Consider the following 230,686-nt stretch of genomic DNA (forward strand, 5'->3'; position numbering starts at 1 on the left):
GATCGCCGCGACCTGCCAGGTGGTCGTCACCGACGACCGCGCGGCGACCATCGCGGCGATGAAACCGGTGACGGCGCTGTACGTCGGGGGAATGGGCGCACCGGAGTTGAACTTCCACGCGCAGGTCTACCGGCGGATGGGGTACGACGTCGTGGTCGAGGAGGTGACCGCGCTGTTCCGTGCCGGTCGCAAGGACGAGGCGGCCGCCGCGATCCCGGACGAGATGATCACCGAGACGATGATCGTCGGTAACGCCGACGAGGTACGCGAGGGCGTGAAGCGGTGGGAGGAGGCCGGCGTGACGATGCTGCTGGTCGGTTGCCGCGACGTCGACCAGGTCCGCACGATCGCCGACGTGGTGCTGCGCTAGACCGTGATCTTGCGCTGAACCGTGGTGCTGCGCTGGACACACGGCAGCGGGCGGAAACCGTTCCGTGAGGACGGTTTCCACCCGCCGCGTGCGGGCATCAGGAAGCGTAGGCCGCCTTCAGCTTGCCCTTCACCAGCTTGCCCGTGGGGGTACGGGGCAGTTCGTCGACGAAGTCCACCGACCGCGGCACCTTGAAGTGGGCGACCCGCTCGCGGACGTACGCGATGAGCTCGTCGGCGAGATCGGGTGATGCGGTGGCACCGGACGACACCTGCACGACGGCCTTGACCTCCTCGCCCATCTCCGGATGCGGCACGCCGATCACGGCGACGTCCTCGACGGCCGGATGCAGGGCGAGGACGTTCTCGATCTCCTGCGGATAGATGTTCACCCCGCCGGAGATGATCGTGAACGACTTGCGGTCGGTCAGATACAGGTAACCGTCCTCGTCGAGATAACCGAGGTCGCCGACCGTGGTCCAGGTGGGGTGCTCGGGATGTTGCGACGCCGCGGTCTTCTCGGGATCGTTGTGGTACGAGAACGGAACCTTCTCGTACTCGAGATAGATCGTCCCCACCTCGCCGGCCGGAAGTTCGCGCCCTGCCTCGTCGCAGATGTGCGCGGGCCCGAGCACACTCTTACCGACCGAACCCGGGTGTTCGAGCCATTCCTGACTGTTGATGAACGTGATCCCGTTGGCCTCGGTGGAGCTGTAGTACTCGTAGATCACCGGTCCGAGCCAGTCGATCATCGCCCGCTTGACCTCCGGCGGGCACGGCGCGGCGGCGTGGACGAGCACGCGCAGACTCGACAGGTCGTGGCGGGCGCGGATCTCGTCGTCGAGCTTGAGCATGCGCACGAACATCGTCGGCACCATCTGCCCCGCGGTGATCTTGTGCTCCTCGATGTGCCGGAGCGCGGTCTCGGCGTCGAACTTGTCGGCGAGGACCACCGTGCCACCGAGCGCGTGGATCGCCCCACCCCAGCGCAGCGGTGCTGCGTGATAGATCGGGGCGGGGGAGTAGTAGACGTCGGAGTCGGTGAGGCCGAAGAGGAACTGCGCCACCGTCACCAGCGGCTCACCGGGTTCGTCGACGCGACGTTCCGGGAGATCCGGCTGAATTCCCTTGGGGAAGCCCGTGGTTCCGGACGAGTACAGCATGATGGCACCGCACGGCTCCTCCTCGAGCCGTGGACCGGCCGCGGCGAGGGCGTCCTCGTACGACTCGAAACCGCGCACGGCGCCGCCGAACGCGAGTCGCGCGGAACCGATCGTGACCTTCTCGCCGACCTGCTCGGAGAGATCGCCCAGTGTGGCCGACACGATCAGGGCCTTGGCGCCGCTGTCCTCGACGATGTATGCCACCTCGCCGGCGGTGAGATGGCTGTTGACCGCCGTGATGTACAAGCCGGACCGCATTGCGGCCCAGAACACCTCGAAGGCCTCCGGCTGATTCTCCGTGAGGAGGGCGACGACGTCGCCGGGGCGGAGCCCGGAATCGTGCAGCACGCGGGCGAGCGCCGCCGACCGGTCGTCGAGTTCGCGGTAGGTCAGGCTCCGGCCGCTGTCGGCCAGGACGACGGCGAGCTTGTCCGGGGCGGTTCGGGCGTGGACTCCTGGATACATGGGGCTCCTCATTACCTCGACGAACGCTGTGACTCTGTGTTGTGGGTCACAGCGGGCAATGTAGCAGGGCCGAGGGCATGGCTGTGACCGCGCTCTCACCGGTGGGAGCGCGGTCAGCGACGCCGCAGGTCAGGAGCCGGTGAACTTCGGGGCGCGCTTCTCGGCAAACGCCCGTGGGCCCTCCTTGGCGTCGGCGCTCTTGAAGACGGCTGCGCCGAGCTCGGCGTCGATCCGGAACGCCTCCTCCTCGTGCAGACCTTCCGAGTCGCGGATGGTCCGGAGGATGGCCTGCACGGCAACCGGGCCGTTGTTCGCGATCGTCTCGGCGATCTCGAGGGCCTTGTCGAGTGCGGTGCCGTCGGGGACGACGTGACCGATGAGCCCGATCTCCTTGGCCTCGGCGGCCTTGATGTGGCGGCCGGTGAGCAGGATGTCGGCGGCGATCGTGTACGGGATCTGACGGACGAGGCGCACGGCGGATCCGCCGAGCGGGAACAGTCCCCACTTCGCCTCGGAGACGCCGAATTTCGCGCTCTCGCCGGCGACACGGATGTCGGTGCCCTGCAGGATCTCGGTGCCACCGGCGATGGCGGCGCCCTCGACGGCCGCGATCAGCGGCTTCGTCAGACGGCGGCCCTTCAGCAGTGCGGGAAGCCGGCTGAGGTCCCACCCACCGCCGTTGCCATTCCCGTCGCTCCGTTCGCCCTGCTCGAACTTGTCTCCGGGAGGCGCTGCATTCATGGCCTTGAGATCTGCACCCGCGCAGAACGCGCCACCGGCGCCGGTGAGGATCGCGACGCGGATCTCGGGATCGTTGTCGACGCGGTCCCACGCCTCGTTCATGATCGCCATCATCTCGCCGGACAGCGCATTTCGTGCTTCGGGGCGATTGAGCGTGACGATCAGGACGTGGCCGCGTTGCTCGACGAGGCAGTGCGGTTCGCGGGACGAGATGTCCGAATCGGCTGCGCCGGGGGCTTCGGTAGCGGACACTGGCAGGACTCCTCGCGGTGTTGTGAACTGGATCATATTCGGGTCTTGTCAGAAACGGTAACACGTTCTACTTTTGTCAGCGTGGCCCTAAACATCGCAGACCTCGTCGAACACGCAATCGACCTCGTTCCCGAGCGCGTCGCGCTGGCCTCGGACGGACGTGAGGTCACCTACGCACAGCTGGAGGAACGAGCCAACCGACTTGCTCATTACCTGCGCGAACAAGGAGTGGAGCCGGGCGACAAGGTCGGCATCTACTCCCGGAACACCATCGAGGCCGTAGAGGCGATGATCGCGGTCTTCAAGATCCGCGCCATCATGATCAACGTCAACTACCGCTATGTCGAGAACGAGTTGCAGTACATCTTCGACAACTCCGACATGGTGGCCCTCATCCACGAGCGCCGGTACTCCGACAAGGTGGCGAACGTCCTCCCGAGCACACCGCTGGTGAAGACCGTCGTGGTGGTCGAGGACGGCACCGACGTCGACTTCTCGGCCTACGGCGGCATCGAATACGAAGCGGCACTGGCGCAGAGCTCGCCGGAACGCGACTTCGAAGACCGCAGCGCCGACGACATCTACATCCTCTACACCGGCGGCACCACCGGCCACCCCAAGGGCGTGATGTGGCGTCACGAAGATGTCTGGCGCGTCCTCGGTGGCGGCATCAACTTCATGACCGGCGAGTGGGTCAAGGACGAATGGCAGCTGGCGAAGGAGGGCGCCGAGAATCCCGGTCTCGTGCGCTATCCCATCCCGCCGATGATCCACGGTGGCGCCCAGTGGGCGCTGTTCCAGTCGCTGTTCAGCGGCGGCAAGGTCATCATGCACCCCGAGTTCTCGGGCCACGAGGTGTGGCGCATCATCGACGACCACAAGGTCAACGTCATCTTCATCACCGGCGACGCGATGGCTCGCCCCATGCTCGACGCACTCGAGGAGGGCAACCCGAAGACCGGTCAGCCCTACGACCTCTCGACGCTGTTCGCCATGGCGTCGAGCGCCGCTCTGTTCTCCCCGTCCATCAAGGATCGTTTCCTCGACCTGCTGCCCGGCAAGGTCATCACCGACTCCATCGGTTCGTCCGAGACCGGCTTCGGCGGCATCGGTATCGCCGAGAAGGGCAAGACCCTCGGTGGCGGCCCCACGGTGAAGATCGACGAGTCGACCACCGTCCTCGACGACGACGGCAACCCGATCGAACCGGGTTCCGGCAAGGTCGGCATGGTCGCGCGCACCGGCAACATCCCGCTCGGCTACTACAAGGACGAGGCCAAGACCAAGGCGACCTTCCGCGAGTACAACGGGATCCGCTACTCGATCCCCGGCGACTACGCACGCGTCGAGGCCGACGGCACCGTCACGATGCTCGGCCGCGGTTCGGTCTCGATCAACAGCGGCGGCGAGAAGGTCTACCCCGAGGAGGTCGAGGGCGCACTCAAGCAGCACCCGGCGGTCTTCGACGCCCTGGTGGTCGGTGTGCCGGACGAGCGCTTCGGCGAGCGGGTCTCCGCCGTCGTCGCCCTGCGCGAGGGCGAGCAGACGACGCTCGACGAACTCATGTCGACGGCACGGTCGAGGATCGCAGGGTACAAGGTGCCGCGCGCGGTGTGGTTCGTCGACGAGATCAAGCGGTCGCCGGCGGGTAAGCCCGACTACCGGTGGGCCAAGGACCAGACCGGACTGCGTCCGGCCGACGAGGTCTACAACAACGGCGACGGCAACGGCGCCGCGGCGACGGGATAGAAGGACACATGCAGACCGGCCTCAGCAAGAAGTTCGGTATCGAGTATCCGATCTTCGGATTCACGCCCTCCGAACACGTCGCGGCGGCGATCAGCCGCACAGGCGGACTCGGTGTCCTCGGGTGCGTGCGGTTCAACGACCCGGAGGAACTCGACGCCGTTCTGACCTGGATGGACGAGAACACCGACGGCAAGCCGTACGGCGTCGACATCGTGATGCCCGCCAAGGTGCCCACCGAGGGCACCGCGGTGGACCTCGACAAACTGATCCCCGCCGAGCACCGTGCCTTCGTCAACCGCACGCTCGACGAACTCGGTGTGCCGCCGCTGTCCGACGACGTCGGCGAGGCGAGCGGTGTTCTGGGCTGGCTGCATTCGGTCGCGCGTTCGCACGTCGACGTCGCCCTCGCGCACCGGCCCGCTCTGATCGCCAACGCCCTGGGGTCGCCGCCGAAGGACGTCATCGACCTCGCGCACGAGAAGGGAGTGCCGGTCGCGGCACTCGCGGGCGCGGTCGAGCACGCGAAGCGGCACGTCGAGAACGGTGTCGACATCGTGATCGCGCAGGGTTACGAGGCGGGCGGGCACACCGGTGAGATCGCGTCGATGGTGCTGTGGCCCGAAATCGTCGATGCACTCGGTGATTCCGCGGCAGTGCTCGCCGCCGGCGGCGTGGGATCGGGACGGCAGGTCGCGGCGGCGCTGGCCCTCGGTGCGTCCGGTGTGTGGATGGGTTCGTACTGGCTCACCACCTCGGAGTACAAGCTCGGGGCGGCCGCGCACGGCCCGTCGTCGATCCAGCGCGCGTTGCTCGGAGCGAGCTCGTCCGACACCGTGCGGTCGCGGATCTACTCGGGCAAGCCCGCGCGTCTGCTCAAGACCAAGTGGACGGAGGCGTGGTCGAAACCCGATGCGCCCGAACCGCTGCCGATGCCGTTGCAGAACATACTCGTGAGCGAGGCGCACCAGCGCATGTCGGCGGCCGACGACCCCGAGGCCGTCGCGATGCCGGTCGGGCAGGTGGTGGGGCGGATGAACGAGATCCGTCCCGTCGCGGAGATCATGGCCGAACTCGTCCGGGGCTACGACGAGGCGGTCGAGCGGCTGAACGAGGCGCGCTAGACAGGACCACAGTGGTGGGGTGGCAGGTGCCCGGGGCGGAGTGATCCACCCCGGGCATCGTCCGTTCGAGAGCGGCGCCGGAGAAGGGCCAGGACCGAGAGGGATCAGCGGCGGACCAGGATCTTCAACAGCTCCTGGATCTGCGTGGCCGTGGGGGAGGGCAGGCTGTCGCGGCCGTACAGGAAGCCGATCCCCGCGTAGACGAGGGTGCCGGCGCGCAGCTCCGCTTCTTCCTCGCCGAAACCCAGTTCGAGGAAACAGTTTCGGACGACGGCCATGATGCGCTGGTCGAGTGCACGGACCGATTCGGCGACCTGCGGATCGCTGCGCGCCCACTCGCGCACCGCGACCTCGGCCTCCCAGGCGCGTTCGTCGACGAGCATCGCACCCATGTGGGCGAGCCGTTCGTCGACGGGCAGTTCTTCGAGGCTCGTCAGGCCGCGCGCGGCGTCGTTGTCCTGCGAGGTGTAGCGGGTGGCGATGGCCTTCATCAGGTCGTCGATGTCGGAGAAGTGCCAGTAGAAGCTACCTTTGGTGACTCCGAGTTCGTCGCACAGTCGCGAGATCTTCACGGCGCTGCGTCCTTCGGAGACGAGCAGGCGCAGACCCGCCTCGGTCCAGTCGTCGAGGGACAGCCGTGGTCGTCTGCCCGACCGGCGACCACTCCTCGCCGGTTGCTCTGCCACGGATGGTCACCTCGTCTCGATCGGGTCCGAAATCGAGACTACATGCCCGAACCGGGCAGTGCCGTGAGGACGGCGTCGCGTGCCGAGCCGTCGCGGGGGAGTTCCCAATGGTGAACGCATGGTGACGAATCCGGCCCGGGAAGCGTGACCACGGTCGAGGTGGGCAGCGCTCCGTTCTCGGGTGGGACGACGAGTCCGTCGCAGCGGGAGACGATGTCGGTGTAGTCGATCCCGGCCGTGGGCACGCCGCGTGAGTGCAGGTCGCGTAGGAGATCCGATCCGGCGATGATCTCGCGGCATCCGGCACACAGGGGGTCGACGAGCGGCTTCTCGAGGGCGAGGACCGCGTCGTAGGTGCCGAGATCGCGGCTGGTCTGCTCGGCGGCGGCCAGTCCGGCGATCTCCGTGCCGTGCCACATCGGGCCGAGTGTGGTCAGCGATCGGACCCGATCGTTGCCGTGATCCTGCAGGTATCGCTGGGTGACGAGGGAACCGGCGCCGTGCGCCACGACGTCGACCGTGCACTGCGATCGCTGCCCGCACAGCTCGTCCAGGGCGTCGGCCAGGTCGCGTGCGCCCGCGTCGACGCTCCGCAGGCCGGCGAGGGGGATCGGGACATCGGTGCCCGCCGGTTGGCCCCAGGTGACGGGGACGGTGCAGAAACCGGCTCCGGTGAGGTCGGCGCGCAGATCGGACCACACGTCCGGAGTGCTCGCGAGGTCGTGGACGAGTGCCACAGCAGCGTCTGCGCCGGAGCACGGCGCAGGGCTCGGATCGGCCGCTGCGGGCGCCGGAGCCACCGCGGCGAGGGTGAGAACAGCGACCGCCGAAACCATCGCCGAGCAGGGGGATCGAGTCATCTGCACTCCTCTGTGCGCACTATTGACCAAACCATACCGTATGGTACTGTGGCGGCGGTCACGATGACTGTCCGCATCGACTCCCGATCCGGAACACAGAAAGCCGCGTCATGCAGAGACTCACCCGTAGAACCCTTCTCGCCGGGCTCGCCGCAGGAACCGGTGCGGTGCTTCTCGGTGGCCGAGCGTTCGCGGACGGGCCGGACATCTCCCGCCCCCTGTTGTTCCACTCCCCACGACTCGAACCCTTCGTCGACGGCCTGCCCGTCCTGCCGCGTCTGGACTCGTCGTCCTACCGGATCGACGCCGTCAGCACGATGCACAGCTTCCACCGCGACCTTCCGCCCGGTCCCGCTCTCGCCTACGGCGACAACACCTACGGCGGACCGACTCTCGTGGCGCACCGCGGGCAGGAGACGTCGATCGAGTACCGCAACCGCATCGACGCGCATCCCTTCGCCGTCGACTTCGACACCTCGCTGCACGGTCTGAGCGAACGCGACCGCACCGACGTCCCCACCTCGATGCACCTGCACGGTGGGGTCACGCCTCCGGAATTTGACGGCAACCCCGAGCAGATCTCCCGGCCCGGACAGGGATTCACGTACCGCTTCCCGAACCGTCAGGACGCGACGACGCTGTGGTACCACGACCACGCCATGGCCGTCACCCGCCTGAACGCCTACGCGGGACTGGCCGGCATGTACCTGCTCCGCGACGACTACGACACCGGACTGCCCGGCAACCCGCTGGGCCTGCCCACCGGCGAGTTCGAACTCGATCTGGTGCTGCAGGAGAAGATCGTCAACGGCGACGGTTCGCAAAGCATCCGTTCCACCCCGATCGTCCCGCAGGGTCGCTGGGAGGGCGGCGCCGTCGGCGACGTCGGCGTCGTCAACGGCAGGATCTGGCCCGAGGCCCGGGTCGCGCGCGGGCTCTACCGGGTCCGGCTGCTCAACGCGGCGTCGTTCAGCATCTGGGACCTGCACTTCTCCAACGGCATGCCGTTCTGGGTGATCGGCATGGAAGGTGGCCTGCTCGATGCGCCGGTTCCCACGACCCGCGTGCGACTGTCGCCCGGCGAACGCGTGGACCTGCTCGTCGACTTCGCGCAGCTCGACGCGGACGCCACCGTCGAATTGCGCAACTCCGAACCCGCCGCACCGCAGGCCGCGCAGATCGGTGCCGTGCTCATGCCGCTGTTCATGCGCTTCCGAGCCGAATCCGGCCGCGGGTTCACCGGTCCGGTCCCGGACCGCCTGCGCGGCGGCCCCGGTCTTCCACCCGCGGTCGGGCCGATCCCGGTGCCGCAGAACGTACGGAACGTATCGCTGAGCCAGCCCTCGGAGGTGCGGATCCCGCCGTCGATCATGTCGCTGAACAACCTGATGTACCACAGCACCGACATCGAGATGCCGCGTCAGGGCACCGTCGAGCAGTGGAACATCGTCAACGCGACGCCCGACCCGCACCCGATCCACCTGCATCTGGTGCACTTCCGCGTTCTGGGACGGCAGGCGATCAACACCCTCGCGATGTGTGCGCGGCAGCCGCAACCGCCCATCGGGCTCAAGTGGACGCCCGATCCCGACCCGTACGTCGTCGAACCGATGCGGGGACCGGAGCCGTGGGAGACCGGCTACAAGGACACGGTCGTCTGCGATCCGAACTCGGTGACCCGCATCATCGCGTACTTCCCGACCGCCGACGAACTCGGCTTCGACCCCGACGCGACGTTCTCGCGCGCGGTGCACACCTTCGATCCGCACCGCGCCGGCCACGGCAAACACGGTGACCACGCCGACCACGGCGACACTGCCGGCGGCGACCTGCAGGGATATGTGTGGCACTGCCACATCCTCGACCACGAAGACCACGACATGATGCTCAAATACCGGACGGTGACATGACTTCCACCAGTTCCACCACGACCCGAGACCACTTCCAGCGCATCCCGTACGAACCGGCGAACGACGGTCGCGTCGAGATGCACTCCGGGCTCAGCCGCCACTACCCGACGCTGCACGGCAACCTCGTCGCGCAACCCGGGTACTCGAAGGACGTCGGTGTGGTCATGTGCCACCCGGCCTCGAACTTCCTGAGCCACTTCCTGCTCCGCGCCTTCGCCGAAGCAGGCGTCCCCGCAATGGGACTCAACACCCGCTACTCGTCCAACGAACCGGCACTCATCATGGAGCGGGCCGCCTTCGACCTCGGCACCGGAGTGCGGTGGATGACCGACGAACTCGGCTTCGAGAAGGTCGTACTCCTCGGGTTCAGCGGCGGCGGGTCGCTCGCGTCGTTCTACCAGTCGCAGGCGCAGAACTCGACCGTGACGACCACACCCGCGGGCGACCCGGCACCGTTCGCCGAGGCGAACCTGCGACCGGCCGACGCCCTGATGCTCGTCGGCGCGCACCCCGGCCGAGCACGCGTTCTCCGGCACTGGATCGACGGCGCGGTCACCGACGAATCCGACCCCTACGCCACCGATCCCGATCTCGACCTCTACGCCCCCGGGCGCACGGCACCACTCGATTCCGAATGGGTGCAGAGGTACCGCGACGCGCAGCTCGCCCGCATGCGCCGCATCGACGCGTGGGCGCTCGAGCAACTCGCCGACCTCGAACGCACCGGCGCCTCCGATCGCGGCTTCGTCGTGCACCGCACCGTCGCGGATCCGCGCTTCGTCGACCTGAGCCTCGACCCGAGCGACCGCGCACTCGGCTCCATGTACGGAGATCCGAAGGCGGCCAACACCGCCGCCGGTGGACTGGCCCGCTTCGTCACGGTGCGCAGCTGGCTCAGCACGTGGAGCGTCGACCACACCCACGCCGACGCACTCACCGACCTCCGCAACGTCACCACCCCGACGATGGTGATGAGCCTGCTCGGAGACCAGGCGGCCTTCGCCGAGGATTCCCGGCTGATGTACGACGCGCTGGCGGGCACCCACAACGAACTGATCGAGATGCGGAACCTCAACCACTATCTCGTGGATCAACCGGACGGTCTCTCCGACGTCGTCGGACGACTGGTCGAGTGGATCCGCCGAACGGTACTCGAGGAGGTATCGGCATGACCCGAACACTCGCCGGTCCCGGACGCACCGCACAGGACCGATGCCCGAGCGCCTTCCCCTACTGGCAGGCGCTGGAGAAGCCCGGGGTGAAGCGCACCCGCAACCTCGTCCGACGGCTCACCGGCTTCGACTTCCTGCCCACCGACGAACAGGCCCGGGCCCTGTGCAACGACCTGTTCAGCGGCGATCCCACGGCGGAGCGCTTCGTCGACGAGGTCTACCACGGTGAACTCGGGCCGAAGAAGACCCGCGAGATGCTCGACAAGGCACTCGTCGACGGCATCGACTCGCTCGACGACGTGCCCGACGCGATGAAGGCCCTGTTCGAGGAGTTCGAGACCGTGCCCGACTGGGTGCAGCCCGAACTCGTCGAGCAGGGTGCCGCGATCTGGCGTCGCTGGGGCACGATGCTGTTCAGCTTCGCGGGCGCCGAGACCCTCGAGATCTACACCGAGGCAGCCGTCGCGACACCGCTGTCGCTCGCCGGAGGTTATGCCGGCGACAACGCTCTGCGACGTTTCCTCGAGACCTGCCGGTTCTGGATCGACGTATCCGAACCCGGCGCGCTGCTCGCCCCGGGTTCGAAAGGGCGGGCCACCGCGCTGAAGGTCCGCGTGATGCACGTGTCCGTGCGCTCACGCGTCGCGAAACACCCCGAATGGGACATCGCCAAGTGGGGACTGCCGATCAGCCAGACCTACATGCTGCTCACCCTCATCGCCGGCAGCCTCACCCCGGGTCTGGCCCTGTGGACCCTCGGCTACCACACCACCCCGCGAGAGATCCGCGCGCTCATCCACTTCCAGAAGTACATGGGCTACCTGCTCGGGGTGCGTATGCAGTGGTACCCCGAGACCATCGCCGACAGCATCCGCGCGCTCATGAGCACCGTGATCTCCCGCTCGTACGACTCGGGTGAGCACGGCAAGGAACTCATCGAGTCCTACCCGCAGGCGTTCGCCCCGCGCGACGGGCACCGCGGCCTGAAGAGACTGCGGGAGCACTACAACTTCCGCATCAACTCGGTGTACTCGGCGATGTTCATGGGGCCGGGCACCCGACGCAAGTACTCGATGCCGAAAGTGCTTCCCTGGATGATCATCCCGATCGTCCGCTTCCCGCTCATCACCGCGATGGAACTCACCCGGCGGTTCGTCCCCGGCGCGGCCGGCGTGCACGAGAAGATCATGTGCGCCCATCGCGAGAACTGGTACCGCGCCCAGATGGAAGGGCGCGAAGCACAATTCGACGCCAGCGGAGCACTCCGTCGCTGATCGGCCCGGACAGTCCCGCCCCACTAGACCTCGTACGGAGAGAACTCGATGACCCTACACATCGTCGAAGCATGGAACGGCCCCGGACGCCGCGACGGTGAGATCACCGCCGTGGAGGCCGCCGACAACGGTGCCCACCCGTCCACCGACAAGCACGCCTTCGAACACTGGTACTTCGACGCCCATCTCGACGACGGACGGATCGTCGTGGCGATGATCCAGACCCGGGAACTGGTGCACCGCAAGCCCGGTGTGGAGATCCACGTCTACAGCGCGGACGGCAAGCGACGCGAAGCGAGCCGGTCGTACACCGACGCCGACCTCTCGGTGTCCACCGAACGGTGCGACGTGCGCGTCGGTGAGAGCTTCGCGAAGCTGATCGGCGAGGAGGACGGGCTGCCCGTCTACCGCGTGTCGGTGTCCGAAGGCGACCTCGCCTTCGACCTGACCTTCACCGCGGAGGTCCCGCCGTGGATGCCCGGTCGCGGCCGGACCAGCTACAACGAACGCGAATTCTTTGCGTGGGTCGTCGGCGCGCCGCGAGCGCGAGTCGCGGGGACGGTGACGGTGGACGGGAAGTCCACCGAGGTCACCGGTCGCGGCTACCACGACCACAACTGGGGCGTCGGCGACATGAAGCGCCTCATCGACAAGTGGTACTGGGGCCGGCTGTACACCGAGGACTTCACCCTCGTCTACGCCATGGTGAACACCCAGAAGAAGTACGGATCGCACTGGTCGCAGCCGGTGATGGTCGCGCAGGGGCGCGAGGTGGTCCTCAGCAACGGCGAGGTGGAACTGACGGAGGGGCCGATCGTGCACAACGCGGTCGCCGACCGCACCTACCCGGCGTGGATCCGCCTCCGCATCCCGGGCTCGCTCGACGTCAAGCTCACCGTCCGCGAGATCGTGCACGCCCACAACCTGCTCGAGGACGTTCCACTCGCGTCGAGCAGGTTGCTCAAGCCTCTCGTCAACCGGCTCGTCGGTCATCCCGGTTACTTCCGCTTCCGGTCGGATTTCACGATGACGGTGACCGTCGACGGAACCGATCACGAGCGTTCGGGTTCGACGCTGCACGAGATGGTCGCGTTGACATGAGCGAGCGCGCGGACGTCGGTGTGGAGCCCGGCTTCGCGGGCATCGAGTATCTGCACGGCTTCGGCAACGAGCACCACAGCGAGGCCGTTCCGGGTGTGCTTCCGTGGGGACAGAATTCGCCCCAGCGGGTCGCGTACGGGCTCTACGCCGAACAACACTCGGCCACCGCGTTCACCGAGCCCCGCGAGATCAACCGCCGCACATGGACGTACCGGATCATGCCGTCCGCCGCGCACGGTCCCTTCGAGCGGATCGACGACGCCGGCTGGGTGTCGGCACCCGACGCCGGGGGAGTGCTCACCCCGAACCGGTTGCGATGGGATCCGCAGCCGGAACCGGCACCGGGCACGGACTTCCTCGACGGCGTGACGACCTACGCAGTCAACGGGGACGTCCGCGCCCGCACCGGCGTCGCCGTCCATCTGTACGCGGCGTCGCAGTCGATGACCGACCGTTACTTCGTCGACGCCGACGGAGAACTGCTGTTCGTCCCGCAGGACGGCGCGCTGCTGCTGTGCACCGAACTGGGACGGCTGCTCGTCGAACCCGGTGAGATCGCGGTGATCGGACGAGGTCTGCGGTTCCGCGTGGATCTGGTGAGTGAGAAGGCGACCGGTTACCTGCTCGAGAACTACGGGGCCGCCCTGGCCCTGCCGGAACTCGGCCCCATCGGCGCGAACGGTCTCGCCCACGCCCGCGACTTCCTGTACCCGACGGCCTGGTACGAGGACCGTTCGGGCACGGTGCAACTCGTGCAGAAGTTCGGTGGGCACCTGTGGGCCACCGAACTCGACCACTCGCCCCTCGACGTCGTCGCCTGGCACGGCACGCACGGTGCCTACAAGTACGATCTGGGCCGCTTCAACGCGATGACCACGGCCGGCTGGGACCATCCCGATCCGTCGATCTTCACCGTGCTCACCTCGCCCACCCCGATTCCGGGGCAGGCCAATGTCGACTTCTGTGTCTTCCCCGACCGCTGGGTGGTCGGGGAGCACACCTTCCGGCCGCCGCACTTCCACCGCAACGTCATGACCGAGTTCATGGGACTCGTTCGTGGACAGCACGACTCGAAGGCGGAAGGATTCGTCCCGGGCGGCGCGTCGCTCCACAACCAGTGGGGCGCTCACGGACCCGACGTCGAGACCTTCGATCTCGCGACGTCGGCCGAACTGAAGCCGGTCAAGCTCGTGAACACCCTGTCGTTCATGTTCGAGACGAGACTCGCCCTCTCCGTCACCGACGCGGCCCATCGCGCAGCGCATCGCCAGCCGAACTACGACTCCTCGTGGTCCGGCCTCACCCGACGCTTCACCCCACCTTCTCCCCAGGAGTCGTGATGACCGAACTGTCCACCCCCGCACCCGTCGTCGTACCCGACCCGCAGCTGCGGATCGGCGGCCGGGCCGTGCCCGCCCGTTCGGGTGCCCACTTCTCGTCGATCAACCCGGCGACGGAAGAGGCCGTCGCCGAGGTCGCGGCGGGTGGGGCCGCCGACATCGACGCGGCCGTCCTCGCCGCGCGCGACACCTTCGAATCCGGTGTCTGGTCGCGGATGGCCGGTGCCGAACGCGGCCGGATCCTCTCCCGCGCCGCCGACCTCATCGAGCAGCACGCCCCCGAACTGTCGGCGCTCGAGACCGCGGAGATGGGCAAGCTCTACGCCGACACCGTCGCCGGGGACATCCCCGTCGCCGCGGCGTCGTTCCGGCACTACGCAGGCTGGGCCGACAAGATCGCCGGTGAGGCGATGATCCTGCCCGATGTGGGTCCGCAGCACCGCTTCGGATTCACCCTGCGCCAGCCCCTCGGTGTGGTCGGTGCGATCACTCCGTGGAACAACCCGACGGTCGTCGCGGCCTGGAAGATCGCCCCGGCCCTGGCCGCCGGATGCTCGGTGGTCGTCAAGCCCGCCGAGGACGCTTCGCTGTCGACCCTGAAGCTCGCCGACCTGCTCGCCGAGGCCGGAGTACCGGACGGCGCGTTCAACGTCGTGCCCGGTCTCGGTCCCGAAGCCGGTGCTGCGCTGGCCGCCCACGAGGGCATCGACAAGATCACCTTCACCGGCAGCCCGGCCGTCGGGAAGACCATCACCTCGCTCGCCGGCGAGAAGTTCCGGAAGGTGACCCTCGAACTCGGCGGCAAGGCGCCGCAGCTGATCTTCCCCGACGCCGACCTCGAGGCGTCGCTGCCGTGGATCGCGATGGGCAACTTCTACCACCAGGGTCAGGTGTGTGCCGCCGGCACGCGCGTGATCGTGCACGAGTCGATCGCCGATCAGGTCGTCGAGGGACTCGTCGAGTTCGCCCGCGGAGCGGTGATCGGTGATCCCTTCGACGCGTCGACGACGCAGGGCACCATCGTCAACCGCAAGCAGCTCGACCGCATCCTCGGCTACATCGAGAAGGGCAAGAACGAAGGCGCTCAACTGCTGACCGGCGGGTCGCGGGTGGGGGAGCGCGGTTTCTTCGTGGAGCCGACCGTCTTCCGCGGCACCAACGACCTCACCATCGCCCGCGAGGAGATCTTCGGCCCCGTCGCCACGGTCATCACCTTCAAGACCACCGAGGAGGCCGTGCAGCTGGCGAACGCCACGAAGTACGGTCTCAACGCGTTCGTCTTCAGCCAGAACCTGTCGACCGTGCACAGCGTGATCCCGCAGTTGCGTGTGGGCACGGTGTGGGTCAACGGCTGGGGTGTCCCCGATCCGGCACTACCCTGGGGTGGACGTGACGCGAGCGGCATCGGGCGTGAACTGGGCCGCAGCGGGCTCGAAGCGTTCACCGAGGAGAAGACGGTTCACCTCGGTTACTGACCAGAGGACGGAAGAGGCAGTGACACAAGTCGAGTCGACACAAGGCGAGTCGACACAAGGCGAGTCGCAGGCAGCGGGAGCGCTGGCGGGCATCAGGGTGCTCGAACTGGGAACCCTGATCGCCGGTCCGTATGCAGGACGTCTGCTCGGCGACATGGGTGCCGACGTCATCAAGATCGAGGATCCGAAGCGTCCCGACCCGCTCCGCACCTGGGGACAGGGTGAGCGGGACGGGCATCGCTACTTCTGGACGGTGCACGCGCGCAACAAGCGTTGCGTCACCCTCGATCTTCGGGCGCCCGACGGGCAGGAACTGTTCCGGCGTCTCGTCGCCGAGTCCGACGTGGTGGTCGAGAACTTCCGTCCCGGCACGCTCGAGAAGTGGGGGCTCGGCTACGACGTGCTCTCCGAGATCAATCCGGGCATCGTGTTGGCCCGCGTCTCCGGTTACGGGCAGACCGGCCCCAAGGCCGGGCAGGCCGGTTACGCGTCGGTGGCCGAGGCGGAGAGCGGGTTGCGGCACCTCAACGGATATCCCGGCCAGGCACCCCCGCGACTCGCGCTGTCCCTCGGCGACTCCCTCGCCGGGATGTTCGCCGTGCAGGGCATCCTCGCCGCGTTGCTCGGCCGCGAACGGACCGGACGCGGGCAGGTCGTCGACGTGGCGCTCACCGAGGCGTGCCTCGCGATCCAGGAATCGGTGATCCCCGACTACGACGTCGCAGGGGTCGTCCGCGGCCCCTCCGGTACCCGCCTCGAGGGCATTGCCCCGTCGAACCTGTACCGGACGTCCGACGACATGTGGATCGTCATCGCCGCCAACCAGGACACGGTCTTCCGTCGCCTGTGCGCGGCGATGGAGCGCCTCGAGCTCGCCGACGACCCGCGCTTCGCCGACCATCTCGCGCGTGGCGTGAACCAGGACGAGCTCGACGCCCTCATCGGTGAGTGGGCGGCGACGTGGACGCTCGACGACCTGCTGGCGCATCTGTCGTCGTCGGGTGTGGTGTCCGGGCCGGTGAACACGGTCGCGGAGGTCGTCGCCGATCCGCAGTTCCAGGCACGGGACATGATCGTCCCGCATCACGACGAGCGCACCGGCGCAGACGTACTCGGCCCGGGTGTGGTGCCGACGCTCACCGGGACGCCGGGTTCGGTGCGTCGCGCCGGCCCGCCCGTCGCGGGATACGACAATGCGGCGGTCTACGGCGAGATCCTCGGACTGAGCGACATCGAGCAGAAGGAACTCCGCGAGCGGGGAATCATCTAGCACGGCATCATCCGAGGTACGCAACGCGAGGTGAAGGCTCGCAACATCGGCAGTCACTGCCGATGTTGCGAGCCTTCATCCGTTGTTGCGTGCCTTCCGCACAGGGCCATCTCGCACTAAGGTAGAACACGTTACAGTCTTCTACGTTTCTCTCGAGGAGTGCCGAATGCACACGCCCATCTGCGACGAACTCGGCATCGAGTTCCCGATCTTCGCATTCACCCACTGCCGCGACGTTGTCGTCGCCGTCGCCAAGGCCGGCGGCTTCGGCGTCCTCGGCGCCGTCGGGTTCACGCCGGAAGAGCTCGAAATCGAGCTGAACTGGATCGACGAGCACATCGGCGACCGCCCGTACGGTGTCGACATCGTCATCCCCAACAAGTACGAAGGTATGGACGCGAACCTCTCCGCCGAGGAACTCACGAAGATGCTGCAGTCGATGGTGCCGCAGGAGACCCTCGAATTCGGCCGTAAGATCCTCACCGACCACGGCGTCCCGCTGCCCGAAGGCGACGATAACGCGTTGCAGCTTCTCGGTTGGACCGAGGCCACCGCGACCCCGCAGGTGGAGGTGGCACTGCAGCATCCGAAGGTCACGCTCATCGCCAACGCGCTCGGCACCCCGCCGGCCGACATGATCGAGCACATCCACAAGGCCGGTCGCAAGGTCGCGGCGCTGTGCGGTTCGCCGAAACAGGCCCGCAAGCACGCCGACGCCGGTGTCGACATCATCATCGCCCAGGGCGGCGAAGGTGGTGGGCACTGCGGTGAGGTCGGCTCGATCGTGCTGTGGCCGCAGGTCGTCAAGGAGGTCGCACCGGTCCCGGTGCTGGCCGCCGGCGGTATCGGCAGCGGCCAGCAGATCGCTGCGGCACTCGCGCTCGGCGCCCAGGGCGCGTGGACCGGTTCGCAGTGGCTCATGGTCGAGGAGGCCGAGAACACTCCGGTGCAGCAGGAGGCCTACATCAAGGCGAGCAGCCGCGACACCGTCCGCAGCCGCTCGTTCACCGGTAAGCCCTGCCGCATGCTCCGCAACGACTGGACCGAGGCGTGGGAGCAGGAGGGCAACCCGAAGCCCCTCGGAATGCCGTTGCAGTACATGGTGTCCGGCATGGCCGTCGCCGCCACCCACAAGTACCCCGACGAGTCCGTCGACGTCGCGTTCAACCCGGTCGGTCAGGTCGTCGGGCAGTTCACGAAGGTCGACAAGACCTCCACCGTCATCGAACGCTGGGTGCAGGAGTACCTCGAGGCGACCGGCACGCTGGAGAAGCTGAACGAGGCCGCGAGCGTCTGATCCGCTCGGATTCGTCTCACGGGGAGGGACGAGGGTGCTCGAGGTTCGGTCCGGGTGCGATCCGGATCGGACCTCGAGCCGTCTCCACGTCCACCGGCTCGCCCTTCTGCGTGATCACCACGTGCTCGCTGCGTTCGAGTTCGGCGGCTACCGAGCGGGCGATGTCCATCAGGTCGCGCCACGCCCCTCCGCCGGCGACCCGCGCGGCGTCACTGGGGCAGATGGTGGACGGATTCCGTTCCCGGAGCAGCGCGCAGATCGTGGCCGCGAGTCGCTCGCGGGCCGCGTCGTCGTCGCGCGGCTCCCACCACGGATGTCCGCGTTCGCCGAGTGCGACCTTGGCGTCCTGGACACGATGCCGCGCGGCGTCTCCCTCGCTCTTCACGAGACGGCGGGCCCGCATCAGCTCCGCCACCAGCTGTTTCCGCAGAGGTTCGGGAATCGCGGGATCGGTGGCACGCCAACGTCGCCCCTTGACCACCACATATCTGCCGTCGGGCGTGCGCTCGGTCTCGCCGGATGACCCGTCGGTGTCCATCGGCCCCGCCCGTCGCTCAGTTCGGCGGCGACAGAAGCCCTTCCAGGCTCGTCGCCGAATAACCACCGTCGCGGCACAACTGTACCGTGGGGGCACGGCGCCCCGGGTACTCGATGCACGGCATGTTCCGTGCCCCGCGCACCGCGATGGGGGAGTCCGCCGGCAGCTTGCAGTACAGATCGGGCGGGGTGTCGGGCACGTCGAACTCGGTGGGTGAGCGCCGCTGTTCCGGCGGCAGGAAGCCGGTGATGCACGGCGGCGGGTCGTTGAAGGTCGCGGTGAAGTAGGTGTTCTGCGAGGGGTTGTCGACATTGGGCAGACCCGCCGACTGGGTCGACGCCATGATCGACGGGAACAGCACCAGCATCTGTTCGAGCGACGGCCGGTACACCGCGGCGACCTGCTCGACGGTGACCAGATTGGCGAGCAGCAGGGGGAGGGTCGGTTCGGCCTCCTCGAACAGCGCCTGCACCTGCGCGGCGGCAGGGGCCGTCACGCCGAGGAGGGTGCGCACGTCGCTGTCGGAGTCGCGCAACTGTGCGGTGGTGCCCGCCAGGGAGGACGCCCATCGGGCGATCGCATCCGACGACGCGACCTGCGTGTCGAGCAACGGACCGACCTGATCGATCAGTGCCGCGGTGCTGTCCGCGCTCGCAGCGGCCTCGGCGCTCACCGCCGCGCCGGCCTCGACGAGGATCCGCAGGGCGTCGCCGGAATCGGCCACCGCCGTGTGGGTCTCGTCGAGCAGCAGGGCGAGGCGGTCGGGTCCCACGGACTGCAGCGTGGCGTCGAGCTGGTCGAGCGCACCGCCGATCGGTTCGGGCACGGAGATGCGATCGCGGGGAACGATCGACCCCGCGGTCAGATACGGGCCGTCCTCGCCGTCGGGCAGGAACTCGACGTACTGCTCGCCGATCGCCGACATGCTGCGGATCTGCGCCGCCGAATCGGCCGGCACCGGAACATCCGAGTCGAGCGAGAGAACCGCCTCGGCGCCGCTCGTGGTCATGGTCAGTGACGTCACCCGGCCGATCTCGATGCCGCGGTAGGTGACGTTCGCCGAGGGATACAGACCCCCGGCGTCGGCGAGGTCGAGACGCACCTCGTAGCGTCCCACCCCGAACAGGGCGGGCACCTCGACGATGAACAGCGCGACGATCAGCACCGCCGCGATCCCGACCGAGAAGAACACCGCCAGTTTGCGGCGCAGCACCGCAGCCGGGCTCATCGGGTCGGCTCCGACACTGGCGGGACGAGCAGCGACACCGGATCCGGCACGGGTCGCCCGCCGCCGGTGAGTGCGTTCTCGAAGGGCGTGCCGAGCAGCAGTGCGTTCTCGAGGGTCGGCAGGGTGAGGTCGAGGATGACCGTGCCGTTCGCGTAGTCGCCGCGCACCGCGTTGCGGTAGGTGTCGATGGGGAACGGGAAGGTCAGCAGGTAGCGCAGCGACTCGGTGAGCGAGTCGCCCGCCGACGCGAGCGAGGCCAGCACCGGTTCGAGATCACGCAGGTTCGCGACGACGTCGTCGCCGCTCGCCTCGACGACCTCGTTCGCGACGCGCCCGAACTGCCCGAGCGCATCGGCGGCGCGGGTCAGGTCGTCGCGCTGGGTGGACAACACCTCCATGGCGGGCGCGAGATCGTCCGTCGCCGCCGCGATCTCGGTGTTGTGCTCGGCGACCTCGACGGCGAGTGCGTCGAGCGATTCCATCGCGCTCACGATCTGCTCCTTCTGGCCGTCCAGCCCGGCGAGCACCGCGTCGAGGCGGGTGAGCAGGGCCCGCACCGACTCCTGCCGTCCGTCCATCGCCCGGTTGAGTTCGCGGGTGATCTCCTGGGCTTGGGCGAGGCCACCGCCGCTGAGCACCAGCGACAGCGACGACAGGGTCTGCTCGGTGGTGGGGAACGCACCCGCCCGCTCGAGGGGGATGACGTCGCCGTCCCCGAGCCGGCCACGGGCGGGTTCGGCGAGCGGGGGAGAGAGTTCGACGTGGGCGGACCCGAGCAGGCTCGTCTGCCCGATCTTCGCGACCGTGTTCTCCGGAAGCACCGTGCTGCCGTCGACCATCACCGTCACGAGCGCATGTCCGTCGCCGAGCCGCAGGTCGGCGACCCGCCCGACGGTGACGTCGCCGACGCGGACCCGTGAATTGCGTTCGAGGGTCGTGACGTCGGGCATCTCGATGGTCACGGCGAACGCGTCGTCGCCGCGACCGTGCGTGCCGGGAAGGGGCAGGCTGTTCAGGCCGCGCCACTCGCACCCGGCGGTCAGGGCCAGGCAGGCGAGGACACCGACCGCGCGCAGGACTCGTGTTCTCACGGCGCCCCCGGGGAGAGCAGATCGGCCAGTGAGGCCGGCGACGGCGCACCGGGCGCCGGCATCAACTCGGGCTCGGTGTAGACGAGCTGGTCGGGCAATGCCCCCACGCCGCGCGTCGGGTTGAGGCGCACGGGTGGGTAGTCCATCGCGAGCAGCGGCAGGATCGGGCCGAGATACTGCACGCACAACTCCGACGCGGTGTGCGCGTCGACCTGCTCGGCCGCGGCGAGCGCAGAGCAGACGAACTGGGCAGGATTGGCGAAGTTGGTCAGCGACAACGCCGAGACCACCGTGTTGTGCGCGGGCTGATAGATGCCCTGCAGGTTCGACAACGCCGTCGGTGCGACGTGCAGTACCTGCGCGATCCCGTCGCGCTGCGCCGCCAGGGTCTCGGTCAGTGCGGCCGTGCGATCGACGGTCGTGTCGACGCGTTCGCGGTTGTCGCGGACGAACCGCTCGACGTCGACGAGGACGGCATCGAGTCCCGCCAGTGCGGCGCCCATGTCGTCGCGGTTCGCGTCGAGGATCTCGGTGACGGACGCGAGCCGGTCGTGGAAGGAGACGATCTGGTCGCCGCTCATCGACAGCGCCTCGACGAAGACCTGCAGGTTGCCGAGGGTGCCGAACAGGTCGTGCCGGCCGTCGGAGATCGTGCGCATCGCCGTTGCGAGCTGCTGCAGGCTGTCGCGCAGGGCGGGGCCGTGTCCCTCGGCGTTGGCGGCCGCAACGTCGAGGACCTCACCGAGTGCCCCCTGCGGGTCGGTGTCGTCGGGCCCCAGTTCGGTCGTCAGTCGCGTCAGTTGTTCGGTGATCTCGTCCCATTCGACCGGGACCGCGGTGCGTTCGACGGGAATCGTTGCTCCCACCGGCAGTTCCGGTCCTCCCGTGTGCGGTGGGGTGAGCTGGACGAAGCGGGCGGAAACCAGAGTGGGGGCGACGATCGCGGCCTGTGCGTCGGCGGGGATGCGGCGCTCGGAGTCGATGTCGAAGCGCACGAGGACGCGATCGCCGCGCGGTTCGATCTTCGTCACACGCCCGACCTCGACCCCCATGATGCGCACGTCGTCACCCACGTACAGGCCACGGCTCGAGGTGAATTCGGCCGCGTATTCGTCGGCCGACCGCCACGGCGCGACGGTGAACGACACCACCGCGACGACGGCGAGAAGCAGGATCGGGACACCCCACGAGATCAGGGGACGCAGTCGCGTCACGGTGTACCTCCCGGCGGCGTGATGCCGGCCTTCTCGAGCGCGGCGGTCAGGGCCGGCTCGATGATCTGCATGGGCAACAGGTTCTGGATGTACGAGTTGAAGAACGGACCGGACGCGACGGCCTCGCCGAGTTCGGTCGCGTACGGGCCCAGCCGCTCGATGGCCAGGGCGATGTTGTCGCGGTTGCGTTCGAGGATCCCGAGGACGGCGTTCAGCTTGCCCAGGGTGGGTTCGAGCTGGGCCTCGTTGTCGGCGACGAGATTCGAGATCTGGACCGACAACGCATCGACGTTCGCGAACAGGGTGTCGAGAGCGGCTCGGCGGCGGTGCAGTTCGCCGAGGATGCGGTCGGCGTCGACGATCAGCGCGTCGATCGCGTCGCTGCGCTCGGCGAGGACCGCGGTGACCTGTTCGGCGTGCGCGAGGAGCGCCCGCAGGGATTCGTCCCGCGACGCGACGGTCTCGGACAGTCGCCGCACACCGTCGAGCGCCGCGCCGACGTCGTCGGGCGTCTCGCGCAGGGTGTCGGACAGTACTTCCATCGACTCGCGCAGTTGCTCGGTGTCGATCGCAGCGGCGGTATCGGTGAGATCGCCGAGGGCGTCGGTCAACTGGTAGGGCGCGAGGGTGCGGTCGAGGTCGATGGTGGCGCCGTCCTCGAGTCGTCCCGGACCGGCGGGGCGCACGCGCAGGTTGCGTGCCCCGAGCGCGGTGGCGGTGGCGATCTCGACGGTGGTGTCGGTTCCGAGGACGACCGCCCGGTCGACGGTGAACGTGACGGCCACGGCGTCGTGGTCGATGTCGATGTCGGTCACCCGCCCGGCGTCCTTGCCCGCGACCTGCACGGTGTCGCCGGTGTTCAGGCCACCGGCGTCGACGAATCTCGCCCGGTAGGTCGTGCCGCCGTCGAGGAACGGCAGGGAGCGGATGTTCAGGGCGCCGAGCACGAGCACGACGAGCACGATCGTGCCGACGACGCCGACACGCACGGGATTCATCTCGCGGAACTGGGTCATGCCGGAGCGCACCTGCCCGTCGTCTGCCCGAACAGCGGTGAGGTGACCTTGTTGCCGGACAGGTCGTTGATCTCGATGAGCATGCCGCACAGGTAGTAGTTGAAGAATCCGCCGTAGGCGCCGAGTCGCGTGAGGGCCTTGTAGGCGTCGGGCAGTTCGGTCGTCAGTTGTTCGACGGTGTCGCTGCGCGAGTCGACCTGCGCGGCGACGTTGCCTGTTTCGCGGATCGTGCCGGCGAGTGAGGTGCGGGACTGCGCGAGCAGATCGGTGAGCGACCCGCCGATCGCATCGATGTGGGTGACGGCGTCGCCGACCAGCGTGGCGTCCTGTGCGAGTCGCGCGGCCACCTCGTGGGCGCGCACCAGTGCGGTGTCGAAGGTGTCGCGGTGCGCGGCGAGATTCGCGAGGACCGAGTCGAGGTTCGTGATCACCTGCCCGACGAGGACGTCGCGGTCGGCGATGTGCGAGGTGAGCGAAGCCGCTTGGGCGAGGACGGATTCGACGGTGCCGCCCTGGCCCTGCAGCACGGTGATGAGATCGGCCGACAACCGGTTGACCTGTTCGGGTTCGAGCGCGCGGAACAACGGTGTGAAGCTGCCGATGAGCACGTCCAGATCGAGTGCCGGCCGGGTCCGGTCGGTGCCGATCGTCTCGTCGGCCGCCATGGGTGTGGGATCGCCGGCACCGTCGGACAATTCGAGGTACCGGTCGCCGACGAGGTTGAGATAACGCACGGTGGCGATGCTCGCGCGGGTCGGGGTGTACGACGAGTCGACCTCGAAGGCCACGTCGATGCGGTTGTTCTCGGCGAACTCCACGGCGGTGACCCTGCCGACCTCGACCCCGGAGACGCGGACGAACTGGCCCTCCTCGAGACCGGAGACGTCGTCGAAGAGCGCGTGGTAGCGCGTGTGTTCACCGAACCGGACCTGGCCGAAGACGACGAACAGTCCGGCCAGGATCAGAACCATGACGAGGGCGTAGATGCCCGCGGCGATCGCGGTGCGTGTCATCCGGCGCCTCCGGTGAGCAGTTCGAACAGCGAGTCGGGGACGAAGACCGGTGAGGTGTTGCCGGCCTCGAACGGATTGGCGCCGGTGTTCGCTACGACGTACGGGGCGGGGGTCTCGTCGACCGTCACGATGGGCAGGGGACCGCAGCGTGGCCCGCCGGTGGCCTCGACGACCGGAAGATTGCGCGGATATTCGTACGGGTCGGTGCCGAGCAGGAAGGTCGACTTCAGCATCATCGACGAGCCGTTGCCACCCGAGGCCGGTTCGGCGAGCTGCCGGGCACGGTCGGCGCCCTGCAGGAAGCAGGGGAGGACCGGCGAGTACTCCTCGAGGAGAGAAGCCGTGGGGCGCAGGAGATCGAGCACGTCGACGATCTGCTCGCTGTTCGGCTCGACCACACGGCGACCGGCGTCACCCATGCCGATCGCGGCGAGCAGGACGCGGTCGAGGTCGTCGGCGCGGTCGACGAGGGTCGTGCCGGTGACGGCGAGATTGTCGAACGACGCCACGATCCCGTCGGTGGCTCCGGCGTAGATGTCGGCGGTCGCCTCGGCGGCGGCGAGATCGCGTCGCAGTGTCTCGGTGCGCGGTTCGATCCGGGTGAGGACGGCGTCGGTGTCGACGAGCGCGCGGCCGAGCGACTCGCCCTGTCCGCGCAACGCCGACGACAGCGCACCGAGCGTGCGGTTCAGCTTCGCCGGATCGACCGCGTGCAGGACGTCGGACAACGATTCGAAGACGGTGTTCGTCTCCACGGTCACGCTCGATGCGCGCAGCACCGTGCCCTCGGCCAGTCCGACCGGGCCGGGCGACGGTGGGTCGGTGAGGGTGACGTACTTGGCGCCGAAGACCGTCGTCGCGCGGATGTCGGCGCCGGGGTCGGCGGGCAGCCGGGCGGCGGCGTCCGGATCCAGGCGCAGTTCGATCACCGCGCCGGACGGCGTCTGCTGCACCGCCGTGACGCTGCCGACGTGCACCCCGTGCGCCTTGACCATGGCGCCGTCCTCGAGCATCAGACCGGAGCGGCCGCTCTCGACGGTCACCTTCACGCCGGGCGTGAACGAGCCGCGGAAGCCGTGGTAGACGAACACGAGAACGAGCGCGGAGACGACGACGAAGCACGTCGCAGCGACCTTCGGCAACCAGGTGGGCACGCTCCTCACCCCGCCAGATGCAGCTGGCGGCTGCTGCCGTAGAGGACCAGGGAGATCAGCAGGGTCACCGTCACCACCGCAATGAGCGACATCCGCACCGCGCGACCCGTCGCGACACCGACGCCGGATGGTCCGCCCGAGGCGGTGTAGCCGTAGTAGCTGTGCACGGTCATGACGACCACGGCCATGGTGATCGCCTGCCCGAACGACCACAGCACGTCGGTCGGGCGCAGGAAGGTCGCGAAATAGTGGTCGTAGACGCCGGGCGACTGGCCGAGCACCACGACGGTCGCGATGCGGCTCGACAGGAACGACGCCAGCACCGACAGCGAGTACAGGGGCACGACGGCGATCAGGCCCGCCAGGATGCGTGTGCCGACGAGATACGGCACCGACTTGATGGCCATGACCTCGAGCGCGTCGATCTCCTCGCTGATCCGCATCGCGCCGAGTTGAGCGGTGGTCCCGGCACCGATGGTCGCGGCGAGACCGACACCGGCCGTCACAGGTGCGACGACCCGGACGTTGACGTAGGCGGACAGGAAGCCGGTGAGCGCTTCGACACCGATGTTGCCGAGTGAGGTGAAACCCTGCACGGCGACGGTCGCGCCGGCGAACAGGGTGAGGAAACCCATGATGGCGACGCTGCCGCCCACCATCGCGAGCACGCCGGTGCCGAGGCCGATCTCCGAGACCACACGCAGGGTCTCGCGCGGATAGTGCCGGGCCGCCCGCACCGTCGAGAACAACGCGCCGACGAGGAAGACGACCTGGCGTCCCAGGATGTCGATGCTGCGTGAGATCCCGTGGCCGAGGCGGCGCACCACCTGCGCAGTCCGACCGGTGGCCGCCCCCGTGATACTCATCGCCCCATCACCGCGATACCGATCGAGGTGAGCAGCATGTTGGCAAGGAACAACGCGACGAACGCGAAGACCACCGTCTCGTTGACGGCCTCGCCGACGCTCTTCGGGCCGCCGCTGACCGAGAGCCCGCGATGGCACGCGATCAGACCGGCGAGCAGACCGAAGACCGCCGCCTTGATCTCCGAGAGCAGCAGCTCACCGGGACCGACGAGCAGCGTGACCCCCGCGGCGTAGGCGCCGGGATCGACGTTCTGGAGTGTCACCGAGAAGAAGAACCCGCCGATCAGACCGATCGCGCACACCGCCCCGTTGAGCGTGACCGCGACGGCGGTCGACGCCAGTGCGCGCGGCAACACGAGCCGGGCGGCGGGGTCGATGCCGAGCACCTCGAGCGCGGCGATCTCGTCGCGGATGGTGCGGGAGCCGAGGTCGGCGGCGATCGCGGTGGCGCCGGCCCCGGCGACCACCAGCACCGTCACGAGCGGGCCGATCTGCGTGATGGCGCCGAGCCCGGCACCCGCTCCGCTCAGGTCGCCGGCACCGATCTCGAGCAGCAGCGAATTGAGCGTGAACACGACGAGGACGGTGAACGGGACGGACATCAGGATCGTGGGCACGAGCGACACCCGGGCGATGAACCAGAACTGGGTGAGGAATTCGCGCCATTGGAAGCGGGAGCGGAACAGGGCGGTGAACGCGTCGAGGGACAGCGCATAGAAACCGCCCAGTGCGTGTGCGGTCGCGCGTGGCACCGATCCCATGAATCCTCGCTTCTTCCACGGTCGCATCGACGAAACCGCGTCCCGACCTCTCGGGTGCGCCGAACATACCCCAGGGTATGTAGAGCGGCAAGGGATCGATCCCGGGTCTCGGGACGACGCTATCGCGCAGAAGTGCCGACGGAGGCGGGTTCGAGAAGGTGCACCAGTTCGTCTGACAACAGCCGGAATTCGGAATCGCCACGTTCCCGAAGCCACACCGGATCGCTACAGGACCAGCGTTCGGCGGCCAGGGAACGGGTCAGGACCTTGAAGGTCGCGGTACGGGGGAACTCGCTGCAGACACGGATCAGACCGGGCATCTGCTTGGGGCCGAGATCGGTCTGCGCATCGAGGAAACGCGCGAACGCGACCGGATCGAAGTCGGAGCCCGCCGCAGGGATCACCGCGGCCATCACCCGGTCGCCGACGTTGCGGTCGGGCACCCCGTACACCGCAACCTGAGCGAAACCCTCGTACCGCATCAGGATGCGCTCGATGGGTGCCGCACCGAGATTCTCCCCGTCCACCCGGAGCCAGCCCGAGCTGCGTCCGGCGAAGTAGACGAAGCCGTTCGCGTCCCGGTAGGCGAGGTCGCCGCTGTGATAGCGCCCGTCGCGGAGGCGTTCGGCGTCGGCCTCGGGGTTGTTGTAGTAGCCGTCGAACAGACCGGCACCGCGCACGTTGACGAGCTCGCCCGTCGCGGCGTCGGCGTTGGTGATCCTGCCGTTCGCGTCGAACACCGCCGGAGGGCAGCGTCGCCCCGTCTCGGGATCGAGGATCTCGATGCCCTCGGGAAGCCGGCCGAGGGCGCCGGCCGGGGCGTCGGGTGCCGACGCGATCGCGATGCCGCCCTCGGTCGAGCCGAATCCGTCGACCACCCGTGCGCCGAAGCGCCGCGTGAACTCGGCGACGTCGGCGGCCGACGCCTCGTTGCCGTACACGATGCGCAGCGGGTTGTCGTGGTCGTCGGGCTGCTCGGGAGTCGCCACGACATACGACAGCGGCTTGCCGACGTAGTTCGCGAAGGTCACCCCGTAGCGGCGGACGTCGGGAAGGAAACCCGACGCCGAGAACCGTCGACGCAGAGCGATGCTGCCGCGCGCCGCGAGCCCGATCGCCCAGCCGGCGATCATCGCGTTGGAATGGAACAGGGGCATCGACACGTACACGGTGTCGTCGGGGCCGAGACCGAACCGCGTGGCGAGCATCGTCGCGGGATCGGTGAACTTGCGGTGCGTGCACCGCACGGCCTTCGGGTCGCCGCTCGTGCCCGACGTGAAGATCAGCATGAACAGGTCGTCGGGGGAGGGCGAGGCAGTCTCCCCGACCGTGTCGGCGAACGGGGCGAGCATCGCCGTCCACTCGGGCGAGTCGACGTCGATCACCCGCACGTCGCCGAGATCCACACCGTCGAGCAGGGACGCATGTGCGGCCTCGGTGAACACGACCCGGCAATCGGCGAGCGCGATGTCGCGGGCGAGCGCCGCACCGCGCCGGGTCGTGTTCAGGCCCACCACCACCGAACCGGAGAAGGCCGCGGCGCCCAGCAGCAACGAGAACTCCGGGACGTTGTCCATGAGGATCCCGATGTGCTTCGGCGCCGGGCCGTCGAGCAGGTCGCGTAACAGTGCGGCGCGTCGCCGGGACTGCGCGACGTGTTCGCGCCACGACAGTTCGGTCTCCTCGAAACGCAGGCCTCGATCGTCGACGTCGGCGAGTCGTTCGAGCAGTTCGGTGACGGTGAGAGCGGTCATGCGATCAGGCCGGGACGTCGGCGAGTTCGTGTCCGAGCGCGCGCAACTGGTCGGTGGCGGAGCCGAGCAGGAACTCGTGGTGCTTGGCCGCGAGGAAGTAGCGGTGCACCGGATGGTCCTCGTCGAGCCCGACACCGCCGTGCACGTGCACGGTCGTGTGCGCGACACGGTGTCCCGCATCGGCCGCCCAGAAGGCCGCGGTGCGCAGGGCGTCGTCGTGACGCTCACCCGAGGCCATCCGGAAGGCGGCCTGCCACAACGTCAGTCGCACCGCCTTGACGTCGATGTAGGCGTCGGCGAGTCGCTGGGAGACGGCCTGGAAACTACCGATCGGGCGATCGAACTGGACGCGTTCGCGCGCGTACTGCGCGGTGAGCTCGAGGGCCTGTTCGAGGACGCCGCACTGGTAGGCGGCGGAGCCGAGCAGGCTGCGGTCGCGCAACCACGTCGCCACGGCGACGCCGTCGGTGCCGAGAACACGGTCGGCCGGGAGCGGGACCTGCTCGAGGGTGACGATGCCGCGACTGTCGAAGTCGGTGGTCTGCTGCCGGGTGATCGAGACACCCGGATCGTCGGGTCGCACGAGGAAGACCGCCACCGAGTCGCTTACGGTGGCCGGGACGAGGAAACCGTCGGCGACCGGCGCCGCGTCGACGACGATCTTCACGCCGTCGAGCACGTGCCCGTCGCCCGTGGCCTGCGCCCGGGTCGCCGGGGTCGTGGGATCGGGATTCAGTTCCTCGGCAAGGGCTGCGGAGAGGATCTGCTCACCGGTCGCCGCGGGACGCCCCCACTCGGCCTGCTGCTCGGCGGTGCCGAACTCCGCGATCGCCGACGCGCACGCGGCGATCGAGCCGATGTAGGGGACGGCGGCGACGCCGCGGCCGAGTTCGCGCAGGATGCTCGCCTGCTCGAGTGGGCCGTACCCGTCTCCGCCCAGCGACTCGGGAAGAGCGGCGCCGAGCACGCCCGACGATGCGAGCGTGTCCCACAGGGTGCGGTCGATGCGGTCCTCGGAGGCGTCGAGTGTGCGCAGGTGTTCGTTGGTGACGATGTCCGCGACGATGCTGCGGGTCAGTTCTGCGAGATCCTGCTGGGCCTCGGTAAGGGTGAAGTCCACGGTGCGCGTCCTTTTCTAACGCTTGGCGGGCGGCTGGCCGAGAGCGGTCATCGCGATGATGTCGCGCTGTACCTCGTTGGTGCCGCCCCCGAAGGTGAGGATGAGGGAGCTGCGGTGCATGCGTTCGATCCGGCCGCGGAGCAACGCGCCGGCCGAGTTCTGCCGTACCGTCGCAGCGGGGCCGAGGACCTCCATGAGCAACCGGTAGGCCTCGGTCGCGAATTCGGTTCCGAACACCTTGTTGGCCGAGGCGGCCTCCGGGCCGAGCGGGGTCGTGCCGGCGCTCGAGGCGATGTCCCAGTTCATCAGCTGCAGGTATTCGGCCTTGGCATGGACGCGTGCCAGGTTGATCTGCACCCATTCCTGGTCGATCACCCGCCGCCCGTCGGGCAGATGCGTCTCCTGCGCCCAGCGCCGGACCTCGGTCAGCGCGGTGCGCACGGGGCCGGCGGAGGTGAGCGCGACCCGCTCGTGGTTGAGCTGGTTGGTGATGAGCGCCCAGCCGCCGTCGACCTCGCCGACGAGCGCGGACGCCGGGACGCGCACGTCCTGGTAATAGGTGGCGCTCGTGTCGGGGCCGGCCATGGTGTGCACAGGGGTGTACGAGAAGCCGGGAGTATCGGTCGGCACGATGAAGACGCTGATCCCCTTGTGCTTCTTGACATCCGGGTTGGTGCGCGCGGCGAGCCAGACGTAGTCGGCGTAGGCGATCAGGCTCGTCCACATCTTCTGCCCGTTGATGACCCACTCGTCGCCGTCACGCACCGCGGTGGTGCGCAGGGAGGCGAGATCGGTGCCGGCGCCGGGTTCGGAATAGCCGATCGAGAAGTGCAGTTCTCCCGCGGAGATGCGGGGGAGGAAGAACTCCTTCTGCTCGTCCGTGCCGTAGTGCATGATCGTCGGCGCGACCGAATCGATGGTGAGGAACGGGACGGGCGCGCCGGCGATGGCCGCCTCGTCGGTGAAGATCAATTGGTCCATCGCGGAACGGTTCTGACCGCCGTACTCCTCGGGCCACCCGAGCGTGAGCCAACCGTCCTTGCCCATCTGCTGCACGACCTCGCGGTACACGTTGCCGGAGCCGTACTCCCCGGTCGTGGCCGCGAGCGCCTCGCGGCGCTCGGGTGTCATGATCTGTGCGAAATAGGCCCGCAATTCCTCGCGGAGGGCTTGTTGCCCGGGGGTGTAGGAGATGTCCACGAACGCTCCGTTTCGTCGCTGCGTGTCCCCGCGAATCGTCTCTGTGGGATCATCGCGAATCATTGCACAGAATTGGAACGCGTTCTAGTCTGGACCCGATCGGTCGGCGCGAATGTGAAGCGAGGTCCCGGAATGGATGTCAAGGTCGACTTCGACCGCTGTGAAGCGAACGGCGTGTGTGTCGGGCTGGCGCCCGACGTCTTCGATCTCAACGACGACGACGAGCTGATCGTCACGCATCCCGTACCCGAGGGTAGTGAGGACGCCGTCCGCGAGGCCGTCGCCCAGTGCCCGCGTGCGGCCCTCGCCGAGGCGTGAGCGTCGGACGGTGACCGGCACCGACCCTTGCCAGGAAAAATAACAAGTTCTACATTTTCGGTGCCCCCGGGTCCTGGTGGGGAGAGTACCGGCGTGCGGCCGGCAATCGGCCCGAATCTCGAGGAGTACGTGGATGAGTGCGGACGCCAACGGTGGCGTGGGGAACGACGATCGGGTGTCTCTCGAAGGGCGGGTCGCCGTCGTCACGGGAGCCGGAGCGGGTCTCGGACGTGCCGAGGCGCTCGCGCTCGCGCGGGCCGGAGCATCGGTGGTGGTCAACGATCTCGTGGAGAACGACGCGGTGGAGGACACTCTCGCGCGGATCCGCGATCTCGGTGCCGCAGCGGAGTTCGTGCCCGGCAGCGTCGCCGAGCGTGAGACGGCCGATGCGATGCTCGCCGCGGCGCAGGGCAAGTTCGGTGGTCTCGACATCGTCGTCAACAATGCGGGCATCACGCGGGATCGGATGCTGCCCAACATGTCCGACGACGAATGGGATTCGGTGGTCGCCGTGCACCTGCGCGGTCACTTCCTGCTCTCCCGCAATGCGGCGGCCTACTGGCGCGACAGGTCGAAGCAGGAGGGCGGCCCGGTCTACGGGCGGCTGGTCAACACGTCCTCGGAGGCCGGTCTGCTCGGGCCGCCCGGGCAGCCCAACTACGGCGCCGCCAAGGCCGGCATCACCGCACTCACCCTTTCGGCCGCCCGAGGTCTCGAGCGGTACGGGGTCCGGGCGAACGTGATCTGCCCCCGCGCGCGCACGTCGATGACCGAGGCGGTCTTCGGCGACGCACCGGACGACGGTATCGATCCGCTCTCGCCCGACCATGTGGCGAATCTGGTCGCCTATCTCGCCTCCCCGGCCGCCGATCGCGTCAACGGGCAGGTCTTCATCGTCTACGGACCCATGGTGGCCCTGATGGCCGCGCCGGTCGTCGAGCAGCGTTTCGACGCCGACGGGCAGTGGACCCCCGCAGCGCTCGCCGACGAGCTCGGCGGTTACTTCGCCGATCGTGATCCGGGCCGGACGTTCTCGGCCTCGACGGCTCTCGATCTGTAGTTCCGGCCACCCCTGCTGTTCCCGTTCGGGGACAGCAGGGGATGCCGTGTCTTCGTCCTGGGGCCGGGATCCTGCAACTACGGGTGACGGACACCGGGGATTCCGGTAGCGTCACGCCCACTCGGGCCGTTCCTCCGGCTCTCGCCGGGTCCCGGATTTTCGCCTGGTACGTGTTCTAGTTTTTTCTTCCGCTGCGACGACCCGATCGGCCGTGACGGCCTCTCGCGCCGAGGCGATCGAGCTCGGGCCCGGCGTCGAAAATCTCACGGAAACCCCAGCGTAAAACCACTTATGAGCGTGTCGATGCGCGTCGGTCGACGCCCGTGTGTCCGTTCGGACGGAAATGGATCGAGATGCCCCTCGACGGATCTTTGACAGGTGAACACGTTCTAGTTACTATGACCCGGGTCACAGCACACGCCATCGATCGGCCGCGCGCCGACGACGTGAGGATCGAAGGGGGCACACGATGGTAGACCTCCTCGAGGTTCCCTTACGGGCCGTCGGCGGACTGTTCGCCATGACCGGCGAGACCGCCCGGGCGGCCTTCCGTCGCCCCTTCCAACGGCGCGAGTTCATCGACCAGGCCTGGTTCGTCGCACGCGTTTCGCTCGTGCCCACCGTGCTCGTCGCGGTGCCGTTCACGGTTCTGGTGAGCTTCACCCTCAACATCCTGCTCCGGGAGATCGGCGCCGCCGACCTCAGCGGAGCGGGCGCGGCCCTCGGCGCGGTGACGCAGGTGGGTCCCATGGTCACGGTGCTCATCGTCGCCGGTGCCGGCGCCACCGCGATCTGCGCCGATCTCGCGGCGCGCACCATCCGCGAGGAGATCGACGCGATGCGTGTGCTCGGCATCGATCCGATCCAGCGTCTCGTCGTGCCCCGGGTGCTCGCGTCCACCGTCGTCGCGCTGCTGCTCAACGGTCTCGTGTGCACGATCGGCATCCTCGGCGGGTTCGCCTTCTCGGTCTTCCTCCAGGACGTCAACCCCGGCGCGTTCATCAACGGCATCACCCTGCTCACCGGCTTCGGAGAACTGATGATCTCCCAGGTCAAGGCGGGGCTGTTCGGCATGATCGCGGGACTGGTCGCGTCCTATCTCGGTCTCAATGTCAAAGGTGGAGCGAAGAGTGTCGGCGACGCCGTCAACCAGACGGTCGTGTTCGCGTTCATGGCGCTGTTCGTGGTCAACCTCCTCGTCACGGCCGTCGGCATCAAGCTGACCGCGGGATGAGGGGAGCGGAGATTACATGGCAGTGATGTCCTGGCGCTTCCCCCGTGCGGTTCGGCGCGTGACACGTGCGTCGTCCACGGTGGACCGGGTGGGGGAGCAGGCGCTGTTCTTCGGGCGCGCCCTCGCGACGGTCCCCCGGGCGCTGATGCACTATCCCAAGGAGACGGTGCGTCTGGTCGCCGAGATCAGCATGGGCACCGGTGCACTCGCCGTCATCGGCGGCACCGTCGTGATCGTCGGCTTCCTGACGCTCTTCACCGGCGGCATCATCGCCGTGCAGGGCTTCAGCTCCCTCGGCAACATCGGCGTCGAAGCGCTCACCGGGTTCTTCGCGGCCTTCATCAATGTGCGTATCGCGGCCCCGACGATCGCCGGTATCGGGCTGGCGGCCACCATCGGCGCCGGCTCCACCGCCCAGCTCGGAGCCATGCGTGTCTCCGAGGAGATCGACGCGCTCGAGACCATGGCGATCCCGTCCATCCCGTATCTGGTGTCCACGCGCGTGCTCGCAGGGATGATCGCGATCGTCCCGCTGTACTCGCTCGCCGTGATCGCCTCGTTCGTCGCGAGCCGTTTCGCGACGGTGGTGCTCTACGGTCAGTCGGCCGGCGTGTACGACCACTACTTCACGACCTTCCTGATACCCACCGACATCCTGTGGTCGTTCGTCCAGGCCATCGTGATGGCGATCGCCGTGATGCTCATCCACACCTACTACGGCTTCAACGCAGGTGGCGGCCCCGTCGGTGTGGGTGTCGCGGTCGGCAACGCGGTGCGGGCCTCGCTCGTCGCGGTCGTCACCGTCACCCTGCTCATCTCGCTCGCCGTCTACGGCGCGACCGGCAACTTCAACCTGTCGGGATAGGGCGCGCGACATGGACACTCCTTCGTGGAAGAAGAAGCTCGCCGCCTTCGGTCTCGTGGGCGGCCTCGCCGCGATCGTCGCGGTGGCATTGACGATGTTCGCCGGTGGGTTCACCTCGACGGTCCCGCTCACCGTCACCTCACCCCGGTCGGGTCTGGTGATGGAGCCCGACGCCAAGGTGAAGATGCGCGGCGTCGAGGTGGGGCGCGTGGCGTCGATCGAGCACACACCGGCCGGTGCGGTCCTGCATCTGGACATGCAGCCCGGGCAGATGCAGCTCATCCCCTCGAACGCGCGGGTGGCGATCGAATCCACCACCGTCTTCGGTGCCAAGTTCGTCGACATCGTCGTCCCCGACGATCCGTCCTCGGTGCCGATGCAGGAAGGCGCCGTGATCGCGGCCGACAACGTCACCGTCGAGTTCAACACGGTCTTCGAGCACCTGTCCGACGTGCTCGCGCAGATCCAGCCCGAGAAGCTCAACGCCACCCTCGGCGCGCTGTCGGAAGCGCTCAACGGACGCGGCAACGCTCTCGGTGCCGCCCTGGCCGAGGCCGATGCGTATCTCGCCGAGATGAATCCGTCGCTGCCGCAACTGCAGGCCGACCTCGTCTCGGCCGCGCAGGTCACCGACGTCTACGCCGACACGGCCCCCGACCTCATGACCACGATCGGCAACGCCACCGACGTCGGCAACACCGTCGTCGACGAACAACAGCAACTCGACCTGCTGCTGATGAACCTCACCGGTCTCGCGAACACCGGACGGGACGTCCTGGGGGAGAACGAAGCACAGTTGACCACCGCACTCGACAGCCTGAGCCACACCACCGGCCTGCTCGGTGAGTACTCGCCCGAACTGACCTGCTTCATCGTCGGTCTCAACGACGCCCGGGTGGCGTTCGAACCGATGGCCGGCACCGGCGAGTACGCGGCCCTGACCCTGAGCACGAGCTTCATGGGCGGTGCCACGCCGTACAACGACGCCCAGGATCTGCCCGTGGTCGGCGCGACCGGCGGACCGAACTGCTGGGGCCTGCCGAACTTCGACCCGCGCCGCGACGGTCACGCGCCGTTCGTCGTGTCGAACACCGGCGAAACACCGTACAAGCCCGCAACGGAGGCCTGGATCCGCTACCCGACGATCTTCCAGTACCTGTTCGGCGACCATCTCGCGGGCGGGCGGTGACCATGAGAGCGACCACCGTCAAGTTCCTGATCTTCGCCGTCACGATGGCGTTGATCTTCGCCGGGCTGGCCGTCGTGTTCAGTCAAGCGCGGTTCACCGGCACCGAGAACTACCGGGCCACCTTCACCGATGTCTCCGGTCTCGGTGCCGGCGACAAGGTCCGCATCGCGGGGGTGCAGGTCGGCTCGGTGAAGAAGGTCGACATCGGCCGCGACAACACCGCCGAGATCGAGTTCGATGTGGACGCGAAACACACGCTGTTCACCGGCACCCGCGCCACCGTGCGGTACGAGAACCTCGTCGGCGACCGGTATCTCGAACTGCTCGAAGGTGCCGGCAGCGTCGACGTCCTGCCCGCCGGTGGCAGCATCCCGATCGAACAGACCGAACCGGCCCTCGACCTCGACCTGCTCCTCGGCGGATTCAAGCCGCTGCTGCAGGGCCTCGACGCGCAGCAGGTCAACGACCTCTCCGGAGCGCTGTTGCAGGTCTTCCAGGGGCAGGGCGACACGCTCGTGTCGCTGCTGGGGAACACCAACTCGTTCACCAACTCCCTCGCCGACCGCGACCAGCTGATCGGCGACGTCATCGACAACCTCAACGCCGTCCTCGGCACGATCGACGATCACGACCGCGAGTTCGAGAACACGATCGAACAGCTGCACACCCTGGTGGGCGGGCTGTCCGCGGATCGTGATCCCATCGGCGCGTCGATCCCGCAGATCGCCTCCGGCACCGCGGATCTCGCCGCACTGTTGCAGAACAACCGGCCCGACCTGCAGACGGTCATCGCCGAGACGAACCGCACCATGACCCAGCTCGATCTCGGCAAGGACGACATCAACCGCACGCTCGAACGTCTGCCCTCCGATTACAAGAAACTCATCCGCGTGGGTGCATACGGAAACTTCTTCCAATTCTTCCTCTGTGCCAACACTTTCAAGTTCTCCGGACCGGACGGCACCACCATCCGGTACACCACGGCGAACCACGACACGGGAAGGTGTGCGAAGGTCGAATGAGTGCACCTCGTGACCCCAACTACATCCGGACGGGCATCGTCGGCCTGGCCGTGTCCGCCGCGATCGTGCTCGCCGGTCTGCAGTACGACCAGCTGCACTTCCTCTCCGGTGGCCTGAGCTACTCCGCCCGTTTCCAGGACGCCGGTGGCCTCGTCCCCGGCGACGACGTCATGCTCGCGGGCGTGAACGTCGGCGACGTCACCGACGTGCGGCTCGACGATCAGGCCGTGCTGGTCACCTTCCGCATCCGCGACGGCATCGGGCTCGGCGACACCACCGGTGCCGACATCAAGACCAACACCGTCCTCGGCCGGAAGTCCTTGGCGTTGCGCCCCGGTGGCGAGGGCGTGATGCGCCCGGGTTCGGTGATCGCGCTCGAACGCACCAACTCGCCGTACTCGTTGACCGACGCTCTCGGCGACCTCACGACGTCGGTCTCCGAACTCGACACCGACCGGATCAACGAGTCGCTCGACGCGTTGTCGCAGTCGCTCGAGAACACCCCGCCCGAGATCCAGGGCGCCCTGGAGGGCATGACCCGCCTGTCGCAGTCGATCAACGCCCGCGACGAATCGCTCGACCAGCTGCTCGAACGCGCCGAGGGGGTGACGAGCATCCTCGCCGAGCGCAGCGACCAGGTCAACGCGCTCATCGTCGACGCGAATGCACTGTTCGGCGAACTGAGTCTGCGCCGCGACGCCATCACCGAACTGATCGCGAACATCTCGTCCGTCTCACGTCAGCTCACCGGCCTCGTGCAGGACAACCAGGCGCAGATGGCGCCGACGCTCGAGAAGCTCAACCTCGTGACGGCCAACCTGCAGGCGAACAAGGAGAACATCGCCGGCGCACTCGACGGTCTGGGCCCGTACATCGGCGCGCTCGGCGAATCCGTCGCCAGCGGACCGTTCTTCAACGCCTACGTGTCCAACATCCTGCCGGCACCGTGGTGGAAGGCCGTGGTGGACAGCCAGGTCGCGCCCGATCTCCTCCCCGAGGATCTGCAGGACGTGATCCCGGACGAACCCCCGACGATCAAGAGGGACGGCGAATGAGTACCGATACCGTCGCAACGACCCGGCGGCGCCCGGCCTGGCTGATGGCGGCGATCATCGGTGCCGTCGTCGTGCTCGTGCTCGGCGCCCTCGCCGTGTTCGTCCTCCCGGACCTCGGCAAGCGCACCATCCACGCCGAATTCGCTTCCACCAGCGGCCTGTACGAGGGCGACGACGTGCGGGTGCTCGGGGTGTCGGTGGGACGCATCAGCGACATCGAACCCCGCGACGACCTCGTGCGGGTGACGATGCAGGTCGACAGCGGCGTCGAGATCCCGTCCGAGGCGAACGCCGTCGTCATCGCACAGAGCCTCGTCTCGGCACGCTTCGTCCAGCTCACCCCGGTCTACTCGGGTGGTCCGACGATCGAGGACGGCGCGACGATCCCGATGCAGCGCACGGCCTCTCCGGTCGAATGGGACCAGATCAAGACCGAACTGATGCGGCTGTCCGAAGCGCTCGGCCCCGAGGAACTCGACCCGCAAGGATCCCTCGGCCGGTTCATCGACACCGCAGCCGAGAATCTCGAGGGCAACGGGCAGACCGTGCGTGGGGCCCTGCGCGAGTTGTCGGACACGATGCGCACGCTCTCCGAGGGACGCACCGACCTGTTCTCGACGATCCGCAACCTGCAGACCTTCGTGTCGGTCCTCTCGTCGAGCAACGAGCAGATCGTCCAGTTCGGCGGTCGTCTCGCGTCGGTCTCCGACGTGCTCGCGCAGAGCTCCGACCAGCTCGGGGTCTCGTTGTCCGAGTTGAACATCGCCGTCGGCGACGTGCAGCGGTTCGTGCAGGACAACCGGGCCGGTCTCACCGAATCGGTGCAGCGACTCGCCGACGCGACCGAGGTGCTCGCCCGCAAGCGACCCGAGATCGAGCGGGTGCTGCACTCGGGCCCGACCTCCCTCGCGAACTTCTACAACATCTACAAACCGGCGCAGGGTTCGCTCACGGGCGCACTCGCGATCAACAACCTCGCCAACCCCGTCGAGTGGATGTGCGGGTCGGTCGCGGCCGCCGCCAACGCGACCTCCGAACGCAGCGAGGAACTGTGCCGCCAGCAGCTCGGACCGGTGCTGTCGTCCATCAACGCCAACTACCTTCCGCTGCTGGTCAATCCGCTCGCCGGTGTGCAGGCCTTCGACGGCGACATCGTCTACACCGAACCCTGGCTCGAAGGGGCGTCGGAAGGACGCGGCACCGCACCCGGACCGTCGCTGTCGGAAGCGGCGTCGCCGCTCGACGGGATCCTCGGCGGCCTGCCGTCGCTGCAGGTCCCGCAGGATCTCGGTTCCCTGCTGCAGCCGGGAGGAGGACGATGACCGGCCGATCGATGTTCCGCCGCCTGGGCGTCGCGGTCACTGCCGTCGCGGTGGGCACGACGCTCACCGCGTGCGAGTGGGGCGGGCTCAACTCGATTCCCATGCCCGGCACCGCCGGCCGCGGGGAGGGCGCCTACCGGGTGCAGATCGAGATGCCCAACGTGACGACCCTGACCCAGAACTCGCCCGTGCGGGTCGACGACGTCACCGTGGGGTCGATCTCGGGGATCGAACTCGACGGCTGGCACGCGCTCGTGACGGTCTCGCTCGACGAAGGCGTGATCGTTCCGGCCAACTCGCTCGCCCGGATCGGGCAGACGAGTCTGCTCGGATCGCAGCACCTCGAACTGATCCCACCCGTCGGCGAACCCCCGCAGGGCCGGCTCGAGGACGGCGACGTCATCCCGCTCGAACGCGCCGGTGCGTATCCGACCACCGAACAGACGCTCTCGTCGCTCTCGGTGGTGCTCAACGGTGGTGGGCTCGCGCAGATCAACGACATCACCACCGAGCTGAACGCGGCACTCGTCGGCCGGGAGGACTCGATCCGGAACCTGCTCCCGCGCCTGGACGAACTGGTGTCGACCCTCGACACGCAGCGCGGCGACATCATCGCCGCGCTGGAGGGCATGGACCGCCTGGCCGCGACCGTCGACGACCAGAACGCGACCCTCGTCCGGGCTCTCGAGGAACTGCCGCCCGCGCTCGAGGTGCTGGCCGATCAGCGCTCGAACCTCACGGCCGCGATGAGTTCGCTCGGCGAGATGAGCACCGTGGCGAGCCGGGTCGTGGAGACCTCGAACGACGACCTGAAGGCGAATCTCGAAGGGCTCGCGCCGACATTGAAGGCCCTGGCCGATTCGGGCAGTGCCCTCACCGAGGTGCTCGGTGTGCTGCTCACCTATCCCTTCCCGCAGGCGGGCATCAACAACATCATCCGCGGCGACTACGCGAACCTCGCGATGACGATCGACCTCAGTCTCGAACGCCTCGACCTGAACTTCCTGTCCGGGACGCCACTCGCGGGACGCCTCGCGGGTCCGGAAGGGATCCTCGGCCGCGACGCGGGACTCGCTGCGCAGGCGACCGATCCGTTCCGTGCGCCGCTCGAGCCGCCACCGCCGCCACCGCCCGGTCCCGAAGGAAAACTGACGATCCCCGGCATCGGTGAGATCACCATTCCCGGCCTGCCCCTGGGGGTGCCCGCGCCATGATGCTCACGCGGTTCGTCCGCATCCAGCTCACGATCTTCGCGATCCTCACGGTCGTCGGACTCGTCGTGATGTCGCTGATGTACGTGCGGCTGCCCGCTCTGTTCGGGGTCGGGCGGTACGAGGTGGTCGTCGAACTCCAGTCGACCGGTGGCCTGTACCCGCATTCGAACGTCACCTACCGCGGCAACACCGTCGGCACCGTCCGGAGCGTCTCGTTGTCGCCGACGGGCGTCGAGGCGACGTTGTCCATCGACAGCGACGCGAAGATCCCCGCCGACGTCGACGCGGCCGTGCGCAGCGTCTCGGCGGTCGGTGAGCAGTACGTCGATCTCGTGCCCCGCGCCGACGGTTCGGGCGGCGAACGCCTGGCCGACGGCGACGTGATCCCGATCGACCGCACGACGGTGCCGCAGGAGGTCGGTGCCCTGCTCGACCAGGCCGACGTGCTGCTCGCCTCGATCGGCGACACGCGACTGCAGACCGTGGTCGACGAGGCGTTCGACGCCTTCAACGGTTCCGGACCCGAACTGCAGGAACTGATCGACTCGACGCGCCTGTTCGTGCAGGAGGCCTCGGCGAACAGTGCCGAGACACGGCAGTTGATCGACCAGATCGGTCCGCTGCTCGACACGCAGGTGGTCACGAGCGACGCCATCCGGTCGTGGACACGCGACATGGTGACGTTCACCGATCGTCTGCGCGAGAGCGACCCCGACCTGCGGGCCCTGCTCGACATCGGACCGGGCGCTGCCGCCGAAGCCGAATCGCTACTGCAGGACCTGAAACCGACGCTGCCGCTGCTGCTCGCGAATCTGGTGAGCGTCGGCGAGGTGGGCGTCATCTACAACGCCGGCATCGAGCAGATCCTGGTGCTGTACCCGCCGATGACGACGGCCCTGATCACCGCGGCCGGCGACGGCCCGCCCGAGGACGGTGCCGTGGTGGACTTCCACCTGCAGTTGCACGATCCGCCGCCGTGTCTGGCCGGTTTCGTGCCGCCGGAACAGTGGCGCAGCCCGGCCGACACGTCCATGGTCGACACCCCGGGCGACGTCTTCTGCCAACTGCCGCAGGACTATCCGAACGCGATCCGCGGTGCCCGGAACCTGCCGTGCATGGAGTACCCGGGCCGTCGCGCACCGACGCCCGACACGTGCCGCACCGGGTACAGCCCCACCTACTCGGACAATCCGTGGACCGGGCCGCCCACGCCGGTGGCCTCGGAGAACGTCGCACCCACGCCCGCCTCCTACGGCGGGGGAGACGACACGGCTCCCGCGGGGGTCGCGGCGCGACGGATCGATCCGCAGACCGGGACGTACATTGGTCCCGACGGCACCGTGTACACGCACGCCGATCTCGGTGGAGATCGGAGCTTGGAGAGTTACATGAAGGCGCAGCAGGGCTGATGGCAGACGAGATCGACAAGAAGACGACGCCGAGATGGGCCAAGCCGGTCGCGATCATCGCGTCCGTGCTGGTGATCGCGCTCGTGGCGGTCGGGGCCTGGCTCATCGTCGACCGGCAGTCCGCGAACGAACGCGACGAGCGGCGGGAGGCGTACCTGCAGGCCGCACGGCAGACGGTGCTCAACCTGACCACCATCAACGCCGACACCGCCGACGCCGACGTCGCCCGTCTGCTCGACGGCGCGACGGGTGATTTCAAGGCCGAGTTCGAGGGCCGCGAAGGACCTTTCGTGGAGGTCGTGCAACAGGCGGGTGTCGACACCACCGGTGAGGTCCTCGAAGCGGGGATTCAGAACGAGGACGGCACGTGCGCGTCGTCGCTCGTTGCCTCCCGCGCGATGGTGAGCAACGCCGACCAGACCGAACCCGAAGCACGCGACTTCCGACTGCGGGTGACGATCTGCGACGAGAACGGCAGATTGTTGGCGTCGAAGGTGGAGTTCGTGCCGTGACCGACGAGAAGGACGATCGCGTGACGCTCGACAAGACGACCGATGACACTGTGTCCGACGAAGCCGTGTCCGGCAAGGTGTCCGACGAAGCCGTGTCGGGCAAGGTGTCCGACGACGCCGTGTCCGGCAAGGTGTCCGACGACGCCGTGTCCGGCGAGACCGAGGAGACGGGCGGATCCACCGCCGTCGAGGCTTCACCAGCGGACCCCTCCGACGCGGAGGCGACAAAGGCATCGTACCTGCCGCACATCGCGATCGGATTGTCGGTCGTGGCACTGGTTTTCGCGGTCCTGGTGGGATGGCTCGCCTACGGCACCGCCCAGCAGTCCGCCGCCGAGACGGCACGGACGGAGGCGCGGGTCGCTGCGGAGGAACAGGCGGTCGCGATGCTCGCCTACACCCACGATCAGGTGGACGCGCAGACCGACGCCGCCGCAGAGGGTCTCACCGGCGACTTCCGCGACGAGTACACGAATCTGATGAAGAACATCATCGCGCCGGGCGCCAAGGAGAAGGCGATCAGCGTGCAGGTGAGCGTGCAGGCGTCGTCGGTGGTCTCCGCCGACGCCGACAGCGCCGTGACCCTGCTGTTCCTCAACCAGATCACGACGAGTTCGGAGAACCCCGAAGCGGTGAGCAGCGGCAGCCGGGTGCGTGTCGAACTCGAAAAGCAGGACGGGCGTTGGCTCGTCGGCCGGTTGACCCCGATCTAGGAGAGAGCCGTCAGGTGGGGTCGGGTTCGCCGTCCTCACCCGGCGCGATCAGCGCGCGCCCGGCGGCGCCGGTGTTGGCGAGGGTGTCGAGGAACGAACGGGCCCAGCGATCCACGTCGTGCGTGAGCACCTGACGGCGCAGCGCACGCATCCTCTTGCGGCCGTCCTCGCGCGGCACCTCGATCGCGGCCTGGATCTTGTCCTTGACGTCCTCGAGGTCGTGCGGGTTGCACTGGAACGACTGCCGCAGTTCGGCTGCGGCACCGGTGAACTCGCTGAGCACCAACGCGCCGCCGAGATCGCTGCGGCACGCGATGTACTCCTTGGCGACGAGGTTCATGCCGTCGCGCAAGGGGGTCACCAGCATGACGTCGGCCGCGACGAAGAACGCGATGAGCTCGTCGCGGGGGACCGGGCGGTGGATGTAGTGCACCACCGGACGCCCCACCTCGGCGTACTCGCCGTTGATGCGGCTGACCGTCCGCTCGATCTCGCCGCGCATGTGGACGTAGGAATCGACGCGCTCCCGGCTCGGGGTCGCGAGCTGCACCATCACGGTGTCCTTCGGGTCCATGCGACCCTCGGCGAGAAGTTCGTGCACCGCCTCGAGCCGCACGTCGATGCCCTTGGTGTAGTCGAGGCGGTCGACGCCGAGCAGGATCTTCTTCGGGTTGCCGAGTTCCTTGCGCAACGCCTTGGCGCGATCGCGGATGGCCTTGCTCCGCGACTGCTGGTCGAGCCGGCCCGATTCGATGGAGATGGGGAAAGCGCCGACGCGCACCGAGCGGAAGCCGACCTGGACCACGCCGAGCTTCGACCGGATCCCGATGTTGCCGCGTGAGGTCTGGGCACCTGCCAGACGTCGGGCGAGATACAGGAAGTTCTGGGCACCACCGGGAAGGTGGAAACCGATGAGATCGGCGCCGAGCAGACCCTCGACGATCTCGGTGCGCCACGGCAGTTGCATGAACAGCTCGATGGGCGGGAACGGGATGTGCAGGAAGAAGCCGATCGTCAGATCGGGACGGAGCATCCGCAGCATCTTCGGCACCAGCTGCAGCTGGTAGTCCTGGATCCAGACGGTCGCGCCCTCCGCGGCGGCCTTCGCGGTCTCCTCGGCGAAGCGGCGGTTGATCTCGACGTAGGAGTTCCACCATTCGCGCCGGTACTCCGGGCGCACGATCACGTCGTGGTAGAGCGGCCACAGCGTGGCGTTGGAGAACCCCTCGTAGTATTCGGCGATGTCCTCGGTGCTCAACCGCACCGAGTGCAGGGTCAGCCCGTCCTCGACGATGACACCGGACTCGGCGTCGGCCACGCCGGCCCAGCCGACCCACGCGCCGTTGTTCGAACGCAGGATCGGCTCGAGCGCGGTGACGAGTCCGCCCGGACTGCGCTTCCAGCGGGTGGTGCCGTCGGGAAGCCGTTCGAGGTCGACCGGCAGGCGATTGGCGACGACCACGAAGTCCGACCCGGCGTGCGAGTCGTGGTTCCCCGCTGCGTTCGCTTCGCCTGCTGTCACGTTGTGGTCCTCTTTCGGGGCCGGTGCCGTCGCCGGCCCGGCAGGGGTGGGTGCCGCCACCGGCACCGGGGTGGGTGTCGTGCTCGTCAGTGCTTGTCGCTGGGACCGATGCCGAGCATCGACAGCAGCATGCGGCACTCGTCCGCATTCTCTGCGTAGGCGGCGACGACTCGCTGCGCCTGCCGTGCGGTTTCGTCGGCGACGGGTTCGAGATCCTCGTCGGCGATGTCGTTCGCGGTGGTCGGATCCGCGGCCATGATGTCCTCCCGGGGTCGCTGCTCTGTGCGAGCACGCATCGTCCTTCGACTCTAGGAGAATCGGACAGCTCACCGCCACCCGCCTTCCGAGGGCGGTCCTGGCACGGTCCTGCACGTCTACGTCGCGGTACCGTAGGACGGTCGTGCTGTAGGTACACGGTGTGTGTTTCCGGCGCACGACGTCACGGCGCCGACCCGCGGCGCACAACCGCGCTCTCGTCGAGGAAGGTATTCATGCCCATTGCCACCGTGAACGGCATCCCGCTGAACTACCAGGTCAAGGGAACGGGCGATCTCGTCGTCCTCATCATGGGAACGGGTAGTCCGGGGCGCGTGTGGGATCTGCACCAGGTGCCCGCGCTCGTCAAGGCCGGCTACCGGGTCGCCACCTTCGACAACCGCGGCATCGCACCGTCGGGCGAGAGCCTCGGCGGCATGACCATCGACGACCTGGTGAAGGACACCGCCGGTCTGATCGAACTGCTCGGCGGCCCCGCCTACGTGATCGGTACGTCGATGGGGGCGCGTGTCGCGCAGGAGCTGGCGCTCGCCCGTCCCGAACTCGTCCGCAAGGCCGTCTTCCTGGCCGGCCACGCCCGCATGGACCAGTTCCAGCTGACGCTCACCGAGGGCGAGCGGCAGCTCTACGACAGCGGCGTCGAACTGCCGCCGAAGTACCAGGCCGCCGTCACGGCCGTGATGAATCTGTCGCCGGCCTCGCTGGCCGACGAGCACACCGCCCGCGACTGGCTGGATGTCTTCGAGTTCAGCGGAGGAAAGGTGTCGGCAGGGGTGCGCGCGCAGCTCGGCATGGACCGGGAGTTCGATCGGCGCGCGGCCTACCGCGGCATCACCGTGCCGTGCCTGGCCGTCGGATTCGCCGACGACCGGATGATCCCGGCCTATCTGTCGCGCGAGGTGGCGGACGCCATTCCGGGTGCGCGCTACGAGGAGATCCCGGACGCCGGGCACTACGGCTATCTCGAGCGGCCCGAGGCGGTCAACAAGATCCTGGTGGACTTCCTGGCTTCTTAGAGGAATCCCTTCACAAGGGAAATCGGCAGGCGGGCGCGGTGGGATCGGCGACGAACCACCGCGCCCGTCGTCGTCGACATGCGACGAAGGTCCCCTGTGATCCGGGAGATCGGGACGTCCCGCGGACCGTCGGGCACTGGTACGCTCACCGAACAAAGGTTAGCCTGAGCTACCTTCGAGTCTCGTACGAACCGATCATGGGCCCCTCCGGCCCCCCTAGTACGGAAGTTGAGTGATGACCGACCGTTCCAGCCTTGTCGCCGATGACGCGGGGAGGTCGGAGGGCAACTCGCAAGGAGACGTCTTCGACCTCGTCGGTATCGGTTTCGGCCCCTCGAACCTGGCGCTCGCGATCGCCGTCGAGGAGCACAACACCGACAATCCCTCCTCGGCGATCCGGGCACGTTTCTTCGAACGCCGGTCGGCCTTCGCCTGGCACCCGGGCATGCTGCTCGAGGGCGCCACGATGCAGATCGCGTTCCCCAAGGATCTGGTCACCTTCCGTAACCCCACGAGCTCGTACAGTTTCTTCTCCTACCTGCACGACCGTGGCCGTCTCGTGGACTTCGTCAACCACCAGACGTTCTTCCCCACACGTCACGAGTTCCAGGACTACCTGCAGTGGGCGGCCACGCGCGTCGATGCCGACGTCCGCTACGGAACCGAGGTCGTCTCGGTCGAGACCGTCCGCAACCACAACGGGGTTGCCGACCTGTTCGCCGTGCGGACCGCCGACGGCGCCGTCGTGTACGCGCACAGCGTCGTGGTCGGAGTCGGACTGCGTGCCCGGCTCCCGAAGTGGGCGACCGAGTCCGCCCGCTGCTTCCACAACCACCACTTCCTCTTCCACATCGAGGACATGCCGGAGCCGCAGCACCAGCGCTTCGTGGTGGTCGGTGCGGGGCAGAGCGCTGCCGAGGTCGTGCAGTACCTCCACACGCACTACCCGCAGGCCGAGGTCCACAACGTCTTCAACCGCTTCGGGTACAGCCCCGCCGACGACAGCCCGTACGCGAACCGCATCTTCGACCCGCAGGTCGTCGACGAGCTGCACGCGGCCCCGCTGTCCGAGCGTGAGCGTCTGCTCGCCCTGCACCGCAGCACCAACTACTCGGTCGTCTCGCCCGAACTCATCGAGGCGCTCTACGCGACCGAATACCGCGAACGGGTGAGCGGTCGTCGCCGCCTGTTCATGCGTCGTGCCTCGGAGGTCGTGTCGGCGATCGAGATCGACGCGGGAGTCACCGTCGAGATCCGCGACAATCTCGAAGGCGACACCGAGACCCTCGAGTGCGATGCCGTGGTCCTCGCGACCGGCTTCGAGCCCACGCCTCTCACGCCGCTGCTGGGGGATCTCGCGCCCGAGACACCCGTTCTGTCCGTCGCCCGCGACTACCGTCTGCCGCTGCCCGAGAACGTCACGGCCGACGTCTACCTGCAGGGCGGAACCGAGAAGACACACGGTCTGACCGCGTCGTTGCTGTCCAACGCAGCGATCCGCGCGGGTGAGATCCTGACCTCGATCGTCGAACGCCGCGAGCTCCGTCTGCCCGGAGCCGGGGGAGGAATCGACGAGCTTGGTAGGATATCGGACCATCACACCTACGCAACAAGTGAGGCGAGATGAGCACGAATCCATTTGACGACGAAGACGGCCGCTTCTACGTCCTCATCAATGATGAGGAGCAGTACTCGCTGTGGCCGACCTTCGCCGAGGTTCCGCAGGGGTGGCGGGTGGTATTCGGCGAAGAGTCGCGCGCCGCTTGCGTCGAGTACGTCGAGCAGAATTGGACCGATATGCGTCCGAAGAGCCTTCGCGACGCAATGGAAGCCGACGAGAAGGCCCGCCAGGGCAGCTGAACGCTTCCGTCAGATCCGCCGAGAGTCACGCCCGCGCCGAAAGCGCAGCGTGGCTCTCGTCGTCTGTACGGACGATCCTGCCTCCCGGCCCGACGACGACCCGTGCGAAGCGACGGGGATCGGGCCCGTGGCCAGCGGACCCGACGCGATCGGGCCCGTGGGTATCGGGCCGGTCGCGATCGGTCCCGTCGCGAGGGGGCCCGTCCCGGGAGCTGTGGGTATCGGGCCGGTGTGCAGCGATCCCACCGGGATGGGACCCGTGGCGGGGCCGGGCGCCGGACGCCACACCGGGCGGTTCTTGTCGAGCCGGATCCGGGGGATACGCCGCAGCTGCGGGCGACGCAGCGCACCGACGCGGAGGACACCGCGCGGGTTGCGGGTGCGGCGGGCGAGCCATTCCCCGAGCGTGACACCCGCGGCGAGCGCGCACCCGATACCGAACGCCGAGAACAGCGCCGTCATGCCGGTGGCCATCTGATTGCGGAGCATCGCGTACAGGCCGCGATAGAGGGCGAGACCGGGTAGCAGCGGCGTGATGCCGGCGACCGCGACGACCAGCGGTGGTGTGAGCGCGCGGCGGGCCATCAGACCACCGGCGAAACCGATGACGGTCGCGGCCAGCGCCGACGAGATGATCGGGCCGAGCGACAGCCCGAGCGCGAGCTGGTAGCCGAGGCTGCCGGTGGCGCCGGCGAGCGCGGCGACCGTGAGAGCGCGACGTTCGGCGTAGCAGGCGAGGGCGTAGAACAACGCCGCTGCGGCACCGGCGAGGATCTTCGTCGGCAGCTGTGTGAGGTCGGGGAGTGCCTCGTAACTGATGAGAGGGAGTTCGGCGCCGAACACCGACGCGACCCGCAGGGTCGTTGCGACGCCCGCGATGATGCCGCCCGTCATCATCAGCACTTCGAAGAAACGCGCCGACGCCGTGATGGGGGCACCGGTGATGGCGTCCTGCACCGAACCCACGAGCGACAGACCGGACAGCAGCACCGTCACGCCGGCCGCGATGATCAGTCCCGGTGACACTTCGATCCCGATCGTCTCCCGTATCCCGTACAGCGTGATCGCCGGGGCCGTCGCGACGATGCCGCCCACCAGATGCTGGAAGAAGAACGGCAACCCGGCCGCGTTCAGTTTGCGGTTGACGCGGTCGATCACGAACGTCGAACCGAAGGCGACGAGGGCGACCAGCGCGTCGCCGCCGAGGAGCACGGAGATCGAGGCCGCCATTGCCGACCACGCGATCGTCGCCACCCAGCGGTTGTACGGATGCGCCTTGGTGGTGATGGCGAGCAGTTCTTCGTGCGCCTGCGCCGGGGAGATCGCGTCGCGGCGGATGCGGCGGGTCAGACGGTCGACGGCCGCGAGTCGCGTGAAGTCCATCGAGCGGTAGTGCACCACCCGCATCGTGCTCGACGGCGGCATGGTCGGTCCGCGATAGGCGGACAGCACGATCGAGTTGTAGGTGACGTCGACGTCGCACTGCGCCAGACCGTAGGTGGCGGCGACGAACCGCACCTGTTCGGCGGTGTCGATCGCGCCGGTGCCCGAGGCGAGCAGAACCTCGCCGACACGCACGGCGACGTCGAGCGCCTCGGCGACCACTGCATCGTCGGTCAGATCGATCGGCTGCAGTGGCGCGGGCGCCTCGGTGACCGCGTCGATGGTCGCGCGGCGGGTACCGAGAACCCGATCGAGGAAGTCGTCGAAGCGGCTCACCGTCCGCGGCCTCCGGTACGGCTGGGGGAAACGGGGAGGGTGGGCATGCAATCCACCGTAACGAAGGCGGGTGGGTGCGCGCCGGGAGTGTGACGCGCTATATGATGGCGTCGCTCACGCGTCGTCCGCGACCGTCGAGTTCTGTGCCTCCTTAGCTCAGTGGTAGAGCACTCGCCTTGTAAGCGAGCGGTCGTCAGTTCAATCCTGACAGGGGGCTCCAGTAGGGCCCGTCGCGTACCGCGCGGGCCTGTTTCATCCGGTGCTGCTGTGAACCGCTGCGAAGACCACGAATACGGCGAACAGTGCCGCAGCGCCCAGACAGGCACCGATCAGAGCTTCGCGACGGTGCGTCGCCGTACCCTTGTCGACCCGTTCGAGACCGATCCATCCGCACACCACTGCGACCAGACCTGCCGGGATCGCGACGAAGTCGCCGATGACGGGTACGAAGGCGAAGACGAGCGCGACGATCCCCGAGATCAGTGCCGTGTTCCCGGCGCCGTTGCGGGGCGGGACCGGGGTGAGGCGGTCTGCGGTCATCGTCCCTCGATCCGGGAGGCACACATGCACGGGCGGGTGTTCGCCCGGACCGGATCCCTGTCCCGTCGAAGGCGAGAAGGACAACTTACATCGGAAGATAGGGCTCCGGGAGGGTTGCCGGGCCGTTGCCGTCCTGCTCCGGCCGGTGGTGTTCACCGAGGCGGAGTGCTCGGCGGTCGGACAGGTCGATCACCGGCGCGATCGTGCGCGGCGCCTCGTGAAGGTCGCGGGCCGCGGCGACGCGGCCGAATACGAGGGCGACCACCGAGGATGCCGTGAACCATCCGAGCAGCGGCCAACCGATCCATGTCATATCCGGAGAACGGTTCGGGCACACCGAGCGTTAACGGATCCGGTGCAGTTCACCCGGCATTTCACCCCTCACATGTCACTGCAGGGGCGTGTGAATACGGAAGTGACGAATTGGATCGGATATCAGGACTTCGAGGATTCGAATGCGTCCATATCGACGAATATCAGCCGTCCGTCGTCGAGTGCCACAGCCCAGCGGCGCACGGGCGCCCAGTCGCGACCCAGCTTGTCGCCCACGGCTTCCTGTGCAGGACCGAAGTCTTCGACGATCGTGCCGGGACAGGCCTTGTCGCCCGCGACACCCGCGCGTACGACGACCTTCGAGCCCACAGCAGGCTTCGGGGGAGTATTCGACGATCCGGCCATAACTCGAATCATGCCATCAGTGGAAAGAAATGACCGGGCAAACACGGATTATCCGCATCGGACGAATGTGGAGATTCGGGCGAAACATCCCTTTTGCGTTGTTCTTTCCTGTGGAAACGACTTCGCCCACGCCTTGCGGCGTGGGCGAAGAGGTTCTCGAATCGGAGAAACAATGGTCGGTCAGCGCAGTGCGAGCTTCTCGCGCGCCTGATCGACGAACTCGGAATCGACCATGAGGTCGTAGCGCGAGGCCTCGATGCTCTTTCTCGAGACGAAGTCGCGGCGTCCCCCGGTGCTCCAGTGGGTGAAGAAGCCGAGTGATCCGCCCCATACCGCGCCGAAGACGACAGCGGCGAGGATCACGGTGGCCATGCCGGTGGCGGGCAGGAGCAGTGCCAGGAGCAGACCGAAGAGCAAGCCCGTCCAGACGCCTGCGGCGGCGCCGCGAAGGGCGGCCTTGCCGTTGGTCATGCGGCCTTCGATGTGTTCGACGGTGGTGACTCCCTGGCCCACGACCCGCAGGTATTCGACGGGAAAGCCTTCGTCGGACAGGTGGTCGATGGCCCGCTCGACGGCGTCGTAGGTGCGATAGCTCTCGAGGACGGTTTCGGAGTCGGTGTAGTGCCCGGGTGTCGGTGTGTAGATATCTGTCATGCGTTCCCCTTCGTCGACGATTGGAACGATACGCTCATCGTAGCGTATCGTTTCGTAGTGTTTGATTCGGGGTCGCCTTTTCGGGGAGACTCGGGAATCCTGCGGGTGTATGCCCGCGCGAGGAGGATGTAGACATGGTGGGCGAGGTCGAGACGGAGTCCGTGGCCCTGACGTCGCGGCGCCCCGTCAAGGAGCGTGCCGGGACCGACGCACGCATCGTGAAGGCCGCGCTCGAGATCCTGCGCCTTCACGGACCCAACCGCGTCACCGTCGAGGCGGTCGCGGCGCTGTCGGGCGTCGCGAAGACGACGATCTACCGGCGCTACGCGAACCGCGAGGAGATCCTCGACGCGGCATTGCACTCGCAGGTCGCCTCACCGTGCGTTCCAGACGGGTTGTGCGTCTACGACCGCGTCAAGTGGACCCTCGAGCTGATCCGTCGCGGACTGTCGAACGAGGTGGGCATGGGCAGTGTCGGCGCACTGCTCACCGACCAGGAACCCGAGTTCACCGAGCCGATCCGCGAGATCATCAATGCCCGGAGCGAGGTCGTCGCCGACGTGCTCCGCACCGCCATCGAGTCCGGCGCGGTCCGCAAGGACATCGACGTCGACACCGCCGTCTCGATGCTCGTCGGCGCGTATCTCGGCGCCTATCTGCGTCACGGCGAGGTGGGGGAGTCCTGGGCTGATGAGGTGGTCCACATCGTCTGCCCCGAACTGGAACCGGACACGAAGGGACAGTGATCGTAGGTCCGCACCCGCGGGTCGATCGGTCGTAGGCTCGACCCGTGACCGAGTCGAGTCGATGCGTGGTGGCGGTCGTGGGATCGCTGAACCTCGACCTGACGGTCGTCGTGGCACGTGCTCCCGAAGAGGGCGAGACGGTACTCGGCCGGCATCTGCGCACCTATCCGGGAGGCAAGGGCGCGAACCAGGCCATCGGTGCTGCCCGGCTGGCTCCCACCGCCATCGTCGGCGCGGTGGGCAGCGATCATGCCGCCGACGTGCTGCGCGGCGTGCAACAGAGGGCCGGGGTCGACACCTCCCATCTGCGCACCACACCGGGGCCGACCGGTCGGGCCGTCATCATCGTCTCCGACGACGGGCAGAACCGGATCGTCGTCGTTCCCGAGGCCAATTCGCTGCTGAAGGCCGAGGACGTGACCACCGCACTCGATGCCCTCGATCCCGCGGTGGTGCTCACCCAACTCGAACTGCTCCCCGCGGTGACCTGGGCCGCCGCCCAGTGGGCGCGCGATCACGACCGCCGGTTCGTGCTCAACCCGAGCCCGGTGATCGACCTGGACGAACACGTCCTCGCCGGTGCCGATCCGCTCGTGCTCAACGAGCAGGAAGCCCTGCACTACGCGGGTCTTCCCGCAGGGACCCCCTTCGACGAGATCGTGACCCGCCTGCTCGAACAGGTGCACACCGTGGTGATCACCCGGGGTGGGGAGGACGTCGTGGTCGGAACCGAGGACGCGATCGAACATCTGCGGGTCCCGCAGGTCGACGTCGTCGACACGACGGGGGCCGGCGATCATTTCGCCGGCACGCTCGCCGCGTTGCTCGGCACGGGGGATGATCTGTTCGCGGCAGCGCGCCGGGCCTCGGCCGACGCTGCCCGACTGGTCGCATCCCGTCGCTCCGATCGCTGAAACGGCGGAACCGCGTCAGGGCGGCGGAAGCAGTTCGCCCTTGCCGCTGCGCAGCCAACGCCCGGGAAGGCGGCCGGCGAGGTCGCCGAGCGGACCGACGGCCCCGCGCAGCAGCTCGACCGTTTCCTGCAGCATGTCGATGCTCGCGTTCATCTGCGAGATGCCGGGCGTGAGATGCGCGAGTGTCTCCGAGAGCGAGACGATCTGATCGAGCGGACCGCCCTCGGCGAGCAGTCGTTCGAGGGCGCCCTGTTCGGAGAGCAGGACGTCGAGGACGCCGCCCTGGGCGAGAGCCCGCTCGACGACCCCGCCGGGCCGGATCGCCACGTCGACGATGCCGCCCGGTGCGGTGAGCCGCTCCACCGCCCCGTCCTGGGCGAGCAGCCGCTCGAGCGGGCCGTCGTGCGCGGTGAGGCGATCGAGCAGACCCCCTTCCGACACGAGGCGGTCGAGGGCACCGTCGTCGGCGAGGATCCGGTCGAGGGGACCACCCGGTGCGGTGAGCCGGTCGACGGGTCCGCCCGGTTCGAGCAACCGATCGAGCAGGCCACCCGGCTCGGTGAGCCGATCCACGGGACCACCCGGCGCGAGCAACCGGTCGAGGGGACCACCGGGACGCAGCGCGTGACCGAGTCCGCGGTCCTCCGACGTGAGCTTCGAGATCTGCTGCAGCAGACCCACCGAACTGCGGGTGTCGGGCAGGCCGACCGCGCCGAGTGCGGAGTAGGTGGTGGGCGACACCGCGACCCGCACTGTGCCGACGACCGTCTCGGCGACGCTCAGGGCGGCCTCGGCGGCGGTCAGACCCACACGCACCGGCATCACGAGTACGGACCCGAGGTTCATGGAACCGACTGTAACGGTCAGTGCTCCAGAACGTCGGTGTCCGAGAAGGTCGGTGTCCGAGAAGGTCGGTGTCCGAGAAGGTCAGTGCACGAGTTTGAGGCCGACGACGCACAGCACGATGCCCGCGATCAGTGCGAGCTTCAGCAGCGAGGCGGCCTCGGTGCCGGTGACCATCGCATATCCGACCGTGAGAGCGGCGCCGATACCCACCCAGATCGCGTAGGACGTCCCGACCGGCAGGGTGCGCAGGGCATACGCGAGCCCGGCCATGCTCAGGACGAGAGCGACGACGAACACCAGTGTCGGGGTGAGCCGGCTGAAACCGGCAGATCTGCCGAGGGCCGTGGCCCACACGGCTTCGAGCACACCGGAGAGGACGAGAACGATCCAGGCCATGACGTACAACGCTCCTGCACCGTCTTGTCGCTGGCCGGGTACGGTGCGCTCGTCCGGGAGGCCGACCGGCGGCCACCTCTGTCGAGGTTAGGAATCCCGGGCGAGTATTGGCAAATTGCTCAGGACACGCGCAGCAGCTGTGATTCCTGCGCAATCACCGTGCACGAGCATCCGCCGTGCAGTTCGGTGCAGTCGAGAACGAGGGTGTGCCGCACGATCTCGAAGTCGACGCAGTCGGGTTCGGTGCAGTCGACCCGAGTATCGGCGTGGATCACGAGGGTGCCGTGGCAGTGGTCGAGATCGTGGTTGCACTGTGAGCACGTCATGCACCACTTGATAGCACTGCCGTCGGACAGGTTCTCCGAGGCGGGTCGTCGTGCCGTCCGGTTCGTCCGGTGCGCGGGCCCCGACGTCCCACGACTATCGTGAGCACGCGCAACAAGCAGGTATGCCGACTCGGGGAGGAGTCACACATGGGGATCACGGACGTGGTCGGGAAGGCCGCGCGGAACGCGTGGTCTTTGTTCGTCGCCGACGGAATCGCGCCGCCCCATCGCACTCCCTCGGTGGTCGTCGGGGACGGTCGCCACCGGACGCTGCGTCGCTTCGGCCCGGAGAACGCCGGTCCGCCGGTGCTGCTCGTGACCCCGCTCGCCGCGTCGCCCACCTGCTTCGACCTGATGCCCGGCCGCAGTCTCGTCGAGCACCTGCTCGAGCTCGGCCGCAGCGTCTTCCTCGTCGAATACGGCGAGATGACCTCCGACGACCGCGACCTCGGCCTCGAGTTCGGGATCGACGACGTCATCCCCGAAGCGATCGCCCGCACGTCCGAACTGTGCGGGAACCGCGAGGTGGACGTCGTAGCGTGGAGCATCGGCGGCACGCTGGCGATGCTCACCGCCGCGGCGCATCCCGACCTGCCGATGCGGTCGCTGACGGCATTCGGCAGTCCACTCGACTATTCCGCGATCCCGCTGATGGCGCTGCCCCGGCTCGTCGGCCGGTTCGTCGCCGAGCCCGCACTCGGCCTGCTCGACGCCGTCTTCGGTGGCGTACCCGCACCCATCGTCCGCACGGCCTACCGTCTCACCGCGATCGAACGCGAGATCCAGCGTCCGTGGTTCGTTGCGACGCACCTCGCCGACGCGGAGACGCTCGCGCGGATGGAACGCGTCGACCGGTTCCAGGACGAGATCCACGGCTACGCGGGACGCGTGTTCCACCAGCTCGCGACGAGCGTGACCATCGACAACGAACTCGCCACCGGACGTCTGCACCTCGGCGACCGGGTCGTCGACCTCGCCGACGTCACGGTGCCGGTGCTCGCGTTCGGCGGCGAGGACGACGTGCTCGCCCCTGTCCCGGCGGTCGAGCCCGTCACGAGGCTGCTCGTCGGCACGCAGGTGCGCTTCGTCCGCGTCCCGGGAACGCACCTCGGCATGCTCACCGGCAGCGCCGCGCGCGATACCTCGTGGGCCGAACTGGACGCCTTCCTCCGCGAACCGTGTGCGGACAGCAACGCGCCGGCCGCCACGCTTCCCGTCGAACAGGAAGTCGTGACGACCGGCGCGTGATTGCCGGGCCGGTGTGTACTGCCGGCTAATGCGTTCCGGCGGTCTCGGGGACCGGCACCTCCACCGCATCCGCCTCGGGCTCCGGGGCCCGTCGGACGAACAGCGAGCCGACGACCGCGATCACCGCGATCACCGCGCCCCACGTGAAAGCGCCGTGGACACCGTCCGCGAGCGCAGCGGCGGGATCGCCCGCGCTCTCGGCGCCCGCGACGCTCGTGCGGGTCAGCACCGTGATGAACAACGCCGTACCGGCAGCGCCGGCGACCTGCTGCATCGTGCTGACGATGGCACTGCCGTGGGAGTACAGCCGCCGCGGCAGTGCTCCGAGCGCCGAGGTCAGCAGCGGCGAGAACATCAACGCGAGGCCGATGTTGAGCAGCACGTGCCACGCGATGACCGTGCCGATCGTGGTGGTGGCATCGAAGGTCGTCATGCCCCACATCGCGACGCAGGCGATGATCGCGCCCGGTGCGACGAGCGGCCGCGGACCGAACCGGTCGAACAGGCGTCCGACGATGTAGCCGAGCAGACCCATGACCAGGCCACCGGGCAGCAGCATCAGGCCGGTGGTCAGCGTCGACTGACCCAGCACGCTCTGCAGGTAGATCGGCAGCAGGATGAGGGTGCCGAACAGCGACATCATGCTCACGGACACGAGTGCGACCGCGAGCGAGAACGCCGGGGTGCGGAACGCGCGCATGTCCAGCAGAGCGCTGTCGCCGAGGCGGATCTGACGCAGGACGAAGGCCGTCAGCGACGCGATGCCGACGACCAGCGGCAGCCACGGCGGCATGAGCGGATCGCCCTCGGCAGCCTCACCGAGACTGCTCAGGCCGAAGACGAGACCGCTGAACCCGAGGGCCGACAACACCACCGACGGCGCGTCGAGCGGAACCGCGACCGGTTCGGTGACGTTGCGGATCCAGCTCAGGCCGAGTGCCGTCGCGACGACGGCGATCGGCAGCACCAGCCAGAACATCCACCGCCAGCTCAGCTGGTCGAGCACGACGCCACCGATGGTCGGGCCGACCGCGGGCGCGACCGCGATGACGATCGAGATCACGCCCATCGTGCGTCCGCGACGATCGGCGGGAACCAGGTTGAGCACCGTCGTGAACAGCAACGGCAACATCACCGCGGTGCCCACGGCCTGGACGACACGACCCAGCACGAGGACCGAGAAGATCGGTGCGCTCGCGGCGATCAGGGTGCCGAGCAGGAAGCTGCCCATCGCGATCGCGAAGACCGTGCGCAGCGACAGCCGGGTGAGCAGGTAACCCGTGATCGGGATGACGACGGCCATGGTCAGCATGAACGCCGTGGTGAGCCATTGGGCGGTGGCTGCGCCGACGTCGAACTCGACCATCAGCTTCGGCAGCGCGACGCTCATGATCGTCTCGTTGAGGATGACGACGAATGCGGCCCCGACGAGAACGGCGATCAGCAGACCGGCGCGCGGTGCGGCAGCGGCCTGCGGCTCGGTCGTACCCGCCGGGGCTGGGGAACTCGGTGGAGTAGCTGGGGAACTCGGTGGAGTAGAAGACACGAGGAACTCAACGGGATACCGGTCGGAATTGTTCCGCCGATATCCCGCCCGCCGGAGATCAGTCCGGGACGTGCTCGCCGTGACCCTGCTCGCGCAGCGCGTCCTTGATCTTCTGCTGCGCGCGGTCGAGCGATTCGGGGGAGGGATCCTTCTCGGCCGTCGCGAAATCGAAGTCGCCGAGGGAGTAGGCCGGGAAGACGTGCAGGTGCAGGTGGGGGACCTCCAGGCCGGCGATCATCAGGCCGGCGCGCGGGGCGTCGAAGGCGGCAGTGACGGCGCGGCCGAGGATGCGGGCGACGTCGTTCACCTTCGCCCACAGGTCGTCGTCCACGCTCTGCCAGTGGTCGACCTCCTGCCGCGGCACGACCAGCACGTGCCCCTCGGTGAAGGGGTTGATGGTCAGGAACGAGACGACGTCGTCGTCCTGCCAGACGAAACGGCCCGGCAGCTCACCGGCGATGATCTTGCTGAACACGGAAGTCATACCGGGAGGATAAGGGACACCGTGTTCACCGGAGCTGTTCCCCGACATCGGCCGCCGCGACGGTGAGGACCAACAGCGGCACGACCTTCTCCGGCGCGATCCGGTAGCGGTTGCGGCTCTCCTGTTCGACCACGCGCGCAGCCGACAGGGCACGGAGATGGTGGTAGAGCCGGCCGGTCGACGTGAGGTCGGTGGCCTCCTGCAGTTCGGTGGCGGTGGCGGGACCGCGCAGCAGGGTCCGCACGATCGCCAGTCGCGCCGGGTTGCCCAGGGCGTCGAGGACGGCGGCGACGGGAACGGGATCGAGTGCGAGGGATGCGCCCGCGTCGTACTCGATGTTCCAGCGGACGTTCCCGTGCAGGGAGACCGCGCCCCCGTAGGTCACGGACCCGGTGCCCGCCGCCACGTCCGCCGCGGGACCGTCCCCGGTGCCCGGGCGGGTCGCGTCGCCCTCGAGGATCCGCACACGGCGTTCGAGATCCGCGAGACGGGCCTCGTACTCGTCGTTCACGTCGCCGTCGCTCACATCGCGCAGCGTATCCGCTCGAGAAAATCGGGATCGTTCGCTGCCGCGGCGAGCATCTCCTGGTGGGCGAACGATTCGAGGGCTCCCGCATAGTCACTGTCCGACATACCGGACGCGAGCATCACCGTGGTCGCGATCGTGCCGTCGTCGCGGCGGAAGGTGACCGCGTCGGTGAGGATGCCGGGCAGGCTGCCGCCCTTGAATCCGACTCCCTCGAATCCCGGAGCCGTGGACGGTTGCCATTCGAGGTGGGTGCGCGCGAGGTCGCTGCCGGCACCGAACGAACCGTCGGCGATCGCGCGGTGCAGGGCGCTGAGTTCGGCGGCCGAGCCGGTGTTGTCGAAGCGCTGGACGCGGTCGACCCGGGCGAACAGATCCTCCGGCAAGGGGCGCTGAACCGCTTCGACGCGGTAGGCGGGCTCGGAGGCATAGCGGCGCGCGGCGTCCCAGACCGCCGACGAGTCGTCGAGCGTCGGGTCGAGCAGCGCGAGCGTGTTGCCGAGCATCGTCGGCGGTGTGAAGTCGTCCCAGCCGCCCTGGGCGGCGGCCTCGCGCAGGGCGTCGTCGCCGAGCCGGTCGCGCAGGTAGTCGGGGACCGCGTTGTCGCTCTCCTGGATCATCGCCGACACCATCTCGTCGAGGGTGACGGTGTCCTCCGGGCCGTTCACACCGAGCCGTTCGAGAGCCCGGGGGTGTGCGCCGCCGTCGGTGTCGGGGAGATGCCAGCGTTCCCAGTCGGCGAGCGGTACGCGCTCGTCGGGGGAGAGTTCACCGGCTGCGACGGCGCGGGCATAGGCGGCGAGATGCACGACCTTCACGGCCGACGCGAGCGGTTGCCGTTCGTCGGGTCGTTGTTCGAAGGTCCCGCCGTTGCCGTCGTCGACCGCGATGGCGACCGTGTCGGAGTTCTCGGCGAGGTAGCCGATCCAGCCTTCGGCGGTGGTCACGTCGGCGGCGGGGGTGGGCGCGCATTCACCGGTCGGTGCGGAGGTCCCGGCGCCGGAAGGTGCGGCGACGTCGGGTTCCGACGGTCCGGTCTGTCCGCATCCGGCGAGCGCGATCACGACGCTCGTCGCGGCGAGGGTGGTTCCGATCCTGTTCGGCATGGCGATATCCGTCCGTGTCGAGGTTGTTAGTTCGTAATTTCGAACTTACGAAATAACGATAGACCGGTCGGGTGGGCGTGTCGAGAGCTCACCGCGACTCCGACGGTCGCGGGCGGTCGTATCGTCGGGCTCATGGGAGGTGACGGGAGTGCGCGGGAAGCGCCGCTGCGCGTGCTCGTGGACGAACTCGTCACACACGTCCTTGTGGGACTCCCTGCGGATCGGCGCACGGTGGTCGGTCTGTGCGGGCCGCCGGGCGCCGGGAAGAGTCGCGCCGCGGCGCTGCTCGTCTACGCCCTCCGGTGCGCAGGGGTCTCCACCGGGCAGGTGCCGATGGACGGCTACCACCTGTCCAACCGGCAACTCGACACCTTCGGCGCGCGGGACCGGAAGGGAGCGCCCGACACCTTCGACGTCGCCGGCTTCCGCGACATGCTGAGCCGGGTGCGGCAGTGCCGCGGCGAAACGATCTACGCCCCGGATTTCTCCCGGCCGCTCGACGAACCGATCGCGGCGGTGCACGCCGTGCCGGCCGACGCGCGGGTGATCGTCACCGAGGGCAACTACCTGATGTTCGAGACCGGAGGATGGGAACACATCCGCCCGCTGCTCGACCTCGTCATCTACATCGACGCACCCCGCCGCACGCTCACCCGACGTCTCGTGCGCCGGCACCGCCACCACGGACGGGACGACGACGGAGCACGCGAATGGGTGCGGACCGTCGATCTGCCCAATGCGGAAGCCGTCCAGCGCACGCGCTCCCGCGCCGATCTCGTGTGGAGACCGGTCCCGTAGTCTGTCCTGCGTGCGCGTACTCGTTATCGGCTCCGGTGCCCGTGAACATGCTCTTGCTCTCGCCCTGTCCCGCGACCCCGGCGTGACCGCCGTGCTGGCCGCGCCGGGCAACCCCGGTATCGCGAACGTCGCCGAGCTGTTCCCCGTCGACGCGGCTTCCGCCGACAGCGTCGTCGCCCTCGCCACCGAGCAGAAGGCCGACCTCGTCGTCATCGGACCCGAGGTTCCGCTCGTCCTCGGTGTCGCCGACGCCGTCCGCGCCGCGGGTATCCCCTGCTTCGGGCCGTCGGCCGCTGCCGCACGCATCGAGGGATCGAAGGCATTCGCGAAGGACGTCATGGCCGCCGCCGGTGTGCGCACCGCCCACAGCGAGGTCGTCGACACTCCCGCGACCCTCGACGAAGCGCTCGACCGGTTCGGACCGACCTGGGTGGTCAAGGACGACGGTCTTGCTGCCGGTAAGGGCGTCGTCGTCACCACCGAGCGCGCCGCCGCCCGCGACCACGCCGCCGAGATCCTCGAGAACGGGCACCCCGTCCTGCTGGAGTCCTTCCTCGACGGCCCCGAGGTCTCGCTGTTCTGCCTCGTCGACGGCGAGACGGTCGTGCCGCTGCTCCCGGCGCAGGACCACAAGCGCGTCGGCGAGGGCGACACCGGCCCCAACACCGGCGGCATGGGCGCCTACACTCCGCTGCCGTGGCTGCCCGAGGGCAGCGTCGAGCGGATCGTCTCCGAGGTCGTCGAGCCCGTCGCGGCCGAGATGGTGCGCCGCGGATGCGGTTTCTCCGGACTGCTCTACGCGGGTCTGGCGATGGGTGCCGAGGGCCCGGCCGTGGTCGAGTTCAACTGCCGTTTCGGCGACCCGGAGACCCAGGCCGTGCTCGCCCTGCTCGAGTCCCCGCTGGGCGAGGCCCTGAACGCGGTCGCCACCGGTACGCTCGCCGAGCTCCCGCCGCTGCGCTGGAAGGACGGCGCCGCGGTGACAGTGGTGCTCGCCGCCGAGTACTACCCGTCCACTCCGCGCACCGGCGACGTGATCACCGGCGCCGAGGGCGACACGGTGCTGCACGCCGGCACCAGGCGCCGCGAGGACGGCGCGCTGGTCTCCGCAGGTGGACGCGTGCTCAACGTGATCGGTGTGGGTGCCGATCTCGCATCCGCGCGCGAGGCTGCCTATGATCGGCTCGCCGACGTGAAGCTGCCGGGCGGTCACTTCCGCCGCGACATCGGTCTGGCGGCCGTCGAGGGCCGGATCTCGGTCTAGCGTCTCACCCTCGTCCTTCACCTTGCACCTACCGAGTGTATGTTGCACACTCGGTGCATCTTTGATGCCGCCAGGGGTGACTGCATGGTTTCTCGAAGACGAACGCCGACGCTGGACCCGACACCGCTACGGCACCACCACGTCGTCGTCCACGGGTTGCCGGACGACGTCCTCGTCGAGCGCGACGTGCCCATCCGGACGGGCGACGGCACCGTACTGAGAGCTGACGTCTACCGCCCTGCCGGCTCCGGTGCGCAGGAGCGCTGCCCCGTGCTGGTCACCGTCACCCCCTACGGCAAGGACGCCGGTGTCGACCGTTATCCCGTCGACTTCGACGAACTCGCCGAATCCGGCAACCACGTCGGCGATCTCGAGATCAGCGACTGCACCTCCTTCGAAGCGCCCGACCCCGCCTACTGGGTTCCTCGCGGTTACGTCCTCGTCGTCGCGGACATGCGCGGTTACCACGCCAGCGGCGGACGTCCCCGACTGCTGCTCGGCCGGGCCGCGCTCGACTGCGCCTCCGTCGTGGAATGGGCCGGCGATCAGGAGTGGAGCAACGGCCGGGTCGGCCTCGCCGGTGCCGACTATCTCGCCACGCTGCAGTGGTACACCGCCGCGCTCGATCCGCCCGGTCTCGCGGCCATCGCGCCCTGGGAGGGGGTGAGCGATCCCTGCCGCGACATCCTTACCCAGGGCGGCATCCCCGAGACCCGTTACAGCGCGTTCTGGTACAGCGCGATGAACACGGGGGCCCGCTGCGGTGCCGCCTCTCTCCGGCGGTTCACCCCGTGGCTGCTGCGCCGGTTCCCCGACTTCTTCCGCCACGTCGCTCCGCCGCCCCGGCTCGAGGACATCACCGTGCCCGCCCTGGTCGGGGTCTCGTGGTCCGATCAGGGCCCGCGGGCCCGCGGTTCGGTCGAGGGCTACCGCCGCATCGGGTCGGAGCACAAGTGGCTCTACACCCACGGCCGGAAGATGTGGCAGACCTTCTACGGCAACGAGGCCCTCGACTACCAGCGACGATTCTTCGACCGCTTCCTCAAGGAGGAGGACAACGGCTTCGAGGACACCCCGCGCATCCGCCTCGAGACCCGCCACGACCTGCGGACCTATTCCGAACGCCTCGAGTCCGAGTGGCCGGTCCCCGACACCCGTTACGTCGCACTCCACCTCGACCACGCGAACGCCGACCTGAGCACCACCCCGTGCGAGAGCCGCCAGTTCCGCCGCACCTTCCCCGTCGCGGGCGACGAACTCGTCTTCACCCACACCTTCGACGAGGACACCGAGATCACCGGCCACGCGGCGCTACGTCTGTGGGTGCAGGCGAAGGACGCCAACGACATGGACCTGTTCGTCGGGCTGGCCAAGCGCGACGAGCACGGCCGCGACGTGTGGTTCGAAGGCCACGGCGGCTACGAGAAGGGATTCGTCGCCCACGGATGGATGCGGGTCTCGCGGCGGGCGCTGGACCCGGAGGCCTCCACCGCCTACCGGCCCGTCCACGACCGGACGAAGTACTGGCCGTTGCTGCCCGAGCAGATCGTGCCGGTCGACATCGAGATCATGCCGCACAGCACCTTCTTCGAGGCCGGATCGAGCCTCGTGCTCGTCATCGCCGGCCACGACCTCGACGAGAACCCGCGCGTCGGGCACGACCGCACCATCAACAAGGGCTTCCACATCGTGCACGCCGGCGGACAGTTCGACTCCCATCTGCTGTTGCCCATCGTGCCGCAGCCGGAGCCGGAAGCCGACGAGGCGGCCACCGACGCGGAGGTCGCGCCCGTGAAGGTCGTCGATCGTCAGGACTATCCGATCGCGTGGGGCGCCCTCACCCGACTTCAGCGCGTCCGGCTCTGACGAACGACGCGGGCGTACTACCGTCGTCGACGTGCGCCCCGAATCCCAACGCTCCGGTATCGAGACGTTCCATGTCATGGATGTGTGGAAGGCGGCCGCCGAGCGGCAGCGCTCCCACGGCGACGTCCTGAGTCTCGCCGCCGGACAACCGTCGACCCCCGCACCCGCTCCCGTGCTCCGCGCCGCCAACCTCGCGATCGACGCCGAACTGCTGGGTTACACGGAGACCTTCGGCATCCTGCCGCTACGCGAGGAGATCGCGGCGTACCACCGCCACAAGTACGGCATCGACGTCGACGCGGACGACGTCGTCGTCACCACCGGCTCGTCCGGCGCCTTCACCCTGGTGTTCCTCGCGGCCTTCGACGTCGGCGACACCGTGGTCGTCGCCCGCCCGGGCTACCCGGCCTACCGCAACACCCTCGCCGCGCTCGGCTGTCGCGTCGTCGAACTCGACTGCGGCCCACAGACCCGCTACCAGCCCACCGTCGCGATGCTCGAGGAACTCGACGCTCCGCCCGCGGGAATCGTCGTCGCCAGCCCCGCCAACCCGACCGGCACGATGATCGAACCGTCCGAACTCGCGGCGCTCGCACGCTGGTGCGACGAGCACGGCAGCCTGCTCGTCTCCGACGAGATCTATCACGGCATCGAATTCGATACGCCCGGCTCACCCGCGACCTCCACGGCCTGGGCGACCTCCCGCGAATCCGTAGTGATCGGCTCGGTGTCGAAGTACTTCTCGATGACCGGCTGGCGGCTCGGCTGGATGCTCGCCCCCGAGAGGATGCGGCCGGCCCTGCAGCGACTCGCGTCGAACATGACGGTGTGCCCGCCGTCGATCTCCCAGTTCGCGGCGATCGAGGCGTTCGGGACCGAGGCCCGCACCGAACTCGACGGGCACGTCTCCCGCTACGCCGTGAACCGGGAACTGCTGCTCGAAGGGCTACCGGACCTCGGCATCACGAAACTCGCACCGGCCGACGGCGCGTTCTACGTGTACGCCGATATCGGGCATCTGCTCGACGGGGAGAACTCGACCGCGTGGTGCGCCCGGCTGCTGCACGACACCGGTCTCGCGCTCGCACCGGGCGTCGACTTCGACACCGTGCGCGGCGACGGCACCGTGCGACTGTCGTTCGCGGGATCGACCGCCGACGTCACCGCGGCGCTCGACCGGCTGGCGGGATGGCTGCCCGTCTCGTGATCACCGCCCGTCGGCGATGATCCGCGCGATGTTCCGTTCGGCCAGCGCCGCGATGGTCAGCGACGGGTTCGCGGTGCCGGTGCTGCCCGGGATCAGCGCACCGTCGACGACGTAGAGACCGGGATGGCCGTGCACGCGGCCGTAATCGTCGGTCGCCTCGCCGAGCACCGCACCGCCGAGCGGATGCGCAGTGAAGGTCGCGTTGACGTCCTCGGCCATCGGCGATGCGCCCGGGATCGTGCCACCGGCCTGTGCCATCGCGTTGTGCACGGCCCGCAGGGCGTCGACGCTCTCGCGTTCGCCACCGGCCGGCCAGTTCACAACCGCTCGATCGGCACCCGGGTCGTACGCGAAGTCGGCGCGGGTGGGGTCGAGGGTCATGCCGAGGGAGGCGAGCATCCCGACGTCCTTCGCGGTGCCCGCGACGAACCAGTTCTCGAGGCTCAGCGGCAGACCGGACTCGTCGACGATCCGCGACGCCGACGGCGCGCCCTGGTCGCCGCCGAAACCTTCGGTGAGCGCGAACGAGCGGACGAGCACCGCGTCGCCGTTGGTGCCCCATCCCCGGCCGACACGCTCGTCGAGGTTCGGCAGCGAACCGGTGTGCCGGGCCTTGACGAGCAGTTCGGTGGTGCCGATCGATCCGGCGCCGAGGACGAGGCGGTCGCACGTGATCGTGGTGGTGCGCAGCACCGCCCCCGTCGGGTCGACGGCCTGCACGTCGAGCCGGTAGCGGCCGTCGCCGTCCTGACCGATCGCAAGCACCCGGTGACCGTGGCACACCAGGGTGCGCCCGGTGGCTTCTGCCGCCGGGATGTAGTTCTGCGTGAGATCGAACTTCGCGCCGTTCGAGTTGCCGAGATTGCTCTCGCCCGCGACGGCCGACCGGCGGACCGAGCCGGCGAGTTCGGCGCGCACGACGTCCCAGTCCCAGATGCCGTCGATGCGGTGCGGGCTGTAACCGGCGGCGCGCGCGTCGTCGTCCCACCGCCGCGAATGCGTGAACTCGGCGGCGTTGTAGATGTCGTCGGGCATCGGGTCGAGGCGCAGCATCGAGCGCACCTTCGGGTACCAGGTGGACGTCATCTCGTCGTAGGACAGACGTCCGCCGAAGACGTGCTCGAAGAAGTGCCGTTCGGGAGCGATCATCACCCCGGTGAACACGATCGATCCGCCGCCCACCGCGGCGCCGCGCCACACCGATATGTTCGGGTAGTCGACCACGTCGAGGACGCCGGCGAAGTCGTCGCACACCACCGGGATGCCCGTCGGCCCGGTGAAATGGGTGCGGTGGTGGTAGCCGCGACCATCGGCGAGCAGGTCGGTCGTGAAGATCTCGCGGTGCGGGTCGCGGGGCCAGCGCATGCCGCGCTCGAGCATCGTGACGCGGTTGCCGGCCTCGGCCAGGCGCAGCGCGGCGACGCTCGCACCGAAACCGGAGCCCACCACGACGACCTCGGAATGCGCCGGCGGGGCGGGCGGCGGAACGAACAGTTCGGGCACGAGACGGCGGTACTCGTCGACCCCGACGGGCAGCGCATCCGCACGCGGGAGGCCGAGACCGGACAGGCCCGGGGCCGCGGCGCCGGCACCCGCCAGGGCGGCCCCGAGAAGCGATGCCTGCAGAAAGCGTCGACGTCTCATCCGGTACGGCTCCGATCGTTCGATGACCTACTCGCGGGGCGGCGCCCGCCGAGGACTCGACACGCGCGGGCGGGCGCAATGGTACCGGTTGGTCTCCAATTCCGTTTTCCCCTGGTGAGACGCTCGGGACTGTCACCATGAGAAGGTGTCGATTGCTGCGACCCCGAAGGGCGAACGGCGCCGTCAGGCGCTGGTCGAGGCAGCGGCCGACCTCATCCTCGAAGGGGGGATCGACGCCGTCCGGCACCGGGCCGTCGCCACCCGCGCGGGCCTGCCGCTCGCGTCGACCACCTACTACTTCGAATCGCTCGACGACCTCGTCGCATGCGCGGTCGACTACAACAGCGAGCGGGAACTCGACGCGATGCGCGAGCGCGTCCGCGACATCGAGCCGCTCCCGCGCAGCCTCGAGGGCACGGCCGATCTCATCGTCGAACTGCTCATCGGACCGCGGGACTGCGACGGCGGCATCGACCGCGAACGCCTGATCTCCCGGTACGAACGGTGCGTCGCCACGGCCCGCTATCCGGAACTGCGCGACGTGCAGGTCCGCATGCGCGAACAGATCGACCACCTGCTCACCGACCTGCTCGAACGCTGCTGCCGATCGGTGCGGCCCCGCGAGGTGCGCCGGCTCGTGGCGGTCGTCGACGGCGCGGTCCTCGGCGGACTGGGCGAGCTCGATCCCGACCCGCGCTCGCTCGCGCGCGGCATCCTGCTCGACGTCGTCGAGACCGTCGCGCCCCCGGTCGAGGATTGAGGTCGGGGAATGTGGGAGCAGACCCGGACCGTAAACTCACTTGTGTGAGCCACATCCCCAACGTCCTCGCCACCCGCTACGCCAGCCCCGAACTCCGGGACCTGTGGTCGCCCGAGTACAAGATCGTGCTCGAGCGGCAGCTGTGGCTCGCGGTGCTGCGGGCGCAGGCCGAACTCGGGATCGACGTTCCCGCCGAGGCGATCGCCGACTACGAACGCGTGGTCGAGCAGGTCGACCTCGAGTCCATCGCACAGCGCGAACGCGTCACCCGTCACGACGTCAAGGCTCGCATCGAGGAGTTCAACGCCCTCGCCGGTCACGAGCACGTCCACAAGGGCATGACCAGCCGCGACCTCACCGAGAACGTCGAGCAGCTGCAGATCCTGCGGTCGCTCGAGCACGTCCACTCCCACGGTGTCGCCGTGGCCGCACGCCTCGCCGAGCGCGCCACCGAGTACGCCTCGCTCGTCATGGCCGGTCGCTCGCACAACGTCGCGGCGCAGGCCACCACCCTCGGCAAGCGTTTCGCGTCGGCCGCCGACGAGCTGCTCATCGCGCTGCAGCGCGTCCGGGAACTGATCGCCCGCTACCCCCTGCGCGGGATCAAGGGCCCCATGGGCACCGCACAGGACATGCTCGACCTACTCGGCGGTGATTCCGCCAAGCTCGCGCAGCTCGAGCAGAAGGTCGCGCAGCATCTCGGCTTCGCGAACGTCTTCACCAGCGTCGGCCAGGTCTACCCGCGTTCGCTCGACCACGACGTGCTCTCCGCGCTCGTGCAGGTCGGCGCCGGCCCCGCGTCGTTCGCCCACACCATCCGGCTCATGGCCGGCCACGAACTCGTCACCGAGGGCTTCCAGCCCGGCCAGGTGGGGTCGTCCGCCATGCCGCACAAGATGAACACCCGCTCGTGCGAGCGCGTCGACGGCCTGCAGGTCGTCCTGCGCGGGTACGCGTCGATGGCCGCCGAACTCGCCGGCGCGCAGTGGAACGAGGGCGACGTCTTCTGCTCGGTCGTCCGGCGTGTGGCCCTGCCCGACGCCTTCTTCGCGATCGACGGCCAGATGGAGACCTTCCTGACGGTCCTCGCGGAGTTCGGTGCCTACCCGGCGGTGATCGAGAAGGAACTCGTGCGGTACCTGCCGTTCCTCGCGACGACCAAGGTCCTCATGGCCGCGGTCCGGGCCGGGGTGGGTCGCGAGACCGCACACGAGGTCATCAAGGAGCACGCGGTCTCCGTCGCACTCGCGATGCGCGAGGAGGGTCGCGAACCCGATCTGCTCGACCGTCTCGCCGCCGACGGCCGACTTCCGCTCGACCGCGCCGCGCTCGACGCGGCACTGGCCGACCGGGAGGTCTTCGCCGGAGCAGCGGTCGCGCAGGTCGAAGCGGTCGTCGCGGCGGTGCAGGACCTCGTAACGCAGTATCCGGAAGCAGCGAAGTACACGCCGGCGCCGATTCTGTAGGAAGCCGATTCGACAGGAATCACGGGAACCGACTGCCGGGGGGAGTGTCCGATGGGGGTGGCGGTATCAGCAGGGGAGAACGAAGTGTCGGTGAAACCGGGAAATACGGGTCGGGTGCGTGACGCAGCGCGAACACGCACCGCGCTGCTCGATGCGGCGCGCGAGGTGTTCCTGCGCGACGGATACGCGGCGGCGGCCACGGAGGAGATCGTCTCGGTCGCGGGGGTGACGCGCGGTGCGCTCTACCACCACTTCGCAGACAAGCGCGATCTGTTCCGCGGCGTCATCGAACGCATCCAGAAGGAGGCGGAGAGCTCCCTGGTCCCGGCCGAACCGGTCGAGGACCCCTGGGAGGGCTTCACCCAGGCCGTGCTCGCCTCGCTCGACGCCGTCTACGATCCCGCGACCCGCCGGCTGCTGCTCATCGAAGCCCCCGCGGTCCTCGGTTGGGCCGAGGTCCGCGAGACCCACCGGCATTCCTCGCTGAAGGCCATCGAGCGCATGCTCGTCACCCTCGATCCCGACACCTACGAGGCGTCGCGCACGCGGACGTCGGTGCTCGCGCATCTGCTCGTCGCGGCCGTCGAGGAAGCGATGCTGTGCCTCGCGCACAGCGACGATCCGGTGCGCGACCGTCCTGCGGTGCAGGGCGAACTGCTGCGCCTGCTCGAAACCGCGCGCGGACCGGCGCGTGCGGAGGAGTCCACGCCACGGTGACGGACTGCATCTTCTGCGCCATCGTGGCCGGGCAGTCGCCGGCCAGCGTCGTACTCGACGAACCCGACGTGCTCGCATTCATGGACATCCGCCCGTTCACCCCGGGTCACCTGCTCGTGATCCCGAAGCGGCACGCCTCCGGACTGGCACAGCTCGATCCCGACGACGGAGCGAAGGTGTTCGCGGCGGGGCAACGGATCGCCACGGCGATGCGCGCGTCCGACCTCCCGATCGAAGGCGTGAACTTGTTCCTCGCCGACGGCGTGGCCGCCGGCCAGGAGGTCTTCCACGTCCATCTGCACCTCGTTCCGCGCAGGGCCGGGGACGGCTTCGGGATCCGCGCCGACTGGCGGACACCGAATCGGACCGTGCTCGACGGCACGGCCGCCACCATCCGCACCGCCGTGGAGACACACCGGTCGTGATGCAGTGACAGGTGCATACGTTCAGCCGATCGCGCCGGTCGGCGGGTCGCTCGCGTGGTCCGCACTGGTGGCGGTACTCCCGCTGTTGACCATGCTCGTCCTGCTCGCCGTCTTCCGGCTGCGGTCGCATTCGGCCGCGGGAATCGCGGTGGTCGTGGCCCTGATCGTGGGCACCGCCGTCTACGGCATGCCGGTCGGCTCTGCGCTCAGCGCCGGTGTCGAAGGTGCGGTCTTCGGTCTCTTCCCGATCATGTGGACGGTGGTCAACGCCGTCTGGGTGTACCGGCTCACCGTCGAATCCGGGCACTTCGACGTCCTCACCCGCGCCTTCGGTCGAATATCCCCGGATCCGCGGATCCTGACCATCGTCATCGCCTTCCTGTTCGGCGCGCTGCTCGAGGCGGTCGCCGGTTTCGGCACCCCCATCGTCGTCGCGACCGTCGTGCTCATCGGTGCCGGTCTGCCGCCGGTGCGTGCTGCTGCGGCGTCGCTGCTCGCCAACTCGGTCGTCACCCCGCTCGGCGTCATGGGCACACCGATCCTGACGATGTCGCGCGTGTCGGAGATCCCGATCGACGAGATCGGACCGGTCGTCGCGCGTCAGGTCTGCCTGCTCGCGGTGTTCGTCCCGCTCGTGCTGGTCGCGGTGGTCGGCGGGTGGCGCGGTGTCCGCGAGACGTGGCCGGTCGCGCTCATCGTCGGACTCGCCTTCGGCGCCGCCCAGTTCGTGTGCGCGAGCTACCTCACCGTGGGGCTGAGCAACATCGCCGGCGCCGTGGCCGGTCTGCTCGTGCTGCTGGTCGCGGTGAAGGTGCACCCCACGCATCGGGAGGCCCGCCGGGCCGCGGCCGACCGGATCCACGACTCGCGACGACGCGTCGTCGAGGCGTTCGCCCCCTACGCGCTGATCGTGGTCGTCTTCCTCGTCAGCCGGTTCGGTCCGGTGGCGTCGCTGCTGTCGAACGCGAGCCTGTCGTTCCCCTGGCCGGGTGTGGACGTGACCACGGCCGACGGGGACGTTCCCACCGCGGAGACCTTCACCATCGATCTGCTCACCGCCCCGGGCAGCCTCGTCTTCGTCGCCGCGCTGCTGTCGATGCCGGTGCTGAAGGTCGCGGTGGCCGACGCGGTGCGATGCTTCGTCGCGGCGGTCGTGCAGTTGCGGTGGTCGTTCGCGACGGTGATGGCGGTCCTCGCGCTCGCGTACGTGATGAACCTGTCCGGGCAGACCGCCACGATCGGCGGTTTCCTCGCCGGTGCGGGCGTGGCGTTCGCGTTGTTGTCGCCGGTGCTCGGCTGGCTCGGCGTCGTGGTCACCGGCTCGAACACCGCCTCCAACGCGATGTTCGGCAGCCTGCAGGTCGCCGCGGCCCAGCAGTCGGGACTCGACCCGACCGTGCTGGTCGCCGGGAACATGGCCGGCGGCACCACCGGCACCCCGATCGCACTGCAGAACCTCGCGCTGGTGTCGTCGGTGAAGGGACTGTCCGGCAAGGACGGACTGCTCATGCGCCGGATCTGGCCGCTGAGCATCGCCGGTCTCGCGGTGCTCGCCGTCCTCGTGTGGCTGCAGTCCACCTCGGTACTGGGCTGGATGGTGCCCTGACGCTGCAGTTGTGCAGTGACGAACGTCGGCGTGCCGCGAATGCCTGTTTCGTCGGGGTGCACTAGCGTTGTCCGAGTGGTTCGTGCACAACCGATACTGACCCCGCTCACCGAAGCGGCGATCTTCCTCGTCGTCACCGTCGACGAGGGCGCAGAGGACACCGTGCGGGATCTGCTCGAAGATCTCTCGGGCCTGCGCCGCTCGGTCGGTTTCCGCATCCCGGAGGGCGGACTGTCGGTCGTCACCGGCATCGGCTCGGACATGTGGGACCGGCTGTTCGACGGCCCCCGGCCCGCCGGACTGCATCCGTTCGTCCCGCTCGACGGCGGTCGGCACCAGGCACCCTCGACCCCCGGCGACCTGCTGTTCCACCTCCGCGCGTCGACGATGGACCTGTGCTTCGAACTCGCCGCGAAGATCAACGATCGGCTGCGCGGAGCGGCGCGGGTCGTCGACGAGACCCACGGCTTCCGTTATTTCGAACGCCGCGACCTACTCGGCTTCGTCGACGGCACGGAGAACCCCGAGGACGACGAGGCCGTCGAGGCGGCCCTGGTCTCCGACGAGGATCCGGACTTCGCCGGCGGTAGCTACGTCGTCGTCCAGAAGTACCTGCACGACCTCGCGTCGTGGAACTCGTTGACCGTCGAGGAGCAGGAGCGGGCGATCGGCCGGACCAAGCTCGACGACATCGAGCTCGACGACGAGACCAAACCCGCGAATTCGCACGTCGCGCTGAACGTGATCGTCGACGAGAACGGGGTCGAGCAGCAGATCGTGCGCGCGAACATGCCGTTCGGCAGCTTCGGCGCCGACGAGTTCGGCACCTACTTCATCGGTTACTCGGCCACTCCGGAGGTGACCGAGCAGATGCTGCGCAACATGTTCCTGGGCAGCCCGCCCGGCAACACCGACCGCATCCTGGACTTCTCCACCGCGGTGACGGGCTCGCTGTTCTTCTGCCCCTCGCTGGAGTTCCTCGAAGATCTTCCGCCGTCACCGGCGGAAATTCCCTCACATGAAGATTCGAGTGCCTCGACCGCCGGCCGGCCGGCCGACGGATCACTCGGAATTGGCGCTCTGCGAAGGAGTTCGACCCTGTGAACAATCTGTATCGCGACCTCGCCCCGATTTCCGAGGCAGCATGGACCGAGATCGAGGAGGAGGCCGCGCGCACCTTCAAGCGACACGTCGCGGGGCGCACCGTGGTCGACTTCTCCGGACCGCACGGCACCGACTTCGCGGCGGTGGGTCTCGGCCGCACCCGTGAGATCGAGCCCCCGGCCGCCGGGGTGCGGGCACGCCAGCACCGCGTCGCGCCGGTCGTCGAACTGCGGGTGCCGTTCACCCTGTCGCGCGAGGAGATCGACAGCGTCGAGCGCGGTTCCCGCGACATCGACCTCGACCCCGTCAAGGAAGCGGCCCGCCAGATCGCCTTCGCCGAGGACCGCGCGATCTTCGAGGGCTACGCGGCCGCGGGTATCGAGGGCATCCGGGCGTCGTCGTCGAACCCGTCCCTGCAGCTACCCGAGGATCCCCGCGACTTCCCGGAGATCATCAGCCAGGCGTTGTCGCAGCTGCGACTGGCGGGTGTGGGTGGCCCGTACTCGATCCTGCTCGGCGCCGACGAGTACACCAAGGTCAGCGAGACGTCCGACCACGGCTACCCGATCCGCGAACAGCTGCGCCGCCTCATCGACGGCGATCTCATCTGGGCCCCGGCGATCGACGGCGCGTTCGTGCTGACCACGCGCGGCGGCGACTACGACCTGCAGGTCGGTCAGGATCTGTCGATCGGCTACCTCTCGCACGACGCCGAGACGGTGAACCTGTACTTCCAGGAGTCGTTCACCTTCCTCGTCTACACCGGCGAGGCCTCGGTTCCGCTGGTGCCGACGACGCTCGAACTCCCGCGCTGAGCCGGTCCCGGGGCGTCCGCGTGTGCGGCGCCCCGGGCCACCGACCGTCCGGCCGGATCACGACGGCACCGGCGCGGGTTTTCCACGATCGTCCTGCTGTGCTGGGTGGCCTTCCGCCGCCGTCGCGGTTGCGGCAGCTACCGATCTGTCAGAGTGCTCCGGCCTTCAACGCCGCCGCGTTGACGCGGACGAGCGCGGCGTGCAGGTCCTGGAGTTCGTCGAGCCCGACACCGAGGGCATCGACGACCTGTCCCGGCACCGACTCGGCCTCGGCACGCAGCGCCCGTCCGGCGTCGGTGAGTTCGAGGACGAGTTGCCGTTCGTCGGCCACGCTGCGTGCGCGGGTGATCAGGCCCAGCGCCTCGAGTCGCTTGAGCAGCGGAGACAGCGTGGGGGAGTCGAGCTGGAGCAACTGCCCCACCTCCTTGCTCGTCAGCGGCGAGCGTTCCCACAGGGCGAGCATCACCAGGTACTGCGGGTGGGTCAGGCCCAGCCTGTCGAGGATCGGTCGATAGACCGCGAGCACGGCGCGGTTCGCCACGGCGAGCGCGAAACACACCTGCCGCTCCAGCGCGAGAGGATCATCGCCGGAAGCGGGGAGGTGGGTGGCCGGGGACTCGACGCTCATGAACCGACGATACCGAACCGGTATGCCCCGGCCCGGGCTCTCCCTGGTGCGACGATCCTCACGGGTCGTAGTCGGGATAGGTCGTGTGCAGCCTCAGGTAGCCGGTGACGTTCTCGCGCAACCACCCTTCGCTCTCCTCCGGCGTCACGCCGTCGCAGACCGCGTCGCCCTCGATGCAGATCCGTTCGACGGCGATCGTGCCGAAGTCGTCGCGACCACCGCCGAGCGTGATGCCCGGGACGACCTCGCCCGGGAACAGCGTTTCGACTCCCCGGGTGTCGCGCGGGTCGGAGTACAGCACACCGCTGATCCGCTCCGGCGGCACCGAACCGTCGGCCGCGATCTCGGCGAGGACGTCGCCGGCGATCGACGCGCCCTGCGAGTAACCGAGGACGACGAGCTCGCTGTCGGGGCACGAACCGTGCCGGACAGTGATCGTCTCGCGCAGGCGCTGGTGCCCGATCCTCTTGGACTCGTCGTAGGCGAGACGCCCCGACCCCTCGCTCGACCCGGACTCGGGCACCGGAACCACGACGGCGGGATAGCGGATGTGCTCGACCACCGTGCCGGGCGCCGCGTATCGCGCCGAGATCTTCGCGAGGGGCGAGTCGGGATCGATCGAATCCGGGGTGTCGAGGTTGCGGGTTCCGTCGACCGCGATGACGAACCGCTCCGGGCACGGGCGGAAGGTCTCCGCGCCGGCGGTGGACGCGGTGCCGGCAGTGGCAGCGGCGGCGACAGGTCCGGTCAGGCCGAGGGCGAGGCCTGCGATGATCGCCAGGGCACGACGGCAAGCGAAGTCGGACATGCAGTCTCCTGTGATCGATCCCGACACCGATGACTACCGCACGAGAATATCGTCCGATTTGACGTATTTCTCGTCGGAGAACCGCTACTTCGAGTGTAGTTGGTTACAAAGTCACAGACCGAACGTTCGGAATTCGAGGGCGATCGGTCAGGAGAGTCCGGTGCTCCGCAGGGTGATGTTGAGGCGCCCCGCGGTGAGTCCGCAGCGGGCGCTGCCGGTGTCCGGATACACGACCGGCACCCCGTGATACGCGAATCGCGACGGCCCACCGAAGACGAACAGGTCGCCGGATTCGAGACGCACGTCGGTGTAGGGCCGGCCGCGCGACTCGGTGTTGCCGAACCGGAACAGGCAGGCATCCCCGAGGCTGAGCGACACGATCGGCGCGCTCACCCGCTCGTCCTTGTCCTGGTGCATGCCCATCCGCGCGTCGCGGTCGTAGAAGTTGATCAGCGCGGTGTCGGGCTCGTACCTGTTCCCGGCCGCCGGATCGTCGTAGGCATCGGCGACGGCACGTCGCCCGAGTTCGACGAGCCGGTCGGGTAGCGGTGGAACGGGAGCCTCGTCGACGTCGATCGCGGTGCGGGTGTAGCGGTACGGCGACCAGTGCCATCCGAGGCACACCGTGCTCACCGACATCCGTCCGCCACCCGGCAGCAGGGTGTGCCGCATCGGCGCCGGTGGGCGCGCCCATTCACGACACAGCTCGACGAGCTCGCGCTGTTCGTCCGGGCCGAGCCAGTCGGGCACGTGCACGGCGCCCGGCGCGATCTCGCGTCGCGGACGGGAGACGGAGAACAATTCGTCCATCCGGGTGCTCGACCTCCGTGCGTGTGGGCGGTACCTACAGCCGGTGATACGTGTAGACAGGTTCCGTACCAACTGTGCCGCACGGGACGGCACTGCGATTCGACGGGGAGGTATCAGCGATGAAGGTCGAAGGCAGAGTGGCCGTCGTGACCGGCGGGGGCGGCGGAATCGGCGGCGCCATCGCTGCCGGCCTCGTCGAGCGAGGTGCACGAGTGGTGGTCGCCGACCTCGACGAACACGCGGCGCAGCGCGTCGTCACGGCGCTCCGGGAGAAGACCCCGGGCAGCGCCGTCGCGGTGGCGGCGGACGTCTCCGACGACGAACACATCCGCGGGCTCGTCGAGCGCGCCGAAGCGGAGTTCGGTCCCGTGGACCTGTACTTCGCCAATGCGGGTGTCACCGGTGTGCCCGGACTGGAGATCGAGGACTCGGTCTGGGAACAGTCCTTCGACGTCAACCTGCGCGCACACATCCGTGCGGCGCGACTGCTGGTACCCCGATGGGTCGAACGCGGCGAGGGCTATTTCGTCAGCACGGCGTCGGCGGCCGGCCTGCTCACACAGATCGGCTCGGCCACCTACTCGGTCACCAAGCACGCGGCCGTCGGTTTCGCCGAGTGGCTGTCGGTGACCTACGGCGACAAAGGTGTGAGGGTGAGCTGCCTGTGCCCGATGGGCGTCAACACACCTCTGCTGTACTCGGGGGACGCATCCGGGCACGCGCTCGGTGAACTCGCCACCCGGGCCGTCACGACCGCCGGTGCGGTGCTCGAACCCGCGGACGTCGCGGAGACGGTGTTCGCCGCGATGGAGGAGGAGCATTTCCTGATCCTTCCGCACCCGGAGGTCCTCGAGATGTACCGGAACAAGGGCGCCGACTACGACCGGTGGTTGCGCGGCATGCGTCGCTATCGTCAGGCCCTCGAGGAGTCGACTCCCACCGATTCGTGAAATCGGTGCCCCTGCCGCCGGTGGTGTCCTAACGTCACCGGTCATGACATCCGTCGACACCGTTCGCGGCCCTCTCGACACGGGTCGTCTGGGCAGAGTCCTCATGCACGAGCACGTCTTCGTACTCGGCGAGGAGATCCGCACCAACTTTCCCGACTACCCGAGCCCATGGGACGAGGACGAACGCGTCGACGACGCGGTCGCGAAGTTGAGCGCGTTGTCGGAGCGCGGCATCGACACGATCGTCGATCCCACGGTGGTCGGTCTCGGCCGGTACATCCCGCGCATCCAGCGCGTCGCCGAACGGGTGGACATCTCCATCGTCGTCGCGACCGGTCTGTACACCTACAACGACCTGCCGTTCCAGTTCCACAACGTCGGACCGGGGCTTCTGGTGGACGGACCGGAGCCGCTCACCGAACTGTTCGTGAAGGACATCCGCGAGGGCATCGCCGGCACGGGGGTGCGTGCCGGAATGCTCAAGTGCGCCATCGAGCTTCCGGGACTCACGCCGGGGGTCGAGCGCGTGATGCGAGCGGTAGGGCAGGCGCACGTCGAGACCGGCGTGCCGATCACGGTGCACACCAACCCGCACACCGGGTCGGGGGAGGTGGCACAACGCGTGCTCGCGGAGGAAGGTGCCGACCTCACCAAGGTGGTGATCGGGCACAGCGGTGATTCGACCGATCTGGACTACCTGCGTCGCATCGCCGACGCCGGTTCGATTCTCGGGATGGACCGCTTCGGCCTCGACCTGCTGTTGCCGTTCGAGCAGCGCGTCGACACGGTGGTCGCGCTCGTGGAGGCCGGTTACAGCGAGCGCATGGTGCTCTCGCACGATGCGTCGTGCTTCATCGACTGGTTCCCGCACGACGTGAAGCAGGCCGCCGTGCCCAACTGGAACTACAACCACATCAGCGACGAGGTACTGCCGGCCCTGCGCGAACGGGGCGTGACCGACGAGCAGATCACCACGATGCTCGTGGACAATCCGCGGCGGATCTTCGAACGCTGAAACGACGCAGGCCGCGTCGGGCAGCGCCCGGGACACTCAGGCGGCATCGTGCAGCACCAGGCCGAGGGTGCGACGCAGGCCCGAACGGACGGTGCTCACGCCGTGCCGGACCGGCGCCCGCGACCATCCACGCGCCGAGCGGATCGGTCGGTCGCGGGTGGTGAAGATCAGGGCGTGGCCTCGCTCGAGCACGGTGACGGTGCCCCGCGACTGCGCGCGGGGTCGTTGTTCGACCAGCAGGAACTCGCCGCCGGTGTAGTCGACGCCCGCCCGGTCGAGCCCGATCACGACCTGCAGTGGGAACACGAGGTCGCCGTAGAGATCGCGGTGCAGGGCGTTCCAGTCGCCGGTGGTGTAGCGCAGCATCAGCGGGGTGGGGTCGGTCTGGCCGGCCGCGTGGCACATGTCGAGCCAGTCGTCGAAGTCGTCGGGCCAGGGTGCCGGATCGCCGAGGCGTTCGGCCCACGAGCGCGCGACGGCGAGCAGCTGCCGGTAGAACGCCGAGCGCAGGTGTGCGACGGCGTCGGGGACGGGTGAGCCGAAGTACTTGTAGGTGCCGTGTCCGTACCGGTAGCGGCTCATGTCGACCGTGGTGCGAAAGCGGGCGTCGTCGTTCCACAGGGCCGCGAGCTCGGCGCATTCGTCGTCGCTCAGCAGCGGCCCGGTGAGGACACAGCCGTTCTCGTCGAGCTCGCTCGTCGACTCGGGCAGGTTCAGTGCGTCGACGCGTGACTGCAGGCTGTCGATGGTCTTCACAGGGCTCTCCTCGATCGGGCGGGCAACATGGGCACAGGCCCTCGTAGGGAAGACGTCGCCGCCGTCGGGAATGTGAGTACCCGGAACCGGAAAGGATCAGCGCGGCCGGTCGTCGACGAGTTTGTGCAGCAGATCGGACAGTCGTGCGCGTTCGTCGGTGTCGAGCCGGTCGAACATCTCGACGGCGTCGGCATCGCGGGCCGAGGCCAGCTCGGCCCGGATCCTGCGGCCCTCGTCGGTCAGCCGTACGCAGACCGCGCGCCGGTCGGCGGGATCGGGGAGTCGCTCGGTCAGGCCCCGCGTCTCGAGGCGATCGACGACCTCGGTGGCCGAGCGGGGGACGATGCGCAGTTCCTTGGCCACGACGCCGAGGCGGATCGGGTCGTCGGCGCGTCCGATGACGTCGAGCGCCCGGTACTCGTGGGGTGACAATCCCCACGGCTGGAGGAGGTCGTGCCAGCGTCGGCGCAGCGTACGCGTGGTGGTGAGGAGCAGATCGCGCAGTGCGACGGGTGAATCCGACATAGTGGTCACACTACCTCACTTGACGGTTGCCACTCAATGAGGCAACCTCAATAAGTACGGAACACGAACCACGAATCGAGGTGGCGCACATGATGCAGCCCCCACCCACACTCGGCGGCAAGCCGGGCAGCCGCGGCAGGATCGACAAGAAGGATCTCGAACAGCTCCGCGAAGCCCCGGTGAGCCTGCGCCGTATCGGCGCCCTCTTCGCGCCCCACCGGTGGAAGATCACCCTCGTCGTCGCACTCATCATCGCCTCGTCGGTGATCTCCCTCGCGACCCCCTTCCTCGTCCGCGCCGTCATCGACGACGCCATCCCGCACCAGAACGTGAGCCTGCTGCTGTGGGCGGTCGGCGGCATGCTGGCCGTCACCGTCGCGAGCTCGCTCCTGTCCGTCGTCCAGACCTGGATCTCCACGACCGTCGGCCAGAACGTCATGCACGGTCTGCGCACCCGGGTCTTCTCCCACCTGCAGCGACAGTCGTTGAACTTCTTCACCCGCACCCGCGGCGGTGAGATCCAGTCGCGGCTGACCAACGACATCGGCGGCATGCAGTCCGTGGTCACCAACACCGCGACCTCGCTGGCGTCCAACGTCACCACCGTCGTCGGCACGGCGATCGCCATGGCGGTCCTCAGCTGGCGACTGGCCCTGCTCTCCCTGATCGTGCTCCCGCCGGCCATCTGGCTCACACGCCGGGTCGCACTCATGCGCCGCGCCGTCACCGCCCGTCAGCAGCGGCGCCTCGCCGACATGCAGTCGCAGATCGACGAAGGACTGTCGGTCAGCGGTGTGCTGCTCGTCAAGACGCTGGGCACCGGCCCGGCACTGTCCGACAAGTTCGCCCGCACGTCGGAGGAACTCGCCGATCTCGAGGTGCACGCGCAGTTGTCCGGCCGCTGGCGCATGGCCACGATGAACATCGTCTTCGCGGCGATCCCCGCGGTCCTCTATCTCGTCGCAGGTCTGCCGGCCACCTCGGGCGGCATGACGATCGGCACCCTGGTGGCCTTCACCGGCCTGCAGGGCGCGCTGTTCCGGCCGCTGATGAGCCTGCTCGACGTCGGTGTCTCCGTCACCAGTTCGCTGGCCCTGTTCAGCCGCATCTTCGAATACCTCGACCTTCCCGTCGACATCGACGACCCGCGCGATCCGGTGCCCGTCGACCCGACGACCGTCGCCGGCCGGGTGCGGTTCGAGAACGTGAGCTTCCGCTACGAAGGAGCGCACCGCAACGCGCTCGACGGGATCGACCTCGACGTCCCGGCAGGAGCGCAGGTCGCGCTCGTCGGCGAGACCGGCTCGGGCAAGACCACGCTCGGCTCGCTCGTCGCACGACTGTACGACCCGGTCGAGGGACGCGTGAGCATCGACGGCGTCGACCTGCGCGACATGCGGCTCGCCGATCTCGCCGGACTGGTCGGCGTGGTTTCGCAGGAGACCTACCTCCTCCACGCGACCGTCCGGGAGAACCTGCGCTACGCGAAGCCGGACGCGACCGACGACGAGATCGAGGCCGCGGCTCGCGCCGCGCACATCCACGACCTGATCGTCTCGCTGCCGGACGGCTACGACACCGTCGTCGGCGCCCGCGGACACCGCTTCTCGGGTGGCGAGAAACAGCGACTGGCGATCGCACGCACGCTCCTGCGCGACCCGCGTGTCCTCGTGCTCGACGAGGCGACCAGCGCCCTCGACAACGACACCGAGCACGCCGTGCAGCAGGCCCTCGACGCCGCGCGCAGCGGACGCACGACCATCACCATCGCGCACCGGCTCTCGACCGTGCGGAACGCCGACGAGATCGTGGTCCTCGATCGGGGCCGTATCGTCGAACGCGGAACGCACGACGACCTCGTCGCCCGCGGTGGCCGCTACGCAACCCTCGCCGCTCGTGCCGAGCGAGGCGAGGCCATCCCGTCGTCGCGGAGCGAGATCAGTCCTTCAGAGTGGCCGCGAGAGCGCGCCGCAGTTCGTTCCGGCTGATCTTGCCCACTCCCGTGACCGGGAAGGCGTCGACGAACCGCACCTTGTCGGGGATCTTGTACTCGGCCAGCCCTCGCTCCCTCAGGAACTTCTTGAGCGCGAGGGTTTTCGGCGCTTCACCCTCCGTGACGACGAAGGCGCAGGTGCGTTCGCCGAGATACTTGTCGGGCATCGACACCACCGCCGCGTCGAGCACGGCCGGGTGCGCGATCAGATGGTTCTCGACCTCCTCGGCCGCGATCTTCTCGCCACCGCGGTTGATCTGGTCCTTCGCACGTCCCTCGACGACGATGTAGCCGTGCTCGGTGAGCCGGACGATGTCGCCGGTGCGGTAGAAGCCGTCCGGCGTGAACGCCGTCGAATTGTGTTCCGGCGCGTTGTAGTAGCCCCGGATGGTGTACGGGCCGCGGGTGAGCAGGTGACCGGTGGTGCCCACGGCGACGGGCTCGCCCGCGTCGTCGACGACACGGATCTCGTCGTCGGGACTGATCGGTCGGCCCTGGGTGGTGACGATGGTGTCCTCGTCGTCGTCGAGCCGGGTGTAGTTGACGAGACCCTCCGCCATACCGAAGACCTGCTGCAGCGTGCAGCCGAGTTCGGGGCGAACGCGTTTGGCGGCCTCGGCCGGGAACTTCGCACCGCCGACCTGCAGTACTTCGAGCGACGACAGGTCGCGTTCGGTGCGGGCCCGCGCCGACAGCCACGCCTGCGCGAGGGGCGGGACGAGCGACGCCATCGTCACGCCCTCGCTCTCGATGAGGGCGAACGCGGTGTCGGGGCTCGGATCCGGAGCGAGGACGACGGTGCCGCCGGCGTGCAGCACACCGAGGATGCCCGGCGAGCTCATCGGGAAGTTGTGCGCCGCCGGCAGCGCGACCAGCATGCGGGTGTTCTCGTCCACCCCGCAGATCACCGCGGACTCGCGCACGGAGTACAGGTAGTCGGCGTGGGTGCGGGGGATGAGCTTCGACGTTCCGGTCGTGCCGCCCGACAGCTGCAGGAAGGCAACGCTTTCGGCGTCGTTCTCCGTGATCGGCGCGGGTTCGCGGTCGCGCAACGAGCCGAGCGCAGTGAATTCCTCGGCCTCACCGGCGACCACGACCGTCGGCGGATTCTCCATCTCCGAGGTGACCTGCCGGGCGAGCGCGCGGTAGTCGAACCCGCCGTGTTCGTCGGCGATCACATACGCTGCGGCGTCGCTGAACCGGCAGAAGTAGCCGATCTCCGACGCGCGGTGCGCGGGGAGGGAGAAGACGGGGAGCGCGCCGAGGCGGAAGACCGCGAAGAGCACTTCGGTGTACTCGACGATGTTCGGCAACTGCAGGACGACACGGGCGCCCTTCCGGACCCCGAGGTCGGCGAGACCGGCGGCGATGCGGGCCGAGGCATCGTCGAGTTCGCGGAAGGTGATGCGCCGCCAGGTGCCCGTCGCGTCGTGTCCGACGACGGCGGTGCGATCGGCGAACCGGGCAGCGCGGGCCGGGAGGAACTCGCCGAAGGTCTCGTTCGTCCAGTAACCGGCTGCGCGATACCGCTCGGCGAACTCCTCGGGGTAGCGGGCGGTGTCGGCGAGCGGCGTGCGCTCGAAACCGGTTGTCACGGAGCGGTTCCTTTCGGGATGCGGATCGATGTCGGGTCGGTCAGGCGCGGAGGGTGGCGCCGCCGTCGATGTAGAGCGCCTGCATGGTGATGTGACGAGCACGGTCGGACAGCAGGAACTCGATGGCCTCGGCGATGTCGGCGGGCTCGGCGATGCGGCCGAGGGGGATGCCGACCTTGAACTGCGAGAGATCACCCTCGATGGCGCTGCGGGAGCCGGCGTCGTCGTTCGGGTCCTCCCACAGCGAGCGCTGCATGGCGGTGTCGGTGGAGCCCGGCGCGACGATGTTGGCGCGGATCCCGTACTGCGCCAGTTCGAGTCCGAGGATCCGCACGATCATCGTGGACGCGGCCTTGGACGATCCGTAGGCGCCCATGCCCATGCGCGGCACGCCCGCGGAGTTCGATCCGACGACGACGATCGAACCCGACCGCCGCTCCCGCATGGCCCGTCCGACCGACCGCAGGACCGACAGCAGGCCGGTGACGTTGACGTCGTACATGTGCTGCCAGTCCTCGGGATCGGAGTCGAGCACCGAGCCCGTGGTGAAGACACCGGCGACGTGCGCGAGATGCTCGACCGGTCCGTGCTCGGATTCGATGCTCCCGACGATGTAGGCGACGGCGTCGTGGTCGCGGATGTCGACGGGGTAGGTGGGGACGGAACCGCCGAGCAGCGCCGCGGTCTTGCGCAGTCCTTCGGCGTTGCGGTCGGCGAGCACGAGACGGTGACCGGCACGCGCCAGGACCTCGGCGGTCGCGCGGCCGATACCCTGCGCCGCCCCGACGACGAGCGTGACGGGGGATGGTGCGGTCTCGGTCATCGGAGTACTCCCAGTGCATCGAGGACGGTGCCGAACTTGACGGTGGTCTCGGCCAGTTCGTCGGCGGGGTCGGAGTCGGCGACGATACCGCCCCCGGCGTAGGCCGTGAGCCCGACACCGTCGGCGTCGAGGACGGCACAGCGGATGGTGACCATCCATTCGCCGTCACCCGCGGCGTCGCACCATCCGAGGGCACCGGCGTAGAAGCCCCGGTCACCCTCGGTGGCGAGGATCAGATCGCGGGCGGCGGCGGTCGGCGTGCCGCAGATCGCGGGAGTGGGGTGCACTGCGAGTGCGAGATCGAGGGCCGTGACACCCGGATCGCGCAGGCGGCCCTCGATGGGAGTGCCGAGATGCCACAGCTGGCGCGTGCTCGTCACGGTCGGCTGCTCGGGGATGTCGAGGTCGACGCACAACGGTTCGAGCGCGGTGCGGATCGCATCGATCACGTGCGCGTGCTCGGCGAGATTCTTCGCGGAGCCGGCGAGCCTGTCGGCCGTCGCCCGATCGATCTCGGGATCGCGGTGACGCGGTGCGGATCCGGCGAGGGGGTGGGCGGTGACCCGATCACCACGACGGCGCACGAGCACCTCCGGGCTCGACCCCACCAGGTGACGTCCCGTCCACGCGCCACCGGCGGCCGTGAGGTCGACGAGGAAGCCGTTGTGCAGCGGATCGTTTCGCGTGAGAGCGACGAGGAGGTCGTGCGGGGTGACGGGCCGGTCGGCGCGCAGGGCGAGCGCCCGGGCCAGGACCACCTTGAGCAGGTCGCTGTCGTCCGAGCGGAGCAGGCGCAGTACGGCCTCGACCCGATCGATGTGTTCGCCTTCCGACGGCAGTGCGCCCGTGATCGTGATCGGGGGCAGGTCGACGGCCGGTGCGTCGTAGTGCGCGGGGGAGTGATGGAGTGTGTTCGGAGCGGTCAGTGCGGCCGGTCCGTCGGGTGCGAAGGGCAGTGCTCCGACGATCGCGGCGACCTGTCCGGTGCGCAGGGCGTCGGCGGCGGCGGACGCGCGGTCGAAGTGTTCGTTCACACCTTCGGCGACCACCGTGCCGTGCGGTCGGGACAGGACGAACGGGTGCGCGACGGGCCGCTCGGCCCGGTCGGTAGCGGTTGCGCCGAGGACCGGCACTTGCATTCTCGTACCTTCCGGTTGAGGAGGTCTGCTGGCAGGACCGCGCCACAGGACACACGATCACTGAGCAAGATATACGGTAAGCCTAACCTTTGGTACTGTGCCCTCCGGCGCCGCAGCGCGCACATCAGCGGATTCCGTTCCCAGCCAATCGTTTCGATCGAAGGAAAGAGGATCTCCAGTGCCCCTTGCCGGCCCGGACGCCTCACGGCTCGCTCTGTCGCGCGCACAGTCGGGCGTATGGTTCGCCCAGCAACTGAACCCCGACAACCCGCTGTTCAACACCTCGGAATGTATCGAACTGCGAGGCGCGGTCGACGAGGAAGCGCTGGTCACTGCGGTTTCCGCAGCGGCATCCGAGGCCGAGGTGCTGGTCGCGGGATTCGAGACTCTCGCCGACGGTACGGTCGTTCAGATTCCCGGTGCGCGCACGCTCGATCTCGCCCCCACCGTCGACCTCACTCTCGCGTCGGACCCCTGGCAGGCGGCCCACGAGTGGATGGTGCGCGACCTCGAACGGCCCGTCGACCTGTCGGTGGATCCGTGCGTCCGGGCCGCGGTCCTGCGACTCGCCGACGATCACGTCCTGCTCTACTTGCGTGCTCACCACATCGTCCTCGACGCCTTCGGGTTCTCGCTGTTCAACCGGCGCATCGCCGAGCGTTACACCGCCGCGGTCGCCGGTGCGGAAGTTGCTGCCGCACGGTTCGATCCGGTCGAATCGGTGATACGGGAGGAATCGGACTATCGCGACTCGGCCGACTTCGACGCCGACCGTGACTTCTGGAGCGCGTACCTCGACGGCGTGGACGAAGCGGTCGCTCTCCGGCCCGGACCGGGTGGCATCGCACGACGCTCCCGTGGTGCACGCTTCACCCTCGACGCCGACCGGCAACGCGGGCTGGTGGCCCTCGGCAAGGAGGTCGGCGCGAGCTGGGGCGACGCGGTCACCGCGCTCGTCGCCGCCTACCTGCGCGGAGCGACCGGCCGTGAGGACCTCACACTCGGTTTCCCCGTCATGAACCGGCTCGGCAGCGCCGCACTGCGGGTGCCGATCACCGCGGTCAATGTCGTTCCGCTGCGCCTGAATCCGACCGCCTCGGCCACGCTCGTCGATCTCGTAGCTCAGGTTCGCGACGGAGTGGCGCTGTGCCGCAGCCACTATCGTTACCGCACCGAGGACATCCAGCGCGACCTGCGACTACCCACCGGATCCCGCGGCGTCATCGGCCCGTCGGTCAACGTCAAGCCGTTCGGCGACTCGCTCCGGTTCGGCGACATGCGTGCGGCCGTGCACTCGGTGGCCCGAGGACCCCTGCAGGACTTCATGGTCACCGTGCGGCCGCTCGACGGCAGTGCCGGACTCGAGGTGTTCGTCGACGTCGACGCCGACGTCTACAGCGAGGCGGATCTGACGATCCACACCGAGCGACTGGAGATGCTGTTCGGCTCGGTGGCAGAGCGGGGTCTGCACACCCCGCTCGCGCAGGTGTCCGTCCTGACCGCCGACGAGCGACGGACGATCCTCGACGACTGGAGCCACAGCCCGGACATCCCGTTCGACCCCGACCTGACCCTCGTCGACCTGCTGCGAGAGAGGATCGAGGCGGCCCCCGACGCACCGGCCGCGGCGGACACCCATGTGACGCTCACCTACGCACAGTTCGGCGCCCGGGTGCACCGCCTGGCCCGCCACCTCGCCTCGAGCTTCGATCTCGACCGGCCGCACGCGCGGGTCGCGCTCGCGCTGCCCCGCACCGTCGACGCGCTGATCGCCATCCACGCCGTCCTCGAGACCGGCGCCGCCTACGTCCCGCTCGACGTCGACCAGCCCCTCGAACGCCTCGCCCACATCCTCGGCTCCACCGACCCCGTCTGCGTCCTCACCACCCGCACGACCGACGGCCGGGTCGCCGAGGTGACGGGGGCGCCGCAGCGTGTCGTGCTCGAGGATCTCGACCTCGACACCGTGTCCGATGCTCCGCTCGACGACGCGGAACGCGGTCCGCTGACACCCGACTCGATCGCCTACGTGATCCACACGTCCGGCTCCACCGGCAGACCGAAGGGCGTCGTCGTACCCCACCGCGGGCTGGTCAACCTGTTCCACAGCCACCGCGCCCAGGTGTTCACCCGCGCCGCCCGCGAGGCCGGCCGCGAATCCGTCCGCCTCGGACTGGCCTGGTCGCTCGCGTTCGACGCGTCGTGGCAGCCGCTGCTGTGGATGCTCGCCGGGCACACCGTCGACATCGTCGACGAGGCGACCCAGCGCGACCCGGCGGCACTCGCACGCCGCGCCCTCGACGAGGGATGGGATTTCGTCGAGTTCTCACCGAGCCAGCTCGAGCAGTTCGTCGACGACGGCCTGTTCCCCGACGGCACCGTGCCCACCCTCGGTTTCGGCGGCGACGCCGTCTCCGAGCGGTTGTGGAGCCGCCTGCGCGAACGCCGGGGTGCGGCCTTCAACTTCTACGGCCCCACCGAGTGCAGCGTCGACGTCCTCGTCGCGGAGGTCGCCGACGCCGAGACACCGGTCGTCGGCCGCCCCGTCGCGAACCTGCGCGTCCACGTCCTCGACGCGGGACTCGCCCCCGTGCCGGCCGGAACCGAGGGCGAGCTGTACGTGGCCGGACCGGGCGTGGTCCGGGGATATCTCGACGCACCCGCCCTCACCGCCACGAGGTTCGTCGCGAATCCGTACTCGGCGGACGCCTCCGGTCCGTACGCCCGCCTGTACCGCACCGGCGATCTCGTGCAGTGGACCGAGGACGGCCGCCTCGTCTACCGCGGCCGGGTCGACAACCAGGTCAAGGTCCGAGGATTCCGTATCGAGCTCGGTGAGGTCGACACCGCTCTGCTGCGCATCCCCGGCGTCTCCCGCGCCGCGACCGTGGTGCGCACCGATCCCTCCGGAACCGCGCAGCTCGTCGGTTATCTCGTCGGACAGGACGTGCCCGAACCGGTCGAGGCCCGCCGTCTCGTCGCCGAGTTCCTGCCCGGGTACATGGTTCCCGCGGCGCTCGTCGTTCTCGACGAGATGCCGTTGACCTCCAACGGCAAGCTCGACCGCAAGGCGCTGCCCGAACCGGACTTCTCGTCGATGGTCTCGTCCCGCGTCGCGGAGACCGAGACCGAACGGGCGCTGTGCCGCATCTACGCCGACATCCTGGGCCTCGACACGGTGGGCGCCGACGACGACTTCTTCGCCCTCGGCGGGCACTCGCTCAGCGCCGCGAAGCTGCTCGCCCGCATCCGTGACGAGCTCGGTGTGGAGCTGCCGATCCGGACGGTCTTCGACCATCCGCAGGTCGTCGCGCTCGCCGCGCACTGCGGAGATCGAGCGACCACCGCTCCTGCCCGGCCGGCGCTCGCTCCCCGCGGTGCGATCGATCCAGCGAACCCGTCCCTCGCACCACTGTCCTATGCGCAGCAGCGCTTGTGGTTCATGTACCGCTTGGAAGGACCCAGCCCGACCTACAACGTCCCCATCACGGTGGACCTGCACGGACCCGTCGACCCGGATGCCCTGCGGCACGCGGTCTCCGACGTACTCGCTCGCCACGAGAGCCTGCGCACCGTCCTCGTCGAACGCGACGGCGTGGGGATGCAGCACGTGCGCGGAGCAGAAGAGGTTGCCGAGATCGGAGTTCCCTTCGCGGTCGAGTCCGTCGACCGCGACGCGCTCACCGGCCGCCTGCATTCCGAGGCCCGGCACGCGTTCGATCTCGAACGCGAGATCCCGCTGCGGATCCGGTTGTTCACGATCGCGCCCGACGAGCACGTGATGCTCGTGCTCGCCCACCACATCGCGAGCGACGAACTCTCCACGCCGCTGCTGCTGCGCGATCTCGGCAACTTCTACTCCGCGCACGTGCGCGGCGACTTCCACGAGCCGGCACCGCTACCCGTGCAGTACGCCGACTACGCGATCTGGCAACGCGCCCTCCTCGGCGACCAGGACGAGGAGAACTCGCTCGCTGCACGGCAACTCGCATTCTGGCGTGAGGAACTCGACGGTCTCCCGGCCGAACTCGATCTCCCCGTCGACCGTCCACGCCCGGCCGCGGCCTCCTATTCAGGTGGCGGTGTCGAGCACCGGATCCCGGCCGACCGTGCGGCGACGATCCGGGAGGCTGCGCGCACGACCGGCACCACGATGTTCATGATGGTGCACGCGGCGGTCGCGGTCGCACTGTCGCACAGCGGCGCGGGCGAGGACATCCCGCTCGGATCACCCACCGCGGGACGGCCCGCACCCGAACTCGACGACCTCGTCGGCTTCTTCGTGAACATGGTGGTGCTGCGCACCGACCTCTCGGGCGACCCCACCGTGCGGGAGCTGCTCGCCCGGATCAAGGACGCCGACGTCGCGGCGTACTCGCACCAGGACGTCCCGTTCGACCGCGTCGTGGAGACCCTCAACCCCGAGCGCAGCGCGGCCCGGCACCCCCTGTTCCAGGTGATGGTGCAGTATCAGAGCCCGCCCGCCATCACGGGATTCGACGACCTGAAGCCCACACCCTCGTTCGTCGCGAACGACACCGCGATGTTCGACCTCACCTTCGACGTCATCGAGGAATCCGACGGCGGTCTGTGCGTGCGCGTCGAGTACGCCCGCGACCTGTTCGACGAGTCGTCCGCCGAGGCCTTCGCCGCCCGGGTCGAGCGGGCGTTCGCCGCGGTGTGCGCCGATCCGGACGCGAGGCTCTCGCAGCTCGACCTGCTCACCGGCTCCGAGCGTGAGGTGCTGCGTGCCGGCGATGCCACCCCGCTGCCGGATCCGTCCGGCCCGCACCGTGGCAGCGCCGACTGCTCGGCGACCCGCAGCCTGCCCGAGCTGTTCGCCCGCACCGTGGAGCGCTACGGCGACGAGACCGCGCTGGTCACGCCGTCGAGCCACCTGACCTTCCGCGACCTCGACGCCTGGTCCGACCGGATCGCCCGTCACCTCGTCGCCGACGGGATCGGTCCCGAAGACATCGTGGGACTGAGTCTTCCGCGGGAATCCGTGCTGGTCGCGGCGATCCTCGGCGTGTGGAAGTCGGGAGCGGCGTATCTGGTGCTCGACCAGGAACAGCCGGTGGAGCGGAACGAGTACATGCTCCGCGACGCCGGTGTGGGTGTCGTACTCGATGCCGACGCGGTCGGATCGATCACCGATCACCGCCCGGACGTGCACCTGCCGGTCGTGCATCCGGACACCACCGCCTATCTCGTCTACACCTCCGGATCCACCGGCACCCCGAAGGGCGTGGTGGTGCCGCACCGCGGTGTCGTGAACCTGTGGGAGACGGTGCGCACCCGTACCGTCGGCGATCCCGCGACGCGCCGCCGCACCGTGCTGCTGAGCTACACCTTCGCGTTCGACTCGTCCGTCGAGCCTCTCCTCGCGATGCTGGGCGGCCACACCGTGCACGTGCTCGCCGAGGACCTCATGGCCGATGCCGAGGGCATCGTCCGGTACGTCCGGGAACACCGCATCGACGCGCTCGACTGCGGTCCGGTGCTCGCCGGTCGACTGCTCGCCGAGGGACTCCTCGACCCCGCCGCACCGCATCGTCCCGAGTCGATGGTGCTCGGCGGCGAAGCGGTACCCGGTGACCTGTGGACGCAGTTCGCCGCGGAAACCGATGTGCGTGTGAGCAACATGTACGGTCCGACGGAATGCACCGTCGACGCGACCGGCGTCGTACTCACCCCGGGAAGCATCCCGAACATCGGAACCCCGATCCACGGCGGCCGGGTGTACGTCCTCGACGCGTACCTGCGGCAGGTGCCCCCGGGCGTGCCCGGTGAACTGTATGTCGGTGGTCCGCACGTCACTCGCGGTTATCTCGGCCGGAGCGCGCAGACCGCGGGACGGTTCGTGGCCGACCCCTTCGGCGCCGACGGCGAGCGTCTGTACCGCACCGGCGATCTGGTGCGCTGGAGGGTCTCCCGGACCGACGGCCCGGTGCTCGACTACCTCGGCCGGACCGACGACCAGGTGAAGATCCGCGGCTTCCGCATCGAACTCGGCGAGATCGAGACCGTGCTCGGCGGCCATCCCGCGGTGAGTGCCGTGGCGGTCGTGGTCCGCGAGGACGAACCGGGCCGCAAACGGCTCGTCGCCTATGCGGCCGGAACGGCGGACCCCGACACCCTCCGGATGTACGTCGCCGACCGGCTGCCCGACCACATGGTTCCCGCCGTCACGGTCGTGCTCGACGAACTGCCGGTCACCCGCAACGGAAAGATCGACCGCAGAGCACTTCCCGAGCCGGTCTTCACCCCGGTCACCGAGAGTCGCCTGCCGGCGGACGAACTCGAACAGCGCCTGTGCGAGCTGACGGCGGGTGTGCTCGGACTCGACGCCGTGGGCCCCGACGACGACTTCTTCGCTCTCGGTGGCGATTCGATCGTCTCCATCCAGTTGGTGTCCGCGGCGCGCGCCACCGGGATCCGGTTCACTGCACGACACGTCTTCGAACACCGCAGTCCGGCGGGACTCGCCCGCGTCGCAGAGATCGAGGACGGACCCGGGACGGTCGACGTGGAGGCGGCACTCGGGGAGGTCCCGGCAACCCCGATCGTCCACGACATGCTCGACCGCGGTGGACCGTACGCCCGCTACGCGCAGTCGCGGCTGCTCCTCGCGCCCGCAGGACTGACGCTCGAGCGGCTGACCGACGGCGTCCAGGCCCTGCTCGACACGCACGACGCCCTGCGGGCCGTCTTCGATCCGCAGGCACGCACGTTCGACGTCCGCCCGGTCGGTTCCGTCGATGCCGGGGATGTCGTGACCCGCGTGGATATCTCGAACTCGACCGACCTGCAGGAGATGATCGTCGCCGCGACCGGGACCGCCTACGCCGAACTCGATCCCGCCGCCGGCGCGCTCGTGCGCGTGATCTTCTTCGACGCCGGTCCCGACGCACCGGGGCGGGTGTTCGTCGCGGTGCACCACCTCGTCGTCGACGGTGTGTCGTGGCGCATCCTGGTGCCCGATCTCGCCGGTGCGGTCGACGGTGTCGCTCCGGTGCGCGCGGGTACGTCGCTGCGCCGCTGGGCGCGGGGACTGCTCGACGGGGTGCCGGCGCGCAGATCCGAACTGTCGTTGTGGCGGCGGATCCTCGCCCCGGCGGGACGCGTGCGTCTGGCGTCCGGTGATCCGGATCCCGTGCGACACACCATGGCAGAAACCGCGAAGGTGCAGGTCGAGGTTCCGTCCGATCTCACCGACGCGCTGCTCACCACCGTTCCGGAGAGGTTCCACGCCGGCGTCGAGGACGTGCTGCTCACGGCATTGGCGTTGGCGTCCGCGCGGGTCTGCGGCGCCGGGGCCGTCGCGGTCGACCTCGAAGGACACGGCCGTGAGGAACAGGCCGTTCCGGGGGCGGATCTCTCGCGCACGGTGGGATGGTTCACCACGCTCTATCCGGTGCGCCTCGACGTCGGAGGACTCGACGTCGCCGACGCGTACGCCGGGGGCGCGAGCGCGGGCGACGCGCTGAAACGCGTGAAGGAGCAATTGCGGGAGATCCCGGACAGCGGAATCGGATTCGGGATGTTGCGACATCTCGACCCGGTGGGTGCCCCGGAACTCGCGAGCGTCGGTGCCGTGGACATCGGATTCAACTACCTCGGCCGGTTCACGCTGGGTGAGACCGAGGGGCAGGCATGGGCCGGTGCCCCGGAGAGTTCGGCGCTCGGCGGTGCCACCGAAGCGGACATGCCCGTGGCACACGCCGTCGAGATCGGTGTGCTCACCGACGATTCCGGAGCCGATCCGGTGCTGCGCGGAATGTTCGGGTACAGCCCCGATCTCGTTCCTGCGGAGACGGTGTCGGCGTTGGCCGACGAGTGGATCGCGGCGCTGCGTGCGCTCGCCGGGCACGCGTCGGACGAGGATGCGGGCGGGTTCACACCGTCCGACCTCACGCTCGACGACCTCGACCAGTCGGAGATCGACGATTTCGCGCTCGAATTCGGCTGAGGGCGGAGCGCTTGGCGGGGCGGTCTCTTTCGGTTAGCCTAACCAATCGTGACCGGGGCAACGCGCCCCGGCGGGAGAATCTGGGAGAACAACGATGCGCGTTCTGGAACGCAAGCGCGCGCGGGGCGCCGCGGCGCTCGGCGCGGCAGCTCTGCTGGCCGTCGGACTTGTGGGATGTTCGAGCGACGGCGACAGTGGCAGTAGCGCGGAGAGCGGCAACGCCTCCGCGACGCGCACCTTCGAAGCCCAGAACGGCAGCATCGAGATCCCGGCCGACCCGCAGCGGATCGTGTCCTGCGGGTACGCGACCCTCCCCCTCATCCAGGCCGGCGCGAACCTCGCCGCCGTGTGCGAGTGGAGCCGCGAGCTCGACAACATGGACGAGGAGACCCTGGCCGCCTACGAGGCGCTGCCGAAGGTCGCTCCCGACGGGGCCGTCTCGGAACTCAACTACGAGGCCGTCACTGCCGCCGATCCCGATCTCATCATCATGGGCGTCCCGGCCCGCGTGCAGGAGCAGGTCGACGTGGCCAAGCTCGAGTCGCTTGCCCCGGTGGTCTTCGTCGGCCTCACGGTTCCGGGTGAGTGGCGCGAACTCGGCGAACAGTACGCCGATGCCGCGAACGTCAGCGACTCCTACGGGGAATTCAAGGACGAGTACGAGGCTCGCGCCGCCGAGATCGCCGACAAGTACGCCGACTCGCTCGGGGGCCTGAAGTTCGCGGGCGTCTGCGGTGTCTGTGGCACCGAGCCCGGTGAGTTCTCCCGCGAGTACGCCTCGTCGTACACCACCAACCTGTTCGACGATCTCGGCTTCGACTTCTACGGGGAGCCGACCGATCCTGCGGACGTCCACGCCGAGTACCTGTCGGTCGAGCAGTTGCCCGAGAACCTCGGCGAGGCCGAGGTGATCGTCTACGGTGTCGAGGCCGACGGTTCGCTGCCGCCCGAGCTGGAGGAACTGTTCGCCTCCCCGCTGTGGCAGGATCTGCCCGCCGTGAAGGCCGGCAACCTCGTCGCCGTCAAGCACTCCAGTGCGGCGACCTACGAAACTGCACTGCTGGCACTCGATTCCATCGATGCCGAGCTGGAGAAGCTTCCGGCCAACCAGAGCCAGGAGTAGTCGCTGCTGCGGGCCCGCCCCGCACCACCGACCGAACGGCCCCCGACGTCCCCGACGCGGGGGCCGTTCGGCGTCCGTGCCCGAAATGACCGTCTATACCGAAAGCGACAGATGACCCGTTCCACTGCGCTCGAAGACATCGTCCCGCTCTCGCCGCTGCAGCAGGGCCTGCTCTACCTGAGTACCGTTGCGGCGCCGACCGGCTCGACATCCGACGACACGGGTGCGACCGACCCCGACGCCTACACGGTGCAATCGGTGGTGCGGCTCTCGGGCGCGGTCGACGAGGACCGGATGGCGGCCTCCGCCCAGGCGCTGCTCGACCGTCATCCGGCGCTGCGCACGTGCTTCCGTCCCCGTAAGGACGGCCGTACGGCGGGTCTCGTCGTGTCGGGAGTGGAGAATCTCTGGCGCAGCGAGGATCTGTCCGATCTCGAACGCGCCGAGGCGGAACAGCGGCTCGCGAGGATCGTCGAGGACGACCTGCACCGATGGTTCGACCTCACGCAGCCGCCTCTCGTGCGCTGGACCTTCGTGCGGTTCGGCGCCGACGAGGTGCGCCTGCTGCTCACCGCCCACCACATCGTCGTCGACGGCTGGTCGTCCCCGATCCTGGTGCGCGAGCTGCTCGAGATCTACGCCGCCGGCGGATCGGCGTCGGGTCTGCCGTCCGTGCGCCCCTACCGCGACTACCTCGCGTGGCTCGGGCGCCAGGACCACGAGGCCGCCCGGTCGCTGTGGCGCGAGGCGCTCGACGGTGTGACCGAGCCGTCGCTCGTGGCGCCGCCGGGTGCGACCCGTTCGTCGGAACGCTGCGCCGAACTCGAGGTACCGGTTCCCGATGGACTCGGAGCACAGCTCTCGGAGCTCACCCGCGCGAGCGGGGTCACCCTCAACACGGTGTTGCAGACCGCGTGGGCGATGCTCCTGTCCGGTCTGCTCGGCCGCGACGACATCGTCTTCGGCGCGACGGTCTCCGGTCGCCCGCCGGAACTCGTCGGCGTGGAATCGATGGTCGGCCTGTTCATCAACACCGTCCCGGTGCGGGTGCGGCTCGATCCCGCCGCGACCGTCGCCGAGCTGCTGCGACGCGTGCAGCTCGAACAGTCGCGCACCGTCGACCACCAGTATCTGGGCCTGTCCGAGGTGCAGCGCGCCGTCGGGATCGGCGAACTGTTCGACACCCTCACCGTATTCGAGAGCTATCCCGTCGACCGCGACGCCCTCGAGCGAGCGCAGCGCGCCGGGGGAGTGACGATCACCGGTGTCGACGGACGCGACGCCACCAACTATCCGCTGGTCCTCACGGCCGGCATGTCCGACCGGCTCGTCGTCAAGCTCGACCACCGCCCGTCGCTGATCGACTCGGACGAGGCCGCCGCTCTGGGCGCCCGCCTCGTCGCGATCCTCGGGGCCCTGTGTGCCCGGCCCGACGCGCCTGTCGCCGACCTCGACGTCCTGCCGGCCTCGGAACGGGAACGTGTACTCGGAACCTGGTCCACCGCACCCGCGGCACCGTCGAGCGGCACCGTCGCCGACCTTCTCGCGCGCCGGTTCACCACCGGCGCCGACCGCCCCGCAGTAGTGTGCGGTGAGCAGGAATCGTCGTTCGGTGAGCTCGGAGCGGCCTCGGCGCGACTCGCGAGGCTGCTCGTCGACCGCGGGGTGCGACCCGACGACCGGGTCGGTCTCGCGCTTCCCCGGACCGGCGCCATGGTCGACGCGATCATCGCCGTCCTCACCGCCGGAGGCGCCTACCTGCCGCTCGACCCGTCCTATCCCGCCGACCGGTTGAAGCACATGATCACCGACGCGGTACCGCGCCTGGTGATCACCACCGAGACCGTGCGCGCGGGTCTCGGCGACGTGCTCGACGGGGCCGACGTGCTGGTCCTCGACGACCCGGACGTCGAGTCCGCACTGTCTGCGCTGTCGTCCGCTCCGCTCACGGATGCGGACCGGCGCGCTCCGCTCCGTCCCGGCCATCTGGCCTACGTCGTCTACACCTCCGGTTCCACGGGGCTGCCGAAGGGCGTGGCCGTCACGCACGCCAACCTCGCCGACCTGCACGCCGCACAGGCCGCCGGGCCCATGCAGGCCGCCGATCGTGCGCCGCGCGACGGGCAATGGCACGTCCTGTTGACCTACCCGTTCGCCTTCGACTCGGCCGTCGCCGCGCTCACCTGGCTCTTCGAAGGGCATGTGCTGCACGTCCTTCCCGACGAGTACCGCGCCGACGTCGACCACATCGTCGGCTACGTGCGCACCCACGGCATCGACTACGTCGACACCGTGCCCGTGCTCATGAACCGCCTCCTCGACGCCGGGCTCCTCGAACCCGGTGGACACGTTCCCGCGACCGTCACCGTGGGCGGCGAAGCCGTGAGCACCGCGCTGTGGCAGCGACTCGCCGCGAGCGACGTGGTGGCGACGAACTGCTACGGACCCACCGAATGCACCGTCGACGCGACCTCCGCGCGCATCACCGGGGACACCGTGACGATCGGTGGTCCCACCCCCGGGACGAGCGTGCGGGTCCTGGATCACTGGCTGCGTCCCGTGCCCATCGGAGTGGCCGGTGAACTGTATGTCTCCGGAAACGGTGTCACCCGTGGCTATCTCGGCCGTCACGACCTGACCGCGGCGCGGTTCGTCGCCGACCCCCACGGGCCGGCGGGTACCCGCATGTACCGCACCGGCGACGTCGTGCGCTGGACGCACGACGGCGCACTCGAATACGTCGGCCGCGACGACGACCAGGTCAAGATCCGAGGATTCCGCGTGGAACCCGGCGAGATCGAGACCGCGCTCACCGCGCATCCGGCCGTGCGGAACGCCGTGGTGGTCGCGCACACCGACGACCGGGGGACCACGCGGCTCGTCGGGTACATCGTCGGTGACGGACCCGACACCGCCGCGGTGCGGACCGCGCTCGCCGACCGGCTGCCGGACTACATGGTGCCCGCCGTGCTCATTGCTCTTCCCGGCCTTCCGCTCACGGCCAACGGCAAGGTCGACCGGAAGGCGTTGCCCGAGCCGGACTTCTCGTCCCTGGCGGGTGCGGGCGAGCCGCGCACGGAGACCGAGCGGACGTTGTGCGCCACCATCGCCGACGTCCTCGGCCTCGACCGTGTCGGGGTCCACGACGATTTCTTCACCCTCGGCGGCGATTCGATCGTCTCCATCCAGCTGGTGTCGCGTCTGCGCTCGGCCGGGCTGCGCGTGACGGCCCGTCAGGTCTTCGAACTGCGCACCGCCGCCGCACTCGCCGCAGCGTGCGAGGCACCCGCCGAGGAACCCCGGCGAGCCCGGACGGCGGCGACCGGCCCGGTGCCCGTCACGCCGATCGTGCACGAATCCCTCGCGTCCGGATCGTTCGACTCGCTGCGCCGATTCACCCAGTCCCGGACGCTCGTCGCCCCCGTCGGTCTGCGGGAGGCGGATCTCGTCACGGGCGTGCGGGCGCTGCTCGCGGCCCACCCCATGCTGCGCTCGCGGTTCACCGTCGGCGACTCCGGACCGTCGTGGATCGTGCCCGACGACATCCCGGAGGTCGCGACGCTCGTCCGGCGAGTCGACCTCTCGACGACGGAACAGGTCTCGTGGAACGACCTCATCGCCGAAGCGTCGTCGGAGGCCGTCGACGCACTCGACCCCGAGGCCGGGGTCATGCTCCGCGTGGTCTTCCTCGACCCGGGACCGCAGCTGGCCGGGCGGATCGTCGTCGTCGCGCACCACCTCGTCGTCGACGGCGTGTCGTGGCGGATCCTGGTGCCCGACCTCGCCGGTGCCGTCTCCGCGGCCACCCGCGGGGAGACGCCCGCGCCGGAGGACACGGGGACGTCCTTCCGGGAGTGGACGGAATCGCTCGTCGAAGCGGCTTCGTCCGAGCGGATCACCGGATCGTGGCCGATCTGGGAATCCGCCCTCGCCGCCGAGGGTGCGCCCGCGGTGGGAAGCCGCGCCCTGGACCCGCAGCGCGACATCGTGTCGACCTCGGCGTCCGTGGAGATCGACGTGCCGGTCGACCTCACCGAACGCATCCTCACCACCGTGCCGTCCGCCCTCGGTATCGGCACCGGCGATGTGCTGCTCGCGGCCCTCGCCCTCGCCGTCACCGACGTCTGTGGCGGATCCGCCCTGCGAGTGCATCTCGAGGGTCATGGCCGCGAGGAACAGATCGTGCCCGGCGCCGACCTGTCGCGCACCGTCGGATGGTTCACCTCCCTGTACCCCGTGACCGTCGAACTCGGCGGAGGCCGCGCGCTCGACGGCGGTGATCCGCTCCGGGCCGTCGCCCACGCGTCCGAATCGCTGAAGCGCATTCCCGACAACGGAATCGCCTTCGGTATCCTGCGTTTCCTCGGCGACGACCGCGACCGCTTCGCCGGCTACCGCGCTCCGGAGGTGATGTTCAACTACCTCGGCCGGATGACCCTCGGCGACACCGCCGACTCTGCATGGTCGGCCGCACCCGAGGTTGCCGCGCTCGGCGGTTCCGTCGATCCGGCCATGCCCCTCGACCACGTCCTCGACGTCAATGCGATCACGGAGGACGGCCCGGACGGGCCCGCGCTGTCGGCGGTGTTCACCTACGCCACCGGTGCGCTCGACACCGACCGCGCCCGTCGGATCGGACAGCGCTGGCTCGCGGCGCTGCACCTTCTCGCCGACACGGTCACCGGCGGCGTCGTGGGAGCTCCCGTGCCGTCGATGCTCACGGCGTCCGGATTGTCCGTCGACGAGGTGCTCGCCCTACACGCTGAGAACCTGGACGGCATCGAGGACGTCGTGCCGCTGACACCCCTGCAGCGCGGCATGTACTTCCTGGCCGGACTGGACGAGCCGTCCGGATCGGGCAGTGTCGCCGAAGGTGTCGACGTCTACACGATGCAGACCGAGCTCGCCCTCGACGGCCGCGTCGACGCCGATACGATGCAGCGCTCGGTGCGTGCACTCGTCGGCCGGCACGCCGTGCTCCGCACCGGATATCGACTCGGTGCGTCCGGAGAACCGATCGGTGTCGTTCGTCGCACCGCCGAACCGCACTGGGAGGTCGTCGATCTCGGGACCGTCGAGCCGGACGTGCTCGACGCACGGGTCGCGGAACTGCTCGCCGCCGACCGCACCCGCAGATTCGATCTCGCGGCCGCACCCCTGGTGCGCTTCACGCTGGTGGTCGCGGGGCCGTCTCGGGCGCGACTGCTGTTCACGATGCACCACCTCGTCTCCGACGGCTGGTCCACGCCGTTGCTCGTGCAGGAACTCCTGCAGATCTACGCCGCCGGGGGTTCCGCCGCCGGACTCGCGCCGGTTGCGCCGTTCTCCGACTACCTCGACTGGCTCGGCGAACAGGACGTCGCGGCCGGTGTCGAAGTGTGGCGTGAACTCCTCGACTGCGTGGACGAACCCACCCTCGTCGCACCGTCCGGTACGGCGCTGCGCCCGGAGTTCCCCGCCGAACTGACGGTCGCCGTGCCCGAGGGGTTGTCGCGGCGACTCGTCGAGGCGAGCCGCGCACAGGGCGTCACGGTCAACGGACTCGTCCAGACCGCCTGGGGGCTTCTCGTCGGATCGCTCACCGGCAGAAGCGACGTCGTCTTCGGCGCGATCGTCTCCGGGCGCGTCCCCGACGTGCCGGGCGTGGAATCGATGATCGGCCTGTTCATCAACACCGTCCCGGTGCGCGTCCGCGCGCAGGCAGGGGAGTCGATCACCGATCTCGTCGCGCGCACGCACGGCGCCCAGAACCGCGTGATGGACCACCAGTACGTGGGTCTCGCCGATATCCAACGTGCCGTCGGCATCGGCGAACTGTTCGACACCCTCCTCGTCTTCGAGAACTATCCCGTCGACCGCGACGCCCTCGACGCGGCACAGCGGGACGGCGGCGTGCGGGTCGGCTCGGTCGGGGGCTCGGACGCCACGAACTTCCCGTTGGTGCTGGTCGCCGGGCTGGAGGGCGAACTGCACCTCGGCCTCGAGTACCGGACCGATCTCTTCACCGACGCCGACGCCACCGCGCTGGGGGAGCGGCTCGTGCGCATCCTCGACCAGCTCGTCGCCGAGAACCCCGGGACCGTGGCGCAACTCGACGTGCTCACGGCCGACGAGCGGGCCGGTCTGCGTAGCGAGTGGTCGGCGACCCCCGCGGCCCCGTCGAGCGGAGCGGCGACCGTCGCCGACCTCCTCGCACAGCAGATCGCGCGCACCCCGGAGGCGCCGGCGGTGGTTGCCGACGGCACGACGCTGTCGTTCGCGGAACTGGGACGCCGATCCGCGCGACTCGCCCGGCTCCTCGTCGACGCCGGGATCGGACCGGAGACGGTCGTGGGACTCGCGCTGCCGCGGTCCGAGCACATGGTCGTCGCGATCGCAGCGGCGATCTCGGCAGGGGGCGTCTATGTGCCGATGGATCCGTCCTATCCGCAGGATCGACTGGCGCACATCGTGTCCGATTCGCGTCCGCAGGTGATCGTCACGGTCGCCGCGGTTCTCGACGGCATCGCACCCGCCGCGGGTGACACGAGGATCGTGGTGCTCGACGACCCCGACCTGCAACGGCAACTCGACGGATTCTCCTGCGCCCCGATGACGGACGCCGACCGGCGCGCTGCGCTGCACCCCCACAACGGTGTGTACGTCATCTACACCTCCGGTTCGACGGGACTGCCGAAGGGGGTCGCGGTCACGCACGCGAACCTGCTCAACCTGTTCGAGAGTCACCGCGCCGATCTCTACGTCCCGACCGTCACGGCGACCGGACGCGACTCCGTCGGCGTCGGGCACGCATGGTCGTTCGGCTTCGACGCGTCGTGGCAGCCCACCCTGTGGCTGCTCGACGGGCACACCGTGCACGTCTTCGACGAGGACACCATGCGTGATCCCGAACGGATGGTCGCGTACACGCTCGAGCACGAACTCGACTTCCTCGAGGTCACCCCGTCCTTCCTCGACCGCATGCTCGCGGCGGGACTGTACGAGAGCGGACACCGCCCCGCCTCCGTCGGATTCGGCGGCGAGGCCGTCAATCCGGCGTCGTGGCAACGACTGCGGGAGTTGACGGACGGGCGTGCCTTCAACCTCTACGGACCCACCGAATGCACCGTGGACTCGCTCATCGGGTCGGTCATCGACGCCGATACACCCTGCCTCGGCCGAGCCGTGCACGGCGCCGGTGCCTACATCCTCGACGCGATGCTCCGGCCCGTGCCGATGGGTGTGGTCGGCGAACTGTACGTCTCCGGTGCCGGCGTCGCCCGCGGATATCTCGGACGGCCCGACCTCACGACGGTCCGGTTCCTGCCGAATCCCTTCGCCGACGACGGCACCCGCATGTACCGCACCGGCGACCTCGTCCGGAGGGTGCGCGGGGCCGACGGCCGACCCGTGCTCGAATTCCTCGGCCGCGGCGACGACCAGGTCAAGATCCGCGGCTTCCGGGTCGAACTCGGCGAGGTGGAGGCCGCGCTGACCGCGGTGCGCGGGGTGCGGGACGCGGTCGTGAACGCGCACACCGACAGTCGGGGAGTGACGCGTCTGGTCGGCTACGTGACCCCGGACGGTGACGTCGATCCGGCGGTCGTCCGTGCCGCCGTCGCCGAGCGCCTGCCCGACTACATGGTGCCCGCCGTGGTGCTCGTGCTCGACACCTTCCCCGTCACCGCCAACGGCAAGGTCGACCGGAAGGCGTTGCCCGAGCCGGACTTCTCGTCGCTGGTCGGCGCGCGTGCACCGCGCACCGACACCGAGCGGGTCCTGGCGGGACTCGTCGCGGACGTGCTCGGACTCGAACGGGTGGGGATCGACGACGACTTCTTCTCCCTCGGTGGCGACTCGATCGTCTCGATCCAGCTCGTGTCGAAGGTCCGGGCGGCAGGACTGTGGATCACCACCCGTCAGGTGATCGAACTGCGCACCGTCGAGGCACTCGCGGCCGCGATCGACAGTGGCGGCGGACAGACCCGTCCGGCAGCCGTCGGCGACGCGACCGGCGAGGTGACCGTCACGCCGATCGTGTGGGACACCCTCGAACAGTGGACCGGCCTGTCCCGGTTCTCGCAGGCGAGACTGCTCGTCGCGCCGGTCGGGCTCACGCTCGACACCCTGCGGACCGCGGTCGAGGCACTCGTGGCCGCCCACCCGATGCTGCGCTCGACCTTCCGTGTCGACGACGAAGGCCGGCCGTCGTGGATGGTCCCCGAGACCGTCCCCGACCTCACCGGCTCCGTGCGCCGCGTCGCCGCGACCGGCCGGGAGTGGGGCGAGCTGTTCGACGAGGAACGTGAGAACGCGTACGCCGCACTCGATCCCGGGAACGGTGTCATGGTGCAGGTCGTGTGGTTCGACTTCGGGTCGCAGCAGGCCGGACGCGTCCTGATCGTCGTGAACCACCTCGTGGTGGACGGCGTGTCGTGGCGGATCCTCGTCCCCGACCTCGCCGACGCCGTCGAACAGGCCGAGCGTGGGGAGACGGTGACCCTGGCGTCGAGCGGCACACCCTTCCGGGTGTGGGCGGACGAACTCGCGAAGGCCGCGCGCTCGGAGCGGATCACCGCGTCGTGGTCGACCTGGCAGCGCGCCGTCGAAGCCGATGAACCGATGCTCGGTTCGCGCCCGCTCGATCCGGCACGCGACACCGTCCTCTCGACCCGGTCGACCCGCGTGCACCTGTCCGTCGACGTCACCGAGCGGGTCCTGGCCGCGGACGTGGTCGACGACATCCTGCTCTCGGCCCTCGCCGTCGCGGTGGCGTCGGTCCGGGGCGGCGACCAGGTCCGCATCGACCTCGAGGGACACGGTCGGGAGGAGCAGGTGGTCCCCGGTGCCGACCTCTCGCGCACGGTCGGCTGGTTCACGTCGATGTACCCGGTGACGGTGGACCTGTCGGAGGTCGATGTGGCGTCCGCGTCCCGGGACACCGATGCCGCGGGCGCGGCGCTGCGCGCGGTGGCCCGCGCGTCGCGGGAACGGCCCGACAACGGCATCGGTTTCGGCCTGCTGCGTCGACTGAACCCGGACTTCGGCGACCGCTTCGCCCGGTACGTGCCGCCGGCCGTCGTCTTCAACTACCTCGGCCGGCTCACGCTCGGCGAGGCGTCCGGCAGCCCGTGGTCGGGTGCACCGGGTGCGGCTGCGATCGGCGGTTCGGTGGATCCGGACATGCCGCTCGACCACGTCCTGCAGGTGGACGCGATCACCGAGGACACCCCGGACGGCGCGGTTCTGGAATGCGAGTTCGCCGCCGCAGCGGACGTGGTCGACGCGGACACGCTCGCCGAGATCGCGCGGATCTGGCAGGACACGGTGCAGGTCGTCGTCGCGAGAGAACTCACCGGCACCGCTTACTAGGGCACAGCGCGCCTGCACACATCGAAAGAAGGAGAACACCATGCTCGATCGCACTACCGTCCTTGCCGACACCGCCCGGATCCTGGACATCGACGTCGACGAACTCGACCCCTCGGCGAGCCTCGTCGACCAGGGACTCGACTCCGTCCGGCTGATGGCCCTCGTGGAACAGTGGCGCAGCGCCGGCGTCGAGGTCGACTTCGTGGACCTCGCCTCGGCCCCCGACCTCGAGCAGTGGATCGCGCTGCTCACCCGCGGATGAGCGGGTGATCGTGGCCGTCTTCGAGAAGCTCTTCATCGACCTCGACCCGCTGCGGACCAGCCGCGAGTTCCGGTACCTGTTCACCGCACGCGTCGTGTCGCTGTTCGGTCTCGGTTTCCTCATCGTGGCCGTGCCCGTGCAGGTGTATCAGCTCACCGGCTCGACGGCGCAGGTCGCCGCGGTCTCCGCGGTGATCGGTGTGACCACCTTCGGGGCCACCTTCGCGGGTGGGGTGCTCGCCGACCGGTACGACCGGCGGAACGTCATCGCCCTCGCGCGCGGCACCGCGGGCGTCGCCTTCGCGCTGCTGGCGATCAACGCGTTCCTGCCCGAACCGCAGATGTGGGCGATCTACGTGCTCGCCGTCGTCGACGGCATTGCGGGCGGGATCTCGTCGACCGCACTGATGGCCGTCACCCCGAGCTTGATCCCGCGCGACAAACTCGCCGCGGCCGGTGCACTGATGGCGCTGACCGCCGATCTGGGCTCCATGATCGGCCCGGCGCTCGGTGGTGTCGTCATCGCCGGCGGTGGTGTGGGCGTGGCCTACGCGCTCGCGGCGTTCACCACGGCGATCACCACCTTCTGCATCACTCGCCTGCCGTCGCTGCCTCCGACACACGTCGCGGAGGAATCACCGTTGAAATCGGTGGTGTCGGGCTTCCGGTACGCAGCGCACAACCGCGTGGTGGGGCAGGTGCTGATCGTCGGATTCCTGGCGATGCTGCTGTCCGGCTGGGCCGTGCTCATCCCGGAGTTCGCCGACGAGGTGCTCGGCGTCGGACCGTCGGTGGTGGGCCTGCTCTACACCGCGCCCGCCGTCGGTGCGGTGGTCGGCTCGCTGACCAGCGGCTGGACCGGCTCGATCCGACGCTACGGGCTGGTGGTCTACCTGCTCATGGCGGTCTCCGCCGCGGGTCTGGTAGGCGCCGGCGCGACCGGTGTCCTCGCTGTCGTGCTGCTCGGCCTCGCCGCGCACGGTTTCGGCGACTCGCTCGCGGACGTCGTGCGGTACGCGACCGTCCAGCGCAACACCTCCGACGAGTACCGCGGACGGATCGCGGCCGTGTGGGGTGCGCAGGTGACGGCCGGTGCCTCCGTCGGTGCGGTTGCGGCGGGCGTCGTGGCCTCGCTGGTGCCGATCTCGATGGCCCTGACCGTCTACGGCGTGGCCGGTGTGGTGATCATCGCGATCATGTTCGTCGCGACCCCGACGCTGCGGCGGTTCGAGGACGCGGGCGACCTCGAATCTGTGGGCTGACCTGCGGGTCGACGAGGTGGGGCCGGGTGAACCCGGCCCCACCTTCGTGTCATGCCCGTCCGTCGCGCGCCCACGCCTCCACGGCCGAATACCCTTCGCTGACGCCCTGGGTGTAGGCGACGAGCGCGCCGTACAACCGGGATCCCTCGGTGGCGAGCTCGATGGTGCCCACCCAGTCGGCAGCGCGTGCCATGACGTGCGCGGAGATGTCCTGCCGGTCGCGGGTCGCGGACGACACGATCCGGAACGCCTCGTCGGCGATCCGGAAGGTCTCGGCGACACCGCGCCAGAAGTACTCCGCATCCATGGCAGAGCGCAGCGACTCGTAATCCGTCGTGTCCTGCATCGCCGTGGCGTGTGCCAGTCGCTGCAGAGCATGCTCCGCAGCCCCGACGGGGAAGTACGTCACGTCGTCGATGGTGTCCTTGCCGCCGCTTGTCGTTCTCACCGCAGAGATGGTGCCCGATCTCGAGCGAATACGAAACAGCGCGTAGGTAACGGTATAGGCACGCGGCGTGTCGCCTACCCGGTCGCCACCGGACGGTTCGGGATCAGGCACACGCACGACACCAGCAGGACGGCGCAGACCAGAACGGCGACGAACACCGGCGCCACGGACGCGGCCAACTGCGCCGCGTCGGGAGCCCCCGTGGTGGTCTCGTCCGCCACTGCACCACCGAGGGCCGCGTTGGCGAGCGCACCGAACACCGCCACTCCGACCGCGCTGCCGATCGCGCGGGCGAAGGCGTTCGCCCCCGTGACGACACCCCGCTCGGACCACTCGACGCTCGACTGCGCAGCGATCAGCGACGGGCTGGCGATCAACCCCATCCCGAGACCGACGAGCACGCAGCAGACCGCGACCTGCCAGGGAGCCGAATCCTTCCCGACCTGCGTCAGCAGTGCCGCGCCGCAGAGCAGCGGCACCGCACCCACCAGGCCGGTGTTGCGGAAACCGATCCGCAGGTAGAACCGGCCCGACTGCGCCGCGGCGATCGGCCAGCCGATCGTCATCGTCGCCAGCGTGAAACCCGCGACGAGCGCCGAGGTCCCCAGCGCGCCCTGCACGAACGACGGAACGTACGAGGTCAGCCCCAGCACGACCGCACCCACCAGGCACGACACCGCGCTGGTGGTGACGAGCACCCGCCGGGTGAACAGGCGGATGGGCAGGATCGGCTCGGCCGCGCGGGACTCGATCCACACGAACACCGCGATCAGCGTCGCGCCCGCGCCGAAGATGCCGATGCTCGCCGCCGACGTCCACGCCCACGACTGGCCACCCTCGAGCAGGCCGAGGATCAACAGGGCGGCGCCCGCCGCGAGGGTCGCCGCGCCGGCCCAGTCCACCCGCGGTCGTGGTCCGGCCGGTTTCTCCTCGCGGAAGTTTCGGACGAGCACCCACGCCGCGAGGGCGCACAACGGCAGGTTGACCCAGAAGATCCACCGCCACGACAGGAAGTCGGCGAAGATGCCTCCCACGGCCGGGCCGACCACCGCCGACATGCCCCACACGCTGGCCAGATAACCCTGCGCCTTGGCTCGCTCGGCGACCGTGTAGATGTCCCCGGCGATCGTCTGCGCCATCGGCAGCACCGCACCGGCGCCGAGTCCCTGCACTGCGCGGAACGCGATCAGCGCCGGCATGCTCCACGCCAGCGCGCACAGCACCGAGCCCGCCGCGAACACCCCGATCCCGAACAACAGCAGCGGAGTGCGGCCGAAGACGTCGGAGAGCTTGCCGTAGACCGGGACGAGCACCGCCTGCGTGAGCAGGTAGGCGGAGAACAACCACGGGAACTGCGTGAAGCCACCCAGGTCGGCGACGATCGTCGGGACCGCGGTGGCCAGGATCGTGCTCTCGAGCGCCACGAGGGCGGTGGCGAGCATCAGAGCGATGAGGATCGGGCCCCGCTCGGACCTGAACCCGACGTCCACCCGCGACGATGCGGCCATGCCACTCCTGTTCTCGCTCGCGTCGCTGCTCCGTCGTGCTGTGACCGAGTGGGATATCCGCCACGGGTTGCGGTACGCCCACTCGATGAGCACTAGGGTGTCAGCGTGCGTCCTTCACTCGAGTCCTACCAACACCTCGCCGGCGGCAAGGTGCGTGATCTGTACGTGATCGACGACGAGCACCTGCTCCTCGTCGCCAGTGACCGGATCTCGGCCTACGATCACGTGCTCGAGACCCCGATCCCCGACAAGGGACGGGTCCTCACTGCGATGAGCGTGTTCTTCTTCAAGCTGCTCGACGCCACCAACAACCATCTCGCGGGAGAACCCGACGACGAGCGTATCCCCGAGGAAGTCCTCGGCCGCGCACTCGTGGTCAAGCGCCTCGAGATGGTGCCCGTCGAGTGCGTCGCCCGCGGCTTCCTCACCGGCTCCGGCCTGCTCGACTACCAGGCCACGGGCTCCGTCTGCGGTGTCGCCCTGCCCGAGGGCCTCGTCGAGGCCAGCAGGCTGCCCGAGCCGATCTTCACCCCGGCCAGCAAGGCCGCGCTCGGCGACCACGACGAGAACATCTCGTTCGACGACGTCGTCGAGAAGGTCGGGCTCGACCTGGCGATGAAACTGCGCCAGGACACGCTCGACATCTACGACCGCGCCGCGATGTACGCCTCCGAACGCGGCATCCTGCTCGCCGACACCAAGTTCGAGTTCGGTCTCGACAAGGCCGGCAATCTGGTGCTCGCCGACGAGGTCCTCACTCCGGATTCGTCCCGCTACTGGGACGCGAACGAGTACGAGGAGGGCAAGGTGCAGCCCAGCTTCGACAAGCAGATCGTCCGGAACTGGCTCACCGGACCCGAATCGGGCTGGGACCGCGCCTCCGACACCCCGCCCCCGCCGCTGCCGCAGCACGTCGTCGACAAGACGCGTGCCCGCTACATCGAGGCGTACGAACGTATTTCGGGAATGTCCTTCGACGATTGGATCGGCTGACCGCATATGACCTCCTCGAAGATCACTCCGCCGGTCGCGAAGAAGGTGCCGTTCGAGCGCACCCACCACGGGCACACCTTCGTCGACGACTACGAATGGCTGCGCGACAAGAACGACCCCGAGGTCGTCGCGTACCTGGAAGCGGAGAACTCGTACACCGAGGCGCAGACGGAGCATCTCGCTCCGCTGCGTGAGGCGATCTTCGAGGAGATCAGGTCGCGCACCCAGGAGACCGACATGTCGGTCCCCACCCGGATGGGCGACTGGTGGTACTACGCCCGCACCGTCGAGGGCAAGCAGTACGCGATCCAGTGCCGGTGCCCGATCGCCGACGCCGACGACTGGACACCGCCCAACGTCACGCCGGGCGTCGAACTCCCCGGCGAACAGGTGCTCCTCGACGGCAACGTCGAGGCCGAAGGGCACGAGTTCTTCTCGCTCGGGGCGTTCTCGATCAGCCACGACGGCACGCTGCTCGCGTACTCGACCGACGTCGTGGGCGACGAGCGCTACACCCTGCGCATCAAGGACCTCACCACCGGTGAGATGCGGGCGGACGAGATCCCCGGCACCGCACCGGGAGCGACGTGGGCGCTCGACCACAGCCACGTCTTCTACCAGACGGTCGACGAGTCGTGGCGGCCCGACACCGTCTGGCGGCACAAGCTCGGCACCTCCGTCGACGAGGACGTGAAGGTCTTCCACGAACCCGACGAGCGGTACTGGGTGTCGATCGGTTCGACCCGCAGCGAGAAGTACCTCATGATCTGGGTCGGCTCGAAGATCACCACCGAGGGGTGGGTGCTCGAATCCGAGAACCCTACAGGCGAATTCCGCGTGATCCTGCCGCGCCGCGAAGGTGTCGAGTACGGTGCCGAGCACGCCGTGATCGCCGGTGAGGACCGCTTCCTGATCCTGCACAACGACGTCGACCCCGAGACGGGGGAGAAGGCCGAGAACTTCGTTCTCGCCGAGGCTCCCGTCGACGACCCGTCCGCGCTGCGCACCCTGATCGAGCACCGCCACGACGTGCGCCTCGAGGACGTCGACGCGTTCGAGGGACACCTCGTGCTCGGCTACCGCCGCGAGGCCCTCACCCGACTCGCGGTGTGGCCGTTGACCGACGAGGGCTACGGCACGCTCACCGAACTCGAGTTCGACGAGGAACTCTTCGCCGTCGGACCGGGCGCGAACCCCGAATGGACCCAGCCCACACTGCGTCTGGGCTACACGTCGTTCATCACGCCGAGCCGGGTATACGACTACACCGTGAGCACCGGCGAGCTGAAGCTGCTCAAGTCGCAGCCGGTGCTCGGCGACTTCGACCCGATGCTCTACGAGCAGCGCCGCGAGTGGGCGACCGCCGAGGACGGCACGAAGATCCCGCTGTCGATCGTCGCGCGCAAGGGCACCCCCGACAACGCCCCCACGCTGCTGTACGGCTACGGCTCGTACGAGGCCAGCATCGACCCGGCCTTCTCCGTCGCACGCCTGTCGCTGCTCGACCGGGGCATGGTCTTCGCGGTCGCTCACGTACGCGGTGGTGGCGAGATGGGCCGGCACTGGTACGAGAACGGCAAGTCGCTGACGAAGAAGAACACCTTCACCGACTTCGTGGCGTGCGCGCGGCACCTGATCGACACCGGCGTCACGAGTCCGGAGAAGCTGGTCGCCGACGGAGGCAGTGCCGGTGGTCTGCTCATGGGTGCGGTCGCGAACATCGCACCCGAGCTGTTCGCGGGCATCCTCGCGAACGTCCCGTTCGTCGACCCGCTCACCTCGATCCTCGATCCGTCCCTGCCGCTCACGGTGATCGAATGGGACGAGTGGGGCAACCCGCTCGAGAACCCCGAGGTGTACGAGTACATGCGCTCGTACAGCCCCTACGAGAACGTCGAGGCCAAGGACTACCCGGCGATCCTCGCGATCACCAGCATCAACGACACCCGCGTGCTGTACGTCGAACCCGCCAAATGGGTCGCCGAGCTGCGCGCGACGAAGACCGGCGATGCCCCCCTGCTGCTCAAGACGGAGATGAGCGCGGGGCACGGCGGTGTGTCGGGTCGCTACGAGAAGTGGCGCGAGGTCGCGTTCGAATTCGCGTGGGTGCTCGAAACGTCCGGCGCCTACCGCGCGGAGGCTTCCGCGCAGTAGCCTGCACCCCGAGGCCACGTCGGTGGAACAGGGGAGGTGACCGGTGCGGTCGATCCGGCGACTCGCACCGTCCGCACCCGTGAACACGGTCCGCAAGCACTACCTGCCGTGAGCTACTCGTATCTGCTCGCGTTTTCGCTGTTCGCCGCAGCAATTGCCGCAGCGGATGGTCGAACTCGTAGCGGATGCACGACCGCTCACCTGCGCAGTTCGTACCGGACCTGCGGCCGGCCGGCGCGGCCGTACTCGGTGAGGCGGGTCGCGGCTCCGTCGTCGGCGAGTCGTTCGAGATAACGCCACGCGGTGACGCGTGAGACCCCCACGGCCGAGCCGACTTCCGCGGCGGTGCGGGGGCCGTCGGCGTCGTGGAGGAAATCGGTGATCTTCGACAGCGTGTCGGGGGAGATGCCCTTGGGGGTCGACGGACGGGAACTGCTCGTGCGCAGCGCCGCCATGGCGCGGTCGATGTCGTGCTGACCTGCCGCCGTCTCGGCGTCGCGCAACGCCGAGCGGTAGGCCACGTACTGTTCGAGCTTGTCCTGCAGCGCCGCGAAGGTGAACGGCTTGAGCAGGTACAACACGACGCCCCGCGCGACCGCCGTCCGCACGACCTCCAGATCGCGGTTCGACGTGACGGCGATGATGTCGGGGCTCGGGCGACCGGCGCTCAGGCGCGCAGCGACCTCGAGGCCGTTCGTGTCGGGGAGCCCGATGTCGAGCAGCACCAGATCCACCGGCGTTCCTGCCCGCGCCGCCGACGCGACCGCCCGCACGGCGTCGCTGCCCGTGTGCGCGACGCCCACCACCTCGAATCCGTCCACCCTGCCGACGTATTCGCGGTGGGCCTCGGCGATGAGCGGCTCGTCCTCGACGATCAGTACCCGGATCACGATGTGCCCCCGACGGGGATCTCGGCGACGATCATCGATCCCAGCGATGGTTCGGTGCGCAGGGTGCCACCGTGACGCGCGACGACCTGGGCGACGAGCGCGAGTCCGAGACCGCGCTGCTCGGACTTGGTGGAGTACCCGCGCTGCATGGCCCGGGCCAGCACTTCCGGCGACATTCCCGGTCCGCTGTCGGCGACCTCGACGATCATCGACGAATCCTCCTGGCGCACAGTAACCTCCACCCATGGGTCGTCCGACGCATGGGAGGCGTCGATGGCGTTGTCGATGAGATTCCCGACGAGAGTGACGATATCGCGCGCCGGGATCGGCACCGGACCGAGTTCCGTGTCGTCGGTGACGGTCAGTTCCACACCGCGTTCGGCGGCCTCGTCGATCTTGCCGAGCAGCAGGGCCGACAGCGCCGGTTCGTGGACGGCACCGGTCAGCCTGTCGATCAGGTGCTGGGACACCGCCAGTTCCTGCGTCGCGAAGGCGACCGCCTCCTCCGGCCGGCCGAGCTCGACCATCGTGATGATGGTGTGCAGGCGGTTCGCCGACTCGTGTGCCTGCGCACGCAGTGACTCGGCGAACCCGCGGACCGAGTCGAGTTCACCCAGGACACCGCGTAGTTCGGTGTGGTCGCGAAGAGTGACGACCGTGCCGATGCGTCGCCGTTTCCACAGCACCGCATCGCTGTTCACCACCAGGACCCGGTCCCGGGTCAGATGCACCTCGTCGCGTGCCTCGTCGGCGACGGCGAGTTCGCGCACCGTCGCGGGCAGACCGTCGAACTCCACCGCGCCGACGGGCTCCAGCCCGAGCAGCCGGCGGGCCTCGTCGTTGACGATGTCGACGCGGGGGGAACCGTCTGCGGTACCGAACACCAGTAGTCCCTCACCGATCGAGTGCAGGACGGCGTCGTGGTGTTCGTACATGCGCCGCAGCTGGTCGGGATTGAGGCCGAGGGTCTGCCGGCGGAGCCGCCGGGAGATGAGGTAGCCGCCCGCCGCGGTGACCACGAGCCCGGCTGCTACCAGGCCGAGGATGCCCGGCAGGCTCCGCACGAAGTTCTCGGCGATCCTCTCCCGCGTCACCCCGACCGACACGAACCCGACGAGCGTGCCGTCGTCGTAGACGGGGGCGATGGTGCGTATCGACGGGCCCAGGCTGCCGGTGTACGTCTCGGTGAACGGCGTGCCCGAGCGGGCCTCGTCGGTGTGACCCGTGTAGGGGAGTCCGATCTGCTCCGGGACCGGGTGTGTCACACGGATACCCTCGGGGTCCACGACGACGACGAAGTCCACCCCGGTCGCCTCACGGATCTGTTCGGCGCGGGGTTGGAGCGCTGCCGTCGGATCAGGAGAGACCAATCCGTCCGAGACCTCCGGGAACAGCGCGGCGGTCACTGCGATATCCGTCACGGTGCGGCGTGTGGCCTCGTCGGCGTCGCGGCGTTCGTCGACGACGATGAGCGCGCCCGCCACGATCGCTACCACCGTGAACACCACCAGTTGGAGGATGAGCAGCTGGCCCGCCACGCTCATCGGCGGTCTCGCCTCCCGACGGTTCAACGGTCACCTCCCGTGAACACTATGTACACAAACTTCTCCCGCAGTGAGCGGACCACCACCATTTCCCTGTGTGGACGTGATGCCGGTCACCGCCCGGGCGCGGAAAGGCCCTACCAGGGTCCCGTAGTACCCGACCGAACCACGGTCGATTCCCGAGTCCTCGCCGGTGCGTCACCGCATCCCGTTATCCGTGAACATCGCGCGACGAGCCCGCGCATGATCGAAGGGCACCCCATGAGCACCACAACAGTGCGTGGCGAGAAACGCCGCGACCGTACCCACTGGCTGTACATCGGCGTCATCATCGCTGTCGTCGCCGGTATCGCCGTCGGATGGCTGGCCCCGGAGACGGGCAAGTCGCTCGGTGTCCTCGGCACCATGTTCGTCGACCTGATCAAGATGATGATCAGCCCGGTGATCTTCTGCACCATCGTGCTCGGCATCGGGTCGGTCCGGGCCGCGGCGAGTGTCGGCCGGATCGGCGGACTCGCGCTGATCTACTTCGTGGGCATGTCGACCGTGGCACTCGCGATCGGCCTCGGTGTGGGCAACCTGCTCGACCCGGGCTCGGGCCTGACCCTCGACCCGGCCAACGCCGGTTCGGGTGCCGAACTCGCCGAGAAGGCGCACGCGGCCGGCGGCACCGTCGACTTCATCGCGTCGATCATCCCGACCTCCCTGCTCTCCGCGCTGACCGCAGGCAGTGTCCTGCAGACCCTGTTCGTGGCGCTGCTCGTCGGCTTCGCGATCCAGGGCATCGGCAAGTCGGGTGAACCGATCCTCCGCGGTATCGCCCATCTGCAGAAGCTCGTCTTCCGCATCCTGACGATGATCCTGTGGCTCGCCCCGATCGGTGCGTTCGGCGCCATCGCCAACGTCGTCGGTCAGACCGGACTGAGCGCGGTCCTGCAGCTCGGTGTGCTGATGATCGCCTTCTACCTCACGTGCGCCGTGTTCGTCTTCGGCGTCCTCGGATCGCTGCTGCGGGCCGTCGCCGGTGTCTCGGTGTTCAAGCTCGTGAAGTACCTCGCCCGCGAGTATCTGCTCATCTTCGCGACGTCGTCGTCGGAGTCCGCGCTGCCGCGCCTGATCGCCAAGATGGAGCACCTCGGTGTCCAGCGCACCACCGTCGGCGTGGTCGTGCCCACCGGCTACTCGTTCAACCTGGACGGCACCGCGATCTACCTGACGATGGCCGCTCTGTTCGTCTCCGACGCGATGGGCAGCCCGCTGAACATGGGCGAGCAGCTCTCGCTCCTGCTGTTCATGATCGTTGCCTCGAAGGGTGCGGCCGGGGTCACCGGTGCAGGTCTGGCGACGCTGGCCGGTGGTCTGCAGAGCCACCGTCCCGACCTGCTCGACGGCGTCGGCCTGATCGTCGGTGTCGACCGGTTCATGTCCGAGGCGCGAGCCGTCACCAACTTCTCCGGCAATGCCATCGCGACCCTGCTCATCGGCACCTGGACCCGGTCGGTGGACCGTGAACGCGTCGACGAGGTGCTCAGCGGACGGTTGCCGTTCGACGAGAGCATGATGATCGACGATCACGAGCCCGCTCCCGAGCGCGAACCGGCGACGCTGGAGAAGGTCTCCGTCTGATCCGGCATCCGCTACGACAATGGCTGTCCGCTACGGAAAATTTCCGTAGCGGACAGCCATTTCTGTAGCAACCAGGAGCCGGCGGCGACAGCAGATCTACGCGCCGGCGGCGACGAAACGCTGGTGCAGTTCGCCGATGCCTTCGATCCAGCTGTCGAGTCGCTCACCGGCGCGCAGGTAGCGCTGCGGGTCGCGGCCCATGCCCACACCGGCGGGTGTGCCGGTGAAGATCACGTCGCCCGGGTACAGGGTGACGTTGCGCGACAGCTCGGCGACCAGCGCGGGGACGGAGAAGATCATCTCCCGCGTGCGGCCCTTCTGGACCTCCTCGCCGTCGATCGCGCATCCCAGTTCCAGATCGTCCGGGTCGGCGAACTCGTCGGGGGTGACGAGCCACGGACCCTGCGGAGCGAAGCCGGGATACGACTTGGCGAGACCGAACTGGGGCGCCGGTCCGCGCATCTGGGCGACGCGTTCGGAGATGTCCTGCCCCGCCGTCAGGCCCGCGACGTACGACCAGGCGTCTGCTGCGTCGACGTCGCGTGCCTCCCGACCGATGACGGCGACGAGTTCGATCTCCCAGTCGACGTTGCCGCCGTCCGGAATCGTGACCTCGGAGTCGGGGCCGGTGAACGCCGAGACGTACTTGGTGAACACCGGGGGCAGATGTGTGGGGGCCTCGAAGCCCGATTCGGCGGCGTGGTCGTCGTAGTTCAACCCGACCGCGAAGACTTGGCGGGGCGCAGGGGAGGGGGCGCCGAGCCGGGCACGATCGATCGAAGCGTTGTCGGTGACGTCTGCGTCCGCCGCCCACGCCCGCACCTCGTCCCACGACTCGTAGATCGAGGCGAGCTCGGGTCCGAACCGGCCGCCGGAGGCGGTAGCGATGTCGACGGCCTGCTCGTTGCCGGAGTCACCGACGACGAGGACGGCACGGTTGTCGAGGTTGGCGATGCGCATGGGTTTCTCCTCGAGGGACTGGAAGGCGTTACGGGGCGCCGGGCCCGAACAGTGCGGACAGGTCGATTCGATCATTCGAGGCCAGGATCGCGCGCACTCGGGACAGCGAGGCGTCGGCGGAGTCCCCGAGACCTGCATGTCGCAAGTTCGCCACGAACTTGGCGTCGACGTCGGCGCGGCCGGCGGGCACGCCACGAGGGTCACCCCACGGATGGTCGATACGGTCCGCGTGGGTCCGTCCGTCGTCCGCCCGTATCTCGAGATGCGCCGCGGTCAAGGGGAACGATGACTCGGCTGCAGGTCGGAGACGGACGAGGTGCGCGAGCCGGAGAACCTCCGGGTCGTTGCGGAACGGGTCGTCGAAGTGGGCGGGCACCGGTCGTCCTCGCACCAATGCGTTCGCAGTCTGGAACTGGAAGCCGAACAGGGCCGCCGGCCGGGACACCTCCGCGTCCTCCACCGGGAGGTCCAGGGGCGAGCCGATGTGGTGCGGATGGACGGTGAGGGTGATCTCCCGAACGGTGCCCGGATCGGCGACCTCGCGGAGATTCCTGGCGACGTCGATCGGACCGTGTGTGAATCGACAACCCGGATAAGGCTTGACGATCCGGTCCCCGAAGTACACCTCACCGAGACCGGCCGTCACCGAGGACTCGTCGGGGAGTCCTGTGCCGTATGTGCGGAACAGGCCGAAGCGGCCGTCCAGCGCACCGTCGCCACCTGCATAACCGTGCCGGACCAGATCGGCGGCCTCGATACCGTCGCGCGCGGCGAGTCCTTGCACGAAGGTGAACGCATCACTGTGCTCGTCGATGGCCTGGAAGGTTCCCGACACCTGCTGGAGCACCAGTCCCCATGCTCGCACCAGTTCGTCCGCACTCAGGTTCCACAGCCGCGCGGCGACGACGGCCGAGGCGAACCGGTTGATGAGCCCGGGGTTGTCCCATCCGGTCCCGGGGACGAATTCGAGTGCTCTGCTGATCCGTGCTGCCACGTCGTCGGCCACGATGAGGGCTTCGAGCATCGTCCGTGCCGAAGCGCCGCAGTCCTCGGCCAGGGCGACGGCCACGGGTACGGTCGTCTCCGAGATATGGGACCAGATCGGTGACGCCCCGTCGAAGGGGGTCAGGGGGCCGAAGTCGTAGGCCCGGGCAAGAAGTGCATTGGCGTAGGCCGCCGAGGCAGGCCCGACCTTTCCTTCCTCGAGCGCGACGGAGGACCGGCCGGGTGCGGAGTTCCGGGTGACGAGTGCTGCGGCCCGGCGGGTCGAATCGACTCGTGTGCCGGCGATCATGCAGCCCAGCGTGTCCACGACCCGATCGAGAAGGTACCGATCGTGCGGAGACTCGAAGGCGGCATCCGGGGTCGCTTCGACGGCATGGGACGCCAGGGTGCGTGCGAGATTCATGGTGGAGGATCTCCTGATGTCTCTGCGAGCGAGCGGTGCCGCGGCGCATGCCGACGGCCCCGCTCACTCGTGGGGGATCCTTACTTGGAGACCAGATCGTTCGGCGCAGCGACGGGCCCGTCGCTCGCGGACTCCTCACGTTGCTGGATCCGGCCCAGGGTGACGATGCAGATCGTGCCGACCGCCAGCGGGACCGCCATCAGGTAGAAGAGGTTGCCCGCGGTCCAGCCGCTCTCGAGCAGGAAACCGGTGCCGATCGGGGAGACGATGGAGACCAGGCGGCCGACGCCGACCATCCAGCCGACACCGGTGCCGCGCAGCGAGGCGGGGTAGACCGTCGGGCCCACGGCGTAGAAGCCGGCGACCGAGCCGACCGCGACGATGCCGAGGAAGATGCCGAGGGTGATCGCGAGCCATCCGACTCCGAAGGCCGCGCCGTAGACGGCGTAACCGATGGCGCCGAGACCGAGGGTGGTCATGAGGATGTTGCGGGGGATCCACCGGAACGCGGCGGCCGCGAACAGGAGGCTGCCGATGATGCCGCCGAGGTTGAGGACGGTGCCGACCGTGGTGCCGCTCTGCACGTCGCCGGTGGATTCGGCGACCAGCTTGGGGATCCACGAGTTCGCGAAGTAGTAGGCGGCCATCAGGCAGGCGTAGGCGAGCCACAGGGCGAGCGTCTTGATGCCGGTGGTGCCGGTGAAGATGGCGCCGAGCCGGGCGTTGTGACGGTCTGCGGGGGTCTGCTCGGGCAGTTCCTTCAGCGCCGGATGCCCCATCTTGCCGAGCATCGAGTTGATGCGTTCGAGGGCGTTCTTCGGACGGCGTGCGACGAGGAAGTCGATCGATTCGGGCAGTGCGGCCCACGCGAGGACGAGCAACACCACGCTCAGCACGGTGCCGACGACGAACAGGTTCTTCCAGTCGGCGGGATCGAACAGGCCGGCCACGACACCGGCGAGAGCGGCACCGATGGGGAAGCCGGTGGCATAGATGCCGACGACGGTGCCGCGGCGCTTCTCCGAGGCGAACTCGGAGACGTACGCGTTGAGCTGCGACATGGCACCGATACCGAGCCCGGTGATCACACGGGCGACGATCATCGTGGCGACGTTGGGGCTGATCACCGCGAGCACCATGCCCACCACGACCATGCTCATCGACACGATGGTCAGCGTGCGACGCCCGTAGCGGTCACCGAACGGGCTGAACAGGATCGCGCCGGCGGCCATGCCGAAGAGGCTGCCGCTGAGAACGATCCCGAGGGTGCCGGAGCTGACGCCCCATTCGTCCGACATCGGCTTCGCGGCGAACGACATCACCGCGATCTCGAATCCGTCGAGAATGATCAATGCGAGTGCTATGGCGATCGCACGGATCTGCAGGGGAGTCATCTTCGACGCCCTGATGTCAGCCAACACATCCATCGTTAGGTTCCTTCACTTTGGTCGCGCTCGAGGAGCGAAGCTCCGAGCTGAGACGACACCACGCCAGGTGGCGGCAGTCACATAGTGCAGTGGGGGTCCGTTGTGATCACAGTCACCGGTGCCACTGGGTGGCATCGTCGGCCGGTGTGCCGCAACGGGATCCCCGTCGGCTGCCGCAGGGCGATCTCGACGACCGCCGCCGACTGCTCGATTCGATGGATGTAATCGAGTATGTCTGCGCCCGAAGTGCTCTCGGGAAGCCTCGACAAGCGCAGGACCATGACGACATTACCCTCCGGGTCGTGGACGGGCACGGAGAGCTGGAGCGGCGTGTACGTCGCCACGGGATCGATCTCCGCCGGCTCGTGGTGCGCGGACATCCGCTGCAGGGCGTCGATGAGTCTCTGTTCGTGCTCCGGCGTACGGTCCGGCGTGCTGAAGGCATCGACGAGTTCGTCGAGCGTGTGGGTGTCGACCTCGCCCGAGAGGGTCACCGACCATCCGCGTTCCTGGACGCGTTGCAGCTGGAGCTCCGCCGCCTCGCGGATCTCCGGCGACCGGCGCGGCACGCGGTCGAGCCAGTCCTCGCTCGACGGGGCGCCGCGGTGGCCGACCATGAGGGAACCGAGCGGCGGGACGAACGGCAGACGGGTGCCGGGCATCGTCGAGTGACTTGCGCCGTCGGCGCTCGCCGTTGCCACGAAAGCGAATTCGTCACCGAGCGGGGCGAGTAGGCTGACCTCCACGCCGAGTTCGGTGGCGAGGAGCTCCATTTCCTGACGTCCGCACTCCGCCGTGCGGATGGCGGCGGCGAGGGAGCGGTAGTCCGAGGCCATCAACGATCCCGGCGTGAACCGGCCGTAGCCCCGCTGGAAGAACAACAGCGGCAGGCAGTTCCGCTCGGTCGCCAGTTCCCGCACCGCGCCGAGGACGAAGTAGTGGTCACCGGCGTCGAGCACGTCCGACCACTCACATTCGATCCACGCCGTCGTACCCTCGAGAATCGGTGCACCGGTGGGGGACTCGCGCCAGTCGACCCCCTCGAACTTGTTCTCCCCCCGCATGAACGCCCCGCACACGTGTTCCTGGTCGGCGGCCATGATGTTGACGCAGAAGGTACGCGACTCGCGCAGTGCGGCGAAGGTGTACGACGACTTCATCGGCATGAACGACACCAACGGTGGGTCCATCGACACCGAGTTGAACGTCCCGACCACCATGCCGAGCGGCGTGCCGTCGGCTGCGCGTCCGGTGACGATGGCGACGCCGGTGGGGTAGCTGCCCAGGACGTGCCGCATGTGCTGGGGGTCGATCGGCGCGGCGACCGGAAGGTCGGCGAGCGTGGTTGCTTCAGACATCTGACGTAGTCCTTTCGGCGACCGGCGTCCTTTCGGGGACCGGCGTGGACGGAACGGGGACGATCTCGGCGGGATCGTCGAGACGGGACAGTCGCAGGCCGCGCGGTCCGAAACGCAGGACCACCGCCGCGACGACCAGCAGCAGCGCGGCGAGCCCGACGGTGGACCGCAGGCCGATCAGGTCGGCGGCCGCGCCCTGCAGAGCAGCGCCGAGGGCCACCGAACCGGTGTAGACCATCACGCTGACCGACAGCACCCGTCCCCGGATGTGGTCGGCGACGAGCACCTGCACGGTGCTCTGCCCGATGGTGAGGGAGAGGAGGAAGAAGACGCCCACGCCGACGGTGGCGGCGGTGGCCGTGACCGTCGTCGGGGCGATGGCGAAGAGTGCCAGCGTGATTCCGAAGCCGATGAAGGCGACGAGGGCGACGGTCGACCGGCCGACGCGGCGCAGGGCGCCTCCCAGCAGCGGGATGCCGGCCATGGTGCCGATGCCGAGTCCCAGGTTGAGGGCGGCCAGACCCAGCTCACCGCTGTCGAAGACATCCTCGGAGAACGTGATCACGTGCTGGAAGATCGGCATCCCCAGAGTGCCCGTTACGAGGACGACGGTCACCGCGGTGAGCACCCCCGGGGTGGATCGGGTGTAGCGCAGTCCTTCGACGAAGCGCCCGCTCTTCCTGCTGCCCCGAGCGGCGGGGGCGGGGGCGTTGACGGGTTTCGCGACGATCAGCGCCACGACGACGGAGAGCACCATGACGAAGGTGACCGCGAATGCGACCGCCGGTCCCCACCAGTACAGGACGACACCGGCCACTGCGGGTCCGAACGATCGCGCGAGGTTGAACTGGATCGTGTTCAGCGACGCGGCGGAGGCGAGCGAAGCGCGCGGCGCGTAGTCGTTGGTCAGTGCCTGCCAGCTCGGCATCGACACGCCCTGCCCGATGCCGGTGAGCGCAGCGAGGCCGAGCAACAGCCACGGCGAGTGCCATTCGGCGAGCCAGCACACGCAGATGGCCAGGGCCACCAGGGAACGCATCAGCTGCATCCACAACACGAGCAACCGCCGGTCGACCCGGTCGGCGAGCGCACCCGCGTAGGGGCCGAGCACCATGATCGGAACGAACTGCGCCGCGGTGGCGAGACCGACCCACGCGGCCGAACCCGTGATCTGGAAGAGCACGAACGGAACGGCCAGCGATTGGAACCACCCACCGGTGTTGGTGAGGAAGGCGCCGGTCAGGAAGACCACGAAGCCGCGGTGCCGCAGCGCTTCGAACATGGTGTGCGCGTCCTTTCCTCCGGTACGGGACCGGAATGACGAGGAGGCGCGACCGGGTTCCGGCCGCGCCTCCCGACCGTTGATCAGCTGTAGAGGCGGGCGGAGCGCTCGCGGGCGCCGGCGCGGTCCTCGTCGCTGAGCAGGAAGGCTGCGGCCGCCGGATTGCCCATCTCGAGGTTCGCCGCGGTCGCGGCGGCGAAGTCGGTGTTCTGGGTGAAGTGCTGGCGGGCCACGATCAGGTCGCGGTAGATGCGCGAGAGCGGGTTGGCCTCGTGCACGACACTGGCCGACATCGACGGCATGAGCTGCTGCGGGACGTTCAGTGCGGCCTCGGCGGTGCGCGCCATGTCGTAGATGCCGCGGGCGGCCTCGAGATCGCCGGGGATCTCGAAGTTCTCGGCCTGCTCGAAGCCCTTGCGCAGCCACCGCAGAGCGGTCTCCTGCTGATCGGACAGGCGCACACGCACGTCGTTCATGCGCAGCAGCTCCACGCGGTCCTCGCTGAGCTTCTGGTTGTCGAAGCGGCGGGTGAACTTCTTCAGCTGGGCGACGTACTCGTCGTAGAAGGCCCAGGCGGCACCGAGGGCGGGCGCACCGGCGACGAGGTTGTAGAGGTAGCCCTGCGGGATCCGGTAGAGCGGGTTGACGTTCTGCTTCAGGCCGGGACCTGCCTGAGCGAGCAGGATCTGGCGGTCGAGCACGCGGTGCGCCGGCACGAAGACGTTCTTCAGCGCGACCGAGCGCGAACCGGTGCCGCGCATGCCGAGCACGAACCAGTCGTCGATGATCTCGGCCTCGGACAGCGGCACGACGAAGTTGTGCATGATCGGCTTGCCGTCGACCTCGACCGACGCGCCGAGGATCACCCACTGGGCGTGCGTGATGCCCGAGGAGGACTTCCACGAACCGTCGAGGATGTAGCCGCCCTCGACCGGCGTCGCCTTGCCGTGCGGCGCGTAGGACGAGGAGAGCAGCGTGGTCGGATCGTCGAGGAACAGCTCGTCCTGGAGCTGTTCGGTCATGTGCGAGACCTCCCAGCTGTGGACACCGAGCAGCATGAGGACCCAGCCGGTCGAGGTGCAGGACTTCGACACCTCGATGACCGCCTCGACGAAGTCGGCCGGGTGGGCCTCCTCGCCGCCGTACCGCGCGGGCTGCAGTGCCCGGGTCAGGCCGCAGTCGATCATCGCCTCCACGGCCTCGGGGGCCACCGTGCGCTGCTGATCGTTCTGGACGGCGTACTCGGCGACGATCGGGGCGATCTGCCTGGCGCGCTCGACGAGGGAGAGACCGGTGGTGGTGACGGGGGGTTCGGCGTAGGTGGTCATCGGGGTGCTCCTTGGTACGAGAGTGGGCAAAGAGGTATCGGGGTCAGCGTGCGGACAGGGCGTCGGCGGGCACGTCGACCAGATCGGGACGGGGGGCGCGGCGGGTCGAGATGCCGGCGGCCTGCGCGGTCTCCCAGGAGACCTTGCCGTCGCGGAAGAACTCGAGGAAGACCTGGTTGTGCAGCTCGGGACGGTCGGTCTGGCCCTGATGGCCGGTGTTCTCCGGGTAGAAGAACTGCACCTTCGGCAGTGCGTCCTCCTGCAGGTGGGCGGCCTCCACGGCGTAGAGCACGTCCTTGTCGCCGAACATCGCGATGCCCGGGATGGAGATCCGGTCGAGCCGGCCCGTGGTGGTGAGGCGGAGCAGCTCGTCGGGGTCGGTCGGGCGCAGGACCCGGCCCATGTTGGCGTCGTAGTACTCCTGGTTGCGGTTCGCGGCGGCGGTGCGCATGGTGACCAGTTCGTCGGTGACGCCGGACGGGTCGACGACCATCGACTCGATCATCGCGCGCATCATCGTCTCGGAACCGTCGTAGGTGCCGCCGCTGCCGGGCAGCGGTCCGTTCTTGGCCCGGTTGTCCACCGCGCGCATCTCGTCACGGGTGACCAGGTCGCCGATCATGCCGGCGATCACCGCGAAGCGCTCGACCCGTTCCGGGTGTGCGACAACGTAATTGACGGTGTTCTGGCAACCCATCGAGTTGCCGCCGAGGCAGAAGGTGTCGAGGGCGACGGCGTTGACGAAGTCCTGCAGGAAGTCGACCTGGCCGCCCTGCCCGTACGCGTAGAAGCGTCCGGGATCCTCCGTCAGGCCGAAGCCGGGGAAGTCGGGGCAGTAGACACGGAAGCCGTGGGCGCCGAGAAAGGGTGCCATGTAACGGAATCCGGCCGAACCGGAGCTACCGGGGATACCACCGTGCAGCAGAACGACGGCAGGACCGCTCTCGCCCGAGGTCGAGTAGTGGGCCTTGACGCCCGTCTGCAGCCGGACGTAGCGGCTGAGCAGTCCCGGAACGTGAATCTCCTGGTCGTCGGTCAACGACACGGTGTCCTCCTCGATGTTGCGTGCATCACGTCGTGAGCAGCAGTGTGTGACGGGTTCTCGGATAGGGGTCATCGCGAGGTGCCACTGTTCGGCACCGGCGTCCGGTCCTCACCGGACGGGCTCGACGGGGTCCGTCAGCCGACGCGCTGATGTCCCCAGAAGTGGGCGGCGTTCCACCGGCCGGGAACCCAGGTGTCCTCGTCGATCTCGAGTCCGCCGTAGCCGTACTCCATCTCCCAGCCGGACGGCGTCTTGACGTAGTACGAGATCATCTCGTCGTTGGTGTGCTTGCCGAGCGTGGCGCCCAGCGGCGCGGCTCCCTCGAGGATCCGGTCGTAGGCGCGTCCGACCGTATCGAGGTTGTCGACCTGCACCATGAGGTGGCCGAGGCGCGGGCCGAAGCCGGGACGGTGGGCGAAGGCCACCGAGTGATGGCGGGGATTGCAGTGCAGGAACGTACCCGGGTCCGGGCCGATGTCGATGTAGTCGCTCAGGCCGAGGCCGAGGATGTCCATGTAGAGCTCGCGGAACGGAGCCGACTCGCTGACCGCGAACATCACGTGGCCGATGCCCATGCCCTCGGTGACGAAGCGCGCGCCGGTCGGGGAGACGAACGGCGCCGACTCCCGGTGCTGGCCGTAGTAGACCTCGATGCCGTGGCCGTCCGGGTCGGTGAAGGCCAGGTAGTCGGTCACCTGGCGGTAGGCGGCCTCCTCGGCGCTCGCGCGGTGGGTGGAGTAGCCGTGGTCGATCAGCGCCTTCTCGAGGGCTTCGATGTCCTCGGGTCCGCGGACCTCCCAGCCGACGGCGTCGATGTGCTCGACCTCGCCGCGGTGCAGGTCGATGCGCCAGGACCGCTCGTCGAGGCGGAGCTTGAGCCTGTCCTCGGTGTGCTCCACGATCTGCATTCCGTGGACGTCCGCAGCGAAGACCTTCCAGGCTTCGATGTCCCTCACGGTCGCGACCAGGTAACCGAATGCGCGGACCCGTCCCATCTTTCCTCCTGATTGCCTGCGTCCTGTGGACCGACCACCTGCCGCTCGGGGCGGGTCGTGTCCGGCGATGAATGACAGAGTGGCCCCGGTCACGCCCTGCTGGCACGTATCGCGTGCCACGGCGTGAAACCGCCACGGGGTTCCGTCAGGTGGCACGGCCGGATTGCCTCAGCGGCCCGTGTGGTCTGCACCATGGTCGCCATGACCGCACTCTCGCCGGCCCCGGCACCGTGGGACGAAGCGCCCAAGCAGGTGGCACTGCGCACGGTCGCGAACATGCTGTTCAATGCCGGACTGACCGGGCGCCCGGCCCGAGCCGCCGACGAACTGCTTGCCCCCTACGCCGAGCAGGGCGCCGAGGACGTGGCCGTCACCAATTTCCGGCGCGGAACCGACGAAGGGTGCCGGGTCGCGGGCCGCGCGGTGACCGTGGTCGACACCCCGGCCGGTGAGGTGGCGGTCGGCGGCTACTACTTCGGCGGTGCGGTGCATGCCACCGGCACCGGGATCCCCGACACGCTCCTGGTCCGTCCGCGGGTCTCCGCGACGCTCGCGCTGCGCGTCGGACGACGCATCGACCGGCCGGACGCGACGGTCGCAGAGATCCTCGGTGCAGTGGACGGCGTGCACGCAGCGCTGGTCGTCGCCTGCCCACGGGTCGGTGAGCCCGCAGGTTCGACGGTCCTCGAGTGCATCGCGGACAACGCTCACGCCGGGCACGTCGTCGTCTCCGACACCTGGATCGTGCCGTCCGGTGCCGACCCGGCCGGAACCCTCCTCGACATCGAGGTGGGCGGTGCCACGGCTCTGCACCGGCCGCACCCGTCCGCCTCGCTGCACCTGGTCTCGGCGCTGCGCCGAGCGATCGCGCTGTTCGGCTCGGTGTCCGTCGGGGAGATGCTCGTCCTCCCGTCGGCCGGTCCGGCACTCGAACTCGGTCCGGGAGCGACTGCGGTGCTTCGTTCGCAGGTGTTCGGGACGGTGACGGTCGAGCGGGCGAAGGGGGAGTACGAGGACGGCTTCGAACCCCTGACCCACGCGTACGGTCGATAGGGACTTCCCTACCGTGCCGGTGGGTGTGGTTGACTTCGACACCTGGGGGTGACCGTCGTCATAGGTGAAAGGCAGTGAACCGTGAGTTCCGGAAACCCTCAGGAATCGGCCGTCAACGTCAAGCCGAGCATCGCCGTCGGCCGTGCGCTCTCGCTGCTCGATGCCTTCCTCGACGCCGGGCACACCATGAGCCTGACCGAACTGGCCCAGCTCACCTCGCTGCCGAAATCGACGGCCTTCCGGATCCTCGGGCAGCTGACCGCCAGTGGCCACGTCATCCGCAACGGCAACCAGTACCGTCTCGGCATCAAGATGTTCGAGCTGGGCAACCACTTCGTCCACAGCCGTCCGACCGGGCTCAAGGAGGTCGCCGCACCCCTGCTCGGTGACCTGTTCCTGCACGTCGGTGCCACGGTGGGACTGTCCGTCCTCGAATCGTGGGACGTCATCCTCATCGACCAGATCACGAGTTCACGCAGCCGGATCGTCACGCCCGTCGTCGGAGGCCGGGCCCCGGCCCTGAGCACCGCGTCGGGCAAGGCCCTCGTCGCCTTCCTCGACACCGAGAACCGTGAGAGGGCGGTCGCCCACCACGTCCGGCAGGAGCCGTGCTCGAGCCGTACCGTCCGGCACGCGGGCCGGTTGCGTTCGCAGCTCGCCGAGGTGCGCGAGAACGGTCATTCGTGGGCGTGCGACGAATTCAGCATGGGGATGAGCGCGGTCGCCTCACCGGTGCTCGTCAACGGCCGGCCGATCGCCGCGGTGAGCGTCTCGGCGGCGACGGGCCGGCTCGACAGGGTGAAGGCTGCCGCGGCGGTCCTGCGCACCTCCCGACTGATCGCCACGCAGTTCATCCGGGCGCGCGAGCTCGCACAGGACTACAGCACCTCGGAGCTGCAGTGGGACATCGAGGACGAGTTCGACCGGGTCTCCTGATCGCACCCTGCTGTCGGAGGGATGCGGCATAGTTCGGGGAAGAAGCCACGCAACGCTCTCCAACCGCACAACTTCGGGAGTCGCTGTGAAGAACCGGGCTCGATTCGTCGATGTCGAAGGCCGTCCCGCGATCCGCTTCGAGCGGGAGTACCCGTATCCGCAGGAACGCCTGTGGAGCGCGGCGACCGGGAGACCGCCGCGATGGTCGCCGCGGGCTGGACGGTCTGCCTCGACGAGTTCGACGCCCTGCCGGCAGGCGAACCGCCGTCGCAGGAGACCGACTCGGAGGCCTGGCGGCCGGTCTACGAGCTCCTACATCGCAGAAGGATTCCCGGCGGGTGCTCCCGTGCCGGGACAAGGAGGGGAGACCTCATGAGCGAGTCCGAGAAGGGCACCGGACCCAAGCTGTTGTCGGGTGGCAACCCGCAGATACCGAAGGGGATGGGCAGGGAACCGGTCGAGGCCTACATCGCGGCGATGCCCGAATGGAAGCATGACATCGGTCGGCGCCTCGACGAGCTGATCCGCGAGGAAGTTCCCGACGTCCACAACGCCGTGAAGTGGAACCAGCCGCTCTACGGCACCGCCGACGACAGCTGGTTCCTCACGTTCCGCTGCTTCACCAACTACGTGCAGCTGAGTTTCTTCAGGGGGAGTTCGCTCGACCCGCTGCCCGAGAAGGGGTCCAAGCATCCCGAGATGCGCTATCACGACATCCGCCGGCTCGAGGACCTCGACGAGGACAAGATCCGGAAGTGGGTGAGGCAGGCCGCCGAGCTGCCGGGCGAGAAGATGTAGCACGCCGATGTTCGGGGGAGTGATCGGGCACACGATAGTTTGGAAGCATGACCACGCCTCTCCAGGACATCCCGATCAACACCCTCTCGGGTGAACCCACGAATCTCGGCGCGTACGAGGGCCACGCGGTTCTCGTCGTGAACGTCGCGTCCAAGTGCGGCCTGACCCCGCAGTACACGGCGCTCGAGAAGCTCGCGCAGGAATACCGCGACCGCGGACTGTTCGTCGTGGGCGTGCCGTGCAATCAGTTCATGGGTCAGGAACCCGGCACACCGGAGGAGATCCAGGAGTTCTGCTCCGCCACCTACGGCGTGACCTTCCCGCTGCTCGAGAAGATCGAGGTCAACGGCGAGAACCGGCATCCGCTCTACGCCGAGCTCACCAAGCACCCGGACGCCTCCGGCGAGGCCGGCGACATCCAGTGGAACTTCGAGAAGTTCCTCATCGCTCCCGACGGCACGGTCGCCGCGCGCTTCCGTCCCCGCACGGAACCGGATGCGCCCGAGATCCTCGACGCCCTCGAAGAGATCCTGCCGGCCTGACATGTTCGGCACAGAAGCGCGGGACGCGCTGTACGACATCATCCGCATGCGTCGCGACGTCCGTGCAGAATTCAGCGGGGAACGGCTCGACGAGGAGACGCTGATGCGCATCCTGCGGGCCGCCCACCACGCACCCAGTGTCGGCAACACCCAGCCCTGGGACTTCGTCGTCGTGCAGGACGAACAGCGGCTGAAGGAGTTCGCCGAGCACGTCGCCGGTTGCCGACAGGCGTTCGCCGACTCGCTCCCCGAGGACCGGAAGAGCACCTTCGACCCCATCAAGATCGAAGGCATCGTCGAATCGGGGACCGGTGTCGTCGTCACCTACGACCCCGAACGCGGCGGCAAGCACATCCTCGGCCGCCACACCATCGACGAATCCGGCCTGTTCTCGGCCGTGCTGGCGATCCAGAACCTGTGGCTCGCCGCGACCGCCGAGGGGCTCGGCGTGGGATGGGTGTCGTTCTACGAGGAGGACTTCCTCGCCGACTTCGTCGGAGTGAGCGCACCTGTGCGTCCCATCGCGTGGCTGTGCGTCGGCCCGGTCACGCGGCTGCAGGAAATCCCCGACCTCGAACGGTTCGGCTGGCGGAAGGGTCGCCCGCTCGAGGAGGCCGTGCACCGCGACAGGTTCGTGGCGCCGGGCGACCGGGAGGCCTGATCCGACGGGTGGCGGCCGGTTCGTGAGTGCACGAGCCGGCCGCCACCCGCTGCTTTCACAGCTCGGTCGCAACCTGCCGCTTCACAGGTCGGTTGCCACCTGCAGCTTCACAGGTCGGTTGCCACCTTCCAGGCACTGTGGACGGCGCCCTCGATGTAGTCGACCCGACCCGCGTCCCCGACGACGCGGACGTCGATGCCCGAGCCGGCCAGCTCGTCGGCGAGCGGTGCCGCCGCCGACACCCCGGACGCGACGACGACCATCCGGGCGCGCACCGACTTCGTCTCCCCACCGACCGTGAACTCCACCGTCTTCCGCGTGATGCGCCGAACGGTCGTGTTGCGATGGACCTCGAGACCCACCTCGCGCGCGTGCTTGACGGCAGTCCACCGGCGCGGCATCGCCATCGGCACCCCGAGCTGTTGCCCCTCGGCGAGCAGGGTCACCCGGCTGCCGCGCTCGGCCATGAACTCGGCCAGTTCGAGGCCGACGAGCGACCCGCCGATCACGACGACGTCCCTCGCCATCGGCAGGAAACGCAGGAACCGTCGGCTCAGATCGCGGATCCTCCGAGGGCTCGTGGTGATACCCGCGAGCTTGCCCAACCGGCCCATCACCCGCAGCACAGGCGACTGGCCGGAGACGTCGCCCGCGCCCGTCATGAGCGCACGCATACTGTCGCCGGTGTGCACGTGCGGCAGGTCCCCGCCCGGCACGGTGGGACGCTCCCGCACCGCGCCCGTCGCGACGACCACGACGTCCGGATCCAGGGCACGGATCGATGCGGCGGTGGCCTCGGTGCCGAGTCGCACATCGATGCCGAGGCGGGTGACCTCGGCTGTGAGCCACTTCAGCAACCGTTCGTTGTCGGGGGTGGTGAGGGTCGAGAACCACAGAGTCCCGCCGATCCGGTCGCTCTTGTCCACGACGGTGACGCGGTGCCCGCGCTCGGTGGCGACCCGCGCAGTCTCGAGCCCGCCCGGACCGGCACCGACCACGACGACGTGCTTCGGCGCCGCAGTGCGGACGAACGGCACGAGCGTCTCGTTGCCCAGAGCCGGGTTGACCGCGCAGATGGGCGTGGCGTCCCAGAAGTTCTCCTGCACGCATACGTAGCAGTTGATGCACGGGCGGATCTGTTCGCTGCGCCCCTCTTTCAGCTTGGCGACGAGCGCGGGATCGGCCAGCAACTGACGGCCCATCGCGACGAAGTCCGTGACGCCCTCGGCGATCATCCGCTCGCCGACTTCCGGCAGCATGCGGCCGACGGTGATGACGGGGATGGACACCGCGCGCTTGATGACCGCGGCGTCGGAGGTGTAGAAGCCGACCTTGTCCGGCAACGGGCCGTCGGTGAAATTCGCGAACGCGTTGAGCGCGGTGCCCGTGACGTGGAGGGCGTCGGCGCCGGCCTGCTCGAACAGCACTGCGGCAGCGGCGGATTCCTCGACGGTCAGGCCGTCCGTTTCGCCGTATTCTTGCCCTGCCAGGCGCACGATGACGGCGAGGCGGTCGCCGACCCGGTCCTTGACCGCGCGGATCACCTCGCAGGTCAGCCGGGCCCGGTTCTCCAGCGACCCGCCGTACTCGTCGGTGCGCCGGTTCGTGTAGCGGCTGAGGAAGGCGCCGAGCACGTAGTTGTGGGCGGCGTGGATCTCGACGGCGTCCGCTCCGGCGGCAGCGACCCGGCCCGCTGCCTCGGCGAACATGCGGATCAGCCACTGGATGTCGGTTTCGGTGGCTTCGTTGTAGGTGGCCTGTTTGCCGCCCTGGATCGCAGCCATGCGCTGCAGCTCCTCGGGGGTGCAGTCCGCCATCGCGCTCATGTCGCTCGGCGGCTTCGGGATGCTCGGTACCAGTTGCGGACGGCCCTGCAGGGTGTCGATACGAGCGACCTTGCCGTGATGCACCATCTGCACGCACAGCTTGCTGCCGGCCTCGTGGACGGCGTCGGCCAGCGCACGGAGACCGGGGACGAACCGGTCCTCGGACAGGCCGGGTTCCTTCGTGCTGGCGCATCCCGCCGGATAGGCGACCGCGCAGCATCCGGTGATGATCAGCCCGGTGCCTCCGGCCGCGCGGGCGACGAAATGATCGATGTCGCCCTGCTCGATCTCCCCGTCCTCGCAGAGGTTCATGTCCATGGCGGGCATCACTACGCGGTTGTCCAGGGTGATCGGCCCGATGGTGCCGGGGGAGAGAAGGCGCGTATAGGTCTGGTTCGGGACTGTCACGCCCGGACGGTATGCCCGCCTCGATGTGGTCGCCGACACAATCTCGATGAGCGGGATGCGAGCTGGTCCGGCCGGGTTTCACCGAGACTTCCTCTGGTGGGCAGGGTGCTGTTAACCCGCGCGGGGCAGGCTCGGGGTCATGAGCGGACGGATGATCGTGTCGGTGTCGGGGATCCGGGACGTCACGCGTGATGTCGTGAACGACTTCGCGCGCGAGATGGATGCGCGTGGTGTGCCGTTGTCGCTGCTCGTCGCTCCCCGCCTGAAGGACCACTACCGTCTCGTGCGCGATCCGGCGACGCAGGAATGGCTGCTCGAACGACGCGAGGGCGGCGACGCGATCGTGCTGCACGGCTACGACCAGGCTGCGACGAAGCGTCGTCGCGCCGAGTTCGCCATGTTGCCCGAACACGAGGCTCGGCTGCGCCTGCTCGCGGCTGACCGCGTGCTCGAGGAGACAGGACTCCGCACGCGACTGTTCGCGCCTCCGCGGTGGGTCGCCTCGCCCGGAGCTGTGGCTGCACTTCCGCAGGTCGGTTTCCGGATGATGGCGGACGTCGCCGGAATCCGCGATCTCGCGGCGGGCACCGTGACGAGAACGCGGGTGTACGGCATCGGTGACGGTGCGAAGTCGGAGCCGTGGTGGTGCCGGGCGATGGTGATCGGAGCGTCGCGGGTCGCGCGGCGGGGTGAAGTGCTCCGGCTGGCGATCGCGGCTCCCCGGCTCGCCGAGTCCGGACCTCGGCAGGCGATCCTCGACGCCGTGGACATCGCTCTGCACCACGGTGCAGAGCCGGCCGTCTACAGTTGGCAGCGGCGCCCCGCAGGTACCACCGCGGCATGATCCCGCCGGCCTCCCGGGTGCTCCCGGTCGCGGCTTCCGCTCGGTAATGTTGGCGGCCATGGACGCTGACGTGATCGTGGTGGGGGCGGGACTCGCGGGGCTCGTGGCGGTCGGTGAACTGATCGACGCCGGTCGTAAGGTTCTGCTGGTCGATCAGGAGAACTCGAACAACATTGGTGGGCAGGCCTTCTGGTCGTTCGGTGGGTTGTTCTTCGTCGACAGCCCCGAACAGAGACGACTCGGTATCAAGGACTCCTACGAGCTCGCCCTGCAGGACTGGATGGGCACCGCCGGCTTCGACCGCGAGATCGAGGACCGCTGGCCGCGACGCTGGGCGCAGGCCTATGTCGAGTTCGCCGCGGGGGAGAAACACGCCTGGCTGAAGCAGCGCGGCCTGAAGATCTTCCCGATGGTCAACTGGGCCGAACGTGGCGGGTACGACGCTGCAGGGCACGGCAACTCGGTCCCGCGATTCCACATCACCTGGGGCACCGGTCCGGGCCTCGTCGAGATCTTCGAGCGCAAGCTCCGCGAAGGCGTCGAACGCGGACTCGTCACGCTGAAGCACCGCCACCGGGTCGACGAACTCGTCGTCACCGACGGCGCCGCCACCGGTGTGCGCGGGGCGATCCTCGAACCCACCGACGCGCCGCGTGGCGTGGCGTCCTCCCGCGCCGTCGTCGGGGACTTCGAGTTCTCCGCCGGAGCCGTCATCGTCACCTCCGGCGGTATCGGCGGCAACTACGACCTCGTGAAGAAGAACTGGCCGAAGCGGATGGGGGAGCCGCCGAAGCACATGCTCAGCGGTGTGCCCGCCCACGTCGACGGCCGGATGCTCGAGATCACCGAGAAGGCCGGCGGGAACATCGTCAACCGCGACCGCATGTGGCACTACACCGAGGGCATCACCAACTACGACCCGGTGTGGCCCGATCACGGCATCCGCATTCTGCCCGGCCCGTCCTCGCTGTGGCTCGACGCCACCGGCAATCGGTTGCCGGTGCCGTTGTTCCCCGGCTTCGACACGCTCGGCACCCTCGAGTACATCGTGAGCACGGGTTACGACCACACCTGGTTCGTGCTCGACCAGAAGATCATCGAGAAGGAATTCGGGCTCTCCGGCTCCGAGCAGAATCCCGACCTCACCGGGCGCAGCCTCCGCCTGCTGCTGCAGCGGGTCAGGTCGGGTGCACCCGGACCGGTCGAGGCCTTCAAGGAGCGCGGTGTCGACTTCGTCGTCCGCGACACGCTCGCCGATCTCGTCGCGGGCATGAACGAACTCACCCCCGAGGCGCCGCTCGACTACGAGCAGGTGCGTTCGGTGGTCGAGGCCCGCGACCGCGAGATGGACAACAAGTACACCAAGGACCTGCAGGTCGCGGCGGTTCGCTCGGCGCGCGCCTACGCACCCGATCGCGTCGTCCGCATCGCCGCGCCGCACCGGATCCTCGACCCCAAGGCCGGCCCGCTCATCGCGGTCAAGCTGCACCTGCTCACCCGTAAGACGCTCGGCGGACTCGAGACCGACCTGTCCTCGCGCGTCCTGCGGTCGGACGGGTCGGTCTTCGACGGCCTCTTCGCGGCCGGTGAGGTCGCCGGCTTCGGTGGTGGCGGCGTCCACGGCTACCGGTCGCTCGAGGGCACCTTCCTCGGCGGGTGCATCTTCTCGGGCCGGGCGGCAGGTCGAGCCGCCGCCCGCTGAACCTCCCGTCGGCGTCGACCGAGACAGCAGAGCGCGAAACGGTCGTAGGAGCGCGAAACATCCCGCGCAGACGACCGTTTCGCGCTCCGAAGCGTCAGACCTCGACTCCGTCCTCGTGCGGCAGCACGCGGAACTCGGTGCCCTCCGGCGCCATCTCGCTGTACCGGCCGTAGAAGATGCCGCGACCGTTGTCGTTGACGATGCCCTGGTGGATCGGCACGGCGACCCGCGGATTCACCGCGCGCAGGTAGTCGATCGCCTCCCAGATCTTGAGCCACGGCGCGGTCGACGGCAGGGCCAGCACGTCGACGCGCTCGTGCGGGATGTACAGCGAGTCGCCGGGGTGCAGCAGCCGCGACGGATTCTCGTCGTCGCCGACGAGGAAGGCCGTGTTGTCGATGACGGGCATGTCGGGGTGGATCACCGCGTGCCGTCCGCCGGTGCCGCGCACGGTCAGCGAACCCACCGAGAAGGAGTCGCCGGGACGCACCGCGGTCCAGTCACCGTCGAGCAGGTTCGCCGACTGCGGGTCGGAGAACAGCTGCGCTCCGGGATTGGCCTCGAGGAGCGCGGGCAGCCGGGTGGTGTCGGCGTGGTCGGGATGCTGGTGGGTCACGAGGATCGCGTCGAGTCCGGTGATGCCCTCGAACCCGTGGGAGAAATTTCCGGGGTCGAAAAGGAGCTTCGCGCCGAGGTGTTCGACGAGGATGCAGGAATGGCCGAAATGGGTCAGTTGCATGCCGTCGAGTATGCCGTCGGAAGGAGCCCGATGACCGACTACGGACAGGAACTCTGCTTCGGCAGTTTCCTCACGCCCTCCGCCGCCGACCCGGCGGGCGTCGTCGACCTCGCCGTGGTGTCGGAGCGCGCCGGACTCGACCTGGTGACGATCCAGGACCATCCCTACCAGCCGCGATTCCTCGACACCTGGACGTTGCTCGGGTGGATCGCTGCGCGCACCACGACCGTGACGGTCGCGCCGAATGTCGCGAACCTGCCCCTGCGCGGGCCGGTGATCCTTGCGCGGAGTGCGGCCTCGCTGGACCGGCTCAGTGGGGGTCGCGTCGAATTGGGTCTCGGATCGGGGGCCTTCTGGGACGCCGTCGCCGCGAACGGCGGACCGCACCGCAGCCCCGGCGAAGCGGTCGATGCGCTGATCGAGGCGATCGAAGTGATTCGCGCCCTGTGGTCGGACGAGAAGGGCGCGGCCCGGGTCGACGGCACGTACTACCGGTTGACCGGCGCGAAGCGGGGCCCGTTCCCCGCGCACGCTCTCGGCATCTGGCTCGGCGCCTACGGCAGGCGGATGCTCGACGTCACCGGCCGCTCCGCCGACGGATGGCTGCCGAGCTCGTTCGCCGCCGGGGCCGAGAAGCTGGGGGAGATGAGCGCCCTCGTCGACGAGGGCGCTCACCGTGCCGGACGTGATCCCGCCGCGATCCGTCGGCTCTACAACATCTCCGGCACCTTCGCGGACACCGCGGACGGGTCGTTCCTGCACGGGCCGCCCGAGGTGTGGGCCGAACAGTTCGCCGAGCTGACCTTGCGGCACGGGACCAGCACCTTCGTCCTCGGCAGCGACGAGCGGTCCGACCTCGAACGTTTCGCCGGTGAGGTCGCGCCCCGCGTGCGCGAACTCGTTGCTGCCGAGCGGCGTTGAACGGGGGTGACGGGTCTCGCACGAGCGGGACCTCGGCCGATGCCCGTCCCGGTGGCCACGGCCGGTAAACTGCTGGATGTCCGGTGTCCGTCCCCGGGCGCCAGCACTACTACCGAGGAGCAGCACGTGGCGCGTGTCGTCGTCGAAGTCATGCCCAAAGCCGAGATTCTCGACCCCCAGGGTCAGGCCATCACCGGGGCGCTGTCGCGGCTGGGCTTCGCGGGCGTGACCGACGTCCGTCAGGGCAAGCGTTTCGAACTCGAGGTCGACGGCAGCGTCGGCGACGAAGAGCTCGAGAAGATCGCCGAGTCGTTGCTCGCCAACACGGTGATCGAGGACTGGGCCATCCGGCGGATCGACGGTGACGCATGAGCGCACGCATCGGAGTCATCACCTTCCCGGGCACGCTCGACGACATCGACGCCTCCCGGGCGGTGAAGCTCGCCGGTGGTGAGGCCGTGAGCCTGTGGCACGGGGACGCCGATCTCAAGGGAGTCGACGCGGTGATCGTGCCCGGCGGCTTCTCCTACGGCGACTACCTGCGTTGCGGTGCCATCGCCCGGTTCGCGCCGGTGATGGGCAAGGTTGTCGAGGCCGCGCAGAAGGGCATGCCCGTCCTCGGCATCTGCAACGGCTTCCAGGTGCTGTGCGAGGCGGGTCTGCTGCCCGGCGCGCTCACCCGCAACGCCGGTCTGCACTTCGTCTGCCGCGACGAGTGGCTGAAGGTCGAGTCGAACACCACCGCGTGGACCTCACGCTACGAGGCCGGCGCCGAGATCCTCATCCCGCTCAAGTCGGGTGAGGGCCGTTACCAGGCATCGGAGAAGGTGCTCGACGAGCTCGAGGGTGAAGGTCGCGTGGTGTTCCGTTTCGCGGGCGACAACCCGAACGGTTCGCAGCGCGGCATCGCCGGCATCTCGTCGGCGAACGGCCGGGTCGTCGGTCTCATGCCGCATCCCGAGCACGCCACCGAGGCGCTCACCGGCCCCAGCGACGACGGACTCGGCATGTTCTACAGCGTGCTGGACGCGGTCGTCAACGCGTGACCGCCTGACCGGAATTTTCCGGCGAAGCCCCCATCGACCCTCCCCGGGTCGGTGGGGGCTTCGCTCGTTCCAGGGGTTCGACAATCCTCCGAACCTGATGCCTCACAGGTGTATTACAGGTATTTCATATGCAAAATACCGACCTCGAACTGGAATTACGAAATCCGGAACAACTTTCGCTAGACATGCGTCTACCGAAATGCCATGCTTTCGACCCGTCGGGCAGTCGCACATGGGCCCGCGAGCGTCGAGGAGTATCGAATGCAGTTCCAGGACAAGGTCGTCTTCGTCACCGGTGCCGCGTCGGGCATGGGTCTGGCCACCGCTGCGGCGTTCGCCGAACAGGGCGCCGTCGTCTACGGGGCGGACATCTCCGCCGAGAATCTCGAGCGCGACTTCGCAGCGCTGCCCGGAGCCCGCCCGGTTCCCCTCGACATCGCCGATCCCGATGCCGTGCGTGCCGCCTTCGCGAAGGTCGCCGACGAGCAGGGCCGTCTCGACGTGCTCGTGAACGCCGCGGGGGTCAACACGCCCAACCGCGCCGCCGCCGAAGCGCTCAACGAGGAGAACTACAAGGGCTTCACCGCGGCCAAGGAGGGCCGGCCGCACCACCCCGAGTTCATCGAGTCGGTCACCGACGAGGACTTCGACCGCGTCCTCAAGATCAACCTGTACGGGCCGTTCTACACCACCCGCGCCGCCGTGCCGCTGATGAAGAAGGCCGGAGGGGGAGCGATCGTCAACTTCTCGTCCGCCGCCGCGCTGATGTCCGTCGCGATGCCGGCCTACTACCCGGCCTCGAAGGCCGGTGTCCTCGGCCTCACCCGTGAGACCGCGACCGAACTCGCGCCCTTCGGCATCCGCGTCAACGCACTCGCCCCCGGGGCCGTCGACACCCCGCTGTTCCGGCAGACCGACCCCGAGTTCAACGAGTTCCTCGTATCCCTGCAGCCGATCAAACGGCCCGCCACCCCCGAGGAGGTCGCGCGGACCGTGCTGTTCCTCGCCGGTGAGGAAGGCGCCTACTACACCGGGCAGACGTTCTCGCCGTCCGGCGGCCTCGTCATGTGACAGCCGTACCCGCCCACCAGAACTTTTGAGAACAGGACCGTCGAAGATGACCGCCCTCGCCACCCGCGCCCTGGACCGCAAGGCCCTCACCCGCCTGACCGACGAGATCCGCCGCGACATCGATCGCGGGGATTACGACGGCGTCAACATCATCGTCGCCCGCCACGGCGAGATCGCCGTGAACGAGACCATCGGCTACGCCGAACGCGCGACCGAGACCCCGATGCGGCACGACAACGTCTTCCGCATCCTGTCGATGACGAAGTCGTTCACCAACGCGCTCGCCTACCGGGCCCTCGGTGAGGGCAAGTTGGCCCTGTCGACCCGCGTCGTCGACATCATCCCCGAGTTCTTCGGCACCGACGTCTTCCGGTCCGTGCGCAAGGACCGGATCAACCTGCACCACCTGCTGACCCACCGCTCCGGCATGCCGGCCACCCCGAACCCCGGCCTCGGTCCTGACCGCTTCGGTGTGCTCGCCGACGTCATCGAGGCGCTGTGCTCGGTGGACGTGGTCAACGAACCCGGCACCAACCTCAACTACGCGCCTTCGATCAACCACGCCCTCATGGGCGAGATGGTCCGGCGCGTCTACGGATACGAGCGCTTCCGCGACCTGGCGAAGGATCTGATCTTCGACCCGATCGGGATGACCCGCACCGCCTTCGGTCTGCCCGAGGCCTGGCGCGCCGACGCCGTGCCGCTCAAGGCGTACGTCCCCGACAACGGATGGCTCTCGCCCGCCGACATCGAGGACCTCAACGACGCCATCGGCGAGGAATCGGAGATCCCCTGGGTCGGTGCCGTGAGCACCGTCGACGACATCTTCGCCTACGCCGAGATGTTCCGCCGCAAGGGCGAGGTCGACGGTGAGTACCTCATCGCTCCGGTCGTCGTGGACCGGGCCACCACCCTGCAGACCGGCACGATGTCCAACGACCTGTACGCGGGCATCGCCGCGTCCCGTGGATGGGAGACCCCGCCCGGCAACTTCGGACTCGGATTCTCCCTGTCCGGCACCGGATCCCACGCATCCTTCTTCGGGCCGTTCACCTCGCCCCGCACCTTCGGCAACTACGGCGCCGGCTCCTCGCTGTTCTGGGTCGACCCCGAACTCGACATGACCTTCGTCTTCCTCTCGGCCGGCTGCATGGACGAGGGCGACAACGTCGCCCGGTTCCAGAAGCTGTCCACCATGGCTGCTGCCGCGGCCGTCTGAACCACACGACCCTGCAACGTTCCGGCTGCGGCCGGGATGGGAGCCCGTCATGACCCTCACCCCCGAAGCCCCGGCGCCACGCTGCCCGGTGGCACACGGCTTCGACGCTCTCGGTGACGACTACTTCGTCGATCCCGCAGCACATTTCGCGAAGTTCCGCGACGAGACGCCGGTCTTCTTCTACCCGCACCTGAATGCGTGGATCGTCACCCGCCGCGACGATGTCGAGACCGTGCTCGCCGACTGGCAGAAGTTCACCTCCGGTGGAAACTCCGGCACCATCGACGTGCCCGAACAGTTCCGCGCGATCGTCCCGCCGAACCTGATCACCCAGATGCTCGTCGGTTCCGACCCGCCGGGCCACACCGACCACCGCTTCGTCGCGCAGCGCGGCTTCACCAAGGCGCGCATGCAGGCCCTGCAGCCCGAGATCGAGGCCCGCGCGCACCGCATCATCGACCGGTTCGAGGCGAACGGCACGGCCAACCTGGTCACCGAATACGCCCTCGAGCTCACCACCGGAACGATCATGGCGCACATGGGACTCGGCTACGAGCACGACGCCATGATGCGGCAGCTCCGCGACGACTTCGCCATGATCCTCGCCTCGGCCGCCGAACCGATGGCCGAGCCGATGCGCACCCAGGTGTGGCAGCGCTACGTCGACGCCACGCTCGTGCTGCGCGGAATCATCGACGAGCGACGTGAGAACCCGGGCACGGATCTCATCTCGGACATGGCGATCGTCACCGGCAAGGACGGCGAACCGATGCTGTCGTCGGCCCAGATCGCCGTGCACCTCACGGAATTCGCGATGGCCGGCGTCGACTCGACGACGCAGGCGGTGTCGAACGCGGTGCTGTTCCTGGCGCAGAACCCCGAGGTGCTCGCCGAGGCGATCGCCGATCCGGAGCTGTGGTCGCGGGTGTTCGAGGAGACCGTGCGACGCCGCCCGTCCTCGACCTTCGCGGCGCGGCAGGCCGAGCAGGACATCGAACTCGGCGGCGCGCAGATCGAGAAGGGCGACATGGTGTGGATGGCGCTCGCCAGTGCCAACACCGACCCGGCCCGCACCGCTCGCCCGTTCGAGTTCGACATCCACCGGCCCGATCCGGAGGACCACCTCGCCTTCACCCAGGGCCGGCACACCTGCCTCGGGCAGGCACTCGCCCGCGTGCAGGGTGCGACCGCGCTGAAGGTGCTGTTCGAGCGGCTGCCCTCGTTGCGGCCCGCCACCGAGGTGCCTCTGGACTTCCTGCCGATCGCGCTGCTCCCGGTGCGCCGGACCCTGCCGGTCACCTGGGACGTCGCCGACGTCGAATGCGCGAAGACGACCGTCGCACGCCACTTCTCGCTCACCGTCCTCGAACGGCGCGAGGAAGCGGACGGGGTCGTCTCGCTGACCCTCGGTCACGCCGACGGACAGGCCCTGCCGCAGTGGAAGCCCGGCGCGCACGCCGAGGTCCGGCTGGGCGAGGGCGACGACGCCCTGGTGCGTCAGTATTCGCTGTGCTCGTCGCCGCAGGACGCGTCGCGGTGGCGGATCGGTGTGCTGCGCGAGCCCGCCTCGCGCGGCGGATCGACCTTCGTCCACGACCGGCTGCACGAGGGTTCGACCGTCACGGTCGGACTGCCGCGCAACAACTTCCCGCTGCGGCCCGCGAAGCGGTACGTCTTCGTCGCCGGCGGCATCGGCATCACCCCGATCCTGCCGATGATCGAGCAGGTCGAGGCGCAGGGCGCGCAGTGGTCGTTGATGTACGGCGGCCGCACCCGCGCGTCCATGGCGTTCCTCGGTGAACTCGAACGGTACGGCGACAAGGTCACCGTGCGTCCGCAGGACGAGTACGGCCTGCTCGACCTCGCGGGTCTGCTCGCCGAACCCGCCGACGACACCCTGATCTACTGCTGTGGTCCGGAGCCGCTGCTGCAGGCGATCGAGGCGGCGAGCACGCACTGGCCCGTGGGATCGCTGGTCACCGAACGATTCGCCGCCAAGCAGATCGTCCGGACCGAACCCGACGTCGCGTTCGAGGTCGAGTTCGCTGTCTCGGGTATCACGGCGACGGTGCCGCCCGACCGGACCGTCCTCGAGGTCGCGGAGGAACACGGTGTCCGCGCGCTCTCGTCGTGCCTCGAGGGCACCTGCGGAACGTGTGAGACGCGCATCGTCGCCGGTCGTGCCGACCATCGCGACTCGATCCTCACCGCCACCGAGCAGGAGGCGAACGAGACGATGATGATCTGCGTGTCGCGAGCGGAGAAGGGCTGCCCGAAGCTCGTGCTCGACGCCTGACCTGCAGGGGAACCCTGCCCTGTGCTCGGCCCACGGTAGGGTTCCCCGTCGGACCAGACGCAGGAGGTACGGGTGCGGGCCAAGCTGACCAGGGCCGAGCAGAAGCAGGCCACCCGCGACGCGCTCGTCGAAGCAGCGCGGGTGCTCTTCGTCGACGCCGGGTACACGGCCACGACGGCCGAAGCCATCGCCAAGGCCGCCGGGGTCTCCCGCGCAACCTTCTACCTGCACTTCCGGTCCAAGGCGGAGATCGTGCAGTCGCACATGGCGGCGCTCGAGGATCCCATCGCCGAGGCGTACGCACGACTCGACGCGATCGTCGATCCCGCACTCGACGATGTCGTCGCGTGGCTCGAGGACCACGCCGAGTTCTGGCGTGAGCACCGCCCCGAGTTCGCAAGTATGGAACAGGCGCTGTCGCACGAGGCGCTGGTGTCGGACGAGTGGTTCGCGATGCTCCGTCGGGTCGCGGAGGGGATGCGGAATCTGCTCGGGCGCCAATCGGATCCGGATGCGCGGCGGCGCGCTCGCCTCCACGTGACGTCGATGCTGATGTCGACGGACCGGAACTTCCACTTCGCGCTCGTGCAGGGACACGACGAGAACTTCCGTGAACTCGTCTCGGTGCTCGCCGAGCAGTGGTTGTTCTGTCTGCAGCGAGTGGGCTGAGACCACGCGGAGAACGGAGGCACGGAGCCGGAGAGACGGAACGAGGGACCCCGCCACCGTCCCGATCGGCTGCGGAATCCCTCGTCCCTACAACCCGGAGCTCGACCCCCCGATCAAGTCCCGGGCGCGATGTCGTCGTCATCCCCCATGCGCGACATCGCGGATCAGTCTGCCGGAGCCGAGCCGGCCTGTCCTGAGTAGGACTACCCAAATCGGGCACGTCCGTCGACGGGCGTTGCGTGTCGGTCCCCGGCAGTACTGTCGCGCCATGACAGCGACCATCGCGATGATCACCTTCGACACCACCGATCCGGCTCCGCTCGCGACGTGGTGGGCCGAGCGTACGGGCGGCCGCATCGAGCAGGAGAACGACGGCTGGTTCGTCATCGTCGCCCTGCCCCAGGGCATCCGGCTCGGTTTCCAGAAGGTGTCCGATCCGACACCCGGCAAGAACCGCGTGCACCTCGATCTCACCGCTCCCGATCTCGACGCCGAGGTCGAGCGCTTCGTGCAGGCCGGCGCGAAGGAGGTCCACCGCGAGAACATGGGCGACGACTTCCGCTGGGTGACGCTCGCCGACCCCCAGGGCAACCTGTTCTGCGTCGCCGAGGGCCACTGAGCTCGGCGCGGAGAGAGCAGGGCGACTCTTTCGGTCAGCACTCCCACTGTCCGTGATGCGAAGATGCAGTCATGTCTTCCACGCGTGCCGATGCTCGGGGTCTCTGTAATTTCGTCGACCTGTCGCCGTCGCCGTTCCACGTCTGCGCCACCGTCGCCGCGGCGCTGACCGAAGCGGGCTTCGCCGAACTGCACGAGCAGCAGGCCTGGCCCTCCGAACCGGGACGCTTCTTCCTGGTGCGCGGCGGGTCGCTGATCGCGTGGAGCACCGAGGGTGTCGCCGACGATCCGGCCGCGCCCTTCCGCATCGTCGGTGGGCACACCGACAGCCCCAACCTGCGGGTCAAGCAGCATCCCGACCTCACGTCGGCGGGCTGGCGGATGGTGGGGCTCGAACCGTACGGCGGTGCGTGGCTCAACTCGTGGCTCGACCGCGACCTCGGGATCTCCGGGCGCTTCACCGTGCGCGCGGGGGAGACGACCGAGGACGTCCTCGTCCGCGTCGACGTGCCGGTCCTGCGGGTCCCGCAGCTCGCCATCCACCTGTCCGAGGACCGCAAGGGCGTCCAGCTCGACCCGCAGCGCCACGTGAACGGCGTCTGGGGGGTCGGCACCGAACCGCGCTCGTTCATCGCGTGGGTCGCCGAGCAGCACGGTATCGACCCGGGCGCGGTGCTCGGCTGGGAGCTGATGACCCACGACCTTGCGCCGAGCGCGGTCGTCGGGCCGGGCCGCGACCTGGTCAGCGCTCCGCGTCTCGACAACCAGGGCACCTGCTACGCCGGACTGCACGCCCTGCTCGACGCCGCGGAGCACGTCGCAGCTCACGGTGGCCCGATGCCGCTCCTCGCCCTGTTCGACCACGAGGAGGTCGGCAGCATGTCCGACCGCGGCGCCTTCTCGGAACTGCTCAACACCGTCCTCGAACGGATCGTCCTGCTCCGGGGCGGCGGACGCGAGGAGTTCCTCCGCGCCCGCGCCGGCTCGATCGTCGCGTCGGGCGACATGGCGCACGCCACGCACCCCAACTATCCCGAGCGGCACGAACCCGCTCACCGCATCGCGGTGAACGGCGGACCGGTCCTGAAGGTGAACCAGAACCTGCGGTACGCGAGCGACGCGACCGGCGCCGGAGCCTTCGCGCTGGCCTGCGAGCAGGCGGGAGTCCCGCTGCAGCGGTACGTGCACCGCGCCGACCTGCCGTGCGGCTCGACGATCGGCCCGATCACCGCGTCGAGGACCGGCATCACGACCGTCGACGTCGGCGCCCCACAACTCGCCATGCACTCGGCGCGCGAGTTCATGGGCGCGGACGACGTGACGAGCTATGCGCAGGCCCTGACCGCTTTCCTGACCCCGGCATCGTGACCGCGTTCGCCCGCCCCGAAGCACCCGCCGGTGACACACTGAAGACGGTCGTGTCCGGTCGGAGAGAACGGGGGAATGCAGTGGACGTCCCGTCCTACCCCGATCATCTGCTGTCCCTCGCCGAGTGGGCGGCCCTGCCCGAATCCGACGGGCACCACGTGGAGGTGTGCGAGGGCGTGCTCGTCGCTGCGCCCGCGCCGGGGGCGGCGCACGATCACGCCGCGGTGACCTTGGCGTTGCTCCTCGACGAAAAGCTGCCCGACGAATGGTGCGCGCTCGGAGGCGTCGAGGTGCTGGTCGCGGAGAAGCCGCTGACGGTGCGGTGCCCCGACGTGATCGTCGTGGGACGCTCCCTCGTCGACGCCGACCCCGATCGGGCACCGATCTCCGAGGTGAAGCTGGTCGTGGAGGTCACCGTCGACGGCACCGCCCGCACCGACCGGGTCACGAAGTTCTCCGAATATGCGGAGGCCGGCGTCCCGCAGTACTGGATCGTCGATCTCGGCGGGCCGCCGGTGATCGCGACCTTCACGCTCGTCGACGGGTGGTACCGATTCGACGGGGAGCACTCGGGCACCGTCACCCTCGATGCGCTGGGCACCGAGGTGGCCGTCACACCGTCGGAGCTCGTGCCCGCACCGGTGAACCCCGTCGCGCCTGCGCAGCGATAGACTGATCCGCGGCAGTTCCCGCCCGGCCTGCCGTTTTCGATCCCAGAGTGAAGGGACCCGACGCCCAGTGTCACCGCACGTGGATACCGTCTCCCACGCCGCCGAAACCCCCGACGCCGCTCAGCCCTATCGGGAGCTGGGTCTGAAGGAAGACGAGTACACCCGGATCAAGGAGATCCTGGGCCGTCGCCCCACCGACGCCGAACTCGCCATGTACTCGGTGATGTGGTCCGAGCACTGCTCCTACAAGTCGTCGAAGGTGCACCTGCGCTACTTCGGCGAGACCACCACCGACGAGATGCGCGAGTCGATGCTCGCCGGCATCGGTGAGAACGCCGGTGTCGTCGACATCGGCGACGGCTGGGCCGTCACCTTCAAGGTCGAGTCGCACAACCATCCGTCGTACATCGAGCCGTACCAGGGCGCCGCGACCGGCGTGGGCGGCATCGTCCGCGACATCATGGCCATGGGCGCCCGCCCGATCGCCGTGATGGACCAGCTCCGCTTCGGCGCGGCCGATCACCCCGACACCCGTCGCGTCGTCGACGGTGTCGTGCGCGGTGTCGGCGGCTACGGCAACTCCCTGGGTCTGCCCAACGTCGGTGGCGAGACCGTCTTCGACGCCTCCTACCAGGGCAACCCGCTCGTGAACGCGCTGTGCGCGGGTGCGATGCGCGTGGAGGACCTGCACCTCGCCCACGCTTCCGGCACGGGTAACAAGGTCATCCTGTTCGGCGCCCGCACCGGTCTCGACGGCATCGGCGGCGTGTCCGTTCTCGCCTCCGAGACCTTCGACGACAGCGCCGGTGGTCGCCCCAAGAAGCTTCCGAGCGTGCAGGTGGGCGACCCCTTCACCGAGAAGGTGCTCATCGAGTGCTGCCTCGACCTCTACCGCGAGAAGCTCGTCGTCGGCATCCAGGACCTCGGCGGCGCCGGTCTGTCCTGCGCGACGTCCGAGCTCGCCGCCGCCGGCGACGGTGGCATGCACATCAACCTCGAGCGTGTCCCGACGCGCGCGAAGGGCATGACCCCGGCCGAGGTGCTGTCCTCGGAGTCGCAGGAACGCATGTGCGCGGTCGTCACGCCCGACAACGTCGACGCCTTCATGGACGTCTGCAAGAAGTGGGACGTCCTGGCCACCGTCATCGGTGAGGTCACCGACGGCGACCACCTCGTCATCGACTGGCACGGCGAGACCGTCGTCGACGTGCCGCCGCGCACGGTCGCGCACGAGGGCCCGGTCTACGAGCGTCCCGTCGAGCGTCCGGCCTCGCAGGACGCGCTGATCGCGAACACCACCGCCGGTCTGAAGCGTCCGCAGACCGCCGACGAGCTGCGCGAGACGCTGCTGAAGATGCTCGCGTCGCCGGCGCTGTGCAGCCGCAAGTGGATCACCGAGCAGTACGACCGCTACGTGCGCGGCAACACTGTGCTCGCCGAGAACGCCGACGCCGGTGTGGTCCGCATCGACGAGGAGACCGGCCGCGGCATCGCGCTCGCGACCGACGCCTCGGGCCGCTACACGCAGCTCGATCCGTACGCGGGCGCCCAGCTCGCCCTCGCCGAGGCCTACCGCAACGTCGCCGTCACCGGCTCGACGCCGAAGGCCGTCTCGAACTGCCTGAACTTCGGTTCGCCCGAGGATCCGGGCGTGATGTGGCAGTTCCAGCAGGCCGTGCGCGGCCTCGCGGACGGCTGCGCGAAGCTCGGCATCCCCGTCACCGGCGGCAACGTCAGCTTCTACAACCAGACCGGCGCCACCGCGATCCTGCCGACCCCGGTCGTCGCCGTGCTCGGTGTGATCGACGACGTGCACCGCCGCATCCCCACCGGCATCGGCCTCGAGCCGGGCGAGACGCTGATCCTGCTCGGTGAGACCCGCGACGAGTTCGACGGCTCCATCTGGGCGCAGGTCGAGCACGACCATCTCGGTGGTGTCCCGCCGAAGGTCGATCTCGACCGTGAGCGGCTGCTGTCGGAGATCCTCACCGCCGGTTCGCGCGACGGCCTGATCTCCGCCGCGCACGACCTGTCCGAGGGTGGCCTCGCGCAGGCCGTCGTCGAGGCCGCGCTCGCGGGTGAGACCGGCTGCCGCGTGCTGATCCCCGAGGGCGCCGATCCGTTCGTGACGCTGTTCTCCGAGTCGGCCGGCCGCGTGCTCGTGGCCGTACCGCGCACCGAGGAGTCGCGCTTCACCGGTATGTGCACCGCACGCAACATGCCGTGGGTGCGCATCGGTGTCGTCGACGAGGGATCCGACTCCGTCGAGGTCCAGGGCCTGTTCTCGATCCCCATGACCGAGCTGCGCGAGGTGTGGGAAGGGACCCTGCCTGCCCTGTTCGGGTAACCGTGCCGGCCACCCAGGTCGATCGGCTGGCGGCGTTCGAGGCCCGGCAGGGCCGGATCATCGCTGCGGTCACCGACTTCGGTGAGCGCCACCCCCTCACCGCACGGGTGTGGGGGTGGCTCAGCCTGGACTTCACGGGCGTCGCCTTCGCCGCGCTCTTCTTCTGCTGGTCGCTGACGCCGTCGCTGCTCCCGCGCGACTGGCTCTTCCAGGGCCTGATCGGCGGCATCAACGCCGCGATCGGGTACGGCGTCGGATGCATCGTGGGCTGGGTCGTGGCACGCTTCCTGCTCCCCGGGCGGAGGTGGTGGCCGCCGCCGCTCCCGGTCCTGCGTGCCATCAAGGTCGCGGTTCCGGTCGCGGCCGTTCTCGCGTCGCTCGTCGCGCTCGTGCTCTCCGCCGGCGAGCAACGCCAGCTCGCAGCCCTCATGGGTGTCGAGGGCACCACGACCTCGGGATATCTACGCACCATCGTGCTGAGCGTCGCGGTCGCGGCCGCCCTCATCGCGCTGTGGCGCGGGCTGCGCGACATCGTCCGCTGGGTGTCGATGCTGCTCATGCGCCGCACCCGGATGCCGCTCGGTCTCGCCCGCACGCTGGGCGTTCTCGTCGTGGTCCTCGCCACCTTCATGCTCATCGACGGCGTGCTCATCCGCGGCACCTACGCCATCGTCAACCAGGCGTTCGGCCTGCAGGACGACACCACCCGTCCCGGCGCGATCCAACCCATCGATCCCGCCAAGTCCGGTAGCCCCGAATCCCTCGCGCCGTGGGAGACGCTCGGATTCGAGGGTCGCAACTTCGTCTCGCGAGGACTCGACGCCGAGGAACTGACCGCCGTCAACGGCAGTCCCGCACCGGAACCGATCCGGGTGTACGTCGGTCTCGACACCGCACCCACCCCGGAAGAACGCATCGACCTCGTCCTCGCAGAACTCGAACGGACCGGTGCCTTCGACCGCTCGACGCTCGTCCTGATCCCCACTACCGGCACCGGCTGGGTCAATCCCACCGCGGCCCGCGCGATGGAGCTCGTCCACAACGGCGACCTGGCGATGGTGGCCTGGCAGTACTCCTACCTCCCGAGTTGGATCTCCTTCCTCGCCGACCGCGAGAAGGCCGCTGCCGCAGGCAAGATGCTGATCGAGCGGGTGCACGAACGCTGGTCGCAGCTGCCCGAGGACGACCGCCCCGATCTGTTCCTCTACGGCGAGAGCCTCGGCACGCAGTCGGGGGAGGGCGCCTTCGACAGTCTCGCCGAGATCCGCGCCCAGATGGACGGGGTGCTGTGGGTGGGCCCGCCCAACTCCAACCGTCTGTGGCGGCAGCTCGTCGAGCGCCGCGATCCCGGCACGACCGAAGTGCAGCCGGTGTACGCGGACGGTCTCGTCGTACGCTTCGCCGACAGCCGGGAGGCGATCCACGAGCCCGACACGCCGTGGCTGTCGCCGCGCGTGCTCTACATCCAGCACGCCTCGGATCCCGTCGTCTGGTGGTCGCCGGATCTGTTGTTCTCCCGCCCCGACTGGCTGTCGGAGCCGCCCGGACACGACCGGTTGCCGCAGATGCGGTGGTTCCCCTTCGTCACCTTCTGGCAGGTCTCCGCCGACCTCACCAACGCGGCCGGCGTGCCCGACGGGCACGGCCACAACTACGGGTCGGCGGTGCTCGAGGGATGGATCGAGATCACCCAGCCCGAGGATTGGACCGAGACCGACACCGAGCGGGTGCGCATCGCCCTCGAGGCGTTCGCCGAGGACGACGGGCCCGAGAAGTGACATCGCGAGTTGCCGCTGTGAGTGGCACCGCCGTGAGCTGTACCGCTGCGGGATGCGCCGCCGCGCTGGTCGCGTGGAACAACCTCGTCCTCCCGGCGATGGATCTCGGTCCGCGCGGCACGGCTGCCGCGAACGCCGGATTCGGTGTCGTGCTCGCCGCGGCGACCCGCGCGGTCGGCGTCTCCGCAACCGAGCTCGGCTGGCGCAAGGCAGGGAAGGGCCTGCGGTGGGGGACCACCTCGGCGGTGCTGCCGGTCGCGGCCTACACGGTGATGCTCGCCGTCCCGCCCGTGCGGCGGCGGATGGCCGCCGGAGCGCGACGCGCCGACCACACCGAGTGGGTCTTCGTGCACATCCCCTTCGGCACGGTCCTGGCCGAGGAACTGATGTTCCGATCGGTGCTGTACGCCCTGGCTCGCCGCGCTTCGCGGCGGTGGCATCCGAGCCGCGCCTCGCGGTGGTGGCACCGGGTGCTGACCTCGGTCGCCTTCGGGCTCTGGCACGTCGCCCCCGCCCGGCACGCCGGGGACTCGGTGCCCGGAACGGTCGTGCTCACCGCCCTGAGCGGGGTGGTGTTCGACGAATTGCGGCGACGGAGCGGCAGTGTCGTTGCGCCGATGCTCCTGCACCTGGCGATCAACGCCGGCGGTGCCGTCGCGGTGGGCATCGCGACGAGTCCACCTCATTAGGCTGTGCTGCCATGGCACCTCGGAGACCCGTCGACCCCGCCGAACTACGCGCAGCTCTCGAACGGGTGGGTCCGTGGGTGACGGGGGAGAGCGACGAGAAGCCGCCGCGCCCCGATCTCGCCGCCGCTGTGCGGCTCAGTGCCCGCACCCTCGAACAGATCGCCCCGGGGTCGAGTGTGGAGGTGCGGGTGCCGCCGTTCGTGGCCGTCCAGTGCATCGAAGGCCCACGTCACACACGGGGGACACCGCCGAACGTCGTCGAGACCGATCCGCGGACATGGTTGCGTCTGGTGGTCGGCAGCATCGATTTCGACGGGGCCGTGGACTCGGGTGCGGTGGAGGCGTCGGGTGGGCGCGCAGCGGAGATCGGACGGCTGCTCCCGATCGCCCGACTCTGACGTTCGCCGGGGTTCACACCCGGCGTCCGGGAGGGAGCACCCCGCGCTGCCCGTAGAATGGGGGGAGCCCCGCTTGTCCAGCCTCAGGGAGCACGTCCGTGACCAGTGCCGATCTGTCGGTCCACACACGTAATCTTCTCGCCTCCACCGAACCCGAGAACGAACCCCGCGAAGAGTGCGGAGTGTTCGGAGTGTGGGCTCCGGGCGAGGACGTGTCGAAGCTCACTTATTACGGTCTCTATGCGCTGCAGCACCGCGGACAGGAAGCTGCGGGCATCGCCGTGGCCGACGGTTCACAGGTGCTCGTGTTCAAGGATCTCGGTCTCGTCAGCCAGGTCTTCGACGAGCAGACGCTCGCCGCGATGACCGGCCACATCGCCATCGGCCACTGCCGTTACTCCACCACCGGGTCCACGACCTGGGAGAACGCGCAGCCGATCTTCCGCACCACCGCCGCCGGCTCGGGCGTCGCGCTCGGCCACAACGGCAACCTCGTCAACACCGCCGAACTCGCCGAACGCGGACGCCGTCTCGGCGTGCTCGATCCCACACGGCCCGGTGCGGCGAACTCCGACTCCGACACCGTCGGTGCGCTGCTCGCCCACGGCGCGAAGGACAGCACGATCGAAGAGGCCGCGATGAAGCTGCTCCCGCAGCTGCGCGGCGCGTTCTGCCTGACCTTCATGGACGAGCACACCCTCTACGCGGCCCGCGACCCCTGGGGCATCCGCCCGCTGTGCCTCGGACGCCTCGATCGCGGCTGGGTCGTCGCCAGCGAGACCGCCGCCCTCGACATCGTCGGTGCCTCCTTCGTCCGCGACATCGAGCCCGGTGAACTGCTCGCGATCGACGCGGACGGTGTCCGCTCGTCGCGCTTCGCGAACCCCGAACCCAAGGGCTGCGTCTTCGAGTACGTCTACCTCGCGCGCCCCGACTCGACCATCGCCGGTCGCTCCGTCCACGCGACCCGCGTGGAGATCGGCCGCCGGCTCGCGAAGGAACACCCGATCGACGGCGATCTGGTCATCCCGGTGCCCGAGTCGGGCACCCCGGCCGCCGTCGGCTACGCGCAAGGCTCGGGGATCCCGTACGGCCAGGGCCTGATGAAGAACGCCTATGTCGGCCGTACCTTCATCCAGCCGAGCCAGACGATCCGCCAGCTCGGTATCCGGCTCAAGCTCAACCCCCTGCGCGAGGTGATCCGCGGCAAGCGCCTCGTCGTCGTCGACGACTCGATCGTGCGCGGCAACACCCAGCGCGCCCTGATCCGCATGCTGCGCGAGGCCGGTGCCCTCGAGATCCACGTGCGCATCGCCTCGCCGCCGGTCAAGTGGCCCTGCTTCTACGGCATCGACTTCGCCTCGCCGGCCGAGTTGATCGCCAACGGTGCGGGCACCCGCGACACCGTCGAAGAGGGGCACGACTACGACGAGATGGTCGAGATGGTGCGCCGGTCGATCGGCGCCGACTCGCTCGGCTACATCTCGATCGACGGCATGATCGGCGCCACCGAGCAGCCCGCATCCCGTTTGTGCGCTGCATGTTTCGACGGCCACTACCCGATCGCTCTCCCCAGCGAACATCAGGCGGGCAAGGACGTCCTCGCCGGCGTCGTCGACACCGATTCGGCCACCCCGACCGTGTTGGACAACGACAACGCGGACGTTCTCAGTCGGCCGTAGAAGCTGGTCGGGTACCGTAAGTGCCGCGGTCGGCACGGTTCGGCGTGCGTTTCGCATGCCCGGACGCAGGTGTGCCTGCCCGCATGTAGCCAGATTTTTCACGACAAGACACAACTCGAGGCTGGAGCCGACAACTCATGACCGAGGACGCAACCCCCGGAGCTTCCTACGCCGCGGCGGGCGTGGACATCGAGGCCGGTGACCGAGCCGTCGAACTGTTCGCCCCGCATGCGAAGAGGGCCACCCGCCCGGAGGTCATGGGCGGCCTGGGTGGGTTCGCCGGTCTGTTCGCGCTCAAGGACGGATACAAGGAGCCGCTGCTCGCGGCGTCCACCGACGGTGTCGGCACCAAGCTCGCGGTGGCACAGGCGCTCGACAAGCACGACACGGTCGGTCTCGACCTCGTCGCCATGGTCGTCGACGACCTCGTGGTCTGCGGCGCCGAGCCGCTCTTCCTGCAGGACTACATCGCCGTCGGCCGCGTCGTGCCCGAGCGGGTCGCGGAGATCGTCGCCGGCATCGCCGAGGGCTGCGTCCAGGCCGGTTGCGCGCTGCTCGGTGGCGAGACCGCCGAGCACCCGGGCGTCATGGCCGCCGACGACTACGACCTGTCCGCGACCGGCGTGGGTGTCGTCGAGGCCGAGAAGCTGCTCGGACCCGACCGCGTGCGCCCCGGCGACGTCGTCATCGCGATGGGCGCCTCGGGACTGCACTCGAACGGCTACTCGCTCGCCCGCAAGGTGCTGCTCGACATCGGCAAGATGAGCCTGACGGCGCACGTCGACGAGTTCGGTCGCACCCTCGGCGAGGAGCTGCTCGAGCCCACCCGCATCTACGCCAAGGACTGCCTCGCGCTCGCCGCCGAGACCGAGGTGCGTACCTTCTGCCACGTCACCGGTGGCGGCCTCGCCGCGAACCTCGCGCGCGTGATGCCCAAGGGGCTCGTCGCCGAGCTCGACCGCACCACCTGGAGTCCGGCTCCGGTCTTCGGCCTCATCGCGCAGCGCGGACGGGTCGAGCGGGTCGAGATGGAGAAGACCTTCAACATGGGCGTCGGCATGGTGGCCATCGTGGCCCCCGAGGACGTCGACCGCGCTCTGGCGGTGCTCACCGCCCGGCACATCGACTGCTGGACGCTCGGCACGGTCCGCAAGGCACAGGACGGCGCCGACGAGCGCGCGGTGCTGCTCGGAGACCACCCGCGCTTCTGACGGGCGCGCGTCGCCCGACGCGAACACGACGAAAGGCCGGTTCCCCCAGGAAGACTGGGGGACCGGCCTTTCGGCTCACTGCCGTGTTGTGAACTCGGAAGTCACAGACTCGAAGGCTGCGGACGGTGACGAGCGCCGTCCGGCCTCGCGTCGAACGCCGACCACATCACCGACGGAGGGGGAGCCGAACGATCGGCCTCCCCCTCCGTCGGAGAGTGATTCAGGTCAGCGACGCCAGTCGTCGTCGTAGTCGTCGTCCCAACCGGAACGTTGCTCGGCGAAGACTTCGTCCCGCTGCGAGTTGGTTGCTCCGCCAGACAGCTCTCGCTGGAGGCTCTCGAAGTCGGTGGACGGCGAGCTGTACTTGAGTTGCCGTGCAACCTTGGTCTGCTTTGCCTTAGCCCGGCCGCGGCCCATGGCCAACCCCCTCGCGCTTTGACGGGGCGGCCTGGGGAAAAGTGGCGGCCCCGGTGTGTTGAGTATTTTCCTGACGCCCACTTTAGCGTGGAAACTTCGGTTGCGCCTCCACACACCCGGCTGGGCCGGTGTCCGTTACGCCTCATAACGACCCGACCTGCATGAATGCTGTTGAAATGTGATAAAGATGCCTGTCAGAACACCCCCGGGACGGCCCGGACGGTGCCGACTCGCACGCCACCACCGAAGACCGGTGCCGACGAGAGCACCGCCAGCCGTTCGGAATCGAAGGTCGCGGCGTTCGCGGCGGCACCCGCTCCGAGGCGGTGGAGCAGGGCCGCGGTGAGCGGGAGGCGTGCCCGCTCGTGCCCGTCGTCGATCTTGAAGGCGAAGGACGTGCCGTCCGGCAGCGCGCCGGCGTGGATCCCGTCGGCGCCCGCCTTGCACAGCAGGCCGCCCACCGCGCGCATGAGCTTCAGGTCGTCCTTGCCGGTGCCGGAGATCAGGAACGGATGCTCGCGCACCGCGTCGGCCACCGCGCGCTCGGGCGTGCCGGTCTCCGCCGTCGCGAGCCGCGAGTAGGCGCGGGCGAGGTTGAACAGGGGGACGGGCACGATCGGCAGGCCGCAACCGTCGATGCCGAGATCGGTGTCCTCGATGTCGCCGGTCAGCTCGAGGATGGTCTCGGTCACCAGTTGCTGCAGGGGGTGCCCCGCGTCGGTGTAGCCGTCGGTGTCCCAGCCGTTCGCCGCGCACGCCGCGAGCATCGCCGCGTGCTTGCCCGAGCAGTTCATGTAGATCGACCGCGGCGTGCGTCCGGCGGCGAGCACCTCGGCGCGGGCGAGTTCGTTGCCGGGCAGATCCGTCGGGCAGCGCAGGTCCTTCTCGGTGAAACCGGCACCGGAGAGGACCCGCTCGACGGCCTCCACGTGGTCGGTCTCACCTTCGTGCGAGGCCGTGGCGATCGCGAGTTCGGCGGAGTCGCGGGGGACGAAGCCGGCGCGCAGCAGCGCGACCGCCTGCATCGGCTTGTTCGACGACCGCGGATAGATCGGTGTGTGCACCTCGCCCAGCGAGACGAGGACCTCACCGTCGGGGTCCAGGACGATCAGCGAGCCGCGGTGGACGCACTCCCGGAAGCCCGAACGCACCACCTCGACCAGTTCGACGCTCAACGGCTCTCTCCCTTCCGTGTGCGCCCCTCCTGTGTTCGCCCGACGAGGCGGCGGGCCTTGTCGGCGACGCTGGGAGCGATGTCGGCCTGCTGCTCGAGCATCGCGGCGACCCGCTCGTGGCCCTGCCCGGTGAACAGATCGCGCACCGTGGCCCCGTGGGAGGGGACGTGCTCGACGACGATGCGGTCGCCCGCGGCCACCGGTCCCTCGGAGATCACCTTCAGGTACGCGCCGCAGTCGCCGCGAGCGACGAACCGGGTGGCCCAGTCGTCCTCCTCCGAACGGATCGCGAAGGTGCGGCAGGGGGTGCGGGGGCCGGTCACCTCGAGGAGCAGACCGCCGTCGCCGACCCGCCACCGCTCGCCGATGACGGCGTCGGTGGGGGAGAACCCGGAGACGTGCAGATTCTCGCCGAACCAGCCGATGGGCAACTCCCGGTCGAGTTCGGCGCCCCAGCGGCGCGACTCGTCCTGCGAGAAGGCGTAGACGGCCTTGTGGACGCCACCGTGGTTGGCGGTGTCGCACTGGCGGTCGCCGGTCAGGCCGAGCTCGCCGACGTGCACCGGCCCGTCGACGGGACGCTTGTCGATCGCGGTGACGGGATTACGCCGCAGTCCGGTCTCGTGCAGCGTGTGCACGACGCAGACCGCTGCGACGGTCCCCGAGGTCGCCGGCCGCGTGCCGGCCGTCTCGGCGGTCACCGGCCGCGCAATCGATCGACCGCCGCCCTTCCTGCCTGGATGCCGTCGTCGGGAGGGATGGAGTCGGGGTCGATGGACGCCGCGCACGGTCCTGCGACGAGGGCCGTGTCGGGCGTGATGGTGCGCTTGACGAGTGCGAGCGCGATCGGCCCGAGCTCGTGATGGTCGACGATCGTGCCGATGCGTCCGACCGCGCGACCTCCGGCGGTGATGTCGTCGCCCGTCTCGGGTCGTCCGTCGGCCGAGCCGTCGAGATGGAGCAGGACGAGATGTCGCGGGGGCTTGCCGAGGTTGTGGACCCGCGCGACCGTCTCCTGCCCGCGATAGCACCCCTTGTCGAGGTGGACGGCGCCGTGCTGCTCGGGTCCGCCGATCCAGCGGGCCTCGTGGGGGATGGTGCGCTCGTCGGTGTCGACACCGATCCGGGGGCGGACCGCTTCGACGCGCAGGGCCTCGAACGCCCAGCTGCCGGCCGGACGCGCGCCGGCGTCCCGCAGGGCTGTGAAGATCGCGGTGAGCGACTCGCGCGGCACCAGGAGGTCGAAGGAGTGCTCGGTGGGCCACGGCATGCGGCGGACGAAGCCACCGGCGGGCAGGGCGACGGCGGCATAGGACTCGGCCGGCAGCGCGTCGATCCCGAGCGCGGCGAGCACGGCGGGGCTCCCGGCGTCCGGCCCGAGGAGGCTCAGGACCGCGAGTTCGTTGCCGTCACGGGGTTCGGCCTTCGCCCAGAACACCATCTTCTTCAGGAAGGCGAGCAGGTCGGGGCCGCGGTCGGCCTCGGTGTCGATCCAGGTCACGCCGTCGAGGTCGGTCTGCACGAAGTGGTGTTCGACGCGGCCGTTCGCGTCGAGGCTCAGGTTCTCGGCGGAGGTGCCGTTCGGGAGCGACGCGATGTGCTGGCTGGAGATGGTGTGCAACCAGCTCAGGCGTTCGTCGCCCGGGATGGCGATGACGAAACGGGTGGAACGGTCGACCACGGCGGCCGAAGTGGCGGCGGCGCGTTGCTCGCCGAGCGGGTCGCCGTAATGCCAGGGGAGTCCGGCATCGGGCCCGCCGGAAGGCGAGGCGACTGCGCCGGGAAGTGCGAGAAGGGCGCTTTCGGACACGATCGGAGACTCGGTCACGACACCAGTCTATGGGGAACCGGCCGCCGGGTCTGCCAGTGGCTAGGCTGAGCGCCATGGCTGAGCGGGTGCTGGTGACGCTGGACGGCGAGGTGAGGGATGCGGACGCACCCCTTCTGCACGCCGACGATTTCGGTGTTCTTCGTGGCGACGGGGTGTTCGAGACGTTGCTCGTGCGAGGCGGCCGGGCGCGTGCGCTCGAACTGCATCTCGCCCGGCTCGCGGCGTCCGCGGCCGCCGCACAGTTGCCCGAACCCGACCGCGACGACTGGCGGCTCGCCGTCGACGTGGCACTCGAGCAGTGGGGCGCCGAGCAGGAAGGCGTCCTGCGCCTGGTCTACACGCGGGGTCGTGAGGGCGCCGACACGCCGACGGCCTTCCTGCTCGTGACGCCGGTGGCCGAGCGCGTCGGCATCGCGCGGCGCGACGGCGTGTCCGTGGTGACCCTCGAGCGGGGTTACTCGACCGATCTGGCGCAGAAGGCGCCGTGGCAGCTCCTCGGCGCCAAGACGCTGTCGTACGCGACGAACATGGCGGCACTGCGTCACGCCGAGTCGATCGGCGCCGACGACGTGATCTTCGTCAGTGCCGAGGGCTACGTGCTCGAGGGGCCGCGGTCGACGGTGCTCGTCGCGCGCGGCCGGACGCTGCTCACGCCGCCGCCGGAGCAGGGGATCCTTCCCGGCACCACGCAGCAGGCGCTGTTCGACCTGGCGGGCGAGCGGGATTTCACGGTCCGGTACGAGCCGCTGCGTCCGGCGGATCTCGTCGTCGCCGACGGTGTCTGGCTGATCTCGAGCGTGGCCCTCGCGGTGCGGGTGCACACGCTCAACGGGCACGCGCTGGTCTCGCGGGTCCAGGAGGGCGAGATCGAGGGGCTCGTGAGCGATGCGGTCGACACCGCTTCCTGATCGGCGGCGGGGTGTGCCCCCGCGGGTGATCCGTATCCGATGTGACGTGAGTCCGATGTGTCGGGCGACACGAACGTGTTCCACTTCGCGCAATCGCTACTACATTCGGTAGTAGCAAGGCCGGAGCAGAGCTGCCGGCGTGACTTTGCGAACGAGAACCGCAGCGTCGGCCCCGCTCGGATTTCCGTATCGACCCGGGCCTCACCTCGGAGTGGCAATGGATGTCTTGGATCTGTCCCGGTGGCAGTTCGGGATCACGACGGTGTATCACTTCATCCTCGTGCCGTTGACGATCGGCCTCGCGCCGCTCGTCGCGATCATGCAGACGATGTGGGTGGTCACCGGCAAGGACCACTGGTACCGCCTCACGAAGTTCTTCGGGAAGATGTTCCTGATCAACTTCGCGCTCGGTGTCGCGACCGGCATCGTGCAGGAATTCCAGTTCGGCATGAACTGGAGCGAGTACTCCCGCTTCGTCGGCGACGTCTTCGGCGCACCCCTCGCCCTCGAAGGCCTCGTCGCCTTCTTCATGGAGTCGACCTTCCTCGGCCTGTGGATCTTCGGTTGGACACGCCTGCCGAAACTCGTTCACCTCGCGACCATCTGGCTCGTCGCGATCGGCGTGAACGCGTCCGCCTTCTTCATCATCGCGGCGAACTCGTTCATGCAGCATCCCGTCGGCGCCACCTACAACCCCGAAACCGGACGCGCCGAGCTGACGAGCATCTGGGCACTGCTCACCAACAACACCGCACTCGCGGCCTTCCCCCACGCGGTTGCCGGCGGATTCCTCACCGCCGCAACCTTCGTCGCCGGCATCGGTGGCTGGTGGATGGTCCGCAACATGCGACGCGCCGCGGAGATCCGCACCTCGGAACCCGAGGAGGCCCAGCGCCTCGAGAACGATGCCCGCGGACTGTTCCGCCCCGCGACCCGCCTCGGCCTGATGGTCATGATCATCTCGGGCATCGGGTTGTTCGTCACCGGCGACGTCCAGGCCAAGCTCATGTTCGAGCAGCAGCCGATGAAGATGGCCTCGGCCGAGTCGCTGTGCCACACCGAGACCGACCCCAACTTCTCGATCCTCACGATCGGCACGCACAACGACTGCGACGGCGTCATCCACGTCCTCGACGTGCCGTTCGTTCTCCCGTTCCTCGCAGAGGGTGAGTTCAGCGGCGTGACCCTCCAGGGCGTCGAGGACCTGCAGGCGCAGTACGAGCAGGAATTCGGCCCCGGCAACTACAAGCCCAACCTGTTCGTCACCTACTGGTCGTTCCGCGCGATGATCGGCCTCGCCGCCGGTTCCGCGGCGCTGGCCCTGGCCGGGCTGTGGGTCACCCGCGGCGGCCGGGTGCCCGACCAGAAGTGGTTCTCGACGCTGTCGCTCGTCGCGATCCCCACGCCCTTCCTCGCCAACAGCGCGGGCTGGATCTTCACCGAGATGGGCCGGCAGCCCTGGGTGGTGCATCCGAACCCCACGGGCGTGGACATGATCCGGCTCACCGTCGACCAGGGTGTCTCCGACCACGCGGCCGGAACGGTGCTCACCTCGCTCATCGCGTTCACCCTCGTCTACGCGGCGCTCGGTGTGGTGTGGTTCTGGCTCATCCGCAAGTACGCGATGGAAGGCCCGCAGGAGCACGACGCGCAGCCGCCGGGCTCGAACGACGACACCGACGACACGCAGCCGAAACAGCTGTCCTTCGCGTACTAGGAGTGGGCGGACATGGGACTTCAGGAAATCTGGTTCATCCTCATCGCAGTACTGTTCACCGGCTACTTCGTCCTCGAGGGGTTCGACTTCGGTGTCGGCATGCACTTCCCGGTGCTCGGCCGCGGTAGGACCGTCGAGGCCGACACCCGGCGCCGGGTGCTGCTCAACACGATCGGTCCGGTCTGGGACGGCAACGAGGTCTGGCTCATCACCGCGGGCGGTGCGTTGTTCGCGGCGTTCCCCGAGTGGTACGCGACACTCTTCTCCGGCTTCTACCTCCCGCTGCTGCTGATCCTGCTCGCCCTGATCGTGCGGGTGTGCGCCATCGAGTGGCGCGGCAAGGTCGACGACCCGACCTGGCGTCGCCGCTGCGACCGGGGGATCATCTTCGGCTCGTGGGTGCCCGCCGTGCTGTGGGGTGTAGCGTTCGCGAACATCGTGCGCGGCGTGGCGATCGACGCCGACAAGCAGTACGTCGGCGGGTTCTTCGACCTGCTGAACCCGTACGCCCTGCTCGGCGGTGCGACGACCGCGCTGGTCTTCGCGCTGCACGGCGCGGTCTTCATCGCGCTCAAGACCGAGGGGCAGGTCCGGACCGACGCCGTGGCGATGTCGCGGAAGCTGGCCGTGCCCGCCGTCCTCGTGGCCGGTGCGTTCGTGGTGTGGACCCAGCTCGCCTACGGCAAGGGCTGGACGATCGCCCTCGTCGCGGTGGCGGGAGTCTCCCTGCTCGCGGTGGTCGCACTGACCGCCGCCGCGCGTGAGGGCTGGGCGTTCGTGTTCACCACCGTCGCGATCGCCGCGACCTCCGTGCTGCTGTTCGCGTCGCTGTTCCCGAACGTCATGCCGTCGACGCTCGACCCGTCCTGGTCGCTGACGATCGAGAACGCGTCGTCGAGCCCGTACACACTGAAGGTCATGACGTGGGCCGCAGCGTTCATGACCCCGGTCGTCCTCGCCTACCAGGGCTGGACGTACTGGGTGTTCCGTCAGCGTCTGTCGACCGACCACATCCCGCACTCGATCGGTCTGAAGATCGGCTCGAAATGAGCATGACGCAGTCCGCCGCCCCCGCCGACGCGCCCGCGCGCCGGCGGGGTCCGGTGGACCCGCGGTTGTGGCGCTACTCGGCCGCGGCCCGCGGATATCTCGTCCTGACGGTGGTCACCTCGGTGATCGACGTCGTGATGGTGGTCGTCACCGCGCTCATGATCGGCCGGGTCCTCGCGGGCGTCATCACCACCGACGCCCGGTCCGTCGGCGACTGGACGACCGAACTGGCGATCCTCGCGGCGGCGATCGTCGTGCGGGTCGCGGTGACGTGGCTGCAGTCGCGGTACGCCCACCGGTCCGCGACCCGCGTGGTCGCCGAACTCGAACACGAGGTCCTCGATTCCGCGGCGAACCTGCCTCCGCGCGAACTCGACCCGCGGCGCGACGAGATCGCGGTGGTCCTCACCCGCGGACTCGACGGACTGAAGGAATACCTCACCGGCTATCTGCCGGCGCTGCTGCTGGCCGTGATCCTCACCCCGGTGACGATCGTCGTGATCGCCCTGCACGACCTCACCTCGGCGATCATCGTGGTGATCACCCTGCCGCTGATCCCGATCTTCATGATCCTCATCGGCCTGCTCACCAAGGGCAAGGCCGACCGCACCCTGCGTGCGATGACGACACTGTCGTCGCAACTGCTCGACCTGCTCGCGGGTCTTCCCACGCTGCGTGCCCTCGGTCGCGAGAAGGGGCCCGCCGATCGCGTGCGCGAACTCGGTGACGAGCACCGCGCGACCACGATGTCGGCCCTGCGCGTGGCGTTCCTGTCCGGCACGGTTCTCGAATTCCTCGCGACGCTGTCCGTCGCCCTCGTCGCCGTGAGCATCGGCATGCGACTCGTCTACGGATCGATGCCCCTCGAGGCCGGCATCATCGCGTTGATCCTCGCGCCCGAGGCCTACCTCCCGCTGCGCACCGTCGGCAACAAGTTCCACGCCGCCGAAGACGGGATGGCGGCGGCCGACAAGGCGTTCGCCGTGCTCGACTCGCGGCCGGATGCCGCCTCCTCTCGCCGCGCCTCCTCGCGTCGCACCTCCACGGACACGACCGGCACCGACCGGGTCGCGAGCTGCGAGATCGTCTTCGACGGCGTCTCCGTGCCCGGCCGCGACGGCTGCGCCCCGCATCGACTCGACGCGATCTGCTGTCCCGGCACGATCACCGCGTTCACCGGTGCCAACGGTGCCGGTAAGTCCACCGCCCTGCTGGCGCTGCTCGGACTCGCCGAGCCGAGCGAGGGGACCGTCACCGTCGACGGCCGGCCCGTCGCGGGCGACGAGAACTGGTGGTCGCAGGTGGCGTGGCTTCCGCAGCGGCCGGTGCTGCTGCCCGGCACCCTCGCCGACAATCTGCGACTCACCGGTGTCGACCCCGAGACCACCGACCTCGACGACGTCTGCGCGGCCACCGGGTTCGACAGCGTGCTCGCCGAACTCCCGGACGGCTGGGAGACCGTCGTGGGGGTGGGCGGCACGGGCCTGTCGCTCGGTCAACGTCAGCGACTGGCGCTCACCCGCACCCTCGCCTCCCCACGCCCGGTCCTGCTGCTCGACGAACCCACCGCCCACCTCGACGAGGACACCGAGGCCACCGTGCTCGACACGCTGCGCGGTCTCGCCGCGGCCGGCCGCACGGTGGTGGTCGTCGCGCATCGTCCCACCCTGCTCGCCATCGCGGACGAGGTCGTCACCGTCCACGGGGAGGGATCCCGATGAAGGACCTGCGCCGGGCGATGGCCCTGCTCGAACTCGAACCGCGCCGGGTGCTGCTCGCCGTCCTCGCCGGTGTCGCGACCCTGGGCAGCGCGCTGCTGCTCGCCGGTCTCTCGGCGTGGCTGATCGTGCGCGCGTGGCAGATGCCGCCCGTCCTGGACCTGACCGTCGCGGTCGTCGCGGTGCGGGCGCTGGGCATCTCCCGCGGATTGTTCCGCTACTTCGAACGTCTCGCGACGCACGAGACCGCTCTGCGCGGCACCACCTCGGCGCGGGCGAATCTCTACCGGCGACTCGCGGACGGCGATCCGGCCGCCGCCCTGGGTCTCGGTCGCGGCGACCTGCTCGCCCGCACCGGAGCCGACATCGACGCCCTCGGTGACGTCGTGGTGCGCGCACTCGTGCCCATCGCGGTCGCCGCGGTGCTCTCCCTCGCGGCGGTCGTCACCGTCACCGTCATCGCTCCCGCCGCCGGCGTGGTGCTCGCAGTGGCGCTGCTCGTCGCCGGCGTGCTCGCGCCGTGGCTGTCGGCTCGCGCCGCCGCCCGCGCGGACGCGGATGCGAACGCCACGCGGACCCGCTTCACCGAGGACGCGGTCACGGTGCTGGACCACGCGGCGGAACTGCGGGTCGCGGGACGGCTCGACCCGCTCGCGCGACGGGCCCGCGCCGCGAACATCGCCTCCGTCCGGGCCACCGACCGCTCGGCGGTCTCCGCGGCGTTCGCCGACGCGGCCGCGCCCCTCGCGGTCGGCGTGAGTGTGCTCGGTGCCCTCCTCGTCGGTATCGCCGTCTTCGGCTCCGGTCCGGCGGCCATGAGCCCGACGACACTCGGCATCCTCGTCCTGCTGCCGCTGTCGGCGTTCGAGGCCACCGCCGTCCTCCCGGCAGCCGCGCAGACCCTCAACCGCGCACGCCTGGCGGCCGGTCGCATCACGGAGATGCTCGACCGCGCCGACAGGACGGTTCCGCACGGCGCCGAGCCGGCCGACGGACCCGGCCGGCTCCGTGCGGTGGGCCTGCGGGGCGGATGGCCCGGCGGACCGTCCACCGAACCGGTCGACCTCGACCTGCGGCCGGGCACTCGCGTCGCGATCGTTGGCGGCAGCGGCAGCGGCAAGACCACCGTGCTCATGACGCTCGCGGGTCTGCTCGCCCCACGCGAGGGCACGGTGACGCTCGACGGGGTCGACCTCGCGGACGTCGACCCCGCGGCCCTGCGTCGGAAGATCGGTTTCTTCGCGGAGGACGCCCACCTGTTCGACACGTCGATCCTCGAGAACCTGCGTGTCGCGCGGGGCGACGTGGACGAGGACGAGGCACTGGCCGCCCTTCGGGCCGTGGGGCTGGGGGAGTGGGTGGACGGACTGTCGCAGGGCGTCCACACCGTCCTGGGAGCCGGGGCCCGCACCGTCTCCGGTGGGCAGCGCCGGCGCCTCCTGCTGGCCCGGGCACTGCTGTCGCCCGCACAGGTCCTGCTGCTCGACGAACCCACGGAGCATCTCGACGACGAGAGCGCCGACCTGCTGCAGCGACTCCTCCTGGACCGTGACGCACACCTGGTCGGCCCCGAGCGCACCGTCGTGGTGGTCACCCACCGCCTGCCCGCGGACACCGCCGCCGACCTGGTCGTTCGCGTCGAGAAAAATGCGTTGCCCGCCTCGTGAACGAAGCGTAGTTTCGCTGGTACACGAGGAAGGAGGTGGTCTGGAAGTGATTGATATTCGGACGCGTGAGGTGGCTACCCGCTAGCTGCTTGCCGACGACGGAATTCACCGACCGCGCGCGGCTGGCGAATCCCAGGTAGTCACCCGGCCCCCGAGCTCCCGATCCGTCCGATCGGGACCGCCGAGCCACGGAGCGATCCGTGCGGCGGTGCGGCTCGGGGGCTGTTCGCGTTTCGGGCGAGATCGACATTTCGGGTGTGCAAGGTCGTCCGTTTTGGGTACACCGGTTTGGTGCCGATACTCCAAAAAGCTCACGATTCGTTAAGATTGCGCACGTCACCGGGGGTTTTCTTCTCGTCCGCGTTCATCGCACTGCTCTTCGTCGTCGTGACGATCCTGTTCACCGACGGCGTCGATTCGATCTTCAGCACCGCATCGAACTGGATCATGACGAACCTCGGATGGTTCTACATCCTCGGTGTCACGACCTTCCTGCTCTTCCTCGTCGGAATCGCCTTCACCCATTACGGCCGGGTCCGGCTCGGGGGCGACGACGAACGGCCCGAGCACTCGACCCTGGCGTGGTTCTCCATGCTGTTCGCGGCCGGCATCGGCTCGATCCTCATGTTCTGGGGCGTCGCCGAACCGATCTCCCATTTCGCGAACCCACCCCAGCAGGACGTCGAACCGCAGTCCGTGCAGGCCGCCGAAGAGGCCATGGGCTTCGCGCTCTACCACTTCGGACTGCACACCTGGGCCATCTTCGCGCTTCCCGGTCTGGGCTTCGGGTACTTCATCTACAAGCGGCACCTGCCGCCGCGCGTCAGCTCGATCTTCGCGCCGCTGCTCGGAGGCCGCATCTACGGCCCGATCGGCAGGACCATCGACGTCGTCGCGATCCTCGGAACGGTCTTCGGTGTCGCGACCTCGGTCGGCCTGGGCACCCTGCAGATCAACGCCGGCCTCGCGCAGTTGTTCGACATCCAGGAATCGGGTTTCACTCAGATCGCGCTCATCGCGATCGTGACGGTGATGGCCGGCATCTCGGTGGCCCTCGGTCTCGACAAGGGCATCAAGCGCCTGTCGAACATCAACATCGGCATGGCCGTGATGTTGCTGATCTTCGTCGTCGTCACCGGACCGAGCCTGTTCCTGCTCAAGGGCATGATCGAGTCCGCCGGCATCTACGCCGAGGCGCTGCCGCGTCTGGCGTTCTGGAACGACACCTTCGCCGACTCCGGCTGGCAGAACACCTGGACGGTCTTCTACTGGGCGTGGACCATCACGTGGTCGCCCTTCGTCGGTATCTTCATCGCCCGCATCTCGCGAGGCCGGACCGTGCGTGAGTTCGTCGGCGGTGTCCTCGGCCTGCCCGTGCTGTTCTCGGTGATCTGGTTCAGCATCTTCGGCATGGGCTCGTTCCACATCGAACTCGAGGGTAGCGGTGGTCTCGTCGAGCGGGTCGTGGGCGACGGGGACATCCCGGGCGCATTGTTCGAGTTCCTCGGCAATTTCCCGCTCACCGGCCTGGTGTCCGGTATCGCGATCATCCTGGTGGTGATCTTCTTCGTCACCTCGGTGGACTCGACCGCGATGGTGCTCGACATGATGGCCGCCGGTCACGAGGAGAAGGCGCCCATCCACCAGCGTTTGTTCTGGGCGGTGCTCATGGGCCTGGTCGCAGCGACCATGCTCGTCGCGACCGGTAAGGACGGGCTCGACGCCCTTCAGCAGGTCATCACCGTGGTGGGTCTGCCGTTCTTCGTGATGGGCTTCATCATGATGTACAGCCTGGTGCGCGGTATCCGCGAGGACCTGGGCGAGCGGCCGGAGCCGATCACCCGGCAGTGGCCCGAGGTGCGATCGGCCGAGGAACTCGAGGCTGCCCAGGAACTACCGGCACCCGAGGTCGTCATCCACACGCGGGCCATCCCCGACGAGGGCGACGACGAGAACGCAGCCGAGGATGCCGAGGACGCCGGAGTGAACCGGGTCCATGCCGGCGAACCCGAGGCGCTCGGTGCACGAGGCAACGGCGCGCATGCCGAGAAGAAGAGTTCCATCGGCACGACGGTCGTCGAGGAGGACTGAGACAAGCGGACCGGGCCTGTTCCTCGAATGAGGAACAGGCCCGGTCCGTTCGGGTCGGTAGGAAGAGGTGCGGTCAGCCGATGTGGCGCGACAGGCGGGCGGACATCCGGGGCTTCAGCTCGCCGTCGGCGGTGACGCGCTCCTCGACGTAGGCGAGATCGCCTCCGTCGACGATGCCGTAGAGCCGCTTGGCGCCGCCGACGACCTCACCGGACTTGGTGCGGATCACGACGTCGGTCGCGAGCTCCCAGGAGGACTGGGTGAGCGCCGTGCCGTAGTACAGCTCGACGACGCCGGAGCTGTGCGTCAGCAGTAGTTCGAGCGTCTCGGGATCGTCGCTGTCGGGCGCACCCGTTCCGGACACGCGCCAGAAGCCGCTCTCGCGCCGATCCTCACCCACGTAGGCACCCGCGTCGTCGAGACGCCACGTGCGCGACTCCCACATCAGATACGGGCTGCCGTTGTGCGCGACGGTGATCTGCTGACCGAACGGGTAGTCGCCGGTCTCGGGATCGTTGGCCTCGCCCTCGCCGCGCCACACGCCGACCATAGGGAGGACGGCGAGCAGGGCAGGGCTCAGGTCGGGGCCGAGCCGCAGGTTCGCGGTGTCCTCGGCGCCCGGCAGCCCGGCCAGGACGGGGATGTTCAGCTCGGCGGTGACGCGAGCGCGCTCGGCGGCCCGGGCGATCGCCTCGTCGCCGCTACGACGCGGGGCGTCCGATCCGTCGTTCGTCACGATCCGTCGGAGACCACGCGGTAGATGGTGTACAGCGCGAACCAGGTGATGAGGAGCGCCGCGGCGACCAGCAGGATTTCGAAGAAGATAACCACGCGGTCATTCTAGACAACCCCTTTTCCGGTACGACGAAGGGCTCCGCTCCTGATGGAGCAGAGCCCTTCGACGAGGTGTTCCGGCCGGATTACTTCGCGACCGTCACGTCCACGTTGTGCACACCGGGAGCGGTGGGGCTCACGGTGGAGGTGCCGTTGCCGGAGCTCGACAGAGCGCGGATCTTCCAGTCGCCGGGGGCGGCGAAGAAACGGAAGTCGCCGGTCGCCGAGGCGACGACCTCGGCGGTGAACTCGTCGGTGCCGTCGAGCAGGCGCACGAACGCGCCGCCCACGGGCTCACCTTCGGCGTTCAGGACGCGGCCGGTGATGACCGTCTCCTTCTCGGTGTCGACGCCGGCGGGCAGGGTCTGGGTCTGGACAGGGGCTCCGCACATGATCAGTTGACCTCCAGTTCGATGGGTGCACCGACGAGCGAGCCGTACTCGACCCAGCTGCCGTCGTAGTTCTTGACGTTCTTCTTGCCGAGGATCTCCTGGAGCACGAACCAGGTGTGGCTCGAGCGCTCACCGATACGGCAGTAGGCGATGGTCTCCTTGCTGTCGTCGAAGCCCTTCTCGGCGTACAGCTTCTCGAGGTCCTCGTCCGACTTGAAGGTGCCGTCCTCGTTGGCGGTGGTGCTCCACGGGATGTTGATGGCGCCGGGGACGTGGCCGCGCTGCTGCGCCTGCTCCTGCGGCAGGTGCGCCGGAGCGAGGATCTTGCCGGAGAACTCGTCGGGCGAACGCACGTCGACGATGTTCTTGGTGCCGATCGAGTCGATGACCTCGTCGCGGAAGGCGCGGATGGAGTAGTCGGGCTCGGCGGCCTTGTACTCGGTGGCCGGGCGGGTGACCTCGTCCTTCGACAGCGGACGGCCGTCGAGCTCCCACTTCTTGCGGCCGCCGTCGATGAGCTTGACGTCCCGGTGGCCGTAGAGCTTGAAGTACCAGTAGGCGTAGGCGGCGAACCAGTTGTTGTTGCCGCCGTAGAGCACGACCGTGTCGTCGTTGGCGATGCCCTTGCGCGAGAGGAGCTCGGAGAACTGCTCACGGTTCAGGAAGTCGCGGCGCACGGCGTCCTGCAGGTCCTTGCGCCAGTCGAGCTTGACGGCACCTTCGATGTGGCCGCCGTCGTAGGCGGAGGTGTCCTCGTCGACCTCGACGAAGACGGTCTTCGGCGCAGTGAGGTTCTGCTCTGCCCAGTCGGCGGAGACCAGGACGTCGGAGCGAGCCATGGGTGTTCCTTTCGGTGAGGGAATCCGGGAGGTTTCCGTGACCGGAACCCGTGCGTGGGTCCGTGCCAGTGGAGGTGTGGGATGTCGAGTTCGGTGTCCGCCGGTCAGGCGGGCACGCGACGCATTCGGGCGACCAGCGGGTGGATCCGGCAGCCGAGACACACGCCGAAGGCGGCGTTGAGCAGCGCCGCGAACAACGCGAAGCCTGCGGCCACCGAGCCCACGACGATCGCGCCGGCGAAGAACGCGAGCGTTCCGGCGAGGGCGAAGACGAAGCCGACGAGCTGCGCGAACCGCAGCGGCTCCACCGGCTCGGTCTCGATCGGAGCACCGAGACGGGGAGCGACGAACCTCGCGAACAGCGCACCGTACGGGCTGCGTCGCGGGCCGAGTGCCGCTCCGAGAGCGAACACGATCGTCTGCAGGGCCAGGATCACGGCCGCTGCGACGGGAGAGAAGGTGGCGACGACCAGAGCGAGGACGAGGACGCCGGTGGTGATCCACGCCGCGAAACGCGGGCCACGGACGTCGACCTGCCGGCCGGGCGTGCCGGGAGTGGATACGGACATGGGGAATCTCCTGCTGGATTCTGATTCGCTGGGCGGAGGGTGTTCATACGACCGCGGGGCGACGTATCGGTGGAGCGGCATCGATCTGCCGCAGGAGTCGGGACGAGCCCGCCGATACGTTCAGCAGGGACAACAACAGCCACCGAGGCGGCACAGATCGACTGCGCGGCGTCGGGTGAGCATCAGCTCGTGGCGGTTCTGCACGCGAGGGAGTTTAACGCACGTCACCTCGGTGGTGGACCCCCGGGATCACAACGACGACAGGGCTGTGCGCAGGTCGTCGGCGGACGGAACGCCGGACGCGCGGAACCGCTCGCGCCCGTCACCGTCGAAGACGAACGTGGTGGGCAGCGACAGGACTCCGAGTTTCCGTGCCAGCACGGGATTTTCGTCGAGATCCAGTTCGACCTCGCGTGCCCGACCGGGCTCGCGGTCGAGGACCTGCACGACGACGCGTCGCACGGCCGCGCACGGTCCGCACCAGGGTGCGGAGAAGTGCAGGACCACCGGTACGCCGTCCCCGACGCCCGCCGCGGCCAGTGCGGGATCGGGTTCGTGGGTGCCTGCCGAGGCGTCGGCGCCGGTGGTGCGGAACTTGCCGGAACGGGTGCGCAGAGCCGTGCCCACCGCCAGTGTGGCGACTATCACGACGATGAGGACGATCACTGCGATCATGCGGGCGTCTGCACTTCCTGCAGATCGATGACGACGTCGCGGGCCTCACCCTCGATGACGATCCGGGAGCCTCGCGCCTCGACGAAGGTGGGCCGGACGCCGAAGGGCAGATTCTGCGGCTCGATCGTCGTCGTGAACAGTCCGAGCACCGCCGGCTTCAGGACGTCGGGAACCGAGAAGTCGGCGCGTCCCTCGGGACCGAAGTAGAGATCCGACGCGACGACGTGGACGCGGTCGCCGTCGAGCACCAGATCGGCCTGGACGCTGACCGTCGCCTCCACCGGTCCGACGGGCACCGTTCCGGTGAGGACGACCCCGCCGGCAGTCGTGGGCCCGGACCCACCGGACCCACCCGTGCCGTCGGACTTGCTCGCCGGGGGAGCGGAAACCTGCAGGTCGGGGATGCCGTAGAGCTGTCCGAGCTCGGTGGCGTCGAGCATGACGCGGCCGTACAACAGGTCGACGGGCACCGACCGGATCGACCCGTCGAGCAGCTCACCGGCCTCGGCGTGCGCACCGATCAGATTGGCCTCGACCGTGATGTCCCCGAGCAGATCGGTGTGGACGTTGTCGGCCACGATCTCGACGTTCTCGTAGTGACCGTCGCGGGCCTGGAGGAGAAAGGGGAAGCCGTGGATGGTCACCGCCGGATCGGACTCGAGAACGCCACCCTCCCGCAGCGCACGCGAGACGCGGTATTCCGACCACGCCGCCGCGCCGAAGTCGGCGAGGACCGCGAGTCCGAGCAGGACTACGAGACCGAAGATCAGTTTGCGCACGCCCACCATTGTGTCGGACGCGCCGTTCGCCGGACCGCGCCCGTCCGCTCCGAGGCCGTCCACGGAATCCTCGTGCTTACATAGCGGTAACAATCGGGGCGTTACTCTGTTGCACGACGTTTACGATCCCTATCCGCGCTGGTCGCGCGAAGAACTGGAGGCCCGGTGGAGCTGCTCCTTCTGACCTCCGACCCGAATCCGGATGCGGTCCTGCCGTCCTTGGCGCTGCTCCCGCATTCGGTCAGGCCGGCTCCTACAGAAGTTTCGTCGCTGCTCGAGGCGGGTTCGGCGGATATCGCCATCGTCGATGCCCGCTCCGATCTCGCGGCCGCGCGAGGACTGTGTCGCCTGCTCGGCAGCACCGGGTCAGCAGTGCCCGTCGTCGCCGTGCTCACCGAGGGCGGACTCGTGGCCGTCAATCCCGAATGGGGACTCGACGACATCCTGCTGTCCACCACCGGACCGGCCGAGCTCGACGCACGCCTGCGGCTGCTCATGGGTCGCTCGGGTGTCGCGGTGGGACCGGAGAACACCGGCAAGATCACCCTCGGTGAACTCACGATCGACGAAGGCACCTACACCGCCCGCTTGCGAGGACGTCCCCTCGACCTCACCTACAAGGAGTTCGAACTCCTCAAGTACCTCGCCCAGCACGCCGGCCGGGTGTTCACCCGCGCCCAGCTGCTGCAGGAGGTCTGGGGTTACGACTTCTTCGGTGGTACCCGCACCGTCGACGTCCACGTCCGACGTCTGCGCGCGAAGCTCGGCCCCGAGCACGAAGCGCTGATCGGAACGGTCCGCAACGTCGGCTACAAGGCGGTGCGTCCGTCCAACCGCGTCGGCAAGGGTGGCAACGCCACTCCCGATATCGACGACGACGATGTGGACGACACGCTTCTCGACGACCCCCGTGCGGAGGAATCCGGCGCGGGTGACTCGGGCGCAGGGGAGTCCGGGGCACAATTCGTTCCGTGAGCACCGATACGGAATTCGTCGACCACCCGTCCGCCGACCACGCCGAAGCCGTACGCGCCGTGTTGTCGCGGGCGACGCAGACCGACGGCACCGCGCCGATCTCCGAACAGGCGGTGCACTCCCTCGGCCGCGACGGTGCGGCCCGGCATCTCGTCGCGCTCGCAGGCGACGGTGAAGTCGCGGGTTACGCGAACGTCGTGCTTGCTCAGGACGGTCATCCGGCGATGGCCGAAGTCGTCGTCGACCCGCCGCGGCGCGGGCACGGACTCGGCCGCGAACTCGTCGAGCGCGCACTCACCGAGGGTGGCGACGGTACCCGCGTGTGGGCGCACGGCGACCTGCCCGCCGCGCAGGCGGTGGCGCGCCGTCTCGGCCTGACCGGTGTCCGCGAACTCCTCCAGTTGCGCCGTTCCCTCGAGCAGGACGATCTTCCCGCCCTCGAGGTGCCCGACTCGGTGCTGCTGCGCACCTACGGCGGCCCGCAGGACGACGCCGAACTGCTCCGCGTCAACGCGGCGGCCTTCGAGTGGCATCCCGAGCAGGGTCGTTGGACGGCCGCCGACGTGGAGGAACGCCGACGCGAGTCCTGGTTCGATCCCGAAGGCCTGTTCCTCGCGTTCGATCCCGCCGAGCCCGACAGGCTGCTCGGATTCCACTGGACCAAGGTGCACCCGGCCACGGCGTCCGACCCGCAGCTCGGCGAGGTCTACGTCGTGGGTATCGACTCGTCCGCGCAGGGCAGAGGGCTCGGTCGCCTGCTCACCCTTGCGGGCCTGCACTATCTCCGCGATCGGGGTCTGCCCGGTGTCCTGCTCTACGTCGAGGGCGACAACACCGCGGCGCTGAACACCTACGGCAGGCTCGGCTTCGAACGGTTCCACGTGGACGTCGCCTACGCCCGGGCGTGACCCTCTCCGATCGGGTGGACGAACGGCGTGAAGGGTGGACTCTGCCACCCGACACGCCGATCGCGGTCAGGATTCGAGTGATGGTCGCAACACCATCGCCAGGTGTATCCGGCGTGTTCATCCGGCGTTAACCTTCGGTCGTCCGAGTGTCCACCGTCTCCTCCTAACTTCACTAGCGGGTCGAGTGCCGCAGACCCGGCGCCGGCGTCGCCCGCGCCTCGATGCCGCCGCCGCTCGGCGCCGCGGTCGTGTGAAGTTACTTCCGGAGGAGAACAGGTGAACCTCAAGCGCAATGGCGCCCTGCTCGGTGTTGTGGCCGCTGGAGCCCTCACGCTCGCCGCGTGCGGTACCGACAACAATGCCGGATCGGTCGACGTCGATGCGTCCGCGTCCGCTGCAGCCTGCGACGGCAAGTCCAACCTCTCGGGTGCCGGCTCGTCGGCACAGAAGAACGCGATGGACCAGTTCGTCTCCACCTACATCGCGGTGTGCTCCGAGAAGGGCACGAACGTCAACGTCGCGTACAACCCCACCGGCTCCGGTGACGGCCGCACGCAGTTCATCGCGAACCAGATCGACTTCGCCGGCTCCGACTCGGCGATCAAGGACGAGCAGGCGGCACAGGCCGCCGAGCGCTGCGCCGGCAATCCCGCATGGAACCTGCCGCTGGTCTTCGGCCCGGTCGCGCTGGCCTACAACGTCGAGGGTGTCGACGAGCTCGTGCTGGACGCCGAGACGGCCGCGAAGATCTTCAACGGCTCGATCACGAAGTGGAACGACCCGGCGATCGCCGCGCTCAACGAGGGCGCCGAGCTGCCCGACGCGAACATCACCCCGATCGTGCGCTCGGACTCGTCGGGCACCACCGACAACTTCCAGCAGTACCTCGAGACCGCGTCGAACGGCGCATGGACCTCCGGTGCCGGTTCGGACTTCACCGGCGGTGTCGGTGAGGGCGCGAAGGGTTCTGCGGGTGTCGCGCAGGCCGTCTCCGGCTCGCCGAACTCCATCACCTACGTCGAGAAGTCCTTCGCCGACCAGAACGGTCTGAGCATCGCGCAGATCGACAACGGCTCCGGACCCGTCGAGCTGACCGAGGAGACCGCCGGCAAGGCCATCGAAGGCGCCGAGTTCGTCCCGGCCTCCGAGGGCGACCTCACGCTCGACCTGTCGTCGATCTTCGGCAGCTCCGAAGAGGGTGCCTACCCGCTGGTACTGGCCACCTACGAGATCGTGTGCTCGGCCGGCTACGACGCCGACACCGCCGCGGCCGTCAAGTCGTTCCTGATCTCCGCCGCCAACGAGGGCCAGGAAGGCCTGTCCGAGCAGGGCTACGTCCCGCTGCCCGACGCCTTCAAGACCCGCCTCACCGAGTCGATCGACGCCATCGCCGCCGGATGACCCGCCGATCCCTCGGTCCGGTGAGTGACCGAGGGATCATCGACCCGCCCGTTCCTGACGAATACGCTGAGAAGGATTGCGAGCGCACATGAGTGACGCGCACAACACGTCGGTCTCCATCGCGACCGACGAACCGACCCGCTCAGGAACGGGCGGTGCAACCGGCATCACGGAGGACACGATCAGCACCCCACCCTCATCCCCGGACAGGGCACGCAAGACAGTCGTGCGGCCGGGAGACAGAATCTTCGGCTCGCTCGCCTCCGGCTCCGCCGTCCTGATCTCCGTGATCATCGGCGCGATCGCAGTCTTCCTCGTCTGGCGTGCCGTCCCGGCACTGCAGCGCAACCAGGTCAACTTCCTCACCAGCCGTGACTGGATCACGCAGGACATCACCGACATGGCGTTCGGTGTCCTCGACCTGTTCCAGGTGACGGTGCTCGTCTCCTTCTTCGCGCTGTTCCTCGCCATGCCCGTGGCACTGGGCATCGCGATCTTCCTCACCTCGTACTGCCCCGACCGGCTCCGGAAACCGCTGGCGTACGTCATCGACCTGCTCGCCGCGGTCCCGTCGATCGTCTACGGCCTGTGGGGCATGCTCGTCCTCGCCCCGTTCCTGCGCCCCCTCGCAGAATGGCTCAACACCACCCTCGCCTGGTTCCCGCTCTTCGCCACCGGCAGCGGCTCCATCGTGGGCGGCGGAACGATCTTCACCGCCGGCATCGTCCTCGCCGTGATGATCCTGCCGACCATCGCCGCGGTGAGCCGCGAGGTGTTCGTGCAGACCCCGACGGCCCACATCGAGGGCGCGCTCGCACTCGGCGCGACCCGCTGGGAGGTCGTGCGGACCACCGTCATCCCGTTCGGCAAGTCCGGCTACATCAGCGGTTCGATGCTCGGTCTCGGCCGCGCGCTCGGCGAGACGATGGCGCTCTATCTCATCCTGCGCACCACCTCGCAGGCGTTCTCCTGGTCGCTGTTCGACGGCGGCGCGACGATCGCGTCCAAGATCGCGCTCGGATACGCCGAGTTCAACAACGACATCCAGGCGGGCGCCTACATCGCCGCCGGTCTCGTGCTCTTCGTGCTCACCTTCGTGGTCAACGCCGCCGCACGCATGATCGTCGCAGGAAAGAAGGACTGATCCATGTCGACCACCACCACGTCGACCACCGCGCTCTCCTCGCCGGTCAAGCCCCCGGCCTTCCAGCGGGTCAGCGGACGCCGCCGCGTCAAGGACACCGCAGCCACGGTGCTCGTCACGCTGTCGGTCGTCGTCGCGCTGATCCCCCTGGCTTGGGTGCTGTTCACCGTCGTCGCCAAGGGCCTGCCGGCCCTGATCTCGCCGACCTGGTTCACGCACTCGCTGAGCGGACTGACGTCCTCGTCGATGGGCGGCGGCATCTACCACGCCCTCGTCGGCACCCTCCTGCAGGGACTCGTCTGCGCGATCATCTCGATCCCGCTCGGCGTCTTCGTCGCGATCTACCTCGTCGAGTACGCCGGCCGGTCGCGGCTCGGCCGGATCACGACGTTCATGGTCGACATCCTCAGCGGTGTCCCGTCGATCGTCGCGGCACTGTTCATCTACGCGCTGTGGGTGTCGACCTTCGGGATGCCCAAGTCGGGCTTCGCGGTGTCGCTCGCGCTCGTTCTGCTCATGGTGCCGGTGGTCGTGCGCAGCACCGAGGAGATGCTGCGCATCGTCCCGCAGGACCTGCGCGAAGCGTCCTACGCCCTCGGTGTCCCCAAGTGGAAGACCATCGCGCGCATCGTCCTGCCCACCTCGCTCGCCGGCATCATCACCGGCATCATGCTCGCCCTGGCCCGCGTCATGGGCGAGACGGCACCGCTGCTGATCCTCGTCGGCTACGCGCCCTTCATCAATTTCGACCTGTTCGGCGGTGAGCAGGGCACCCTCCCGGGTGTCATGGTCGCCGAGATGAACAACCCGACCGACGCCGGTTCGCAGCGCATCTGGGGCGCCGCGCTCACCCTGATCCTGGTCATCGCGGTCCTCAACATCGCGGCCAAGTTGATCAGCCGGTACTCGCAGGTCGGCAAGAAGTAACCCACAGACCTCTTCTCACATCGATACACCAGTAGGGAGCCGGTAATGGCCAAGCGTCTGGATCTCAAGGACGTCAACATCTACTACGGCAAGTTCCACGCCGTGGCCGACGTGACGCTGTCCGTGCCGCCGCGGAACGTCACCGCCTTCATCGGCCCGTCCGGTTGCGGCAAGTCCACCGTGCTCCGGTCGATCAACCGCATGCACGAGGTGACACCCGGCGCCCGTGTCGAGGGATCCGTCCTCCTCGACGGGGAGGACATCTACGATCAGAACGTCGACCCGGTCGGTGTGCGCAAGACGATCGGCATGGTCTTCCAGCGTCCCAACCCGTTCCCCACGATGTCGATCCGCGACAACGTCGTTGCCGGCCTCAAGTTGCAGGGTGTGCGCGACCGCAAGACCCTCGACGAGATCGCCGAGAAGTCGCTGCGCGGCGCCAACCTGTGGAACGAGGTCAAGGACCGCCTCGACAAGCCGGGCGGTGGCCTGTCCGGTGGTCAGCAGCAGCGTCTGTGCATCGCCCGCGCCATCGCGGTCCAGCCCGACGTCCTGCTCATGGACGAGCCGTGCTCGGCTCTCGACCCCATCTCGACGCTGGCCATCGAGGACCTGATCGGTGAACTGAAGAAGGACTTCACCATCGTCATCGTCACGCACAACATGCAGCAGGCCGCGCGCGTGAGCGACCAGACGGCGTTCTTCAACCTCGAGGCAACCGGCCGCCCGGGTGGTCTGGTGGAGATCGACGACACCGAGAAGATCTTCTCGAACCCGAGCAAGAAGGCCACCGAGGACTACATCTCCGGCCGCTTCGGCTGAGCCGCCACTACCTACACGAGACCCCGACCGGATCCGTCCGGTCGGGGTCTCGTCGTTCGTATGCTTCCGCGCTCAGTGGTTCTGCGCTCGGTGGTTCTCCGGGTAGACGGTCAGACTGTCCACCTTCTCCACGAGCTGACGGATCTCCTCCTCGGTGGGGAGCTTGCCGGTCACGAGGAAGATGACGCGGCGACCCACCTCGACGGCGTGATCGGCGAACCGCTCGTAGAAGCGGCCGAGCAGCGTGACGTCGACGGCGGCTGCGACGCCGTGCTCCCATTCGCGGTCCATGAGCACGGTGAACAGGTGGCGGTGCAGATCGTCCATCGCCTCGTCCTCGTGGTGGAGGCGGGCGGCCCGGGCGGGATCACGGGTCTCGAGAATCTCCCGTGTGGCCGCACCGAGGGCGACCGCGATCCGTCCCATCTCGGCGAAGTAGCCCTTCACCTCATCGGGGAGCACGTGCTTGGGATGGCGTCGGCGGGTCGCCTTCGCGATGTGCAGTGCGAGCGCACCCATGCGGTCGATGTCGGCCACGATCTGGATGCCGCTGACGACGGCACGCAGGTCGCCGGCGACCGGACCCTGCAGGGCGAGCAGCTGGAACGCCTTCTCCTCGCAGATCGCGCCGAGTTCGGTGATCTTCTCGTGCTCGTCGATCACCTGCTCGGCGAGAGCGAGATCGGCTTCGAGAAGAGCTCTGGTGGACCGCTCCATCGCGGTCCCGGCGAGCCCGGCCATCTCCCCGAGGAGATCACCGAGTTCGCCCATCTGTTCGTTGTAGACGACGCGCATAATGGCACAGCCTACGACCTCGAGCGGTCCGAACGGCGAGCATCGGATGAACCACAGGTGAACGTCGACGGCCGAACAGTGGTGTCTACGTGCACAGATCGTCGGCGGCGTTGGTGATCGCGAGATCGGCGGGGAGCTCGACCGACGACTCCGACCGGGTCTGGATCTGCATCGGGGCGAGTGGCGTGCCCGCGGGGGTGGGAGCGACGACGGTGCCGTCGAAGCTGGTACCCAGGACGATCTCCACGATGCTGCCCAACTGGGCCGATGGAGGAGCCTCCTGCAGCACCGCACCGGGGAAAGCCGAGGCCACCGTCGCGGCGTCGGTCTCCTGGCCTTCGCTGAAGCGGATCACGGTCTGCTTGCTCGTCCCGGAGGCGTAGTTGCCGATCGAGTAGACCGGGAAGCCGTAGGCGGCGACCTCCTCGGCGGTGCCGGCCGCCAGCCCGGACAGACCCGACGCGTTCGAGACCTGCACCGACACCGTCGACGGATCGACAGCGAGCTGCGCCGGCAGCGGTTCGGCCGGGGGAGCGGCCGCGACCTCCGTCGGGTCCTCCTCCCGCTTCTCACCCGGCAGCGGAAGATCGTCGATGATCGCGGTGAAGATCGCCTTGATGTCGTCCGTGCGCGGAATCTCGTTGCCCCAGTCGTTGGTACCGGCCGTGGGGATGGTCAGGAAGGACACCGCACCCGCCTCGACGTTCTGCATCGAACGCCCGAGTTTGACGAGCGACTCCGCGTTGACGTTCTCGACGAAGGTCGCGCGGGTGAAGGCGCTGATGAAGCCGTTGAGCTTCCCGGGATCGAACAGCACCTTGTTCGACAACGTCGAGCGCAGCAGCGACGACAGGAACTTCTGCTGCCGGCTGATCCGGCCGTAGTCGCTGTTGCCCTCCTGGTCGATCTTGCGGGCGCGGACGTAATCGAGTGCCCGTTTGCCGTCGAGGGTGTGGGTGCCGGGAGTTTCGATCAAGGGACCGAGTTCGTTGTCGTACAACGGTATGGAGCTGCACACCTCGACGCCGCCGATCTCGTCGACCATCGATTCGAAGCCGGCGAAGTCGATGCCCACGAAATGGCCGATTTTCAATCCGGACATCTTCTGGATCACCTTGACCAGGCACTTCGGTCCGCCGAGGGCGTAGGTCGCGTTGAGCTTGTCGCCTTCGGCGGCCGGATACAGCTCGGAATCGTATTCGCCGGTCGCGCTGTCCCATCCGCGGCAGACCGGTCGCTCGACGTCCAGGTCGCGGGGGAACGACACCGCGACCACGCGGCTGCGGTCGGCGGGGATGTTGACGAGGATGACGGTGTCGGCACGAGCGCCCTCTGCGTCCTCGACGGTCCCGGCGCCGATCTCACCGCTCGCACCGGCGCGGGTGTCGGTGCCGATGATCAGATAGGTCTCGTCGCCGGTCTGACCGACCGGGTCGACGATGTCCTCCGATTCGGTGTCCAGCGCGGCGATCTGGGAGAAGCCGGCCTCCGTGGACCGGACGTATCCCCACACCGCACCGTTACCGAGGAGCGCGAGGACCGAGACGAACGCCACCGCTGCTCTCGCCGCGAACCTCAGACGCTTCCGCTTGCGCTGCTTGCTCTGCGCGAGCCGGCCGAGACCGGCGTTGCCCACCGTGCGGGGCCGAGCGGAGCCGTGCGCCTTCTCGTCCGTCGCCTTGTCGTCGTTGTCGTCCTCGGCGGGCGACGCAGCGCCCTCGGGGGACACCGCACCGATCTTGACGGTCGGCTGTTCGTCCGCGATCGGGGGTTGCTCTCGCGGGGGAGGTGTCTGCGGGGGTCCGACGGGGGGCGCCGGACGGGGCTCGACCGGTGGACGTGGCTCTGCAGGCGGGACCGGGCGTGAGTCCACCGGAGGCGCTGGGCGTGAGTCCGCTGGAGGCACTGCTCGCGGGGGCGGGGCCGAGGGCGGGGGAGTCGGTACCGAGGGCGGAGCAGGCGGGGGGCCCGCCATCCGGTCCGACGCCTGGCTGCGCGGCGGGACGGGCTTCTCCGGCGGCCGAGTCCGGGACGGTCCCGGCGGCACGCGGGGAGCACCGGGCTGCACCGGTGGGACAACCGTGGTCGGCGGTCCCGAAGGAGTCGGCACCGGAGGGCTGGGAGGTCCCGAAGGAGTCGGCACCGGAGGGCTGGGAGGTCCCGAAGGAGTCGGCACCGGAGGGCTGGGAGGTCCCGAAGGAGTCGGCACCGGAGGGCTGGGAGGTCCCGAAGGAGTCGGCGCAGCCGGAGGCGGCGTCCTGCGCGGCAGCTCCGCTCGACCGGCAGCGTCCTCGGCCGCGACGTGCCGGGCGGATTCCGGGTCGCGGGGACGAGCCGGGGGCAACGACGAGGTGGAGGTGTGCGGCGGATCGGCAGGGGGCGGATCGGTGGGCGGATCCGACCGGGGGGACGGATCGGATCGTCGTCCCATCTTGTCGAGCAGTTCGGCGACCGTGAGCTGTTCCGGATCGTCCGAGTCCGCGGCCCGGCGGTTGCGTGCACTCTCGTGGCGACGCGAATCGGGATCGGTGTCGTCGGAGCGGTGCATCCCACCCGAGCGGTTGCGGCGGGACGAGCGGGATTCGCGGTAGCTGCTGTCGGCTATCGGCCGTTCCCAGGGAGCGCGAGGATCCGGGGATCCTGTCTCGTGCTCCTCGTCCACCGATACCTGCTCTTTCCGCGGTCGCGCCGCCTCGTCATCCGTCGTCGTCCACGTGATCGCTCACCGGCGACCGTCGCGAGGACTCCGCAATGATACTGATCGTCTGTTGCATGTGATCGTGACGCGGCTGTGTCGCACGACATCCATCGGTCGATCCGTCTGTCGTCCGGGACTACGTGCCGGGACGGGTTACCCGCCCGAGTGCATCATGTCGGCGCCCTCGGGCACGCAGGTGTCCTCGGGATCGTCGAGCCAGCCGTCGGGCAGAGCGACGCTGCTCGGGGAGCCCTGACGTCCCCGCGGGCCTTCGGCATCGGTGGGGAAGGGTACGTCGTGGTCGAGTTTGCCCAGCAGGTCGTCGAGTTCGGCGAGCGTCGACACCCGGGCGAGGCCGTTGCGGATCTCCGAACCCGCAGGGAAACCACGCAGATACCAGGCGATGTGCTTGCGCATGTCGCGCAGACCGCGATCCTCGCCGTGGTGATCGGCGAGCAGTTCGGCGTGCCGCCGCATGATCTGCGTCACCTCGCCGAGATTCGGTGGGGTGGGGATCGGGCGACCACCGAGCGCGGCGCTCAGTTCGGCGAACAACCACGGACGTCCGAGGCAACCGCGACCGACGACGACGCCGTCGCAACCGGTCTGCGCCATCATCTTCTCGGCGTCGGAGGCGTCGAAGATGTCGCCGTTGCCGAGCACGGGCACGTCGGTGACGTGCTCCTTCAGCCGTGCGATCTCGTCCCAGTCGGCCGCTCCCGAGTACCGCTGCGCAGCGGTCCGGGCATGGAGGGCAACGGCCGCGGCGCCCTCGGCGGCCGCGATGCGACCGGCGTCGAGATGTGTGTGGTGTTCGTCGTCGATCCCGATGCGGAACTTGACCGTGACCGGGACGTCGGTGCCCTCGGTGGCGCGGACGGCGGCCGCGACGATCTGCCCGAACAACCGGCGCTTGTAGGGGAGAGCGGACCCTCCGCCCTTGCGGGTCACCTTCGGGACCGGGCATCCGAAGTTCATGTCGATGTGGTCGGCGAGGTTCTCGTCGACGATCATCTTCGCCGCCGCGTAGGTCGTGTCGGGATCGACGGTGTAGAGCTGCAGCGACCGCGGCGTCTCGGTGGGGCCGAAGGTCGTCATGTGCATGGTGACCGGATGCCGCTCGACGAGGGCGCGGGCGGTGACCATCTCGCAGACGTACAGGCCCGACGTGCTGCCGGCGCGTTCGAGTTCGAGTTCGCGGCACAGTGTGCGGAATGCGACGTTCGTCACTCCCGCCATCGGCGCCAGCACGACCGGGCTGTTCAGTTCGAGCGGGCCGATACGGAGGGAAGACATGGGTACCTCTGGAAAACGTTGTGTGACAAAGAAATAGCGTGCCCGTCAGTGATGGGCTGCGGAAACGACTGTGCCCGGCACCGAAAACGGCACCGGGCACAGGATAACCTCCGCCGGACTCGGGCGGCTGTGTGCATCCGGACTCGGGCGTCCGCACACATAGGGACTCAGGCGTCCGCGCCCACCTTCTCCCGCTTGGCGGCCTCGCGGGCGAGGGAGCGATCGCGCATCTCCTCGAACCGCCCCGCCTGACGTCCCAGTTCGTCGAGGAAGTTGCCGAGCTTGTCGAGATCCTGCTGCGCCTCGCTGCCGAGATCGCGCTCGAAGATCCTCCACTTGCGCAGCACCGGCATCACGACGTCGTCGAGGTGCTGACGCAGGTCGTAGATGCCGTGCTTGGCCATGAGCACGCCGTTGCGACGGAAGTTCGGCATGCCGGCGCCGGGCATCTGGAAGTTCTCGAGCACCTCGACGATCGCGGCGAGCGTCTGCGCCGGTGCGATGTCGATCGCCGCGTCGCAGATGTTCCGGTAGAAGATCATGTGCAGGTTCTCGTCGGCGGCGATGCGCTGGAGCATCTTGTCGGCGATCGAGTCGTCGCAGGCACGGCCGGTGTTGCGGTGCGACACGCGGGTCGCGAGCTCCTGGAAGGTCACGTAGGCGACGGAGTGGAGCATGCCCGTCGAGTTGGGGGACGAGAAGCCGTTCGTCATGTGCTCCATGCGGGCGTTCTCGAGCGCGACGGGATCGACACCGCGCGTGACGACCAGGTAGTCGCGCATGACGATGCCGTGACGGTTCTCCTCCGCCGTCCACCGGCCGACCCAGGTGCCCCAGGCGCCGTCGCGCGAGAAGCTCTCGGCGATCTCCCGGTGATAGGAGGGCAGGTTGTCCTCGGTGAGCAGGTTGGTGATCATCGCCGCCTTGGCGACCTCGTCGAGCTTCGACTGCTCCGGCTCCCAGTCGACACCGCCCATCGCGGCGAAGTTCCGGCCCTCGTCCCACGGCACGTAGTCGTGGGGATGCCAGTCCTTCGCCATCGAGAGATGCCGGTTGAGGTTCGCTTCGGCCACAGGCTCCAGCTCTCGCAGCAGCTCCAGTTGAGTCAGGACTCGCGTCATGCTCTTCTACCCCTCACATCGTGTCCGTGTACTCCGCCGGCCTACGGAGGAGGGGAGCCCGGCCGTTCGTCGCCGCGGCACGCGGTGTCCGGTGGCCCCCCGTATTCGCCCGGATCACGGTACAGGTCCGGACCGTCCGACGACAGCACCGTCCCGCTCGTGACATATCACACGGACGAGCGGAACGTGCTGTTCCAGCGGGGCTCAGCGCTTGCCGCCACCGAGAAGTCCACCGAGGAGACCGCCGAGTCCGCCACCCGAGTTGCCGCCGAGCACGCTGCCGAGGACGTCGCCGATCCCACCGCCGGAGGTAGCCGATCCGCCCCCGGCGTTCTTCAGCAGACCCCCGAGGAGATCGGCGAGACCTCCACCCTGCGGGGCGCTCGCGGTGTTCGTTCCCGCGCCGCCGCCGATCTGCTTGGCGAGATAGGACAGCACGATGGGGGCGATGATCGGCAGGACCTTGGCGATCAGATCGTTCCCGCCGGCGCCGTTCACGGAACCGAGGGTCGAGATCACCTGGTCCTTCTTGTCGCCGAAGACGTTGGAGACGATCCTGTCGCCGTCCTCGGTGTCGATCCCGTCGACGTCGACCGTGCCCTCGGCCAGGTTCGACTCGGAGTGCTTGCCCAGCGCGGAGAGCAGCGACGCCTCCCCGGTCGGGTTCTGGGCGTTGGCGTCGAGACCACCGACGAGGGTGGGGAGCGCTGCGCGGACGGCCGTCTCCGCCGTCGCGTTGTCGACACCGAGCCGCTGCGCCACCTGGTCGACGGGAATGCGGGACATCAGATCGTCGAGACTTGCCATCGTTCCTGCCTTGACTCGTGGGTGCCCCGAAGCGGCCACCCGGTGCCGAGAGAGTATCGGGACGAGGCCCGTTCCAGCGGGAGGCGTCAATCGAGCGAGGCGGCGCTCGTCGACGAACGGCGCAGCGCGATGAGGCAGCACAGCAGCGCGACGAGCGTGCCGCTGAGCAGGAGCACGGTCCCGTTCTGATTGGTCAGTGTCGTACTGCGGTTGAGTTCGACGTACTCGCCGTGGGTCTGGAACAGGCGCGTCCAGAACACCGCCGCCGTCGCGACACCGATCAGCGTCCCGGCCCAGCCGACGGCCACCGAATCGAACAGTGCAGCGGCGAGGAGCAGGACCGCGGCCACGACCAGCGGTACCGCGAGGGACTCGTACAGCGGCAGACCCGGGACCGCGACTCCGGCGAGATCGCCGTCGGGGAAACCGTCGCGCAGCGCCGACAGGGGAATCTCGGTGGGTCGTATCCCGCCGACCACCGGCAACACCGACCCGATTCCCAGAGCGACGGCGGCCAGGAACAGGCCCAGGTCCACGAAACTGCGCATGTTCCTCCCCGGACGATGAACATTCGATTACCCCTGCGGCTCACCGTATACAAAGACGGGCAACCGCACCGGGTGAAATTCGCAGTGCGAAGAGACCTGCCCGAATGCACTGCCCCGAATGCGGTGGTCCGTAGGCTGAGATGCGCACGGCAGGTGTACGTACCGATCGGCGAGGAAGGTTCGAAATGACGGACATGAATGTCGACGAAGCGGGTTCGCGGAAAGGCTTGCCGCCGTGGGCGAAGAAGACCATCGCCGTGGTCGTGGCGCTGATCGTGCTCGTCATCGCCTACTACACCCTGGCGGCGTTCGTTCCTCGCTGGTGGGCGCAGCGGATCGCAAACCTCGCCGAGGGGGGCTTCGCGCGCGGAGTGCTGTGGGGTCTGCTCTTCGGCATCCTCTGCACGGCGATCCCCATCGCGCTGCTCGCATGGATCTGGCAGGTCCGCAACTGGAGGTACAGCCGCGGGCTGCAGATCGCCTTCGGCGTGCTCGCGCTGGTGGTCGCCCTGCCGAACCTCATGACCCTGGCGGTCGTGCTGGGCACCGGGAACGGTGCGCATGCGGGGGAGCGGATCCTCGACGTGGACGCGCCGGGTTTCCGCGGCGCCACGTTGATCGGTGCGATCGTCGGAGCTCTGCTCGCGGTGATCTTCGTCGTCGCGCTCACCCGCTACCGCAAGCGCGGACGTGATCTGAAGCAGGCCCGCACGGATCTCGAACAGCGCCGGATCGAGCAGGAGCGTCTCGAAGCGCGCCGTGAGGCGGAGAGGGAACTCGGCAGGAACACCGACGACGTCCCGCCCGGCTCCCACCGTCTCTGACGAAGGACCGCGCCGTCTCCGACCAGGCTGCGGAACGTTCCGGAACGACGAACGCCGGCGTCGCGTACGACGCCGGCGTTGCCGGTGCCCCCAGTAGGGCTCGAACCTACGACCTGCGGATTAAAAGTCTGATTGAGGTGTGCGAAGGTCTGCGAGGGAATCCGCGTAAAACCGAGTGCTAGCTGCTGGTTTCTGGATGTGAACGCACCTCTCTGCGAGTGTTAACAAGTCTGTGAATGTGCCGTCCGTTGGCACGTTTGTTGGCACGTCGGGAGCTCCGTTCTGGTGGGTCACCAAGCGCGGACCGGACGTCGTCCCACTGTGACTTCGCGAGGTGCGAGTACCGCTGCGTGGTCACCACAGACTGGTGTCCCAGTAACTCCTTGAGGGCGTAGATCGACACGCCATCCTGTACGAGCCATGACGCGTAAGTGTGACGTAAATCATGGAGACGAGCGGGCGCAATCTCGTCTTTGCCGACCTTCTTCCGAGATTCTGATGCGAGGGGGAACGCCTTCTCCCAACGCCCGCGCAACCGTTTCTCTCCGAGAGGACCGTTACCCTGCCGGGCTCTGACGACCAGGCCCGTACGGGCGCGCACCTCCCGGTCGTATCGCACGTCCGCCGGCGTCCCCGGACCATGTGCCGACAGCTCGGCGCGCAGCAGCGCGGCGAGGTGACGGGATATCGGTACCGACCGCTGTTGCCAGCTCTTCGGAAGCTTCATCGACCCGCCTACTGGGTCCCATGATCGAGCGACTCGGATGGTCCGATGAGTCAGGTCGACCGATTCCCAGTGCAGACCCAAGGCCTCGCCGAGACGAAGGCCTGTTCCGGTCAGCAGTTCGACGACGAACCGGTCCCGAGCATCGAGTACCTCGAGCAGATCCTGTACCTCGTCACGCGTCAGATACCGCTCGATCACTGCGCCACCCTTCGGCAGCTTCACGCCTCGGCAAGGATTTGAGGGAATAACACGAGCGAACTCCGCCGCCCGTAGAGACGACGACAGCAGATGAAAGCACTTCTGAATCGTCGACGGAGACAGGCCCGCGTCTATCTCGAGTTCGCGAAGCCATACCTGGATGCCGTGACCGGTGATCGAGTTGATCTTCACGTCTTTCCACTTCGGTTTGACGTGATTCTCGAGTCGGTTGCTGTCCCTCGCCAGCGTCCCCGGTGCGACGCGGCGCCCGGCCTGCCACTTCGGCTCCCATTCACCCCACGTCATTCGAGCCGCTTCGGCGCTTGTGGGGGAGATGCGATCGGCATCTTCGGCGGCCTGGGCCTTGCCGAGTGCCATCTTTTCGTTGGGCCACGTGCCGGCGGTTCGATGCCGACCGAAGCTGTCAACGTACCGAGCTTGCCATCTTCCAGAGGGAAGTTGTCGAGCGGATCCCATCCTGCCCCTTCTTCATCCAGAGCTCGCGCCACGCCTCGGCAATCGCCAAGGTCACACCGAGTTCGTTGGCGATTGAAGGAAGGTATGCGCCGTGAAGAGTTTCGGCTCGGGCGTAGCGCTCAGCGGTGATCAGTTTTTCGGCCGCGAATTCGTCGGCCTGGCGCTCCTGTCGAGCGCGTGTGACCGGGTCGAGTGTAGACATGTCGTGTCCCAGAAACGCGTGTCCCAGTTCGTGACACAAGGCGCACCGAGTCCTCGTTGCCGACATGCCCGATTGAAGGACAATCACGCGTTTACTGGGATACCAACGTCCCCGCTCGCCGCCGGGAAGCTCGCCCTCGAGAATGAGGATCCCGGCGGCAGCGGCCATTTGTTCCAAATCACGCATGCTTTAAACGTCCCATACATGATCATCTTCTGGGTCCGAATTGTCGTCTTTGTTCGATACGTAGTCGAGGCCCTCCAGGTCCGCAAGGTCCACATCCGGCACGCGTGGCTTCAAGGTGCGAACCATGCCCACTTCACTGAGTGGCCGGTCGTATATCTCGTTGCCGGCCTTCATTCGGCGCAACACTTCGTCGGCCAGCTGTTCGTCCGTTGCTTCCTGTAGCGCTTTCTCGACAGAGATCGGCAGGACATCCTCTTCCGTCAGCACTCCGATCGCCTGTAATCCATCAGCCACCGACACTCCATAGGCGCGGGCAATCTTCACCACTGACTCGGCGGTGAGTGTTCCCTCCCGGATCTGGCGCGCCAAGGTGGCTTGGCTAATTCCGGCTTCGGCCGCGACCTTGCGAAGGGAAGCGTCACCGACGGTCTGTCGAACCCACTGATCAGCGCTTGTCATGTGTCAAGAATGACACAAGTTCCGAGTCGAATGCAACACGCAATGAATCGGTAATGACTTGACGTAGTGAGTCACAACATTTACTTTCTGAGTCATGAACAACACAGTCGGTGAACGATCGGGAAAGACAAAGGCGATGGTCCGCCCCGGCCTTCTCGCTCGACTCAAGCGCAATTCCGGTATCGACTCTGATGACGCGTTCGCTGCCGCTATCGGCACCAGTCGGTCAACCCTCGTCCGGGTTCGAGACCGAGGCGAGGAGCCGTCGATGGCATTCGCAATCGGTGTCGCCAAGGCGTTCGGGCTCGGACTCGGCGAGATTGTCACTTGGGAAGACAAGGACGCAGAACGGATCTCCGCATGAGCGCCCCCACAGCAGAAGTCGCCGGCACGCCATGGATGACCGTCAAGGAAGCGGCCGCGTACATCAAGCGCCATCCGCAAACAGTGCTCCACCTACTCCACACCGAGCAGATCGTCGGATTCCAAGCGTCCGGCCGAAACGGCGAATGGCGGATCCACAGAGACGATCTCGATAACTACCTTCGTCGGCCCGCAGCCGCGTCCAAGCGTCGACTCAAGTCCGTATAGATCGCACGCGGGGGCGGTTCAGCTCTGGTGGCGGTGTGCCGATGGAGTCCTGATCCAGCCGCACCCGATGTGCACCACGCCGTCACCGGACCCTACTTCCAACCCTGCTCGATGAGAGGACCCACGCAATGGGTGACCAGAGCACAGCGGCCGGCTTGAGCAACTTTGAAACAGGCCGCATCCCCGACCTGAACGCCGCCGACAATGACCACCACGCGATCCTCGCCGACCGTGTGATCCTAACGGGTACAGACGTTCCGACAGCTGACGACGGGGATTGTTCTCGGTGAGCAGGAATGGCTTGTTCGCTCGCGTGCAATGCAGCGGGGTTACTACAGTCCCCACATATCCGCGACGTCTATCTCTGGCTCTACTCGCACTAGCCTCGCTGACCATCGTCGCCACCATGTGGGCGGACGCAGGAGGTCTCGTTGCTGTGTTCGTGCTGGCGAACTCGGCGACATGGTGCGGATACGCCCTCGTGCAACAGAGGCGGGCGACGGTAGCCGGCCAATGGCTCGACGCGCTACTGCCGTCCGAAACCAGGAACGGTCGATCTGACGTTCTCGTATTGCCGCCAGCTCCTCCAGCTCGGAGATGGGAAACCACGCAGCCTCAGTCGCATCCCGGCCCCCGGACGGAGACGTCCACGTGACGAGAATCCACGCGCGGTCTGCATCCTCTGGATCGAAGTCAACCGAGAACGGCAATACCACTCCGGGGTCTACTCGACTGAGCTTCTCCCCCTCGCTTCCCCAACTCACCGCACAGTGGAATCCCATCGTTTCGACGCTGAACGCCGGTTCCGAACCCCAGTTCTTTAACTGCGCAGCCCACTCACCGTCACCTTCGAACTTGAAGAACGGGAATTCCCTTCGGTTGGTGACCCGCACTTGCACATCCGAGCGGGGTCGCGATCGCCACCACGTCCACCGTTCCCAGAGAACACCGAGTGCCGCAATCAGCGATGCAATAGCCCCGATACCTGACCAATCCATGGGCGGAACCTACCCGACGGTTGTCACCACCCATTTCCGGTACGACCCACTACACGAATCGAGTTGACGTGACTCTCGCGCTGCACACCCCAAGCGACACCCCGATCTTCGACACCCTCACCGCACATTTCTTCCCCACCCCGACCGACACTGAAGGCCGCAGCACCGTGATCGACGTCCAGGTCCTCGCTGTCCGCGACACAGCTCTAGACGACGCCAAAAGTGTCGGAGACACGGCCCGCCCCGAGTTCCTCAAGCCTGCTCTGTGGATCCTCACGCTCGGCACGGCAATCGGAACCCTTGTGTGGCTATACATCACTCTCACCACGGGGGTGTTCTGATGCCTTGGCTCGCACCCGATCACTTTCGAGACATGCTCGAGGCGGAATTTGAACGGGCAGATTCTCGTGGCGCTGTGCTGTCAATCCATGGAAACGGAGCGTCGTTTGATTTCTGCCGCCCGACGACTATCCGTTACGACTTCATCATTCGCCTCCAGGACGATCCATCCATCGAGTGCATCAGCGCAATCAAGGGCGCGCTGAAGGTACTCGGCATCGATCGAGACATCAGGCAAGTCCGATTCAAACCAGCATCGGTCGAGGCCGGAGACACCGGGGTCGTACACCGCGGCACGTGTGGATACGCCGTCCCAATACGCGAGTTCGGACACAAGCACGGCTGCGGTGTACCTCCGCGCGACGACGCTGAGAGCGAACTCAAGAGTGACTACGACTCGGTCCTCCGCTTGAAGGACGTTGGCGTCGCTACCGACGTACAGGAACCCCATGGGACGTCACTTTCTGCTGATGTAGTTGGCACCCACAGCGTAGGCGACGAGGCAGCGGTGGAGGCCTCTCGCGTCTCCGCTAGTGCTTCGAAGGTGACTCGGGCAAGTGAACCCCTATCGCGGTCCCCGTGGATGACCGTCCCCGAGGCGGCGAAGTATGCGCGGTGCGGAACGAAGCGCATATACGACGCCTGCCGCACGGGTGACCTCATTGCTACCCAAGAAAAAGCTCCCCACGGCACCTGGCGGATCCACGTTGATGATCTCGACAACTACCTGGGTGGGTCAAAAACACGGAGAAAATCATGAACCGCAGTCTCGGGCAACCCGTGATCTTCGACGACCGGATCATCCGGACGCTGTCCGAGGGAACCACATTCGTTGAAATCTGTTCCGGCAGAGAATTCGTCGTCGGATCGCGTCCCGGAATCCTCTGGCACGGCACCACTCGGTGCACGACCCACGTCCTAGACCTGCCCGTCCAAGTAACTAAACGACCCGGCCGCAGCTGAGCCGACTACCCCGGGAGCAGAACCACGATGACGAACACACTGTCCGACACCGACATGCGTGCGATCGCCGACCAGCTCGGACCGCAGTACGCACTCCTGCACTGCCCACCCATCGCGTTGCCGTGGTGCTCGACCGATGAGACCGCCGGCCTCACGCTCGACGAAGCCACCGGAGACGTCCGCATCACCACCACCGGCCCGCTCGACCGCGAGGCCCGTTCCGAGCTGACCCATGCACTCGTCGCAACAATCCTCGACGACCCGGTGCAGGAGAACTCCCGGTGAGCCACCGCCGCGATACGAAACGCGCAGCCGCCGGCGGATACCCCGGACCCTCGGGACACGAAAGCCACGTCCACGCGGCCCCGACGGTCGACGCCCTCGCAGAGACCCGACTCGCTGCCGCTGCCACGCTCGCGCAGCTCCAGAATGTCCGGTCGCTCCTGCGCACCTGGCAGCAATTCGGTGGGGGAGGCGAAGACAACATGATCACCGAACTCAGCGAAGCTCTCGGTAATCCGCAATGACCCCGCCTACGCCGGACGTACCGAACTCGCTGCGATGGCTCACCGCAGCATCCATCGCCATGACCAGCGCAGCTCTCGGATTTCTCGCGGCCGGCGCCATCGGGCCCGCACTCATCGTCGCCTGGCTCGGACTCAACGTCATCCTCGTACGCCTGCTCGCCGGCAGAGCACATCGCCGCTCCATCAGCCGATCCCTCACAGAACAGGACACCCCGTGAACCGCAAGACCGCCACCGCCCTCATCGCATTCCCCGCAGTCCTCATTCTCACCGGCTGCAGCATCTCCACCTCTCCTGACGAGGCCGGACTGATCTACGACGCCGGCCCGCTGTCCAAGACGTCCTTCCAGGAATGCGTTGCTCCCAGCGCCCGCGTGTTCTACGGCCCCGCCGACCAGTCGTTTACCTACCCCGCGGGTCAACGCACCTACGTGTTCGGAACCGGAGAGGAATCCGACATCGCAACGATCACCGTCGCTGACCGCGACGGTATCGACCTCGGCGTCGTCGGACAGCTGCGTTTCACCCTCAACACCGATTGCGACACCCTCGTCCAGTTCCACGAGAAGATCGGACTGAAATACGAAGGCGGACAAGACTGGCCGGGCATCCTCGCGGTCTACCTGCAGCAACCGCTCCGCAAGGCCATCACAGAGGCCACGCAGGGCATGACCTGGCGTGAGCTGTACCAGGACCCCGCGGCGAAGGCCACGTGGGAGAAGCGCGTCAAAGACACCCTGCCCGCAGCGATCGAGCAGGCCACCGGCGGTGAGTACTTCACGAACATCGACCTGTCGCTGCAGAAGCCGGTCCTACCGAAGGAACTCACCGACCAACTCCTCGCCACCCAGCGCGCCGCCGAGGCAGCGATCGCCCAGGAGGAGGAGAACCGCCGCCTCGAACTCAAGGCACAGGGTGAGCGCGCGCTGATCGACCTCTACGGTGCCGACAACTACGTGGTGCTCAAGGCAATCGAGGACGGCAAGATCCAGATCCTGCCCGTCCCGCAGGGCGCGATCATCAACCTGCCCGCAGGGGATCGGTGACATGGGAGCGGTCATCGCTGTCGCCGGCACGGCCTTCGCGGTCGTGCTGGCGATCCTCCTGCTCGTCGCCGGACTCAAATGGATCGCCGAGGACCGGACGGTGAAGGTTCCGCCGGTGCTCCGCAGCTGCGCGCTGGCGGTCGGTGTGCTGATCATCGCCGCGGCGTGCATCGCGGTCGCCGCGGCCATGAACTCGTTCCTGGAGCTGATCTGACATGTCAGAGATGTTCAGCACCCTCGTGGTGTGCCACGTGTGCGGCGCATTCGTCATGGACCAGGACCGCCACCAGGAATTTCACGAAGGAATCGTGAAGGCCTTCCAGGACCGAGACAAATCCGTCCAGAAGGCCTTCGAGACGCACGCCGAAGCGGTGCGACGCGTGCTCCGCCGCGGCGGGTTCGTGAAGCCGGAACCGAAGCCACGACCACGGAAACCGCTCACGGACGTACCAGGCGGACTGTGCAGCGAATGCACAGGACTGATCGTCCACGCGTGCCTGGTCCCCAAGATCCCCAATCGGGAGTCCGATTCGACCGTGCCGCACCTGGTCTGCGTCGAATGCTCCCGCGAGATTCGGAAGGGCTGACAGTGATGCCGGAGGTCGGGCAGCCGTGTAAAGACACCGTCAGTGTCACTGACAACGTTCCCGTCGCACCCGCGATCAAGGCCGCGCTCGCCAACATCCAGCCGATCGTGCGGAACTGCTCGGTCTGCGGAGAACAGCTCCCTGCCGGTGTTGTGAAGCACCCACAGTGCCGGAGGTCAACCGAGTGACGACTGTCGACAACGCGGACTCCTGGTGGCACTCCCAGCCAGCGGAGCGGCGGATCAAGATTCACAGCTGGCTGTGCCGTGACCACCTCACGACGTCCGTGCCCGTCGACGGGCAACTCGAGATCCCGATCCCCACCGAAAGGCCCGACCAGTGACCGTCATTGGTGTCTCCACCCACGACCTGCGGCGCGCGTGCACCGCGGTCGCACCCCACGCCAACCCCAAAGTCGAGATCCTCGACCGGGTGCGCTTCACCATCGACCCGCACAACATCACTCTCACCGCCACCGATGGCTGGACGTCCGGCCTCGCCATCGTCTCCGTGTGGGAATCCGAAGACGACATCGTCCCGATCCCCGACGACGGTGTCATCGTCGACCTCGCACCCGAGCAGATCCGCAAGATCCTGTCCGTGTTCAAAGCGCCGGCCGATAAAGGCGAGGAGCCCGAAGCAATCCTGCGTATCGAGGTCGGCGACAACTACGTGAAGATCGCCGACGTCTCCGGCCTCCCCGGCATTGACGGTCAAGCCCTCGAACTGCCCCGCATGGACACCTACACCGGGTTCCCCGACGTCGCCCACACCATCTCCCGCATCCGCTGTATGCCCGAGGCCGGGATGACCACCGTGCACATGAGCCCGCAGGTCGTGTCCGCGTTCACCTCCGCGGCGAAGACGTACGCGCACCCGATCCAGCTCACCGCGCACTCCGAGTCTCGCACCCTCTCCGTCGTGGTCGGGGAGTCGTTCCTCGGTCTCCTCACACCGGTGAAGCCGACCGACGAGGACCTCGCGAGGTATCTGCAATGGGCCGACGCGTGGGACGTCCGGCTGCCGGCGGCCGACTCGCTGCCCCGAAACGCAACCAAGGACGAGAGCAAGGGCGAACCCAACCCGATCAAGGCTGCGGCTGAACAGCTCGCCGCCGCCGGCGTCGTAGAGATCCGCCACGCAGGAGAGGACGTCGTAGAGATCCGCCGGGCACGAAAGGACACGGACCAGTGAGCGACATAGACACCTACATCGACGTCGTCCCTGTCGACGACATGTTCTCCGACCGCCTGTACCAGCGCGAACTCGACACCAAACGCGCCGGCCAGATCGCCACCACCTGGGACCGACGCCTCGTCGGCGTCCTCGAGGTCTCGGACCGCGGCGAACACTGCTCACCCCGCTACGCGATCATCAACGGGCAGCACCGCTGGGCCGCAGCCTCACGCGCCGGCGTCACCGCACTCGTAGCCACCATCCACACCGGACTGTCCCTCGCCGATGAAGCCAAGCTGTTCTACGACATCGATGCCAAGACGAAGGCACTGAGCACCTGGGATCGCTGGCACGCCCGCCGAGGATCCGGCGACACCGTAGTCCTCTCGATCGAGAAGATCGCCCGCGAGTGCGGACTCACGGTCACGCAAGGGTCCGGACCGAGGAACCTGCAGTGCTGCGCAGCTCTCGAACGCATCTGGTCCCGCTCTGCCCCCGAAGTCCTTGCCGACACCCTCGTCCTGGTCCTCGACATCTGGCCCGGCGAGGACGACGCCCGAAAGGCCGTCGTCCTCGAAGGCGTCGCGCTCGTCCTCGACACGTACTCGCTGAGTATCGACAACGGACGACTCGGCGACGCCATGTCCGAGATGACCTCCCGACAGCTCGTCATCCGCGCCCGCGATCTCCAAGAACGCGCCCGCGGAACGCTCACGCAGTGCGTCGCTCGAGTCCTGGTCACGGCCTACAACAAGCAAGCCCGTAAGGGCCAGCTCGACGTCGAGGGGATCTGATGCCCAGCGCGAACCTCACCATGATCACGCCCGTCGAGCACTGCCGCTCCTGCGGCCGCCCGATCGTGTGGGCCGAGACCGCGGCAGGGAAACGGATCCCACTGGACCCCGAACCCTCCGAACGCGGAAACGTCACCGCCTCGCTGCACACCGGTGTTCTGCACGCCGGCGTCGTGCACGGACCCCACCGCGACGGCCTCCGCGCGGCACACAAACCCCTGTACCTGTCCCACTTCACCACCTGCCCTCACGCCGACACCTGGAGGACCAAACGATGACCAACCGCCCGATCGTGTTCCTCGACACCGAGACCAACGGTCTGCACGCCGACCGCCGGCCGTGGGAGATCGCATGGATCCGCCGCGAGGTCGACGGCACCGAAACCGAACGGTGTATCCAGATCGCCGACATCGACAACACCAACGCCGAACTGAAAGGCCTACAGGTCGGCCGGTTCCACGAACGGTTCAAGGGTGGGCCGAAGGCATCGTGGTCGCTCACCGTCGATACGACTCTGGTGCCGCGTGACCGCCGGACGTTGCTACTTGAGGTCGATGCTGCGATCGATGTCGAGCGCGCGACGCGTGACGCGATCATCGTCGGCGTCGTCCCGCACTTCGACACCGAGGTCCTCGCCGCAATGCTCCGCCGGCACAGGCTGTGCCCGCCCTGGCACCAACTCGTCGACGTCCAAGTACTCGCCGCCGGATGGCTCACCTCCTCCAACTGGGATCGCATCCCGGATACGGAAGCCCTCGATAAGGCTCGCCAGGCCCGATACGCGGCCGAACAGAAGGCACGCAAGGTGTCCGAAGTTGGGACCCCCGCCGCTCTCGCCGCCGCTGAACTGGAAATCATGCGTGCCTTGGACGCTGAAAATCGCGAACTGCGCAAGGCTGCTGCCGAGTTCGTCGCGCCGCCGTGGCGTTCGGACGAACTCTCGCGAGCGTGCGGTATCGAACCGCCGACCGAGGACGAACGGCACACCGCGCTCGGTGACGCCCGCTGGGTGAAGCGCTGGTACGACCACATCATGGGCGGTGCAGCGTGACCATGTCCTCCACCCTCGAAGTCTGGGACTGCCGTAAGTGCGCCTCGATCCGCTCCGCGCCGTGCGGCGGCGTCTGCCTACCGGCCGACGACGTCTCCCGCGAATCCACCCGCCCGCTGTCCACCCACCACTCCGCACACCACGCGTGGGTCGCGTACGCGGTCTCACTCGGCTACGACCAGTCCGAAGTCGAGCAGATGACCACACGCGAACTGGTGGCGACGTTCGGTGGGCGCGGTGCCTGACCACGACGAACCGTACAACGACGGTGGACTGCTGCAACCCGGGCGGACGGTGACTGTCGAACTCTCACCGGACGAATGCATCCTCGTTCTACGAGACGGTGTGTGGCGGTGCGTCCGAGATCACGAGCACAGCGGACAACGGACCATCGACACCCTCAACTTCCTCGAACAGATACGAGGACAGAAGTGAATGAAGCTCCAGGAATCCACATCTCGGTCAGGGGTACCGCCGTAGACATGCTGATCGTCCGGCCAAACGGCCACCGACTCGGTCTGCTCCTCACCCCGGATGCAGCACTCGACATCGTCACCAACCTCATGTCCGCAGCCGTCCACGCACAGAAAGCAGCCAACGATGAACCGTGAACAAAATGTCGTCGACGCGATCGACGCGTTGGTCGACGAGCAGATGGCCGGTGGGGAACCTATCGGCGGATTCGACTACTACGACCCAGAGTTCCCGCGGTGCCCGCACTGTCGCCGACATTGGCATGGTCTCGCGATCACCACGCGCATCGAAGAGATGGCAGCCCGTGAAGTAATGGACGAGGACTACCGGTACAGCGAGGACGACTCGCCCGTTCTGTGCCCGGGCTCCGAGTTCATCGGCCCCGCCGCGACACCCGAACAGCTGCACTGGATGCGCCTCGACGACAACACGAAACGTAAGTTCCCGCACGGATACATCCCGTCCGTGAACGAAATGATCGCCGCCGTAATGAACCTGCAGGACACCGCACCGTACAACCTCCCCGAACTCGAGTTCCCAGACCCCTGGTGGCGCAATGCGCAGGACATTCCCGACTGGATGCGGGCAACCCTCGCACACCTGACGCGCCAGGAAAGCCAACCTGCCCGCCCGTACCTTCTGCCCGGCCTCGCGCGTCGCCACGTCCAGGAGGTCCTCCGCATGCATCTCATGCGCGCCCTGCGATACACAGCACCGCAGATCAACGATGGTGACCGGGTCGCTTTCTTCGGCCGCAACGGATTCCGCTACGAAGGCATCGCCCGCGTCGAGCACCGAGGTCTCGAGACGACCATCCACCTGGACGAGACCGAGGAGTCCACCGCCGCCCGCAACGAGGGAATCCGAGGCTACAACCTGGACTACGCGATCTACGACGAGGCCGTCGACCCGAGGCGGTCGGCGAGAAACCGAGTCGCGCGGCTCCAGGAACAGCTCGCCGAGATCGCGCGAGATGCAGGCTTGACGTGCCACGTCGGCCGCTGGCTCCCCGACGAGACACACACCTTCTCCGACGCCGAGCTCGACCAGGCCCTCGAGACTCCGCAGCAGCGTGCCCTTCCGCGCCCGTCGCACCAGCGGCCGATGTGGGCGAACAACCCGACCCGCACCCGCCGCACCCGCAACCACGCAACCAACGTCCGCACACCCCGAATCTGAAAGAACCGATCCTCGTGAACCGTCCTACACGCCGCCGGCACAAACCCCGCATCTTCACCTCGCCCCCGTCCACCCTCGACATGAACCTCGGCTCTGACCTCGCCGAGATCTCCGAGAAGGCCGGACGCCCCCTGGACACGTGGCAGCATGTCGTCCTCGAAAAATCCTCGCGCATGGACACTCTCGCCGAGGACGGTACGAACCCGTTCCTCGCCGGATGGACATGGTCCGCCTCCGAGGTCGGATTGCTCACCGGCGCGCAGAACGGCCGGACGTTCGTCGCCGAAGCACGCGCCCTCGGCGGATTGCTCACGCTACGTGATCAGGTCGTCTACACCCTCCCATCGCGCCAGACCGCGGTCCTCCACTTTCGATCGTTCTGTGACGTCCTCGAAAGTTCGGCGGAACTCGCCACGCAGGTGCAGGGCATCCACTACCGCGAGAACCTGATAGTGATGCGGAACGGTGGATCTATCCGATTCTGCCCTCGCCGGTCCGTCACCATCGATGCCGCGATCGACGCCGACCTGCTCGTCATCGACGACGCGCACGACGCGCCTGATGAGTGGGCCCGCGCCGCGGTGCACGGAACCCCGTTTCGTAAGCCCCAGAGCCCCCGCCGGCAGGTCTGGTACGTCGGGACCGCTGTCCACCAGGACCGGCACCCGAACGGGCGGGTATTCACCGCGGTACGGAACCGGGGACTTACCGGAACCGACCCAAGCCTGTGCTGGATCGAGTACTCCGTCCCCGACCGCCGAGACGAGAACGGGGACCTCGAGCAGGACCTCACGAAACCGTCGGTCATCGCCCGCGCGAACCCGTCACCCCGCATCGACTTCGACCGCATCGCATCGGCGCGCAAGATGCTCCTGCCCGAGGTGTTCGAGTCCGAGATCTGTGGAATCGGCACATGGCCGAACCTCGATCCCGTCACGGTATGACGACAGGTCCCAGAATTGTTCTTCCAGGTAAGCGACCAAGTTCCGCAGAGCCCGAAACATCGAGCTCTGGCTGAGCGGGCACTCGAGGGGCACCTCGACGGAATCGCTGCGATCGGACTGTGGACGATGGCCGGCGCCGACGCGAACGGCACGGCCGAGCATCGCCCGAAAGATGGTGTGGTCCGGCGAACCGATCTGATCCGCATCCTGCTCAACCCGCAGATGGCCGAGCACCTAGCGTCGATCCTCGTCGAGGTCGGCCTCTGGCACGCCCCCGGCCACACCTGCCCTCGCTGCCCCGAGGTCGAACCCGGCACCTACCTGTTCCACGACTGGTTCGACATGGGATACGACCCTGGCGACAAAGTCGATATCACCCGCCGCAAACGAAAGGAGCTCAAAGACCAGGAAATCATCAACTCGGTATGGGCACGCGACTGCATCGACCCCACCAAACCGACCGAAGCACACTGCCGTTACTGCGGCATCCTCATCCGCCGCAAGGACACGAAATCCGAATCCGGCCGCCGGGTCTCGCTCGACCACGTCGATCCGAACCGCGCCGACGGTGTCCGCAACATCGTTTTGTGCTGCAAGGCTTGCAACCAGCACAAGGGACAGCGAACCCCGGCCCAAGCCGATATGGTCCTGCTGCCCCCGCCTGCTCGTGACAACACCTCTCCGCATCCCGCTGCAGGGACGATCCCGCCGGCCACTGCCGTCGCAGGGACGATCCCGCCGGCCACTGCTGATGCTGGGACGATCCCGCCGGCCCCCGCCGCTGCAGGGACGATCCCGCCGCACGCTCGCGTAGAAGAGGAACCCGTCACGACCAGCGGTGACGCGACCACACGCCGACCACGCCCCGACCACGCACCCGACCACGCGAAACGAACTGTCCCCACGCGGGCGACGCGCACGCGTACGGGCCTGGCAGGGTCAGGGCAGGGTCAGGGTTGGGTTCCTGGTGAGGGTAACGAGGATGGGTCAGCCGCTGCTGTTGACGAGAGATCACCTCGCAAACGTCGTCGTCGTCCAAGAGGCAGGAACCGTAACCGGAACCTCTCAACCCCTGACCAACTGATCGAGTCCTCGAAACCGATTCCCGAACCTGAACCCGAGTCCCGTGAGTGGGATGCGGGCGCCGCACCACACGTGCCGGCCCCGGGCCGGTTCGGCTCCCCCTGGGCGGGATGGACCGGACCGCCGTCGATGGTCGACGAGACCACCTGTCCCGAACACCATCTGCCCGAGCCCTGCTGGAAATGCGCGCCGCCGGAAGGACACCCCCATGACCACTAACCAACCGGCTCTGACCGAACGCCAGATCGACGACATCGACAAGCGAGCACTCGAACTCGTCGCCATCGCCCACGGCGACGGAGACGACCGGGACGTCGCCCGCCTCACCGCTGGCCTCGACAGGGCCGGGCTCATCGGGCTCGCCATCTCCTGCGCCGCCATGGTCGACCACAACCGCACCATGTCCGACCTGCTCGCCTGGCTACCCACCGCACCCGACCCCCACCACGGCTGGACCGAACAGCAACGCCGCGCGGCGAACAACGCCCACCAACGACTCCGACACCAGATCCACTCCCAGGAAAGGCGGCCGGCGTGAAGCTGATCCACCCGGACGTCCAACGCGTCATCCGCGACCTCGACTACCTCACCGAGGCATGGCCGGCGCTCGTCGTCCTCAAGATCCCCGGTCCGCCGCGCACATGGGTGGAAACACCACGGCGCGCCGGCGTCCTCTCGGACGTCGACGCCGAACGACTCGGCAAGAAGGGCGTACCTCGCCCGGCGCCGGCCGACGTCGGAGTTCTCGACCTGCTGGCGCGCATCGCCACCGTCATTGACGATGTCGCCCGAACCATCGTCGTCACCGCGGGCCTCGACAACCCGGACGCTGACCCACCGATCCGCGCCGAGGAGTTCCTGCCCCACGTCCCGGCCTCGGCCGACCCATGCTCATGGATGCGCACGACCGCAACATGGATCGCCGAAGCCCACGACAACGACGACCGCACCGTTCCGTGGGTCGAACAGCAATTGGCGCCGATCGTGTCGGCGACCGCGCGGTTGCTCGGTGATATCCGTGACGGGCAGGTGATGAACGGGATCTGCCCGTGGTGCTACGGCGCGACCCCGGCCGGTGTGGGGGAGCGGACCATGCAGATCCACTACCCCGAGTCCGACGACGACGAACCCCTCGTCATCTGCCGCGGACTGAACTGTGCACCACCGTCGTCGGCGTGCGGGTCTCGGCTCCGTGGTCAACCGGCGTGGCCGATCCGCGAATGGGACTGGCTATCGAAGATGCTTCGCGAACCGAACGACATCATCGAACCCGAAAGGCTCCATGCATGACCGTCGATTTGAGCCCAGAGATCCTGCTCCGATTGGCCGAACAGTGTGAGCGCGGAGGCAGATCGAGAGCAGCGACCAACCGCCGCACATGGGCCCGGAATCTCGAATCCACTATCCGATCCGAAAGGCGACCCGCATGACGATCCCCCGCAAGACCACCGCCAAGGACGTTCACATCGCGATCGAAGTGGTTCGCGAACTGCCGTATCTACGTGAGCGCAGCACGTTGGACCTACTACAGGCCGAGGTCAACTGCGAGCGGATAAGGGTCGATCTCATCAAGCTGCACCGAGAGATGCAAGACCGAGAGAGACCGAAGGTGCAGGTGCGGAAGCGGTACGACGCCCTCGCAGGCCGGGACACCTGGTGCCTCATCGATCCGGCCTTTCCGCATCAGCCGATCTGGGTGCCGGCCGACTGGGGCTGGCGGGAAACGTTCAACCGCGCACTCCGATTCGCCAACGAAAGGACCGACTCGTGAACGATGTTCCGCACATCGCATCCCTCGTGCACGACGCCATACGACGAAACCTGGGGCGACCGTTCTTCCGAGCCGCAGATGAAGCCGCGGCGGCGATCACCACGGCCGGATATACCCGGCGCCGGCTCATCACCACCATCGACGAACTCCTCGAGCTCCCTGTCGGCACTGTCATCCGCACCGGAGACATGGGCCAGATCTACGAACTCGGCGACGAGAAGCGCGCGAAAGGTCGTGATGGAATCGCGCCTGGCCACGACATGAGCCATTGGGTCGACGGCTTCGATCTGCCGGCCACCGTTCTCTACATTCCCGAGGAAGAATCGTGATTCCCCGCAAGGCAGTACGTATCGAGATCGAGATGGACCCCACTCTCGAAGCCGAACGGGAAGGACTCGCCGATATCTGCGCTCGACTCTCCGAGTTTCGGAGCGTGAACCTTTCGATCGAGGAGGCAGCAGATGACGATTGATCCGACGACACCCGAAGGGCGCACGATCCGCGTGCAAGTCGCCATGGACACCGACAACCTACGGAAGTGGGCGGAGTGGCACGCCGACCACGGACACCACGACGTCGCCCACGCGCTGTACCGATCTGCTGAACGTTACGACGACCAGATACTCGCCCTCGACCGGGTGCGCGCCTTCATCGATAACCCCGCGAATCGTGTCTCCGGAGAAGTGTTCACCGATCCGGAAGCCGTTCTCGTCGATGACCTACGAACAGTCCTGGACGGTGACTCGTGACGTACATCCTCGACCTCGGTTACGACTCGGTTCCCCTGTCGATGAACTCGCGGATGCACTGGAGCAAGAGCTCCCGCATCACCAAACAGATCCGCACTACCGCATGGCTGCTCGCGAAGCAATCGACGATCCCGACCGGATGTGCCCACCTCACCGTGGGTTTGCATTACCGGCCGAAGGACCGCAGACGCCGCGACGCCGACAACCTTCTGCCCGTGCTCAAGGCCGCGTGCGATGGGCTCGTCGACGCCGGCCTTGTCCCTGACGACACACCTGACCTGATGACGAAGTTGATGCCCGTCATCCATGCAGTCGAGAAGGGCCGCGGTGGCGCGCTCTGGCTGACCATCGAGATCGGAGAAACACAGTGACTCGACCTACCGCCTCCGCTGCGGGTGGAGGGGTTCGGATGAGTGCGACACCCCATGCCATCGGGACGGCTTGCAGAAAAAGTTATCCACAGGCATGATGTCCTCTGTCGATGACGCGTACCCAAAATCGGGTGCGCGTCATTCGCATTCCAGGGGAAGTACCGGAACTTCCCGGTGTGCGGTCGCTCTCGCCAGCGCCCGCCGGGAACCGTGCCCCACCTACCGCAACCCCCTGCCGGTAGGTGGGGCACACCCACATCTGGAGGTCCCGTCATGGATCCAATCGGCTCGATCACGAAAATCACCGGCGCCGTGTTGCGACGCATCGCCGATGCCATCGACAACGACACCCCGCACGACCCAGTCGTGACGATCCACATCGGCGTCCTGCACGTCCACGCCGAACCGACCGACCAGCCGCTCGTCGACGCGGAACGCACCGTGCGCAATCGACTCTTCCGGAGGTCGTGATGCCGAGTCTGTGGGACCAACTGTTCGATGCCCAGATCCTTCTCCGAATCGCGGAGCAGGACGGCGACGATTCGGGAGTGGAGATGCTCCATCAGCGCATAGCCCACCTCGAATCCCAGATCGGGGACCGGGACTGACCCCACCCCAGACCCGGCACCCCCCGGCATGGCCGGCCCCGACCCCCCGACCCCGCCCCGAGGAGAGCTCATGTCGTCACGATCGGACCACTTCCGTCGCGGAACCACCGCGTACAACGAGGTCCTGAAGATCCTCGGCCCGCAATGCCACGATGTTCTCGACGAGTCCGTCCGACAGGTCAACTGCCGATGGCTCAAAGGCACGTTCATCGTTCGCGATGAACGTGGATACCCCAAGGTGGTCGGCGGGAGCACCGGACCGCACACGTTGCTGACCCGACGTCGGCGCATCCGCATCCCCCGAACATCACCGCTTGCCAAGGTCAAGGCCTGAGCCGAACCACTCACCGGACCACAACCCGGCACGACTGCTCACCGAACCTGACCGAACAAACCGAACCGAATCCTCATGCTCCGTGACGACCAACCTCGAGCATCCCTCGCCGAAAGCCGCGACGAATTCACCGGGATCACCGACGATCCCGCTGGCCGCCGGGCGGAGGCCGGGTGCGCGGGCAGGGGCACCGAAAGGCGGTGGGTGATGGCGTGGCGGTCGGGAGGCCGGAGCCGCACCGGCACCGCAGCACACAAGCGGTGGCGCACCGCAGTCCTGACCCGGGACGGGTACCGATGCCGCAGGTGTGGCCGCCACGACCCCACGGGCCGGACCCTCCGGGCCGACCACAAGGTCAACACGGCCCGAGGTGGGGACGACAGTCTCGACAACGGACAGACATTGTGTGACGACTGCCACGACGTGAAGACCCAGGTCGAGGCCGCGGACGGCAGGGCGCTGCGCCGCCGACCCCTCTACGACGAGCCTCACCCCGGCCTCCTTCGCTGACCCGCCCTGACCTGCGGCGTCCGGCGCGGGGGTGGCGGGGGACCCCCCTCGCCTCGCGCAGTTCGCACGGAGGGCAAAGGCGCTGAGATGTTGTACGGGTCTGGGGATTTCGGGCCGAACCGATGGAAGGTGAACGATGCCTCGAACCCCCGAACAGATCGCCGCGGACGACGCGCTCACCGCCGCGATCGACCGCGTCTGGGCGGCGTACTCCGACATCGAGGACGGGGTCCTAGTCGACTACATCGTCGTCGCGAACCGGCGCCACTGGGACGCCGACGGCGACACCGCCACATCCACGTTCCTTCACAACCGAGACGACAGTGTCCCGATCGCGAATCAACTCGGCCTGGCCGAGTTCATGGCCTGTCGCGTGCGGAAGTGGATCGCTGAGGACTGATCACCTGGACGGAGGTACCACCATGGCCGGCCGTGGCCCCGCCCCGAAGGACCCGTCGAAACGGGTCCGCCGCAACGCCGAACCCGCACCGCTGCGCATCATCCCCGCTACCCGCGAACCGCAGCCACCGTTGCCGGCGGTGTGGTTCACCGACGAGGTGACAGGGAAGAAGAAGCGTTTCCAGTGGCCGGCGCGCACGAAGCACTGGTGGCAGATGTGGCGTGATTCGCCGCTCTCCGAGGACTTCACCTCGACGGACTGGTCCGAACTCATGGATACCGCGCTGCTGCACGCCCGCTTCTGGAACGGCGAAATCAAGCTCGCCGCCGAACTCCGGTTACGTGTGGCGAAGTTCGGTGCGACCCCGGAAGACCGGGCGCGATTGAAAATCCAGTTCGCTGCCGCCGACGAGGCGGAAGAGCGACGTACGAAACCGACCGGCGGTGCGCGCGAGAGGCGCGGCCCATTCCGAGCGGTCTGAATCAACAACACAGTGAGGGGAAGAGAATGTGCCGCGAAGCACTACGAAGCCAGGTCCAGAAGGAAGTCCGCGGAGTCGCCGAGATGATCGAGGGTGGACTGCGTCTCGGTCCGGGCACGGCCGATTCGATTTGCGAAAGCCTCGAATCAGAGATCGACAAGCTCGTCGACTGGACGTGCGAGGACCACGTCGACGTGGTCATCAATCGTGTGGTTGACGGCAAGATCTTCTCCACGAGCGTTCATCGTCTTCAGACACCGCCCGATGGGTCGTCCGCAACCACATCAGGGATCTGCGCTACGAGCGTCGGTCCGGACGGTCTCATGAAGCGAGTCGAACTCAACGCGACCGTTTTCGTGCCCCCTCGCATCTGAACGAGCGGACACCCATCCATGTAGAAGCCCCGCCGGAGCGTGAACTCCGCGGGGCCCGAACACCGAGAGGAAACCTCGATGTCAGCATCAGACTCTACCGGACAGCTCGTCCCGTTCACGTACGGCACGACAAACGTCCGCACTATCGACCTCAACGGGGAACCGTGGTTCGTCGCCGCCGATGTCGCATCCGTGCTTGAGTACAGCGCGACCTCCGCTATGAATCGCCGACTCGACCCCGAGGACAAGGGGGTGCGAGATCTGCACACCCCTGGCGGAATCCAGCAGATGACCATCATCTCTGAGCCTGGCTTCTACGCCGCAATCCTCGGCAGTCAGTCAGCCAAGGCTCGTGATATCAAGCGTTGGCTCACTCATGACGTATTGCCGACGATTCGGCGCACCGGCACATACAGCGTCGCCCCGGCACTTACCGGCGCCGAGCTCCTCGCGCACGCGGTCCTCGAGGCGCAGCAGATGCTCACCGAGAAAGACGAGAAGATCGCCGAACTCGAACCGAAAGCGAACTTCTACGACGAGCTCATGAACTCGGACGGTACGTTCGACTTCGCTGCGACTGCGCGGATCCTTGGTTGGGGCCGCAATGTCATGATGCGCGAGCTCCGCAAACTCGGCGTACTCCAGTCGAACAACCTCCCGTACCGACGTTACGACCATCACTTCAAGGTCACGCCCGGCACATACATCAACCGGAATACCCGTGAGGTCGTACCCACCGCGACGACAACGGTCCGTCCTCCCGGAATCGAGTTTCTACGGAAGAAGCTCGCGCAGATCACCGAACCTGTGCAGCTTGAGCTGGAGGGTTCGGCGTCATGATCGAGTCCCGATTCCCCGTACTCGATTTCGATCGGTTCGATGACCCGGATCTGGGCGGAAGCAGGGTCGTCTTCGACGAGACGCTGATCGAACCGGCAGTCGACGAGACCGGTGGTTAATGGATCGCGATGCCGGTGCGCTCTGCGTTCGATGCCATGGGTCCGAGGTTCGAGATCGGACCGTACTCGCTCACCGACGACGACATCGCGCGGCTGCACAACGCACTTCTCGCCCATATCAAGGCGTTCCCTGACGACTTCAAACGCGCGAACGGAGACCCCGTATGACCATCTCGGACCTTGCTCCTGTCGGCTACTACGCCAAGCCTCAAACGACGATCAGATCGGACGGTATCTCTGTCGCAGTCGGTCACGGCGAACGCGCCGACCTCACTGACGTCGTCACGGTGGCTGTCACATCCGGACCAACGGTGATCGAAATACATCTGTCGTCGGACGACGCGCTGAAGATCGCCGAGGCGCTTTGTGCAGCCAACGCGGCAGCCACATACACGAAGGTCTCCGACTCCGTCTGACGAAGGGGGGTGTGTTGCCATCCCCTGGAAGCCATCGGTCGAGGGCGAGGTGCCGACCCTCGGATACGCAGTGATCGACTGGATCACCACCTACCTCGCAGCTCCAGCGAAGGACGAGTACGAGCCGTTCGTTCCGTATCTCGAGCAAGAGGACTTCATCCTCGCGTTCTACGAAATCGACCCGGAGACGGGCCGATTCCGCCGCAACCGCGGCTTGCTCGGCCGGCCGCGTGGTTGGGGGAAGTCTCCGCTGCTCGCGGCCCTCGCGATCGTCGAGGCTCTGGCCCCGGTGCTACCGGATGGGTGGGACGCGTACGGACAACCGGTCGGCAAGCCCTGGACCAAGGTGCGGACCCCGCTCGTGCAGATCGCGGCGGTGTCGGAAGAACAGACCAACAACACGTGGCAACCGATGCTCGAGATGCTCCGCGAAGGTCCCGTGATCGACGAATACCGCGGGCTCGAACCTCTGGACACAGTGGTGAACCTGCCACGCGGTCATATCAAATCGGTCACGTCGAGCTCGCGAACAGTCAAGGGTGCGCCCTCCACCTTCGCTGTCCTCGACCAGGCGCTCGCGCTGGATACGCCGATCCCGACCCCGGACGGGTGGCGGCTGATGGGCGAACTGGAGACCGGAGACTGGGTGTTCGGAACCGAGGGTCCGGTGCGGATCTCGGCTGCGAAACCGGTGTCCACGGAACACGACTGCTATCGAGTCACGTTCTCGGACGGCACCTCGGTCGTGGCGTCGGCCGGCCACTTGTGGCTGACACGCCGTGTCGGCTGGCCTGCCCGGTACGAACGGGTGCGCACCACCGAAGAGATGCTGGATGGGTACAAGTACAGGATTCCCGCAGCTCAGCCGATCCCGCTGCCGGAAGCGTCACTTCCGGTACATCCGTACCTGCTCGGTGTCTGGCTCGGCGACGGCACCCGGGGCAAGTGCGAGATCACAGTCAGCGAAAAGGACCTGGACGCGCTCCAGACCAACCTCGCCCAGATCGGGGTCGAGTCGTGGCCCCGTCGCTACGCGCCCACGGCGGACGGATGGTCCACGACCGGATCGGTGAACCTCACCTTCACGAGGGCGCGCGGGTTCGCGATGTGTGAGCGTCCCGAACCGGCCAAGGCACTGTCAGCGATGGCATGCTACCGAGACAAGCACATTCCGGAAGACTATCTGTCTGGATCCATCGAACAGCGGACGCAGCTCCTGCGAGGGCTGATGGACGCTGACGGCTGCGTCACCACTCAAGGGACATGCACGTTCGTCAATACGAACCGGCGCCTGGCCGACGGTGTGGTGCGGTTGCTCCGATCGCTCGGGCAGACCACGTCATGTGCGAAGTTCGTCGTGGACGACCGCTACAGCCAGGGCGGTAAGTACCGGGTCGACTTCACTCCGCGTGGAGGTCTGATTCCAGTTGCGTTGCCACGCAAGGTCGAGCGGGTGAAGCAGCAGGCCACCCGCGGACCAGGATGGGTGTCGATCGTCGCGATCGAGCCTGTCGATCGGGTTCCGGTGCGGTGTATCGCTGTCGAATCGGATGATCACCTGTTCGCGTTCGGTGAGGCCGGGCACTTCACCCACAACACCGAAGAGTGGGTGCCGTCGAATGGTGGTCCTCTGCTCGCGCAGACGATCCGCACGAACACCTCGAAGAACGGTGGTCGCACGGTTGAGTCTCCGAATGCGTTCATCCCTGGCGAAGGCTCGGTTGCGGAGCAGTCGGCGGCGTACTGGGCGGACATCAGGCAAGGGCGTGTCCGAGAAGAAGGGTTGCTGTACGACCATCGTGAGGCGCCTCCGGACACGAGCCTGACCGACCGGGAATCCCCCAGCGAGGACAGTGACGAGGAGTTCACGGGGCTGATCGACGGGCTGCGGTACGCGTACGGCGACTCATCCGGGCATCCGGACGGTTGCGTCATCCACGACCCTCCGTGTGCTCCTGGGCACGTGGACCTCGACGCGCTGGTCTCGCGGATCTGGGATCCGGCCACGGACATTCAGATCGCGCGGTCGGACTTTCTCAACCAGATCACCCACGCTTCGGACTCGTGGGTGCGGCAACCCGACTGGGCGGCCCGCCTGGACGTCGACAAGGTCATCGGCTCGTCCGATCCGATCGTGCTCGGATTCGACGGCTCCCGCGGCCGCAACCGCGGTAAGGCCGACGCGACCGCGCTCGTCGGCTGCCGTGTCTCCGATGGGCACATGTTCGAGATCCGTGTCTGGGAACAACCGGCCGGTCCCGCGGGGCGGGACTGGGCACCGTCGGTCCTCGACGTCGACTCCACGGTCCGTGCGTGCATGGACCAGTGGAATGTCGTCGGGTTCTACGCGGACCCGTCCGGGTGGACGTCTCAGGTCGCGGCGTGGGAAGCGAAGTACGGACGCAAGCTGAAGGTCAAGGCGTCCGCACAATCGCCGATCGCAGCGTGGCCACGAGGAAAGGACTCGCGCGTGATCGAGTACGTCGAACGGATGCGGCTGGCCATCGTCAACGGCGAAATGACCCACGACGGTGGACCGTCTCTCACCCGGCACGTGCTCAACGCTCGCCGCCGAAACGTCCGCAACGGCTACCTCATCTTCAAGGCCTATCCGGACAGTCCCGAGAAGATCGACGCCGCCTACGCGGCGGTCATGGCCTGGAAGGCGCGCATCGATGCGATCGCCAAGGGCATCGGCAAACCCGTGAAGAAGCGAAAGGCGGTGACGCTGTGATAGATCCGGTTCTGGATGAGACGCTTCCCGACGAACTGTCCGATGCAGAAGCCCGAACGATCGGCGAGCTGCGTGAGAAGGTCCGGTACTACGCCGCCAAGAACGAGAAGAAACTCGCCCTCTACGAAGGCGAGTTCGTCGCCGACCAGATCGGCATCGCGGTACCACCGATGCTCAAGGACTGGCCGGTCCGTATCGGATGGGGCGGAACGGTCGTCAACACCAACGCTGCACGGTCCCGATTCCTGGACTTCCAGGCCCCGGCGGGGGACCTGCAGGGTCTCGACAAGGTCGTCGCCACGACCAGGCTCCGCACGAAGTCGGACCGGGTCATGGAAAACGCGCTGGTAGTCGGCACATCGTTCGTCGTCGTCGGCAAGAACAAGGCCGGCCGAATGGTCATCGAATCGAAGTCCCCCTCGGTGATGGCGGTCCGCGAAAACTACTGGACCGGACAACTCGATGCGGCGTTGCTGCAAGTCCGCAACGACAAGGGCTGGACGCTCGCCGAGACACTGTACCTGCCGAACGAGACGATCACCCTCGAACGCAGGGACCGCAGACTCACCGTCACGCACCGCGACCGCCACCAGCGCGGTGAGGTCCCGGTCGAGCAGTTCAAGCACCGCCCCAACGACTCGCACCCGAACGGCCGGTCGCTGATCACCGCACCGATCGAGTACACGATCAGCGCCGCGGCCCGGACCATGCTCGGCCTTGAAGTACACCGCGAGTTCTTCTCCGGACCGATGCGCGCCGCGATCGGTGCAGACCCCGAACAGTTCGGCGTCACCGAGGACATGACCGAGGACGAGAAGTACCGTCTCGGCTGGTCCCTGGTGATGGGGCGGATGAACATCGTCCCGCCGGCCGAGGACAGCACAGCGAACCCGACAATGCACGAGTTCAAGCCGTCGCCGCCGACGTCGTACATCGACATCATGAAATACCTGTCGCTCATGGTTGCCTCCGATTCGGGGCTCCCGGCGTCGTACTTCGGGATCATGACGGACAACCCGGCCTCGTCGGACTCGATCAAGGCCCTCGAGTCGCAGATCGAGCAACGCGCGATCGAGCGAATGCGCGAAATGGACTGGCACTGGATCAACGTCGCCCGCAAGATCCTGCTCTGGCGTGACGGCACAGTCGACGAGAACAAACTCGCCGACATACACGTCGAGTGGGCATCCCCGTCCACACCGACACCGTCGGCAGCCGCGGATGCCGGAATGAAGCTGGTCGCGGCGAACATCCTGCCTGCGGACTCGAAGGTCACCTACGACCGCATCGGCCTGTCCGATATCGAGCAGAAGCAGCTCATCGAGGACAAGCGGCGCGCGTCGCTGACGCAGATCCTGTCCGGTCTCGATCAGGCGGCCGCGACGGCGTCGACGGACCTGCAAGTCCACAACCTGGCATCGAGGCGCGTCGATGACGACGACGCCTAGCGAACGCCAGCGGATCCTGGTGCAACTGCACACCCTCGCTGTCGAGGACGTCGTCAAGCTCTGGCGCGCGGCCTCGGCGATGGATCTCGAGTCCCAGGCTTTTCGGCGACTGATCGAACAGGCCTATCCCGAGATCCCGTCCAAGTGGGGGACAGCCGCCTCCGAATTCGCTGCGCTCTGGTACGACGATGCCGCCCCGAACCTCACCTACCGAGCCACCCCAGCGCCATTGCCTCCCGTCGAGCGGTATACCGACAATGCCCACTGGGCGCTCGGCGCCATCGGGGAGAAAGCACTGGACCGCCTGGTATCCGATCTGCAGCTGTCGTTGTTCGACATGGCCCGCGAAACCATTGTCGGCAACGTCCGGATGGAGCCCGGCTCGACGTGGGCCCGTTACGCGTCTGCGACCGCGTGCGCGTTCTGCCGTGTCATGGCAACGCGCGGCGCCGTCTACTCCACCGAAGCCGCCGCGGTCACTGTCGGCGCCGAACGGTGGGAATGGTGGCGCAACTACCAGGGCCGCAAGCGCGGCGGAAGAATCGGTCGACGCGGCAGAGTGCGCGGCAAACAGGACGCCGGAGACACCTACCACCCGAGCTGTCGGTGCATTGCGGTGGAAGTCCGACCCGGTGGCTCGTACGAACCGCCGCCGTACGTCTCCCAGTGGGAAAAGGACTACGTCGCCGCTTCGCGGGCTGTAGCCCCGGGTGCTGGTGCCGGTGACCTGAATTCGATCGTCGCTCACATGCGCGCCAATTCCAGCGCCACGAAATAGACCACCCCACTGTTGGTGGGGGTTGCGCTCACGTCCAGCGCTCAATGGACGGTTATGCCGACGGGCTCACGGAAAGAAGGATTCATGAACCGCAGGATGTTTCGTACCGGCTTCACGCTGCCACTGCCTGACGACAACGGAGGCGGTAGCACTACTCCCGACCCTGAAGGCGGCGGCGGTGGTGGTGGAGGAGGCGATACGGCACAGCCGAAAACGTTCACCCAGGCGGACGTCGATCGTATCGTCAGCGAGCGCCTGGAACGTCAGAAGGCGACACTGACGAAGGATTACGCGGACTACGACGACCTGAAAACCAAGGCGGAGCAGTTCGATACCTTCGCCAAGGCATTCACCGGTGACACGGAAACGCCGCCGGACCCGGCGAAGCTCAGCGCGGATCTCGCTGCGGCACAGCAGCAGGCCCGGGAAACGAAGATCGAGAACGCGGTCCTGCGGTGCGGGGGCGAAGTGGGCGCGGCCCTGCTCGATTCGCGCTCGTTCATGGCGGAGATCGGGACGCTCGACCCCACCGCCGCCGATTTCGAAGCCCAGGTCAAGACCAAAGTGACCGATCGGCTGAAGAACACCCCGCCGCCGTCGGCAGCGGGAACCGGGGTGGATCTCTACATCAACCACCCGTCCTCGAACAAGACATCGTCCCGAGAACTCGGTGCTGCAGAGGCAGATCGCCGGTTCGGGACCCCCAAGACGTAACGATCCCTGGAAGGGGCAGTCATGACCAGTATTTCGGTCAAGCGGACCGAGCACCAGGTGGAAAACCGTTCCTGGCTCGCATCGCAGCACGGGACGGACCACAAGCCGTCCGTCACCCTCGACGTTTCGACGTTCACGCAGGCCGCGCACTACCCGAACGGGTATATCCCCTCGGGCATCGTGGTCGGCAAGATCACCGCGACCGGCCTGTACGGCCCTTATTCCGCGACCGCCTCGGATGGCCGTGAGGTCGCCGCCGGCCACCTCTACAACTCCGTGAGCGTCGTCGGTGAGACGAAGGTCGGCAACGCGCTCATCGTGCACGGCTTCGTCTCCGAGTCGCGGCTTCCCTCCGGGCACGGCCTCGACAACGCCGCGAAGGGCCAGCTCCGCCTGGTCGGCTACGAGACCCCCTACGTTGCGCCCGCAGCCTCCGGCGACTGACCGCGGACAGCTGCACCCCCTCATCTCTGGATCGACTACCCCTGACAGGGAGCAACTGAATTATGGCCATCTTCTTCGACGCGCCGGTCGCCCCGGACGCGCTGATCACTTTCGTCCGGCGGGTCCCCACCCCGGCCGACAACGTCCTGTCCCAGATCTTCCCGACCGTGTACAGCGACAAGAACACCGTCGACTTTGCGGAGATCGTGAAAAAGAACCGCACCGCGAAGTACCGCAGCTTCGACGGCGCGATCCACGTCTCCGAGCGGGACGTCGGCTCCGAGGCGCGCGTGCCGCTGGCGCCGCTGTCCTCGTCCATCGGTGTCGGTGAGTACGAGCGTCTGCAGCTCGAATTCGCGCGGACGGGAGGCACCTTCAAGGAGGCCCTTGCCACTGCGGTCTACAACGACGCCGAGAACCTCACCCGTGAGGTCCTCAACCGCGTCGAACTCGCCTGGGGCGACGTTCTCACCGACGGCAAGCTGACCATCAACGAGAACGGATTCCAGGGTGAGGCGGACTACGGGATGCCCGCCAACCATGCGGTCAGCCCCGCCGGCGCTGCATGGACCGACACGACCGGTTCTGTTCCGCTGACCGACCTGCTCGCCTGGTCGGATGTGTGGACCGCCACCAACGGCTCCCGCCCTGCAACGTTCCTCACGTCGCTGCGCTCGCTGCGGCTGATGCAGAAGAACAAGGAGATCATCGACGCGGTGTACGGCGCCACCCAGGGCCGTACTCGCGTCACGATGACCGAGCTGTCCGAACTGCTCGCCTCGGAAGGCCTTCCGACCCCGCGGCCCGCGTACGACACCCAGCTGTCCGTCGACGACGTCGACACCCGGGTCATCGCCGACGACAAGGTGATCTTCCTGCCTGCGGACCCCGCAGAGCTCGGTCACATGCGCTACGGCCTGACAGCAACCGCACTCGAGCTGCTCGACGCCGCGAAGACCGACTACAGCTTCTCCGACGCACCCGGCATCGTCGGTGTCGTCATCAAGAACGACAATCCGCCGTTCTCGAAGCACACCTATGTCGATGCGGTCGGTCAGCCTGTGCTCACCGACGCGAAGAAGCTGCTCGTCGCGGACGTGGCCTGATGGCTGGCCGGAACCTGACCCGCTACGTGTGCGTCGACGGCCCGGACGGCATGGTCCAGTTCGGGCCCGGCGACGACGTGCCCACATGGGCGGTCAAGAAGATCACCAATCCGAATGTGTGGGATGCACGTCCTGTGAAGGCTGCGGCAGCGAAGAAGACGACGTCGAGTCGCAAGACGACGAAGCCGTCGGCTCCGGACACACCGCCCCCGGCGGACGATTCGGACGGTGCGGGCGCAGACACCGACGGTGAGGACCCCGATGCCTCTGCTGGCGACGACAGTTGACGTCGAAAAGCGTCTCGGTCGTGAACTGACCGACGAGGACGCAGTCCGGGTCGAAGGGCTCCTCGAGGAGGCGTCGGAGTTGGTGGCGAGCGTATGTCGCCCGCTGCCCACGCCGACGCCCGACTCCGTCCGCATCGTGACCTCACGGATCGTGGCGCGGGCGCTCGACAGCGACATCGACACGCCGGGGGTCGAATCCACGCAGATGTCCGCCGGCAGCTTTCAGCTGTCGCAGAACTACACCGGAGACAGCACAGCCGGTGGGCCATGGCTGTCGAGATCCGACCGTCGGATGCTGCGCAGGTGGCGCCGCGGCGTGGTGAATGTGGCGACATGGTGAGGCGAACACGGGCGTTCCTGCGCAGGTGCACGATTCCGGTCTTGCATGAGGTGTACCGCGAGTCCGCGGACGTCGACGCCCACAACAACCCCATCGAGGGATGGGCGCCGCCGGTCGAGGTTCGTGTCTTCGGGTGGGAGCCACCGAAGTCCACCGAGCCGGTCGTCGCCGGACACGACAGGGTCATCGTCGAACTGTTGCTGTATGCGCCGCAGTCGATGAACGCCCAAGCGCACGACCGTGTCCGGATCGACGGAAAGCAGTACGAGGTCATCGGTGAGGACAGCGATCCGAACAACAACCCCTTCTTCATCCCGGGGATGGTGTCGCTGCAACTACGACGAGTGGAGGGCTGACATGGCTGTCATGCCGAACGGAATTCCTGTCCGGATCATCGCAGTGGTCGGTGATGCTGAACTGCCCGACGGTGGCGCCGAAATCGGAACCGTGGACATTCCTGTCACGATGACGGTTTCCGATAAACCTGCCGCCAACGGGGAAGTGCTCTGTGACGTCACCGCGGACACCTCCGCGCTCCAACGGATTGCCGCCGCTCTCCACGACCCCGACCCCGACGACATCCGATTCGTTACTGCCGGCGCGTTCACCCCGGGCGTGTTCCAGAAGGCTCGGGCACGCGAACAGCAGAGGATGCAGAACTACACTCGGAGGTTCTGATGGCGAACGTACGCATCCAGCACCACATCAAGGGCTACAAGGATCTCCGCGCCGCCCCCGGTGTGCGCGCCGACCTCGAACGCCGAGCAGCCGCGGTCCTGCGTGCAGCCGGCGGAACCTCCGCCGGGTACGAGATGTCATCTCGACAGGGCGCGGCCCGCCCCCAGGGCCGGTGGCGAACCTCCGTTGCGGCCGTGACTCGACAGGCGAAGCGGTCGAACGCGAAGCGGAACGTTCTGATCCGCGCTCTTGAGGCCGGCCGTGGTTGAGCTGATTACTCCGGCCCCGGCTCTCACCACTGTTGTGAAGCTACTTACGCCGCTGCTTGCTCCGGTCCCTGTCACAACAAGGATGCCGAAGACGCGGCCGCCGTCGATCGTGCGCGTCGACCGCGCTGGCGGTGTCATGGCCAACAAGGTCACCGACCGGCCCGTGCTGATCTTCGAGTGCTGGGCACCGGACGAGCCTGCCGCTGAACAACTCGCTGACCGTGTGCGCGCACTGCTCAAAGCACACCGGTTCAGTTCCGTCGACGGTGTGCGTCTGCTCGGCTGGGAAGAAGCTGGCTGCGCCCACTTCGACGACCCGGACGTGACCACGCAATCCCGGTGGCAGATCACCGGCACTCTCGGCATCGCCGCGAGATAGAACCACCTGCTCCATTCCCTTTCCCCAGGCGCGTCCCACACTTGCCTTCGAAAGGGGCACCCCATCATGGCCGACATTTCTGTTGCCGCCCCCCGATCCACCGGAACACTGTTCCGCGCACCCATCGGCACTTCGCTGCCCACCGACGCCGTCACCGATCTGGCATCGGTCTCGCCGTTGTACGAGGACCTCGGTGACCTCGGCGAATCCGGCATCGCCCGGTCCATCAGCCGAGACACCCAAAAGAAGAAGGCCTTCGGTGGGCACACCGTGGCGATCCTGCAGAACGACTACACCGAGACGCTGCAGACCACCCTGCTCGACGACTACAACGGTTCCGTTCTCAAGTCGATCTTCGGTGACGACAACGTCATCTTCGACTTGGACGGGTTCCCCACGGTTGTCGATTCCACCAAGCAGGTGCTGCCCCGGTGCGTGTGGATCGCCGACACCCTCGACAACGAGAACCGGCTCAAGCGCCTCGTCGTCGCCGAAGGGCAGATCACCACGGTCGGGGACCACTCGCTGGTGCACACCGACACGGTCGAATACCCGATCACCATCGAGGTGTTCGAGAAGAACGCCCGCTTCGTTCGCGAATACCGCTCCCCGGCTCTCGGTTCCGCAGCCGCTGTTCCGGTCATCGACTCGTTCGACCCGGCCACGGTCGACTCGGACGGTGGGTTGGTCGCGGTCCGCGGCTTCGGCTTCGCCGGTGTCACCGGTGTAACCGTCGACGGAGACGCGGTCGAATACACGGTGCTGTCCGCGAACTGGATCGTCCTCGACGTTCCCGCCGGATCCGGAACCGTGCTGGTAGTCGTCTCCAACGCGGCCGGCCCCTCGACCGCCGCCACGCTCACCTACGCGTGAGCCCCGCAAGGCACCACCTCGGTGGGTGTCTTCCTGTTCCCGCCCGGTGAAGGTTCACCGTTGGGACGCGCCGCCTCTCACCGGGCGGGCTCGGCGCTCCCACACCACGATCTGAAGAAAGGCGTGTCCCTATGTCCGCTACTTCCGCTTCGCCGTTCATCGTTCCCAAGTCCGGCGCCGAGAACCCCGACAACTACTTCACCTTCCAGATCGAGGAAGACGGACCGACGTATCGGCTGCCGTTCCTGCAGTACTTGCCAGGGCCAGCTGTCGAACTGCTCGAGCATCCCGGCAATCGTGGTTCGTACGGCTTCGTGAAGGAACTGATCCGGCGGGTCGACCCGAAGGTCGCCGCTGCGATATCCGCTGCGAAGCTCACCCGTCCGCAGCTGCTCGGAACCTTCCGGACCGAGAAGACCGGTGAGAAGGACAAGGACGGCAACGATATCGAGAAGGACGTCGTCGTCGAGCACGGCATCCACTCGATGTGGGTCGAGGCATCGAAGGTGTCGGAGGGGGAATCCTCGGCCTCCGACGCCTCCTAGCCGACCCGGAGACGGCGGGGGCCATCCAGGCCGACCTGCTCGACCGGGGACTGAACCTCGTAGATCTCGGGACGTGGAAACTGTCGTACTGGGACCTGCTGTGCGTGTTCCGGTGGCTGAAATCTGATTCGGCGCTGATGCGTCTGCGACACCCGGATTCGTGGCAGTGGAACCTCATCGAGTACCTCCTCGCCGGGATCTTCGACGGCATCCAAGGCGGCAACTGGCAACGCGCCGGCAACAAGAACACGCCGAAACCGAAGCCACTGCCACGACCCGGCATCGACGGGAAGAAGGCGAACACACGTGTCGTCAAGGACACCGACGTGGTCTCGGTGCCGGCAACCGACATTCGTGCCGAACTCGCACGCCGGCGCGCCCAGTACACGCAGGCCGCCGTCGCTGTCGCGGACCCGGTCGAGCTACCCGAACCCACTCGGCCGGCCCGCCGCGGCCGACTCCGAGCGGCGGAGGTACGCGCGATCCGAAAGATGGCTCGAGCCGGTCTCAATGCGGAACAACTCGCCGCGGGATTCGGCTCCAGCGTCACGAGTATCGAGAAGATCGTCGCAGGGAAGACGTACCGCTGGATCGCGTGACGAGTACGATGACCGATCTAGCGTCGGATGATGCGAGCGACCTTACGGATGCGAGCGTCATTTCTTTCCCGGCGTTCAGCGATGGCCTTGTCGTCACCCGGCCACGTCACTAGCCATGCTGCGGCCATTATTACGAGCGCGATGATGATCGCCGCCGTCGATTGGGTGCCAATACCCACGAACAGCACGATCATGCCGATGAGGCCGACAAACGTTTTAGGTCGCATATCTGAGCCCTCCATTGAATGAATGGGGGAATTGTACGTTTTGCATGCCCTATCAGGTAGTAGGGGGCGAGCTTATTGGGCGTGTGTGGTGACGACAGCACGCAAATCTCGATCCCACCGTATGAAACTGAACATCGAACCGTGAAGCCCCCATTCTTGTCTCGCGACGGGGGCTTTCGCGTGCCCGGGCTCGGGCGGCAGGAGGTGGCTTATGGCCGGCATGGAACTAGCCACGGCATATGTGTCCCTGGTCGTGGATACCAAGGGCATGTCGCGGGAGATCGATCGGACGCTACGGGCATCAGGCGCGGCCGCCGACCGCGCGGGCCGCGACATGGGCGATCGGATGTCGTCCGCGCTCGGGAAGACACTCAAGGCTGGCGCGATCGGCGCGACCGCAGCAGCCACCACCGCCGCGGTCGCCGGGATCGGCACCGCGCTGAATAAGGGCTGGCAGCGGCTCTACGCCATCGACGACGCGCAAGGCAAGCTGACAGCGCTCGGTCATACTTCGCAGTCGACCGCGAAGATCATGGAGTCTGCCCTCGCTTCGGTGAAGGGAACCTCGTACGGACTCGGTGAAGCCGCCACGATCTCTGCATCGGCTGTGGCGGCCGGTATCGAGCCCGGCAAGGAATTGACCAAGTACCTGTCGTTGATCGCGGACACCGCGACCGTCGCCGGTGCGCCCCTGGAAGAGATCGGCCTGTTGTTCAATCAGGCCACCACCAAGGGCAAGGTCTACACGCTGCAGCTCAACCAGCTCGCGCAGCGTGGCATCCCGATCTACCAGTACCTCGCGAAGGAACTCGGGGTCACTCAGGAGGCCCTGTCGGACATGGTGTCCGAGGGCAAAGTCGACGCCGAAACCTACCGGCGCGCGATCGAGAACAACATCGGCGGCGCGGCGACCGCGGCGACGACCGTGTCCTCGCAGTGGGCGAACACCATGGCCGCGATGGGCCGTCTCGGTGCCGCAGCTCTCGAGCCGACCTTCGGTCGGCTGACGGGCTGGCTCGGGTCCGGCATCGAGGGAATCGACGACCTGACCAATCAGGTGAAGCCCCTTGCACAGGCGCTCGACGCCAAGGTGTTCGAAGAATGGGGGCCGAAACTCGCCGAGGCATTCTCGGCGCTTCGTGACAATGATCTCGCGACGGACTCGGTGGAACGCCTGCAGTCTGTGTTCTCGGATCTGATGTCGACGGCGGAGGTCCTGTGGCCATCGGTGCGGCAGATCGGGGAGTCGTTGCTTGCGGCGACCGCGGCTACAGGCGTGTCGACGTGGCAAATCTTGCTGTCGACACTTGAGGCAGTTGCCCCCATCCTCGATTCCGCTCTGGTGCCGGCGCTGCAGCTGGTGGCGTCGCTGATGGAGGACAACCAGTGGGCCGTGACAGGGCTCATGTTGGCGTTCGCGGCGTTCCGGACGGTCCCCGCTCTGATGCGTCCAGTTGCGGCGGGCATCGCGTCGGTCACGTCCGCCGTGTCTGGTGCACGTGCCGGAGTCGCGAACTTCGGTGGAGCGGTGCGGGACTCGTACGCGTGGGCCAGGCAAGCCAACCCCCAGATGTCGGCGTTCTCCCAGACCGTGAAGGTGGCGGGTGTGAATGCGTCGGCCGCGTTCGGTTCGATTCGTCAAGGCGCGTCGAATGCAATCGCTGCAATGGGTGGGCTTGCAACGCTTGGTGTCACCGCCGCCCTGATTGCGATTCCCCAGTTGGTCACCTCTGCGAAGAACTGGGACCGGCAGGCCGAGATCAGCAGAAGCGCATCCGATGACGTTGCAGAGGCGCAACGTCGGATGGCGGAGGCATTCAATGATTCTGCCGGGAAGATCGACGACAGCGTGTTCTCTGAGGTCTCGACGCAGGCCGAGTTGCTGATACAGGAAATCGAGTCTCTCGCAGAGTCCGGTCCGGGATTCTGGGATGCGTTCACTGCAGCTGGCAAGGATATTGCAGCGCCCTTCCAAGGGGAGTGGTGGACGGGCACCGAGGAGTACGACGAACAGGTTCGCGTTGCTGAACAAGCGCAGCGGACACTGGCCGCGCTCAACGATCTCGGAATCGGCACTTCCGAAGTTGCGCGTGCTATCGCCGGTGGTCAAGGTTCCTGGAACTCGTTCATCGGCAGTCTGCGCGCCACTGGAGAGGTTTCCGAGGACACGATCAGTCACCTGGAAGGTCTTCGTCGCACGGTCCTCGATCAACGTGAAGCAGCGAAGAGACTGTCCCCGGGAATCATGGAGTTGTCCGACCACTTCGCGACCCTTGCGGATACAGCATCCACAGCCGACGACAAGTCGAGCGCTCTCAAGCGCACTCTCGACATCCTCGCAGGCGGCACGCCTGATCTGAACGACGCGATGCAGGAATACAACGAGATGGTACGGGATGTCTCGGAGGCGACCGCTGATGTCTGGGACAAATCGAAGGGTTGGGCACAGGAACTCATCGGCGAGAACGGCGTCGATACGGCCACTACGAACGGAGCGAAGCTCCGTGACACCTTCCTGGAAATCCGTGATGCGACCGCCGATGTTGTCGCATCTGGTGGCGACTTGGACGCCAGGCTGGCACAGAACGACGAGTTGTTCCAGAGACTCGCCACGTCGACGGGGTTGTCGATCGACGAGATCATGCGGCTCGCAGAACTCGAATCCTATCTTCCTGAGGTCTTCGAACTGGCCGTGCGGATTCAGGGTGCGGAGGACACCGAGTCGCAGCTGGCGGCGATCGGCACCTATATCGATCAGGTCCCGGACAAACCGTTGGTTCTCAACACCGATGGCCTCGAGAGTGCGATCGACAAACTTCGCGAGTACGGGTTCGAGGTCGAGGACATCGGCAACGGACAGGTCAAGATCGATATCGACGATGTCGAGGCGAACACGAAGCTCGACGAGTTCATCGCGGGACTTGAAGGGCTCGAGGACGTCGAGGTAATCCCCGGCGTCGACCTGGACACGACGATGTTCGATGCGAAGGCCGACACCGTCGACGATGTGATCGCGCTGTTGCACGACCAGGTCGCGGAGGCTGAAGCGGACCTGGTCATCACGAAGTTGCAAGAGGGCAAGGAGGTGTCGCTCAAGGAACTTGCCGATCTGTCGGAGAAGACCGCAGATCCTGAGGTGTACCTCAAGGATCTGCAGAAGTTCCTTGCGGACGCCGGCCTCGTCGAGCGAACGATCGCCGAGCTGCCGAAGACGCACGACGTGCAGATCCGGTTCACCGAGACCTACGCGGCTGCGCGCGCAGCGAACCCTGGTTTCGTCGGCCCGCTTGCGGTGCCGATGCATGCGACTGGTGCTCGACTCCCGACGACCGGGCCGGGGACGGACCGAACCGACGGAATCCTCGCCGCGACCAGAGCGGGAACGCCGGTGGCCTGGGTCGACGGCGGCGAATGGATCGTCAACTCGCGCAGCTCGGAGAAGTACAACGGGCTCCTGGCTGCGATCAACCGTGATGATCCGCGTCTGTCGATGCTCCCCGCATTCGCAGACGGCGGCCCGATCGTCCAGTCGATGGTCCGTGCCGTCCAGCGTCGCTTCCCTGGCATGGAGTTCACGTCGGGGTTGCGGTTCACGGACAACGGATACCACTCGAAGAACCAGGCCGCGGACTTCTCGAACACCGGGGCGGGGATGCCCTCCACTCCGGAGATGCGGGCTCTCGCAGCGTGGATCGCCGACAACTATGCCGGTATCACGCTGCAGCTGATCCATTCGCCGTTCAATCGGAATATCGGTCAGGGGCAAGGGTTTGTCGGGGATGGCGTCGGGTTCTATGGGTCCGGCACGATGGCCGAGCATCAGGACCACGTGCATTGGGCTGTCTCGCAGGAGGTCGGTGAGCCGACCGGTTCCACGCCGATGGGAATGGAACCGCCATCGGAGTGGACCGAGAAGGATGAGCTCGCCCTCGAGTCGGCTCGGGTTGCCGTGCTGCAGGCGATGGAAGCTCGTGACAAGGCGTATGCCAACGAGAAGAAGTCCGACGCGGACCGGCAGCAGGCCGACATCAAGGTGGCGCAGGCCGAATTGAAAGTTCGGGAGCTCGAGAAGAAGCGGGACGGTGAGGGTGGCGCCGCGATGATCGTCACGCCGGCCCCCGAGCTCGAAGGTGAGATGGACGAGGACAGCCTCGCTGTCCGCCGCGCCGAGATCGCCATCCTCGACGCTCAGCTCGCGCGTGACAAGGTCTATTCCGATCCGGACTCGACGACGATCGACAAGGAGAAGGCCGACCTCGCAGTTTTCGAGGCCCGGAACAATCTCGACACCACGATCGAACGGATCGAGGAACGCGAGGAGAAGGACAAGGGCACCGGCAAGGACGGGTGGACGACCGAGACGCTGCGTGACCGTGTCGCGTCGTACGGCGCGCAGGTCGCCGGCATCATGTTCGACTCTGCGCTCGAGATCTTCGGTATCGAGTCGCGGTGGCTGGATATTCCGTGGCCGAAGTACGAACTCGGCTCGGCGAAGGACGGTAAGTCCAAGAAGAAGTCGAAGGAGAAGAAGCCCGAGATCATCGGGTCCCGTCAGGGCGACGCCGCGGATGGTGAGGGTGCGCATGCGCATCCGCTCGCGGGGCTGCTCGGCTATGACGGCCTGCAGGACTTCGCGGGGAAGCTGCCTGGCACGGGCACTCCGAAGTGGATCGAGGATCTTCTGCGGAAGGGGCCGAAGGTCTACGACTCGGGTGGCTGGCTCAATCCGGGTGATATCGGAATCAACCTCGGGCGTGATCCTGAGCCGGTGTTCACGCCGGCCGAGTTCGACAACATCGCGCAGATCGCCAATCTCGACTCGCTCGAACCGGCAGCGCCGACGTCGTACGACTTCTCGATCCAGATCGTGCAACCGACGTTCGCGAACGAGTCCCGGATGATCCGGTCCGCCACCGATGCCCAGCGGCGCCAGATGATGCGTTATGGAGGGAGGATGGTGTGACGTCGATGTCACTGCCTCGTGGCATGACCATCAACATCCACGGCCAAGACGATTCCTTCTGGTGCGTCCACGGCCCCGGCGCCGGTGCCCAGGGTGTCACTCTGGGCAAAGACCAAGTCCAAGGGCTGTTCTCGGCCCCGGTCCGCACCGCATGGGCGGCCGGGGCCCGCTCGGACGGCGGCGTCATGAAGGGCAAGTGGCACGACTGGCGCGACCTCGCCCTCGGATTCAACATCACATCCCAGGGTGTACGTCGCGGCAGCCAGCAGGACATCGCGTCGCGATTCCGTGAAGCCTTCGGCTACCGCGAGGACGAATGGGACCACGACGCGCACCTAGCGAAGATCGAGGTCATCACCCCGTCGACGACGCGGTGGCTCTACGTCCAGATGTACGAGAACGAAGACTTCGATCCCGGCATCGACCCGCTGCTCGCCAACTACGAGAACCCGATCATCCCGCTGCGCGCCGGCCAACCCTTCTGGGAAGAAGAGGACCTGGTCTACGAGTGGTCCACCGACAAAAGCTCCGACTCGGGCGAGATCAAGGTGCGCAACCCGACGCACCAGCCGATGAAACAGGAGTGGGTCGTCACCCGCGGCGACTGGATTCTGCCGGACGTGTCGTGGGAAGGGAAGAAGTGGAACCGGCGGCCGGGTGTGTCGAAGGCGACCGGACGTGACGATCGCAATCGTGCGATCCCGCTGCCGACGATCGGTGCGCTCGAAGGCATCGGTCGGGTCAGCCTCGACACGACGCGAAAGCTCATGATCCGCGACGCCGCGGACACGAACCTGCTCGGCCGGATGCCGATTCCCGGTATGCGGTTCAAGTACGTGATCCCGCCGTGCACGCAGGAGCAGACGCTGCCGGTGTCGGTGATGAACGCACCGGTCGGCGGCGCGAAGGTCAAGATCTATCTCCCGCGCCGGTACGAGCACCCCTACGGCACCAAGTGAGGAGGTGGCTATGTCGGTAATCGACTTCGACCTCTCGCTCGACGAACAGATCGAACAGGGCCTGGCAGCGATCCAGGCGATCGAGGAGGCAGAGCGCCTCGTCCGGGAAGTTCCCCCGGAGGTGCTGCTCCACGACGGCGAGATGCGCCTGCAGCACGTCGTCGAAGCCGAATACTCCTGCCGCGCCGACCTCGTCGAGGCCGACACCGGACAGATCGAATTGAAGCATCCGTTCGATCATCCGACCGGGCAGTGGCTGTTCGACGAGTACGGGCGGATGTTGCGTGGTGAAAAGCGCAACGTCAACATCACGATCGAGTACGCCGAGTCCCGGATCGGCGGTCTGCTCGATCACGTCGAGCTCGAGTTGGACGAGGAGACCGGCGACCAGGTCGTCAAAGCGGTGTTCCAGTCCGACTACGAGCGGCTCAAGTGGTATTCCGTCTGGTCCAACCCCTGGCTCAGCGAACACGTGCAGTTCCCGCGCGTGTTCATCCTCCCCGGTCCGATTCCATGGGTGCTGTCGGTGATGCTCGACCTGCAGCTCCAACGCGAGCGTGGGTCGACGTGGGCGATGCCCAACGATCCGATGGACCCGAACCAGCGCACCGATCTCGACCAGTCGACATGGTCGATGGTCGTCAAACCGATCTCGTTCATGGAATCGATGGCGGCCGGCCACCTGTGGGGGATCGGCGCGTCGCGGTTCAAGAACTACCACGACGTCGCCAAGGCGATGATGCAGGACGGCGAGATCACCCCGAAAGTCGAGGTGTGGTTCGAGGGCGATCCCGAACCGTGGCCCGGCGCGAACCTGCGTCACGGCACGCGGGTCGTGTCGTTCGAGGACAACTCGGGTCGCTACACCGGTACCGCGACCGGCGGCACCGTGTGGGACGGCCTGATCCACACCATCACCCAGTTCACGCAGGACTTCATCGACTCGACCGAGTCGCTGGTGATGGACACGACGATCCCGCCGGAGTACTACGAGCCGGGCAACAAGGAAACGAACGCGTCGGCTCCGTTCGCGATCTACGAGGACACCGAGGATTCCGGGATCCAGAGTTACCGCCTGCGGAAGACTCCGTCCAAGGGAATCCAGATCGTCACGGGAGGACACTCGATGCCGGGGGTCGTCTGTGCCCCAGCCTAAATAAGGTTGGGGCACAGACGATCCTGTCAACGAACTAATTTCGGCGACCGTGCAGATGATCGGGGATCTCACCGCGATGATCCCCGGCGCCCCGCCGGTCGGCGGGGTGGCCGAAGCCATCTTGCGCCCATTCTTCGAAGACACGCTGCTCGCCTGGATGGTCGCGAGGAGCGCTGCACGAGCGAACAACTCGGGATGGACTCGATACTTCGAGTACTTCCAGGAAGGTGCCGGCAAGGCCTACACCATCAGTGCCCTGATGGTGCTACGCGCCGGGTTCTGGGCGACGCGTTCGTTTGCCGCGCACGAATTTTCGGTGCGCGACGCGGCACCGTACCTCGTCGGGCAGAAAGGCCACCTGTGGCTCGGCAAACGCGGTGGATACACCATCCGCGGCGACCGCTCGTACCGGATCTACATGGACCGCGTGTCCAAGGTGTCCCTGTCCTGGTCTCGCGAAGAGGCCGTCGGATGGACCCTCACCTTCGGCGACGACCGGGCTCTGCAGGACCCCGTCGCCCGCGCATGGGAACAGATCGAAGCGTTCGTTTCGAGCCTGCAACAAGTCGGATTCTGACAAGGAGAACATTCGCATGTCCAAGCCGTCGACCACTGCAACCAAGCAGGCCCGGCAGATGAAGACCTTCACCGACACGCTCGGCAAGATCGGCGGCAAGACATTCGACCAGTGGCCGGCGTGGGAAGGCAAAGGCCTACCCACCCGCGAAAACTGCGACCTGACGAATCCACGGCAGGCGCTGCTCTGGACGTTCACGGCCATGCCGGGCGTCCAGGGCGCGCCGCTGCCACTGCCCACCGAGTACTGGGAAATGGTGTCGTGGCGGCAGTGGATGCTCGGCATCCGGCCCGTACGCAAACCGAAGCTCAAATACCAAGCGCCGCGGCACATGACGGCCGACCGCTTCACCGCAGCCGGCCGCTGGGTGGACCCGTCCACCCCGGACCTTCCCCGAGCAACGATGAAAGACCTCGTCTCCCAGCTCGGGCAAACCGACAAGGCCGACCTCAAAAAGACCCTCCTCGAGGAGTTCGGACTAGACGGCACACCGAAGGCCGAAGCCCCGGACGGATACCTGCAGGTGTCCGACCTCGCGCGTCGTCTCGAGGTCGACATCGACCAGCTCGTCGGCGTCCTCGACTCCTTCGGCATGAAAGTCGAGCCCGCCTCCTATGTGGGGCAGGGCGTCGCTGACCGCATCATCAACCATCTCGGACTCGACGACTGAGGCCTTGCGGCACCTCGTCGAGGAGAGGACATACACATGCGTACCTTCTCCCGCGCCCAGGTCGACGCGACCCGGAAATACATCTGGTCGAAAGACTGGCTGCCGTACCACTACGGCGGCAGCGGCAACCCCGGCGGTGACTGCTCGTGGTTCGTCTTCGCGGTCGCCGCGCACATCCAGGGCATGAAGGCCAACCGTCGCTACGGCTCGACGGAGAACTGCAACCGGCCGGATGTCTACGGTGCCGTCGCGACCGGTGATGCCGCTCCGCTCGGCTTGATCCATGCCCGTAGCAAGGCCGAAGTGCCGGCCGACGCGCTGCTCAAGCTCGGCTTCAAGCACGGCGGCGGTGGACGTGACTCGCACACCTCGGGCACGTTCGATGGGCTGAACTTCGAATCGCGCGGCATGTACCGCAACCGGTCCGGTCATGTCGTGGCCGACACCGCCCGTGCGTGGAACGACCCGCTGTATCACGACTTCTGGTACCTGCCCGCCCGTGTCGGCGTCGCCGACCCGGACGACTTCCCGTTGCCCGCCGGCTGGTACTACGGGCCGCGGTCCGGGCCCGAGGAATCCGTCTCGGGTGAGGCCGGTGAACCGGCCTATCAGATCGACGGCATCAAACACCTCCAGGCCAAGCTCGGTCTGCCGCAGACCGGCCGCTGGATCGACGCCAAGGCCGCGATCGTCGCGCTGCAGAAGACCGACCCGTCGCTGCTGCCGGACGGCACCGTCGGCCCGAAGACCTGGGCGCTGATCATGCGCCAAGGCGCACCCACCCCCGCACCCGCACCTGTCCCCGGAGGAACCGTGCCCGAGCTCACCTACGAACAGCACGCCGCCCTGCAGTGGGGTCAGCCGCACGAGGTCCGGCAGATCTCCGACGCGGGCCGTGAGTACGTCCACGTCAAGGACGGCGAGATGTGGGGCCGCGCCGGTCTCGCCGACGTCTGGAACGAGGTCGTCTACGACGGGTTCCTCTCCCACGTCGACGGCGACGACCGTCGCGGCTCGCTCGTGTTCTGGGCCCTCGAGGCCCACCGCGAGTCCGTCGAAACGAGGCGGCTTGTCGAGTCCCTGCAGGCCCGTTTCGCGTCCGGGGATACCAGCCAGCAGCCCATCACCCCTCTGGAGGACTGAACCATGTCTGTTCTCGACCGCATCCGTTCCGCCGTCCCTGCCGAAGCCCGCGAACGTCTGTACGTGATCGCCGCGGCTGCCGTGACGATGCTCGCCTCGTGGGGCGTCGTCGACGCTGCCGCCGTGCCCGCCTGGGTCGCGCTCGTCGCCGCGGTGATCACCCTCGGATTCGCGATCCTGCATTCGACGTCGACGGTGCGCACTGCCCTGTACTCGCTGTTGCTCGCCGTCCAGGGCGTTGCGCAGCTGTACGGCATCCTCACCGAGACCCAGTGGGCGTCGATCGGTGGCTTCGTTGCCGCGGTCCTCGGCATCACCGTTGCAGCAGCGAAGACCCCGACCCCGATCACCGCTGACGGCATTACCGCAGCAATCGGAACGGGAGTCGACAGCGGCCTCACCACCGAGACCACCGAAACCATCGATCTCGACTACGACGACGGGGCACCGTCGCCCGGCGGCGCGGCCAACTGACCCGACCACCCGGAAGGGCAGGACATGGTCCGCAGAATCGCTCTTGCCGCGCTCGGAGTGTCCTCGATCGTCCGAGGAGCGTCGTACCTCGGACCGCACTCTCCGAATTCGGCACCCCCGCAGCTGGCGTTCGTCGACCAGGCGATCCCGCTGTCGGGGTACGCGATCGGATGGACCGCGACGGGAGTGTTCGCTCTCGTCGCGGTCCTGTTCCGCCACCTCCAAACGGCAGTCCTGTCGTTCGCAATCTTCTTCAACCTGCTCTGGGCGCTCAGCTTCGCGCTGTCGTGGGTCGTCCTCGGAGTCCCACGGGCATACATATCAGCGACCTCGTATCTGGTGATCGCCATTCTCGCGCTCTGCGTAGGGGTCCTTTACGAGAGGGTGACGCTCCCTGACCCACCCGAGGGGGGTGCATGTCGGCAACCCAAGGGTTCCTGATCGGCCTCGGTGGTCCGATCCTCGCGGCGGTCGTCGCGTGGATCGGGCACCTGTGGATGCGCAGATCGAATCGGGAAAGCAACACCACGGCCGACTGGGCGGCCTACGCAGAAGCCAACTCGCGCGACATGGCGGCACTGCGCACCGAGATCAGCAGACTCAACGAGCGCGTCGACGAACTCGACAGACGACTGCGGCACGAGCAACGAATCAGCAGGGCCGCAATCAGCTTCATCCGCGTCCTGCTGCGTTGGATCGATGAGCACGTCCCGGGGCACGCCCCGCCGGCGGCCCCCGACATTCTCAGGGAGGAACTGTGACCGCACCTGACGGCGGAATCCCCGAAGGATCGCTGCTGCCCGGCCTGTTCCGGGCGATGCAGCTGCAAACCGAAGATGAAGCCCTTGCCGGCGCAACCGGCGGGGCCCTCGGCGGATTCCAGGAAGCCCAGGAGTCCTACTGGGCGTTCGAATCCGAACTCGCCGACACCGCCGAGGAAACCCGCGACGAGCAACTCGACCTGAACGAACGAATGGATCTGCTCGAGGGCGTCAACGGGTACTGCATGACGTTCATGTCGAAGAACTGGCTGATTCCGTCCCAACGGAAAGTCGTTCTGCCGTTCGACACCCAGCTCGGCCCGAACGTCGGCGCCTCTCCGTTCGAGGGTGGGATCCGTCTCGACACGAAGGGACTGTGGCGCACCGACTTTCTGATCGGCTGGGAAAAGTCCCCGCCGGGCAATCCGTGGTCGGCCGGTATCTACCTCGAGGTGTACAACCATGTCGCCGATACCTCGTACTCCGAGTCGCTGTTCGCGATCGTCGTGACCCCGGCCGGCCACGAGACGGTCGCGTTCTCGAAGACCTTCGTGATCCCCGCCGACGACACCTACATGGTGCGGGCCCATGCCTGGCAGGGCACCACGACCCAGCGCCGCGTCTTCGGTGGCACGACCTGGTCTGCACTGTCGGTGAACAAGTGGTCCAACAACACCGACCACAACATCGACATCCCGGAGGCACCCGACGGAGGAATGTTGTCATGACGTCACCGGACGGTGCGATTCCGGATGGATCACTCGCCCCCGGGTTGTTCGCGGCGGCACAAGCCCAGACCGAGGACGACGCCAAAGCCCAGATGACGGCACAGCCCGTTGGTTCGTTCGTCAACGCGCAGGACATCTGGAAGGCCGCCTGCCAGCGCCAACGCATGCTCCTTGCTGAGCTCAAGGACGGGCAACTGGCGCTGCGTCACCGGATCGATCTGCTCAACGAGGTCTCCGCGTACGGATCCGCGGTGATGTCCCACACCTGGAATATTCCGTACTCGAAGTGGTGTGTGCTGCCGTTCGATACCCAACTCGGACCAGCGAAAGGGCTTGCGGTGTCGAGGAACGGCCCCGAGACCGGGTTCCTCACGTTGAAGAAAGGCGGGCTGTGGCGGGTGGACGCGTTGTTCGCGGTCACCGGCTACTCCATCGGCCTGAACTTTTACCTCAATCCGAACGGCGTGCCGGTGTTCTACAACACCTACTCGCCGATCTTTCCGCGATTCCTGATCGAGGTCGTCGACTCGTCCGGTGCGCTGATCACCGCCGGAGAACACCACCTGGTGTCGGATCTCGCACTGCACCAGAGCGGTCTACTGGGATACACGAACGCCTCGAGGTCCGGTGCGTTCTCCAAGACGTTCGTGCTCCCCGAGATGCCACCGGAAGACGAACCCGGCGCGGAGGAGTACTGGGTCGATGTCCGTCTCGCGGTCCGCTACGAGCCGATCTACCAGGGCGTCATCTCGGACACCTTCTGCCAGGTCCTCGGCGGCACGCAGTGGTGTTCGCTGAGCGCGACCCGCTGGTCCCGCGATTCGACCCATATCAACCACGCCGACACCGTCCCCGACGGCGGCGTACTCGGATAGGAGCACGATGTTCACCTTCCTCTGGTTCCTGTTGTGGCAACTGCTGATCGGGTCGGTGATTGCATGACCGTCCTGACCGCCAACGTTCGGGACATCGCCGGGGTCGACGACCGCACGATCTTCACGTTCGAGATCCCGACAGTGCGTGGTAGCACCGACGGCGGTGTCGTCACCGTGCGCCAGTGCCGCTACGTTGCCAGCGATGGTGTCCTGACCACCGACGACCTCGAACCCGGACCCGCGGTCCTACGAATGTCATCCGGACTTCCCGCCGAATACCGGATCACCATCCCCCACTCGGCTGAACCCGTGCAGCTGTGGCCGCTGATCGACGCGGCCACGCCGCCAGACGAGTCGGTCCTGTGGGGCACCGGTTACGTCCGCGACGCCGGTGGTGTCGCACGAGTCCGCGCGGTACCGGCCGCAGACTATCCGGGTCTGGCGAAGGACCCGGCCACCTACTACATCCTCTTCGAGTGAAAGGCCTTCGACCATGGCACACACCGCAAAGCTGTTCGGGTTGGTGTTCAAGTCCCTCGCGAACAAGGAAATCGACTTCGATTCCGACACGTTGAAGGTGATGCTCTGCACCAGCGCATACACCCCCAACCAGGACACCCACCAGTACAAGTCCAGCGTGACCAATGAGGTCACCGGCGCGGGCTACACAGCGGGCGGGGCAGAACTCGACAACGTCACCGTCACATACGATCCGGCACTCAACGCGCTCGTTCTGGACGCCGACGATGTCACATGGCCGTCGTCCACGCTGACTGCTCGGCACGCTGTTGTCTACGACGACACCCCGGCCACGAACAAGCCTCTGATCGGGTACATCACCTTCGAGGGCGATATCTCGTCCACCAGCGCACCGTTCCAGATCGTCTGGAACGCGTCCGGCATCGCCCGGTTCACCGCAGCCTGACCCGAGGGGAGGCCCGATGCCGATCTTCCAGAACGGCAAGGCGCCGGTAGCGATGCGCTACATCGACCCCGCTGGCGTGGAACACCATGTCGTGGCCGCATACCTCGGAGATCGACTTGTGTGGGATGGCACCGTCCCTGCGTCGGTGACCGCGCCCCGCATGCACGGGGCCGGCGGCGTCCCTCTCCCGTCGGTGTGCGCGGCAGCAACTCTGGACGCACCCATTCTGTCCGGGACCGGCGAGATGCTCGTTCCGCTGCCCGGTGGGGGCGGTGGGGTGAGCGTTCCACTCTTCGCTGGCGATGCCGACGTACTCGAACCGCTGATCGGCGGCAGCGCAGCTATCCGGCCCAGCCCGATTGAAGGGACCGGAGAGCTGCACGAGCCGGGCATCGGAACGGAAGTTCCGGGCGTCGTAATCGTCCCGACCGCTACCGGTGCCGGATCGATTTCCACACCGACGGTCCGCGTGCCGGCAACGATCGAGGCGCCGGTGACGGAAGGTTCCGGCATCGTTTCCGAGGCGCAGGTCACTGCAGGGGCGGCTCTTGCCGTTCCGTCCGGATCCGGTACAGGAGAGGTCCTCACCCCCACGGTCACCGCGGCGGCACTCGTGGACCTGCCGCTGATGGCGGGTTCCGGCGCGATGCCGATTCCGACACACGCCGCTGGTTATTCGGTCGAGGTACCGGCGATGGAAGGTAGCGGCGAAATGCTGGTGCCGAGTGTGGAGGCAGCGAACCTCGTGCCGGCGGGCATTGTCAAGTCCGGCACACAGTCGCTGCCGTCGTCGAACAATTGGCACCAGGTCACGGGATGGGTTGTCGACTCCGCCTACCCGGACACCACCTTGTCGTCCAATGCGATCGTCGTCGACGGGTCCGGTTCTGCGGTGCTGTCGGCGGCGGTGGCGTGGTCGCAGGCGAACGGTAACCGGCAGTGCCGGATCAAGGTCAATGGCGTGGTCGTGGCGACCTCGGCTGCGACGACCGGGACACCGACGATCACGGACTTCGAGATGTCTCTCGCACCGGGCGATGTCGTCACGCTCGAGGCGTACACGACGACAGGGTTCAGTTTCGCTCGCGGGATCGCGGTGTCGGGAACGTTCCTGCGGCTCGCCGCGGTGGTCCCGATGTACCTGCGTGCACAGGACACATTCGACGGCGACGGGCCGCTGTCGTCGAACTGGATCACCACCGGTGGGGGCGTGCTCGAACGTGTCAACGGGCGCCTCGACGGGACGAACACCCCGTCGGTGCCGCTGTCGTACGCGTGGTGGCACGAACCGATGCCGTCGGACACGCAACAGGTCGAATGCGTTGTCCGGTGGGACGGCCGCAACCCCGAGCACTCGGCGTGCGGGCTGGTGGTCCGAGCGGATCCGTTCCAGGACCCGGTGACCAATCCGGGCGCGCAGTTCGGTGTGCAGTTCTCGTGGACGCGCGGCATCATGGCGCTGTATTACGAGGACTACGACGCTCCCAACGGATTCGTTCCGGTAACCGGTGTGCCGCAGTACGTCACCACGAGCAAGTTCCCCGAGGGCGCGGTCGTCACGCTGCGCGCCGAGGGCAACCTGTATACCGCTCGGGTGAACGGCGTGATCATGCTGCAGGGCACGGTCGCCAGTTCGGTGATTCCGTTCTCGCGGCGGTGGGTCGGTGCGACGATCCAGAATGATGAGCTCGTCTCCGGCGGTGGCGGTCCTCCTGGACGTATCGACGACTTCCGGGCGTTGACGCCCTGAACACCGACATGTGCCCCACCTCGACGGAGGTGGGGCGCATGTCTTATTGGGCTGGCAGTTTTTGTTGTGCCGGGCGCTGTGTGGTTTCTCGAATGAGCGCCGCTGGGGCCGATCTCATTGGGTGTTGAGCTTTTCGCGATGCTTGTTCATCTCGGCCAGATGAGAATCTCGGAGCTATGGCGATCAGGTCTATGGTTGCCGATGGAGCGACAGGATCAGACTGATGATTAGGAACAGGAGGGTTCCCGTCGCGGCGGTCATCTTGACCGTTTCCGCGACGCGGTATCCGTATTTGCATGCTGCAAGGTGAACAGAGTGAATGCCGGCGCACAGTCTGGAATAGTCGCCGAATGACACGATCGCCGTCGATGTGGTCAGCGTCGTGAACGACACCGCGGCCAGAGCGAGACCGACTCGTGTTGCCAATTGCCGGCCTCGGGCGAAGACACTCGGTGTCGCGCCGGAGCTACCGAGCCGGCTCATCGGCGTCGAAGTGGAAGGTGCAGGGAAACCCCCGGTCCTCCGATGGAGGCCACGGTAGGGCCGGAGTCGGGAGCTGCTGGCCGGATTGGTCTGCCGCTCTGCTCGCAGTGAGTGTGCCATGTCCGAATTATCCATTATCCGGATGGTTCGTTACCTTCGCTTGGTGTTCGGACGGGACGAAACCTGCCGAAGCGTGCACCCCTCCTGGCCGGAGATCCGAACTGCCGCGATCGGGCTGTCGTCGTTATCGTCTGTGTGGCTCGAGTGGTCCCTCGCCCTGTGTACCACAGGAGGGAAGTGTGGTTACGGGACGAAGCATCCCCGCCGGTCGTGGGGATATGACCGGCGGGGATGCGGTCGCCGCGTAGTGGAGCGACGACCTGGCGGGTCGGCGACAGGGGGTTGTTTTCGACCCGTTAGGGACGGTACTGCAAGCTTCAATATTCGGAAAGAGCTTCGGCGACTGGTCGTCTGGCCCAACGACCGTGCGTAGACAATATCGGTCTACCAACTCAGTACTGCCCAGACGATTGCGACGATGGCGGGTCTGTGTTTGTTCGGCGACAGTGCGGTGTCAGGAGGGTTCGGTCGTGTGGTCGTGCGTGTCGGTGGGGTGAAGTGCCGGAAAGCGGGAGGTGAGGTTGCCGATCTGTCGGTGAAGCTCTTTCAGGTTCTCGATGAGCGCACGTTTGAGCTGTCCTTGATCGGGATCGACGGCGACCGCATGAGCGCTCACGTGTTCGAGCGTTTCGATTCTGATCGTGATGTCGTCGATCTCGCGGTGCAGCAGATCCAGCAGGATCCGGCCTTGGGCTTCGTCGGGAGGGCGGGTGAATGTGTCGACGTGCTGTCCCATCGGGTGTGCGTCTTTCTGCCTGTGCGGTCGGTCGCGCCGCTGTTGTCGTCGGGGAGGGGCCGCCGGTCTGTGGTCGGCGGCCCCTCGGTGGCGCTGGCGAGGATATTCTGCGGTTGCTCTCGCCATACCTCCCGCTGTTGCTGTGCCTGCCCCGCGGGTGAGCTTGACGCCGTGTCCGATTATCGCAAAACGGACAGCTGTCGCAAGCGCCGGCCGGCCTCAGGCCTGGGCGTGGTGCCTTCGCGGGGCGGGTTACACCCGACATCGCGACGGCGGACAGTGCGCGATAGTGTCGAGGTCGTGTCGTGATTCTGCCCCCGGCGTCACGGGCACAGAAATCGCCTCCACGGTCTGCGCACGGTCATGTGGAGGCGATTTTCGTAGGT

At 67.8% G+C, this 230,686-nt stretch carries 227 protein-coding genes, 1 tRNA gene, 1 pseudogene and 1 riboswitch (1 of these 230 cut by a window edge); of the genes and pseudogenes, 152 read left to right on the forward strand and 77 right to left on the reverse strand.

Annotation, left to right across the window (positions count from 1 at the left end; all coding sequences use genetic code 11):
• Positions 1-370: the 3' portion of an LLM class F420-dependent oxidoreductase gene (locus C6Y44_RS03165; RefSeq protein ID WP_159416762.1), read on the forward strand. The gene continues 668 nt to the left of window position 1, outside the view; only the last 370 of its 1,038 coding nucleotides appear in the window; its start codon lies beyond the left edge, outside the window; the stop codon is at positions 368-370.
• Positions 371-467: 97 nt separating this feature from the next.
• Here the strand turns inward: C6Y44_RS03165 and C6Y44_RS03170 are convergent, their stop codons facing one another.
• Both C6Y44_RS03170 and C6Y44_RS03175 read right to left on the reverse strand, forming a co-directional pair.
• Positions 468-1,997, reverse strand: coding sequence for an AMP-binding protein (locus C6Y44_RS03170; protein ID WP_159416761.1), 1,530 nt, complete (start codon positions 1,995-1,997; stop codon positions 468-470).
• A 129-nt stretch (positions 1,998-2,126) separates the two neighbouring features.
• A complete protein-coding gene (locus C6Y44_RS03175) occupies positions 2,127-3,026 on the reverse strand; it encodes a crotonase/enoyl-CoA hydratase family protein (RefSeq protein WP_225623711.1) in 900 nt (299 codons plus the stop codon).
• Positions 3,027-3,071: 45 nt separating this feature from the next.
• On the opposite strand from C6Y44_RS03175, the gene C6Y44_RS03180 reads away from it, so the two are divergent.
• Both C6Y44_RS03180 and C6Y44_RS03185 read left to right on the forward strand, forming a co-directional pair.
• The gene (locus C6Y44_RS03180; RefSeq protein ID WP_159416759.1) at positions 3,072-4,739 is read left to right on the forward strand and encodes an acyl-CoA synthetase; all 1,668 of its coding nucleotides are present in this window, start codon (positions 3,072-3,074) and stop codon (positions 4,737-4,739) included.
• Positions 4,740-4,747: 8 nt separating this feature from the next.
• A complete protein-coding gene (locus C6Y44_RS03185; RefSeq protein WP_159416758.1) occupies positions 4,748-5,860 on the forward strand; it encodes an NAD(P)H-dependent flavin oxidoreductase in 1,113 nt (370 codons plus the stop codon).
• A gap of 104 nt (positions 5,861-5,964) precedes the next feature.
• Here the strand turns inward: C6Y44_RS03185 and C6Y44_RS03190 are convergent, their stop codons facing one another.
• Together C6Y44_RS03190 and C6Y44_RS03195 are read right to left on the reverse strand one after the other, a co-directional pair.
• Positions 5,965-6,546: a TetR/AcrR family transcriptional regulator gene (locus tag C6Y44_RS03190; RefSeq protein WP_225623712.1), complete on the reverse strand. Its 582-nt coding sequence runs from the start codon at positions 6,544-6,546 to the stop codon at positions 5,965-5,967.
• Positions 6,547-6,584: 38 nt separating this feature from the next.
• Positions 6,585-7,406: an esterase/lipase family protein gene (locus tag C6Y44_RS03195; RefSeq protein WP_225623713.1), complete on the reverse strand. Its 822-nt coding sequence runs from the start codon at positions 7,404-7,406 to the stop codon at positions 6,585-6,587.
• 110 nt (positions 7,407-7,516) lie between these two features.
• Between C6Y44_RS03195 and C6Y44_RS03200 the strand changes: the two genes are divergently transcribed.
• From C6Y44_RS03200 to C6Y44_RS03235, 8 genes are all read left to right on the forward strand, one after another.
• Positions 7,517-9,316 (forward strand): multicopper oxidase family protein, encoded by a 1,800-nt coding sequence (locus C6Y44_RS03200; protein ID WP_159416757.1) that lies wholly within the window; start codon positions 7,517-7,519, stop codon positions 9,314-9,316.
• Complete coding sequence (locus C6Y44_RS03205; RefSeq protein ID WP_159416756.1) at positions 9,313-10,488, forward strand: alpha/beta hydrolase family protein; 1,176 nt, start codon at positions 9,313-9,315, stop codon at positions 10,486-10,488. Before C6Y44_RS03200 ends, C6Y44_RS03205 begins: the two co-directional genes overlap by 4 nt.
• Positions 10,485-11,762, forward strand: coding sequence for an oxygenase MpaB family protein (locus C6Y44_RS03210; RefSeq protein ID WP_159416755.1), 1,278 nt, complete (start codon positions 10,485-10,487; stop codon positions 11,760-11,762). Before C6Y44_RS03205 ends, C6Y44_RS03210 begins: the two co-directional genes overlap by 4 nt.
• A 48-nt stretch (positions 11,763-11,810) precedes the next feature.
• A complete protein-coding gene (locus tag C6Y44_RS03215; RefSeq protein WP_192378626.1) occupies positions 11,811-12,863 on the forward strand; it encodes a lipocalin-like domain-containing protein in 1,053 nt (350 codons plus the stop codon).
• Positions 12,860-14,203, forward strand: coding sequence for a homogentisate 1,2-dioxygenase (gene hmgA, locus C6Y44_RS03220; RefSeq protein ID WP_159416753.1), 1,344 nt, complete (start codon positions 12,860-12,862; stop codon positions 14,201-14,203). The genes C6Y44_RS03215 and hmgA overlap by 4 nt, the downstream gene beginning before the upstream one ends.
• Complete coding sequence (locus tag C6Y44_RS03225) at positions 14,203-15,678, forward strand: aldehyde dehydrogenase family protein (RefSeq protein WP_159416752.1); 1,476 nt, start codon at positions 14,203-14,205, stop codon at positions 15,676-15,678. Before hmgA ends, C6Y44_RS03225 begins: the two co-directional genes overlap by 1 nt.
• Positions 15,679-15,697: 19 nt before the next feature.
• On the forward strand, positions 15,698-16,948 hold the full coding sequence (locus tag C6Y44_RS03230; protein ID WP_159416751.1) for a CaiB/BaiF CoA transferase family protein: 1,251 nt from the start codon (positions 15,698-15,700) through the stop codon (positions 16,946-16,948).
• Positions 16,949-17,114: 166 nt separating this feature from the next.
• Positions 17,115-18,245 carry a nitronate monooxygenase gene (locus C6Y44_RS03235; RefSeq protein ID WP_059382479.1) on the forward strand — a complete coding sequence of 377 codons (1,131 nt, stop codon included), beginning with the start codon at positions 17,115-17,117 and terminating at the stop codon, positions 18,243-18,245.
• A 16-nt stretch (positions 18,246-18,261) separates the two neighbouring features.
• Here the strand turns inward: C6Y44_RS03235 and C6Y44_RS03240 are convergent, their stop codons facing one another.
• The 12 genes from C6Y44_RS03240 to C6Y44_RS03295 all read right to left on the reverse strand — a co-directional run bounded on the left by C6Y44_RS03240 (position 18,262) and on the right by C6Y44_RS03295 (position 31,200).
• Positions 18,262-18,783, reverse strand: coding sequence for a DUF3253 domain-containing protein (locus C6Y44_RS03240; protein WP_159416750.1), 522 nt, complete (start codon positions 18,781-18,783; stop codon positions 18,262-18,264).
• A 16-nt stretch (positions 18,784-18,799) separates the two neighbouring features.
• A complete protein-coding gene (locus C6Y44_RS03245; protein ID WP_159416749.1) occupies positions 18,800-20,011 on the reverse strand; it encodes an MCE family protein in 1,212 nt (403 codons plus the stop codon).
• Positions 20,008-21,102, reverse strand: coding sequence for an MCE family protein (locus tag C6Y44_RS03250; protein WP_159416748.1), 1,095 nt, complete (start codon positions 21,100-21,102; stop codon positions 20,008-20,010). The genes C6Y44_RS03245 and C6Y44_RS03250 overlap by 4 nt, the downstream gene beginning before the upstream one ends.
• A complete protein-coding gene (locus tag C6Y44_RS03255; protein ID WP_159416747.1) occupies positions 21,099-22,316 on the reverse strand; it encodes an MCE family protein in 1,218 nt (405 codons plus the stop codon). Before C6Y44_RS03255 ends, C6Y44_RS03250 begins: the two co-directional genes overlap by 4 nt.
• Positions 22,313-23,332 carry an MCE family protein gene (locus C6Y44_RS03260; RefSeq protein WP_225623714.1) on the reverse strand — a complete coding sequence of 340 codons (1,020 nt, stop codon included), beginning with the start codon at positions 23,330-23,332 and terminating at the stop codon, positions 22,313-22,315. The genes C6Y44_RS03255 and C6Y44_RS03260 overlap by 4 nt, the downstream gene beginning before the upstream one ends.
• Positions 23,329-24,345, reverse strand: coding sequence for an MCE family protein (locus tag C6Y44_RS03265; RefSeq protein ID WP_159416745.1), 1,017 nt, complete (start codon positions 24,343-24,345; stop codon positions 23,329-23,331). The genes C6Y44_RS03260 and C6Y44_RS03265 overlap by 4 nt, the downstream gene beginning before the upstream one ends.
• On the reverse strand, positions 24,342-25,499 hold the full coding sequence (locus tag C6Y44_RS03270; protein WP_225623715.1) for an MCE family protein: 1,158 nt from the start codon (positions 25,497-25,499) through the stop codon (positions 24,342-24,344). The genes C6Y44_RS03265 and C6Y44_RS03270 overlap by 4 nt, the downstream gene beginning before the upstream one ends.
• 5 nt (positions 25,500-25,504) lie before the next feature.
• Positions 25,505-26,359, reverse strand: coding sequence for an MlaE family ABC transporter permease (locus tag C6Y44_RS03275; protein ID WP_404817794.1), 855 nt, complete (start codon positions 26,357-26,359; stop codon positions 25,505-25,507).
• A gap of 2 nt (positions 26,360-26,361) precedes the next feature.
• Positions 26,362-27,126 carry an MlaE family ABC transporter permease gene (locus C6Y44_RS03280; RefSeq protein ID WP_016692401.1) on the reverse strand — a complete coding sequence of 255 codons (765 nt, stop codon included), beginning with the start codon at positions 27,124-27,126 and terminating at the stop codon, positions 26,362-26,364.
• Positions 27,127-27,245: 119 nt separating this feature from the next.
• Positions 27,246-28,880, reverse strand: a complete 1,635-nt coding sequence (locus tag C6Y44_RS03285; RefSeq protein ID WP_192378627.1) for a long-chain-fatty-acid--CoA ligase — start codon at positions 28,878-28,880, stop codon at positions 27,246-27,248.
• A gap of 4 nt (positions 28,881-28,884) precedes the next feature.
• On the reverse strand, positions 28,885-30,000 hold the full coding sequence (locus C6Y44_RS03290; RefSeq protein WP_120281389.1) for an acyl-CoA dehydrogenase family protein: 1,116 nt from the start codon (positions 29,998-30,000) through the stop codon (positions 28,885-28,887).
• 15 nt (positions 30,001-30,015) lie between these two features.
• Entirely contained in the window at positions 30,016-31,200 is a 1,185-nt protein-coding gene (locus C6Y44_RS03295) for an acyl-CoA dehydrogenase family protein (protein ID WP_024102953.1), read from the reverse strand.
• Between the two features lie 132 nt (positions 31,201-31,332).
• On the opposite strand from C6Y44_RS03295, the gene C6Y44_RS03300 reads away from it, so the two are divergent.
• The 12 genes from C6Y44_RS03300 to C6Y44_RS03355 all read left to right on the forward strand — a co-directional run bounded on the left by C6Y44_RS03300 (position 31,333) and on the right by C6Y44_RS03355 (position 43,113).
• The gene (locus C6Y44_RS03300) at positions 31,333-31,518 is read left to right on the forward strand and encodes a ferredoxin (RefSeq protein WP_016692405.1); all 186 of its coding nucleotides are present in this window, start codon (positions 31,333-31,335) and stop codon (positions 31,516-31,518) included.
• A gap of 133 nt (positions 31,519-31,651) precedes the next feature.
• Positions 31,652-32,578 (forward strand): 3-oxoacyl-ACP reductase, encoded by a 927-nt coding sequence (locus tag C6Y44_RS03305; RefSeq protein WP_120281391.1) that lies wholly within the window; start codon positions 31,652-31,654, stop codon positions 32,576-32,578.
• A 469-nt stretch (positions 32,579-33,047) separates the two neighbouring features.
• A complete protein-coding gene (locus C6Y44_RS03310) occupies positions 33,048-33,812 on the forward strand; it encodes an MlaE family ABC transporter permease (RefSeq protein ID WP_006551898.1) in 765 nt (254 codons plus the stop codon).
• A 16-nt stretch (positions 33,813-33,828) separates the two neighbouring features.
• Positions 33,829-34,677 carry an MlaE family ABC transporter permease gene (locus tag C6Y44_RS03315; protein ID WP_120281392.1) on the forward strand — a complete coding sequence of 283 codons (849 nt, stop codon included), beginning with the start codon at positions 33,829-33,831 and terminating at the stop codon, positions 34,675-34,677.
• A 10-nt stretch (positions 34,678-34,687) separates the two neighbouring features.
• On the forward strand, positions 34,688-35,866 hold the full coding sequence (locus tag C6Y44_RS03320; RefSeq protein ID WP_120281393.1) for an MCE family protein: 1,179 nt from the start codon (positions 34,688-34,690) through the stop codon (positions 35,864-35,866).
• A 2-nt stretch (positions 35,867-35,868) separates the two neighbouring features.
• The gene (locus tag C6Y44_RS03325) at positions 35,869-36,888 is read left to right on the forward strand and encodes an MCE family protein (protein WP_060654192.1); all 1,020 of its coding nucleotides are present in this window, start codon (positions 35,869-35,871) and stop codon (positions 36,886-36,888) included.
• Positions 36,885-37,943, forward strand: coding sequence for an MCE family protein (locus tag C6Y44_RS03330; protein WP_192378628.1), 1,059 nt, complete (start codon positions 36,885-36,887; stop codon positions 37,941-37,943). Before C6Y44_RS03325 ends, C6Y44_RS03330 begins: the two co-directional genes overlap by 4 nt.
• A complete protein-coding gene (locus tag C6Y44_RS03335; RefSeq protein ID WP_120281395.1) occupies positions 37,940-39,265 on the forward strand; it encodes an MCE family protein in 1,326 nt (441 codons plus the stop codon). Before C6Y44_RS03330 ends, C6Y44_RS03335 begins: the two co-directional genes overlap by 4 nt.
• The gene (locus C6Y44_RS03340) at positions 39,262-40,479 is read left to right on the forward strand and encodes an MCE family protein (protein ID WP_006551892.1); all 1,218 of its coding nucleotides are present in this window, start codon (positions 39,262-39,264) and stop codon (positions 40,477-40,479) included. The genes C6Y44_RS03335 and C6Y44_RS03340 overlap by 4 nt, the downstream gene beginning before the upstream one ends.
• On the forward strand, positions 40,476-41,888 hold the full coding sequence (locus C6Y44_RS03345; protein ID WP_120281396.1) for an MCE family protein: 1,413 nt from the start codon (positions 40,476-40,478) through the stop codon (positions 41,886-41,888). Before C6Y44_RS03340 ends, C6Y44_RS03345 begins: the two co-directional genes overlap by 4 nt.
• Entirely contained in the window at positions 41,888-42,400 is a 513-nt protein-coding gene (locus tag C6Y44_RS03350) for a hypothetical protein (RefSeq protein ID WP_120281397.1), read from the forward strand. The genes C6Y44_RS03345 and C6Y44_RS03350 overlap by 1 nt, the downstream gene beginning before the upstream one ends.
• Positions 42,397-43,113, forward strand: coding sequence for a twin-arginine translocation pathway signal (locus C6Y44_RS03355; RefSeq protein WP_174246937.1), 717 nt, complete (start codon positions 42,397-42,399; stop codon positions 43,111-43,113). Before C6Y44_RS03350 ends, C6Y44_RS03355 begins: the two co-directional genes overlap by 4 nt.
• Before the next feature lie 10 nt (positions 43,114-43,123).
• Here the strand turns inward: C6Y44_RS03355 and C6Y44_RS03360 are convergent, their stop codons facing one another.
• Together C6Y44_RS03360 and C6Y44_RS03365 are read right to left on the reverse strand one after the other, a co-directional pair.
• A complete protein-coding gene (locus C6Y44_RS03360) occupies positions 43,124-44,635 on the reverse strand; it encodes an alpha,alpha-trehalose-phosphate synthase (UDP-forming) (RefSeq protein WP_159416741.1) in 1,512 nt (503 codons plus the stop codon).
• Between the two features lie 86 nt (positions 44,636-44,721).
• Positions 44,722-44,931 carry a hypothetical protein gene (locus C6Y44_RS03365; protein ID WP_016692417.1) on the reverse strand — a complete coding sequence of 70 codons (210 nt, stop codon included), beginning with the start codon at positions 44,929-44,931 and terminating at the stop codon, positions 44,722-44,724.
• Between the two features lie 195 nt (positions 44,932-45,126).
• Between C6Y44_RS03365 and C6Y44_RS03370 the strand changes: the two genes are divergently transcribed.
• The 3 genes from C6Y44_RS03370 (at position 45,127) to C6Y44_RS03380 (ending at position 47,787) form a co-directional block, all read left to right on the forward strand.
• Positions 45,127-45,927, forward strand: coding sequence for an alpha/beta fold hydrolase (locus tag C6Y44_RS03370; RefSeq protein WP_085469374.1), 801 nt, complete (start codon positions 45,127-45,129; stop codon positions 45,925-45,927).
• 235 nt (positions 45,928-46,162) lie between these two features.
• Positions 46,163-47,554: a lysine N(6)-hydroxylase/L-ornithine N(5)-oxygenase family protein gene (locus C6Y44_RS03375; protein WP_159416740.1), complete on the forward strand. Its 1,392-nt coding sequence runs from the start codon at positions 46,163-46,165 to the stop codon at positions 47,552-47,554.
• Positions 47,551-47,787 carry an MbtH family protein gene (locus C6Y44_RS03380; protein WP_006551884.1) on the forward strand — a complete coding sequence of 79 codons (237 nt, stop codon included), beginning with the start codon at positions 47,551-47,553 and terminating at the stop codon, positions 47,785-47,787. The genes C6Y44_RS03375 and C6Y44_RS03380 overlap by 4 nt, the downstream gene beginning before the upstream one ends.
• A 9-nt stretch (positions 47,788-47,796) precedes the next feature.
• Here C6Y44_RS03380 and C6Y44_RS03385 read toward each other — a convergent pair whose 3' ends face one another.
• Entirely contained in the window at positions 47,797-49,506 is a 1,710-nt protein-coding gene (locus C6Y44_RS03385; RefSeq protein WP_159416739.1) for a threonine/serine exporter family protein, read from the reverse strand.
• A gap of 145 nt (positions 49,507-49,651) precedes the next feature.
• Between C6Y44_RS03385 and C6Y44_RS03390 the strand changes: the two genes are divergently transcribed.
• Positions 49,652-49,726 (forward strand) — tRNA-Thr (locus C6Y44_RS03390).
• Positions 49,727-49,758: 32 nt separating this feature from the next.
• Here the strand turns inward: C6Y44_RS03390 and C6Y44_RS03395 are convergent.
• The 4 genes from C6Y44_RS03395 to C6Y44_RS03410 form a co-directional block, all read right to left on the reverse strand.
• Positions 49,759-50,046 carry a hypothetical protein gene (locus C6Y44_RS03395; RefSeq protein WP_159416738.1) on the reverse strand — a complete coding sequence of 96 codons (288 nt, stop codon included), beginning with the start codon at positions 50,044-50,046 and terminating at the stop codon, positions 49,759-49,761.
• An 85-nt stretch (positions 50,047-50,131) separates the two neighbouring features.
• The gene (locus C6Y44_RS03400; protein WP_159416737.1) at positions 50,132-50,359 is read right to left on the reverse strand and encodes a hypothetical protein; all 228 of its coding nucleotides are present in this window, start codon (positions 50,357-50,359) and stop codon (positions 50,132-50,134) included.
• A gap of 122 nt (positions 50,360-50,481) precedes the next feature.
• Entirely contained in the window at positions 50,482-50,724 is a 243-nt protein-coding gene (locus C6Y44_RS03405) for a hypothetical protein (RefSeq protein ID WP_026061175.1), read from the reverse strand.
• Positions 50,725-50,904: 180 nt separating this feature from the next.
• Complete coding sequence (locus C6Y44_RS03410; protein ID WP_159416736.1) at positions 50,905-51,378, reverse strand: general stress protein; 474 nt, start codon at positions 51,376-51,378, stop codon at positions 50,905-50,907.
• Between the two features lie 134 nt (positions 51,379-51,512).
• Between C6Y44_RS03410 and C6Y44_RS03415 the strand changes: the two genes are divergently transcribed.
• Entirely contained in the window at positions 51,513-52,124 is a 612-nt protein-coding gene (locus tag C6Y44_RS03415; protein WP_159416735.1) for a TetR/AcrR family transcriptional regulator, read from the forward strand.
• Positions 52,125-52,168: 44 nt separating this feature from the next.
• Positions 52,169-53,038 (forward strand): ribokinase, encoded by an 870-nt coding sequence (locus tag C6Y44_RS03420; protein WP_159416734.1) that lies wholly within the window; start codon positions 52,169-52,171, stop codon positions 53,036-53,038.
• Between the two features lie 15 nt (positions 53,039-53,053).
• On the opposite strand, the gene C6Y44_RS03425 is transcribed toward C6Y44_RS03420, so the two are convergent.
• The 3 genes from C6Y44_RS03425 to C6Y44_RS03435 form a co-directional block, all read right to left on the reverse strand.
• Positions 53,054-53,884: an ABC transporter gene (locus tag C6Y44_RS03425; RefSeq protein WP_159416733.1), complete on the reverse strand. Its 831-nt coding sequence runs from the start codon at positions 53,882-53,884 to the stop codon at positions 53,054-53,056.
• 81 nt (positions 53,885-53,965) lie between these two features.
• Positions 53,966-54,280: a DMT family transporter gene (locus tag C6Y44_RS03430; RefSeq protein WP_120281406.1), complete on the reverse strand. Its 315-nt coding sequence runs from the start codon at positions 54,278-54,280 to the stop codon at positions 53,966-53,968.
• Positions 54,281-54,293: 13 nt separating this feature from the next.
• A riboswitch (guanidine-III (ykkC-III) riboswitch) is annotated at positions 54,294-54,359 on the reverse strand.
• Between the two features lie 40 nt (positions 54,360-54,399).
• The gene (locus C6Y44_RS03435; RefSeq protein ID WP_159416732.1) at positions 54,400-54,606 is read right to left on the reverse strand and encodes a hypothetical protein; all 207 of its coding nucleotides are present in this window, start codon (positions 54,604-54,606) and stop codon (positions 54,400-54,402) included.
• Positions 54,607-54,753: 147 nt separating this feature from the next.
• On the opposite strand from C6Y44_RS03435, the gene C6Y44_RS03440 reads away from it, so the two are divergent.
• Complete coding sequence (locus tag C6Y44_RS03440; protein ID WP_159416731.1) at positions 54,754-55,854, forward strand: alpha/beta hydrolase; 1,101 nt, start codon at positions 54,754-54,756, stop codon at positions 55,852-55,854.
• Positions 55,855-55,879: 25 nt separating this feature from the next.
• On the opposite strand, the gene C6Y44_RS03445 is transcribed toward C6Y44_RS03440, so the two are convergent.
• From C6Y44_RS03445 to C6Y44_RS03460, 4 genes are read right to left on the reverse strand one after another with little or no spacing between them, the layout of a single operon-like run.
• Positions 55,880-57,400 (reverse strand): MDR family MFS transporter, encoded by a 1,521-nt coding sequence (locus C6Y44_RS03445; protein WP_159416730.1) that lies wholly within the window; start codon positions 57,398-57,400, stop codon positions 55,880-55,882.
• A 58-nt stretch (positions 57,401-57,458) separates the two neighbouring features.
• Complete coding sequence (locus C6Y44_RS03450) at positions 57,459-57,884, reverse strand: HIT family protein (protein WP_059382450.1); 426 nt, start codon at positions 57,882-57,884, stop codon at positions 57,459-57,461.
• A 25-nt stretch (positions 57,885-57,909) separates the two neighbouring features.
• The gene (locus C6Y44_RS03455; RefSeq protein ID WP_225623717.1) at positions 57,910-58,410 is read right to left on the reverse strand and encodes an ArsR/SmtB family transcription factor; all 501 of its coding nucleotides are present in this window, start codon (positions 58,408-58,410) and stop codon (positions 57,910-57,912) included.
• Positions 58,407-59,516, reverse strand: a complete 1,110-nt coding sequence (locus C6Y44_RS03460; RefSeq protein WP_159416729.1) for a serine hydrolase — start codon at positions 59,514-59,516, stop codon at positions 58,407-58,409. The genes C6Y44_RS03455 and C6Y44_RS03460 overlap by 4 nt, the downstream gene beginning before the upstream one ends.
• 132 nt (positions 59,517-59,648) lie before the next feature.
• On the opposite strand from C6Y44_RS03460, the gene C6Y44_RS03465 reads away from it, so the two are divergent.
• The 4 genes from C6Y44_RS03465 (at position 59,649) to C6Y44_RS03480 (ending at position 64,651) form a co-directional block, all read left to right on the forward strand.
• Positions 59,649-60,314, forward strand: coding sequence for a nucleoside/nucleotide kinase family protein (locus C6Y44_RS03465; protein ID WP_120281410.1), 666 nt, complete (start codon positions 59,649-59,651; stop codon positions 60,312-60,314).
• Positions 60,315-60,324: 10 nt separating this feature from the next.
• Positions 60,325-61,578, forward strand: coding sequence for a phosphoribosylamine--glycine ligase (gene purD / locus C6Y44_RS03470; protein WP_159416728.1), 1,254 nt, complete (start codon positions 60,325-60,327; stop codon positions 61,576-61,578).
• 84 nt (positions 61,579-61,662) lie between these two features.
• The gene (locus C6Y44_RS03475) at positions 61,663-63,444 is read left to right on the forward strand and encodes a CocE/NonD family hydrolase (RefSeq protein ID WP_225623718.1); all 1,782 of its coding nucleotides are present in this window, start codon (positions 61,663-61,665) and stop codon (positions 63,442-63,444) included.
• Positions 63,445-63,475: 31 nt separating this feature from the next.
• Positions 63,476-64,651, forward strand: coding sequence for a pyridoxal phosphate-dependent aminotransferase (locus tag C6Y44_RS03480; RefSeq protein ID WP_159416727.1), 1,176 nt, complete (start codon positions 63,476-63,478; stop codon positions 64,649-64,651).
• Here the strand turns inward: C6Y44_RS03480 and C6Y44_RS03485 are convergent, their stop codons facing one another.
• Positions 64,652-66,295: a GMC oxidoreductase gene (locus tag C6Y44_RS03485; protein WP_159416726.1), complete on the reverse strand. Its 1,644-nt coding sequence runs from the start codon at positions 66,293-66,295 to the stop codon at positions 64,652-64,654.
• Between the two features lie 145 nt (positions 66,296-66,440).
• Here C6Y44_RS03485 and C6Y44_RS03490 point away from each other — a divergent pair, with 145 nt between their 5' ends.
• The 7 genes from C6Y44_RS03490 (at position 66,441) to C6Y44_RS03520 (ending at position 73,188) form a co-directional block, all read left to right on the forward strand.
• The gene (locus C6Y44_RS03490; protein ID WP_006551864.1) at positions 66,441-67,055 is read left to right on the forward strand and encodes a TetR/AcrR family transcriptional regulator; all 615 of its coding nucleotides are present in this window, start codon (positions 66,441-66,443) and stop codon (positions 67,053-67,055) included.
• Between the two features lie 44 nt (positions 67,056-67,099).
• Positions 67,100-68,521, forward strand: coding sequence for an adenylosuccinate lyase (purB, locus tag C6Y44_RS03495; protein WP_159416725.1), 1,422 nt, complete (start codon positions 67,100-67,102; stop codon positions 68,519-68,521).
• A gap of 114 nt (positions 68,522-68,635) precedes the next feature.
• Complete coding sequence (locus C6Y44_RS03500; RefSeq protein WP_120281417.1) at positions 68,636-69,238, forward strand: TetR/AcrR family transcriptional regulator; 603 nt, start codon at positions 68,636-68,638, stop codon at positions 69,236-69,238.
• Entirely contained in the window at positions 69,235-69,663 is a 429-nt protein-coding gene (locus tag C6Y44_RS03505; protein WP_159416724.1) for an HIT family protein, read from the forward strand. The genes C6Y44_RS03500 and C6Y44_RS03505 overlap by 4 nt, the downstream gene beginning before the upstream one ends.
• A 4-nt stretch (positions 69,664-69,667) precedes the next feature.
• A complete protein-coding gene (locus tag C6Y44_RS03510; protein ID WP_159416723.1) occupies positions 69,668-71,269 on the forward strand; it encodes an L-lactate permease in 1,602 nt (533 codons plus the stop codon).
• A 39-nt stretch (positions 71,270-71,308) separates the two neighbouring features.
• Entirely contained in the window at positions 71,309-72,373 is a 1,065-nt protein-coding gene (locus C6Y44_RS03515) for a Dyp-type peroxidase (protein ID WP_192378864.1), read from the forward strand.
• The gene (locus C6Y44_RS03520) at positions 72,370-73,188 is read left to right on the forward strand and encodes a family 1 encapsulin nanocompartment shell protein (RefSeq protein ID WP_159416721.1); all 819 of its coding nucleotides are present in this window, start codon (positions 72,370-72,372) and stop codon (positions 73,186-73,188) included. Before C6Y44_RS03515 ends, C6Y44_RS03520 begins: the two co-directional genes overlap by 4 nt.
• A 148-nt stretch (positions 73,189-73,336) precedes the next feature.
• Here C6Y44_RS03520 and C6Y44_RS03525 read toward each other — a convergent pair whose 3' ends face one another.
• From C6Y44_RS03525 to C6Y44_RS03535, 3 genes are all read right to left on the reverse strand, one after another.
• Positions 73,337-73,816 carry a MarR family winged helix-turn-helix transcriptional regulator gene (locus C6Y44_RS03525; protein ID WP_120281422.1) on the reverse strand — a complete coding sequence of 160 codons (480 nt, stop codon included), beginning with the start codon at positions 73,814-73,816 and terminating at the stop codon, positions 73,337-73,339.
• 58 nt (positions 73,817-73,874) lie between these two features.
• Positions 73,875-74,624 (reverse strand): cutinase family protein, encoded by a 750-nt coding sequence (locus C6Y44_RS03530; protein WP_159416720.1) that lies wholly within the window; start codon positions 74,622-74,624, stop codon positions 73,875-73,877.
• 147 nt (positions 74,625-74,771) lie between these two features.
• Positions 74,772-75,434 carry an alpha-ketoglutarate-dependent dioxygenase AlkB family protein gene (locus C6Y44_RS03535; protein WP_159416719.1) on the reverse strand — a complete coding sequence of 221 codons (663 nt, stop codon included), beginning with the start codon at positions 75,432-75,434 and terminating at the stop codon, positions 74,772-74,774.
• Between the two features lie 119 nt (positions 75,435-75,553).
• Between C6Y44_RS03535 and C6Y44_RS03540 the strand changes: the two genes are divergently transcribed.
• Entirely contained in the window at positions 75,554-76,384 is an 831-nt protein-coding gene (locus C6Y44_RS03540) for an SDR family oxidoreductase (protein ID WP_159416718.1), read from the forward strand.
• A gap of 43 nt (positions 76,385-76,427) precedes the next feature.
• Positions 76,428-77,399 carry a phosphotriesterase family protein gene (locus C6Y44_RS03545; protein WP_159416717.1) on the forward strand — a complete coding sequence of 324 codons (972 nt, stop codon included), beginning with the start codon at positions 76,428-76,430 and terminating at the stop codon, positions 77,397-77,399.
• A 36-nt stretch (positions 77,400-77,435) separates the two neighbouring features.
• Here the strand turns inward: C6Y44_RS03545 and C6Y44_RS03550 are convergent, their stop codons facing one another.
• Both C6Y44_RS03550 and C6Y44_RS03555 read right to left on the reverse strand, forming a co-directional pair.
• On the reverse strand, positions 77,436-78,155 hold the full coding sequence (locus tag C6Y44_RS03550) for a 2OG-Fe(II) oxygenase (protein WP_159416716.1): 720 nt from the start codon (positions 78,153-78,155) through the stop codon (positions 77,436-77,438).
• Between the two features lie 96 nt (positions 78,156-78,251).
• The gene (locus tag C6Y44_RS03555; RefSeq protein WP_174246936.1) at positions 78,252-78,680 is read right to left on the reverse strand and encodes a MarR family winged helix-turn-helix transcriptional regulator; all 429 of its coding nucleotides are present in this window, start codon (positions 78,678-78,680) and stop codon (positions 78,252-78,254) included.
• A gap of 89 nt (positions 78,681-78,769) precedes the next feature.
• Here C6Y44_RS03555 and C6Y44_RS03560 point away from each other — a divergent pair, with 89 nt between their 5' ends.
• The gene (locus C6Y44_RS03560; RefSeq protein WP_159416714.1) at positions 78,770-80,668 is read left to right on the forward strand and encodes an ABC transporter ATP-binding protein; all 1,899 of its coding nucleotides are present in this window, start codon (positions 78,770-78,772) and stop codon (positions 80,666-80,668) included.
• On the opposite strand, the gene C6Y44_RS03565 is transcribed toward C6Y44_RS03560, so the two are convergent.
• From C6Y44_RS03565 to C6Y44_RS03575, 3 genes are read right to left on the reverse strand one after another with little or no spacing between them, the layout of a single operon-like run.
• Entirely contained in the window at positions 80,619-82,268 is a 1,650-nt protein-coding gene (locus tag C6Y44_RS03565) for a (2,3-dihydroxybenzoyl)adenylate synthase (RefSeq protein ID WP_159416713.1), read from the reverse strand. The two genes, C6Y44_RS03560 and C6Y44_RS03565, sit on opposite strands and share 50 nt — an antisense overlap.
• Before the next feature lie 40 nt (positions 82,269-82,308).
• On the reverse strand, positions 82,309-83,091 hold the full coding sequence (locus C6Y44_RS03570; RefSeq protein WP_120281431.1) for a 2,3-dihydro-2,3-dihydroxybenzoate dehydrogenase: 783 nt from the start codon (positions 83,089-83,091) through the stop codon (positions 82,309-82,311).
• The gene (locus C6Y44_RS03575) at positions 83,088-84,230 is read right to left on the reverse strand and encodes an isochorismate synthase (protein WP_225623719.1); all 1,143 of its coding nucleotides are present in this window, start codon (positions 84,228-84,230) and stop codon (positions 83,088-83,090) included. The genes C6Y44_RS03570 and C6Y44_RS03575 overlap by 4 nt, the downstream gene beginning before the upstream one ends.
• 178 nt (positions 84,231-84,408) lie before the next feature.
• Between C6Y44_RS03575 and C6Y44_RS03580 the strand changes: the two genes are divergently transcribed.
• From C6Y44_RS03580 to entS, 5 genes are all read left to right on the forward strand, one after another.
• A complete protein-coding gene (locus tag C6Y44_RS03580) occupies positions 84,409-92,202 on the forward strand; it encodes a non-ribosomal peptide synthetase (protein WP_159416712.1) in 7,794 nt (2,597 codons plus the stop codon).
• 94 nt (positions 92,203-92,296) lie between these two features.
• The gene (locus C6Y44_RS03585) at positions 92,297-93,325 is read left to right on the forward strand and encodes an ABC transporter substrate-binding protein (protein ID WP_159416711.1); all 1,029 of its coding nucleotides are present in this window, start codon (positions 92,297-92,299) and stop codon (positions 93,323-93,325) included.
• Between the two features lie 111 nt (positions 93,326-93,436).
• On the forward strand, positions 93,437-102,676 hold the full coding sequence (locus C6Y44_RS03590) for a non-ribosomal peptide synthetase (RefSeq protein ID WP_159416710.1): 9,240 nt from the start codon (positions 93,437-93,439) through the stop codon (positions 102,674-102,676).
• Between the two features lie 40 nt (positions 102,677-102,716).
• Positions 102,717-102,938 (forward strand): phosphopantetheine-binding protein, encoded by a 222-nt coding sequence (locus C6Y44_RS03595; RefSeq protein WP_059382429.1) that lies wholly within the window; start codon positions 102,717-102,719, stop codon positions 102,936-102,938.
• Between the two features lie 10 nt (positions 102,939-102,948).
• On the forward strand, positions 102,949-104,199 hold the full coding sequence (gene entS / locus C6Y44_RS03600) for an enterobactin transporter EntS (RefSeq protein ID WP_174246935.1): 1,251 nt from the start codon (positions 102,949-102,951) through the stop codon (positions 104,197-104,199).
• Between the two features lie 49 nt (positions 104,200-104,248).
• On the opposite strand, the gene C6Y44_RS03605 is transcribed toward entS, so the two are convergent.
• Entirely contained in the window at positions 104,249-104,647 is a 399-nt protein-coding gene (locus tag C6Y44_RS03605) for a hypothetical protein (protein ID WP_064064571.1), read from the reverse strand.
• Positions 104,648-104,721: 74 nt separating this feature from the next.
• Positions 104,722-106,155 carry an MDR family MFS transporter gene (locus C6Y44_RS03610; RefSeq protein WP_192378629.1) on the reverse strand — a complete coding sequence of 478 codons (1,434 nt, stop codon included), beginning with the start codon at positions 106,153-106,155 and terminating at the stop codon, positions 104,722-104,724.
• 105 nt (positions 106,156-106,260) lie between these two features.
• On the opposite strand from C6Y44_RS03610, the gene C6Y44_RS03615 reads away from it, so the two are divergent.
• Together C6Y44_RS03615 and C6Y44_RS03620 are read left to right on the forward strand one after the other, a co-directional pair.
• Entirely contained in the window at positions 106,261-107,148 is an 888-nt protein-coding gene (locus C6Y44_RS03615; RefSeq protein WP_159416707.1) for a phosphoribosylaminoimidazolesuccinocarboxamide synthase, read from the forward strand.
• A 6-nt stretch (positions 107,149-107,154) separates the two neighbouring features.
• Positions 107,155-109,302, forward strand: coding sequence for a S9 family peptidase (locus C6Y44_RS03620; RefSeq protein WP_159416706.1), 2,148 nt, complete (start codon positions 107,155-107,157; stop codon positions 109,300-109,302).
• Between the two features lie 197 nt (positions 109,303-109,499).
• Here the strand turns inward: C6Y44_RS03620 and C6Y44_RS03625 are convergent, their stop codons facing one another.
• Positions 109,500-110,192 carry a response regulator gene (locus C6Y44_RS03625; protein WP_120281438.1) on the reverse strand — a complete coding sequence of 231 codons (693 nt, stop codon included), beginning with the start codon at positions 110,190-110,192 and terminating at the stop codon, positions 109,500-109,502.
• Positions 110,189-111,736 carry a sensor histidine kinase gene (locus C6Y44_RS03630; protein ID WP_159416705.1) on the reverse strand — a complete coding sequence of 516 codons (1,548 nt, stop codon included), beginning with the start codon at positions 111,734-111,736 and terminating at the stop codon, positions 110,189-110,191. Before C6Y44_RS03630 ends, C6Y44_RS03625 begins: the two co-directional genes overlap by 4 nt.
• A gap of 261 nt (positions 111,737-111,997) precedes the next feature.
• On the opposite strand from C6Y44_RS03630, the gene C6Y44_RS03635 reads away from it, so the two are divergent.
• A complete protein-coding gene (locus C6Y44_RS03635; RefSeq protein ID WP_120283942.1) occupies positions 111,998-113,362 on the forward strand; it encodes a cation:dicarboxylate symporter family transporter in 1,365 nt (454 codons plus the stop codon).
• Positions 113,363-113,458: 96 nt separating this feature from the next.
• Here C6Y44_RS03635 and C6Y44_RS03640 read toward each other — a convergent pair whose 3' ends face one another.
• The 8 genes from C6Y44_RS03640 to C6Y44_RS03675 all read right to left on the reverse strand — a co-directional run bounded on the left by C6Y44_RS03640 (position 113,459) and on the right by C6Y44_RS03675 (position 123,165).
• Positions 113,459-114,322 (reverse strand): fumarylacetoacetate hydrolase family protein, encoded by an 864-nt coding sequence (locus C6Y44_RS03640; RefSeq protein WP_120281440.1) that lies wholly within the window; start codon positions 114,320-114,322, stop codon positions 113,459-113,461.
• A 28-nt stretch (positions 114,323-114,350) separates the two neighbouring features.
• A complete protein-coding gene (locus tag C6Y44_RS03645) occupies positions 114,351-115,730 on the reverse strand; it encodes an MmgE/PrpD family protein (RefSeq protein ID WP_159416704.1) in 1,380 nt (459 codons plus the stop codon).
• 80 nt (positions 115,731-115,810) lie between these two features.
• The gene (locus tag C6Y44_RS03650) at positions 115,811-117,157 is read right to left on the reverse strand and encodes an MFS transporter (protein ID WP_225623720.1); all 1,347 of its coding nucleotides are present in this window, start codon (positions 117,155-117,157) and stop codon (positions 115,811-115,813) included.
• A 77-nt stretch (positions 117,158-117,234) separates the two neighbouring features.
• The gene (locus C6Y44_RS03655) at positions 117,235-118,515 is read right to left on the reverse strand and encodes a flavin reductase family protein (RefSeq protein ID WP_159416703.1); all 1,281 of its coding nucleotides are present in this window, start codon (positions 118,513-118,515) and stop codon (positions 117,235-117,237) included.
• A complete protein-coding gene (locus tag C6Y44_RS03660; protein WP_192378630.1) occupies positions 118,508-119,797 on the reverse strand; it encodes an MFS transporter in 1,290 nt (429 codons plus the stop codon). Before C6Y44_RS03660 ends, C6Y44_RS03655 begins: the two co-directional genes overlap by 8 nt.
• An 83-nt stretch (positions 119,798-119,880) precedes the next feature.
• A complete protein-coding gene (locus tag C6Y44_RS03665; protein ID WP_159416701.1) occupies positions 119,881-121,125 on the reverse strand; it encodes an acyl-CoA dehydrogenase family protein in 1,245 nt (414 codons plus the stop codon).
• Between the two features lie 43 nt (positions 121,126-121,168).
• Positions 121,169-122,170 (reverse strand): alpha/beta fold hydrolase, encoded by a 1,002-nt coding sequence (locus C6Y44_RS03670; RefSeq protein ID WP_120281446.1) that lies wholly within the window; start codon positions 122,168-122,170, stop codon positions 121,169-121,171.
• A gap of 134 nt (positions 122,171-122,304) precedes the next feature.
• Complete coding sequence (locus C6Y44_RS03675) at positions 122,305-123,165, reverse strand: VOC family protein (protein WP_159416700.1); 861 nt, start codon at positions 123,163-123,165, stop codon at positions 122,305-122,307.
• A 201-nt stretch (positions 123,166-123,366) separates the two neighbouring features.
• On the opposite strand from C6Y44_RS03675, the gene C6Y44_RS03680 reads away from it, so the two are divergent.
• The 5 genes from C6Y44_RS03680 (at position 123,367) to bluB (ending at position 127,155) form a co-directional block, all read left to right on the forward strand.
• Complete coding sequence (locus C6Y44_RS03680; protein WP_159416699.1) at positions 123,367-124,218, forward strand: hypothetical protein; 852 nt, start codon at positions 123,367-123,369, stop codon at positions 124,216-124,218.
• A gap of 81 nt (positions 124,219-124,299) precedes the next feature.
• A complete protein-coding gene (locus tag C6Y44_RS03685; RefSeq protein ID WP_159416698.1) occupies positions 124,300-125,154 on the forward strand; it encodes an IclR family transcriptional regulator in 855 nt (284 codons plus the stop codon).
• A gap of 171 nt (positions 125,155-125,325) precedes the next feature.
• Positions 125,326-125,952 carry a DUF1801 domain-containing protein gene (locus tag C6Y44_RS03690; RefSeq protein WP_225623721.1) on the forward strand — a complete coding sequence of 209 codons (627 nt, stop codon included), beginning with the start codon at positions 125,326-125,328 and terminating at the stop codon, positions 125,950-125,952.
• Between the two features lie 47 nt (positions 125,953-125,999).
• Positions 126,000-126,494, forward strand: a complete 495-nt coding sequence (locus C6Y44_RS03695) for a glutathione peroxidase (protein ID WP_016695454.1) — start codon at positions 126,000-126,002, stop codon at positions 126,492-126,494.
• A gap of 1 nt (position 126,495) precedes the next feature.
• Positions 126,496-127,155, forward strand: a complete 660-nt coding sequence (gene bluB / locus C6Y44_RS03700; RefSeq protein WP_159416697.1) for a 5,6-dimethylbenzimidazole synthase — start codon at positions 126,496-126,498, stop codon at positions 127,153-127,155.
• 107 nt (positions 127,156-127,262) lie between these two features.
• Here the strand turns inward: bluB and C6Y44_RS03705 are convergent, their stop codons facing one another.
• Positions 127,263-129,389, reverse strand: a complete 2,127-nt coding sequence (locus tag C6Y44_RS03705) for an oxidoreductase (RefSeq protein ID WP_159416696.1) — start codon at positions 129,387-129,389, stop codon at positions 127,263-127,265.
• 139 nt (positions 129,390-129,528) lie between these two features.
• Between C6Y44_RS03705 and C6Y44_RS03710 the strand changes: the two genes are divergently transcribed.
• Together C6Y44_RS03710 and C6Y44_RS03715 are read left to right on the forward strand one after the other, a co-directional pair.
• Positions 129,529-130,233, forward strand: coding sequence for a DUF2334 domain-containing protein (locus C6Y44_RS03710; RefSeq protein ID WP_159416695.1), 705 nt, complete (start codon positions 129,529-129,531; stop codon positions 130,231-130,233).
• A 58-nt stretch (positions 130,234-130,291) separates the two neighbouring features.
• Entirely contained in the window at positions 130,292-131,935 is a 1,644-nt protein-coding gene (locus C6Y44_RS03715) for an FAD-binding dehydrogenase (protein ID WP_159416694.1), read from the forward strand.
• 94 nt (positions 131,936-132,029) lie between these two features.
• On the opposite strand, the gene C6Y44_RS03720 is transcribed toward C6Y44_RS03715, so the two are convergent.
• Entirely contained in the window at positions 132,030-132,674 is a 645-nt protein-coding gene (locus C6Y44_RS03720) for an MBL fold metallo-hydrolase (RefSeq protein WP_006551826.1), read from the reverse strand.
• Between the two features lie 30 nt (positions 132,675-132,704).
• Here C6Y44_RS03720 and C6Y44_RS03725 point away from each other — a divergent pair, with 30 nt between their 5' ends.
• From C6Y44_RS03725 to purM, 16 genes are all read left to right on the forward strand, one after another.
• Positions 132,705-133,595, forward strand: a complete 891-nt coding sequence (locus tag C6Y44_RS03725) for an LLM class flavin-dependent oxidoreductase (protein WP_159416693.1) — start codon at positions 132,705-132,707, stop codon at positions 133,593-133,595.
• A 126-nt stretch (positions 133,596-133,721) separates the two neighbouring features.
• The gene (gene purS / locus C6Y44_RS03730) at positions 133,722-133,967 is read left to right on the forward strand and encodes a phosphoribosylformylglycinamidine synthase subunit PurS (RefSeq protein ID WP_006551824.1); all 246 of its coding nucleotides are present in this window, start codon (positions 133,722-133,724) and stop codon (positions 133,965-133,967) included.
• Positions 133,964-134,641, forward strand: a complete 678-nt coding sequence (gene purQ / locus C6Y44_RS03735; protein WP_120281456.1) for a phosphoribosylformylglycinamidine synthase subunit PurQ — start codon at positions 133,964-133,966, stop codon at positions 134,639-134,641. The genes purS and purQ overlap by 4 nt, the downstream gene beginning before the upstream one ends.
• Before the next feature lie 261 nt (positions 134,642-134,902).
• The gene (locus tag C6Y44_RS03740) at positions 134,903-135,712 is read left to right on the forward strand and encodes an SDR family NAD(P)-dependent oxidoreductase (protein ID WP_159416692.1); all 810 of its coding nucleotides are present in this window, start codon (positions 134,903-134,905) and stop codon (positions 135,710-135,712) included.
• Positions 135,713-135,758: 46 nt separating this feature from the next.
• Positions 135,759-136,931, forward strand: a complete 1,173-nt coding sequence (locus C6Y44_RS03745) for a serine hydrolase domain-containing protein (RefSeq protein WP_159416691.1) — start codon at positions 135,759-135,761, stop codon at positions 136,929-136,931.
• Positions 136,932-136,980: 49 nt separating this feature from the next.
• The gene (locus C6Y44_RS03750; protein ID WP_159416690.1) at positions 136,981-139,227 is read left to right on the forward strand and encodes a cytochrome P450; all 2,247 of its coding nucleotides are present in this window, start codon (positions 136,981-136,983) and stop codon (positions 139,225-139,227) included.
• Between the two features lie 72 nt (positions 139,228-139,299).
• Entirely contained in the window at positions 139,300-139,896 is a 597-nt protein-coding gene (locus C6Y44_RS03755; protein WP_159416689.1) for a TetR/AcrR family transcriptional regulator, read from the forward strand.
• A gap of 268 nt (positions 139,897-140,164) precedes the next feature.
• Positions 140,165-140,515, forward strand: a complete 351-nt coding sequence (locus C6Y44_RS03760; protein WP_059384290.1) for a VOC family protein — start codon at positions 140,165-140,167, stop codon at positions 140,513-140,515.
• A 71-nt stretch (positions 140,516-140,586) separates the two neighbouring features.
• Positions 140,587-141,882, forward strand: coding sequence for a M18 family aminopeptidase (locus tag C6Y44_RS03765; RefSeq protein ID WP_159416688.1), 1,296 nt, complete (start codon positions 140,587-140,589; stop codon positions 141,880-141,882).
• The gene (locus tag C6Y44_RS03770; protein WP_225623722.1) at positions 141,879-142,553 is read left to right on the forward strand and encodes a Uma2 family endonuclease; all 675 of its coding nucleotides are present in this window, start codon (positions 141,879-141,881) and stop codon (positions 142,551-142,553) included. Before C6Y44_RS03765 ends, C6Y44_RS03770 begins: the two co-directional genes overlap by 4 nt.
• Positions 142,554-142,620: 67 nt before the next feature.
• The gene (gene purL, locus C6Y44_RS03775) at positions 142,621-144,900 is read left to right on the forward strand and encodes a phosphoribosylformylglycinamidine synthase subunit PurL (RefSeq protein WP_085469198.1); all 2,280 of its coding nucleotides are present in this window, start codon (positions 142,621-142,623) and stop codon (positions 144,898-144,900) included.
• A 2-nt stretch (positions 144,901-144,902) separates the two neighbouring features.
• On the forward strand, positions 144,903-146,678 hold the full coding sequence (locus C6Y44_RS03780; RefSeq protein ID WP_159416687.1) for an alpha/beta hydrolase: 1,776 nt from the start codon (positions 144,903-144,905) through the stop codon (positions 146,676-146,678).
• 98 nt (positions 146,679-146,776) lie between these two features.
• Positions 146,777-147,367, forward strand: coding sequence for a CPBP family intramembrane glutamic endopeptidase (locus C6Y44_RS03785; protein WP_225623805.1), 591 nt, complete (start codon positions 146,777-146,779; stop codon positions 147,365-147,367).
• Between the two features lie 11 nt (positions 147,368-147,378).
• Entirely contained in the window at positions 147,379-147,765 is a 387-nt protein-coding gene (locus C6Y44_RS03790; protein ID WP_145691377.1) for a sterol carrier family protein, read from the forward strand.
• Between the two features lie 98 nt (positions 147,766-147,863).
• Positions 147,864-149,447, forward strand: coding sequence for an amidophosphoribosyltransferase (purF, locus tag C6Y44_RS03795; protein ID WP_006551815.1), 1,584 nt, complete (start codon positions 147,864-147,866; stop codon positions 149,445-149,447).
• A gap of 137 nt (positions 149,448-149,584) precedes the next feature.
• Complete coding sequence (gene purM / locus C6Y44_RS03800) at positions 149,585-150,658, forward strand: phosphoribosylformylglycinamidine cyclo-ligase (protein ID WP_060651890.1); 1,074 nt, start codon at positions 149,585-149,587, stop codon at positions 150,656-150,658.
• 225 nt (positions 150,659-150,883) lie between these two features.
• Here the strand turns inward: purM and C6Y44_RS03805 are convergent, their stop codons facing one another.
• The 4 genes from C6Y44_RS03805 to ygfZ form a co-directional block, all read right to left on the reverse strand.
• Positions 150,884-151,075, reverse strand: coding sequence for a DUF3073 domain-containing protein (locus C6Y44_RS03805; protein ID WP_006551813.1), 192 nt, complete (start codon positions 151,073-151,075; stop codon positions 150,884-150,886).
• 194 nt (positions 151,076-151,269) lie between these two features.
• Positions 151,270-152,250, reverse strand: coding sequence for an asparaginase (locus tag C6Y44_RS03810; protein ID WP_120281462.1), 981 nt, complete (start codon positions 152,248-152,250; stop codon positions 151,270-151,272).
• The gene (locus tag C6Y44_RS03815) at positions 152,247-152,951 is read right to left on the reverse strand and encodes an MOSC domain-containing protein (protein WP_120281463.1); all 705 of its coding nucleotides are present in this window, start codon (positions 152,949-152,951) and stop codon (positions 152,247-152,249) included. The genes C6Y44_RS03810 and C6Y44_RS03815 overlap by 4 nt, the downstream gene beginning before the upstream one ends.
• A complete protein-coding gene (gene ygfZ / locus C6Y44_RS03820) occupies positions 152,948-154,078 on the reverse strand; it encodes a CAF17-like 4Fe-4S cluster assembly/insertion protein YgfZ (protein WP_120281464.1) in 1,131 nt (376 codons plus the stop codon). The genes C6Y44_RS03815 and ygfZ overlap by 4 nt, the downstream gene beginning before the upstream one ends.
• Before the next feature lie 56 nt (positions 154,079-154,134).
• Here ygfZ and C6Y44_RS03825 point away from each other — a divergent pair, with 56 nt between their 5' ends.
• From C6Y44_RS03825 to C6Y44_RS03850, 6 genes are all read left to right on the forward strand, one after another.
• Positions 154,135-154,989, forward strand: coding sequence for an aminodeoxychorismate lyase (locus tag C6Y44_RS03825; RefSeq protein ID WP_159416686.1), 855 nt, complete (start codon positions 154,135-154,137; stop codon positions 154,987-154,989).
• A 217-nt stretch (positions 154,990-155,206) separates the two neighbouring features.
• Positions 155,207-156,706 carry a cytochrome ubiquinol oxidase subunit I gene (locus C6Y44_RS03830; RefSeq protein ID WP_159416685.1) on the forward strand — a complete coding sequence of 500 codons (1,500 nt, stop codon included), beginning with the start codon at positions 155,207-155,209 and terminating at the stop codon, positions 156,704-156,706.
• Between the two features lie 12 nt (positions 156,707-156,718).
• On the forward strand, positions 156,719-157,756 hold the full coding sequence (cydB, locus tag C6Y44_RS03835; protein WP_159416684.1) for a cytochrome d ubiquinol oxidase subunit II: 1,038 nt from the start codon (positions 156,719-156,721) through the stop codon (positions 157,754-157,756).
• Positions 157,753-159,477: a thiol reductant ABC exporter subunit CydD gene (gene cydD, locus C6Y44_RS03840; protein ID WP_174246933.1), complete on the forward strand. Its 1,725-nt coding sequence runs from the start codon at positions 157,753-157,755 to the stop codon at positions 159,475-159,477. The genes cydB and cydD overlap by 4 nt, the downstream gene beginning before the upstream one ends.
• Positions 159,474-161,141 carry a thiol reductant ABC exporter subunit CydC gene (gene cydC, locus C6Y44_RS03845; protein WP_159416683.1) on the forward strand — a complete coding sequence of 556 codons (1,668 nt, stop codon included), beginning with the start codon at positions 159,474-159,476 and terminating at the stop codon, positions 161,139-161,141. The genes cydD and cydC overlap by 4 nt, the downstream gene beginning before the upstream one ends.
• Before the next feature lie 297 nt (positions 161,142-161,438).
• Positions 161,439-163,232, forward strand: coding sequence for a BCCT family transporter (locus C6Y44_RS03850; protein ID WP_404817795.1), 1,794 nt, complete (start codon positions 161,439-161,441; stop codon positions 163,230-163,232).
• Between the two features lie 73 nt (positions 163,233-163,305).
• Here C6Y44_RS03850 and C6Y44_RS03855 read toward each other — a convergent pair whose 3' ends face one another.
• From C6Y44_RS03855 to C6Y44_RS03880, 7 genes are all read right to left on the reverse strand, one after another.
• A complete protein-coding gene (locus tag C6Y44_RS03855; RefSeq protein WP_159416681.1) occupies positions 163,306-163,968 on the reverse strand; it encodes an FABP family protein in 663 nt (220 codons plus the stop codon).
• A 184-nt stretch (positions 163,969-164,152) separates the two neighbouring features.
• Entirely contained in the window at positions 164,153-164,458 is a 306-nt protein-coding gene (locus C6Y44_RS03860; RefSeq protein WP_159416680.1) for a DUF1416 domain-containing protein, read from the reverse strand.
• Positions 164,459-164,460: 2 nt separating this feature from the next.
• Complete coding sequence (locus C6Y44_RS03865; protein WP_159416679.1) at positions 164,461-165,297, reverse strand: sulfurtransferase; 837 nt, start codon at positions 165,295-165,297, stop codon at positions 164,461-164,463.
• A 104-nt stretch (positions 165,298-165,401) separates the two neighbouring features.
• Positions 165,402-165,866, reverse strand: coding sequence for a DUF4395 domain-containing protein (locus C6Y44_RS03870; protein WP_159416678.1), 465 nt, complete (start codon positions 165,864-165,866; stop codon positions 165,402-165,404).
• A 120-nt stretch (positions 165,867-165,986) separates the two neighbouring features.
• A complete protein-coding gene (locus C6Y44_RS28435; protein WP_367652172.1) occupies positions 165,987-166,094 on the reverse strand; it encodes a putative leader peptide in 108 nt (35 codons plus the stop codon).
• 21 nt (positions 166,095-166,115) lie between these two features.
• Positions 166,116-166,541, reverse strand: a complete 426-nt coding sequence (locus tag C6Y44_RS03875; protein WP_159416677.1) for a thioredoxin family protein — start codon at positions 166,539-166,541, stop codon at positions 166,116-166,118.
• Entirely contained in the window at positions 166,538-167,320 is a 783-nt protein-coding gene (locus C6Y44_RS03880; protein WP_081314531.1) for an LmeA family phospholipid-binding protein, read from the reverse strand. The genes C6Y44_RS03875 and C6Y44_RS03880 overlap by 4 nt, the downstream gene beginning before the upstream one ends.
• Positions 167,321-167,485: 165 nt before the next feature.
• Here C6Y44_RS03880 and C6Y44_RS03885 point away from each other — a divergent pair, with 165 nt between their 5' ends.
• From C6Y44_RS03885 to pstB, 6 genes are all read left to right on the forward strand, one after another.
• Positions 167,486-168,295, forward strand: a complete 810-nt coding sequence (locus C6Y44_RS03885) for a winged helix-turn-helix transcriptional regulator (protein ID WP_060651902.1) — start codon at positions 167,486-167,488, stop codon at positions 168,293-168,295.
• A complete protein-coding gene (mshD, locus tag C6Y44_RS03890) occupies positions 168,292-169,203 on the forward strand; it encodes a mycothiol synthase (protein ID WP_159416676.1) in 912 nt (303 codons plus the stop codon). The genes C6Y44_RS03885 and mshD overlap by 4 nt, the downstream gene beginning before the upstream one ends.
• A 276-nt stretch (positions 169,204-169,479) precedes the next feature.
• Positions 169,480-170,604, forward strand: coding sequence for a phosphate ABC transporter substrate-binding protein PstS (pstS, locus tag C6Y44_RS03895; protein ID WP_060651904.1), 1,125 nt, complete (start codon positions 169,480-169,482; stop codon positions 170,602-170,604).
• Positions 170,605-170,692: 88 nt separating this feature from the next.
• A complete protein-coding gene (pstC, locus tag C6Y44_RS03900; RefSeq protein WP_145709524.1) occupies positions 170,693-171,748 on the forward strand; it encodes a phosphate ABC transporter permease subunit PstC in 1,056 nt (351 codons plus the stop codon).
• Between the two features lie 3 nt (positions 171,749-171,751).
• The gene (pstA, locus tag C6Y44_RS03905; protein ID WP_060651906.1) at positions 171,752-172,675 is read left to right on the forward strand and encodes a phosphate ABC transporter permease PstA; all 924 of its coding nucleotides are present in this window, start codon (positions 171,752-171,754) and stop codon (positions 172,673-172,675) included.
• Positions 172,676-172,720: 45 nt separating this feature from the next.
• The gene (gene pstB, locus C6Y44_RS03910) at positions 172,721-173,497 is read left to right on the forward strand and encodes a phosphate ABC transporter ATP-binding protein PstB (RefSeq protein ID WP_159416675.1); all 777 of its coding nucleotides are present in this window, start codon (positions 172,721-172,723) and stop codon (positions 173,495-173,497) included.
• Positions 173,498-173,569: 72 nt separating this feature from the next.
• Here pstB and phoU read toward each other — a convergent pair whose 3' ends face one another.
• From phoU to C6Y44_RS03940, 6 genes are all read right to left on the reverse strand, one after another.
• A complete protein-coding gene (phoU, locus tag C6Y44_RS03915) occupies positions 173,570-174,292 on the reverse strand; it encodes a phosphate signaling complex protein PhoU (protein ID WP_120281475.1) in 723 nt (240 codons plus the stop codon).
• Between the two features lie 85 nt (positions 174,293-174,377).
• On the reverse strand, positions 174,378-176,267 hold the full coding sequence (locus tag C6Y44_RS03920) for an LCP family protein (RefSeq protein ID WP_225623806.1): 1,890 nt from the start codon (positions 176,265-176,267) through the stop codon (positions 174,378-174,380).
• An 876-nt stretch (positions 176,268-177,143) separates the two neighbouring features.
• Positions 177,144-178,286, reverse strand: coding sequence for a tRNA dihydrouridine synthase DusB (gene dusB / locus C6Y44_RS03925; RefSeq protein WP_159416673.1), 1,143 nt, complete (start codon positions 178,284-178,286; stop codon positions 177,144-177,146).
• A gap of 167 nt (positions 178,287-178,453) precedes the next feature.
• On the reverse strand, positions 178,454-179,407 hold the full coding sequence (locus tag C6Y44_RS03930; protein ID WP_088897468.1) for an acyl-ACP desaturase: 954 nt from the start codon (positions 179,405-179,407) through the stop codon (positions 178,454-178,456).
• 204 nt (positions 179,408-179,611) lie between these two features.
• Positions 179,612-180,214 carry a DUF937 domain-containing protein gene (locus C6Y44_RS03935; protein ID WP_120281477.1) on the reverse strand — a complete coding sequence of 201 codons (603 nt, stop codon included), beginning with the start codon at positions 180,212-180,214 and terminating at the stop codon, positions 179,612-179,614.
• A gap of 86 nt (positions 180,215-180,300) precedes the next feature.
• Positions 180,301-180,762, reverse strand: a complete 462-nt coding sequence (locus C6Y44_RS03940) for a hypothetical protein (RefSeq protein WP_016695567.1) — start codon at positions 180,760-180,762, stop codon at positions 180,301-180,303.
• 185 nt (positions 180,763-180,947) lie between these two features.
• On the opposite strand from C6Y44_RS03940, the gene C6Y44_RS03945 reads away from it, so the two are divergent.
• The gene (locus C6Y44_RS03945; RefSeq protein WP_159416672.1) at positions 180,948-181,586 is read left to right on the forward strand and encodes a hypothetical protein; all 639 of its coding nucleotides are present in this window, start codon (positions 180,948-180,950) and stop codon (positions 181,584-181,586) included.
• 178 nt (positions 181,587-181,764) lie between these two features.
• Here the strand turns inward: C6Y44_RS03945 and C6Y44_RS03950 are convergent, their stop codons facing one another.
• The 3 genes from C6Y44_RS03950 to C6Y44_RS03960 are packed head-to-tail and all read right to left on the reverse strand — an operon-like array spanning position 181,765 to position 183,835.
• Positions 181,765-182,889 carry a tyrosine-type recombinase/integrase gene (locus tag C6Y44_RS03950; RefSeq protein ID WP_192378631.1) on the reverse strand — a complete coding sequence of 375 codons (1,125 nt, stop codon included), beginning with the start codon at positions 182,887-182,889 and terminating at the stop codon, positions 181,765-181,767.
• Between the two features lie 46 nt (positions 182,890-182,935).
• A complete protein-coding gene (locus C6Y44_RS03955) occupies positions 182,936-183,376 on the reverse strand; it encodes an ImmA/IrrE family metallo-endopeptidase (RefSeq protein ID WP_192378632.1) in 441 nt (146 codons plus the stop codon).
• Positions 183,377-183,379: 3 nt separating this feature from the next.
• Positions 183,380-183,835: a helix-turn-helix domain-containing protein gene (locus C6Y44_RS03960; RefSeq protein WP_192378633.1), complete on the reverse strand. Its 456-nt coding sequence runs from the start codon at positions 183,833-183,835 to the stop codon at positions 183,380-183,382.
• A 94-nt stretch (positions 183,836-183,929) separates the two neighbouring features.
• On the opposite strand from C6Y44_RS03960, the gene C6Y44_RS03965 reads away from it, so the two are divergent.
• From C6Y44_RS03965 to C6Y44_RS03975, 3 genes are all read left to right on the forward strand, one after another.
• Positions 183,930-184,199 (forward strand): transcriptional regulator, encoded by a 270-nt coding sequence (locus tag C6Y44_RS03965; RefSeq protein WP_192378634.1) that lies wholly within the window; start codon positions 183,930-183,932, stop codon positions 184,197-184,199.
• Positions 184,196-184,426, forward strand: a complete 231-nt coding sequence (locus C6Y44_RS03970) for a helix-turn-helix domain-containing protein (RefSeq protein WP_192378635.1) — start codon at positions 184,196-184,198, stop codon at positions 184,424-184,426. Before C6Y44_RS03965 ends, C6Y44_RS03970 begins: the two co-directional genes overlap by 4 nt.
• 1,066 nt (positions 184,427-185,492) lie before the next feature.
• The gene (locus C6Y44_RS03975; RefSeq protein ID WP_192378636.1) at positions 185,493-185,765 is read left to right on the forward strand and encodes a hypothetical protein; all 273 of its coding nucleotides are present in this window, start codon (positions 185,493-185,495) and stop codon (positions 185,763-185,765) included.
• An 80-nt stretch (positions 185,766-185,845) separates the two neighbouring features.
• On the opposite strand, the gene C6Y44_RS28045 is transcribed toward C6Y44_RS03975, so the two are convergent.
• Positions 185,846-186,214 carry a hypothetical protein gene (locus C6Y44_RS28045; protein WP_225623855.1) on the reverse strand — a complete coding sequence of 123 codons (369 nt, stop codon included), beginning with the start codon at positions 186,212-186,214 and terminating at the stop codon, positions 185,846-185,848.
• Positions 186,215-186,346: 132 nt separating this feature from the next.
• Here C6Y44_RS28045 and C6Y44_RS28440 point away from each other — a divergent pair, with 132 nt between their 5' ends.
• The 6 genes from C6Y44_RS28440 (at position 186,347) to C6Y44_RS04005 (ending at position 188,512) form a co-directional block, all read left to right on the forward strand.
• Complete coding sequence (locus C6Y44_RS28440; protein ID WP_225623807.1) at positions 186,347-186,523, forward strand: helix-turn-helix domain-containing protein; 177 nt, start codon at positions 186,347-186,349, stop codon at positions 186,521-186,523.
• A 230-nt stretch (positions 186,524-186,753) separates the two neighbouring features.
• Positions 186,754-187,011: a hypothetical protein gene (locus C6Y44_RS03985; protein ID WP_192378638.1), complete on the forward strand. Its 258-nt coding sequence runs from the start codon at positions 186,754-186,756 to the stop codon at positions 187,009-187,011.
• A complete protein-coding gene (locus C6Y44_RS03990; protein WP_192378639.1) occupies positions 187,008-187,253 on the forward strand; it encodes a hypothetical protein in 246 nt (81 codons plus the stop codon). Before C6Y44_RS03985 ends, C6Y44_RS03990 begins: the two co-directional genes overlap by 4 nt.
• On the forward strand, positions 187,250-187,471 hold the full coding sequence (locus tag C6Y44_RS03995) for a hypothetical protein (RefSeq protein WP_192378640.1): 222 nt from the start codon (positions 187,250-187,252) through the stop codon (positions 187,469-187,471). Before C6Y44_RS03990 ends, C6Y44_RS03995 begins: the two co-directional genes overlap by 4 nt.
• Positions 187,468-188,298, forward strand: coding sequence for an SPFH domain-containing protein (locus tag C6Y44_RS04000; RefSeq protein ID WP_192378641.1), 831 nt, complete (start codon positions 187,468-187,470; stop codon positions 188,296-188,298). Before C6Y44_RS03995 ends, C6Y44_RS04000 begins: the two co-directional genes overlap by 4 nt.
• Before the next feature lies 1 nt (position 188,299).
• Positions 188,300-188,512, forward strand: coding sequence for a hypothetical protein (locus C6Y44_RS04005; RefSeq protein WP_192378642.1), 213 nt, complete (start codon positions 188,300-188,302; stop codon positions 188,510-188,512).
• 4 nt (positions 188,513-188,516) lie between these two features.
• Here C6Y44_RS04005 and C6Y44_RS04010 read toward each other — a convergent pair whose 3' ends face one another.
• The gene (locus C6Y44_RS04010; protein WP_192378643.1) at positions 188,517-188,789 is read right to left on the reverse strand and encodes a hypothetical protein; all 273 of its coding nucleotides are present in this window, start codon (positions 188,787-188,789) and stop codon (positions 188,517-188,519) included.
• 280 nt (positions 188,790-189,069) lie between these two features.
• Between C6Y44_RS04010 and C6Y44_RS04015 the strand changes: the two genes are divergently transcribed.
• From C6Y44_RS04015 to C6Y44_RS04205, 41 genes are all read left to right on the forward strand, one after another.
• Positions 189,070-189,228, forward strand: coding sequence for a hypothetical protein (locus tag C6Y44_RS04015; RefSeq protein WP_192378644.1), 159 nt, complete (start codon positions 189,070-189,072; stop codon positions 189,226-189,228).
• Positions 189,225-190,079, forward strand: a complete 855-nt coding sequence (locus C6Y44_RS04020; RefSeq protein ID WP_192378645.1) for a hypothetical protein — start codon at positions 189,225-189,227, stop codon at positions 190,077-190,079. The genes C6Y44_RS04015 and C6Y44_RS04020 overlap by 4 nt, the downstream gene beginning before the upstream one ends.
• Entirely contained in the window at positions 190,076-190,855 is a 780-nt protein-coding gene (locus tag C6Y44_RS04025; RefSeq protein WP_192378646.1) for a DUF6551 family protein, read from the forward strand. The genes C6Y44_RS04020 and C6Y44_RS04025 overlap by 4 nt, the downstream gene beginning before the upstream one ends.
• A complete protein-coding gene (locus tag C6Y44_RS04030) occupies positions 190,855-191,133 on the forward strand; it encodes a hypothetical protein (protein WP_192378647.1) in 279 nt (92 codons plus the stop codon). Before C6Y44_RS04025 ends, C6Y44_RS04030 begins: the two co-directional genes overlap by 1 nt.
• On the forward strand, positions 191,130-191,906 hold the full coding sequence (locus tag C6Y44_RS04035) for a 3'-5' exonuclease family protein (RefSeq protein ID WP_192378648.1): 777 nt from the start codon (positions 191,130-191,132) through the stop codon (positions 191,904-191,906). Before C6Y44_RS04030 ends, C6Y44_RS04035 begins: the two co-directional genes overlap by 4 nt.
• Positions 191,903-192,151 (forward strand): hypothetical protein, encoded by a 249-nt coding sequence (locus tag C6Y44_RS04040; protein WP_192378649.1) that lies wholly within the window; start codon positions 191,903-191,905, stop codon positions 192,149-192,151. The genes C6Y44_RS04035 and C6Y44_RS04040 overlap by 4 nt, the downstream gene beginning before the upstream one ends.
• Before the next feature lie 237 nt (positions 192,152-192,388).
• The gene (locus C6Y44_RS28325; protein ID WP_263869917.1) at positions 192,389-192,517 is read left to right on the forward strand and encodes a hypothetical protein; all 129 of its coding nucleotides are present in this window, start codon (positions 192,389-192,391) and stop codon (positions 192,515-192,517) included.
• Complete coding sequence (locus C6Y44_RS04045) at positions 192,507-193,559, forward strand: hypothetical protein (RefSeq protein WP_192378650.1); 1,053 nt, start codon at positions 192,507-192,509, stop codon at positions 193,557-193,559. Before C6Y44_RS28325 ends, C6Y44_RS04045 begins: the two co-directional genes overlap by 11 nt.
• Before the next feature lie 14 nt (positions 193,560-193,573).
• On the forward strand, positions 193,574-194,503 hold the full coding sequence (locus tag C6Y44_RS04050) for a hypothetical protein (RefSeq protein WP_192378651.1): 930 nt from the start codon (positions 193,574-193,576) through the stop codon (positions 194,501-194,503).
• 126 nt (positions 194,504-194,629) lie between these two features.
• Entirely contained in the window at positions 194,630-195,805 is a 1,176-nt protein-coding gene (locus tag C6Y44_RS04055) for an HNH endonuclease (protein ID WP_225623723.1), read from the forward strand.
• Positions 195,795-196,124, forward strand: a complete 330-nt coding sequence (locus tag C6Y44_RS04060) for a hypothetical protein (protein WP_192378652.1) — start codon at positions 195,795-195,797, stop codon at positions 196,122-196,124. The genes C6Y44_RS04055 and C6Y44_RS04060 overlap by 11 nt, the downstream gene beginning before the upstream one ends.
• A complete protein-coding gene (locus C6Y44_RS04065) occupies positions 196,121-196,876 on the forward strand; it encodes a hypothetical protein (RefSeq protein ID WP_192378653.1) in 756 nt (251 codons plus the stop codon). The genes C6Y44_RS04060 and C6Y44_RS04065 overlap by 4 nt, the downstream gene beginning before the upstream one ends.
• Before the next feature lie 136 nt (positions 196,877-197,012).
• Positions 197,013-197,357, forward strand: coding sequence for a hypothetical protein (locus tag C6Y44_RS04070; RefSeq protein ID WP_192378654.1), 345 nt, complete (start codon positions 197,013-197,015; stop codon positions 197,355-197,357).
• Entirely contained in the window at positions 197,354-197,686 is a 333-nt protein-coding gene (locus C6Y44_RS04075) for a hypothetical protein (RefSeq protein WP_192378655.1), read from the forward strand. Before C6Y44_RS04070 ends, C6Y44_RS04075 begins: the two co-directional genes overlap by 4 nt.
• Positions 197,687-197,818: 132 nt before the next feature.
• On the forward strand, positions 197,819-198,106 hold the full coding sequence (locus C6Y44_RS04080) for a hypothetical protein (RefSeq protein ID WP_192378656.1): 288 nt from the start codon (positions 197,819-197,821) through the stop codon (positions 198,104-198,106).
• Complete coding sequence (locus C6Y44_RS04085) at positions 198,103-198,477, forward strand: RusA family crossover junction endodeoxyribonuclease (RefSeq protein ID WP_225623724.1); 375 nt, start codon at positions 198,103-198,105, stop codon at positions 198,475-198,477. Before C6Y44_RS04080 ends, C6Y44_RS04085 begins: the two co-directional genes overlap by 4 nt.
• 273 nt (positions 198,478-198,750) lie before the next feature.
• Complete coding sequence (locus C6Y44_RS04090) at positions 198,751-198,948, forward strand: hypothetical protein (RefSeq protein ID WP_192378657.1); 198 nt, start codon at positions 198,751-198,753, stop codon at positions 198,946-198,948.
• A complete protein-coding gene (locus tag C6Y44_RS04095) occupies positions 198,948-199,085 on the forward strand; it encodes a hypothetical protein (RefSeq protein ID WP_192378658.1) in 138 nt (45 codons plus the stop codon). Before C6Y44_RS04090 ends, C6Y44_RS04095 begins: the two co-directional genes overlap by 1 nt.
• Positions 199,086-199,155: 70 nt before the next feature.
• Complete coding sequence (locus tag C6Y44_RS04100) at positions 199,156-199,419, forward strand: hypothetical protein (RefSeq protein ID WP_192378659.1); 264 nt, start codon at positions 199,156-199,158, stop codon at positions 199,417-199,419.
• 207 nt (positions 199,420-199,626) lie between these two features.
• Positions 199,627-199,929 (forward strand): HNH endonuclease, encoded by a 303-nt coding sequence (locus C6Y44_RS28445; RefSeq protein ID WP_225623808.1) that lies wholly within the window; start codon positions 199,627-199,629, stop codon positions 199,927-199,929.
• Between the two features lie 136 nt (positions 199,930-200,065).
• Positions 200,066-200,329 (forward strand): hypothetical protein, encoded by a 264-nt coding sequence (locus tag C6Y44_RS04110; protein WP_192378661.1) that lies wholly within the window; start codon positions 200,066-200,068, stop codon positions 200,327-200,329.
• 22 nt (positions 200,330-200,351) lie between these two features.
• Positions 200,352-200,810: a phage terminase small subunit gene (locus C6Y44_RS28055; RefSeq protein WP_225623725.1), complete on the forward strand. Its 459-nt coding sequence runs from the start codon at positions 200,352-200,354 to the stop codon at positions 200,808-200,810.
• Positions 200,811-201,223: 413 nt separating this feature from the next.
• Positions 201,224-202,024, forward strand: a complete 801-nt coding sequence (locus C6Y44_RS04120; RefSeq protein ID WP_192378662.1) for a BRO family protein — start codon at positions 201,224-201,226, stop codon at positions 202,022-202,024.
• Positions 202,021-202,143: a hypothetical protein gene (locus C6Y44_RS28330; RefSeq protein WP_263869918.1), complete on the forward strand. Its 123-nt coding sequence runs from the start codon at positions 202,021-202,023 to the stop codon at positions 202,141-202,143. The genes C6Y44_RS04120 and C6Y44_RS28330 overlap by 4 nt, the downstream gene beginning before the upstream one ends.
• Positions 202,144-202,152: 9 nt before the next feature.
• Positions 202,153-202,311, forward strand: coding sequence for a hypothetical protein (locus C6Y44_RS04125; protein WP_192378663.1), 159 nt, complete (start codon positions 202,153-202,155; stop codon positions 202,309-202,311).
• Positions 202,308-202,559 carry a hypothetical protein gene (locus tag C6Y44_RS04130; RefSeq protein ID WP_192378664.1) on the forward strand — a complete coding sequence of 84 codons (252 nt, stop codon included), beginning with the start codon at positions 202,308-202,310 and terminating at the stop codon, positions 202,557-202,559. The genes C6Y44_RS04125 and C6Y44_RS04130 overlap by 4 nt, the downstream gene beginning before the upstream one ends.
• 49 nt (positions 202,560-202,608) lie before the next feature.
• Positions 202,609-205,293, forward strand: coding sequence for an LAGLIDADG family homing endonuclease (locus C6Y44_RS04135; RefSeq protein WP_192378665.1), 2,685 nt, complete (start codon positions 202,609-202,611; stop codon positions 205,291-205,293).
• Positions 205,290-206,741 (forward strand): phage portal protein, encoded by a 1,452-nt coding sequence (locus C6Y44_RS04140; protein ID WP_192378666.1) that lies wholly within the window; start codon positions 205,290-205,292, stop codon positions 206,739-206,741. The genes C6Y44_RS04135 and C6Y44_RS04140 overlap by 4 nt, the downstream gene beginning before the upstream one ends.
• Positions 206,725-207,519, forward strand: coding sequence for a VG15 protein (locus tag C6Y44_RS04145; protein ID WP_192378667.1), 795 nt, complete (start codon positions 206,725-206,727; stop codon positions 207,517-207,519). The genes C6Y44_RS04140 and C6Y44_RS04145 overlap by 17 nt, the downstream gene beginning before the upstream one ends.
• Before the next feature lie 84 nt (positions 207,520-207,603).
• A complete protein-coding gene (locus C6Y44_RS04150) occupies positions 207,604-208,233 on the forward strand; it encodes a hypothetical protein (protein WP_192378668.1) in 630 nt (209 codons plus the stop codon).
• 21 nt (positions 208,234-208,254) lie between these two features.
• Positions 208,255-208,677, forward strand: a complete 423-nt coding sequence (locus C6Y44_RS04155) for a head decoration protein (protein ID WP_192378669.1) — start codon at positions 208,255-208,257, stop codon at positions 208,675-208,677.
• 62 nt (positions 208,678-208,739) lie between these two features.
• Complete coding sequence (locus C6Y44_RS04160; RefSeq protein WP_192378670.1) at positions 208,740-209,783, forward strand: major capsid protein; 1,044 nt, start codon at positions 208,740-208,742, stop codon at positions 209,781-209,783.
• Complete coding sequence (locus C6Y44_RS04165) at positions 209,783-210,070, forward strand: hypothetical protein (RefSeq protein ID WP_192378671.1); 288 nt, start codon at positions 209,783-209,785, stop codon at positions 210,068-210,070. The genes C6Y44_RS04160 and C6Y44_RS04165 overlap by 1 nt, the downstream gene beginning before the upstream one ends.
• On the forward strand, positions 210,045-210,410 hold the full coding sequence (locus tag C6Y44_RS04170; RefSeq protein ID WP_192378672.1) for a hypothetical protein: 366 nt from the start codon (positions 210,045-210,047) through the stop codon (positions 210,408-210,410). Before C6Y44_RS04165 ends, C6Y44_RS04170 begins: the two co-directional genes overlap by 26 nt.
• A gap of 41 nt (positions 210,411-210,451) precedes the next feature.
• Positions 210,452-210,766: a hypothetical protein gene (locus tag C6Y44_RS04175; protein ID WP_192378673.1), complete on the forward strand. Its 315-nt coding sequence runs from the start codon at positions 210,452-210,454 to the stop codon at positions 210,764-210,766.
• 1 nt (position 210,767) lies between these two features.
• The gene (locus C6Y44_RS04180) at positions 210,768-211,088 is read left to right on the forward strand and encodes a hypothetical protein (protein ID WP_192378674.1); all 321 of its coding nucleotides are present in this window, start codon (positions 210,768-210,770) and stop codon (positions 211,086-211,088) included.
• Entirely contained in the window at positions 211,088-211,357 is a 270-nt protein-coding gene (locus C6Y44_RS04185) for a hypothetical protein (RefSeq protein ID WP_192378675.1), read from the forward strand. Before C6Y44_RS04180 ends, C6Y44_RS04185 begins: the two co-directional genes overlap by 1 nt.
• A gap of 82 nt (positions 211,358-211,439) precedes the next feature.
• The gene (locus C6Y44_RS04190; RefSeq protein WP_192378676.1) at positions 211,440-211,736 is read left to right on the forward strand and encodes a hypothetical protein; all 297 of its coding nucleotides are present in this window, start codon (positions 211,440-211,442) and stop codon (positions 211,734-211,736) included.
• A gap of 66 nt (positions 211,737-211,802) precedes the next feature.
• Positions 211,803-212,609: an IPT/TIG domain-containing protein gene (locus tag C6Y44_RS04195; protein WP_192378677.1), complete on the forward strand. Its 807-nt coding sequence runs from the start codon at positions 211,803-211,805 to the stop codon at positions 212,607-212,609.
• 131 nt (positions 212,610-212,740) lie between these two features.
• A complete protein-coding gene (locus C6Y44_RS04200; RefSeq protein ID WP_192378678.1) occupies positions 212,741-213,154 on the forward strand; it encodes a hypothetical protein in 414 nt (137 codons plus the stop codon).
• Entirely contained in the window at positions 213,097-213,753 is a 657-nt protein-coding gene (locus C6Y44_RS04205; protein ID WP_192378679.1) for a hypothetical protein, read from the forward strand. The genes C6Y44_RS04200 and C6Y44_RS04205 overlap by 58 nt, the downstream gene beginning before the upstream one ends.
• Before the next feature lie 17 nt (positions 213,754-213,770).
• On the opposite strand, the gene C6Y44_RS04210 is transcribed toward C6Y44_RS04205, so the two are convergent.
• Positions 213,771-213,947: a hypothetical protein gene (locus C6Y44_RS04210; RefSeq protein WP_192378680.1), complete on the reverse strand. Its 177-nt coding sequence runs from the start codon at positions 213,945-213,947 to the stop codon at positions 213,771-213,773.
• Between the two features lie 253 nt (positions 213,948-214,200).
• On the opposite strand from C6Y44_RS04210, the gene C6Y44_RS04215 reads away from it, so the two are divergent.
• The 14 genes and pseudogenes from C6Y44_RS04215 to C6Y44_RS04280 all read left to right on the forward strand — a co-directional run bounded on the left by C6Y44_RS04215 (position 214,201) and on the right by C6Y44_RS04280 (position 228,961).
• The gene (locus C6Y44_RS04215) at positions 214,201-218,943 is read left to right on the forward strand and encodes a tape measure protein (protein WP_192378681.1); all 4,743 of its coding nucleotides are present in this window, start codon (positions 214,201-214,203) and stop codon (positions 218,941-218,943) included.
• A 5-nt stretch (positions 218,944-218,948) separates the two neighbouring features.
• Positions 218,949-219,902 (forward strand): hypothetical protein, encoded by a 954-nt coding sequence (locus C6Y44_RS04220; RefSeq protein ID WP_192378682.1) that lies wholly within the window; start codon positions 218,949-218,951, stop codon positions 219,900-219,902.
• Positions 219,903-219,912: 10 nt separating this feature from the next.
• Complete coding sequence (locus tag C6Y44_RS04225) at positions 219,913-221,058, forward strand: Gp37-like protein (protein WP_192378683.1); 1,146 nt, start codon at positions 219,913-219,915, stop codon at positions 221,056-221,058.
• Between the two features lie 22 nt (positions 221,059-221,080).
• Positions 221,081-221,635, forward strand: a pseudogene (locus C6Y44_RS04230) (Gp37-like protein); the annotation flags it as partial.
• A 16-nt stretch (positions 221,636-221,651) separates the two neighbouring features.
• Entirely contained in the window at positions 221,652-222,305 is a 654-nt protein-coding gene (locus C6Y44_RS04235; protein WP_192378685.1) for a phage gene 29 protein family protein, read from the forward strand.
• A gap of 36 nt (positions 222,306-222,341) precedes the next feature.
• Positions 222,342-223,448 (forward strand): hypothetical protein, encoded by a 1,107-nt coding sequence (locus tag C6Y44_RS04240; protein WP_192378686.1) that lies wholly within the window; start codon positions 222,342-222,344, stop codon positions 223,446-223,448.
• A 3-nt stretch (positions 223,449-223,451) separates the two neighbouring features.
• Positions 223,452-223,922, forward strand: a complete 471-nt coding sequence (locus tag C6Y44_RS04245; RefSeq protein ID WP_192378687.1) for a phage holin — start codon at positions 223,452-223,454, stop codon at positions 223,920-223,922.
• A 24-nt stretch (positions 223,923-223,946) separates the two neighbouring features.
• A complete protein-coding gene (locus tag C6Y44_RS04250) occupies positions 223,947-224,363 on the forward strand; it encodes a hypothetical protein (protein ID WP_192378688.1) in 417 nt (138 codons plus the stop codon).
• Entirely contained in the window at positions 224,339-224,683 is a 345-nt protein-coding gene (locus tag C6Y44_RS04255) for a hypothetical protein (protein ID WP_192378689.1), read from the forward strand. The genes C6Y44_RS04250 and C6Y44_RS04255 overlap by 25 nt, the downstream gene beginning before the upstream one ends.
• Positions 224,680-225,411: a hypothetical protein gene (locus C6Y44_RS04260; RefSeq protein ID WP_192378690.1), complete on the forward strand. Its 732-nt coding sequence runs from the start codon at positions 224,680-224,682 to the stop codon at positions 225,409-225,411. Before C6Y44_RS04255 ends, C6Y44_RS04260 begins: the two co-directional genes overlap by 4 nt.
• The gene (locus C6Y44_RS04265) at positions 225,408-226,286 is read left to right on the forward strand and encodes a hypothetical protein (protein WP_192378691.1); all 879 of its coding nucleotides are present in this window, start codon (positions 225,408-225,410) and stop codon (positions 226,284-226,286) included. Before C6Y44_RS04260 ends, C6Y44_RS04265 begins: the two co-directional genes overlap by 4 nt.
• A 63-nt stretch (positions 226,287-226,349) precedes the next feature.
• On the forward strand, positions 226,350-226,766 hold the full coding sequence (locus C6Y44_RS04270; RefSeq protein ID WP_192378692.1) for a hypothetical protein: 417 nt from the start codon (positions 226,350-226,352) through the stop codon (positions 226,764-226,766).
• A 13-nt stretch (positions 226,767-226,779) separates the two neighbouring features.
• Positions 226,780-227,211: a hypothetical protein gene (locus tag C6Y44_RS04275; protein WP_192378693.1), complete on the forward strand. Its 432-nt coding sequence runs from the start codon at positions 226,780-226,782 to the stop codon at positions 227,209-227,211.
• Between the two features lie 16 nt (positions 227,212-227,227).
• Positions 227,228-228,961 (forward strand): hypothetical protein, encoded by a 1,734-nt coding sequence (locus C6Y44_RS04280; RefSeq protein ID WP_192378694.1) that lies wholly within the window; start codon positions 227,228-227,230, stop codon positions 228,959-228,961.
• 1,057 nt (positions 228,962-230,018) lie between these two features.
• Here C6Y44_RS04280 and C6Y44_RS04285 read toward each other — a convergent pair.
• On the reverse strand, positions 230,019-230,426 hold the full coding sequence (locus C6Y44_RS04285) for a hypothetical protein (protein ID WP_192378695.1): 408 nt from the start codon (positions 230,424-230,426) through the stop codon (positions 230,019-230,021).
• Positions 230,427-230,686 lie beyond the last annotated feature (260 nt).

It is taken from the genome of Rhodococcus rhodochrous (genome assembly GCF_014854695.1).
Classification (GTDB): domain Bacteria; phylum Actinomycetota; class Actinomycetes; order Mycobacteriales; family Mycobacteriaceae; genus Rhodococcus.

Coding starts and splice junctions, on each gene's coding strand:
- C6Y44_RS04220 (WP_192378682.1), top strand. CDS start 218,949: ATGTCACTGCCTCGTGGCATGACCATCAACATCCACGGCCAAGACGAT.
- C6Y44_RS03260 (WP_225623714.1), bottom strand. CDS start 23,332: ATGACCCAGTTCCGCGAGATGAATCCCGTGCGTGTCGGCGTCGTCGGC.
- C6Y44_RS03450 (WP_059382450.1), bottom strand. CDS start 57,884: ATGACTTCCGTGTTCAGCAAGATCATCGCCGGTGAGCTGCCGGGCCGT.
- C6Y44_RS28445 (WP_225623808.1), top strand. CDS start 199,627: ATGGCGTGGCGGTCGGGAGGCCGGAGCCGCACCGGCACCGCAGCACAC.
- C6Y44_RS03195 (WP_225623713.1), bottom strand. CDS start 7,406: ATGACTCGATCCCCCTGCTCGGCGATGGTTTCGGCGGTCGCTGTTCTC.
- C6Y44_RS03170 (WP_159416761.1), bottom strand. CDS start 1,997: ATGTATCCAGGAGTCCACGCCCGAACCGCCCCGGACAAGCTCGCCGTC.
- C6Y44_RS03430 (WP_120281406.1), bottom strand. CDS start 54,280: ATGGCCTGGATCGTTCTCGTCCTCTCCGGTGTGCTCGAAGCCGTGTGG.
- C6Y44_RS04070 (WP_192378654.1), top strand. CDS start 197,013: ATGACGATCCCCCGCAAGACCACCGCCAAGGACGTTCACATCGCGATC.
- C6Y44_RS03995 (WP_192378640.1), top strand. CDS start 187,250: ATGACCCCGCCTACGCCGGACGTACCGAACTCGCTGCGATGGCTCACC.
- C6Y44_RS03315 (WP_120281392.1), top strand. CDS start 33,829: ATGGCAGTGATGTCCTGGCGCTTCCCCCGTGCGGTTCGGCGCGTGACA.
- C6Y44_RS04200 (WP_192378678.1), top strand. CDS start 212,741: ATGTCCGCTACTTCCGCTTCGCCGTTCATCGTTCCCAAGTCCGGCGCC.
- C6Y44_RS04095 (WP_192378658.1), top strand. CDS start 198,948: ATGCCGAGTCTGTGGGACCAACTGTTCGATGCCCAGATCCTTCTCCGA.
- C6Y44_RS03555 (WP_174246936.1), bottom strand. CDS start 78,680: ATGTCGGATTCACCCGTCGCACTGCGCGATCTGCTCCTCACCACCACG.
- C6Y44_RS03265 (WP_159416745.1), bottom strand. CDS start 24,345: ATGACACGCACCGCGATCGCCGCGGGCATCTACGCCCTCGTCATGGTT.
- C6Y44_RS03930 (WP_088897468.1), bottom strand. CDS start 179,407: ATGACGCGAGTCCTGACTCAACTGGAGCTGCTGCGAGAGCTGGAGCCT.
- C6Y44_RS04235 (WP_192378685.1), top strand. CDS start 221,652: ATGTCCAAGCCGTCGACCACTGCAACCAAGCAGGCCCGGCAGATGAAG.
- C6Y44_RS03940 (WP_016695567.1), bottom strand. CDS start 180,762: ATGCGCAGTTTCGTGGACCTGGGCCTGTTCCTGGCCGCCGTCGCTCTG.
- C6Y44_RS03515 (WP_192378864.1), top strand. CDS start 71,309: ATGCCTGTTTCGTCGGGGTGCACTAGCGTTGTCCGAGTGGTTCGTGCA.
- C6Y44_RS03875 (WP_159416677.1), bottom strand. CDS start 166,541: ATGATCGCAGTGATCGTCCTCATCGTCGTGATAGTCGCCACACTGGCG.
- C6Y44_RS03405 (WP_026061175.1), bottom strand. CDS start 50,724: ATGGCCGGATCGTCGAATACTCCCCCGAAGCCTGCTGTGGGCTCGAAG.
- C6Y44_RS03645 (WP_159416704.1), bottom strand. CDS start 115,730: ATGAATCTCGCACGCACCCTGGCGTCCCATGCCGTCGAAGCGACCCCG.
- C6Y44_RS03320 (WP_120281393.1), top strand. CDS start 34,688: ATGGACACTCCTTCGTGGAAGAAGAAGCTCGCCGCCTTCGGTCTCGTG.
- C6Y44_RS03970 (WP_192378635.1), top strand. CDS start 184,196: ATGAGCGCCCCCACAGCAGAAGTCGCCGGCACGCCATGGATGACCGTC.
- C6Y44_RS03870 (WP_159416678.1), bottom strand. CDS start 165,866: ATGTCCGTATCCACTCCCGGCACGCCCGGCCGGCAGGTCGACGTCCGT.
- pstB (WP_159416675.1), top strand. CDS start 172,721: ATGGCCAAGCGTCTGGATCTCAAGGACGTCAACATCTACTACGGCAAG.
- C6Y44_RS04180 (WP_192378674.1), top strand. CDS start 210,768: ATGGCTGTCATGCCGAACGGAATTCCTGTCCGGATCATCGCAGTGGTC.
- C6Y44_RS03415 (WP_159416735.1), top strand. CDS start 51,513: ATGGTGGGCGAGGTCGAGACGGAGTCCGTGGCCCTGACGTCGCGGCGC.
- C6Y44_RS03620 (WP_159416706.1), top strand. CDS start 107,155: ATGACCTCCTCGAAGATCACTCCGCCGGTCGCGAAGAAGGTGCCGTTC.
- C6Y44_RS03655 (WP_159416703.1), bottom strand. CDS start 118,515: ATGTCTGAAGCAACCACGCTCGCCGACCTTCCGGTCGCCGCGCCGATC.
- bluB (WP_159416697.1), top strand. CDS start 126,496: ATGTTCGGCACAGAAGCGCGGGACGCGCTGTACGACATCATCCGCATG.
- C6Y44_RS03345 (WP_120281396.1), top strand. CDS start 40,476: ATGATGCTCACGCGGTTCGTCCGCATCCAGCTCACGATCTTCGCGATC.
- phoU (WP_120281475.1), bottom strand. CDS start 174,292: ATGCGCGTCGTCTACAACGAACAGATGGGCGAACTCGGTGATCTCCTC.
- C6Y44_RS03175 (WP_225623711.1), bottom strand. CDS start 3,026: ATGATCCAGTTCACAACACCGCGAGGAGTCCTGCCAGTGTCCGCTACC.
- C6Y44_RS03720 (WP_006551826.1), bottom strand. CDS start 132,674: ATGCAACTGACCCATTTCGGCCATTCCTGCATCCTCGTCGAACACCTC.
- C6Y44_RS03825 (WP_159416686.1), top strand. CDS start 154,135: ATGGCTGAGCGGGTGCTGGTGACGCTGGACGGCGAGGTGAGGGATGCG.
- C6Y44_RS03635 (WP_120283942.1), top strand. CDS start 111,998: ATGAGCACCACAACAGTGCGTGGCGAGAAACGCCGCGACCGTACCCAC.
- C6Y44_RS03350 (WP_120281397.1), top strand. CDS start 41,888: ATGGCAGACGAGATCGACAAGAAGACGACGCCGAGATGGGCCAAGCCG.
- C6Y44_RS03955 (WP_192378632.1), bottom strand. CDS start 183,376: ATGCGTGATTTGGAACAAATGGCCGCTGCCGCCGGGATCCTCATTCTC.
- pstA (WP_060651906.1), top strand. CDS start 171,752: ATGTCGACCACCACCACGTCGACCACCGCGCTCTCCTCGCCGGTCAAG.
- C6Y44_RS03950 (WP_192378631.1), bottom strand. CDS start 182,889: ATGGCACTCGGCAAGGCCCAGGCCGCCGAAGATGCCGATCGCATCTCC.
- C6Y44_RS03830 (WP_159416685.1), top strand. CDS start 155,207: ATGGATGTCTTGGATCTGTCCCGGTGGCAGTTCGGGATCACGACGGTG.
- C6Y44_RS04285 (WP_192378695.1), bottom strand. CDS start 230,426: ATGGCGAGAGCAACCGCAGAATATCCTCGCCAGCGCCACCGAGGGGCC.
- C6Y44_RS03680 (WP_159416699.1), top strand. CDS start 123,367: ATGACCGCACTCTCGCCGGCCCCGGCACCGTGGGACGAAGCGCCCAAG.
- C6Y44_RS03790 (WP_145691377.1), top strand. CDS start 147,379: ATGGCACCTCGGAGACCCGTCGACCCCGCCGAACTACGCGCAGCTCTC.
- C6Y44_RS03665 (WP_159416701.1), bottom strand. CDS start 121,125: ATGACCACCTACGCCGAACCCCCCGTCACCACCACCGGTCTCTCCCTC.
- C6Y44_RS03210 (WP_159416755.1), top strand. CDS start 10,485: ATGACCCGAACACTCGCCGGTCCCGGACGCACCGCACAGGACCGATGC.
- hmgA (WP_159416753.1), top strand. CDS start 12,860: ATGAGCGAGCGCGCGGACGTCGGTGTGGAGCCCGGCTTCGCGGGCATC.
- C6Y44_RS04005 (WP_192378642.1), top strand. CDS start 188,300: ATGGGAGCGGTCATCGCTGTCGCCGGCACGGCCTTCGCGGTCGTGCTG.
- C6Y44_RS04160 (WP_192378670.1), top strand. CDS start 208,740: ATGGCCATCTTCTTCGACGCGCCGGTCGCCCCGGACGCGCTGATCACT.
- dusB (WP_159416673.1), bottom strand. CDS start 178,286: ATGTCTTCCCTCCGTATCGGCCCGCTCGAACTGAACAGCCCGGTCGTG.
- C6Y44_RS03435 (WP_159416732.1), bottom strand. CDS start 54,606: ATGACGTGCTCACAGTGCAACCACGATCTCGACCACTGCCACGGCACC.
- C6Y44_RS03745 (WP_159416691.1), top strand. CDS start 135,759: ATGACCGCCCTCGCCACCCGCGCCCTGGACCGCAAGGCCCTCACCCGC.
- C6Y44_RS03595 (WP_059382429.1), top strand. CDS start 102,717: ATGCTCGATCGCACTACCGTCCTTGCCGACACCGCCCGGATCCTGGAC.
- C6Y44_RS03245 (WP_159416749.1), bottom strand. CDS start 20,011: ATGAGCCCGGCTGCGGTGCTGCGCCGCAAACTGGCGGTGTTCTTCTCG.
- pstC (WP_145709524.1), top strand. CDS start 170,693: ATGAGTGACGCGCACAACACGTCGGTCTCCATCGCGACCGACGAACCG.
- C6Y44_RS04225 (WP_192378683.1), top strand. CDS start 219,913: ATGTCGGTAATCGACTTCGACCTCTCGCTCGACGAACAGATCGAACAG.
- C6Y44_RS04255 (WP_192378689.1), top strand. CDS start 224,339: ATGTCGGCAACCCAAGGGTTCCTGATCGGCCTCGGTGGTCCGATCCTC.
- C6Y44_RS04055 (WP_225623723.1), top strand. CDS start 194,630: ATGGCCGGCGCCGACGCGAACGGCACGGCCGAGCATCGCCCGAAAGAT.
- C6Y44_RS03395 (WP_159416738.1), bottom strand. CDS start 50,046: ATGACCGCAGACCGCCTCACCCCGGTCCCGCCCCGCAACGGCGCCGGG.
- C6Y44_RS03525 (WP_120281422.1), bottom strand. CDS start 73,816: ATGAGCGTCGAGTCCCCGGCCACCCACCTCCCCGCTTCCGGCGATGAT.
- C6Y44_RS03660 (WP_192378630.1), bottom strand. CDS start 119,797: ATGTTCGAAGCGCTGCGGCACCGCGGCTTCGTGGTCTTCCTGACCGGC.
- C6Y44_RS03300 (WP_016692405.1), top strand. CDS start 31,333: ATGGATGTCAAGGTCGACTTCGACCGCTGTGAAGCGAACGGCGTGTGT.
- C6Y44_RS03335 (WP_120281395.1), top strand. CDS start 37,940: ATGAGTACCGATACCGTCGCAACGACCCGGCGGCGCCCGGCCTGGCTG.
- purM (WP_060651890.1), top strand. CDS start 149,585: ATGACCGAGGACGCAACCCCCGGAGCTTCCTACGCCGCGGCGGGCGTG.
- C6Y44_RS03590 (WP_159416710.1), top strand. CDS start 93,437: ATGACCCGTTCCACTGCGCTCGAAGACATCGTCCCGCTCTCGCCGCTG.
- C6Y44_RS03280 (WP_016692401.1), bottom strand. CDS start 27,126: ATGGGATCGGTGCCACGCGCGACCGCACACGCACTGGGCGGTTTCTAT.
- C6Y44_RS03965 (WP_192378634.1), top strand. CDS start 183,930: ATGAACAACACAGTCGGTGAACGATCGGGAAAGACAAAGGCGATGGTC.
- cydD (WP_174246933.1), top strand. CDS start 157,753: ATGAGCATGACGCAGTCCGCCGCCCCCGCCGACGCGCCCGCGCGCCGG.
- C6Y44_RS03675 (WP_159416700.1), bottom strand. CDS start 123,165: ATGGGACGGGTCCGCGCATTCGGTTACCTGGTCGCGACCGTGAGGGAC.
- C6Y44_RS03725 (WP_159416693.1), top strand. CDS start 132,705: ATGACCGACTACGGACAGGAACTCTGCTTCGGCAGTTTCCTCACGCCC.
- C6Y44_RS03340 (WP_006551892.1), top strand. CDS start 39,262: ATGACCGGCCGATCGATGTTCCGCCGCCTGGGCGTCGCGGTCACTGCC.
- C6Y44_RS03225 (WP_159416752.1), top strand. CDS start 14,203: ATGACCGAACTGTCCACCCCCGCACCCGTCGTCGTACCCGACCCGCAG.
- C6Y44_RS28325 (WP_263869917.1), top strand. CDS start 192,389: ATGCTGATCGTCCGGCCAAACGGCCACCGACTCGGTCTGCTCCTCACC.
- C6Y44_RS03760 (WP_059384290.1), top strand. CDS start 140,165: ATGACAGCGACCATCGCGATGATCACCTTCGACACCACCGATCCGGCT.
- C6Y44_RS04270 (WP_192378692.1), top strand. CDS start 226,350: ATGACCGTCCTGACCGCCAACGTTCGGGACATCGCCGGGGTCGACGAC.
- C6Y44_RS04250 (WP_192378688.1), top strand. CDS start 223,947: ATGGTCCGCAGAATCGCTCTTGCCGCGCTCGGAGTGTCCTCGATCGTC.
- C6Y44_RS03410 (WP_159416736.1), bottom strand. CDS start 51,378: ATGACAGATATCTACACACCGACACCCGGGCACTACACCGACTCCGAA.
- C6Y44_RS03585 (WP_159416711.1), top strand. CDS start 92,297: ATGCGCGTTCTGGAACGCAAGCGCGCGCGGGGCGCCGCGGCGCTCGGC.
- C6Y44_RS28055 (WP_225623725.1), top strand. CDS start 200,352: ATGGCCGGCCGTGGCCCCGCCCCGAAGGACCCGTCGAAACGGGTCCGC.
- C6Y44_RS03630 (WP_159416705.1), bottom strand. CDS start 111,736: ATGAGCGTGGCGGGCCAGCTGCTCATCCTCCAACTGGTGGTGTTCACG.
- C6Y44_RS28440 (WP_225623807.1), top strand. CDS start 186,347: ATGACCGTCCCCGAGGCGGCGAAGTATGCGCGGTGCGGAACGAAGCGC.
- C6Y44_RS04190 (WP_192378676.1), top strand. CDS start 211,440: ATGCCGAAGACGCGGCCGCCGTCGATCGTGCGCGTCGACCGCGCTGGC.
- C6Y44_RS03240 (WP_159416750.1), bottom strand. CDS start 18,783: ATGGACACCGACGGGTCATCCGGCGAGACCGAGCGCACGCCCGACGGC.
- C6Y44_RS03370 (WP_085469374.1), top strand. CDS start 45,127: ATGCCCATTGCCACCGTGAACGGCATCCCGCTGAACTACCAGGTCAAG.
- C6Y44_RS03650 (WP_225623720.1), bottom strand. CDS start 117,157: ATGGATGTGTTGGCTGACATCAGGGCGTCGAAGATGACTCCCCTGCAG.
- C6Y44_RS03485 (WP_159416726.1), bottom strand. CDS start 66,295: ATGAGACGTCGACGCTTTCTGCAGGCATCGCTTCTCGGGGCCGCCCTG.
- C6Y44_RS04035 (WP_192378648.1), top strand. CDS start 191,130: ATGACCAACCGCCCGATCGTGTTCCTCGACACCGAGACCAACGGTCTG.
- C6Y44_RS04155 (WP_192378669.1), top strand. CDS start 208,255: ATGACCAGTATTTCGGTCAAGCGGACCGAGCACCAGGTGGAAAACCGT.
- C6Y44_RS03530 (WP_159416720.1), bottom strand. CDS start 74,624: ATGTCCGACTTCGCTTGCCGTCGTGCCCTGGCGATCATCGCAGGCCTC.
- C6Y44_RS03920 (WP_225623806.1), bottom strand. CDS start 176,267: ATGGCGGGCCCCCCGCCTGCTCCGCCCTCGGTACCGACTCCCCCGCCC.
- C6Y44_RS04240 (WP_192378686.1), top strand. CDS start 222,342: ATGCGTACCTTCTCCCGCGCCCAGGTCGACGCGACCCGGAAATACATC.
- C6Y44_RS03740 (WP_159416692.1), top strand. CDS start 134,903: ATGCAGTTCCAGGACAAGGTCGTCTTCGTCACCGGTGCCGCGTCGGGC.
- C6Y44_RS04265 (WP_192378691.1), top strand. CDS start 225,408: ATGACGTCACCGGACGGTGCGATTCCGGATGGATCACTCGCCCCCGGG.
- C6Y44_RS04090 (WP_192378657.1), top strand. CDS start 198,751: ATGGATCCAATCGGCTCGATCACGAAAATCACCGGCGCCGTGTTGCGA.
- C6Y44_RS03440 (WP_159416731.1), top strand. CDS start 54,754: ATGGGGATCACGGACGTGGTCGGGAAGGCCGCGCGGAACGCGTGGTCT.
- C6Y44_RS04080 (WP_192378656.1), top strand. CDS start 197,819: ATGACGATTGATCCGACGACACCCGAAGGGCGCACGATCCGCGTGCAA.
- C6Y44_RS03710 (WP_159416695.1), top strand. CDS start 129,529: ATGAGCGGACGGATGATCGTGTCGGTGTCGGGGATCCGGGACGTCACG.
- C6Y44_RS03935 (WP_120281477.1), bottom strand. CDS start 180,214: ATGGCAAGTCTCGACGATCTGATGTCCCGCATTCCCGTCGACCAGGTG.
- C6Y44_RS04215 (WP_192378681.1), top strand. CDS start 214,201: ATGGAACTAGCCACGGCATATGTGTCCCTGGTCGTGGATACCAAGGGC.
- C6Y44_RS04185 (WP_192378675.1), top strand. CDS start 211,088: ATGGCGAACGTACGCATCCAGCACCACATCAAGGGCTACAAGGATCTC.
- C6Y44_RS03285 (WP_192378627.1), bottom strand. CDS start 28,880: ATGACCGCTCTCACCGTCACCGAACTGCTCGAACGACTCGCCGACGTC.
- cydC (WP_159416683.1), top strand. CDS start 159,474: ATGAAGGACCTGCGCCGGGCGATGGCCCTGCTCGAACTCGAACCGCGC.
- C6Y44_RS04060 (WP_192378652.1), top strand. CDS start 195,795: ATGACCACTAACCAACCGGCTCTGACCGAACGCCAGATCGACGACATC.
- C6Y44_RS04275 (WP_192378693.1), top strand. CDS start 226,780: ATGGCACACACCGCAAAGCTGTTCGGGTTGGTGTTCAAGTCCCTCGCG.
- C6Y44_RS03330 (WP_192378628.1), top strand. CDS start 36,885: ATGAGTGCACCTCGTGACCCCAACTACATCCGGACGGGCATCGTCGGC.
- C6Y44_RS04100 (WP_192378659.1), top strand. CDS start 199,156: ATGTCGTCACGATCGGACCACTTCCGTCGCGGAACCACCGCGTACAAC.
- C6Y44_RS04170 (WP_192378672.1), top strand. CDS start 210,045: ATGCCTCTGCTGGCGACGACAGTTGACGTCGAAAAGCGTCTCGGTCGT.
- purQ (WP_120281456.1), top strand. CDS start 133,964: ATGAGCGCACGCATCGGAGTCATCACCTTCCCGGGCACGCTCGACGAC.
- C6Y44_RS03460 (WP_159416729.1), bottom strand. CDS start 59,516: ATGCCGAACAGGATCGGAACCACCCTCGCCGCGACGAGCGTCGTGATC.
- C6Y44_RS03475 (WP_225623718.1), top strand. CDS start 61,663: ATGGTTTCTCGAAGACGAACGCCGACGCTGGACCCGACACCGCTACGG.
- C6Y44_RS04165 (WP_192378671.1), top strand. CDS start 209,783: ATGGCTGGCCGGAACCTGACCCGCTACGTGTGCGTCGACGGCCCGGAC.
- C6Y44_RS04030 (WP_192378647.1), top strand. CDS start 190,855: ATGCCCAGCGCGAACCTCACCATGATCACGCCCGTCGAGCACTGCCGC.
- C6Y44_RS03570 (WP_120281431.1), bottom strand. CDS start 83,091: ATGACCGAGACCGCACCATCCCCCGTCACGCTCGTCGTCGGGGCGGCG.
- C6Y44_RS04110 (WP_192378661.1), top strand. CDS start 200,066: ATGCCTCGAACCCCCGAACAGATCGCCGCGGACGACGCGCTCACCGCC.
- cydB (WP_159416684.1), top strand. CDS start 156,719: ATGGGACTTCAGGAAATCTGGTTCATCCTCATCGCAGTACTGTTCACC.
- C6Y44_RS03945 (WP_159416672.1), top strand. CDS start 180,948: ATGACGGACATGAATGTCGACGAAGCGGGTTCGCGGAAAGGCTTGCCG.
- C6Y44_RS03205 (WP_159416756.1), top strand. CDS start 9,313: ATGACTTCCACCAGTTCCACCACGACCCGAGACCACTTCCAGCGCATC.
- C6Y44_RS03365 (WP_016692417.1), bottom strand. CDS start 44,931: ATGCGTGCTCGCACAGAGCAGCGACCCCGGGAGGACATCATGGCCGCG.
- C6Y44_RS03215 (WP_192378626.1), top strand. CDS start 11,811: ATGACCCTACACATCGTCGAAGCATGGAACGGCCCCGGACGCCGCGAC.
- C6Y44_RS03200 (WP_159416757.1), top strand. CDS start 7,517: ATGCAGAGACTCACCCGTAGAACCCTTCTCGCCGGGCTCGCCGCAGGA.
- C6Y44_RS03805 (WP_006551813.1), bottom strand. CDS start 151,075: ATGGGCCGCGGCCGGGCTAAGGCAAAGCAGACCAAGGTTGCACGGCAA.
- C6Y44_RS03375 (WP_159416740.1), top strand. CDS start 46,163: ATGACCGACCGTTCCAGCCTTGTCGCCGATGACGCGGGGAGGTCGGAG.
- C6Y44_RS04125 (WP_192378663.1), top strand. CDS start 202,153: ATGCCGGTGCGCTCTGCGTTCGATGCCATGGGTCCGAGGTTCGAGATC.
- C6Y44_RS03310 (WP_006551898.1), top strand. CDS start 33,048: ATGGTAGACCTCCTCGAGGTTCCCTTACGGGCCGTCGGCGGACTGTTC.
- C6Y44_RS03610 (WP_192378629.1), bottom strand. CDS start 106,155: ATGGCCGCATCGTCGCGGGTGGACGTCGGGTTCAGGTCCGAGCGGGGC.
- C6Y44_RS03540 (WP_159416718.1), top strand. CDS start 75,554: ATGAAGGTCGAAGGCAGAGTGGCCGTCGTGACCGGCGGGGGCGGCGGA.
- C6Y44_RS03960 (WP_192378633.1), bottom strand. CDS start 183,835: ATGACAAGCGCTGATCAGTGGGTTCGACAGACCGTCGGTGACGCTTCC.
- C6Y44_RS04280 (WP_192378694.1), top strand. CDS start 227,228: ATGCCGATCTTCCAGAACGGCAAGGCGCCGGTAGCGATGCGCTACATC.
- C6Y44_RS04045 (WP_192378650.1), top strand. CDS start 192,507: ATGAACCGTGAACAAAATGTCGTCGACGCGATCGACGCGTTGGTCGAC.
- C6Y44_RS03465 (WP_120281410.1), top strand. CDS start 59,649: ATGGGAGGTGACGGGAGTGCGCGGGAAGCGCCGCTGCGCGTGCTCGTG.
- C6Y44_RS03325 (WP_060654192.1), top strand. CDS start 35,869: ATGAGAGCGACCACCGTCAAGTTCCTGATCTTCGCCGTCACGATGGCG.
- C6Y44_RS04210 (WP_192378680.1), bottom strand. CDS start 213,947: ATGATCGTGCTGTTCGTGGGTATTGGCACCCAATCGACGGCGGCGATC.
- C6Y44_RS04150 (WP_192378668.1), top strand. CDS start 207,604: ATGAACCGCAGGATGTTTCGTACCGGCTTCACGCTGCCACTGCCTGAC.
- C6Y44_RS03785 (WP_225623805.1), top strand. CDS start 146,777: ATGGATCTCGGTCCGCGCGGCACGGCTGCCGCGAACGCCGGATTCGGT.
- C6Y44_RS04245 (WP_192378687.1), top strand. CDS start 223,452: ATGTCTGTTCTCGACCGCATCCGTTCCGCCGTCCCTGCCGAAGCCCGC.
- C6Y44_RS04130 (WP_192378664.1), top strand. CDS start 202,308: ATGACCATCTCGGACCTTGCTCCTGTCGGCTACTACGCCAAGCCTCAA.
- C6Y44_RS03305 (WP_120281391.1), top strand. CDS start 31,652: ATGAGTGCGGACGCCAACGGTGGCGTGGGGAACGACGATCGGGTGTCT.
- C6Y44_RS03535 (WP_159416719.1), bottom strand. CDS start 75,434: ATGGACGAATTGTTCTCCGTCTCCCGTCCGCGACGCGAGATCGCGCCG.
- C6Y44_RS03560 (WP_159416714.1), top strand. CDS start 78,770: ATGATGCAGCCCCCACCCACACTCGGCGGCAAGCCGGGCAGCCGCGGC.
- C6Y44_RS03985 (WP_192378638.1), top strand. CDS start 186,754: ATGACGAACACACTGTCCGACACCGACATGCGTGCGATCGCCGACCAG.
- C6Y44_RS04145 (WP_192378667.1), top strand. CDS start 206,725: ATGACGACGACGCCTAGCGAACGCCAGCGGATCCTGGTGCAACTGCAC.
- C6Y44_RS03750 (WP_159416690.1), top strand. CDS start 136,981: ATGACCCTCACCCCCGAAGCCCCGGCGCCACGCTGCCCGGTGGCACAC.
- C6Y44_RS03380 (WP_006551884.1), top strand. CDS start 47,551: ATGAGCACGAATCCATTTGACGACGAAGACGGCCGCTTCTACGTCCTC.
- C6Y44_RS28045 (WP_225623855.1), bottom strand. CDS start 186,214: ATGGGGTTCCTGTACGTCGGTAGCGACGCCAACGTCCTTCAAGCGGAG.
- C6Y44_RS03575 (WP_225623719.1), bottom strand. CDS start 84,230: ATGCAAGTGCCGGTCCTCGGCGCAACCGCTACCGACCGGGCCGAGCGG.
- C6Y44_RS04195 (WP_192378677.1), top strand. CDS start 211,803: ATGGCCGACATTTCTGTTGCCGCCCCCCGATCCACCGGAACACTGTTC.
- C6Y44_RS03425 (WP_159416733.1), bottom strand. CDS start 53,884: ATGAACCTCGGGTCCGTACTCGTGATGCCGGTGCGTGTGGGTCTGACC.
- C6Y44_RS03640 (WP_120281440.1), bottom strand. CDS start 114,322: ATGCGCATCGCCAACCTCGACAACCGTGCCGTCCTCGTCGTCGGTGAC.
- C6Y44_RS03865 (WP_159416679.1), bottom strand. CDS start 165,297: ATGGCTCGCTCCGACGTCCTGGTCTCCGCCGACTGGGCAGAGCAGAAC.
- C6Y44_RS03545 (WP_159416717.1), top strand. CDS start 76,428: ATGACATCCGTCGACACCGTTCGCGGCCCTCTCGACACGGGTCGTCTG.
- C6Y44_RS03400 (WP_159416737.1), bottom strand. CDS start 50,359: ATGACATGGATCGGTTGGCCGCTGCTCGGATGGTTCACGGCATCCTCG.
- C6Y44_RS03765 (WP_159416688.1), top strand. CDS start 140,587: ATGTCTTCCACGCGTGCCGATGCTCGGGGTCTCTGTAATTTCGTCGAC.
- C6Y44_RS28330 (WP_263869918.1), top strand. CDS start 202,021: ATGATCGAGTCCCGATTCCCCGTACTCGATTTCGATCGGTTCGATGAC.
- C6Y44_RS03860 (WP_159416680.1), bottom strand. CDS start 164,458: ATGTGCGGAGCCCCTGTCCAGACCCAGACCCTGCCCGCCGGCGTCGAC.
- C6Y44_RS03235 (WP_059382479.1), top strand. CDS start 17,115: ATGCACACGCCCATCTGCGACGAACTCGGCATCGAGTTCCCGATCTTC.
- C6Y44_RS03185 (WP_159416758.1), top strand. CDS start 4,748: ATGCAGACCGGCCTCAGCAAGAAGTTCGGTATCGAGTATCCGATCTTC.
- C6Y44_RS03715 (WP_159416694.1), top strand. CDS start 130,292: ATGGACGCTGACGTGATCGTGGTGGGGGCGGGACTCGCGGGGCTCGTG.
- C6Y44_RS03695 (WP_016695454.1), top strand. CDS start 126,000: ATGACCACGCCTCTCCAGGACATCCCGATCAACACCCTCTCGGGTGAA.